192 protein-coding genes, 5 tRNA genes, 3 pseudogenes and 2 riboswitches (2 of these 202 only partly in view) are annotated in these 230,686 nt (G+C 68.2%); of the genes and pseudogenes, 121 read left to right on the top strand and 79 right to left on the bottom strand.

Annotated elements, in window-relative coordinates; genetic code table 11:
* From AC50X9_RS04555 to AC50X9_RS04540, 4 genes are all read left to right on the top strand, one after another.
* Window positions 1–1,202, top strand: partial view of an NAD(P)/FAD-dependent oxidoreductase gene (locus AC50X9_RS04555; RefSeq protein WP_494890689.1) — the 3' portion only. 295 nt of this gene lie to the left of the window's left edge; 1,202 of the gene's 1,497 nt are visible here — the last part of the coding sequence; the start codon falls outside the window, past its left edge; it ends in the stop codon at window positions 1,200–1,202.
* A gap of 103 nt (window positions 1,203–1,305) precedes the next feature.
* Window positions 1,306–2,253: an N-acetyltransferase gene (locus AC50X9_RS04550; protein WP_494890687.1), complete on the top strand. Its 948-nt coding sequence runs from the start codon at window positions 1,306–1,308 to the stop codon at window positions 2,251–2,253.
* Between the two features lie 32 nt (window positions 2,254–2,285).
* Window positions 2,286–2,359: transfer RNA gene (locus AC50X9_RS04545), tRNA-Leu, on the top strand.
* A gap of 178 nt (window positions 2,360–2,537) precedes the next feature.
* Entirely contained in the window at window positions 2,538–3,893 is a 1,356-nt protein-coding gene (locus tag AC50X9_RS04540) for an ABC transporter substrate-binding protein (protein ID WP_494890685.1), read from the top strand.
* Between the two features lie 395 nt (window positions 3,894–4,288).
* Here AC50X9_RS04540 and AC50X9_RS04535 read toward each other — a convergent pair whose 3' ends face one another.
* Genes AC50X9_RS04535 through AC50X9_RS04520 form a run of 4 tightly spaced genes read right to left on the bottom strand, consistent with a single transcriptional unit; the run spans window position 4,289 to window position 8,411 of the window.
* Window positions 4,289–5,062: an ABC transporter ATP-binding protein gene (locus AC50X9_RS04535; RefSeq protein WP_494890683.1), complete on the bottom strand. Its 774-nt coding sequence runs from the start codon at window positions 5,060–5,062 to the stop codon at window positions 4,289–4,291.
* On the bottom strand, window positions 5,059–6,153 hold the full coding sequence (locus AC50X9_RS04530) for an ABC transporter ATP-binding protein (RefSeq protein ID WP_494890681.1): 1,095 nt from the start codon (window positions 6,151–6,153) through the stop codon (window positions 5,059–5,061). Before AC50X9_RS04530 ends, AC50X9_RS04535 begins: the two co-directional genes overlap by 4 nt.
* Window positions 6,150–7,118, bottom strand: coding sequence for a branched-chain amino acid ABC transporter permease (locus tag AC50X9_RS04525; RefSeq protein ID WP_494890679.1), 969 nt, complete (start codon window positions 7,116–7,118; stop codon window positions 6,150–6,152). The genes AC50X9_RS04530 and AC50X9_RS04525 overlap by 4 nt, the downstream gene beginning before the upstream one ends.
* Before the next feature lie 9 nt (window positions 7,119–7,127).
* The gene (locus tag AC50X9_RS04520; RefSeq protein WP_494890674.1) at window positions 7,128–8,411 is read right to left on the bottom strand and encodes a branched-chain amino acid ABC transporter permease; all 1,284 of its coding nucleotides are present in this window, start codon (window positions 8,409–8,411) and stop codon (window positions 7,128–7,130) included.
* Window positions 8,412–8,920: 509 nt separating this feature from the next.
* Here AC50X9_RS04520 and AC50X9_RS04515 point away from each other — a divergent pair.
* Window positions 8,921–9,814, top strand: a complete 894-nt coding sequence (locus AC50X9_RS04515; protein ID WP_494890670.1) for a Bax inhibitor-1/YccA family protein — start codon at window positions 8,921–8,923, stop codon at window positions 9,812–9,814.
* A gap of 107 nt (window positions 9,815–9,921) precedes the next feature.
* Here AC50X9_RS04515 and AC50X9_RS04510 read toward each other — a convergent pair whose 3' ends face one another.
* Together AC50X9_RS04510 and galK are read right to left on the bottom strand one after the other, a co-directional pair.
* Window positions 9,922–11,160 carry an acetyl-CoA C-acetyltransferase gene (locus AC50X9_RS04510; RefSeq protein WP_494890668.1) on the bottom strand — a complete coding sequence of 413 codons (1,239 nt, stop codon included), beginning with the start codon at window positions 11,158–11,160 and terminating at the stop codon, window positions 9,922–9,924.
* Window positions 11,161–11,180: 20 nt separating this feature from the next.
* Window positions 11,181–12,341: a galactokinase gene (gene galK / locus AC50X9_RS04505; protein ID WP_494890745.1), complete on the bottom strand. Its 1,161-nt coding sequence runs from the start codon at window positions 12,339–12,341 to the stop codon at window positions 11,181–11,183.
* Window positions 12,342–12,429: 88 nt separating this feature from the next.
* Here galK and AC50X9_RS04500 point away from each other — a divergent pair, with 88 nt between their 5' ends.
* Genes AC50X9_RS04500 through AC50X9_RS04485 form a run of 4 tightly spaced genes read left to right on the top strand, consistent with a single transcriptional unit; the run spans window position 12,430 to window position 16,847 of the window.
* Window positions 12,430–13,524, top strand: coding sequence for an aldose 1-epimerase family protein (locus AC50X9_RS04500; protein ID WP_494890666.1), 1,095 nt, complete (start codon window positions 12,430–12,432; stop codon window positions 13,522–13,524).
* Between the two features lie 47 nt (window positions 13,525–13,571).
* Window positions 13,572–14,933, top strand: coding sequence for an AI-2E family transporter (locus AC50X9_RS04495; RefSeq protein ID WP_494890664.1), 1,362 nt, complete (start codon window positions 13,572–13,574; stop codon window positions 14,931–14,933).
* Window positions 14,934–14,977: 44 nt separating this feature from the next.
* A complete protein-coding gene (ilvA, locus tag AC50X9_RS04490) occupies window positions 14,978–16,216 on the top strand; it encodes a threonine ammonia-lyase (RefSeq protein ID WP_494890662.1) in 1,239 nt (412 codons plus the stop codon).
* Window positions 16,217–16,220: 4 nt separating this feature from the next.
* Window positions 16,221–16,847 (top strand): rhomboid family intramembrane serine protease, encoded by a 627-nt coding sequence (locus AC50X9_RS04485; protein ID WP_494890659.1) that lies wholly within the window; start codon window positions 16,221–16,223, stop codon window positions 16,845–16,847.
* 102 nt (window positions 16,848–16,949) lie between these two features.
* On the opposite strand, the gene greA is transcribed toward AC50X9_RS04485, so the two are convergent.
* Together greA and AC50X9_RS04475 are read right to left on the bottom strand one after the other, a co-directional pair.
* A complete protein-coding gene (greA, locus tag AC50X9_RS04480; protein ID WP_494890657.1) occupies window positions 16,950–17,444 on the bottom strand; it encodes a transcription elongation factor GreA in 495 nt (164 codons plus the stop codon).
* Window positions 17,445–17,662: 218 nt separating this feature from the next.
* Window positions 17,663–18,121 (bottom strand): DUF4307 domain-containing protein, encoded by a 459-nt coding sequence (locus AC50X9_RS04475; RefSeq protein WP_494890653.1) that lies wholly within the window; start codon window positions 18,119–18,121, stop codon window positions 17,663–17,665.
* Between the two features lie 107 nt (window positions 18,122–18,228).
* On the opposite strand from AC50X9_RS04475, the gene mca reads away from it, so the two are divergent.
* From mca to AC50X9_RS04455, 4 genes are all read left to right on the top strand, one after another.
* Entirely contained in the window at window positions 18,229–19,134 is a 906-nt protein-coding gene (gene mca, locus AC50X9_RS04470; RefSeq protein WP_494890743.1) for a mycothiol conjugate amidase Mca, read from the top strand.
* 109 nt (window positions 19,135–19,243) lie between these two features.
* Window positions 19,244–19,603 carry a hypothetical protein gene (locus AC50X9_RS04465; protein WP_494890650.1) on the top strand — a complete coding sequence of 120 codons (360 nt, stop codon included), beginning with the start codon at window positions 19,244–19,246 and terminating at the stop codon, window positions 19,601–19,603.
* The gene (locus AC50X9_RS04460) at window positions 19,581–21,833 is read left to right on the top strand and encodes a thioredoxin domain-containing protein (protein ID WP_494890648.1); all 2,253 of its coding nucleotides are present in this window, start codon (window positions 19,581–19,583) and stop codon (window positions 21,831–21,833) included. Before AC50X9_RS04465 ends, AC50X9_RS04460 begins: the two co-directional genes overlap by 23 nt.
* Window positions 21,834–22,056: 223 nt before the next feature.
* Window positions 22,057–22,362 (top strand): HAD-IA family hydrolase, encoded by a 306-nt coding sequence (locus AC50X9_RS04455; protein ID WP_494890646.1) that lies wholly within the window; start codon window positions 22,057–22,059, stop codon window positions 22,360–22,362.
* Between the two features lie 60 nt (window positions 22,363–22,422).
* Here the strand turns inward: AC50X9_RS04455 and trhA are convergent, their stop codons facing one another.
* Window positions 22,423–23,085, bottom strand: coding sequence for a PAQR family membrane homeostasis protein TrhA (gene trhA, locus AC50X9_RS04450; protein WP_494890741.1), 663 nt, complete (start codon window positions 23,083–23,085; stop codon window positions 22,423–22,425).
* A 214-nt stretch (window positions 23,086–23,299) separates the two neighbouring features.
* On the opposite strand from trhA, the gene AC50X9_RS04445 reads away from it, so the two are divergent.
* Complete coding sequence (locus tag AC50X9_RS04445) at window positions 23,300–24,061, top strand: isoprenyl transferase (RefSeq protein WP_494890739.1); 762 nt, start codon at window positions 23,300–23,302, stop codon at window positions 24,059–24,061.
* A gap of 233 nt (window positions 24,062–24,294) precedes the next feature.
* On the top strand, window positions 24,295–25,734 hold the full coding sequence (gene phoH2, locus AC50X9_RS04440) for an RNA 5'-3' helicase PhoH2 (RefSeq protein WP_494890644.1): 1,440 nt from the start codon (window positions 24,295–24,297) through the stop codon (window positions 25,732–25,734).
* A 342-nt stretch (window positions 25,735–26,076) separates the two neighbouring features.
* Here the strand turns inward: phoH2 and AC50X9_RS04435 are convergent, their stop codons facing one another.
* Window positions 26,077–26,754: a GNAT family N-acetyltransferase gene (locus AC50X9_RS04435; RefSeq protein WP_494890642.1), complete on the bottom strand. Its 678-nt coding sequence runs from the start codon at window positions 26,752–26,754 to the stop codon at window positions 26,077–26,079.
* Between the two features lie 48 nt (window positions 26,755–26,802).
* Window positions 26,803–27,639, bottom strand: a complete 837-nt coding sequence (locus tag AC50X9_RS04430; RefSeq protein ID WP_494890640.1) for a hypothetical protein — start codon at window positions 27,637–27,639, stop codon at window positions 26,803–26,805.
* Between the two features lie 59 nt (window positions 27,640–27,698).
* Here AC50X9_RS04430 and AC50X9_RS04425 point away from each other — a divergent pair, with 59 nt between their 5' ends.
* Window positions 27,699–28,259, top strand: coding sequence for a prepilin peptidase (locus AC50X9_RS04425; protein WP_494890638.1), 561 nt, complete (start codon window positions 27,699–27,701; stop codon window positions 28,257–28,259).
* Window positions 28,260–28,297: 38 nt separating this feature from the next.
* Window positions 28,298–28,768 carry an NUDIX hydrolase gene (locus AC50X9_RS04420; protein WP_494890636.1) on the top strand — a complete coding sequence of 157 codons (471 nt, stop codon included), beginning with the start codon at window positions 28,298–28,300 and terminating at the stop codon, window positions 28,766–28,768.
* A 136-nt stretch (window positions 28,769–28,904) separates the two neighbouring features.
* Here the strand turns inward: AC50X9_RS04420 and AC50X9_RS04415 are convergent, their stop codons facing one another.
* Both AC50X9_RS04415 and AC50X9_RS04410 read right to left on the bottom strand, forming a co-directional pair.
* Complete coding sequence (locus tag AC50X9_RS04415) at window positions 28,905–30,584, bottom strand: MDR family MFS transporter (RefSeq protein WP_494890634.1); 1,680 nt, start codon at window positions 30,582–30,584, stop codon at window positions 28,905–28,907.
* The gene (locus tag AC50X9_RS04410; RefSeq protein WP_494890632.1) at window positions 30,581–31,252 is read right to left on the bottom strand and encodes a TetR/AcrR family transcriptional regulator; all 672 of its coding nucleotides are present in this window, start codon (window positions 31,250–31,252) and stop codon (window positions 30,581–30,583) included. The genes AC50X9_RS04415 and AC50X9_RS04410 overlap by 4 nt, the downstream gene beginning before the upstream one ends.
* Before the next feature lie 152 nt (window positions 31,253–31,404).
* Between AC50X9_RS04410 and AC50X9_RS04405 the strand changes: the two genes are divergently transcribed.
* Window positions 31,405–32,073, top strand: a complete 669-nt coding sequence (locus AC50X9_RS04405; protein ID WP_494890630.1) for a VWA domain-containing protein — start codon at window positions 31,405–31,407, stop codon at window positions 32,071–32,073.
* A 203-nt stretch (window positions 32,074–32,276) separates the two neighbouring features.
* Here the strand turns inward: AC50X9_RS04405 and AC50X9_RS04400 are convergent.
* A pseudogene (locus AC50X9_RS04400) lies at window positions 32,277–32,876 on the bottom strand (class I SAM-dependent methyltransferase); the annotation flags it as partial.
* A gap of 5 nt (window positions 32,877–32,881) precedes the next feature.
* Complete coding sequence (locus AC50X9_RS04395; RefSeq protein ID WP_494890628.1) at window positions 32,882–33,943, bottom strand: NAD(P)/FAD-dependent oxidoreductase; 1,062 nt, start codon at window positions 33,941–33,943, stop codon at window positions 32,882–32,884.
* 122 nt (window positions 33,944–34,065) lie between these two features.
* Here AC50X9_RS04395 and AC50X9_RS04390 point away from each other — a divergent pair, with 122 nt between their 5' ends.
* Window positions 34,066–34,650: a helix-turn-helix domain-containing protein gene (locus AC50X9_RS04390; RefSeq protein WP_494890626.1), complete on the top strand. Its 585-nt coding sequence runs from the start codon at window positions 34,066–34,068 to the stop codon at window positions 34,648–34,650.
* 137 nt (window positions 34,651–34,787) lie between these two features.
* Here the strand turns inward: AC50X9_RS04390 and AC50X9_RS04385 are convergent, their stop codons facing one another.
* From AC50X9_RS04385 to AC50X9_RS04375, 3 genes are all read right to left on the bottom strand, one after another.
* On the bottom strand, window positions 34,788–36,224 hold the full coding sequence (locus AC50X9_RS04385) for a class II fumarate hydratase (RefSeq protein WP_310050371.1): 1,437 nt from the start codon (window positions 36,222–36,224) through the stop codon (window positions 34,788–34,790).
* A 72-nt stretch (window positions 36,225–36,296) separates the two neighbouring features.
* Window positions 36,297–36,911, bottom strand: a complete 615-nt coding sequence (locus tag AC50X9_RS04380; RefSeq protein ID WP_494890623.1) for a carbonic anhydrase — start codon at window positions 36,909–36,911, stop codon at window positions 36,297–36,299.
* A gap of 10 nt (window positions 36,912–36,921) precedes the next feature.
* The gene (locus tag AC50X9_RS04375; RefSeq protein WP_494890621.1) at window positions 36,922–37,650 is read right to left on the bottom strand and encodes a DUF4245 domain-containing protein; all 729 of its coding nucleotides are present in this window, start codon (window positions 37,648–37,650) and stop codon (window positions 36,922–36,924) included.
* Between the two features lie 234 nt (window positions 37,651–37,884).
* Here AC50X9_RS04375 and glpX point away from each other — a divergent pair, with 234 nt between their 5' ends.
* Together glpX and galE are read left to right on the top strand one after the other, a co-directional pair.
* Complete coding sequence (glpX, locus tag AC50X9_RS04370) at window positions 37,885–38,907, top strand: class II fructose-bisphosphatase (protein ID WP_494890737.1); 1,023 nt, start codon at window positions 37,885–37,887, stop codon at window positions 38,905–38,907.
* A 113-nt stretch (window positions 38,908–39,020) separates the two neighbouring features.
* Window positions 39,021–39,995: a UDP-glucose 4-epimerase GalE gene (gene galE / locus AC50X9_RS04365; RefSeq protein WP_494890619.1), complete on the top strand. Its 975-nt coding sequence runs from the start codon at window positions 39,021–39,023 to the stop codon at window positions 39,993–39,995.
* Between the two features lie 303 nt (window positions 39,996–40,298).
* Here the strand turns inward: galE and AC50X9_RS04360 are convergent, their stop codons facing one another.
* The 5 genes from AC50X9_RS04360 to AC50X9_RS04340 all read right to left on the bottom strand — a co-directional run bounded on the left by AC50X9_RS04360 (window position 40,299) and on the right by AC50X9_RS04340 (window position 46,133).
* Window positions 40,299–41,291, bottom strand: a complete 993-nt coding sequence (locus AC50X9_RS04360) for a lipid II:glycine glycyltransferase FemX (protein ID WP_494890617.1) — start codon at window positions 41,289–41,291, stop codon at window positions 40,299–40,301.
* A 4-nt stretch (window positions 41,292–41,295) separates the two neighbouring features.
* Entirely contained in the window at window positions 41,296–42,588 is a 1,293-nt protein-coding gene (manA, locus tag AC50X9_RS04355) for a mannose-6-phosphate isomerase, class I (protein WP_494890615.1), read from the bottom strand.
* Between the two features lie 59 nt (window positions 42,589–42,647).
* Complete coding sequence (locus tag AC50X9_RS04350; protein ID WP_494890613.1) at window positions 42,648–44,309, bottom strand: LCP family protein; 1,662 nt, start codon at window positions 44,307–44,309, stop codon at window positions 42,648–42,650.
* A 10-nt stretch (window positions 44,310–44,319) separates the two neighbouring features.
* A complete protein-coding gene (purE, locus tag AC50X9_RS04345; protein WP_494890735.1) occupies window positions 44,320–44,844 on the bottom strand; it encodes a 5-(carboxyamino)imidazole ribonucleotide mutase in 525 nt (174 codons plus the stop codon).
* 92 nt (window positions 44,845–44,936) lie between these two features.
* Entirely contained in the window at window positions 44,937–46,133 is a 1,197-nt protein-coding gene (locus tag AC50X9_RS04340) for a 5-(carboxyamino)imidazole ribonucleotide synthase (RefSeq protein ID WP_494890611.1), read from the bottom strand.
* Window positions 46,134–46,285: 152 nt separating this feature from the next.
* On the opposite strand from AC50X9_RS04340, the gene AC50X9_RS04335 reads away from it, so the two are divergent.
* A complete protein-coding gene (locus tag AC50X9_RS04335; protein WP_494890609.1) occupies window positions 46,286–46,936 on the top strand; it encodes a GtrA family protein in 651 nt (216 codons plus the stop codon).
* 50 nt (window positions 46,937–46,986) lie between these two features.
* On the opposite strand, the gene AC50X9_RS04330 is transcribed toward AC50X9_RS04335, so the two are convergent.
* Window positions 46,987–47,691: a TIGR03089 family protein gene (locus AC50X9_RS04330; protein ID WP_494890607.1), complete on the bottom strand. Its 705-nt coding sequence runs from the start codon at window positions 47,689–47,691 to the stop codon at window positions 46,987–46,989.
* A gap of 349 nt (window positions 47,692–48,040) precedes the next feature.
* Between AC50X9_RS04330 and AC50X9_RS04325 the strand changes: the two genes are divergently transcribed.
* From AC50X9_RS04325 to AC50X9_RS04315, 3 genes are read left to right on the top strand one after another with little or no spacing between them, the layout of a single operon-like run.
* On the top strand, window positions 48,041–48,583 hold the full coding sequence (locus AC50X9_RS04325; RefSeq protein WP_494890605.1) for a WhiB family transcriptional regulator: 543 nt from the start codon (window positions 48,041–48,043) through the stop codon (window positions 48,581–48,583).
* 29 nt (window positions 48,584–48,612) lie between these two features.
* On the top strand, window positions 48,613–52,020 hold the full coding sequence (locus tag AC50X9_RS04320; protein ID WP_494890603.1) for a glycosyltransferase family 2 protein: 3,408 nt from the start codon (window positions 48,613–48,615) through the stop codon (window positions 52,018–52,020).
* Window positions 52,013–53,746 (top strand): DUF5719 family protein, encoded by a 1,734-nt coding sequence (locus tag AC50X9_RS04315; RefSeq protein WP_494890601.1) that lies wholly within the window; start codon window positions 52,013–52,015, stop codon window positions 53,744–53,746. The genes AC50X9_RS04320 and AC50X9_RS04315 overlap by 8 nt, the downstream gene beginning before the upstream one ends.
* A 7-nt stretch (window positions 53,747–53,753) precedes the next feature.
* Here the strand turns inward: AC50X9_RS04315 and AC50X9_RS04310 are convergent, their stop codons facing one another.
* Window positions 53,754–54,290: a metallopeptidase family protein gene (locus AC50X9_RS04310; RefSeq protein ID WP_494890599.1), complete on the bottom strand. Its 537-nt coding sequence runs from the start codon at window positions 54,288–54,290 to the stop codon at window positions 53,754–53,756.
* A 106-nt stretch (window positions 54,291–54,396) separates the two neighbouring features.
* Here AC50X9_RS04310 and AC50X9_RS04305 point away from each other — a divergent pair, with 106 nt between their 5' ends.
* The 5 genes and pseudogenes from AC50X9_RS04305 to AC50X9_RS04285 form a co-directional block, all read left to right on the top strand.
* Window positions 54,397–54,786, top strand: a complete 390-nt coding sequence (locus tag AC50X9_RS04305) for a DUF3499 domain-containing protein (protein ID WP_494890597.1) — start codon at window positions 54,397–54,399, stop codon at window positions 54,784–54,786.
* Between the two features lie 83 nt (window positions 54,787–54,869).
* Window positions 54,870–55,139: a Trm112 family protein gene (locus tag AC50X9_RS04300; RefSeq protein ID WP_494890595.1), complete on the top strand. Its 270-nt coding sequence runs from the start codon at window positions 54,870–54,872 to the stop codon at window positions 55,137–55,139.
* A 123-nt stretch (window positions 55,140–55,262) separates the two neighbouring features.
* Window positions 55,263–56,750 (top strand): adenosylhomocysteinase, encoded by a 1,488-nt coding sequence (gene ahcY / locus AC50X9_RS04295; RefSeq protein WP_494890593.1) that lies wholly within the window; start codon window positions 55,263–55,265, stop codon window positions 56,748–56,750.
* A 231-nt stretch (window positions 56,751–56,981) separates the two neighbouring features.
* Window positions 56,982–58,244, top strand: coding sequence for a L,D-transpeptidase (locus AC50X9_RS04290; protein ID WP_494890591.1), 1,263 nt, complete (start codon window positions 56,982–56,984; stop codon window positions 58,242–58,244).
* 223 nt (window positions 58,245–58,467) lie between these two features.
* Window positions 58,468–59,553 (top strand): annotated as a pseudogene (locus AC50X9_RS04285) (TIGR01906 family membrane protein); the annotation flags it as partial.
* A gap of 352 nt (window positions 59,554–59,905) precedes the next feature.
* On the opposite strand, the gene AC50X9_RS04280 reads toward AC50X9_RS04285, so the two are convergent.
* Complete coding sequence (locus tag AC50X9_RS04280; RefSeq protein WP_494890589.1) at window positions 59,906–61,735, bottom strand: AMP-dependent synthetase/ligase; 1,830 nt, start codon at window positions 61,733–61,735, stop codon at window positions 59,906–59,908.
* A gap of 56 nt (window positions 61,736–61,791) precedes the next feature.
* On the bottom strand, window positions 61,792–63,504 hold the full coding sequence (locus AC50X9_RS04275; RefSeq protein WP_494890587.1) for a dolichyl-phosphate-mannose--protein mannosyltransferase: 1,713 nt from the start codon (window positions 63,502–63,504) through the stop codon (window positions 61,792–61,794).
* A 249-nt stretch (window positions 63,505–63,753) separates the two neighbouring features.
* Here AC50X9_RS04275 and rsmI point away from each other — a divergent pair, with 249 nt between their 5' ends.
* Entirely contained in the window at window positions 63,754–64,575 is an 822-nt protein-coding gene (gene rsmI / locus AC50X9_RS04270; protein ID WP_494890733.1) for a 16S rRNA (cytidine(1402)-2'-O)-methyltransferase, read from the top strand.
* A 200-nt stretch (window positions 64,576–64,775) separates the two neighbouring features.
* Complete coding sequence (locus AC50X9_RS04265; RefSeq protein WP_494890585.1) at window positions 64,776–66,275, top strand: NAD-dependent succinate-semialdehyde dehydrogenase; 1,500 nt, start codon at window positions 64,776–64,778, stop codon at window positions 66,273–66,275.
* A gap of 2 nt (window positions 66,276–66,277) precedes the next feature.
* Here AC50X9_RS04265 and AC50X9_RS04260 read toward each other — a convergent pair whose 3' ends face one another.
* Genes AC50X9_RS04260 through AC50X9_RS04250 form a run of 3 tightly spaced genes read right to left on the bottom strand, consistent with a single transcriptional unit; the run spans window position 66,278 to window position 71,434 of the window.
* On the bottom strand, window positions 66,278–68,818 hold the full coding sequence (locus AC50X9_RS04260; protein ID WP_494890583.1) for a transglutaminase TgpA family protein: 2,541 nt from the start codon (window positions 68,816–68,818) through the stop codon (window positions 66,278–66,280).
* Window positions 68,815–70,320 carry a DUF58 domain-containing protein gene (locus AC50X9_RS04255; protein ID WP_494890579.1) on the bottom strand — a complete coding sequence of 502 codons (1,506 nt, stop codon included), beginning with the start codon at window positions 70,318–70,320 and terminating at the stop codon, window positions 68,815–68,817. Before AC50X9_RS04255 ends, AC50X9_RS04260 begins: the two co-directional genes overlap by 4 nt.
* Window positions 70,321–70,333: 13 nt before the next feature.
* Complete coding sequence (locus AC50X9_RS04250; RefSeq protein ID WP_494890575.1) at window positions 70,334–71,434, bottom strand: AAA family ATPase; 1,101 nt, start codon at window positions 71,432–71,434, stop codon at window positions 70,334–70,336.
* A gap of 296 nt (window positions 71,435–71,730) precedes the next feature.
* Here AC50X9_RS04250 and AC50X9_RS04245 point away from each other — a divergent pair, with 296 nt between their 5' ends.
* The 5 genes from AC50X9_RS04245 to AC50X9_RS04225 all read left to right on the top strand — a co-directional run bounded on the left by AC50X9_RS04245 (window position 71,731) and on the right by AC50X9_RS04225 (window position 78,180).
* Window positions 71,731–72,618, top strand: a complete 888-nt coding sequence (locus tag AC50X9_RS04245; RefSeq protein ID WP_494890573.1) for a TatD family hydrolase — start codon at window positions 71,731–71,733, stop codon at window positions 72,616–72,618.
* A 280-nt stretch (window positions 72,619–72,898) separates the two neighbouring features.
* Entirely contained in the window at window positions 72,899–74,083 is a 1,185-nt protein-coding gene (locus tag AC50X9_RS04240; RefSeq protein ID WP_494890571.1) for a resuscitation-promoting factor, read from the top strand.
* Between the two features lie 205 nt (window positions 74,084–74,288).
* A complete protein-coding gene (gene rsmA / locus AC50X9_RS04235) occupies window positions 74,289–75,212 on the top strand; it encodes a 16S rRNA (adenine(1518)-N(6)/adenine(1519)-N(6))-dimethyltransferase RsmA (protein WP_494890569.1) in 924 nt (307 codons plus the stop codon).
* An 81-nt stretch (window positions 75,213–75,293) separates the two neighbouring features.
* Window positions 75,294–76,256 carry a 4-(cytidine 5'-diphospho)-2-C-methyl-D-erythritol kinase gene (locus tag AC50X9_RS04230; protein WP_494890567.1) on the top strand — a complete coding sequence of 321 codons (963 nt, stop codon included), beginning with the start codon at window positions 75,294–75,296 and terminating at the stop codon, window positions 76,254–76,256.
* Between the two features lie 94 nt (window positions 76,257–76,350).
* Window positions 76,351–78,180, top strand: a complete 1,830-nt coding sequence (locus AC50X9_RS04225; protein ID WP_494890565.1) for an ABC-F family ATP-binding cassette domain-containing protein — start codon at window positions 76,351–76,353, stop codon at window positions 78,178–78,180.
* 233 nt (window positions 78,181–78,413) lie between these two features.
* On the opposite strand, the gene AC50X9_RS04220 is transcribed toward AC50X9_RS04225, so the two are convergent.
* Window positions 78,414–79,013 (bottom strand): TetR/AcrR family transcriptional regulator, encoded by a 600-nt coding sequence (locus AC50X9_RS04220; RefSeq protein WP_494890563.1) that lies wholly within the window; start codon window positions 79,011–79,013, stop codon window positions 78,414–78,416.
* Between the two features lie 214 nt (window positions 79,014–79,227).
* On the opposite strand from AC50X9_RS04220, the gene AC50X9_RS04215 reads away from it, so the two are divergent.
* The 11 genes from AC50X9_RS04215 (at window position 79,228) to sufU (ending at window position 97,404) form a co-directional block, all read left to right on the top strand.
* Window positions 79,228–79,299 (top strand) — tRNA-Gln (locus tag AC50X9_RS04215).
* A gap of 213 nt (window positions 79,300–79,512) precedes the next feature.
* Window positions 79,513–81,003, top strand: a complete 1,491-nt coding sequence (glmU, locus tag AC50X9_RS04210; RefSeq protein ID WP_494890561.1) for a bifunctional UDP-N-acetylglucosamine diphosphorylase/glucosamine-1-phosphate N-acetyltransferase GlmU — start codon at window positions 79,513–79,515, stop codon at window positions 81,001–81,003.
* Between the two features lie 5 nt (window positions 81,004–81,008).
* Window positions 81,009–81,989, top strand: a complete 981-nt coding sequence (locus AC50X9_RS04205; RefSeq protein WP_494890559.1) for a ribose-phosphate diphosphokinase — start codon at window positions 81,009–81,011, stop codon at window positions 81,987–81,989.
* A 267-nt stretch (window positions 81,990–82,256) separates the two neighbouring features.
* Entirely contained in the window at window positions 82,257–82,859 is a 603-nt protein-coding gene (locus AC50X9_RS04200; protein ID WP_494890557.1) for a 50S ribosomal protein L25/general stress protein Ctc, read from the top strand.
* Window positions 82,860–82,965: 106 nt separating this feature from the next.
* Complete coding sequence (gene pth, locus AC50X9_RS04195; protein WP_494890555.1) at window positions 82,966–83,553, top strand: aminoacyl-tRNA hydrolase; 588 nt, start codon at window positions 82,966–82,968, stop codon at window positions 83,551–83,553.
* Window positions 83,554–83,792: 239 nt separating this feature from the next.
* Entirely contained in the window at window positions 83,793–86,534 is a 2,742-nt protein-coding gene (locus AC50X9_RS04190) for a helix-turn-helix transcriptional regulator (protein WP_494890553.1), read from the top strand.
* 55 nt (window positions 86,535–86,589) lie between these two features.
* Entirely contained in the window at window positions 86,590–89,235 is a 2,646-nt protein-coding gene (locus tag AC50X9_RS04185; RefSeq protein WP_494890551.1) for a LuxR C-terminal-related transcriptional regulator, read from the top strand.
* A gap of 901 nt (window positions 89,236–90,136) precedes the next feature.
* On the top strand, window positions 90,137–92,872 hold the full coding sequence (locus AC50X9_RS04180; RefSeq protein ID WP_494890549.1) for a helix-turn-helix transcriptional regulator: 2,736 nt from the start codon (window positions 90,137–90,139) through the stop codon (window positions 92,870–92,872).
* Window positions 92,873–92,937: 65 nt separating this feature from the next.
* Window positions 92,938–95,541 (top strand): LuxR C-terminal-related transcriptional regulator, encoded by a 2,604-nt coding sequence (locus AC50X9_RS04175; protein WP_494890547.1) that lies wholly within the window; start codon window positions 92,938–92,940, stop codon window positions 95,539–95,541.
* Between the two features lie 72 nt (window positions 95,542–95,613).
* Complete coding sequence (locus tag AC50X9_RS04170; protein WP_494890545.1) at window positions 95,614–96,921, top strand: SufS family cysteine desulfurase; 1,308 nt, start codon at window positions 95,614–95,616, stop codon at window positions 96,919–96,921.
* A gap of 12 nt (window positions 96,922–96,933) precedes the next feature.
* Window positions 96,934–97,404, top strand: coding sequence for a Fe-S cluster assembly sulfur transfer protein SufU (gene sufU / locus AC50X9_RS04165; protein WP_494890543.1), 471 nt, complete (start codon window positions 96,934–96,936; stop codon window positions 97,402–97,404).
* Between the two features lie 33 nt (window positions 97,405–97,437).
* On the opposite strand, the gene AC50X9_RS04160 is transcribed toward sufU, so the two are convergent.
* From AC50X9_RS04160 to AC50X9_RS04150, 3 genes are read right to left on the bottom strand one after another with little or no spacing between them, the layout of a single operon-like run.
* On the bottom strand, window positions 97,438–97,659 hold the full coding sequence (locus tag AC50X9_RS04160) for an SCO4848 family membrane protein (protein WP_494890541.1): 222 nt from the start codon (window positions 97,657–97,659) through the stop codon (window positions 97,438–97,440).
* Between the two features lie 3 nt (window positions 97,660–97,662).
* Window positions 97,663–98,160: a DUF2505 domain-containing protein gene (locus AC50X9_RS04155; protein WP_494890539.1), complete on the bottom strand. Its 498-nt coding sequence runs from the start codon at window positions 98,158–98,160 to the stop codon at window positions 97,663–97,665.
* A gap of 48 nt (window positions 98,161–98,208) precedes the next feature.
* Window positions 98,209–99,759 (bottom strand): SDR family oxidoreductase, encoded by a 1,551-nt coding sequence (locus AC50X9_RS04150; protein WP_494890536.1) that lies wholly within the window; start codon window positions 99,757–99,759, stop codon window positions 98,209–98,211.
* Window positions 99,760–99,956: 197 nt separating this feature from the next.
* Here AC50X9_RS04150 and mfd point away from each other — a divergent pair, with 197 nt between their 5' ends.
* Entirely contained in the window at window positions 99,957–103,676 is a 3,720-nt protein-coding gene (mfd, locus tag AC50X9_RS04145) for a transcription-repair coupling factor (RefSeq protein WP_494890532.1), read from the top strand.
* Between the two features lie 3 nt (window positions 103,677–103,679).
* Window positions 103,680–104,513 (top strand): metal-dependent hydrolase, encoded by an 834-nt coding sequence (locus AC50X9_RS04140; RefSeq protein ID WP_494890530.1) that lies wholly within the window; start codon window positions 103,680–103,682, stop codon window positions 104,511–104,513.
* 516 nt (window positions 104,514–105,029) lie between these two features.
* Here AC50X9_RS04140 and AC50X9_RS04135 read toward each other — a convergent pair.
* The 6 genes from AC50X9_RS04135 to nirB form a co-directional block, all read right to left on the bottom strand.
* Window positions 105,030–105,269, bottom strand: a complete 240-nt coding sequence (locus AC50X9_RS04135) for a hypothetical protein (RefSeq protein WP_494890528.1) — start codon at window positions 105,267–105,269, stop codon at window positions 105,030–105,032.
* Between the two features lie 53 nt (window positions 105,270–105,322).
* Window positions 105,323–106,075, bottom strand: a complete 753-nt coding sequence (deoC, locus tag AC50X9_RS04130; RefSeq protein WP_494890526.1) for a deoxyribose-phosphate aldolase — start codon at window positions 106,073–106,075, stop codon at window positions 105,323–105,325.
* A 76-nt stretch (window positions 106,076–106,151) separates the two neighbouring features.
* Entirely contained in the window at window positions 106,152–107,012 is an 861-nt protein-coding gene (locus tag AC50X9_RS04125; RefSeq protein WP_494890524.1) for an FAD-dependent oxidoreductase, read from the bottom strand.
* Window positions 107,013–107,159: 147 nt separating this feature from the next.
* A complete protein-coding gene (locus AC50X9_RS04120) occupies window positions 107,160–108,317 on the bottom strand; it encodes a uroporphyrinogen-III synthase (RefSeq protein ID WP_494890522.1) in 1,158 nt (385 codons plus the stop codon).
* Window positions 108,314–109,348 (bottom strand): uroporphyrinogen-III C-methyltransferase, encoded by a 1,035-nt coding sequence (gene cobA / locus AC50X9_RS04115; RefSeq protein WP_494890520.1) that lies wholly within the window; start codon window positions 109,346–109,348, stop codon window positions 108,314–108,316. Before cobA ends, AC50X9_RS04120 begins: the two co-directional genes overlap by 4 nt.
* 2 nt (window positions 109,349–109,350) lie before the next feature.
* Window positions 109,351–112,137, bottom strand: a complete 2,787-nt coding sequence (nirB, locus tag AC50X9_RS04110; RefSeq protein WP_494890518.1) for a nitrite reductase large subunit NirB — start codon at window positions 112,135–112,137, stop codon at window positions 109,351–109,353.
* Between the two features lie 270 nt (window positions 112,138–112,407).
* Here nirB and nirD point away from each other — a divergent pair, with 270 nt between their 5' ends.
* Window positions 112,408–112,785 carry a nitrite reductase small subunit NirD gene (gene nirD, locus AC50X9_RS04105; RefSeq protein WP_494890516.1) on the top strand — a complete coding sequence of 126 codons (378 nt, stop codon included), beginning with the start codon at window positions 112,408–112,410 and terminating at the stop codon, window positions 112,783–112,785.
* A gap of 31 nt (window positions 112,786–112,816) precedes the next feature.
* Here the strand turns inward: nirD and AC50X9_RS04100 are convergent, their stop codons facing one another.
* Window positions 112,817–114,565 (bottom strand): phospho-sugar mutase, encoded by a 1,749-nt coding sequence (locus AC50X9_RS04100; protein ID WP_494890514.1) that lies wholly within the window; start codon window positions 114,563–114,565, stop codon window positions 112,817–112,819.
* A 131-nt stretch (window positions 114,566–114,696) separates the two neighbouring features.
* Between AC50X9_RS04100 and AC50X9_RS04095 the strand changes: the two genes are divergently transcribed.
* The gene (locus tag AC50X9_RS04095) at window positions 114,697–115,179 is read left to right on the top strand and encodes an RrF2 family transcriptional regulator (protein ID WP_494890512.1); all 483 of its coding nucleotides are present in this window, start codon (window positions 114,697–114,699) and stop codon (window positions 115,177–115,179) included.
* 36 nt (window positions 115,180–115,215) lie between these two features.
* Here AC50X9_RS04095 and AC50X9_RS04090 read toward each other — a convergent pair whose 3' ends face one another.
* The gene (locus tag AC50X9_RS04090) at window positions 115,216–116,034 is read right to left on the bottom strand and encodes a purine-nucleoside phosphorylase (protein WP_494890510.1); all 819 of its coding nucleotides are present in this window, start codon (window positions 116,032–116,034) and stop codon (window positions 115,216–115,218) included.
* A gap of 117 nt (window positions 116,035–116,151) precedes the next feature.
* Between AC50X9_RS04090 and AC50X9_RS04085 the strand changes: the two genes are divergently transcribed.
* Together AC50X9_RS04085 and AC50X9_RS04080 are read left to right on the top strand one after the other, a co-directional pair.
* Complete coding sequence (locus AC50X9_RS04085) at window positions 116,152–117,567, top strand: NAD(P)H-quinone dehydrogenase (RefSeq protein ID WP_494890508.1); 1,416 nt, start codon at window positions 116,152–116,154, stop codon at window positions 117,565–117,567.
* Window positions 117,568–117,587: 20 nt separating this feature from the next.
* On the top strand, window positions 117,588–118,313 hold the full coding sequence (locus AC50X9_RS04080) for a hypothetical protein (protein WP_494890506.1): 726 nt from the start codon (window positions 117,588–117,590) through the stop codon (window positions 118,311–118,313).
* Between the two features lie 123 nt (window positions 118,314–118,436).
* Here AC50X9_RS04080 and AC50X9_RS04075 read toward each other — a convergent pair whose 3' ends face one another.
* Window positions 118,437–119,894, bottom strand: coding sequence for a benzaldehyde dehydrogenase (locus tag AC50X9_RS04075; protein WP_494890504.1), 1,458 nt, complete (start codon window positions 119,892–119,894; stop codon window positions 118,437–118,439).
* A 178-nt stretch (window positions 119,895–120,072) separates the two neighbouring features.
* Here AC50X9_RS04075 and AC50X9_RS04070 point away from each other — a divergent pair, with 178 nt between their 5' ends.
* Window positions 120,073–120,612, top strand: a complete 540-nt coding sequence (locus AC50X9_RS04070) for a flavodoxin domain-containing protein (protein ID WP_494890502.1) — start codon at window positions 120,073–120,075, stop codon at window positions 120,610–120,612.
* 32 nt (window positions 120,613–120,644) lie between these two features.
* Here AC50X9_RS04070 and AC50X9_RS04065 read toward each other — a convergent pair whose 3' ends face one another.
* Window positions 120,645–121,337 carry a hypothetical protein gene (locus tag AC50X9_RS04065; protein ID WP_494890500.1) on the bottom strand — a complete coding sequence of 231 codons (693 nt, stop codon included), beginning with the start codon at window positions 121,335–121,337 and terminating at the stop codon, window positions 120,645–120,647.
* A gap of 360 nt (window positions 121,338–121,697) precedes the next feature.
* On the opposite strand from AC50X9_RS04065, the gene AC50X9_RS04060 reads away from it, so the two are divergent.
* Both AC50X9_RS04060 and AC50X9_RS04055 read left to right on the top strand, forming a co-directional pair.
* A complete protein-coding gene (locus AC50X9_RS04060; protein ID WP_494890496.1) occupies window positions 121,698–122,252 on the top strand; it encodes a TM2 domain-containing protein in 555 nt (184 codons plus the stop codon).
* A 45-nt stretch (window positions 122,253–122,297) separates the two neighbouring features.
* Window positions 122,298–122,621: a hypothetical protein gene (locus AC50X9_RS04055; protein ID WP_494890491.1), complete on the top strand. Its 324-nt coding sequence runs from the start codon at window positions 122,298–122,300 to the stop codon at window positions 122,619–122,621.
* A 34-nt stretch (window positions 122,622–122,655) separates the two neighbouring features.
* Here AC50X9_RS04055 and AC50X9_RS04050 read toward each other — a convergent pair whose 3' ends face one another.
* From AC50X9_RS04050 to AC50X9_RS04040, 3 genes are read right to left on the bottom strand one after another with little or no spacing between them, the layout of a single operon-like run.
* The gene (locus tag AC50X9_RS04050; protein WP_494890489.1) at window positions 122,656–124,212 is read right to left on the bottom strand and encodes an FAD-dependent oxidoreductase; all 1,557 of its coding nucleotides are present in this window, start codon (window positions 124,210–124,212) and stop codon (window positions 122,656–122,658) included.
* A complete protein-coding gene (locus AC50X9_RS04045) occupies window positions 124,209–126,473 on the bottom strand; it encodes a molybdopterin oxidoreductase family protein (RefSeq protein ID WP_494890487.1) in 2,265 nt (754 codons plus the stop codon). The genes AC50X9_RS04050 and AC50X9_RS04045 overlap by 4 nt, the downstream gene beginning before the upstream one ends.
* 1 nt (window position 126,474) lies before the next feature.
* A complete protein-coding gene (locus tag AC50X9_RS04040) occupies window positions 126,475–127,923 on the bottom strand; it encodes an MFS transporter (protein WP_494890485.1) in 1,449 nt (482 codons plus the stop codon).
* 285 nt (window positions 127,924–128,208) lie between these two features.
* Here AC50X9_RS04040 and AC50X9_RS04035 point away from each other — a divergent pair, with 285 nt between their 5' ends.
* Window positions 128,209–129,621 (top strand): MFS transporter, encoded by a 1,413-nt coding sequence (locus AC50X9_RS04035; protein ID WP_494890483.1) that lies wholly within the window; start codon window positions 128,209–128,211, stop codon window positions 129,619–129,621.
* A 212-nt stretch (window positions 129,622–129,833) separates the two neighbouring features.
* Here the strand turns inward: AC50X9_RS04035 and AC50X9_RS04030 are convergent, their stop codons facing one another.
* The 3 genes from AC50X9_RS04030 to AC50X9_RS04020 all read right to left on the bottom strand — a co-directional run bounded on the left by AC50X9_RS04030 (window position 129,834) and on the right by AC50X9_RS04020 (window position 133,292).
* Complete coding sequence (locus tag AC50X9_RS04030; RefSeq protein WP_494890481.1) at window positions 129,834–130,565, bottom strand: glutamine amidotransferase; 732 nt, start codon at window positions 130,563–130,565, stop codon at window positions 129,834–129,836.
* A gap of 70 nt (window positions 130,566–130,635) precedes the next feature.
* Window positions 130,636–132,411, bottom strand: a complete 1,776-nt coding sequence (locus tag AC50X9_RS04025; RefSeq protein ID WP_494890731.1) for an acetyl/propionyl/methylcrotonyl-CoA carboxylase subunit alpha — start codon at window positions 132,409–132,411, stop codon at window positions 130,636–130,638.
* A gap of 203 nt (window positions 132,412–132,614) precedes the next feature.
* Complete coding sequence (locus AC50X9_RS04020; protein ID WP_494890479.1) at window positions 132,615–133,292, bottom strand: Maf family protein; 678 nt, start codon at window positions 133,290–133,292, stop codon at window positions 132,615–132,617.
* A gap of 370 nt (window positions 133,293–133,662) precedes the next feature.
* On the opposite strand from AC50X9_RS04020, the gene AC50X9_RS04015 reads away from it, so the two are divergent.
* Window positions 133,663–135,117, top strand: coding sequence for an HNH endonuclease (locus AC50X9_RS04015; RefSeq protein ID WP_494890477.1), 1,455 nt, complete (start codon window positions 133,663–133,665; stop codon window positions 135,115–135,117).
* A 449-nt stretch (window positions 135,118–135,566) separates the two neighbouring features.
* Here AC50X9_RS04015 and AC50X9_RS04010 read toward each other — a convergent pair whose 3' ends face one another.
* Entirely contained in the window at window positions 135,567–138,104 is a 2,538-nt protein-coding gene (locus tag AC50X9_RS04010; protein ID WP_494890475.1) for an MMPL family transporter, read from the bottom strand.
* A 1-nt stretch (window position 138,105) separates the two neighbouring features.
* Window positions 138,106–138,837: a TetR/AcrR family transcriptional regulator gene (locus AC50X9_RS04005; RefSeq protein WP_494890473.1), complete on the bottom strand. Its 732-nt coding sequence runs from the start codon at window positions 138,835–138,837 to the stop codon at window positions 138,106–138,108.
* A gap of 176 nt (window positions 138,838–139,013) precedes the next feature.
* Here AC50X9_RS04005 and AC50X9_RS04000 point away from each other — a divergent pair, with 176 nt between their 5' ends.
* Window positions 139,014–139,571, top strand: a complete 558-nt coding sequence (locus AC50X9_RS04000; protein WP_494890471.1) for a hypothetical protein — start codon at window positions 139,014–139,016, stop codon at window positions 139,569–139,571.
* A gap of 119 nt (window positions 139,572–139,690) precedes the next feature.
* Here AC50X9_RS04000 and AC50X9_RS03995 read toward each other — a convergent pair whose 3' ends face one another.
* The 4 genes from AC50X9_RS03995 to AC50X9_RS03980 all read right to left on the bottom strand — a co-directional run bounded on the left by AC50X9_RS03995 (window position 139,691) and on the right by AC50X9_RS03980 (window position 144,977).
* Window positions 139,691–141,175, bottom strand: a complete 1,485-nt coding sequence (locus AC50X9_RS03995; protein WP_494890469.1) for a dicarboxylate/amino acid:cation symporter — start codon at window positions 141,173–141,175, stop codon at window positions 139,691–139,693.
* Between the two features lie 187 nt (window positions 141,176–141,362).
* Complete coding sequence (locus tag AC50X9_RS03990) at window positions 141,363–143,057, bottom strand: DUF885 domain-containing protein (protein WP_494890467.1); 1,695 nt, start codon at window positions 143,055–143,057, stop codon at window positions 141,363–141,365.
* Between the two features lie 106 nt (window positions 143,058–143,163).
* The gene (locus tag AC50X9_RS03985; protein ID WP_494890465.1) at window positions 143,164–143,397 is read right to left on the bottom strand and encodes an acyl-CoA carboxylase subunit epsilon; all 234 of its coding nucleotides are present in this window, start codon (window positions 143,395–143,397) and stop codon (window positions 143,164–143,166) included.
* Window positions 143,394–144,977, bottom strand: a complete 1,584-nt coding sequence (locus AC50X9_RS03980) for an acyl-CoA carboxylase subunit beta (RefSeq protein ID WP_494890463.1) — start codon at window positions 144,975–144,977, stop codon at window positions 143,394–143,396. Before AC50X9_RS03980 ends, AC50X9_RS03985 begins: the two co-directional genes overlap by 4 nt.
* 428 nt (window positions 144,978–145,405) lie before the next feature.
* Between AC50X9_RS03980 and AC50X9_RS03975 the strand changes: the two genes are divergently transcribed.
* The 8 genes and pseudogenes from AC50X9_RS03975 (at window position 145,406) to arsA (ending at window position 153,258) form a co-directional block, all read left to right on the top strand.
* Window positions 145,406–146,311, top strand: coding sequence for an SDR family oxidoreductase (locus AC50X9_RS03975; RefSeq protein ID WP_494890461.1), 906 nt, complete (start codon window positions 145,406–145,408; stop codon window positions 146,309–146,311).
* 72 nt (window positions 146,312–146,383) lie between these two features.
* On the top strand, window positions 146,384–147,313 hold the full coding sequence (locus AC50X9_RS03970) for a biotin--[acetyl-CoA-carboxylase] ligase (RefSeq protein ID WP_494890459.1): 930 nt from the start codon (window positions 146,384–146,386) through the stop codon (window positions 147,311–147,313).
* Complete coding sequence (locus AC50X9_RS03965; RefSeq protein WP_494890457.1) at window positions 147,306–147,914, top strand: PH domain-containing protein; 609 nt, start codon at window positions 147,306–147,308, stop codon at window positions 147,912–147,914. The genes AC50X9_RS03970 and AC50X9_RS03965 overlap by 8 nt, the downstream gene beginning before the upstream one ends.
* Window positions 147,904–149,277 (top strand): adenylate/guanylate cyclase domain-containing protein, encoded by a 1,374-nt coding sequence (locus AC50X9_RS03960; RefSeq protein WP_494890455.1) that lies wholly within the window; start codon window positions 147,904–147,906, stop codon window positions 149,275–149,277. Before AC50X9_RS03965 ends, AC50X9_RS03960 begins: the two co-directional genes overlap by 11 nt.
* Before the next feature lie 523 nt (window positions 149,278–149,800).
* Window positions 149,801–149,989: pseudogene (locus AC50X9_RS03955) on the top strand (RDD family protein); the annotation flags it as partial.
* Entirely contained in the window at window positions 149,986–150,951 is a 966-nt protein-coding gene (locus tag AC50X9_RS03950) for a PP2C family protein-serine/threonine phosphatase (RefSeq protein ID WP_494890453.1), read from the top strand. The pseudogene AC50X9_RS03955 and the gene AC50X9_RS03950, both read left to right, overlap by 4 nt.
* A gap of 145 nt (window positions 150,952–151,096) precedes the next feature.
* Window positions 151,097–151,489: an arsenite efflux transporter metallochaperone ArsD gene (gene arsD / locus AC50X9_RS03945; RefSeq protein WP_494890452.1), complete on the top strand. Its 393-nt coding sequence runs from the start codon at window positions 151,097–151,099 to the stop codon at window positions 151,487–151,489.
* Window positions 151,490–151,497: 8 nt separating this feature from the next.
* The gene (gene arsA / locus AC50X9_RS03940) at window positions 151,498–153,258 is read left to right on the top strand and encodes an arsenical pump-driving ATPase (protein WP_494890451.1); all 1,761 of its coding nucleotides are present in this window, start codon (window positions 151,498–151,500) and stop codon (window positions 153,256–153,258) included.
* 72 nt (window positions 153,259–153,330) lie between these two features.
* Here arsA and AC50X9_RS03935 read toward each other — a convergent pair whose 3' ends face one another.
* The 3 genes from AC50X9_RS03935 to AC50X9_RS03925 form a co-directional block, all read right to left on the bottom strand.
* Complete coding sequence (locus AC50X9_RS03935) at window positions 153,331–153,564, bottom strand: hypothetical protein (protein WP_494890450.1); 234 nt, start codon at window positions 153,562–153,564, stop codon at window positions 153,331–153,333.
* A 65-nt stretch (window positions 153,565–153,629) separates the two neighbouring features.
* Entirely contained in the window at window positions 153,630–153,980 is a 351-nt protein-coding gene (locus AC50X9_RS03930; RefSeq protein ID WP_494890449.1) for an ArsR/SmtB family transcription factor, read from the bottom strand.
* Between the two features lie 77 nt (window positions 153,981–154,057).
* Complete coding sequence (locus AC50X9_RS03925) at window positions 154,058–154,798, bottom strand: aquaporin (RefSeq protein ID WP_494890448.1); 741 nt, start codon at window positions 154,796–154,798, stop codon at window positions 154,058–154,060.
* A gap of 45 nt (window positions 154,799–154,843) precedes the next feature.
* Between AC50X9_RS03925 and AC50X9_RS03920 the strand changes: the two genes are divergently transcribed.
* From AC50X9_RS03920 to AC50X9_RS03860, 13 genes are all read left to right on the top strand, one after another.
* Complete coding sequence (locus tag AC50X9_RS03920; protein ID WP_494890447.1) at window positions 154,844–155,518, top strand: arsenate reductase/protein-tyrosine-phosphatase family protein; 675 nt, start codon at window positions 154,844–154,846, stop codon at window positions 155,516–155,518.
* A gap of 157 nt (window positions 155,519–155,675) precedes the next feature.
* Window positions 155,676–156,098, top strand: a complete 423-nt coding sequence (locus tag AC50X9_RS03915) for an arsenate reductase ArsC (protein ID WP_494890446.1) — start codon at window positions 155,676–155,678, stop codon at window positions 156,096–156,098.
* A gap of 10 nt (window positions 156,099–156,108) precedes the next feature.
* Entirely contained in the window at window positions 156,109–157,083 is a 975-nt protein-coding gene (trxB, locus tag AC50X9_RS03910; protein WP_494890445.1) for a thioredoxin-disulfide reductase, read from the top strand.
* A gap of 196 nt (window positions 157,084–157,279) precedes the next feature.
* On the top strand, window positions 157,280–158,665 hold the full coding sequence (locus tag AC50X9_RS03905) for an FAD-dependent oxidoreductase (RefSeq protein ID WP_494890443.1): 1,386 nt from the start codon (window positions 157,280–157,282) through the stop codon (window positions 158,663–158,665).
* A gap of 45 nt (window positions 158,666–158,710) precedes the next feature.
* Complete coding sequence (locus AC50X9_RS03900; RefSeq protein WP_494890441.1) at window positions 158,711–159,388, top strand: arsenate reductase ArsC; 678 nt, start codon at window positions 158,711–158,713, stop codon at window positions 159,386–159,388.
* On the top strand, window positions 159,385–159,807 hold the full coding sequence (locus tag AC50X9_RS03895; protein WP_494890439.1) for an arsenate-mycothiol transferase ArsC: 423 nt from the start codon (window positions 159,385–159,387) through the stop codon (window positions 159,805–159,807). The genes AC50X9_RS03900 and AC50X9_RS03895 overlap by 4 nt, the downstream gene beginning before the upstream one ends.
* A gap of 2 nt (window positions 159,808–159,809) precedes the next feature.
* On the top strand, window positions 159,810–161,045 hold the full coding sequence (locus AC50X9_RS03890) for an MFS transporter (RefSeq protein ID WP_494890437.1): 1,236 nt from the start codon (window positions 159,810–159,812) through the stop codon (window positions 161,043–161,045).
* 198 nt (window positions 161,046–161,243) lie between these two features.
* Window positions 161,244–162,197 (top strand): zinc-binding dehydrogenase, encoded by a 954-nt coding sequence (locus AC50X9_RS03885; protein ID WP_494890435.1) that lies wholly within the window; start codon window positions 161,244–161,246, stop codon window positions 162,195–162,197.
* A gap of 210 nt (window positions 162,198–162,407) precedes the next feature.
* Complete coding sequence (gene ligA, locus AC50X9_RS03880; protein ID WP_494890433.1) at window positions 162,408–164,690, top strand: NAD-dependent DNA ligase LigA; 2,283 nt, start codon at window positions 162,408–162,410, stop codon at window positions 164,688–164,690.
* The gene (locus AC50X9_RS03875) at window positions 164,687–165,523 is read left to right on the top strand and encodes an inositol monophosphatase family protein (protein ID WP_494890432.1); all 837 of its coding nucleotides are present in this window, start codon (window positions 164,687–164,689) and stop codon (window positions 165,521–165,523) included. Before ligA ends, AC50X9_RS03875 begins: the two co-directional genes overlap by 4 nt.
* A gap of 87 nt (window positions 165,524–165,610) precedes the next feature.
* Window positions 165,611–166,114 (top strand): GNAT family N-acetyltransferase, encoded by a 504-nt coding sequence (locus AC50X9_RS03870; RefSeq protein WP_494890431.1) that lies wholly within the window; start codon window positions 165,611–165,613, stop codon window positions 166,112–166,114.
* A 95-nt stretch (window positions 166,115–166,209) separates the two neighbouring features.
* Window positions 166,210–166,731, top strand: coding sequence for a hypothetical protein (locus AC50X9_RS03865; protein WP_494890430.1), 522 nt, complete (start codon window positions 166,210–166,212; stop codon window positions 166,729–166,731).
* Between the two features lie 191 nt (window positions 166,732–166,922).
* Entirely contained in the window at window positions 166,923–167,306 is a 384-nt protein-coding gene (locus AC50X9_RS03860) for a RidA family protein (RefSeq protein ID WP_494890429.1), read from the top strand.
* A gap of 86 nt (window positions 167,307–167,392) precedes the next feature.
* Here the strand turns inward: AC50X9_RS03860 and AC50X9_RS03855 are convergent, their stop codons facing one another.
* The gene (locus AC50X9_RS03855) at window positions 167,393–168,055 is read right to left on the bottom strand and encodes a response regulator (protein WP_494890427.1); all 663 of its coding nucleotides are present in this window, start codon (window positions 168,053–168,055) and stop codon (window positions 167,393–167,395) included.
* On the bottom strand, window positions 168,048–169,778 hold the full coding sequence (locus AC50X9_RS03850; RefSeq protein WP_494890425.1) for a sensor histidine kinase: 1,731 nt from the start codon (window positions 169,776–169,778) through the stop codon (window positions 168,048–168,050). The genes AC50X9_RS03855 and AC50X9_RS03850 overlap by 8 nt, the downstream gene beginning before the upstream one ends.
* A 157-nt stretch (window positions 169,779–169,935) precedes the next feature.
* Here AC50X9_RS03850 and AC50X9_RS03845 point away from each other — a divergent pair, with 157 nt between their 5' ends.
* From AC50X9_RS03845 to AC50X9_RS03825, 5 genes are all read left to right on the top strand, one after another.
* The gene (locus AC50X9_RS03845) at window positions 169,936–171,435 is read left to right on the top strand and encodes a CitMHS family transporter (RefSeq protein ID WP_494890729.1); all 1,500 of its coding nucleotides are present in this window, start codon (window positions 169,936–169,938) and stop codon (window positions 171,433–171,435) included.
* Between the two features lie 175 nt (window positions 171,436–171,610).
* Window positions 171,611–171,907, top strand: a complete 297-nt coding sequence (gatC, locus tag AC50X9_RS03840) for an Asp-tRNA(Asn)/Glu-tRNA(Gln) amidotransferase subunit GatC (protein ID WP_056432749.1) — start codon at window positions 171,611–171,613, stop codon at window positions 171,905–171,907.
* Window positions 171,908–171,911: 4 nt separating this feature from the next.
* Window positions 171,912–173,501 (top strand): Asp-tRNA(Asn)/Glu-tRNA(Gln) amidotransferase subunit GatA, encoded by a 1,590-nt coding sequence (gene gatA / locus AC50X9_RS03835; RefSeq protein ID WP_494890422.1) that lies wholly within the window; start codon window positions 171,912–171,914, stop codon window positions 173,499–173,501.
* Window positions 173,501–175,006, top strand: coding sequence for an Asp-tRNA(Asn)/Glu-tRNA(Gln) amidotransferase subunit GatB (gatB, locus tag AC50X9_RS03830; RefSeq protein ID WP_494890420.1), 1,506 nt, complete (start codon window positions 173,501–173,503; stop codon window positions 175,004–175,006). The genes gatA and gatB overlap by 1 nt, the downstream gene beginning before the upstream one ends.
* A 170-nt stretch (window positions 175,007–175,176) precedes the next feature.
* Window positions 175,177–175,821 (top strand): hypothetical protein, encoded by a 645-nt coding sequence (locus AC50X9_RS03825; RefSeq protein ID WP_494890418.1) that lies wholly within the window; start codon window positions 175,177–175,179, stop codon window positions 175,819–175,821.
* On the opposite strand, the gene AC50X9_RS03820 is transcribed toward AC50X9_RS03825, so the two are convergent.
* On the bottom strand, window positions 175,818–176,732 hold the full coding sequence (locus tag AC50X9_RS03820) for a LysR family transcriptional regulator (protein WP_494890416.1): 915 nt from the start codon (window positions 176,730–176,732) through the stop codon (window positions 175,818–175,820). The genes AC50X9_RS03825 and AC50X9_RS03820 overlap by 4 nt on opposite strands.
* Before the next feature lie 160 nt (window positions 176,733–176,892).
* Here AC50X9_RS03820 and tdh point away from each other — a divergent pair, with 160 nt between their 5' ends.
* The 6 genes from tdh (at window position 176,893) to AC50X9_RS03790 (ending at window position 183,855) form a co-directional block, all read left to right on the top strand.
* Complete coding sequence (gene tdh, locus AC50X9_RS03815; RefSeq protein WP_494890414.1) at window positions 176,893–177,939, top strand: L-threonine 3-dehydrogenase; 1,047 nt, start codon at window positions 176,893–176,895, stop codon at window positions 177,937–177,939.
* A gap of 50 nt (window positions 177,940–177,989) precedes the next feature.
* Window positions 177,990–179,198 (top strand): glycine C-acetyltransferase, encoded by a 1,209-nt coding sequence (locus tag AC50X9_RS03810; RefSeq protein ID WP_494890412.1) that lies wholly within the window; start codon window positions 177,990–177,992, stop codon window positions 179,196–179,198.
* Window positions 179,199–179,315: 117 nt separating this feature from the next.
* Entirely contained in the window at window positions 179,316–180,434 is a 1,119-nt protein-coding gene (locus tag AC50X9_RS03805) for an NAD(P)/FAD-dependent oxidoreductase (RefSeq protein ID WP_494890410.1), read from the top strand.
* A gap of 11 nt (window positions 180,435–180,445) precedes the next feature.
* Entirely contained in the window at window positions 180,446–181,651 is a 1,206-nt protein-coding gene (gene hutI / locus AC50X9_RS03800) for an imidazolonepropionase (protein WP_494890408.1), read from the top strand.
* A gap of 615 nt (window positions 181,652–182,266) precedes the next feature.
* Window positions 182,267–183,064 carry a hypothetical protein gene (locus AC50X9_RS03795; protein ID WP_494890406.1) on the top strand — a complete coding sequence of 266 codons (798 nt, stop codon included), beginning with the start codon at window positions 182,267–182,269 and terminating at the stop codon, window positions 183,062–183,064.
* Window positions 183,065–183,132: 68 nt separating this feature from the next.
* A complete protein-coding gene (locus AC50X9_RS03790) occupies window positions 183,133–183,855 on the top strand; it encodes an AAA family ATPase (RefSeq protein ID WP_494890404.1) in 723 nt (240 codons plus the stop codon).
* A 136-nt stretch (window positions 183,856–183,991) separates the two neighbouring features.
* Here the strand turns inward: AC50X9_RS03790 and AC50X9_RS03785 are convergent, their stop codons facing one another.
* A complete protein-coding gene (locus AC50X9_RS03785) occupies window positions 183,992–184,672 on the bottom strand; it encodes a histidine phosphatase family protein (protein WP_494890402.1) in 681 nt (226 codons plus the stop codon).
* 41 nt (window positions 184,673–184,713) lie between these two features.
* Between AC50X9_RS03785 and AC50X9_RS03780 the strand changes: the two genes are divergently transcribed.
* Window positions 184,714–185,496, top strand: coding sequence for a CPBP family intramembrane glutamic endopeptidase (locus tag AC50X9_RS03780; RefSeq protein WP_494890400.1), 783 nt, complete (start codon window positions 184,714–184,716; stop codon window positions 185,494–185,496).
* Between the two features lie 202 nt (window positions 185,497–185,698).
* Here AC50X9_RS03780 and AC50X9_RS03775 read toward each other — a convergent pair whose 3' ends face one another.
* A complete protein-coding gene (locus tag AC50X9_RS03775; protein WP_494890398.1) occupies window positions 185,699–186,337 on the bottom strand; it encodes a VOC family protein in 639 nt (212 codons plus the stop codon).
* A gap of 192 nt (window positions 186,338–186,529) precedes the next feature.
* Window positions 186,530–186,645, top strand: a riboswitch (SAM riboswitch).
* 64 nt (window positions 186,646–186,709) lie between these two features.
* Here AC50X9_RS03775 and AC50X9_RS03770 point away from each other — a divergent pair.
* The 3 genes from AC50X9_RS03770 (at window position 186,710) to AC50X9_RS03760 (ending at window position 191,020) form a co-directional block, all read left to right on the top strand.
* Window positions 186,710–188,026, top strand: a complete 1,317-nt coding sequence (locus AC50X9_RS03770) for a bifunctional o-acetylhomoserine/o-acetylserine sulfhydrylase (RefSeq protein ID WP_494890396.1) — start codon at window positions 186,710–186,712, stop codon at window positions 188,024–188,026.
* Window positions 188,027–188,163: 137 nt separating this feature from the next.
* Window positions 188,164–188,279, top strand: a riboswitch (SAM riboswitch).
* Window positions 188,280–188,289: 10 nt separating this feature from the next.
* Window positions 188,290–189,459: a homoserine O-acetyltransferase MetX gene (metX, locus tag AC50X9_RS03765; protein WP_494890394.1), complete on the top strand. Its 1,170-nt coding sequence runs from the start codon at window positions 188,290–188,292 to the stop codon at window positions 189,457–189,459.
* A gap of 181 nt (window positions 189,460–189,640) precedes the next feature.
* Window positions 189,641–191,020, top strand: a complete 1,380-nt coding sequence (locus AC50X9_RS03760) for an MFS transporter (RefSeq protein ID WP_494890391.1) — start codon at window positions 189,641–189,643, stop codon at window positions 191,018–191,020.
* Between the two features lie 180 nt (window positions 191,021–191,200).
* On the opposite strand, the gene AC50X9_RS03755 is transcribed toward AC50X9_RS03760, so the two are convergent.
* Window positions 191,201–192,103: a LysR family transcriptional regulator gene (locus tag AC50X9_RS03755; RefSeq protein ID WP_494890727.1), complete on the bottom strand. Its 903-nt coding sequence runs from the start codon at window positions 192,101–192,103 to the stop codon at window positions 191,201–191,203.
* Between the two features lie 177 nt (window positions 192,104–192,280).
* Between AC50X9_RS03755 and mmsB the strand changes: the two genes are divergently transcribed.
* On the top strand, window positions 192,281–193,183 hold the full coding sequence (gene mmsB, locus AC50X9_RS03750; protein ID WP_494890387.1) for a 3-hydroxyisobutyrate dehydrogenase: 903 nt from the start codon (window positions 192,281–192,283) through the stop codon (window positions 193,181–193,183).
* 123 nt (window positions 193,184–193,306) lie between these two features.
* Window positions 193,307–194,791 (top strand): CoA-acylating methylmalonate-semialdehyde dehydrogenase, encoded by a 1,485-nt coding sequence (locus AC50X9_RS03745; protein ID WP_494890385.1) that lies wholly within the window; start codon window positions 193,307–193,309, stop codon window positions 194,789–194,791.
* Window positions 194,792–194,901: 110 nt separating this feature from the next.
* On the opposite strand, the gene AC50X9_RS03740 is transcribed toward AC50X9_RS03745, so the two are convergent.
* Complete coding sequence (locus tag AC50X9_RS03740; protein WP_494890381.1) at window positions 194,902–195,435, bottom strand: hypothetical protein; 534 nt, start codon at window positions 195,433–195,435, stop codon at window positions 194,902–194,904.
* Window positions 195,436–195,522: 87 nt separating this feature from the next.
* Window positions 195,523–196,398, bottom strand: a complete 876-nt coding sequence (locus AC50X9_RS03735; protein ID WP_494890379.1) for an SGNH/GDSL hydrolase family protein — start codon at window positions 196,396–196,398, stop codon at window positions 195,523–195,525.
* A 70-nt stretch (window positions 196,399–196,468) separates the two neighbouring features.
* Between AC50X9_RS03735 and AC50X9_RS03730 the strand changes: the two genes are divergently transcribed.
* A complete protein-coding gene (locus AC50X9_RS03730; RefSeq protein ID WP_494890374.1) occupies window positions 196,469–197,119 on the top strand; it encodes an alpha/beta hydrolase in 651 nt (216 codons plus the stop codon).
* Here the strand turns inward: AC50X9_RS03730 and AC50X9_RS03725 are convergent, their stop codons facing one another.
* Window positions 197,120–197,356 (bottom strand): RNA-binding S4 domain-containing protein, encoded by a 237-nt coding sequence (locus tag AC50X9_RS03725; RefSeq protein WP_494890370.1) that lies wholly within the window; start codon window positions 197,354–197,356, stop codon window positions 197,120–197,122.
* 33 nt (window positions 197,357–197,389) lie between these two features.
* On the opposite strand from AC50X9_RS03725, the gene AC50X9_RS03720 reads away from it, so the two are divergent.
* The 3 genes from AC50X9_RS03720 to AC50X9_RS03710 all read left to right on the top strand — a co-directional run bounded on the left by AC50X9_RS03720 (window position 197,390) and on the right by AC50X9_RS03710 (window position 200,981).
* A complete protein-coding gene (locus tag AC50X9_RS03720) occupies window positions 197,390–198,379 on the top strand; it encodes a DMT family transporter (RefSeq protein WP_494890368.1) in 990 nt (329 codons plus the stop codon).
* A 179-nt stretch (window positions 198,380–198,558) separates the two neighbouring features.
* On the top strand, window positions 198,559–199,944 hold the full coding sequence (locus AC50X9_RS03715) for a glycine--tRNA ligase (RefSeq protein ID WP_494890365.1): 1,386 nt from the start codon (window positions 198,559–198,561) through the stop codon (window positions 199,942–199,944).
* A 2-nt stretch (window positions 199,945–199,946) separates the two neighbouring features.
* The gene (locus AC50X9_RS03710) at window positions 199,947–200,981 is read left to right on the top strand and encodes a GNAT family N-acetyltransferase (RefSeq protein WP_494890361.1); all 1,035 of its coding nucleotides are present in this window, start codon (window positions 199,947–199,949) and stop codon (window positions 200,979–200,981) included.
* 87 nt (window positions 200,982–201,068) lie between these two features.
* On the opposite strand, the gene AC50X9_RS03705 is transcribed toward AC50X9_RS03710, so the two are convergent.
* From AC50X9_RS03705 to AC50X9_RS03690, 4 genes are all read right to left on the bottom strand, one after another.
* Window positions 201,069–202,517, bottom strand: a complete 1,449-nt coding sequence (locus AC50X9_RS03705) for a short-chain fatty acid transporter (protein WP_494890358.1) — start codon at window positions 202,515–202,517, stop codon at window positions 201,069–201,071.
* A 73-nt stretch (window positions 202,518–202,590) separates the two neighbouring features.
* Window positions 202,591–203,436 carry a lysophospholipid acyltransferase family protein gene (locus AC50X9_RS03700; RefSeq protein ID WP_494890356.1) on the bottom strand — a complete coding sequence of 282 codons (846 nt, stop codon included), beginning with the start codon at window positions 203,434–203,436 and terminating at the stop codon, window positions 202,591–202,593.
* Between the two features lies 1 nt (window position 203,437).
* Complete coding sequence (locus AC50X9_RS03695; protein ID WP_494890354.1) at window positions 203,438–204,313, bottom strand: DUF1295 domain-containing protein; 876 nt, start codon at window positions 204,311–204,313, stop codon at window positions 203,438–203,440.
* On the bottom strand, window positions 204,313–205,071 hold the full coding sequence (locus tag AC50X9_RS03690) for an alpha/beta hydrolase (protein ID WP_494890352.1): 759 nt from the start codon (window positions 205,069–205,071) through the stop codon (window positions 204,313–204,315). Before AC50X9_RS03690 ends, AC50X9_RS03695 begins: the two co-directional genes overlap by 1 nt.
* Before the next feature lie 259 nt (window positions 205,072–205,330).
* Between AC50X9_RS03690 and AC50X9_RS03685 the strand changes: the two genes are divergently transcribed.
* From AC50X9_RS03685 to AC50X9_RS03655, 7 genes are all read left to right on the top strand, one after another.
* Complete coding sequence (locus tag AC50X9_RS03685; RefSeq protein ID WP_494890350.1) at window positions 205,331–206,704, top strand: FAD-binding oxidoreductase; 1,374 nt, start codon at window positions 205,331–205,333, stop codon at window positions 206,702–206,704.
* Window positions 206,705–206,845: 141 nt separating this feature from the next.
* Window positions 206,846–208,273: a YibE/F family protein gene (locus tag AC50X9_RS03680; RefSeq protein ID WP_494890348.1), complete on the top strand. Its 1,428-nt coding sequence runs from the start codon at window positions 206,846–206,848 to the stop codon at window positions 208,271–208,273.
* Between the two features lie 64 nt (window positions 208,274–208,337).
* On the top strand, window positions 208,338–209,516 hold the full coding sequence (gene dusB, locus AC50X9_RS03675) for a tRNA dihydrouridine synthase DusB (protein ID WP_494890346.1): 1,179 nt from the start codon (window positions 208,338–208,340) through the stop codon (window positions 209,514–209,516).
* Window positions 209,509–210,798 (top strand): deoxyguanosinetriphosphate triphosphohydrolase, encoded by a 1,290-nt coding sequence (locus AC50X9_RS03670; RefSeq protein WP_494890344.1) that lies wholly within the window; start codon window positions 209,509–209,511, stop codon window positions 210,796–210,798. Before dusB ends, AC50X9_RS03670 begins: the two co-directional genes overlap by 8 nt.
* A gap of 97 nt (window positions 210,799–210,895) precedes the next feature.
* The gene (gene dnaG / locus AC50X9_RS03665; RefSeq protein WP_494890342.1) at window positions 210,896–212,836 is read left to right on the top strand and encodes a DNA primase; all 1,941 of its coding nucleotides are present in this window, start codon (window positions 210,896–210,898) and stop codon (window positions 212,834–212,836) included.
* Window positions 212,837–212,950: 114 nt separating this feature from the next.
* Window positions 212,951–213,023 (top strand) — tRNA-Asn (locus AC50X9_RS03660).
* Between the two features lie 136 nt (window positions 213,024–213,159).
* A tRNA-Asn gene (locus tag AC50X9_RS03655) sits at window positions 213,160–213,232 on the top strand.
* Window positions 213,233–213,325: 93 nt separating this feature from the next.
* On the opposite strand, the gene AC50X9_RS03650 is transcribed toward AC50X9_RS03655, so the two are convergent.
* A complete protein-coding gene (locus AC50X9_RS03650) occupies window positions 213,326–213,733 on the bottom strand; it encodes a hypothetical protein (protein WP_494890340.1) in 408 nt (135 codons plus the stop codon).
* Between the two features lie 326 nt (window positions 213,734–214,059).
* Complete coding sequence (locus AC50X9_RS03645; RefSeq protein ID WP_494890338.1) at window positions 214,060–215,283, bottom strand: multidrug effflux MFS transporter; 1,224 nt, start codon at window positions 215,281–215,283, stop codon at window positions 214,060–214,062.
* 183 nt (window positions 215,284–215,466) lie between these two features.
* Here AC50X9_RS03645 and AC50X9_RS03640 point away from each other — a divergent pair, with 183 nt between their 5' ends.
* The 6 genes from AC50X9_RS03640 to AC50X9_RS03615 all read left to right on the top strand — a co-directional run bounded on the left by AC50X9_RS03640 (window position 215,467) and on the right by AC50X9_RS03615 (window position 220,902).
* Entirely contained in the window at window positions 215,467–216,366 is a 900-nt protein-coding gene (locus AC50X9_RS03640) for a phage holin family protein (RefSeq protein ID WP_494890336.1), read from the top strand.
* A 55-nt stretch (window positions 216,367–216,421) separates the two neighbouring features.
* A complete protein-coding gene (locus tag AC50X9_RS03635; protein ID WP_494890334.1) occupies window positions 216,422–217,051 on the top strand; it encodes a CDP-alcohol phosphatidyltransferase family protein in 630 nt (209 codons plus the stop codon).
* Entirely contained in the window at window positions 217,051–217,956 is a 906-nt protein-coding gene (locus AC50X9_RS03630; RefSeq protein WP_494890332.1) for a DMT family transporter, read from the top strand. The genes AC50X9_RS03635 and AC50X9_RS03630 overlap by 1 nt, the downstream gene beginning before the upstream one ends.
* Window positions 217,957–218,051: 95 nt before the next feature.
* On the top strand, window positions 218,052–219,248 hold the full coding sequence (locus AC50X9_RS03625; RefSeq protein WP_494890330.1) for a glycosyltransferase: 1,197 nt from the start codon (window positions 218,052–218,054) through the stop codon (window positions 219,246–219,248).
* 81 nt (window positions 219,249–219,329) lie between these two features.
* Window positions 219,330–219,403 (top strand) — tRNA-Ile (locus AC50X9_RS03620).
* 308 nt (window positions 219,404–219,711) lie between these two features.
* Entirely contained in the window at window positions 219,712–220,902 is a 1,191-nt protein-coding gene (locus AC50X9_RS03615; RefSeq protein WP_494890328.1) for an acyl-CoA dehydrogenase family protein, read from the top strand.
* 100 nt (window positions 220,903–221,002) lie between these two features.
* On the opposite strand, the gene AC50X9_RS03610 is transcribed toward AC50X9_RS03615, so the two are convergent.
* Window positions 221,003–221,611, bottom strand: coding sequence for a M23 family metallopeptidase (locus tag AC50X9_RS03610; protein WP_494890326.1), 609 nt, complete (start codon window positions 221,609–221,611; stop codon window positions 221,003–221,005).
* A 579-nt stretch (window positions 221,612–222,190) separates the two neighbouring features.
* Between AC50X9_RS03610 and rpsB the strand changes: the two genes are divergently transcribed.
* From rpsB to AC50X9_RS03580, 6 genes are all read left to right on the top strand, one after another.
* On the top strand, window positions 222,191–223,099 hold the full coding sequence (gene rpsB / locus AC50X9_RS03605) for a 30S ribosomal protein S2 (RefSeq protein ID WP_494890324.1): 909 nt from the start codon (window positions 222,191–222,193) through the stop codon (window positions 223,097–223,099).
* A gap of 158 nt (window positions 223,100–223,257) precedes the next feature.
* Entirely contained in the window at window positions 223,258–224,094 is an 837-nt protein-coding gene (tsf, locus tag AC50X9_RS03600; protein ID WP_494890322.1) for a translation elongation factor Ts, read from the top strand.
* 182 nt (window positions 224,095–224,276) lie between these two features.
* A complete protein-coding gene (gene pyrH / locus AC50X9_RS03595; RefSeq protein ID WP_494890320.1) occupies window positions 224,277–225,014 on the top strand; it encodes a UMP kinase in 738 nt (245 codons plus the stop codon).
* Window positions 225,015–225,129: 115 nt separating this feature from the next.
* Window positions 225,130–225,687 carry a ribosome recycling factor gene (gene frr / locus AC50X9_RS03590; protein WP_494890318.1) on the top strand — a complete coding sequence of 186 codons (558 nt, stop codon included), beginning with the start codon at window positions 225,130–225,132 and terminating at the stop codon, window positions 225,685–225,687.
* Complete coding sequence (locus AC50X9_RS03585; protein ID WP_494890316.1) at window positions 225,687–226,607, top strand: phosphatidate cytidylyltransferase; 921 nt, start codon at window positions 225,687–225,689, stop codon at window positions 226,605–226,607. The genes frr and AC50X9_RS03585 overlap by 1 nt, the downstream gene beginning before the upstream one ends.
* 76 nt (window positions 226,608–226,683) lie before the next feature.
* On the top strand, window positions 226,684–227,262 hold the full coding sequence (locus tag AC50X9_RS03580; protein ID WP_494890314.1) for a DivIVA domain-containing protein: 579 nt from the start codon (window positions 226,684–226,686) through the stop codon (window positions 227,260–227,262).
* Window positions 227,263–227,268: 6 nt separating this feature from the next.
* Here AC50X9_RS03580 and AC50X9_RS03575 read toward each other — a convergent pair whose 3' ends face one another.
* The 4 genes in view from AC50X9_RS03575 to AC50X9_RS03560 are tightly spaced (at most 35 nt apart) and all read right to left on the bottom strand, a layout consistent with a single transcriptional unit that may run on beyond the window.
* Entirely contained in the window at window positions 227,269–228,735 is a 1,467-nt protein-coding gene (locus tag AC50X9_RS03575; protein WP_494890312.1) for a sodium/solute symporter, read from the bottom strand.
* A gap of 7 nt (window positions 228,736–228,742) precedes the next feature.
* A complete protein-coding gene (locus AC50X9_RS03570; RefSeq protein WP_494890310.1) occupies window positions 228,743–229,135 on the bottom strand; it encodes a DUF485 domain-containing protein in 393 nt (130 codons plus the stop codon).
* Entirely contained in the window at window positions 229,132–229,851 is a 720-nt protein-coding gene (locus AC50X9_RS03565; RefSeq protein ID WP_494890308.1) for a LytR/AlgR family response regulator transcription factor, read from the bottom strand. Before AC50X9_RS03565 ends, AC50X9_RS03570 begins: the two co-directional genes overlap by 4 nt.
* 35 nt (window positions 229,852–229,886) lie before the next feature.
* Window positions 229,887–230,686: the 3' portion of a sensor histidine kinase gene (locus AC50X9_RS03560; protein ID WP_494890306.1), read on the bottom strand. 418 nt of this gene lie beyond the right edge of the window; 800 of the gene's 1,218 nt are visible here — the last part of the coding sequence; its start codon lies off the right edge, out of view — the gene reads right to left on this strand; its stop codon occupies window positions 229,887–229,889.

Raw genomic sequence — 230,686 nt, 5'->3', positions numbered from 1 at the left:
CCCCCGCCGACGGCGGAGCCAACTTCGAGGTTCCCTATTTCGACGTCGTGGTGGCCGCCGGCGCGATCACCCGGACCTTCCCGATCAAGGGACTCGCGGACAAGGGCATCGGACTCAAGACCATCGAGGAAGCCGTAGCCCTGCGCAATAAGGTCCTCGACCGGATCGAACTCGGCTCGCTTATGACGGATCCGGCCGAACGCGCCCGCGCCCTGACCTTCGTGGTCGTCGGCGGCGGCTTCGCCGGCATCGAGTGCATCACCGAAATGGAAGACCTCGCCCGCGCCGCGGTCAGGAACAACCCCCGCGTCCAGCAGGAGGAAGTGCGCTTCGTCCTGGTTGAGGCCATGGGCCGCATCATGCCCGAGGTCACCGCCAGCCAGGCCGAGTGGGTCGTCGAGCACCTGCGCAGCCGCGGCATCGAGGTCCTGCTCAACACCTCGCTGGACAGCGCCGAGGGCTCCCTGAAGCTCATCAACCTTCCGGACAAGACCCCGGCCCAGGAATTTGAGGCCGACACCCTGGTCTGGACTGCCGGTGTGCAGGCCAACCCGATGGTCCGTTCCACCGATTTCCCGATCGAACCGCGCGGTCGTGTCCGGGTCCTCGCCGACCTGCGCATCGCCGGCGACGAAGGCATCATCGAGAACGCCTGGGCTGCCGGCGACGTTGCGGCCGTTCCTGACCTCACGGGCAGCGGACTGCCGGACGGCACCTGCGTCCCGAACGCCCAGCACGCGCTGCGCCAGGCCAAGCGGCTCGCCAAGAACCTCTGGGCCTCCCGCTGGGAGAAGCCGCTGAAGGACTACAAGCACAAGAACCTGGGTGCCGTCGCCGGTTTCGGCGAGTGGAAGGGTGTGGCCAACATCAGCCTGGTGGGCCGCATCGGCCTCAAGGGCCCGCTGGCCTGGCTGGCACACCGTGGCTACCACGGCCTGGCCATGCCGACCGTGGAGCGCAAGATCCGGGTCATCTTCGGCTGGATCCTGTCCTTCTTTATGGGCCGCGACACCACGCAGCTGATCGATCTGGATGACCCCCGCGGTGCCTTCGTGGCCGCCGCCACGCCGGCGCCGAAGCCGGCCGTGGCGCCGGTGGCCCCCGCGGCACCCGCGGCACCCGCGGCTGCCGAGGCCGGGAAGCTCGCAGGGGAGCCCAGCCCGGCGGCAGGCAAGCAGGCCGTGCCGGCTGACGCCAAGTAGCCTGCAGCAGTCGACGGCGGCCGTTCCCCTGCGGGGGAGCGGCCGCCGTCTGCGTTAATCCGGCTTCCCGGGCCCGGCGAGGGTCCGGACCTAGACTGGCAGGATGACCGCTGAAAAGGACCTCCACACCCTGCTGGCCACGATGCACCCGGAAATCCGCGCTGGCGAGTTCGTCTACGTGCCCTGGCCGGACGGCCGGCCATTGACCGGTGCCATCGCCGCTGCCGTCCGCGAAGCCGAGGGGCTGACGGTCGTGCTGCCGCGGGCCGAAGCCGACACCCTCGGACTGGGCTACGACTTCGTCGGCGCCTGGATCACCCTCCAGGTGCACTCCCCGCTTGAGGCCGTCGGCCTGACCGCGGCCGTCAGCGCCGCCCTCGCCGAAGCCAAGATCAGCTGCAACGTCCTCGCCGGCTTCCATCATGATCACCTGGTGGTCCCGGTCGCGGACGCTGACCGGGCCCTCGAGGTTCTGCACGAACTCGTCGCGGCGCACGGGGAGCACAAGCCCGCCCCGGAGCTGGTGCTGCGCAGTGAACAGCCCGCGGACCGGCCCGCCATTCTGTCCCTCACCGCCGCGGCCTTCGCCGTCTCCCCGGTCACCGGCCACCCCGTCGACGGCGAACCCGAAGAGGTGCCGCTCCTGGCTGCGCTCTTCGACTGTGAGGAATACCTGCCGGAGTTCAGCATCGTCGCGGAACTCGACGGGGAAATCGTCGGGCACGTGATAAGCACCCGCGGGCGGGTGGGGGAGCTGGAGCTCCTGGGCCTCGGACCGATCGGCGTGATGCCGCGCCTGCAGCGCCACGGCATCGGTAGCGCGCTGATGAAGGAAACGATCGCCCGGGCCAACACCGAGGGGGAGCGCGGCATCGCGCTGCTGGGCGACCCGGAGTACTACTCACGCTTCGGCTTCGTGACGTCGACGTCCCTCGGCGTGGACGCCCCCGACCCGGCCTGGGGCGCACACTTCCAGCTGCTTCCGCTGGCCGTCTGGCCCGGTGGCGTGAGCGGAACCTTCCGCTACGCCGGGCCCTTCGGCGGCGCATAGCCCGGGTCCCGACGGGATACCATGGACCGGGCGCCCCAGTAGCCCAATTGGCAGAGGCAGCGGACTTAAAATCCGCGTGTTGTGGGTTCGAGTCCCACCTGGGGCACACTTTTTGGCGACCGCCGGTCAGACGGGCAGATTTCCTCTATGCAACGAGTGTTATAAGGATGTGACCGTAGTCACTTTGGATCGGGCCGGATGTGCACTAGCTTGAAGGGTAAATCAGGAACACCTGATCTTTCGCATCAAAGGCCGTTCGCACCTTTAGATCGAGGAGATTGTAAATGACTTCACTCCCCCAGGTGGCACCCCGCATCGCTAAGCTAACCGCGCTTAGCATCGGCGTCGCCCTTCTGGCTACGGCTTGTGGTGGCTCGTCCACCCCGACGGCGACATCCGGGTCCGCCACGGCCAACGCCGCAGGCATCGCCTGCCCGGCACCGAGCGCCGGAGCTGGCGCTGGCACCTCGGCCGCGACCAACACCGGTCCGATTCCGGCGTCCACCACAACCACTGACACCCCGCTGAAGATCGGCTCGCTGCTGCCGACCACCGGGTCGCTGGCCTTCCTCGGCCCGCCCGAAATCGCCGGTGTCAACCTTGGTCTCAAGGAAATCAACGACGCCGGCGGTGTGCTCGGCAAGCCGGTAGAGGTTATCCACCGTGACTCCGGCGACACCAAGACCGACATTGCCACGCAGTCCACCACCGCTCTGCTTGGCTCAGGCGTCAGCGCCGTCATTGGCGCCGCCTCCTCGGGCGTCTCCAAGACCGTGATCAACCAGATCACCGGTGCGGGCGTTATCCAGTTCTCCCCGGCCAACACCTCGCCGGACTTCACCGACTGGGATGACAAGGGCCTCTACTGGCGCACCGCCCCCTCGGACGTGCTCCAGGGCAAGGTCCTCGGCAACTACATGGCCACCTGTGGTGCCCAGACCGTGGGCATGATCGTACTGAACGACGCCTACGGTATCGGCCTTGCGAAGAACGTGAAGGCTGCGTTTGAGGCTGCAGGCGGAAAGGTCGTGGCGGAGGAGCTCTTCAACACCGGCGATTCCCAGTTCAGCAGCCAGGTTGACAAGGTCATCGCCGCGAAGCCGGATGCCATCGCGCTGATCACCTTCGACGAGGCCAAGAGCATCGTTCCGCTGATGACGGGCAAGGGCGTCAAGCCCACCCAGATGTTCCTCGTGGACGGCAACATGGCCGACTACAGCAAGGACTTCCAAGCAGGCACCCTGAAGGGCGCCCAGGGCACCATCCCGGGCACCTTCGCCAAGGATGACTTCAAGAAGAAGCTGCTGGCCATCGACCCCGCCCTGAAGGACTACAGCTACTCCGGCGAGTCCTACGACGCCGCGAACCTGATCGCCCTGGCCGCCGAGGCCGCCAAGAGCACCAAGGGCACCGACATCGCAGCGCAGCTGAAGGCAGTCTCCGAGGTCGGCGAAAAGTGCAGCGACTTCCCGTCCTGCGTCACCCTGCTCCGCAACGGCAAGGACATCGACTACGACGGCCAGTCCGGTCCCGTAACGTTCTCCGACGCCGGTGATCCGACCGAGGCCTACGTCGGCATCTACGAGTTCCAGGATGACAACACCTACAAGGCATCCAAGGAAGAGTTCGGCAAGCTCTAAGCTCGCCCTTCCCTAGCCACAGAGGCCCCCGTCCGCACCGGACGGGGGCCTTCTGCGTGCGGGGCCTCTGCCGGGGTCCTCTGTGTGCGGTTGAATGAAGTCCGGCGGGACGCAGGCGTCACGCACGGCAGGCTTTCGGTCCTCGGAGGGGCGTCCGACCGCCGGGAACCCGGCGCTGCATCCAGGCAGCCCGGCCAAAAGTCTGCACCGCGTGACGCCGGGACGTCGCATCGGGATGAGGAACCCGGGAAACCCTGGAGCCCGCGAGTCTGGGGTCAGGGAGGGGCTGGGGGAGCCGGGGAGGAGCCGCGAACCCCTGCGGTACACGCCGGGCACGCAGAAGGGCCGCCACCGGCTGGTGGCGGCCCTTCTGCTGCAGCCGGGCTGCCGGCGACCTATTCGACGGTGTCGGCGAGGGTGCCCAGGTAGAGCTGGATGACCTTGGGGTCCTTCATAAGCTCCCGGCCCGTGCCGGTGTACGCGTCCTTGCCCTGGTCCAGGACATAGCCGCGGTCACAGATCTGCAGGCAGCGGCGGGCGTTCTGCTCCACCATGATGACCGAAACGCCGGCGCGGTTGATCTCGTGGACCCGGAGGAAGGTCTCATCCTGCTTGACAGGGGAGAGGCCTGCGGAGGGCTCGTCGAGCAGCAGCACGGCCGGATCCATCATCAGGGCCCGCCCCATCGCGACCATCTGGCGTTCGCCGCCGGAGAGCGACCCCGCCCGCTGGGCGCGCCGCTTGCCGAGCTCGGGGAACAGGCCCGTCACGAAGTCGAAGCGCTCGGCGAAGTCCTTCGGCCGCTGGAACATGCCCATCTGGAGGTTCTCCTCGATGGTCAGCGCCGCGAACACATTGTTGTTCTGCGGGACGAAGCCCACACCCTTGCTGACCAGCTTGTTGGCCTTGAGCCCGGTGATGTCCTGGCCGCGGACCACGACGGAGCCGGAGTGGACCTTGACCAGCCCGAACATGGCCTTCAGCAGCGTGGATTTGCCGGCGCCGTTGGGGCCGATGATGCCAATGAGCTCACCCTTGCGGGCCTCGATGCTACAGCCGTTAAGGATGTTGACGCCCGGGATGTAGCCGGCCACCAGGTCGGTGACCTTGACGACCGAATCCTCGTCGTGGACGGGCTTTGCGGCTGCTGCCGCGCTGGGGGCGCTCATTCTGTGTCCTTCGCAGTGGTGGGCGGCTGCTCGCCGCGGGTCGGCTCCTCGGCGCTGCGCCGGCCGCGCGCCGGACCGGTGCTGTCCGGGCCCGTAGGCTCCTGCGCTTCCGCCGCGACGACGTCGAGTGAGATGATGCCGGCGTTATCGGTGCCGACAATCGATTCCTCGTCGGCGACCAGTTCGGCGGCGAGCTCCTTGATGCCTTCCGAGTCGCCGAGATCCACGTCGTGGTGGGCGCCGAGGTAGGCATCGATCACGGCCGGGTTCTTCATGACGTCGGCGGGCGGGCCTTCGGCCACGATCTTGCCCTCGGCCATAACCACTACCCAGTCGGCGATATGCCGGACCATGTGCATGTCGTGTTCAACGAACAGCACGGTCATGCCCTCCGCCTTGAGGTTCTTGATGTGGTCCAGCAGTGACTGCGTCAGTGCCGGGTTCACCCCTGCCATCGGCTCGTCGAGCATGACCAGCTTGGGCCGGACCATCAGGGAGCGTGCCATCTCCAGCAGCTTGCGCTGGCCGCCGGACAGGGACGCCGCATAATCGTCCTTTTTGGCGTCCAGCTTGAACTTCTCGAGCAGCACGTCCGCTTCCGCTGTGATTTTCTTTTCCTGGCCGCCCCAGATTCCCTTGAACAGGGCCTTGGACAACCGCTCGCCGGACTGCTGGGAGGCGCCGAGGCGCATGTTCTCCATCACAGTGAGCTTGCCCATGACCTTGGTCAGCTGGAAGGTGCGGACCATGCCCATCCGGGCGACCTTGTACGAGGAGACCCCGGCCAGGGAGTTGCCTTCAAACTGCCATTTGCCCGAGTTCGGAGTATCGAAACCGGTGAGCAGATTGAACAGGGTCGTCTTGCCGGCGCCGTTGGGACCGATCAGCGCGGTGATCTTGTGCCGCGGGATTTCGAGGTACTCGACGTCGACGGCGTTGATGCCGCCGAAGCTGCGGGTGACGTTCTCCGCCACCACGATCGGATCGCGCTTCTTGCAGCCGGGAACGGCATCGCCGACGGCGATCGGACGCGTGTCCGTCATGAAGTTAATTTCTTCCGATGCGCGGGGTTCTTCGCTCTGCGTGCTCATGCGAACGCCAACTCCTTCTTGTTTCCGAAGACGCCCTGGGGCCTGAAGATCATCAGCAGCATCAGTGCGACGCCCACCAGGATGTAACGCAGCTGACCGGCCTGGACCGTGTTCAGCCAGGTGATGGTGCCGGATTCAATGAGTCCGTAAAGGATTCCCTGCGTGAGGGACAGTACGACCCAGAAGATCATGGCGCCGATGACGGGTCCGAGCACCGTGCCCAGGCCGCCGAGCAGCAGGCAGGTGTAGAGGAAGAACGTCAGTTCCGTGCCGTAGTTGGCCGGCTGTACCGCGCCGCGCGGGAGGGTGAAGATCATGCCCGCGAGGGCGCCGAGCACACCGCCGATAATGAGCGCCTGCATCTTGTAGGCGTACACGTTCTTGCCCAGTGAGCGGACGGCGTTTTCGTCCTCGCGGATGCCCTTCAGCACGCGGCCCCACGGGCTCCGCATCAGCAGCCACACCAGCAGGCAGCAGACGGCGACCAGGCTCCAGCCGACCACTCGGATGAAGAAGTCGCGGTTGTTCATGCCCAGGTAGGAGCCCTCGGGGAACGGGTTCATCGCATAGAACCCGCCTTCGAAGGCGGCCAGGCCGTTGGCGGAGCCGGTGACCGCGGTGAGCTGGTTCGTGGTGACGACATAGCGGACGATTTCGGCCGCCGCGATGGTCACGATGGCCAGGTAGTCGGCCCGCAGCCGGAGGGTGGGGATACCGAGCAGCAGGGCGAAGATGGCCGAGGCGACCACAGCGATCAGCAGGCCGACAAAGAACGGCACGCCGAACGTAAGGGTGGAGATGGCGAAGCCGTAGGCTCCCACCGCCATGAAGCCGGCCTGGCCGAAGTTGAGCAGGCCCGAGTAGCCGAAGTGAACCGCCAGGCCGAGCGCGGCGAGGGCGTAGGCCGCCGTCGTCGGGCTGAACAGTTCGCCGGCAGCGCTGGAAAATATGAATCCGAAGTCCATGGCTGTCTCCTAACCCACGCGCTCGCGACGGCCCAGGATTCCCTGGGGCCGGATCAGAAGGACAATAATCATGATGAACAGTGCTCCCACGTACTTAAGGTCGGCGGCGAGGCCGAACACGGTGGTCAGCTCCACGAAGATGCCGACGATGATGGATCCGATCAAGGCACCCCAGACCGTGCCGAGGCCACCCAGGGTGACGCCCGCGAAGATGAGCAGCAGGATCTGCGAACCCATGTCGAACGTGACGCCGGGCCGGTAGTACGCCCAGAGGATGCCGCCGAGGGAGGCGAGCATGCCGCCGGTCACCCAGACAATCCGGATGACGCCGTCGACGTCGATGCCGGAGGCTGCGGCCAGGGCCGGGTTGTCGGCCACCGCGCGGGTGGCTTTTCCAAGCCGGGTCTTGAGCAGGACCACACCGAGGACGGCGATAACCACCGCACTGATCACCAGGGACCACAGGTTGTTGGGGGAGATCGAAATCGGGCCGAGCTGGATCTCCGCGCTTTGAGCGAAGGGCAGCTGCTGGGTGGCCCCGCCGAAGAAGAACTGGATGACGTAGCGGACGGCCAGTGCCAGGCCGATGCTGACGATCATCATTGGCACCAGGCCGGTTCCGCGGCGCCGCAACGGCTTCCACAGCCCGGCGTCCTGGACGTAGCCGAATAATCCTCCGCCGAGCAGGGCGAGCAGGATGGCCAGCCAGAACGGAAGGTTCATCGCGTTGAAGGCAAAGACCAGGACGGCGCCGAGGGTCACCATCTCGCCGTGGGCGAAGTTCGTCAGGCCGGTGGTTCCGAAGATCAGCGACAGGCCGACGGAGGCGAGGGCCAGCAGCAGGCCGAAGCTCAGGCCGGCGACGAGCCGGTTGATCAGGTTCTGGCCGAAGTCCTGTTGCTGGACGACGATGCCTTTACCGAAGGCGAAGATCACCGAGAGGTTGGAGGTCTGGCTGAACGTGACCTGGCGGGGGTTTTCCTGGCCGTCGGCGAGTTTGATGCCCTCCGGAAGCGTGGATTCATCCAGCTCGACCTCGTAGGTCCCCTGGGTGGGAACCCCGATGGTCCAGGACCCGTTGGCGCCGGACTTGGCGGTTCCGGTGAAGTCGCCGCCCTTGGCCGTGATGGTGACGTCAGCGATCGGCGCGCGGTCGTCGCCGCGCAGGAAGCCGCTGATGCTGTTCTGGAACGTGGTTGCCGACGGGGATGGTGTCGGCGAGGGGCTCGTGGCCTGTGATGCCGGCGCGACAATCAGCAGTAGCGCGGCCACGGCGGCGAAAACGGCCCCCACAGCTTTCAGCAGTCTGCCGCGCCGTCTCTGCGACAGGCCTCTCGGTGTGCTTCTCAAAATGAAAACCTCCACATGGGGGTGGTGTGGGTTGCGCCCTTGCAACCACTGCGAACGGTCAGGGTGACGAGACTTTGTGCCTCGTGCGATGCGGTGGAGCTGAAGTGCTTGTGATATCCGTCACCCTGTTTGGCCCATGTTACAGGCCGCCGGGGGCAATGAATGCCGTCGCGAGCAGGGAGAACGTCGCGATCGGATAACGACCGTGAAGCCCGGATGGCCCGGTGCTTTACCTGAGCTAAAGAAAACTTTTGTTGTTTCGGAGTATGCCTAAACAGTCGGTCCGGGCCGCACCGTGCGGGCCGCGGGACCGCCCTCGGGAGGTCACGGTTGGGTTGCGGCGGGCTCCCTCCGGGAACTAACCCTGCCCGTCCGGTGTTGAAATTGGTAGCGTGTTGTCACAGACACGAACAGTTCATTACACACGCCCTTTATTTTGGAGGACACCAGCTATGGCACTTGGCGGAAACCCCGTCTTCAACGGAAAGAACTTCCGTGGAGCAACCAAGGCACCGCCTGCCCCGCAGGCGTACGGCCAGAACACCTACGGCCAGCCCCAGTTCGGTCAGACGCAGACCGGCTGGAACCCTGCCCAGCAGGGAATGACCCAGGACCAGCTGCAGGACATGTACAACCGGCCGGCCGCCGGACCCTCCGACACGGGACGCATGACCTTTGACGATGTCATCATGAAGACCGCGGCCTGCCTGGCCGCCGTCGTCGCCGGTGCCGCCGTCACCCTCCTGGTGGCACCCGGCCTGTCGAATCTGCTGATGATCGTCGGCGCCCTGGGCGGATTTGTCCTCGCCCTGGTCAACACGTTCAAAAAGCAGCCCTCTCCGGCGCTGATCCTGGCCTACGCGGCCCTTGAGGGTCTTTTCCTCGGCGGACTGACGCGGATCCTTGACGGCATGTACCCGGGCGTTGGCCTGCAGGCCGTGATCGGCACGCTCTCCGTCTTCGCCGTGACCCTTGTGCTCTTCAAGAGCGGCAAGGTCCGGGCAACGCCCAAGGCCATGCGCTTCTTTATGATCGCGATCATCGGCTACGCCGTGTTCGCGCTGATCAACATGGTCATGATGTGGACCGGCGCTGTTGATTCCCCGTTCGGCCTGCGCACCAGCGTGGAGATCTTCGGCATCCCGCTGGGCGTCTTCATCGGCCTGCTCGCGATCGGCCTCGCAGCCTTCTCCCTGATCATGGACTTCACCAGCATCGAAGCCGGCGTCCGAGCGGGCGCCCCGCAGCGCTTCTCCTGGACCGCGGCGTTCGGCCTCACCGTGACGCTGGTGTGGCTCTACGTCGAGATCATCCGGCTGCTGTCCATCCTCCGCGGCAACGACTGACACCGCGGCTAACCGCCGGTAGCCAGGAACAAAAACAAGAGGAGCCCCGCCGCAAGGCGGGGCTCCTCTTGTGTGGCCCACAGCTTTTGTCTGCCCGGCGGAGCGGCTCAGCTGAGCCGCTCGAGCACCACCGCCATGCCCTGGCCGCCGCCGACGCAGAGCGTCGCCAGGCCCAGGGTGGCATCGCGTTCCCGAAGGCCGTTGAGCAGTGTCGTGGTCATCCGGGCTCCGGTCATGCCGAAGGGATGTCCCAGCGCGATGGCGCCGCCATGTACGTTGAGCCTGTCCGGGTCGATCCCGAGTTCCCTGGCGCTGGCGACGACCTGGACCGCGAAGGCTTCGTTGAGTTCCACGAGGTCGATGTCCCCGATCTCCAGCCCGGCCAGCTCCAGGGCCCGGCGGCTCGCTTCGACCGGACCCATGCCCATGAGTTCGGGGGAGAGGGCGCTGACGCCGGTGGAGACGATCCGCGCCAGCGGCTCCAGACCGAGTTCGCGGGCCCGTGCGTCGCTCATCACGACGACGGCGGCCGCCCCGTCGTTCAGCGGGCAGGCGTTGCCGGCCGTGACGGTGCCGCCGGTCCGGAACACCGGCTGCAGGCTGCTCACCGACTCGAATGTGACGCCGGCGCGCGGGGAATCGTCCCGGTCGACCACGGTCCCGTCCCTGCGCGTGTAGGGGGTGATCTCGCGGTCATAGAAGCCGGAGGCGATGGCTGCTTCGCTGCGGTTTTGGCTCAGCACCGCCCAGGCGTCCTGGTCTGCCCGGCTGATCCCGAGACTGGTCGCGACGTTTTCCGCTGTCTGGCCCATGGCGATGTAGATATCCGGCATCCGGCCGCCCAGCCGAGGGTCAGTCCACGGGGTATTGGACGCCGCCCGGGCGGCGGTGCGCTGCCGCGCGGCGTCGAAAAGGGGATTGTGGGTGCTCGCGTCCGTCTCGCCGGCGCCGGCCCAGTCGCGGTAACGGGACACGGCCTCCACTCCCGCCGAGACAAACGCATGCCCCTCGCCGGCCTTGATGGCGTGGAAGGCCATCCGGAGCGTCTGCAGGCTGGACGCGCAGAACCGGTTGATGGTGGCGGCCGGGACGTTGTCCAGCCCGGCGAGGACGGTGACCACCCGGGCCATATTGGAGCCGGCTTCGCCGCTGGGCTCGGCGCAGCCCAGGTAAAGGTCGTCCAGACCGCGACCGGCCGTGTCCGCCGCGTCGAAGGACGGGATCCGGGCCAGCGCCGCAGCCACCATGGCCGCCGCGAGATCGTCGGGCCGTTCGTCCTTCAGCGAGCCCTTGAAGGCGCGGCCGATCGGGCTTCTGGCAGTGGAAACGATGACGGCTTCTGACATGGGGCCAGCCTACGCTCCGGCTATGACAGGCGCATCGCACCCGCCGCGGGCCGGACGCGGAAGATGTCCGGCACCGTGTACCCGGCTTCCGCAAAGGCACGTTCGACGGCGGCACGCACCCACTGCTCCGCCGCGGCCGGGACGAGTGCGATGGCAGAGCCGCCGAAGCCGCCCCCGGTCATCCGGGCCCCGGTGGCCCCGGCAGCGCGGGCGGTTTCCACGGCGAGGTCCAGTTCGACGCAGGAGATCTCGAAGTCGTCCCGCATCGAGGCGTGTGAGGCGTCCAGGAGCGGACCAATCGCCGCCGGGCCGGTGCGCTCAAGCAGCCCGACCGTCTGGCGGACCCGCTCGTTTTCCGTCACGACGTGCCGCACGCGGCGGAAGGTCACCGGGTCCAGCCGGCTGCCGGCCGCGTCCAGGTCGCCGGGCCCAACGTCCCGCAGGGCGGTCACGCCCAGGAGACGGGCGCCCAGTTCGCAGGAGGCGCGCCGTGAGGCGTAGCCGCCTGCGGCGTGGGAATGCGACACCCTGGTGTCAATCACCAGCATCACCAATCCGGCGCTTTCGGCGTCGAACGGCACCAGCCGGACGCTCTGGTCGCGGCAGTCCAGGAAGAGGGCGTGTCCGGCCGCGCCACGCAGCGACGCGGACTGGTCCATGATGCCGGTGGGTGCCCCGACGAAGTCATTTTCCGCGCGCTGGGTGGCCAGCACCATGTCCTGCGTTTCCAGGCCTGCCCCGGTGAGTTCGTTGACTGCTGAAATGACCGCGCATTCGATCGCGTGGGAGGAGGCCAGCCCGGCGCCGCGGGGCACGTCCGAGTCCAGCAGCAGGTCCAGCCCGCGGACCGGAAGACCGCGCTGCTGCAGCGCCCACAGGACACCGAGCGGGTACTTGGTCCAGCCCCTCGCCGTGCCGCTGGCCAGGGATCCGGCGTCCGCCGTCGTCAGTCCCTGGTTGCCGAAGGTCGACAGCAGCCGGATGGCGGAGTCCGGGCGCAGCCGGACCGCCACACGTGCTGTCCGGTCGATCCCAAACGGCAGCACGAAGCCCTCGTTGTAGTCGGTGTGCTCGCCGATCAGGTTGACGCGGCCGGGTGCCTGCCACACGCCGTCCGGCGCCGAGCCGAAGATGGACTCGAACCGGGCGGCCAGTTGCCGGGCGTCGAGCGCGGGGCTCATGCCGGGCCGCCGGCGCCGGCAGGCCGGGAAATGCGGATCATGGCTCCACGGTATACGCCGCGGCGTGCGGCTGGGTACGGTGGTGACCATGAACCTGCCTCCGCCCGTTTCCCCCGACCCCCTGCACCGCGACAGCCCCGGCGGCGGCCTCGACAGCCTGGGCAGTGGCCCCGGTGGTCCCGGGCTGGGCGCTCCCGGGCCGGATGCTTCCGGGCCGGATGCTTCCGGGCCGGATGCTTCCGGGCCGGATGCTTCCGGGCCGGATGCTTCCGCCCGGCGCTATGCCACGGGCCGGCAGTACGAGCTGCGGCGCGGCGACGCGCTCGCCGTCGTCACCGAACTGGCCGCCGGGCTGAGGCTTTACAGCCGCGGCGGCACGCAGCTGACGGAAAGCTACGGGGACGGCGAGATTTCGCCCGGTGCCGCCGGCATCACCCTGGCTCCGTGGGCAAACCGGGTGGAGGATGGCGTCTGGTACCTCAACGGCAAGAAGCAGCAGCTGGACGTTACCGAGGTGTCCCGCAACAACGCCAGCCACGGGCTGCTGCGCAACGCCTCCTATGAACTAGTCGACGAATCGGAATTCTCGGTCACCCTGGAAGCAGCCGTGTTCCCGCAGCACGGCTACCCCTTCCTGCTGCGGCACCAGGTCCGCTACGAACTGGCCGAGGACCTGGGCCTGGTGGTCCGGCAGCTGCTGATCAACGATTCCCAGGAACCTGCCCCGTTCGTCCTCGGCGCCCACCCCTACCTGCGGCTGGGGGACCTCCCCAGCGAGGACCTGACGGTCACGGTCCGCGCCCGGACCCGGCTGGTGACCGACGAGCGGCTGATCCCGCGCAGCACCGCGCCGGTGGACGGCGACTTCGACCTCCGCGCCGGGCGGCTGGTGGCCGAACTCGACCTCGATTCCGCCTATACGGACCTGGAGTTCGACGCCGGCATCGCCCGCCACACGCTGACCGCACCGGACGGCCGGAGCGTGAGCCTCTGGCAGGACGGGAACTGCGGCTACGTCCACGTCTTCGTCACCACGCAGTTCCCGGGCCGGACCAAGGCCGTGGCGATCGAGCCGATGACCGGCCCGGCCAACGCCTACAACAGCGGCGACGGCCTCCGCTGGCTGCCGCCGGGGGAGCGCTTTGCCATGTCGTGGGGGATCAGCGCGTCCCTGGAGCGGTGAACGACGGCCGGTTTCCTTTCCGGGCGACGCTGGTGAATTATGGGGCTATGACGCCAGCTGACGATTTTGCCCCGCGAGACCACTCTGCCGGAGACCACCCCGCCGGAGCCCGCGCCACGGCTTCCGCCAGCGCCTCCGCACCCGCCGCCCCGCCGCCGCGCGTCGTCACGGACCGCGAAATCGACCAGGACATCCCCTACGGCGTGCGGATCGCCGCGTCCTGGTCCTGGCGCCTGGGACTGATCATCCTGATGGCAGGCGTCATCGTTTGGCTGCTCAGCCGGGTCAGCTTCCTGCTGATTCCCGTGATGGTCGCCGCGCTGCTGGCCGGGCTGCTGGCACCGGTCAAGAACTGGCTCCGGCGGGACCAGGTGCCCCACGGACTCGCCGTCGCCGTCACCGTCCTGGGCTTCATCGGCTTGATTGGCGGGGCACTGGCCCTCGTGGGCCGTCAGCTCGCAACGGGTTTCGCCGAGCTGTGGAGCGAGGCGCTGGCCGGGATCCAGAAAATCCAGGCCTGGCTCGCGGACGGACCGCTGCACCTGAGTGCGGCCCAGATCGACCAGTACCTCAAGGACGGCACCGAAGCGCTGCAGAACAACTCCAGCAGCATCCTTAGCGGCGCCCTCTCGTTCGGCAGCACTGCCGGGCATTTCGCCGCCGGAATGGTCCTGGCGCTGTTCATCCTGATCTTCTTCCTGCTGGAAGGAGGGCGGATCTGGTCCTTCCTCGTGCGGCTGCTGCCCAGGCGGGCCCGCGCTGCGACGGACGGGGCCGGCCGCAAGGGCTGGGAATCGATGGTCAGCTATGCCCGCATCCAAATGTTCGTCGCCTTCGTGGACGCGGTCGGGATCGGGGTGGGCGCGGCGATTATCGGTGTGCCCCTGGCGCTGCCGCTGGGTGTGCTGGTGTTCCTCGGCTCCTTTATCCCGATCGTCGGTGCCCTCGTGACCGGCTCCGTCGCTGTCCTGCTGGCCCTCGTCGCCAACGGCTGGGTGAACGCCCTGGTGATGCTGGGGATCGTCCTGGTGGTCCAGCAGCTGGAGAGCCACATCCTGCAGCCGCTGGTGATGGGCAAGGCCGTCTCGCTGCACCCGGTCGCCGTCATCCTGGCCGTGGCCGCCGGCTCCTATCTCGCCGGAATTCCCGGAGCGCTGTTCTCCGTGCCCATCCTCGCCGTAGCAAACTCGTCGATTCGCTACATTGCCGGCAGAACGTGGGAACATGAAAGTGCGCTGGCCACCGCGGGTCAGCAGGGCATCCCTGCCCCTGCGTCCGGCGCCGACAGTACTGAGCGGGACGCCCGACGACCGGGCGTCGCCTCCGGCCGCAGCGATGAAGCCGCACCCGGCGATGGTTCCCCCGGCCGTGACTCCGGGCGGGGCAGCGGCGCCGGATCGACACCCTGAGCCGACGGCTGGCCGTAGAAAGATCCGAAGAAGGAGAGTAGTTCGTGAACACCCTTGAGAGCCTGCCCGTCACGCTGGACGATGTCCTGGAGGCGCAGAAGCTGCTCGACGGGATTATTACGCGGACCCCGGTTGAATCCTCCCGCGCCCTCGGCACCATGGTCGGCGGTGAGGTCTTCCTCAAGTGCGAGAACCTGCAGCGGGCCGGTTCCTTCAAAGTCCGTGGCGCCTATGTGCGGATGGCTAAACTCTCGCCGGCGGAAAAGAAGCGCGGCGTCGTGGCGGCCTCGGCCGGCAACCACGCCCAGGGAGTGGCCGTTGCCGCCAAGAGCCTGGGCATCAAGGCCCGGATCTACATGCCGCTGGGTGTCGCACTGCCCAAGCTCGCCGCCACCCGCAGCCACGGAGCCGAGGTGGTATTGCACGGCCACAACGTCGACGAGGCCCTCGCCGAAGCGAAGCGCTACGCGGATGAGAGCGGCGCCGTGTTCGTCCACCCCTTCGACGACGTCGACATCGTTGCCGGCCAGGGGACCGTCGGGCTTGAAATCCTGGAACAGATTCCCGACGTCGACACCATCCTGATGGGCGTTGGCGGCGGCGGACTCCTCGCCGGCGTCGCCGTGGCCGTGAAGGCCAGGGCCAAGGAACTTGGCCGGGAGATCCGGATCATCGGGGTCCAGGCCGAAAACGCGGCCGCCTACCCGCCCTCGCTGGCCGCGGACGCCCTCGTGCCGCTCAAACGTGTCTCCACCATGGCCGACGGCATCGCCGTCGGCCGGCCGGGCCAACTTCCGTTCAGCATCATCCGGGAACTCGTCGACGACGTTGTCACGGTCAGCGAGGACGCCCTGGCCCGGGCACTGATCTTCCTGCTGGAACGTGCCAAAATGGTCGTCGAACCCGCCGGAGCGGTGGGTGTCGCGGCGCTGATGGAAGGCAAGATCGAAAACCCCGGCACGGTGGCCGTGGTGCTCTCCGGCGGCAACATCGACCCGATGCTGATGCTCAAGGTCATCCAGCGCGGCCTCTCCGCCGCCGGCCGGTATATGACCGTGCGGATGATGCTGGACGACCGTCCCGGTTCGCTGGCAACTATCGCCCGGATCATCGCCGAGAACGACGCCAACGTAACCGGTCTGGACCACACCCGGGTGGGCGGCTCGATCAGCATGGGCGATGTGTCCATCACGGTGAACCTGGAGACGAAGGGCCACGAACACTGCGAGCAGGTCCTCGCGGCGCTCCGGGCCGAAGGCTTCCAGCCGATTGTGGTGCACTAGGACCATGACGCTGGACTCCACCTGGAACGGCCGGCCGCGCTCCGGCAGCACCACCGCCGGACGCGCCCGCAGGGGACTGCTGGTGGTGGGGTCGTTTGTTCTGGTGCTCTACGTTATCGAGATCATCAACGCGCTGATGCTCCGTTCGCTCAACGGCACGTTTGGGCTGCGCCCGCGCAGCCTTGACGGGATCCTGGACATCCTGACGTTCCCGCTGCTGCACGCCAACCTTGCGCATCTGTTCTCCAACACGCTTCCGCTGATCATCTTCGGTTTCCTGGTGCTGCTGTCCGGAGCGCGGGTCTTCTTCACCACTCTGGCCCTCAGTTGGCTGGCTTCCGGCGTGGTGGTGTGGCTGATCGGCGGCTTCAACATCACCGTTGGGGCGTCCGGCCTGGTCTTCGGGCTCTTCGCGTTCCTGCTGGTGCGGGGCTTCGTGAACCGCAACTGGTGGCAGATCCTGCTCTCCGTGGTGCTGTTCCTGACCTACGGCGGGATCCTGTTCGGAATCCTGCCCACGGTGGCGGGCTTCGTTTCCTGGCAGGCACACCTGGGCGGAGCGATCGGCGGGGTGCTGGCGGCACTGCTCCTGAGCGTGCAACGGGCCGGAATCCTGCCAGCCCGGCGCTAGCGAAACGACGCCGGCCCGCCCCGTTCGGGGTGGGCCGGCGTCGTTTGCTTGAGCTGCAGGCCTACGGCAGTGTCGTTAGCCGTAGTACTCGTACTGGCGGTATCAGCCGACGTACGGCTTGGCGGAGAGGATCTCCACCGTGATGTCCTTGCCGTTCGGGGCGGTGTAGCTGAGCTTGTCGCCCTCCTTGTGGCCGACGATGGCCGCGCCGAGGGGGGACTTCTCGCTGAAGACGTCCAGGTCCGAGTCGCCGGCGATTTCCCGGGAGCCGAGCAGGAAGCTTTCCTCGTCGCCGGCGATCCGGGCGACAACGATCATGCCGGCCTCGACAATGCCGTCGTCGGCCGGGGATTCGCCCACGTGGGCGTCCCGGAGCAGCGCGGTCAGCTGGCGGATACGGGCTTCGATCTTGCCCTGCTCCTCCTTGGCCGCGTGGTAGCCGCCGTTCTCCTTGAGGTCGCCTTCCTGGCGCGCCGCCTCGATCTTCTGGACGATTTCCGCCCGGCCGGGGCCGGAGAGGTGGTCCAGCTCTGCCTTCAGGCGGTCAAAAGCTTCCTGGGTGAGCCAAGCTGCAGTTGCGCTGTTGGTGGTAGACACGGACTTCTCCTTATGGTCAAACAAGCAAAGACCCCGCCACGGTGGCCACTTATAGGACTCAGCAACCAGCTCAGCGGGGGAAAGGTATTGATCCATTGTAGTCAATCCTGCGGATATACCAAAGAAGGCTGGGGCGTGGATCACACCGTGTTACTGCGGTGGGGCCGCGCCCGGGGGTCGCCCCGCCGGGCGGGCTGGCTGGCCGCACGCGGCAGGGTCTACTTGCCGGCGTCGGGAATCCAGCAGCTGTCGACGACGCCGGACACGGCCGGGGACTCCGTCCGCACCGTGGCCCGGTGCGCAGTGGTGCGCCCGCCGTCGGAGCCGGCCTCGGCGGCGTTGGGGGCGATGTCCACGACCTTCCAGCCCACCACGGCGAATTTGGAATCCAGCGCCTTGACCGAGCACTTGGCGGCGGTGGCCGGCTCCTTGGTGACCTGGAAATCGACCTCGGTGAGGGTGCCGTCCTGCGTGCTGTAACCGATGTCCTTGAAAGTGACCGTGGCCGTGGCGTTCGACGTCGAGATCCAGGCCATAAAGGCCATTCCGGCTGCGAGGGCAACGATCAGAATGGTGCGTTTAGCCTTGCCACTGAGTGTTCGCTTTTGGCCGCCGTAGCGATTGGCTAGGCTGGGAGATGCCGGCGCAGTCGCGGCTGGCTGATCCTGGGAAGTCACCAGTCCAGTTTAGTGTGGTTCCGGCGGGGAAATGTCCGCCGCTCCGGGACACCCCCGCAGCACGCCCGTAGCAGCAGACCTTTTAGATGAAAGAGGGCCGTCCCACGATGACAGCGTCCACCAGCCCGTCAGCGCCGCTTCGACTGTTGGCCGTCCATGCTCATCCCGACGACGAATCCAGCAAGGGTGCCGCCACGATGGCGATGTATGCCGCGGCCGGCGTCGACGTCCTGGTGGCCACCTGCACCGACGGCTCCCGGGGCGACATCCAGAACCCGGCACTCGCCGGCGCACCGCACCCCAAACGCGACATGGCCGGTGCGCGCATGCTGGAGATGGAGCAGGCGGCCAAAATCCTGGGCGTCCGCCAGCGCTGGCTCGGCTTCGTGGATTCGGGGCTGCCGGAAGGCGATCCGCTGCCGCCGCTGCCGACCGGCTCCTTCGCCACCCTGCCGCTGCAGCGGGCGGCGGCCCCGCTGGTCCGGCTGGTCCGGAGGTTCAAACCCCAGGTCATCCTGAGCTACGACGAAAACGGCGGGTACCCGCACCCGGACCACATCATGGCGCACCGCGTCGCCGTCGAGGCCTTCGAAGCCGCCGGGGACCCGGCCCAATATCCGGGAACCGGCGAGGCGTGGGCGCCGAGCAAGCTCTACTACGACCGCGCATTCAGCCCAGAACGGTTCCGGGCCCTGCATTTCGCGCTGGAGGAATCGGGCCTCCAGTCGCCGTATGCCGAACGGCTCGCCGCCTGGCTGGAAGCCGACGCCGAGGGCCACACCCCGCCCGCACCGACCCACCCGACGACGACCCAGATCGAGTGCGGCGACTTCTTCGAAGCACGGGATGACGCGCTGCGCGCGCACCGCACCCAGGTCGACCCGGAGGGGTTCTTCTTCGCCGTCTCGCCGGCGATGCAGCGCCGCGTCTGGCCCTGGGAGGATTACTCGCTGGTCCAGTCCAGGATCCCCACCGACCTGCCTGAAAAAGACTTCTTCGCCGGGCTAAGATAGACCCATCAGGCCTTTTCTATGACGTGTAGAACACGTCGTGGAAAGAGTTCCAGCCCGAGAGCCGGCCCCAGCGTGGGCTGCCATTCAGTCCCCATAGAAGGTCCTCACCGTGTATTCCTCGCTCCTTGTCCTGGCCACAACCCCGGCGCCCACCCCGACGCCGTCGCTGCGCCCCGGACTGTCCCAGGACCAGGTGACGCCCGGCCTGCTGGGCTTCCTCCTGACCGCCTTCATCGTTGTGCTGACGGCGCTGCTGATTGTTGACATGGTCCGGCGCATCCGCCGGGTCCGCTACCGCGCCCAGGTCGAGGAGGAACGCGCCGCCGAGTGGGCTGCCGCTTCCGGGGGCACCGCTGAAGGATCCCCACCGGCGGGCGACACCGGACCGGGGACCCCGGCGTGGGATCCGTCCCGCGAGCCCGCCAACCGACCGGACGTCGACGGCGATGCAGGACCCGCAAACCGCTGACGGCGGCACGCCCCCGAGCTTCCCCGAGGCCGCCAACGCCCTGGGCGGAGAGCCCTCTGCCTACCTCCGGCAGCACGCCGGCAACCCCGTCCACTGGCGGCCCTTCGGCGACCAGGCTTTCGCCTTCGCCGCCGCCCGTGACGTGCCGGTGTTCCTTTCGATCGGCTATGCCGCCTGCCACTGGTGCCACGTCATGGCCCGGGAATCCTTTGAGGACCGGGACACCGCCGGTTTCCTGAACGCCCACTTCGTCGCGGTGAAGGTGGACCGCGAGGAACGGCCCGACGTCGACGCCGTCTACATGGCCGCGACGCAGGCGATCAGCGGCGAAGGCGGCTGGCCCATGTCCGTCTTCCTGCTGCCCGACGGCCGGGCCTTCCATGCCGGCACCTACTATCCGCCCCGGCCGCTGCCCGGCAGGCCGTCCTTCCGCCAGGTGCTGGAGGCCGTGGTCGATGCCTGGCGGGAGCGCCGGGACGCATTGGAACAGAACGCCGACGCGCTGTCCCGCGGGCTCGCCGCTTCGGTGCCCGGCGCTGCCATTCGGATGGACGGTGTGCCGGAGCCCCCCGATCCGGCCCTGCCCGCGGAGGCCGTGCTGGCGCTGGCGGCCGCCGAAGACCCTTCCTCCGGCGGCTTCGGCGCCGCACCGAAGTTCCCGCCCTCCGCGGTCCTGGAGTTCCTGATCCGGCACGCCGCCGCCCCCGACCGGGCTGCACCCTCCGGGACGCCAGCCATGGCCCGCGACCTGGCGGGCCGGACCCTCGCCGCGATGTCCCGCTCGGCCCTGTTCGACCAGCTCGACGGCGGCTTTGCCCGCTATTCGGTGACCCGCGACTGGTCCGTCCCGCACTTCGAGAAAATGCTCTACGACAACGCCCAGCTGCTGCGCGTCTACGTCCATTGGGTCCGGCTGGGCGGCACGCCCGGGTACCCGGCTGAGGAAGCGGCCGACGTGGCCGGCCGCACCGCCGGCTGGCTGCTCGCTGCCCTGGGACTCGGCACAGACGACGCCGGCACGGACGCACTGCCTGGTTCTCGCGGGGACCTTCCCGTGGCGCTGGCCTCCTCCCTCGACGCGGACACCGTTGTGGGCGGTGTCCACGCCGAGGGTGCCACCTACCTCTGGACTCCCGCCGAGCTTTCGGCCGTCCTTGGTCCCGGTGACGGCGCCGCCGTAGCGCGGCTGATGAACGTCCGCGCCCGCGGCACCGTCTCCGCGGACGGCTCCCCGCTGCATCCCGGCCGTGCCTTCAGCGCCGACGAAGCCGACCTGTGGCGGCGGGTCCGGCCCATGCTGCTCGCGGAGCGCTCCGGCCGGCACCAGCCCGCCCGCGACGACAAAGTGGTCGCCGGCTGGAACGGCCTCGCCGTCGCGGCCCTGGCAGAGGCCGGCGCCGTGCTGGGGCAGCCCCGGCTGGTGGCCGCGGCGGAACGCATCGCAGCGTACCTGGAACACGTGCACTGGCGGCCTGGTGCCGCGGGCGAACCCGGCACGCTGAGCCGGGTCTCCCATCAGGGCGCCGCGCGGGGTATCGGCGGGCTGCTGGAGGACTACGCCTTCTGCGCCGAGGGCCTGCTCGCGCTCTACACCGTCTCCGGACGGACCCGCTGGTACCGGCTGGCCAAGGACCTCCTGGCCGCAGCCAGGACGCTGTTCACCGCCGACGGCACACTCAAGGACACCGCGGGGGAGCCGGAACAGCTCGCCAACGCCCAGGGCGGCCGCGCGTCACTGGAGCTCTTCGACAACGCCACGCCCAGCGGGGCGGCGGCCTTCGCCGGCGCGCTGCTGTCCTGCGCAGCCCTCTCCGGCGCCCCCGAACACCGTGCCCTCGCCGGCAGCATCCTCGCGCTGCTGCCGCCACTGGCCACCCGCGCGCCGCGCGCGGCAGGCTGGCTGCTTGCAACGGCGCAGGCCACCCTCGCCGGCCCGGTGGAGGCCGCCGTCGTCGGGCCGGATACCCCGGAGCGGGCAGCCCTGCACCGCGAGCTGCTGCTCTCGCCCAGCCCCGGAATGGTGATCGCCCTGCAGGACGACACCTCGGCAGCCAGCGCGGCGCCGGACGGCGGAGTGGAGGACGAGGACCCCGGCGTGCCGCTGCTCCGTGGCCGCAGAGCGGGCCGCGACGGTGCACCCCTGGTTTACCTGTGCCGCGACATGGTCTGCGGGCTTCCGGTGAGTTCTCCCGTCGAGCTGCGGGAGCGACTGGCTACGATGGCCGAATGACTTTTTCCGACGGCTTCGAACTCGTGGTTTTCGACTGTGACGGCGTCCTGGTGGATTCCGAAGTGATCGCCGTCCGGGTGGATCAGCTGGTCCTCGCCGACCTTGGCTGGGAGCTGGAGCGGGAGGAGATTGTGGAGCGCTTCGTCGGCAGGTCCGAGGCGAGGAAACACTGGACAGGCTGCGGCCCCCGCACTGCGTCGCCTCCAGCGGGAGCCATGCCAAGATGCGGCGGACGCTCGGGCAGACCGGACTGTGGCACCGCTTCGAGGGCCGGATCTTCAGCGCCTCGGAGGTCGCCAACGGAAAACCGGCGCCCGATCTGTTCCTGCATGCCGCCGGCACGATCGGCACGGCACCGGAGCGCTGCGCCGTCGTCGAGGACAGCGCCCACGTCGTCCAGGCGGCCGGGATGCATGTCTTTGCCTATGCCGGCGGGGTGACCCCGGCCGAGCGGCTGGCCGGCCCCGGCACGACCGTGTTCCACGACATGCGGGAGTTGACCGCCCTCATCGAGGCCGGACGGCCCTGAGGACCGCCCCGGCGGGAAGCGCCGGGCCGCACCGGACCCGCCCCCGGTCCGAAGCAGCCGTCAGCTCAGGACTGCGACGGCAATCGAGATGTAGTGCGCAGCGAAGGCAAAGACTGTGAGGGCGTGGAACAGTTCGTGGAAACCGAAGTGTTTGTAGCTGAAGTTCGGCTTCTTCAGCGCGTAGAAGACGGCCCCGGTGATATAGAGGGCGCCGCCGACACAGATCAGCACGGCGGAGGCGACGTTGGCCGCAAAAAATTCCGGCAGGAAGAACAACGCGCCGCAGCCCAGGGCGATGTAGATCGGCACGTAGAGCCAGCGCGGGGCATCGGTCCACAGCAGGCGGAACAGCACGCCCAGGATGGCACCGGCCCAGATCACCCACAGCAGCAGCTCGGCCTTGGGCCGGTCCAGCAGGGCCCAGGCCAGCGGTGTGTAGCTGCCAGCGATCACCAGCATGATGTTTGTGTGGTCCAGCCGCTTCAGCACCATCTTGACCCCCGGGGACCAGTTGCCGCGGTGGTAGACAGCGCTGATCCCGAACAGCAGGACCCCGGTGAAGGCGTAGATGGCGCAGGCGATCTTCAGGTCCGGGGTCGGTGCCAAAATCACCAGCACCAGGCCGGAGGCCAGCGCCAGCGGAGCCGTCACGGTGTGGATCCAGCCGCGCCACTTTGGCTTGATCATCAGGAGCTCGGCCAGCCGGACGGCGGCGTCGTCCATCGGACCCGTTTTACGGTCTGCAGGCTGCTCCGGCTGGGGCTCGGGGGTGTAGCTTTCCATGCCGCCATAATAACCTACGGCCCAGTAAGTTACCCGCGGGTAATAAGGTAACGGGGGCGACGCCGTAACGTCGTTGCACCCCGGCCTGCGCTCCGGCGGGTAGCCTAGGATGTGCAGAGCAGTCGTACCCCAAGGAAGCCAGGTGAAACTCCGGATGGAATTGCCCGGGTTCCTCTATGGCTTCTATGAGCGGAAACTGCAGCGGTCCCTGGACCCGGAACGCATCCCCCGGCACATCGGCGTCATGGTAGACGGCAACCGCCGCTGGGCCAGGCAATTCAACGCCCCGACCAGCCAGGGGCACCAGGCCGGCGCCGACAAGATCCACGAGTTCCTCGGCTGGTGCCAGGAACTCGGCATCAAAGTGGTCACCCTCTACATGCTCTCCACGGACAATATGAACCGTTCCGGCGAGGAACTCGACCTGCTGATGGGCATCATCGCCAACACCCTGGACCGGCTGGATGAGGACGCCGAAATCTCCGTCCATGCGATGGGGGCCCCGGAACTGCTGCCTGACTACCTCGCCGCCCGGCTCAACCGGCTCACGGCCCGTACCCCGGCGCGCGAGAAACTCCACGTCAATGTCGCCGTCGGCTATGGCGGACGCCGGGAAATCGTCGACGCCGTGCGCGAGCTGCTGCACGACGCCGTCGAGCGCGGCACGGACATCGGCAAACTGGCCGACGAACTGAGCGTCGACGACATCTCACGTTTCCTCTACACCCGCGGCCAGCCTGATCCGGACCTCGTGATCCGCACTTCCGGGGAGCAGCGTCTCTCCGGCTTCCTGATGTGGCAGAGCGCGTACAGCGAATTCTATTTCTGCGAGGCCCTGTGGCCTGCGTTCCGGAAAGTGGACTTCCTCCGCGCCCTCCGCGACTACGCGGGCCGGCAGCGCCGCTACGGCTCCTGAGCCGTCATCCGGTGTTCACACGCTGGCAACAAGAATCGCCGGAAAATTGGCACCGAAATGACACTGCGCGGACGTACGTTAATCCCATCGGCAGGCAAACCGCCGGCTGATCGGGGAGGCCAATACATGGAGCGGAAGTTCGCACCTGGTGTAGGGGAGGCCGCGTCCGGCCTCACGGCCGAACCGCCCCACCAATAACAATTCCGGGCATGCGCCCCGGGGCTGGAGTCGATGTGGCTATTTCTGAACAACTGCCCGCCGTCGTGACCGACCAGGGACAGAAAGCTACCTCTCGCGCCAAGCGAGCCACCTCAATGACCGGTGCGGCGGATTACGCTGCGGCCGGTCTTGCTGTTTCCGGGGAAGGGACAGCAACCATGGAACCGGCCCGCAGCTTCGTGATCGACACCTCGGTGCTGCTCTCGGACCCGCGCGCCCTGCTGCGCTTCGCGGAGCACGAAGTGATCCTGCCGATCGTCGTCATTACCGAGCTCGAAGGCAAGCGGCACGACCCCGAGCTCGGCTATTTCGCCCGCAAGGCGCTCCGGCTCCTGGACGACCTCAGGGTGGAGCACGGCGGGCTGGACCGTCCCATTCCGCTCGGCCATGACGGCGGCACGCTCATGGTGGAGCTGAACCACATCTCCGCCGAGGTGCTTCCCGCCGGCTTCCGCGGCGGCGACAATGACAGCCGGATCCTCGCCGTCGCCAAGAACCTGGCCAACGAGGGCCGTGACGTCACGGTGGTGTCCAAGGACCTCCCGATGCGGGTGAAGGCCTCGGCCATGGGCCTGCAGGCCGACGAGTACCGCAACGAACTCGTCAAGGACTCGGGCTGGACCGGAGTTGCGGAGGTGGACGCGAGCGAGGAGGAAGTCTCCACGCTCTACGGCCATGAGCCGGTCTTCATCCCGGAAGCGGCCGAGATGCCGACGAACACCGGCCTGGTGCTGCTGTCCTCGCGGGGCTCCGCCCTCGGCCGGGTCGGGGCGGACAAGCAGGTCCGGCTCGTGAAGGGCGACCGCGACGTGTTCGGGCTGCATGGCCGGTCGGCCGAACAGCGGCTGGCGATCGACCTGCTGATGGACCCCTCCGTGGGCATTGTGTCCCTCGGCGGGCGGGCCGGCACGGGCAAGTCCGCGCTGGCCCTGTGCGCGGGCCTCGAAGCCGTCCTGGAACGCCGGGAACACCGCAAGGTGATCGTCTTCCGGCCGCTCTACGCGGTGGGCGGCCAGGAGCTGGGCTACCTGCCCGGCTCGGAGGCGGAGAAAATGAACCCGTGGGCGCAGGCCGTCTTCGACACCCTCGGTGCCCTGGTCAGCCAGGAGGTCGTGGAGGAAGTGATGGACCGCGGCATGCTTGAGGTGATGCCGCTGACCCACATCCGCGGGCGCTCGCTGCATGACGCGTTCGTGATTGTGGACGAGGCCCAGTCGCTGGAGAAGAACGTGCTGCTGACCGTGATGAGCCGGATCGGGCAGAACTCCAAGATCGTCCTGACCCACGACGTCGCCCAGCGCGATAACCTCCGGGTCGGCCGGCACGACGGCGTTGCCGCCGTCGTCGAGACGCTCAAGGGCCACCCGCTCTTCGGCCACGTCACGCTCACCCGCTCGGAGCGCTCGCCGATCGCTGCGCTTGTGACGGAGCTGCTGGAGGGGGCCGAGATCTAGGGATTCGTTCCATTCGCGGGGGCCGTGGCCGGGTTTCGCCGGGCCGCGGCCCTTTCGCATTGGGGCCGTTGCCCGGTCTTGCCGGGCCACGGACCTTCGCGTTTGGGGCCGTTGCCCGGTTTTGCCGGGCCACGGACCTTCGCCGTCGCTTAGACACGTCCCATCCGGCCCGCTACGGTCGCTGGGCGACCTTCGGGGCCCGATGCGCCGCGATGCGCTCCTTTGCGAAGGACCGTGACCCGGCGTGGGGGTCTGTTCCCTTTTCGATAGTTGACGCTGCGCTTCTGCGGGCCGGTCACCTTTTCGAACGGCCGCGTCGCTGCTTTTGTGCTTTGCCTGTCTTTAGCTCTCGGGGGAGGGGGTGCGGTTTTGGGGGTCGATCCCCAGGTATTTTGCTGTGGGTTCGTGGCCCCCGACGTGGAGTTGCCAGTCCGGGCGTTTGAAGGTGGTGGGGGTGAGGCGGACTTTCTGGGCCTCCTGGCGCTTGCCACCCCAGTTGACGCGGCTGATGCCGTTGAGTTCGTAGCCGAGGGAACGGGACACCCCGAGGGACTGCTGGTTCCAGACGGCCGCCTCGGACTCCGCAACTTCCGCGCCGAGCCAGTCGAAGGCATAGAGGGCGACGGCGGCGCGCATCTCCTTGCCGAATCCCCGGCCGTGCACGCTCTGCCGGAGCCAGGAGCCCGTGCCGACGGTCCTGAGGGTGGCGAAGTCCTTGGCCTCGATGTCCTGGCAGCCGATGAACTCGCCCTCGTGCCAGATGCCCAGCAGCAAGGTCCACTGCTCCGGCGACATGGTGCCGCGGCACCGCCAGTACCACTGAGCCATATTGCGGCCGAGTTCCTCAGCCGGGGCCTCCGCCCACGGTTTGCTGAACGGGCTGCGGCCGGGTTCGTGGATACCGCTCAGGGCCGCCTCCGCCGCCGCCGGGATCTCCTCGTCGCGGATGGGCCGCAGCGTCAGGCGGGGCGTGGTCAGGGTCAGGCCAAAAGGCGGCCAGTAGCGGTCGAGTTCAGTCATCCGGGAAGCCTAACGGCGCAGGCGGCTGCCAGCCAGTCACACGGGCGGTCAGCCCGCCGGGAGTTCCCAGCTGATGTGCCGGCGGACATCCGTGAGGTTCATCGACTCGGCCAGGAACAGGTCATCCAGCATGTACTCGTCCACGGCAAGGATCCGGATCCAGTGCCCGTACTGCTCCGGCCCAGATCCTTCCTGTCCGCCGTCCAGCCAGCGGCTCGCGACGCAGACGCCCGTGCCGGCGTCGATCCTCACCAGTGTGCGGCCCGGCCGGCACAGCGGCGCGCCGGGGTCGCTCGGACGGTAACCGGGATTCGGGGTCACGGTGGCTTCCAGGGCAGGGCGGCCTTCATGGCGCACTTCGGTGATGGTGCCCAGCTCCACGGCATTGGAATTGGGGAATTCCAGCGGCACCGGGGCGTTGCCGGCGAGTTCCACCGGGTCCAGTGCGGCGGCGAAACGGCCGTTGCCGAAGCCGGGCTCGCCGTACGCAGCCTCGGGGCGGCGCCGGACCAGGCCGCGGTCGTCGTAGACCGGAGTGACCAGCTGGGGCGGCAGCAGCCAGGTCTTCCTCGTGGAGCTGACGTAGAACTCGTCACGGGAATCGTTGATGCCGGTGGTGCTGTGCAGGACCAGACCGTCGGCGGACTCCAGCCGCAGGGCTCCCGGGCGGCGCAGCCACGCGCGGACCAGATCCGGAACGGGCGCGGTGTCAGCGGCGCGCGGATCGCCGGTATCGACGGAGAGGGGCCGGTCCAGGTACTCAAACCGCAGGGACTGCCACTTCCACGGCGACGAACGGCACAGATTCCGGAAAGCGGCTGCCTGCTCCGCGGGGTCCCCGGGCAGGCGCCGCTCGCGCGGGTTCGAGGTGTCCCATCCGGCCATATCCACAGTGTACGCGCGGGCCCGGCCCGGGCAGCCGGGATTTCCAGTAGCATCCGAGGGTGATCCAACGACTCGGCGGACTGGGCGAAGCGACCCCCTTGGCCTTCTGGCTGGTTCTTCTGGCATGCGCCTATTTTGCGGTTGTGGCCGCGCGGCTCACGGTCATCGACATCCGGCACCATCTGCTGCCGGACCGGATCGTCTTTCCGTCCTACGCCGTCGCCGGAGTGCTGTTGCTCGGTGCCGTGGCGGTCCACGCTGTCTCGGGTGCACCCGCCGCCGCAGCCGTGCCCGACGGCGGTGCCGGCCTTTTCGGGGTACCCGGGCTGCGTGTGGTGGCCGGGGGAGCAACGCTGTGGCTCTTCTACTTCCTGCTCCGGGCCGTCTATCCGCCCGGCATGGGTTTTGGCGACGTCAAGCTGGCAGGGGTGCTCGGAATGTACCTGGGCTTCCTCGGCTGGCCGCACGTCTTTGCCGGGACCTTCGCCGCCTTCCTCTTCGGCGGTCTGTGGAGCGTGGCCCTGCTGGTCTCGCGGCGCGGCAGCCTGCAATCAAGCATTCCGTTCGGGCCTTTTATGCTCGCCGGAACGGCCGCCGCCATGGTGCTGCTGCCGGCCTGACGCCGGAGATCCCCGGGCCCTTTGGCTAGGCTGGCGGGATGGCTACCCCCGACTTCATTCTCAAACTCCGCGCCAAGATTGGCCACGAGCCCCTCTGGATCCCCGGCGCCCGGGCCGTCGTGTTCGACGGGGCCGGCCGGGTCCTGCTCGGCCAGCGGGCCGACAACGGCAAATGGGGCCTGATCACGGGGATTCTGGAGCCCGGGGAGGAACCGGCGACGGGCCTGCTGCGGGAAGTCCTGGAGGAGACCGGCGTCGTTGCCGCCGCCGAACGGCTCGTCTCGGTGGACGCCGTCGGGCCCACCACCTATCCGAACGGCGACGTCTGCCATTTCCTGACGCTCGTGTTCCGCTGCCGCTATGTCTCCGGGGAGGTGCGGGTCAACGACGACGAGTCCCTCGCCGTGGGCTGGTTCCGGCCTGAGGACTTTCCCGAACTGATGCCGGGGCATCTGAAGAGCATTGAACGAGCGGGGCAGGCCGACGGGGCTGCGCACTTCCAGTACTGACACCAGCACTGACTGCGCCGACTGCAGGCGGCTGACCGCCCGGCGTCGACGTCTGCGGCACGGATGCGCACGCACGGCCGGCAGGGACGCCGCATCCCCCGAGGCTGCGGCGTCCCTGGTCCTGGTTGCACCGGTGTCAGCGGTGCAGGCTGTGGATTTCGTCGTCCGCCGGCAGCTTGGCAGCGGCCGCGCCCGCAGACGGCGCGACACGGGCGTGGCGTTCGGCCTCGAGACGTTCGGCCTCCTCGCCGCCCACGGCCTCGCCGCGGGCCACCATGCCCGCGGTGTCCGAGAGCGGGATCTGCCGCAGCCTCAGCGCGAGCACCAGGGCGATCCCGAGGAACGGCAGCAGGTACCAGAACACGGGTGCCAGGGAATCGGCGTAGGCATTGACGATTGCGTCCCTGAGCTGGTCAGGGAGTTGGCTCAGCGCCTGCGGGTCCAGGGTGCGGGTGGACTGCGAGGCCTGCTCGGCGGAGGCGCCCGCCCCGGTGAACGCCCGGGCCAGCGAATCGGAGAGCCGGGCGGTGAAGATGGAACCGAAGACCGCGACGCCCAGCGAGGCGCCCACTTCACGGAAGTAGTTGTTGGTGCTCGTGGCCGTGCCGATCTGTTCGGCCGGCACGGAATTCTGCACCACCAGCACGATCACCTGCATGATCGAGCCCAGCCCCGCACCGAAAATGAACAGCTGCACGCAGATGATCCAGATCGGCGTCGCGGCGGTGAGGGTGGTCATCCACAGCATCGCTGCCATCGTGAGCGAGGCCCCGAGGATCGGGAACATCTTGTATTTGCCGGTCTTGGAAATGCGGAGGCCGGAGTAGATGGCCATGCCCATCAGGCCCACCATCATGGGCAGCAACAGCAGGCCCGACTCCGCGGCGGAGGTGCCGGAGGCCATCTGCAGGAACGTGGGGATAAACGCGATCGCGGCGAACATGCCCAGCCCAAGGGTGAAACCGATCGCGGTGGCGTTCACGAAGATCCGGTTCTTGAAAAGGCTCAGCGGGATAATCGGGTCCTCGGCCCTGCGCTCGACGAGAATGAATGCGGCGCCCGCGAGCACCATTCCGGCGCCGAAAGCCCAGGTCACCGGCGAATCCCAGCCCTCATCGTTCTTGCCGCCGAAATCGGTGAAGAGGATCAGCAAGGTGGTGGCCGCAGACAGCAGCACGACACCCAGGATGTCGATCCGCTTTTCGGCCTTCTTGCTGGGCAGGGTCAGGGTGAACCATGCAATGGCGAACGCCGCGATGCCGATCGGGATGTTGATGTAGAAGGCCCACTCCCAGGTCAGGTGGTCCACAAAGTACCCACCAAGCAGCGGACCGGCCACGGCGGACAGGCCGAAGACGGCGCCCAGCGGGCCCATGTACTTGCCCCGGTCCTTGGCCGGGACGATGTCGGCGATGATGGCCTGCGAGAGGATCATCAGCCCGCCGCCGCCCAGGCCCTGGATGGCGCGGAAGATCACGAAGCCCCAGAAATCCGTGGCAAACGCACAGCCGACCGAGGCCAGCGTGAACAGGGCAATGGCGACCAGGAACAGGTTTCGACGGCCCAGGATGTCGCCGAACTTGCCGTAGATCGGCATCACGATCGTGGTGGCCAGCAGATAGGCGGTGGTGATCCAGGCCTGGTGTTCCACGCCGCCGAGCTTGCCGACGATGGTCGGCATGGCGGTGGAGACGATCGTCTGGTCCAGGCTTGAGAGCAGCATGCCCGCGATCAGGGCGGAGAAAATGATCCAGATACGTTTCTGGGTCAGGAGCAGCGGCGCGGCTGCCGGTGCGGTGGTGACGGCGGAACTCATTGGGGTCCCTTGCTGGCGGCGGACGGGGCGGTGTCCAGTGGCTGGGAAAACAGCGCGCGGGCGGCTGCTACGTTCTCAAGCAGCATGTCCTGGTACGGGCGGGTGTTGGCATCGGAGAAGTAGGCTGCGCTCGTCTTTCGGGCGATGGCGCCCAGGAGCAGCACGGCCATCCGGACCACCGGATGGTCCGGGGGGACGTTTTCCCGGGCCGCGAGGATCCGCGCGAATTCGGCGTCGCGCTGTTCCGAGGCGCCGATGATCCGGAGCATGAGCTGCGGTTCCTTCTGGATCACGGCGATCAGCTGGCGGGTCTCTTCCTCGCTGGCGTTCATCTGTTCCGACAGGTCGAGGGAGAGGCGCACGAGGTCCGTCAGCAGGGTGGGTGAGATTACCCCGGCCGGAGAACCGGTCCCGCCCTCGATGAAGCGGCGGACCACGGCGGCCGGGAAGTCGTCGTCGACATGGCCGATGATGGCGTCTTCCTTGGTCGGGAAGTAGTTGAAGAAGGTCCGGCGGGAGATTTCGGCCCGTTCGCAGACCTCCTCCACCGTGTAGCCGTTCAGGCCACGCTCTGCTGTCAGGGACCGGGCGACGGCGGTGATCGCAGCCCGTGTTGCGGCACGTTTGCGCTCGCGGAGTCCGCCTTCGATATTTGCACTTTCATTCACAAAGTAAATATTTACACTATTCAGAAATAAGTGCAAATAGTCGACGGGCCGGGCTGTCGGTCTTTTGTCGGTGCCCCGCCATAGTCTGATTCTGTCCGGCCAGCCGCCGGGCATTGGTGGTCCGGGCGCTCCGGACCCAGAAATGGGGAAGCATGACTGACGCTGCACTGACACAGATTTACGTTCTCCTGGACCGGTCGGGGTCCATGAGTGCCATTGCCGACGACACGGTGGGCGGCTTCGCGTCCTTCGTGCGGGAGCAGCGGTCCGTGGCCGGCCGCTGCCGCCTGTCCCTTGCCCAGTTCGACGACAGCTACGAGCGGGTCTATTCCGCGGTGGACATCCAGCAGGTGCCCCCACTGGTCCTGGAGCCGCGCGGCAGCACCGCCCTGCACGATGCCATGGTCCGCCTGATCGGGGAGGCCGGCGCGGAGCTGTCCGCCCTGCCGGAGGACCAGCGACCGGGCACCGTCCTGGTGGCTGTGCTGACCGACGGCCACGAGAACGCCTCGCGCGAGGCGACGGGCCCGCTGGTGAAGGCCCTGGTGGAGCGGCAGCAGAACCAGTGGGGCTGGCAGTTCACCTATCTGGGCGCCAACCAGGACGCCGTGCTGACAGCGCACGGGCTCGGTATCCGGGCCGAGGACGCGCTGACTTACGCAGCCGGCAACGTCGATGCGGCCTTCTCCGGGCAGTCGGCCAAGACCCGCAGGCTGCGCGAAGCCCGCCTGGCCGGCGCCAGCATGGTGGAGGCCGCCGCGGCCGCGGCATACACGGCCGAGGAACGCCGCGCCGCGGGCGGAGGGGTTCCGCCAGGCTGAGCGGGGCCGGTCAGCAGGCACACAATGCGGGCGACGTCGTCGGCGAACCGCTCCAGCAGACCTTCCACGGCGTTGCGGTCCTCCGCGCTCAGGGCCGCCAGGTGCGAGAAGCGCGCGAACCACTGCTGGGCGTACTCCCGTGCAGCCGGGGTCACGGGTGCGCTGGTCGTCAGCTCGGACTGCGTGACGCCGAACCCGGCGGCCTCGATGACCGGAGTCCAGTTCGGATGGCGGTTCCACCCCTGGGCCGCCGCAGCGGCGTGGCAGCGCTGCTCCAGCAGCGCTCCGCCCGGATGGCTTAGGAAGCGGGGCAGAGCGGCGAGCTCGACGACGACCAGGACCCCACCCGGCGCCAGTGCCCGGCGGACCCCCGACAGGAGCCGCGCGGGGTGGGCGACGTGGTGGAGCGAGGACGATGCCCACACCAGGTCAACCGGCGCCTGCGTCACTCCATCCGCAGTGTTCAAGGAGCCGGCCAGCGCTGGGAAGCCCTGGTCGAGGTCGGCCTCGACCACGGCGAAGCCCTGCTCGCGCAGCAGCTCGAGCATCTGCGGGTCGTTGTCGACGCACGTCACCGCGGCGCCGGGGAAACGCCCGCGCAGCAGCCGACTGCCCGCGCCGGTGCCGGCACCGAGGTCAACGACGCTGCGTGCGGCTGGCATCCCGGTCAAGTCCAGGACAGCTGCGAGGTGGTCGCCGAAGACCTCGGCATCGAGGTCGAGGACGCGGTGCTGGTCATGACTGCCGGATCGCTGGTGGGGCTGGTGGTCGTGGTCACGCGTCCAGTGGGGCTGGTGATCCATGCTGGTCAGCTTTCTACGGTGGTCGCAGGGCCCATGTCGGCGGCCTTTTGCCCATCATCAAGGCCATGGCGTCGGTGGCCAAGCACGATCTCAGCGACGGCTGCTTCCGAGGCAGCCGAGAAGGGGCCGAAGTGCCCGTCAACGGCCCACCGGGTTTCCTCTTCGATGAGGTCGGCGTTGATCCCTGCCCCGGTCATGACACCCTCGGCCGCCGCGGTGATCACCTGAGCCATCAAGTTGGAGACGTTGCCCGCCGCATACACGCCCCGGACGGCCGTCGCCCCCATAGTGTCGGTCTCGACAAACCGTCCGGCGCCCGAGGGGTGTACCTGGGGACTTAGTCCGAGTGATTCCAGAAGCGCGGACCTGGCCTCCATCCGGGTTCCGACAGCCAGGGCCTGTACGCCGAACGAGCGGCCCTGGCGGAGCGTGAGCCCCGTGAGGACACCATCGACAGCGTCAATAGAAGCCACGGCGCCGTCAACGACCGTTACGGACCGGGCCGCGAGTTTTTCCCACTCCTCGCCGGTCGGTTCCACGGTGTCGTTGAGGAAGAGGGTGATATCCCCGGACCACTGCCTGAATAACAGTGCCTGATGGACGGACAGCGCGCCTGTGCCCAGCACTCCAATCCGTTGCCCGCGGATTTCCCAGCCATGGCAGTAGGGGCAGTGCACAACGCCCTTTCCCCATTGCTCCCGCAGCCCGTCGATGAGAGGCAGCTCGTCCGTCAAGCCGGTGGTGACGAGGAGGCGTCTGCCGGAGAACCGGCGGGCATCGCCCAGAATCACCTCGAATCCATCGGGGGTTCGCCGTGCCGAAACGGCTTCGCCGCCAATGACCGTTCCTCCGTAAGAGAGCACTTCACTGCGTCCGATGGAGAGGAGTTCCCGGGGGTTCATGCCGTCCCTCGAAAGATAACCATGCACACCCGCCGCGGGGGCGTTCCGTGGAGTTCCGGAATCGATGACCAGCACCGAGCGCAGCGCCCGGCCCAGCGTTAGGGCAGCGCTGAGTCCCGCCGCGCCGCCGCCAACAATTACAACGTCATACCGTGTGGTGTCCATGCTCATTTGTCCTTCGTCGCATCCTGAAAGTCCGCCGGCAGCGTCCTCTGGCCGTTACACCAGCTTCCATCGCATGCGCGATAATTGACAAACATGATTGCTGTTATGGCAAACTGTGGGGTATGACAACTGAGCTTGACGATGTTCTCGGGGCTGTCGGTCCCCGGCTTCGGGCACTCCGTACGGAACGGAACCTCACCCTCGGAGATGTGTCCTCCGCATCCGGAGTATCGGTTAGCACCCTGTCCCGGCTGGAATCCGGCCAACGCAGGCCAAACCTCGAAATCCTGCTGCCCCTCGCGAGGCTGTACGGCGTTCCCCTCGATGATCTGGTCGGTGCGCCGCCGACCGGGGATCCGAGAATTCACCTGCGGCCCATCACCCATGGCGGCATGACGGCTGTTCCTCTCACGCGCCGCCCAGGCGGATTACAGGCCTTCAAGATGGTGCTCGCCGGTGATGCCCGCGGGGCAGAGCCCGACCCGCGCGTTCACGAGGGCTACGAATGGCTATACATCCTCAACGGACGACTGCGTCTGGTGCTGGGCGACAAGGACTTTGAACTCCGTGCTGGCGAAGCCGCGGAATTCGACACCCACACACCGCACTGGTTCGCCAGCGCTGACGGCAGACCCGTCGAGTTCATCAGTCTGTTTGGGCAGCAGGGCGAGCGGATGCACGTACGCGCGCGGCCCAAGCCCTCATAGCCGGGAGATCCGATGGGTTCCGTCCCGGATACCTGCCCGTAAATCCTTACAGACGACGGCGGCCGGCGCCTTTCGCTGGAAAGGTGCCGGCCGACGTCGGACGCTGCCGTCCCCGAGGGGCGAGGCGGGGGTGGGTGCTAGGCCTTGTGCGGCGGACGCGTCATGGACATAACGTCCAGGGCGGTGTCCAGCTGCTCTTCGGTCAGTTCGCCGCGCTCCAGGAAGCCCATCGCGACGACGGTTTCGCGGATGGTCAGGCCCTCGGCGACGGCCTTCTTGGCGATCTTCGCGGCGTTTTCGTAGCCGATGAACTTGTTCAGCGGGGTGACGATCGACGGGGAAGCCTCGGCGAGGAAGCGGGCGCGCTCGACGTTGGCGGTGATGCCGTCGATCATCTTGTCCGCCATGACGCGGCTGGTGTTGGCCAGCAGGCGCACGGATTCGAGCAGGTTGGCGGCCATCACGGGGATGCCGACGTTGAGCTCGAACGCGCCGTTGGTGCCGGACCAGGCGATGGTGGTGTCGTTGCCGATGACCTGGGCGCAGACCATGATCGAGGCTTCGCAGATCACCGGGTTGACCTTGCCGGGCATGATCGAGGAGCCCGGCTGCAGGTCGGGGATTGCGATTTCGCCGAGGCCGGTGTTGGGGCCGGAGCCCATCCAGCGCAGGTCGTTGTTGATCTTCATGAAGGAGATCGCAATGTTGCGCAGCTGGCTGGAGGCTTCGATCAGGCCGTCACGGTTGGCCTGGGCCTCGAAGTGGTCGCGGGCCTCGGTCAGCGGCAGGCCGGTGTCGGCCGCGAGCAGTTCGATGACGCGCTCCGGGAAACCGGCGGGGGTGTTGATGCCGGTACCGACGGCGGTGCCGCCGAGCGGCACCTCGGCGACGCGGGGGAGCGAGGCGTTGATGCGCTCGACGCCGTAGCGGACCTGGGCGGCGTAGCCGCCGAACTCCTGGCCCAGGGTCACCGGCGTGGCGTCCATCAGGTGGGTTCGGCCGGACTTGACGACGTCCTTGAACTCGACGGCCTTGCGTTCCAGCGAGTCGGCAAGGTAACCCAGCGCGGGGATCAGGTCGTTGATCAGCGCGGAGGTGGCGGCGACGTGGACGGAGGTCGGGAACACGTCGTTGGAGGACTGTGAGGCGTTGACGTGGTCGTTCGGGTGGACCACCTTGTCGCTGCCGGCAGCCTTGAGGGCGCGGGTGGCGAGCTCGGCGATGACCTCGTTGGTGTTCATGTTGGAGGACGTGCCCGAGCCGGTCTGGAAGACGTCGATCGGGAAGTCGCCGTCGTACTTGCCGGTGGCGACCTCGTCGGCAGCGTCGGCGATCGCCTGGGCGAGCTCGCCGTCGAGCACTCCCAGTTCGGCGTTGGCCTGGGCTGCGGCCTTCTTGACCCGGGCGAGGGCCTCGATGTGGGTGCGTTCCAGGGTTTTGCCTGAGATCGGGAAGTTTTCGACCGCACGCTGCGTCTGGGCACGGTAGAGGGCGTTCACGGGGACGCGGACCTCGCCCATCGTGTCGTGTTCAATGCGGAACTCTTCGGTGTTCAACTCTTCTGTGGAAGTCATGGGGCTAGCTTATTGGGCGGAGGCGTTGCATCGAAAACCGTGAAGGGCTTGCTACTTGGCCGCTTCGGGGACCTAGAGCTTGCCGATTCCGGAAACGAGGTCCGCCCGGCCGTCGGACAGGCTGTAGGCAAGACCGATCACGGCGGCCCGGCCGCTCTCCACAGCCTCGGAAATCACCCGTGAGCTGTCCACGAGCCGCTGTGAGGTCTGTTTGACGTTCTCGACCACCATTTCGTTGACCTCGTGCTGGTTGTTGCGCAGCGAGGTCAATACTGAGGGGGTGATGCGTTCCACGAGGCTGCGCATGAAGCCGACGGGCATCTGTCCGGTCTCCACCGCTTTTTTGGTGGCCGTGACCGCGCCGCAGCTGTCGTGTCCCAGGACGACGATCAGCGGTACCGAGAGGACGCTGACGCTGTATTCGAGCGAGCCGAGAACGGCGTCGTCGATCACCTGTCCCGCAGTGCGGACTACGAAGGCGTCCCCCAGGCCCAGGTCGAAAATGATTTCAGCGGCCAGCCGGGAATCCGAGCAGCCGAAGATCACCGCGAAGGGGTGCTGGTTCTCCACCAGGGAGGACCGGCGCGAGGCGTCCTGGTTGGGATGGGACGACTCGCCGGAGACAAAGCGTTCGTTGCCCTCGCGGAGACGGCGCCAGGCAAGGGCGGGAGTGAGATAAGTGGCCACGGCCTTTACCTTACGGTGATGGGGCGGGGGAGGGTGAAACTGTTGCTGCGGCGCTGCCCGGGGGTGCGGCGCTGCCCGCGACGCCGGGGCGGCTCTCGAGGTCCTTGACGACGGCGGCTGCCAGCGACGTGAATTCGTCCAGCTGCGCGGATCCGGTCAGGATGACGGTGGAGCCGCCGGCGTCGAGAAGCACCATGCTCTTCTCGCCTTTGCCGGTATCGCGGAGTTCCCAGTCGCGTCCGCCGGCGCTGCGGGTGCCGGTGACGGGGGCGCTCTTCACCTGCTGCAGCAGCCAGGTCGGGTTGGACTGCCGGGTCTGCACCAGGGCGATGAAGGACTCCTTGGGGGTCAGGTAGCCGACCTCCCAGGTCGGGACGCCGCTGCCGGTTCCGGACTCCCAGCGCGCGTAGTTTGCGCGGAATGTGTCGGAAGTATCAGGCGCGGCCGGTGTGAATCCCGCCACACCGGCAGCGTTCTGCGCCACCTCGCTGACATTGATGTCCGGCCGATAGCCATCCGTCTTGGGCGCCGGGTTCATCAGGACGACCGGCAGGAAAGCGGCGATGCTCACGACCAGGGCGATGATCATGCCGATCACCGACGCGTTGGCCCGCTTGGCCGCCCCGGCGGTCAGGACGGGCTTGACGGGCGGCTGGCCGGGCGCGGCGGGCGTGTCCTGGCCGGCGGCGCCGGCCGGGGACGCTGGGGCTGCGGGGGGCGTTTCCTGCAATTCACTCACCCCTCTATAGTCGCCCATTCCGGGCTGATCTCACATTCGGAGGTGCCGGGCGGCACGGCCCCGGCCGGGGCGGCACGTTTCACGGACTGGTCATTTTCAGGCGCATCTTTCCACCGCGACTATGATCAGGTGTAGACGAGATCACAACCAGACGAATCGCCGCGACGGATCGACCTGTCCGTTCGGCTTCAATGATCGCCACTCGAAGAAGAGGTTCACGTGACATCAGCGCCAATGACCCAGAAGTACTCCACGCTTTCCCCGTCCCTTGCCGTCGGCATCGACGAGCCGGACCGCAACCTTGCTCTGGAACTGGTCCGCGTCACCGAAGCCGCCGCCATCGCCGGCGGCCACTGGGTCGGTTTCGGGGATAAGAACAAGGCCGACGGCGCCGCCGTCGACGCCATGCGCTCTTTCCTTCAGACCGTCCACTTCAACGGTGTTGTTGTCATCGGTGAAGGTGAAAAAGACGAAGCGCCGATGCTCTTCAACGGCGAGAACGTCGGCGACGGCACCGGCGCCGAATGCGACGTCGCCGTCGACCCGATCGATGGAACGCGCCTGGCTGCCCTCGGTATCAACAACGCCCTCGCCGTCCTCGCTGTCGCCGAGCGCGGTTCCATGTTCGACCCCTCCGCGGTGTTCTACATGGAGAAGCTCGTCACCGGCCCGGAAGCTGCCGACATGGTCGACCTGCGCCTGCCGGTCAAGCAGAACCTGCACCTGATCGCCAAGGCCAAGGGCGTCAAGGTCAACCAGCTCAACGTCATGATCCTGGACCGGGACCGCCACCGTGGGCTCGTGGAGGAAATCCGCGAAGCCGGTGCCCGCACCAAATTCATCATGGACGGCGACGTCGCCGGCGCCATCGCTGCCGCTCGCGCGGGCACCGGAGTTGACGCCCTGATGGGCATCGGCGGAACCCCGGAAGGCATCGTCTCGGCCTGCGCCATCAAGTCCCTCGGTGGTGTGATCCAGGGCCGGCTGTGGCCGACCAGCGACGAGGAGAAGCAGAAGGCGATCGACGCCGGCCACGACCTGGACCGGGTGCTGTCCACCAACGACCTCGTCTCCAGCGACAACTGCTACTTCGCAGCCACCGGCATCACCGACGGCGACCTGCTCAAGGGCGTGCGTTACTCCAAGGACAAGGTCCTCACCCAGTCCATCGTGATGCGCTCGAAGTCCGGAACCATCCGGTTCGTTGATGGCGAGCACCAGGCCAGCAAGTGGGAGGGCTACGCCCGCAAGAGCTAGCACCTGCCGCAACAGAACACCCGGATCCCGGGGCGCGTTTCGCGCCCCGGGATCCGCCGTTTCCGGGCGGGCCGGGAGGCCGCGGGCTGCCGGCATTGGGTAGGGTGGAACCCATGACATGGCTCGTAACAGGTGGCGCAGGATATATCGGTTCTCACGTGGTTTCCGCTTTGCGCGGAGCCGGGATGCAGGCGGTGGTGGTCGACTCGCTCTCGAGCGGGCACCGCGAATTCGTCCCGGAGGAGGTGCCGTTCGTGCACGGCACGATCCTCGACTCCGAGCTCGTGGCGCGCACCATGCTGGACCACGCCGTCACCGGAGTGATCCACCTCGCCGGCTTCAAATACGCCGGGGTGTCCGTGCAGGAACCGCTGCTCACCTACGAGCAGAACGTCACCGGCACGGCGGAACTGCTCAAGGCAATGGAACTCGCCGAGGTGGACAAGCTGGTCTTCTCCTCCTCCGCGGCCACCTACGGCACGCCCACCGGGGACATCGTCACCGAAGACACCCCGACGCAGCCGGAATCCCCCTACGGGGAGAGCAAACTGATTGGCGAATGGCTGATCCGGGACCAGGGCCGGGCCAGGGGACTGAAACACACCTCGCTGCGCTACTTCAACGTCGTCGGCTCCGGCGCACCCGAGCTGTACGACACGAGCCCGCACAACCTCTTCCCGATCGTGCTCCGTGCGCTGACAGCAGGCAAGACCCCGCGCATCAACGGGATCGACTACAACACCGCCGACGGCACCTGCGTGCGCGACTACGTGCACGTGGCCGACCTTGCCACGTCCCATGTGGCGGCGGCGCGTGCCCTGGCCGCCGGGACGCCGCTGGAACGGGTCTACAACCTCGGGTCAGGCGACGGGCTCTCCGTCCGGCAGATCATGACGGCGATGGCCAAGGTTACCGGCATCGACTTCGAGCCGGAGATCGGCCCCCGCCGGGCCGGCGACCCGGACCGGATCGTGGCCGACGGCGCCCTCGCCGCGCGCGATCTGGACTGGAAGATGCGGCACTCCGTGGAGGACATGGTCGCCAGCGCCTACGAAGCACAGAAACGCGCAGCCGCCGGCACGATTTAGCCGGCTCCGCTGCGCCACCCCCGGGGGGACATGCCCAGTGCTCAGGCCCCTGGAGCTGTGCAGCCACCGGGGGACATGTCCCGTGGTCAGGCCCAGGAATGGGCATAGGGGGGCTATGTCCACGCGCCAGGGCCGGGGTGGGGCATGTCCCGTGGAGGCGGGCCCGAGGAATGTCCCACCACCGGGGGACATGTCCGGTGCTCGCGCCCAGGGATGGACATAGTGGGCCTATTTCCACGCGCCAGGGCCGGGGTGGGGCATGTCCCGTGGGGTTCGACGGGTCTGCGGGCGGGCGGGGTGGAACTAGCGGCGGAGGGTGCTCCGCAGCCGGGCGGGCAGTTTCCGGGCCATCACGACGGCGGCGCGGGCGGCCTGGGCGGCCTTCCGGGCCAGCTGGTAGGCGTTGTAGCGCACCGCCCGCACCGGCAGGTCCCAGGTTCCGGGGTAGGTGACCTCGCGCCCGCCGAAGGACTTTTTGAAGGCCGTGAACCCTGCCCACTTATGATCGGGCTGGTCCGCCGGTGCCACCCCCCACAGGTCCACGTGCTCCAGGCCTTTGTCCTTGGCATCGGCCATCAACGTGACCAGCAGGGGAATTCCGGCGCTGAGCTTGCGGTGCGCGTCGTCCAGGGCGGCGTGGGCGTAGGTGCGGGTGTCCGCGGAGTCGTAGGCCAGGGCGGCGGCAATCGGCTCGCCCTCGAGCTCGGCGATGAAGAGCGTCGCGGCGCCGGCGGGCATCAGCGAGCGGGCGACCTGCGTCAGGTATTCGTCGCTCTGCGGCTTGAACCCGTTGCGCGCCGCCGTCAGATGCAGGAACGTCAGCAGCACCGGGATCTCGGCCGGGTCCTGGCTGGCCCGGAACGTCACACCCTTCTTGTGGATGTTCCGGTACAGGTTGCGGTTCACCGGCTTCATATCCGCGAGGACATCCTTGAAGTCCCGGTCCAGATCCACGATCCAGCTCAGTTCGGGCTGCTGGTTGGCCGGGGCCGGGTGCAGCCCGCGCGGGCGCAGCACAGCATCGGCGTCCGCGGCGGTGAAGCCGGGGTCGACGGGTTCAATCCGGACAAACACGGCCCCGCAGCTGCGCGCCAGCTCGGTCAGGGCCGCCAGGGCTGCGTCGAACGCGGCGAGCGAATCGGCTACCGGGCCGTAGGGTGCGTAGAGGAGCTTCCCGGCCGGGTTGCTTTCCTCGATGGCCAGAAAGCTCCAGCCGGGCCCGGAGCGTTCATGCACAGTCCGGCCCAGTCCGCGCTGGAATTCCGCCCACGGGGGGCTCTGCAGGAAGTGGTCCACGGTCTCAGGCTTCCAGTCCGGTGGTGACGGCGAAGGCCAGGGCCGTCCCGGTGGCACCGGACGGCGCGTGGGCGTTCACCGGCGCCTCGGCGGCGGGCAGGAAGGCACTCGCGCCGCGGCCCAGGCGCAGCTCGCCCTTGGGGGAGTCGAGGATCAGGGATCCTGACACGACGATGATTACCGCGGCTCCGGCCTGTGCCAGCGGAACGGGCTCCGCGCCGGGCGCCAGCTCGACGCGCTGCAGCTGGAACTCGCGGAACGGGGGCCGGAAGACTTCCTGACCCAGCATCGTGGTCACGGCCGGGAGCATCGGCACACCGGCGGGCTCGAAGACGATGGTGCGGAGCAGCTCGGGCACGTCCACGAATTTCGGGGTCAGGCCGCCGCGCAGCACATTGTCCGAGGAGGCCATCACCTCGATGCCGAGGCCGTGCAGGTAGGCGTGGACATTTCCGGCCGGCAGGTAGACGGCCTCGCCGGGCGCCAGCGAGACGCGGTTGAGCAGCAGTGAAATCAGCACGCCCGGATCGCCCGGGTAGCGTGCATTCAGGTTGACGACGGTGGAGAGCTCGGCCTGGTACGGCGCCATCGGGGCACCGGAAACCAGTGCGGCCACAATCGCGGCCGTCGCCTCCGTCACGCCGTCGCCGCCGGCGATCAGCCGCTCGAAGGCTGAGCGCAGGGCCACCTGCTCCCCGGGCTGGGCCAGATCCTGCAGCAGCAGCGGAACCAGTGGCGGAAGCTCCAGGCCGGCGAGCTCAAAGTCCGCGGCCAGCAGCTGGAAGACCGCGCGCGCGTCCGCCGCTGGCCGGAAGCCGCAGAGCGCCTCGAACGGGGTCAGCGCGAGGATCATCTCCGGCTTGTGGTTGTCGTCCTTGTAGTTCCGCCCCGCGGCGGCGCGGTCGACTCCGGCGGCCTCCTCGCGGGCGAACCCCGCCCGGGCCTGCTCGAGCGTCGGATGCACCTGCAGGGAGAGGGGGCTCTCGGCGGCCAGCACCTTGAGCAGGAACGGCAGCCGGGGACCGAATTCGGCCACGCTGTCGCTGCCCAGATGGTGCTCCGGGTCGTCCGCGATCAGCGCGTCCAGGGCCCGGCGTCCGCCGTCGTCCGCGACCGCAGCGTGCGCACCGGGCGATCCGGTACCGCCCGGGCTGAGCGCCACCGACGGTGAGTCCGGGTGCGCGCCGACCCACAGCTCCGCCTCGGGGCCGCCGGAAGCCTCCCTGCCGAGGAGCCCGGCAATGGCAGTCGTGGAGCCCCAGGCATAGGGCCGGAGGACATTCTCAAGTTCGTACACGGCCGGGGGTGTCCCTTATCTGTTCAGGAATTCTGGGGCGGAAAGAGTGGGTGCTGGGGCTAGAGCGGCATGCACTGGCCGTTGGTGGCAACCAGATCGCGGATCGACTGTTCATCGCCGTCGAGCTTGAACTGGTTCAGCATCTCCTCGGTGATCGGCTCGCCGTCCGGCGTCGTGGTCACCGGGGTGAAGTCCGACGGCGACGGGACGGGCTGGGTGCCGGGCTCGATCCGCGGCGCCGCGCCGGCCGCCGAGAGCGGTCCGGGCGCCGCGTCCTGTTGCCGGATGCCGTCGTCGAGCCCGGCGCCGTTGGAGGCGCCCGCCGCGGCGGCCGGCGCGAGCAGGGCGTCGACCTTCCGGTGGATCTCGTCGAAGTCCGGGACCGTCGAGAAGGATACGTCGAAGTCGGGCGGACCGATGGTCAGCCGGCTCATGTCCTGGCCCTTCGCCTTCATCGCGAGGTCCACAAAGCTGCCGAGCTGGCCGGCGGAGATGTTGGAGTCAACCACCTTGGTGCCGGCCTTGACGATGTCCTCGAACTTGGAAAGCAGGGTGGCCGGGTCCAGTTGCTTGAGCATCGCCTGCTGGACGCACTGCTGGCGGGCGATGCGGGCGTAGTCGTCCACGAATTCGCGCGAGCGGCCGTACCAGAGGGCGTGGTAGCCGTCGAGCGTATTGTCGCCCGCCGGGATCCAGCCCAGCGGCATACCGTGGATGCCGTTGGCCTCGTCAACGGTCTCGCCGCTGATCGGTACCCAGCCGCCGGCCTTGATCTTGATACCGCCCATGGCATCGATGAGCTTGGCGAAGCCGTCCATGTCCACCAGCACGTAGGCCTGGACCTTGATGCCCAGCGTTCCGGACACCGCCTCCAGGGTGGCCTGCGCCCCTGGGTCCGCGACCCCGGGGTACAGGTCCTGGTGTTCGTTCGTGACCTCGGTGTTGATGGCGTTGATGAGGCATTCGTTGCCGCAGTCGTAGCCGTCAGGGTAGATGGTGCGCATCGGGGAGTCCTCGCTGAACTGCGCGTTCTGCAGGTTGCGCGGCACCGAAATGATGGCGGTCTTGCCGGTCTTGGCATCCACGCTGATCACCGAGAGGCTGTCCGGGCGGCGGCCGGTGCGGTCCGCTCCCGCGTCGCCGCCCATCATCAGGAAGTTGTACCGGCCCTCCGAGGGTTCCATCGACGGTCCGCTGGAGAAGATGTTGCTGATGGCGTCGCGGCTGACGTTAAGCAGGTACGCGGCGTACCCGAGCGACCCGCTGCTGAGCACCATCGCCAGCACCAGTGCGCCGACGACGGCGGGGCGCACCTTGGGGGCCAGCAGTACCGGTCGGATCAGCCGCAGGGTGTTGATGAACAGGGCCGCCCAGCCGATGGCCAGCGCGGCCAGGACGATGATCAGCAGGAGCGAGGTGAGCGGGCCGGTGAGCAGGTTGATCAGCGTCGACCGGGATGCCACCAGGAGCACCACGGCCAGGACCGCCAGCAGCCAGACCGTCAGGGTGACGCGCAGCGCCATTCGTCCGAGCCGCCGGTTTCCGGCGACAATCTGGGCGCTGCCGGGCACGAGCAGGGTCAGCAGGATAAGCAGGAAGGCACGCTTGGTCAGGACCGGGGCGGCTGCTCCCGAGGGATAACGCACGGGATCCGTGAGGGACGGCGCGGCCGTTGGGTTCCGGGGCCCGTGCTCGCGGGAGGGGGCGTAACTGTTGGTCATCTGGCGATCCTTAACGGCTGCCCCGGGTGACGACGTTTGCGTCGGCGAACACTTCGCTCACCTTGTGCCGCAGGCTCACACCCTTCCGGGTGGCGACGTCATTGAGTTCCTGGGCGAAATCGAGCAGGTCGGCGCGGAGCCGGGCAGCCAGCGGATCGGTGCCCGAGGCCAGCATCCGGACCGCCAGCAGTCCGGCGTTCCGGGCCCCGCCGATGGAAACGGTCGCGACCGGAACCCCGGCAGGCATCTGGACGATGGACAGCAGGGAGTCCATGCCGTCGAGGGTCTTCAGCGGCACCGGCACGCCGATGACGGGCAGCGGGGTGACGGAGGCGAGCATGCCCGGCAGGTGCGCTGCGCCGCCGGCGCCGGCGATGATGACACGCAGCCCGCGGCCGTGGGCCGTTTGGCCGTAGCTGATCATTTCAAGCGGCATCCGGTGTGCGGAGACGACGTCGGCCTCGAACGGGATCCCGAATTCGGCCAGGGCCTCGGCGGCGGCCTCCATCACGGGCCAGTCGGAGTCCGAGCCCATCACGAGTCCGACGATCGGGGCGTCGGCGTCCTGCGCTGCCGTGGCCCCGATGTCCGTGGCCTGTTTTGTGCTGCTGCGGCTGCTGCTCGCGTTCATGAGGTCTCCTCGAGGGCTGCCGCTCCGGTGCCGGACGGTGTCCGTCCGTTCCGGATGATGTTGGCGACGGTGGTGGCGCGTTCCCGGACGGAGCCGACGTCGGTCACGGAACCGCCAACGAGGTTGACGTGTCCGATCTTCCGGCCCGGCCGGACGGCCTTGCCGTAACAGTGGACCTTCGCCGCGGGTTCGCTGGCCAGGGCTGCGGGATAGGCGGAGAACAGGTTCTGGTTCTCGCCGCCCAGGAAGTTCTTCATCACCACGACGGGGCCCAGCAGGTCCGTCGCCCCGAGGGGCAGGTTGAGGATAGCCCGGAGGTGCTGCTCGAACTGGCTCGTCACCGAGCCGTCCTGGGTCCAGTGGCCGGTATTGTGCGGACGCATGGCGAGTTCGTTGATCAGGAAGCCGGTGCCCACCCCCGGGGTTTCGAACAATTCCACCGCCATGACACCGGTGACGCCGAGTTCGCCGGCGATCCGGAGGGCGGCGTTCTCGGCCGCTGCCGCAACTTCCAGCGGGATGTCCAGGGCCGGGGCGATGACTTCGTCGCAGACGCCATTGACCTGGATGGTGTGGACCACGGGCCAGGCCCGCGCCTCGCCGTCCGGGGTCCGCGCCACCAGGGCGGAGAGTTCGCGGCTGAATTCCACTTTGGCCTCCGCCAGCAGCGGCGACATCGCCTCGAACCAGCCCGCGGTGTCCGCCGCGTCCGCCGCGGAGTCCACGATCCGCACGCCCTTGCCGTCGTAGCCGCCGCGCGGTGTCTTCAGCACGACCGGCCAGCCGATGTCCTCGCCGAACGCGACCAGCCCGGCGACGTCGTCGACGGCGGCCCAGCGCGGATTGGGCAGTTCGAGCCGATCGATGGCCGCCCGCATCACCAGCTTGTCCTGGGCGTTGACCAGCGCGTCCGGTCCGGGGTGGACGTTGACGCCGGCCCGCTGCAGGGCGCGGAGATGCTCGGTCGGGACGTGCTCATGGTCGAACGTCAGGACATCCAGGCCGCGGGAAAACTCAAGCAGATGATCCAGATCGGTGTAATCACCGACCGGGGCATTGGCCACGGCCGCGACGGCTGAAACGTCCTCACCTTCGGCAAGGACGCGGAGCTCGAAGCCCAGGGCAGTGGCCGCAGGGGCCATCATTCGGGCGAGCTGGCCGCCGCCAACCACACCGATCACAGGAAAAGTCACAAGGACCAGCCTACCGAAAACCTCGCAGTATCCCGGCTTTTGGACGTCCCGGTGCGGGTCCGAAGGGGTCGGCGCGTGCTGGTTCCCGGGAATCGGCGCTAAAATTGGACGTTGGCCCAATGGCCGAAAAATCAAGAAGGCCACGGAGGGTCATGATTACTACACTTACCGAGCGCTTGCGCGGGCTCGCTTCGCTCTTCTGGCGCGAAGTGGCCAAGTTCGGGGCGGTGGGCGGTGTTGCGTTCATCATTGACAACGGATTCACGTATTACCTGATGCACGGCCCGATGACCGACAGCGAAGCCAAGGCACGGTTCGTGGGGGCCAGCATCGCCACGGTCTTCTCCTGGATCGCGAACCGCTTCTGGACCTTCCGGCACCGACGCCAGGACAATGTGCTCCGGGAATTCGCGATGTTCATCCTGATCAACGGCATCGGCATCGGAATCTCCACCGGTTTCACCGCTCTGGCCAAGTACAGCCTCGGCGTCACGGACAAGAACATGCTGTTCGCCGCCGGTGTGGTGGGCATCCTTGTGGCCACGGTCGTGCGCTTCTTCGCCTACCGGTTCCTTGTCTTCAACAAGGAACTCGATGAAGAGCCCGAGTTCTCCCATGACCACGAGATCATCGAGCGGCATCCGCACACCCACCCCGGCCCCGTTGTCGGGAGCCCCGCCGGGACCCACACTGTTGAGAGCCGCTCCGTTGAGACCCGCACTGAAGAAAGTCGCTCGGTCGAGAGCCGCGCTGTTGAGAGCCGCTCCGTCCCGGATCCGGACCGGCCGGGTCCGTCCGCTTAGCGGTTCCGCCAACGTTCCGCCAACTCCGGGCCACGTCCCCGGGGCAGCGCTCAGCTGCCGTTGATGCGCTCGTCCGCGAGCAGCTTCTGTGTCACCGAGACGGCGGCGTGCACCAGCACAACGGATCCGCCGCCCGTCCAGGCGCCCAGTGCCTGGGCGAGGGCGGGCTCGAGTCCGTCGCCGGCCGGAACCAGCAGCCGCACGCCGTCGCCGGGCGCCGCGGCGAAGCCGTTTAGCAGATCGCCATGGGTGTGCGCGGTCCCCGCGGCGTCCAGCAGCGCCCTCCGTGACGGTTCCGGATCCACATGCGGCATAAAAACGTCACCGTGGGAGCGCACTTCCGCGGCATAATCCACGACCCCGGTGGGCAGCTCACCCGGCCAGCGCATGGCCAGGGCCGGCAGCGCCACGGCCAGGACAGCGTCGAACGCCCCTTGCGCGGCACCCCGGCCGGGATCGCCGGTGGCCAGCAGCTCCGCTTCGGTGTCGTCGAAGACGACCTCCATGCCGAGCTGCCAGGCGGCGAGGGCCAGGATCAGCGACTTCCAGTGGGCCGGCAGGTCCAGCCGCAACCGGGTTCCGGGTTCGGCGTCGAGCTCGTCCTGCAGCAGGTTGCTGGTCTTGGCCACCCAGTTGTCCAGCACCCGTCCGGAGAGCTCCACCCGCTCGGAATCGGGTCCGTACCAGGTGAGCCGGGGGGAAGTGGACTGTCCGGACCGCAGGGCTGTCATCAGTTCGATTGCCGGGATGCTCATGGGTTCATCTTGTCACGGGGCAGCCGGTGTGATCTCCGTCATAGGCCCGCCCGGAGCGGCCGGCGCGGATCGTCGGCCGGGTTGGGAACTTCCCCGTGGATTCAACAAAAACTTCTCCGAAGTGCTCAGTACCCTGATTATTCCGCGGGTTCTCCGGGTCCGGGACGAAAAATCCCGGGCGTGGCGTGCCCCGGATTCGGCACTTAAGTTGATTATTATCCCGCCGTGGCTTGACTCCCGGATACTTACACACGTGTAATTAGGTATCGAAAGCCAATGCGCAGAAACCGGCACACAACCGAGTGTCCAAGGGTCAGTCAAAGGCTGCAAAATCAGAGAGGAAACGCCAATGGGGCTAGCAGAGCGTATCCATGAAGAGGCCGTCGTTGCTGGACAGGCCACGGCCAAATACCGTTCACGCGGGGTGCCGAGCGACTGGTATGTAGATCCGGCCGACCCGGACGCAGCAGAACGCTTCAACGAACACACCAAGGACTCACTGCAGGACCAGGCGACCGCTTTCCTCGCGGCCCACGACGAACTTCTGTCCGGTCCGGACCAGGAAAACGATCTTCACGACCCGCCGATGGAGCTGCAGACGCTCCATTCGGGTACCACCACGCAGCCGGTATGGATCGGGCTGCCCTTCCAGCAGGACTTCGACGATGAAGGCGAGCTGGGCTGGCAGACGGACGCCCTGTGTGCACAGACTGACCCGGAGGCATTCTTCCCCGAGAAGGGTGGCTCCACCCGCGACGCCAAGAAGGTCTGCGGGGCGTGCAACGTGCGGTCGCAGTGCCTCGAATACGCCCTGTCGAATGACGAGCGTTTCGGAATCTGGGGTGGCCTCTCCGAGCGCGAGCGGCGCCGGCTTAGGAAGCGAGCGATCTAATTCTTCAGGAAGTACGAGTCACCGCCGTCGTGGTTTCCCACGACGGCGGTGATTTTCTCCCCAGGACCCTCGCTGCACTGGCGGCTCAGCACCGGCAACCGGACACCTGCATCGGGGTTGACACGGGTTCCCGTGACAATTCCGCGTCGCTGCTCGAACAGGCCTTCGGCACAGCCAACGTCACCGTCTTCGACCAGACCCGCAGCGGGATGGGCGGCGCTGTGCAGGCCGGCCTCAATGCCCTCGCCCCCTGGGGCGACGGCGGCATCCCGGGCAGCGGCGCTGCTGCCGGACCCGCCCGGGAATGGATCTGGCTGCTGCACGACGACGCCGCGCCCGCCCCCGAAGCACTCGCCGAGCTGCTTCAGGCCGTGGAACGCGCGCCGTCGGTCACCGTGGCCGGCTGCAAGCAGCTGGACTGGCATTCCGGGCGCCGGCTGATCGACGTCGGGCTCTCCACGAGCCGCTGGGCCGAGCGGCTGACCCTCATCGAGGCCGACGAACTCGACCAGGGACAATACGACGGACGGAGCGACATCTTCGCCGTCAACTCTGCCGGCATGCTTGTCCGTCGTGACGTCTGGGAGGAGCTCCGCGGTTTCGACCCGGCCCTGCCGGGCAGCGGCGACGACGTTGACTTCTGCTGGCGGAACCGGCTGGCCGGCCACCGTGTCGTGGTGGTCCCCGGAGCCCGGATGTTCCACGTCCCGCACCGTCCGCACGCGCTGGGCAACGCAACAGCGGCCCGGAGGGCCCAGGTGCACCTGCGGCTCAAGCACGCCCCCGCCTGGAGCGTCCCGCTGCACGCGGCCGGCGCCCTGCTGGGCAGCATCTTCAAGCTGGTCCTGAGCATTGCCGTGAAAGATCCGGGGCACGGCTTCTCGCAGCTGCTGGCAACCTTTGGCGCGCTTGGGCGTCCCGTGGCCGTGGCCCGGGGGCGGCGGAGCGCCGCCCGGACGCGCCGCATCCGGCGGTCCGTCATCAAGGGGCTGCAGACCCCGCGGCGGGAGGTCTGGGCCCACCGCCGGTCCCTGATGGAAGCCCTCGGGGCGGACGACTCCGGGGACAGCCTGCCCGGCAACGACGCTCTGGCCGACCAGCCCACCGGCGACTCGGCCGACGATTTCGCCGCCCTCACCACCTCCGAGCGGGGCTGGGTAGGCAACGGCGCGCTCCTCGCCATTCTGCTTACCGCGGTGGCCTCCCTGATCGGGCTGCTGAACCTGGTGGGCGCCGAAGCTGTCTCCGGCGGCGCAACGATTCCGGCCTCACTGGGGCTGGGGGAGATCTGGAACCATGCCTCGAGCTGGTGGATCACCCTCGGGGCGGGCCTTCCCGGCCACGGCGACCCCTTCGGCTACGTGCTGTGGGTGCTCGGTGTGCTCGGTGCCGGGAACGCCAACGGCGCGCTCGGCTGGCTGCTGATCCTGGCCATGCCCCTCTCCGCCCTCGGCGCGTGGTTCGCCGCCGGGGCGCTGACGCAGCGCCGGCTGCTGCGCCTGACCGCCGCGTTCGTCTGGGCCGGTGCGCCCGCCCTGCAGGTGGCGCTCAACCAGGGCCGTGTCGGTGCGTTGCTGGTCCACGTCGTGATGCCGCTGCTGGTGCTCGCCCTGCTGCGGGCCACCGGAACCGCCGCCGGACGCGGGCGCTACGCCATTCCTGCCCCCGGGGAACGCCGCTTCACCGCGGAGCCCCCGGTTAAGCCCGGCGTCAACGGCACACCCTCCTGGACCGCTGCCGCGGCGGCCGGCCTCGCCCTCGCCGTTGTGACCGCGGCGGCGCCCTCGCTGCTGCCCCCCGCCGTCGTCCTCGTGGCCCTGTGCGGGACACTCCTGGGCCGCCGCGGCCGCACCGTCTGGTGGGCGCTGCTGCCCAGCCTTGCGCTGTTCGTTCCCTTCCTGGCCTCCACTCTTGACCGGCCCCGCGCCCTGCTCGCAGACCCCGGCCTGCCGCTGGGCTTTGACGCCGCACCGCTGTGGCAGCAGGCCCTGGGACAGCCGCTGCGCTTCGCGGCCGACGGCGGCCTCACCGGCCTGCCGGTGTTTGGTGCGGACACGGCGGTGCCCTGGGCGCTGCTGCTGGCCCTGCTGGTCGGACTGCCGGTCCTGCTCCTGGCGGCAGTTGCACTGTTCCTGCCCGGCCGGCCGCCACGGACTGCCCGTGCCCTCTGGGCCGCGGCACTGCTGCTGCTGGCGGGCGGCTGGCTCAGCAGCCGGGTCGCCACCGGGGTCAGTGCCAACGTCCTGGTCACTCCCTTCACCGGACCCGCAGTGTCGGCCGCGGCCTTCGCCATCCTGGCAGCGGCCCTGATCGGGGCCGCTGGCCTGCTGGACTCCGCCGACCGGGCATCCGCAGCAACGATGGGCCGCAGAATCCTGCTCCGCGGCACCGCCGTCACCGCCGTGATCCTCCTGCTTTCCGGGCCGCTTGCCGGACTGACCGTCTGGGCCGCGCACAACATCCTGCAGCCGGCCGCCCCGGCCGCCGCGCCTGTCACCGAAGCAGCCGGTACCGCAGTGACCGGCACCGAACCTTCCGCGACCGATGCTGCTGGCACCGGTTCCTTAGGTGCCCGGAAACTTGTGCAGCCGGTCGAAGCCCGGACCCTCCCGGCCACCGCCATCGACCGCGGTGAGGGGCCGGAACAGGCCCGCACCCTCGTCATCGCCACCGGCGACAACGGAACCTTTGACGCCGCGCTGATGCGCGGCGCCGGGACCACCCTGGATGCCATGTCCACCATTGCCGCCGCCCGGCCAATCATGGGCGGGCCGGGGGAGGAGACAGTCCGTAACGATGACGCCGTCGTGGCAACCCTGCGCAGCGTCGTGGCCACCATCGTGGCCGGCCAGGGCGTTGATCCCCGCACCGAGCTTGAGCGTCTCGGCGTCGGGTTCGTGGTCCTGCGGACCGCCGACACGGCGGCGCAGCTGACAGCGAGCCGGATGGACGCAGTCCCCGGGCTCGTCGCCGTCGGCAAGACCGACGTCGGCTGGCTCTGGCGGATCAGCCCGCTGAACCAGCCGGTCATCCAGGCCGCCGACGTCGCGCACCGCGTCCGGATCGTCGACGGCGCGGGCGCCACCGTCGGACTCGTCCCGTCGCAGGCGGTCTCCGCCGATGCCGCGGTGCCCGCCGGACCGGACGGACGGCTCGTTGTGCTCGCCGAACGCGCCGATCCGGGCTGGAGCGCTTGGCTCGACGGCCGCCGCCTCACCGCCACCACCTCCGGCTGGGCTCAGGCCTTCACCCTGCCCGCGGAGGGCGGACAGCTCAGCCTGCGGTACGAAGCGCCCTGGGCCATCTGGGCAGGCCTTGCGCAGGCCGTCATCATAGGCCTGACCGCCCTGCTTGCCATCCCCATGCCTGCCCGCCGGCCCAACACCGGCCTCTCCCGGGACGAAGGCTCCCTGCGTAAGGAACATCAACATGCCTAGGGACGACACCCCCGCCAACGACCCCGCCGACGCCCTGCCCGGCGACGACGCAGACGCCCTGCCCGGCGGCACCGCCGCGCCCGGCGACGCAGCCGCGCCCGGTGACGCAGCCGCGGAACTGCCGCCGCGTCCGGCGTCCCATCCGCGGGCCCGGCGGCTTGCCGGGGTCCTTGCCGCCGTCGTCCTCGTCGCGGCCGGGGGCGGACTCGTGTCCGCCACCGCCCTCACCCCGCAGGGACCCGGCAGCAGCCGTCCCATCGCAGCCCCGCTGGCGGCTGTCCCCGCGGGCAGCAGCGTCGGCGTCTGCCCGGGACCGGCCCGGCTGCTCGAAGGTTCCCCTGTGGGCACCGATCCGCAGTTCAGCCCGGAGTCCGCCTCCGCCCGGAGCGATGTCACCGCGCTCGTGCTGGGCTCCTCTGCAGGGGTCCTGCCCGGCAGCAGGCTGGCCGCGCTCACCGGCGGCACCCTGGTCGACATTGCCCCGGCCGCACCCGCCTCCGAGAGCCCCGGCACCGCCGCCGCACCCGCAAACGCCGCCCCGAAGGCAGGCGTGGTCTCCCAGCGGGGCGTCGACGCCGTAACGGTCCTGAGCGCCGATGCGGAGGCGGACCGCCAGGCTTCCGCAGCGGCAGTTCTGCACTACCAGGCCGAGGACGGGGACCTGCGTGGTTCGGCCGCCGCAGCCTGCCAGCAGCCCGGCAACGACCTGTGGCTCGTCGGTGCGAATACCGCACTCGGCCGGACAGCCGTGCTGAACCTCAGCAACGCCTCCAGCAGCCCGGCCACGGTCAGCCTCGAACTCTTCGGGGCCGAGGGACAGATCCAGGCCCCCGGCAGCCGCGGGCTCCTCGTCGCGCCCGGCAGCACCCGCTCCGTCATCCTGGCTGGCCTCGCCCCCGGACAGGAGCGGCTCAGCGTCCGGGTGCGCAGCGCCGGCGGGCCGGTCGCCGCGGTCATCCAGCAGAGTGTGCTGCGTGGCCTGACCCCCGGCGGAGTCGAGTTCATCGCCCCTGCCGCGGCTCCGGCCCTCCGCCAGGTGATCACCGGCGTCGACACCCAGGATCCGTCCCCGCTGGCTGACCTCACCGGGCAATCCGGCTTCGGCGACGCCGGACCGGCCCTGCAGATCACCGTGCCCGGGCCCGCGGACGCCGTCGTCGCGATCAAGCTGTACGGACGGGACGGCGAGAAGGCCCTGCCCGGCGGCGGTGTGGTCACGGCGAAGGCAGGATCCGTTACCCAGGTCCCCCTCGACGGCGTGCCGGCCGGCCTCTACACCGTGGGCGTCAGTTCGGACGTTTCCCTCACCGCCGCGGCCCGCGTGACGCGCGGGCTCAAGGCCGACGAGGCCTCCGACTTCGCCTGGTCGGCCGCTTCGGCGAGGCTGGGCAGCCAGCACGTTGTTCCGGTCCCCGGCTCGGGGGACCGCTACCTTGTTTTCGGTGCACCCGAGGGCCGGACCACTATTTCCTACACGCCGATCACGGCCGACGGCAAAGTCCGCGCGGCCGCGGCCGCCGACATCGCAGGCGGCACCACAGCCTCCATCAAGGTGCCGGGCGACGTCGAGGGCTCACCGCTCGTCGGCTACCTCGTGTCCGCCGCCGGGGATCCCGCGTACGGCGCGGTCCTGCTGCAGCAGGACGGCAGGTCCGACGTCGCGACCATGGCGATTGCCCCCGGGGCAGCGGGCCAGGAGCAGGTCCCGGTCACGCTCGGCTACTGACGCAGCCCTAGTAGCGGCGGCGGTAGACCGGGTCCAGCGACTCGGGCGGCACACCGAGCATCTCGGCCGTGTATTCCACCACGACGTCATGGACCAGATCCTGGAGTTCCTCGCGGCTGCCGCAGGCCTGTTCGACGACGCGACGGTACAGCGTGATCACGGGCCCCTCGCCCGGCGTCGCGGGGGAGTAGGAGCCCATCGGGGCGGCACCGCGGTCCGCCACGAGCTGCTCGAGCCCGGGCGGGATCTCGTCGACGGCGAACCGGACGCCGTCCAGCGGCTTGCCCCAAATATCGTGCAGCCGCTCAGCCGAATCCAGCACAAAATCGTCGAAGCGGTCCGAGCGGGTGCGGTAACCCGGCAGCGTGGGCAGCATCAGCTCGCCGCGGAGTCCGCGGCCGTGACGGTTCCGCCGCCTCTGGCGGAAGCCCCGGAGCGCCGCGGCGCGTTCGGAACCGGCCGGAGCGGCACCGGCGTCGTCGCGTCCGGCATCGGGGTCAGCCAAGCGGACCGTAAAACCCGGATTGTGGTGCGGTGACTGCATAACTCGACTCTAAACCCGGCGAAAGGTAAACGCGATACGGGCCTCGCGACCCGCCGCCAGCGCGTCGGGCGGCGGCGGGCGGCCCGGAGGAGTAGTCTGTGGTGTCGTGGGTGCCATTCGTCTTTGTTCAAGGTCAGCCTGCCGCAATTCAGCGGTGGCCACTTTGACGTACGTCTACGCGGACTCCACCGCAGTCCTGGGCCCGCTGGCCACCTACGCCGAGCCGCACTGTTACGACCTGTGTGAACAGCACGCCGGATCCCTGACCGTCCCGCGCGGCTGGGAAGTGCTGCGGCTGGCCATGCCGGCCACCCCCGCAGGTCCCGGGCCCGATGACCTCGTCGCCCTTGCCGACGCTGTCCGGGAGGCAGCGGTACGGCCCGCCGCACCGGAATCCGGACAGGGCCAGCGCGGTGTCCACCCGTCGCTGGCAGCACCGGCCGCGGCCGAGGGCACCCGGCGGGGGCACCTGCGCGTCCTGCGCGAACCGTCCTAAGCGGCAACTGGCGGTAGGCTGGGAACTGAAAAAATCCGTCAGCCACCGGCGCCTGCTGCGGCGTCCACCAGGGAGCGTTCACCATGCCGAAGATCAGTCCCGAACTGTTGTCTGTCCTGAGATGCCCCGTGACCGGTTCGCCGCTGGTGCAGGACGGCGAGGAACTCGTCACCACCGCGGCCGGCCCCGCCGGAGCGAAGCTGCGCTACCCCATCGAGGACGGTATCCCGCTGCTGCTGCCGCCGGAACTCCTCCCCGCCGCCGCCGCGGCGCCCGCTTTCCAGCACGACGCCGGCGAACCGGATCCAGGCCAGCACACCGACGGTGAAACCGCCGGGCACACCGCCGGCTAGGCTGCCGGCCCATCGCTTCGCCGTTCGGCACCGAAGTACTTTCCAGCCACCGATAAGCACGTTTACCGGCGTTCCAGGCAACCAGGACCCTGACCGGTCCGCCGGCCACAGCAAAGGATTCACATGACTCTCGACTACAAGATTGCGGATATCTCCCTGGCCGAGGCGGGCCGACACCAGATCCGCCTCGCCGAACACGAAATGCCCGGACTGATGTCCCTGCGCGAGGAGTTCGGCCCCAGCCAGCCGCTCAAGGGCGCCCGGATCGCAGGCTCCCTGCACATGACGGTGCAGACCGCGGTGCTGATCGAGACGCTCACAGCACTGGGCGCCGAGGTCCGCTGGGCCTCCTGCAACATCTTCTCCACCCAGGACGAGTCCGCCGCGGCCGTTGTGGTCGGGAACGGCACCGTCGAGGACCCCCAGGGTGTCCCCGTGTTCGCATGGAAGGGCGAGACACTGGAGGAATACTGGTGGACCGCCGAGCAGATCCTGACTTGGCCCGGTGCGGACAGCAACCCGGATCTCGGCCCGAACATGATCCTCGACGACGGCGGCGACGCCACCATGCTGGTCCACAAGGGCGTCGAATTCGAGGCCCTGGGCGCGGTTCCGGCCACCTCCGATGACGAGTCCGAGGAAGGCCGGGTCTTCCTCGAGGTGCTGCGCGCCTCGCTGCAGGCTGATCCGCAGAAGTGGACCCGGATCGGCTCCCGACTGCTGGGCGTCACCGAGGAAACCACCACCGGTGTGCACCGGCTGTACCAGCTCGCGGAGCAGGGCAAGCTGCTGTTCCCGGCCATCAACGTCAACGACTCCGTCACCAAGAGCAAGTTCGACAATAAATACGGCATCCGCCACTCCCTGCCGGACGGCATCAACCGCGCTACCGACGTCCTGATGGGCGGCAAGGTCGCCGTCGTCTGCGGCTACGGCGACGTGGGCAAGGGCGCAGCGGAGGCCTTCCGCGGCCAGGGCTCGCGGGTTATCGTCACCGAAATCGACCCCATCTGCGCCCTGCAGGCAGCCATGGACGGCTACCAGGTCGCGAAGCTGGAGTCGGTCCTCAGCGAAGGCCACATCTTCATCACCACCACCGGCAACAAGGACGTCATCATGGCCGAGCACATGGCCAGGATGCGCGACAAGGCGATTGTGGGCAACATCGGCCACTTCGACAACGAGATCGACATGGCCGGACTGGCCCGGATCGCCGGCATCAAGAAGGTCGAGATCAAGCCCCAGGTGCACGAATGGGTGTTCGCCGCGGACCCGGCCACGGGCGAGGGCAGCCGGTCCATCATCGTGCTGTCCGAAGGGCGCCTGCTGAACCTCGGCAACGCGACCGGACACCCGTCCTTCGTCATGAGCAACTCCTTCGCCAACCAGACCATCGCGCAGATCGAGCTCTTCACCAAGCGCGACCAGCCGGAAGGGGAGCGGGAGTACGAGAAGCAGGTGTACGTGCTGCCGAAGATCCTCGACGAGAAGGTTGCCCGGCTGCACCTCGACGCCCTGGGCGTCGAACTGACCGAGCTGTCGAAGGAGCAGGCCGAGTACCTGGACCTCGAGGTCTCCGGACCGTACAAGCCGGACCACTACCGCTACTAGGAACGACCGCTACTAGGAACCGCAGGACACGGCGGCCCGGACCGCCGCTGCTCCCGCCGTTCCCGCAGTGAATAGGGCCCCGGACTCCGGTCCGGGGCCCGCTTTGTGACCTGATCGTGGCGCAACCGGGACCGGGACGGCTCGCTGCTTCGTTTATGCTGGCATTGGGAGATTGTGAGCTCAGACGTGGGCTCATCCGCAAATGCAGTGGGGGAAACACAGGAAATGGCCATGACTGAAGACAGCGGGCGTCGACGCCGGCAGCCGGGACAGCGTCCCCGCAACACCGGGAAAATGCTGGCGGTCCTTGCCATCTGCGCAGTCATCGGAGCGGGCGGCATCGGCGTCGCCACGTCACCGGGCTGGGCCCATGCAGACATGCCGTCGGAGGCCTCGGCTCCGATGAGGAACGTGTCCGGCCTCGCCGCCCCCGTCGTGAAACTCGTCGAGCTCGGAGTGACCCCGACCGACGGCGCCCAGGGCGTCAATCCGGCCGCGCCTCCCTCGGTGAAAGCCGTCAACGGCGTGGTGAAGGACGTGGTGCTGGTCCCGGCCGCCGGAGGCGACCCCGTCCCGGGCACGACGAGCGCGGACGGCTCGACCTGGACGGCCGTGGATCCCCTGGACTTCGACACGAAGTACAAGTACAGCTTCACCATCGTCGACGAGGCCGGACGCGAGACCAAAAAAGCCCAGACCTTCGCCACCGTGGCCAAGGCCAACGAAGCGGACGCCGCCGTGTATCCGCTCAACGGCACCACTGTCGGCGCCGGCCAGCCCGTCGAGATTGTCTTCAGCGAGCCGGTACTGAACAAGGAGGCCCTGGAGAAAGCCGTCACCGTCACGGCGTCCTCCGGACAGGCCGTGGCGTGGCGCTGGTATTCGGACCGCCGGGTCAGGATCCGCCCCGAAGCCTTCTGGGCCTCCAACAGCGAGATCACCGTGGACCTGAAACTTTTCGGCGTCGACTTCGGCAACAAGATGATCGGCAACTCCGACACGAAGGTCTCCTTCAAGGTCGGACCGCAGCGCCTCGCCGTCGTTGACGACATCACCAAGACCATGAACGTGTACTTCGACGGCCAGCTGGTCAAGACCGCGAAGGTCACCCTCGGCGACAAAGACTGGCTGTCCCCAACCGGCTTTGCCGTCATCATGGAACAGGAACGCCACTCCAATTTCAACGCCGGCAGCATCGGGCTGAAGCCCGGCGACAAGGGCTACTACCCGCCCCTGACCGTGGAGTACGCCAACCGCCTGACCAGTTCCGGAGTGTACGTCCACCAGGCGCTGGAATCTGCGTGGGGCGCGGTCGGCCGGGTCAACGTCTCGCACGGGTGCGTGGGGCTGCTCCCGGCGGACGCCGCCTGGTTCTTCAACAACATGAAGACCGGCGACGTCGTCCAGACGCTCAACACCGGGGCCCCCGCTGTGGAACCACTCGAGGGCTACGGCGACTGGAACATCCCCTGGGCCCAGTACGCCAAACGCTGACCGCACGGTCCGCTGGCCGGGCCGGACTGACCGGACCGCCGGCCGAAATCCGGGCGGCGGAGTCCACATCCTGAATCCCGTCCTGGATCCCCGTGCTGTTCTCCGTCCCTTTGGGGTGTGGCACCTCGCCGACCCCGAGGCTCTGGCGGTAGGCTCGGTTGCAGATATGGAGCGTTGCCAGGCCCCGGCTGGCGGCGCGGACGCCTACGGAAGCGAAGCCGCAGTGACTGACTCAAGTCCCACCCCTCCGAACCGACGGGATCCGCAGCTGGATCCGCCCGACGACGCCGGGGAACCCGCCTTCGATTGGATGCGGCCGGTTTCCCCGGACAAGTCCGCCGCTGCGGCGTCCGCCCGGTCAGCCGACCCTGATGCCGATAGCAGTCCTGGTGCCGACAGCAGCGCCGAACCCCAGACGCGCGCCGACCGCAAGGCCGCGGAAGCCGCCGTCGAGCCGGCCCCCCGGGATGCTGGCTCGCACTACAGTGAGCCGCTGCCCACCTCCGCGCTGCAGCTCCGGCCTCCGGAGGAGGTGGTGCAGCGCCGGAACGCCGAGCGTGAGCACGCCCTGAACGCCAAGCCGGTGGCACCGCGCGTGATGCAGGTCCTGCTGGCCGTGTTCTTCCCGGTCATCCTGCTCGTGCTCGCTGTCCGGGCCGTCGCCAGCCCCCTGTTCCTCTGGGTCGAGTACAACCGCCCCGGTTTCCCCGGCGACGGTTACGGTTTCAGTACCGATGATCGGATGACGTACGGCTCCTATGCAGTGGACTATCTCAGCAACTGGGCAGGACCGCGGTACCTCGGCGAACTCGTCAACCGCAACGGCGACAAGCTGTTCGGGGCCGGCGAGGTCAGCCACATGGCCGACGTCAAGCTTGTCATCCTCTCCGCCTTTGGCGCAGGCGTCCTGCTGATCCTGCTGAGCCTGATCGCCGTCATCTACCTGCGCCGCCGCAGCACGGGGGGAGTGCGGCGCGGCCTGTTTGCCGGGTCCATCATCGCGCTGACCATCATCCTGAGCCTCGGCGTGCTGGCCGTGCTGGGCTGGGAACAGTTCTTCGCCCAGTTCCACAGCGTTTTCTTCGCCAGCGGCACCTGGACATTCTCGCTGCAGGACACGCTGATCCGGCTCTTCCCGGCCCAGTTCTGGGTCGACGGCGGGATCGTGATCGCCGGACTGGTTCTGCTGGCCTCGCTCCTCACCCTCATTCTGACCTGGCCCACGCGCAAGCGCCGCGGGCTGCCAAAACGCGGCGCCGCGGCGGCTGACCCGGCCGACGAAACCACGGACGCTGCTCCCGCCCGGGACGAAGCCACGGACGCTGCTCCCGCCCGGGACGAAGCCACGGACGCTGCTCCCGCCCGGGACGAAGCCACGGACTCCGTCCCCGCGAAGCGGTCCCGCTTCCGGCGGGCCCGGGCCGGCAAAGCGAACGAGGTGTACGCCGGCGACGGATCCGACCCGGATTCAGCTATCGGGAGCCCCACACCAGGATCGTCCGCCACAGCGCGCTCCGGGTCCGCGGGCCCCGGCACAACCGACGCGGGCACAACCGACGCCCCTAACACCGCATCGGCGGACCCGCGATCGCCCGGCACCGGGTCGGCCGGCGCCGCATCGCGCGGCTACTCCAGTTCGGTCTAGCGGCGTCAACCGTTGATCAGCCGTAGATCCGGTTGATCTGCGCCTCGAAGTCACGCACGACGGCGGCGCGCTTGAGTTTGAGCGACGGTGTCAGGTGCCCGGATTCCACCGAGAAGTCGGCGTCCAGCACCACGAAGCTGCGGATTGACTCGGCCTGGGACACGAGGGCGTTTGCGTCATCCACGGCGCCCTGCAGGGCCACCCGGACCAGTTCATGGCTGCTGGCTTCGGCGGGGCCCATCGCGGGAACCTTGTGCGCGGCGCACCAGTTTTCCAGGCCCTCGGGGTCCAGGTTGATCAGCGCCGAGACGAACGGCCTGCCGTCCCCGACCACCACGGCCTGCAGCACGAGTTCGTGCTCGCGGATCTTTTCCTCAAGCGGTCCGGGGGCGACATTCTTGCCCCCGGCGGTGACGAGCAGGTCCTTCTTCCGGCCGGTGATGGTCAGGAAGCCATCCCGGTCCAGGGATCCCAGGTCGCCGGTGCGGAAGAACCCGTCCACAAAGGCCTCGGCGTTGGCCGCGGGGTTGTTGTGGTAGCCCTTGAAGACGCCGATGCCCTTGACCAGAATCTCGCCGTCCTCGGCGACCCGGACGGTGGTTCCGGGGATCGGGATGCCGACCGTCCCCACCCTGGTCCGGGTGGGGGTGTTGGCGGTGCACGGTGCCGTGGTTTCGGTCAGGCCGTAGCCTTCAAGGACGGGGATCCCGGCGCCGCGGAAGAAGTGCGCGTCGTGTCCGCTCAGCGGGCTGGCCCCGGAGACCGCGTAGCCCAGTTGGCCTCCGAAGGCCTGCCGCAGCTTGGGATACAGCAGCCGGTCGAAGAGGGCGTGTTTGGCGCGCGTGGCGAGTCCGGGGCCGGTCCCCTGGCCCCGGGAGGCGGCGTCGAGGTCCTTCGAATAGGCGATGGCCACTGCGGCGGCGGATTCGAACAGACGCCGTTTCCCGGCCAGGGCCGCCTTGTGGGCGGCGCCGGCGTACACCTTCTCGAAGATCCGTGGCACCACGAGCAGGAAGGTGGGCTTGAAGCTGGCCAGGTCCTCCAGCAGTTCCTTGGCACTGGCGGTGTGGCCCAGGGTGGTCCCTGCGCTGAGGCAGATCAACTGGACGGCGCGGGCGAGGACGTGGGCCAGCGGGAGGAACATCAGGGTCCGGGAGCGGGGCTGCAGCAGGATCTCGGGCAGGAACAGCACCACGTTTTTGGCGACCAGAGCGAAGTTCCCGTGCGTGATTTCGCAGCCCTTGGGCCGGCCGGTGGTGCCGGAGGTGTAGACAAGCGAAGCCACATCCGCCAGTCCGGCCGCGGACCGGTGCCGTTCCAGCTCGGCGTCGCCGACCCCGGCGCCGGCCGCGGCCAGGCTGGTGAGGTTGGGTGCCGCACCGGCGTAGTCCATCCGCACGACCGGCAGCGCGGCGTCGCCGCGCAAAGCGGAGCCGTCCAGGACCTCCTGGACCAGGGCCGCCTTGGCCTCGTCCTCGGCGAAAATGCGCCGGGCCCCCGAGTCCTGCAGGATCCACTCGACCTGGCTGGCGGAGGACGTTTCATAGATGGGGACCGGGACGCCGCCGGCGAACCAGATGGCAAAGTCGACCACTGTCCACTCGTAGCGGGTGCCGGACATGACCGCGACCGTTTCGCCGGGGGAGATACCGCCGGCAATCAGGCCCTTGGCCAGCGCCCGGACCTGGTCCAGGAACAGCTGTGCGGGAACATCGGCCCAGCCGGCCGGGCCCTTCCGGGAGTAGAGCGCATGCACGGGATCCTTGGCGTGCTGCTCAAGGAGCAGGTCCGTCACATTGCTGCCCGGGTCGAGCCCGACGAGCAGTCCGGTGCTTGCTTCTCTCACAGCCGTTCTCCTTTCCGGGCCGCCCGATGGTGACGGACGTCCCCTGCAATCCTGCCCTAGATCCAGGACGGCATCCACATCCGGAACCGCCAATCCTGGTAACTGATGATCTCGGCGGTCCAGACCGGATAGAAGAACGCGGACACCACGACGGCCGTGACCACAAAGAGGGCCACGAGGTAAATACCGGACCGCCGCCGCCACAGCGGATCGGAACGCTGCCCCAGCACGAGGCCCAGGCAGTACACCAGGGCCAGCACGAGGAAGGGCTCGAAGGACACGGCGTAGAAGAAAAACATGGTGCGTTCCGGGTACAGGAACCAGGGGAGGTAACCGGCGGCGACGGCGGCAAGGATGGCACCCGCGCGCCAGTCGCGCCGGCCGGCCCACCAGAAGAGCAGGACGCCCAGGCTGGCGGCGGCGGCCCACCAGATCAGCGGGTTTCCGACGGAGAGGATCGCCGTGGTGCAGCTGGCCGTATCGCACCCCGGGCTGCCCTGCTTCGGGGATTCGTAGAAGAACGACGTCGGCCTGCCGAGCACCAGCCAGCTCCACGCACTGGCCTCGTACGGGTGCTCCGAGCTGAGCCCCTGGTGGAACTTGTAGGCCTCCAGATGGTAGTGCGCCAGCGACCGGACGGCGTTCGGCAGCCAGCCCCACTCCGCCGAGGGCACAGTCGCCGCCCAGTTCCGGAAGTAGGCGTCCGTGGAGCGGAACCAGCCGGTCCAGGTCGCGGCATACACCAGGGCGGCGACCGGAACGATGCTGAGGAAGGCCGGAATCCCGTCCTTGAGGATCCCGCCGCTGATCCAGCCGTGGATGCCGGCGATCCGGCGCGCGCTCAGGTCCCAGAAGACCGTCAGCAGCCCGAAGCCGGCCAGGAAGAACAGTCCGGACCACTTTGTGCCGACGGCCAGCCCCAGGCAGACACCGGCCGCGAGCCGCCACCAGCGGATCCCGAGCCAGGGACCGGATGCGAGCTGGAGCAGGCCGGGACGTCCGTCCGGGGAAGCTGCCGCGAGCCGGCCGAGCCGCCGGGCCAGCCGGCGGCGGCCGTCGTCGCGGTCCATCAACAGGGCGCCGAACGCGGCCAGGACCCAGAACATCAGGAAGACGTCCAGCAGGGAGGTCCGGGACATCACCAGATGGTGGCCGTCCACCGCCAGCAGCAGACCGGCCACCGCGCCGAGGGTCAGCGAGCGGAACAGCTTCTGGGCGATCAGGGCCAGCAGGAAAACGGACAGCGTGCCGGTCAGGGCCGCTCCGAACCGCCAGCCAAACGGATTGTCCGCGCCGAAGAGCCACATCCCGCCGGCGATCATCCATTTCCCGACCGGGGGGTGGACGACATACTCGGGCCCGGGAAGCAGCACCCCGGGATTGCCGGCGGTGAACGCGTCGTTGGCCTTGTCCGGCCAGGCGCGTTCGTAGCCGCTGACCAGGAACGAGTAGCCGTCCTTGACGTAGTACGTCTCGTCAAAGACCAGGCCGCGGGGCGTGTCCAGCCGGACGAAGCGGAGGACTCCGCCCAGCGCCGCGGTGATCACCGGAATGAGCCAGAACCACAGCCGGAGCGAGGGTGGATAGTCCCGCCAGCTCTGGATGCCGCCGATCAGGCGGCTGGTGAGGGCTGCGGGGGTGAACGCCGCCGCCGGGCGGCTGACCCAGCGGTGTCCCGCCAGGTTGCGTCCGGTGCTGGTGGCTGCGGGCGCCGGGCCGGGGGAACCGGCCTCGACAGGCCGCGCGGGGGTCTGCGTCACGTTGCCCATGCTACCTTTTACGGCTGTGCCCGGCGGCCAGGCCGGCGGGCAGGCTGCCGGCCAGGCAATTGCCAGCCGATCGGTCCGTCTGCCCCCGCGCCGCGCCGGCAGTAGGCTGGTCAGGTGGACCCTAAACTCAGCACTTCCCCGAATCTTCCAAGCGACGGCGTGCCGGACGACGTCGGGGAGGGCACCGGTCCCGGGCCCGGCGCAAGCCCCGGGACGGCGGCGGCTCCGTCGAAGGGCGGACCCGGCCGGATCGTGCTGGCGGCAACCCCGATCGGCAACGTCGGGGACGCCACCCACCGGCTGATCGAACTGCTCACGACGGCGGACATCGTCGCCGCCGAGGACACCCGGCGGCTGCACCGCCTGGTTCAGAACCTCGGCATCACCGTGGCCGGCCGCATCATCAGCTACCACGAGCACAACGAGGCCGCGAAGACCGGTGAGCTCCTGGACCAGGTGCGCGCCGGCAAGACCCTCGTCATGGTGACCGACGCCGGGATGCCGTCCGTCTCGGACCCCGGCTTCCGCCTGGTTGAAGGGGCCGTCGCCGCCGGGTTGACCGTCACGGCCGCCCCAGGGCCTTCCGCCGTCCTCACTGCGCTCGCGCTCTCCGGCCTGCCGACCGACCGGTTCTGCTTTGAGGGCTTCCTGCCGCGCAAGGCCGGCGAGCGGTCCTCCCGGCTCGCTGACCTCGACGCGGAGCGGCGCACGATGGTCTTCTTCGAGGCCCCGCACCGGCTGGAACCCATGCTCCGTGCGCTGCGTGAGCGGTTCGGCGCCGACCGGCGCGCCGCCATCTGCCGGGAGCTGACGAAGACCTACGAAGAGGTCATCCGCGGCAGCCTCCGCGAGCTGCTGGAATGGGCAGAGAGCAACGAGGTGCGCGGCGAGATCGCCGTCGTCGTGGGCGGAGCCCCGGAACGGGAACCGGGCAAACCGGAAGACCACGTGGCGGACGTTAACGCGCTCATGGCGCAGGGAATCCGGCTCAAGGAGGCCGTCGCGGCCGTGGCGGAGGACGCCAAGGTCAGCAAGCGGGAACTCTACTCTGCCGTGCTCGCCGCCCGGTAGCCGGCACCGCCACGGCCACCGATGGTCAGCTGTGCAGCTGTGCAGCTGCACAGCTGACCCCGCTCGACGTAGTGCGGACATGCGTAGACAGTCCGGAGAATACGGCAGTACCGTGGCAGTAAATCCGGCGCCTTCGCAACGTCAAGCGGACGGCGCTGTACCGATCATGCCCACCCCAATCGCTGACGAGGGAGTCAACCGTGACTGTAACTGCCCAGCCCATTGTTACTGCGGAGCGCGAGAGCGCCCTGCTGGCCTCTGTTCCCACCGGCCTGCTGATCGGCGGCCAGTGGCGGCCGGCCGCGTCCGGCAAGACCTTCGACGTGGAGGACCCCTCGACGGGCAAGGTCCTGCTGAGCATCGCCGACGCCGGACCTGAAGACGGGGCCGCGGCCCTGGACGCGGCCGCCGCCGCGCAGGAGTCATGGGCGAAGGTCCCGGCCCGGGAACGCGGCGAGATCCTGCGCCGGGCGTTTGAACTGGTGACCGGGCGGGCCGAGGATTTCGCGTTGCTGATGACGCTGGAGATGGGCAAACCGCTGGCCGAGGCCCGTGGCGAGGTCACCTACGGTGCCGAGTTCCTGCGCTGGTTCTCCGAAGAGGCTGTCCGGGCTTTCGGCCGCTACTCGGTGTCCCCGGACGGGAAGTCCCGGCTGCTGGTGACAAAAAAGCCGGTGGGCCCGTGCCTGCTGATCACGCCGTGGAACTTCCCGCTGGCCATGGCGACCCGCAAGGTCGCCCCCGCCGTGGCCGCGGGCTGCACGATGGTGCTGAAGTCAGCGAACCTGACGCCGCTGACCTCGCAGCTGTTCGCCGCGGTGATGATGGAGGCCGGGCTGCCGGACGGGGTCCTGAATGTTATCCCGACCTCCACCGCGGGGGCCACTACGGGTCCGCTGATCAAGGACTCCCGGCTCCGGAAGCTCTCCTTCACCGGCTCCACCGAGGTGGGCCGCCGGCTGCTTGCCGATGCTTCGGAAAACGTGCTGCGGACCTCGATGGAACTCGGCGGCAACGCCCCGTTCGTGGTGTTTGAGGACGCCGACGTCGATGCCGCCGTCGCCGGGGCGATGCTGGCGAAGCTGCGGAATATGGGCGAGGCCTGCACGGCCGCGAACCGGTTTATTGTGCACGAATCCGTCGCGGACGAGTTCGCGGCGAAGTTCGCCGCGAAGATGGCGGACATGACGACTGCCCGCGGCACCGAGGCCGGATCCAAAGTCGGCCCGCTGATTGATGCGAAGAGCCGGGACAAGGTCCACGAGCTGGTCTCCGATGCCGTGTCCGCCGGTGCGGTCGCGGTGATCGGCGGTGCCGCCGTCGAGGGCCCCGGCTACTTCTACCAGCCCACGATCCTCAAGGGCGTCACCGAGGGCACCCGGATCCTGTCCGAGGAAATCTTCGGCCCCGTCGCCCCGATCATCACCTTCTCCTCCGAGGACGAGGCGGTCCGGCTGGCGAACAACACCGAGTACGGTCTGGTGGCCTACGTCTTCACCAGGGACCTCAACCGCGGCATCCGGATGGGCGAACGCCTGGAGACCGGCATGCTGGGCCTGAACGCCGGCGTGGTCTCCAACGCCGCGGCACCCTTTGGCGGGGTCAAGCAGTCCGGCCTGGGCCGGGAGGGCGGCCTCGAAGGCATCGAGGAATACCTCTACACGCAGTACATCGGCATCGCGGACCCGTACGCCGGCTGACCTCAGCTCCGGCGCAGCCAGTGCCCGCGGCGAAGCCGGCGCAGCACGCTGCGGGTGCCGGCCCGCGCCCCGGCAAGGGTGTGCCGGGTGCGCTCGGCCGCACGGCCGGCGGCGACGAACGGTGCCGTCGCGGCACGCCGCCAGGCGGCCAGGATGGATCCCGGGAGCCATGCCGCGCGGAACCGTCTGAGCGGCCCGGCATGGGTGCGCAGCGAGGTACGGACCGCCGCGATCCGGCCGGCGGAACTGCTGTCGCGGTCGGCGACGCCGTCGCCCTCGGGTCCGGAGGGAGGGCGGCCGTATTGCCGTCGTTCGAAATCCGCGGTCAGTGACCGGACAGCCCCATGGGCGTCCGCGTCCAGGCCCCCCGGTTCTCCGAGCGCCCCCGAGAAGCGCAGCCGCTGGGAGAAATGCCGGGAGGTCTCGCTGGTCCGCGGCGCCACACCGAAGTCGGTGGCCAGGTCGCGCAGTTCCGCCCAGGCCTGCAAGGCAGCGGCCCCGCCCGCCTGGGAATTCAGTCGGCGGCGGCGCAGCGCGCTGCGGGCCAGGTGCGGTGACGCCAGCAGCAGCCCGAGGAGCACCAGGGCGCCGGTGCCGTACAGCACGGGCAGCAACCTGTTTGCCGCGTCCTCCGGGACGGCAGTGCCCGGGAGCGGCTGCGGCGTACCGGAGGGGACCGGCGCGGTGGGGCTGTTGCTGGGAATGAGGCCATCGTTGTTTTCGTTGGTGCTCGCACCGCCGGATGTGACGGCGTCGGTGGCGTAGGACGGCACGACCCCGCGCGACGGGGTGGGCTCGAAGGGAATCCAGCCCAATCCCTGGAAATACAGTTCCGGCCAGGCATGGGCGTCGCGGCCATCGACCTCATATTCCGACAGGGCACCCTGGCCCCCGATCGAGACCGTGGCGCCGGTGGGGCGGCCGGGGGCGTAGCCGACGGCGATGCGGCTGGGGATGCCTTCGAGCCGGGCCATGACGGCCATGGCCGAGGCGAAGTGGATGCAGTACCCGCTCTTCTGGTTCAGGAAGTCTGCCAGCACGGACAGTCCGTTGCCGTCGTAGCCTCCCTGCACCGGGGACTGCAGCGAATAGCTGAACGCGATGGAGCGCAGGTACCGCTGGATCGCCATCGCCCGCTCGTACGGGGTGGCGCTGCCCGCGGTCACGGCATCGGCGGTGGTGCGCACGATCTCCGGGACGTTGTCCGGCGTCCGGATGAACTGTTCCGGGACGCCCTGCACCGGTCCTGTGGCCTGTGCGAGCAGGTCCGGAGTGAGCTGCGGGGCGACGGAAAGCACAACGTACTGCTGGTTCCGGGAGTTGACGTCGACCCCCTTGATGCTCAGCGTGGCCGGGTCCCAGCTCCATCGGCCGGTCAGGCCGTTCACGGCCTCCGGGGCGAAGGGAACCGGCAGGTACGGGCTGGTGAACTGGCCGGTGTTGACCGCGGTGACCACGCGGACCTCGGTGGCGGCGGACTCGAAGCCGGAATCTATCCGTCCCGTGCCCAGCCGGCGGGTGTCATCGCGGTCATCCGGTGCCCAGTTGTCGCCGTTGAAACTGTCCACGGTCACGGAGCGCAGGTAAGGGGTGCTGGCGGCGTTGGTGGCAAAGGTGATCCGGCCGTCCCCCGTGGGGCTGCGCAGGCTGTTGCCCAGGCTGATCATCGGGTTGAGTCCCGTGGCCGGGCCGAACGGGTTCAGCCGCGAGCCCTGCGGGAAGGTTCCCTGGTCAAATCCCGGGATCACCAGCTGGAGCAACAGGGTGAGGGTCAGTGCCGCGGCACCCGTCAGGGCGCCGCGGCGGAACTGGCCCGGATTGCGTGCGGTGTCCGCTCCGGTCCGTGCGTCGGGCGCGAACCAGTGGCTGCAGCCGAGGAGCAGGAGGTAGCCGGCGGTGGCTGCCGCGAAGGCCAGCACCCCGACGCTCTGCGGTTTGATCATGGCGGGAACGATGAGGATGGCCAGGATCCCCAGGCCGCTCGTCGCCGGCAGGGCCAGCGGATAGGCGAGCGCATCGACAAGGATCACCAGCAGTCCGAGGGCAGCGCAGACCAGCAGGACGATCCCGGCATTGGGGGCAACCGGGGCGCTTTCCGCGAGCACAGTCTCACTGGCCCGGCGCAGGAACCGGCCCAGCTGCGTCATGGTGGCACCGGAGGGAATGAGGCCCAGGATGCTCTGCGGGCGGAAGAAAGTGAAGGTCAGAATCAGCACGAGCGCCGCAAACGCACCGGCAGTCACGAAGATGCTGCGCCACCGGAGTGCCCGGAGCCCTGCCATGGTGAAGGCCACCGTGAGGACCGTCGAGAGGACGGGGGAGTACCACGCCCATCCCCGCAGCACGCCGTTGAGGCTCAGTGCCGCGCCGGCGACGGCGACCGCCACCGCGAATGCCATTAGCCACGGCTGGGCGCCAGCCTCTACCCGGGCCTTCCGCCCGTTGGGGGCAGGACCCGGGGAAGGGGCAGCCGGGCCGGCACCCTCGCCCGCACCGGCCTGGCCGGAGTGAACGCCCGGGCGGCGCTGGGGTGTCAGCGTCATCGCCGGACCCCCGCTCCGCGCCGCACGTCGGCGGCGGCTGCCAGCGGCGCGGTCCCGCCCTCGTCGAACGCCGTCCACGCTGCGGGCAGGGGCGTTGCGGGGGAGACTGCCACCGCCCGCCAGCCGCCCAGCCGCAGCGCCTCGAGTACATCATCCAGGTCCCGTGCCCGCTCCGTAATGACCAGGGCAAACGCGTTGGCGGCAAAACCGGCAGCCGGGGCCAGTGCCCGGGCCTCGGCCGGCGTGAGGTTGCCGAGGATCGCCAGGACCGGCCCCCGCAGCCGATGGGCGGCCAGCTTGTCCATGAGCCGGTCGTCGAACGGCTGCGGGCCGGCGTCGCCGGCGGAGGGGGGACGGCCAGGCGTCCGGGGGGACCCGGACTCCTTCGGGTCCTGGCGGCCGTGGTGTGACCCTGTCAGCTGGATCGCCGCCAGGCTCTCCGCGACGGACTGGAGCCCGGCCGCGCCGGCGTACTCTTCAGCGTCCGGCTCGGGCGCGGACGGTGAATGCTGGAACGCCGGCTCGCCGGCGGCATCGAGGAAACGCAGCGCGTAATTCCGCTCGGCGAGATGCGCGCCGATGGACATGGCGGCTGTCACGGCCCACTCGAAAGTGTCGCTCGTCAGGGGCTCGTGGTCCGGGCCGGAGCTGCCGCGCTGGCCGGTTCCGCCGTCAGCGGTCCCGCGCTGGCCGGCGCCGTGCAGGCTGGACCGCGCGTTCGAGCCGGAGGCAAAGCCTCCGCGGGTGAAGGCCGGGAACCGCTGGTCCAGGATAATAGTCGCCTCCGGAGTGGTGACGGACTCCTCCTGGCGGACCATCAGCTCCCCGTGCCGAGCCGTCGCCGCCCAGTGCACCCGGCGCATTGGGTCGCCGTGGCGGTACTCCCGGGTCATCACGTCCTCGTCGCTCGGGTTGGCCCGAACCTGGGAGGAGGTGACGCCGTCGTGCCCCCTGGCGCCGGCCAGCCCGGTGACGGGAAGCTCGACGGCGGCGGGTGTCACGGTCAGGAGGTCGCCGTCGTCAATGGCGTGGCGGTGCAGGGACAGCCCGAAGGGGTCGCTGAACTCGGCGGTGACCGGACCGATCAGGAACTGCCCGCGCTTGCCGGAGCGCAAATGGTATTCGTAGCGGCTTGTCCCGCCGGCGGCCGAGCGTGCCGGGAAGCGGAACACGGGGGATTCTCCGAACCGGGCAGGCAGGCGCTCCTCCATAAGCGCGTGGCCGGATCCGATTCCGGTCCTGGCGACGGCCAGCCGGACCGTCGTCGTCGCCGACGTTTCGACGCTGCCGGGGTTGAACTCCCGGTAGACCTGGAAATTCGGCTTGAGCATGCGGGTGCCGGCCAGGGAGAGCAGCGGCAGGACCAACAGCAGGATGGCGAGCGCCAGCAGGTCACGGCGTCCCATCACCTGGGCCGCCAGCAGGCAGACCGCCCCGGCGCCCAGCAGTCCCCAGCCGCGGCCGGTGAACAGGTGCCGCGGGAACCGGGAAGTCAGCGCCATGGCCGTGCCACCCCTAGCGGCGGTTCGGCAATGTGGCGGCCGGTGCCCGGGCCATGTCCGGGCTGACCGGGATTCTGGCCAGGATGCCGCGGATAACGCTCTGGGCGGTTTCGCCGGTGCCCGCGGCCTTGCGGTCCAGGATGATCCGGTGCGCCAGGACGGATTCAGCCACGCTGACGACGTCGTCCGGGAGGACGAAATCCCGTCCCTCCAGGGCCGCCGTGGCCTTGGCCGCCCGCAGCAGTTGGAGCATCGACCGGGGGCTGGCGCCGAGCCGCAACATTCCGCTGTCCCGTGTCGCCCGGCCCAGCGACACCGTATATTCCTTGATCGACTGGGAGACGTACACCTGCCGGACCGTGGCGATCATGGAGGCGACCTCGCCGGCGGTGACGACGGCGGTGACCCTGGTTAGCGGCGACGTCGCCTGGTGGGTTTCCAGCATTTCCATCTCGGCGTCCTTGTCCGGGTACCCCATCGAGATCCGCGCCATAAATCGGTCCCGCTGAGCCTCCGGGAGCGGGTAGGTGCCCTCCATCTCAATCGGGTTCTGGGTGGCCACCACCATAAATGGCTCGTCCAACTTGTAGGACGTGCCGTCGACGGTGACCTGGTGTTCCTCCATACACTCCAGCAGGGCCGACTGGGTCTTGGCGGAGGCGCGGTTGATTTCGTCTCCGATGACGATGTTGGCGAACACCGCGCCGGGCCGGAACTCAAAGGTCCTCGACGCCTGGTTGTAGATGGACACTCCGGTGACGTCGGAGGGGAGCAAATCAGGGGTGAACTGGATACGGCTCACCGAACAGTCGATGGTCCGGGCCAGAGTCTTCGCAAGGAGGGTCTTGCCGACCCCGGGGACGTCCTCGAGGAGCAGATGGCCCTGGGCCAGCAGCACGGTGAGGGCCAGCTTCGCGGCTTCGGCTTTGCCGTCGATCACGGTGTTGATGGCCGTCAGGATGCGCTCGCTCGCGGATCGGAACTCCGCCGCGGTCATGGCGGCGGGCGGCTGGACGGAGCGCCGGGGCGCTGGGAGCCCGGCCACGGCGGAATCTCCCCTCAGGTCCTGGTCGTCAGGGAGGGCTTCGTCTAGGGAGAAGCGGTGGTAGTCCATCGGTAGCCTCTCAGCCCGGGTGGGTTCCCGACCTTCCGTTGTGCTGAAGCCGGTGTTTATAACAGAGTACTAACACAAGTGCCGGCCCTGACAGGGAGTTCCGGGGGAAATCTTGGCACACTCACGGCCGGGCCACCGGCGCCGCCGTTGGCGGCACGGCCGGCCGGGCCACCGGTCCCGCTGCGGGCCGCGCTGCCGGCCCCGCCTTGGCCACCCTCCAGCCATGAGATAGCGCGGGCAGGTTAAATCCCGGGCTCCGGTTCGGGCTGCCGGGAGACCGACGTTAAGGTGGACAGATGATCAACCCGCTGACTCCCGTCCCGTTCCGCGCGCCCGGCAGTGATGGCACCGGCCGGCAGGGCTACCCGCCGGCACCGGAACCGCTTCCGGTGCCGGTAATGGACAACCACACGCATCTCGATTTCGCCAGCCAGGACCTGAAAGTCAGCGTCGGCGACGCCCTCGACGCGGCCCAGGCTGTGGGGGTCCAAGGTGCCGTCCAGGTGGGATGTGACCTCGAATCCTCCAGATTCACGGTTCAGGCCGTGGAGCAGGATCCGCGGCTCCTGGGCGCCGTTGCCCTGCATCCCAATGACGCGCCCGGATACGCCGCCCGCGGCGAACTGGAGGACGCCCTGGCTGAGATCGAGTCCCTCGCGGCGCACCCGAGAATCCGGGCCATCGGCGAAACCGGGCTGGATTTCTTCCGCACCGAGGGTGAGGGGCTGGCCCATCAGCGCTATTCCTTCCGGCGCCACATCGATATTGCCAAACGCCTGGGGCTGACGCTGCAAATCCATGACCGTGACGCCCACGACGACGTCGTGCAGGTACTCCGGGAAGAAGGCGCCCCCGAGAAGGTGGTGTTCCACTGTTTCTCCGGCGGCGAGGAGCTGGCCCGGATGTGTAATGCGGCGGGCTGGTACATGTCCTTCGCGGGGACGCTGACCTTCAAAAACGCGGCCAACCTCCGCGCCGCCCTGGCCATTGCGGATCCGGAACGAATCCTCGTGGAGACCGATGCGCCCTTCCTCACGCCGCACCCTCACCGGGGCCGTCCGAACGCGAGCTATATGGTCCCTTACACCGTCCGGGCGATGGCCGAATTGACTGGATGGGAACTCTCGGAACTGTGTGCCCGGATCGCCGGAAATTCGGTGCAGGCGTACGGATCGTGGGACTGATGTGACGAAAACTGACCCCGCCGCATAGATACTTCGTATGCACAATTTGTTGGCTGCTTTATAACGCTCCGGTTACAGTGGACAACTATTAGCCGGGGTCGGGGAAGGCCTTCGGATAATTTCACTCCTGCAGGGCGCGCATCGTGGCCAACGAACCATGGGCGCGCTCTCGTTTGTGAGTGTGGCAGTGCACCCAGCTGCCGCGGACATCGCGCGCCCCAGCGGGTGCTGGCTCAGGGCTGTCTGCGGCAGGGATCTGTGCACTTTTCCCCGTGCCCGGATGGTCCAAAAGATACGGGCAATCGTGGTCAAGTTCTTTACATCGGATGGCAAGTTCAGCGTCGTCAAGGTCGGCACACAGTTTGTGGTGCTCGTGGCTCTTGTGCTGGGTCTGGTCGCCTTCGTCGGCAACAACAAGACAGTCACCCTTAACGTCGACGGCAAAGTGAGTTCCGTCCAGACCTTCGGCGGTACCGTCGGCCAGGTCGTGAAGGGCGCCAGCCTTGAACTCCAGTCCTCCGACCGGGTCACGCCCGCCGCTGACTCCCATGTACAGGACGGTTCCGTCATCAACGTCAACCTCGCCAAGGCCGTAACGGTCAGCCTGGACGGCGCGGAGCGCACCATCAGCACCACCGCGCCCACCGTTGAGGGCCTCGTGACGGAACTGGGCGTGGCCGGCGCCTCGGAACTCTCCGTTCCCAAGCACGCGCAGCTCGCGGTCTCCGGTTCCTTCCTCTCCATCTCGACGCCGAAGACCGTAAGCATCGTCGCTGACGGCAAGGCCGACAAGACCACCACGACGGCCGCCAACGTCGCCCAGCTCCTGTCCGACGCCGGCATCGCCCTGGGTGCCGGGGACCGCCTCTCGCAGCCGGGCAACGCCCCGGTGGTCAACGACATGGTGATCAAGGTTTCCCGCGTCGACGCCACCCAGACGGCCGAATCGACCGAAAGCGTGGCCTTTGAAACCCTGACCACCGAGGACGCCGAATTGGCCAAGGGCGAGAAGAAGGTGACCCAGGCAGGGGTGGCCGGCACGCTCAACAAGAGCTTCAAGCTGGTCCTCGTCGACGGTCGCGAAGCCTCCCGCACCCTGGTGTCGCAGGCCGTCAGCACCCAGCCGGTCACCGAAAAGGTCACGGTTGGCACCAAGGAAAAGCCGAAGCCGGCAGCCCAGGCCGCCGGAGCCAACACCGGCGCCGGAGCCCCGGCCATGATGAACGAAGCCATGTGGGACAAGATCGCGCAGTGCGAGTCCACCGGCAACTGGTCCATCAACAACGGTAACGGCTACTACGGCGGACTGCAGTTCGACATCAGGACCTGGCTCGGTTCCGGCGGCGGCGCCTACGCCCCGAACGCCAGCCTGGCCACCAAGGCCCAGCAGATTGACATCGCCAACCGCGTCTACGCACAGCGCGGGCTGCAGCCCTGGGGCTGCGGCTGGGCAGCCTCAAGCTAGGCAGCCACACGAGGCCATCCTTCCCTGCTAAAGGGATGTGAGGGGCGAGTTATTATGTTCGGCTTCCGCAGCGGCTGACCACGGCGGCGGATGCCCCCGGCAGAGGCCGGGTCCGGTTCACGGACCCGGCCTCTGCCATGCCCGGCCCGGTTCACGGACCCGGCCTGTGCCATGCCCGGCCCGGGCGCCGGGATAGGATACCTAGGTGACAGAACCGACCCCCTCCCCGCCGGGCAGTACGCCGGCCGCTGCCCCTGCCAACGCGCCGGCAAGCGCGCCCCCATCCCTTATGGGCGCCTCAGACATCCGCAGGCTGGCCGAGGAGATCGGGATCCGTCCCACGAAGACTCTCGGCCAGAACTTCGTCATCGACGGCAACACCATCCGCAGGATTGTCGCCACCGCGGACATCCACCCGGACGAGACGGTCCTGGAGGTGGGGCCGGGTCTGGGCTCCCTCACCCTCGGACTGCTGGACGCCGCCCGCTCGGTCGTCGCCGTCGAGATCGACCCGGTCCTCGCCGGCAAGCTTCCCGCCACCGTCGCCCAGTGGCGGCCGGACGCCGTCGAAAATTTCCACCTGGTCCTCGCCGACGCCATGCGGGTCACCGAGCTCCCGGTGGAGCCGACCGCGCTCGTGGCGAATCTGCCCTACAACGTCGCCGTCCCGGTGGTCCTGCACCTGCTGCAGCGCTTCCCGAGCCTCCGCCACGGCCTGGTCATGGTCCAGGACGAGGTGGCCGACCGGCTTGCCGCCGGGCCCGGGTCCAAAACCTACGGCGTTCCCTCGGTCAAGGCGGCCTGGTACAGCAGCATGCGCAAAGCCGGGGTGATCGGCATGAACGTCTTCTGGCCCGCGCCCAAGATCCACTCGGGCCTGGTGGCGTTCACCCGGCGGGAACCACCCGTCACCACGGCCAGCCGGGAACAGGTATTTGCCGTTATCGATGCCGCCTTCGCCCAGCGCCGCAAGACGCTTCGCGCGGCACTGGCGGGATGGGCCGGCAGCGCGGCGGAGGCTGAGCGCTGCCTGCGCGCCGCCGGTATTGACCCGACCGCGCGCGGCGAAGTGATCGACATCGCCGCCTTTTCCAGGATCGCCGAAGCCCACGAGCAGCCGATCCCTTGAGCCCGTCGGCAGCCACGGCAACGTGAAGCCGGACCGGCGCTGTGCTTGGAGCCTGCCCCTGCCATGCCATAGCGTGGAGCCATGAACGCAGTGAGAGGGCGCTTTGCCGCGAGGACTGTCCGGGTCAAGGCTCCCGGCAAGGTAAACGTCTCACTTGATGTAGGCCCGTTGCGCCCGGACGGCTACCACTCGGTGGCCAGCGTCTACCTCGCGGTCTCGCTCTATGAAGAAGTCGCCGCGACCAGCACGGACACCGGCGAAATCACCGTCAGTATCAGCCCGGCAAGCACCCTCGACCTCGACGGCGTCGACATCCCCCTGGACGAGCGCAACCTCGCCTACAAGGCCGCGGCCATCATGACGGATGTCTCGGAGCACTCCACCGGCGTCCATCTCGAGATCACGAAGCGGGTGCCCGTGGCCGGCGGGATGGGCGGCGGCTCGGCCGACGCGGCGGCCACCCTCCTTGCCTGCGACGCGCTGTGGAACAGCGGGCTGTCGCGCGACGAACTCGCCCACCTGGCCGCGGAACTGGGCGCCGACGTGCCGTTCTCCCTGCTGGGCGGAACCGCCGTCGGGCTCGGCCTGGGCGACGAACTCTCCCCGGCCCTGGTCAAGGCCCAGACCGACTGGGTCCTGGTAACCGCGGACTTCGGCCTGCCTACCCCCGAGGTCTACCGGACCCTGGACCGGCTGCGCGCCGCCGAAGGGGCGGTGGTCGAGGAACCCGATGCGGTGGACCCGATGATCCTGCAGGCGCTGCGCAGCGGCGATGCCGATGCCTTGAGCCGGGTGCTGGTCAACGATCTCCAGCGCGCCTCGGTAGAGCTGGCACCCAGCCTCAGGGACACGCTCGGACTCGGTGAATCGCTGGGCGCCATCGCCGGCATCGTCTCCGGCTCCGGACCCACCGTGGCGCTGCTGGCCCACAGCCCGGCGGCGGCTGAGGGACTGGCCGAAGACCTCCGGCACCACGGTCTCGATGCCATGGCGGTCCACGGCCCGGTTCACGGCGCGCGCATCATCTCCGATACCCTCCTTTAAAAGGATTGTCGTCGTCACCACGACGTATTCGGCCCGGATCGATCCGGCCTGACCAGTCCGCCCGACCCTATTTTCTCCAGGAAAGCAGTTCCCAGTGGCACACCTGCTCGGCGGCGAGAACCTCACGGTCTCGTATGCAACCCGCACCGTCCTCGATGGCATCACCCTCGGCCTTGAAGAGGGCGACCGGATCGGCATGGTCGGCCGCAACGGCGACGGCAAGTCGACCCTCATGCGCCTGCTGGCAATGCGTTCCACCCCGGACACCGGCCGGGTGACCAAGCGCAGCGAGGTCAACATCGGCTACCTGGACCAGAGCGATGTGCTCGACGGCGACCTCACCGTCGGCGCCGCGATCGTCGGTGACCAGGCCGACTATGAATGGGCCCGGAATCCCCAGATCCGCGAGGTCATGGGCGGACTCGTCTCCGACGTCGACTGGCACGCCAACGTGCATGCGCTCTCCGGCGGGCAGAAGCGGCGGGTGGCGCTGGCCAAGCTGCTGATCGAGGACCACGACGTCATCATGCTCGACGAGCCCACCAACCACCTCGACGTTGAAGGCGTCGCCTGGTTGTCCCGGCACCTGAAGACCCGCTGGCGGCCCAACCAGGGCGCCTTCCTCGTGGTCACCCACGACCGCTGGTTCCTTGACGAAGTCTGCAACAAGACCTGGGAAATCCACGACGGCATCATGGACCCGTTCGACGGCGGCTATGCCGCGTACGTGCTGGCCCGCGCCGAGCGCGACCGTTCTGCTTCCGTGGTGGAAAGCAAGCGCCAGCAGCTCGTCAAGAAGGAGCTCGCCTGGCTGCGCCGCGGCGCCCCGGCCCGCACCGCCAAGCCCAAGTTCCGGATCGAGGCGGCCAACGCCTTGATCGCCGACGTCCCCGAGCCGCGCGACTCGACGGCGCTGAGCAAGATGGCCGCTGCCCGGCTCGGCAAGGATGTTCTCGACCTCGAGAACGTCTCCCTTGACTTCCTCGGCGGCGAGCCCGGCCAGAAGCTCTTCGACAACATCACCCTGCGGCTCGCGCCCGGTGAGCGGCTGGGCCTGGTCGGCGTCAACGGCGCCGGCAAGACGACGCTGCTGAAACTGCTCAATGGTGAGATCGAGCCCAGCTCCGGGAAGGTCAAGCGCGGCAAGACGGTCGTCACCGCCGTGCTGTCCCAGGAGGTCAAGGAGCTCGACGACGTTTCGGACCTGCGCGTGATCGAAGTGATCGAGCGGGAGAAGCGTTCCTTCAATGTGGGCGGCAAGGAATTCACCGCCGGACAACTCGTGGAGCAGCTTGGTTTCACGAACGAGAAGCAGTGGACTCCGGTCAAGGACCTTTCCGGTGGCGAACGCCGGCGCCTCCAGCTCCTGCGTCTGCTGGTGGGGGAGCCCAACGTGCTGATGCTCGATGAGCCCACCAACGACCTCGACACCGACACGCTGGCCGCCGTCGAGGACGTGCTGGATGGCTGGCCGGGCACCCTCGTCGTCGTCAGCCACGACCGCTACCTGTTGGAGCGTGTCACGGACCACCAGATGGCCCTGCTGGGCGACGGCAAGATCCGTGCCCTGCCGCGCGGCGTGGACCAGTATCTGGAACTGCGCGAAGCGGCTCTGGCCGGTTCCACGATCACCGGTGGCGGCAACCCCGTCATCGCTGCCAGCGGCAGCACGGCACCAGCCGCGGCCGGCCCTTCGGAAGGTGAAAAGCGGGATGCCCGCAAGGCCAAGAACCGGATCGACCGCCAACTGGGCAAGCTCAAGCAGCAGGAAGACAAGATCCACGCCCAGATGACCGCCGCGGCCGCAGACGCTTCCGGCTCCGGCAAACTCGGCGAGCTCAACAAAAAGCTCAAGGACCTCGCGGTCGAACGCGAAGCCCTCGAACTCGAATGGCTCGGAGCCCTCGAAGTCCTCGGCGAGTAGTCCCCTGGACCCTGGGGACATGCCCAGCGTGTCGCGGCACGGCTGGACATGCACCTCGGTCGCCTCCCGTCCCTCCGGACATGTCCCTTGGGGCAGGCGACGGTTGGACATGTTGGTGTTATGTCCAGCCTTGGAGTCCAAGGGAGGGCATGTCCCTTGGGGGGCGCTCAGGGCCCCCGCGCCCGCCCCGCTGCCGCAGGAAGCCGCAAGAACGGGCCGGCCGGCACCCGGGTTTAGTCGCCGGTGCGGAGTTCGGGGTCTTTTTGGAGTCCGGTGAGGCCGTTCCAGGCGAGGTTGACCAGGTGGGCGGCCACTTCGCGTTTGTCCGGGCTGCGGCTGTCCTGCCACCACTGGCCGGTCATGGCAACCATTCCCACCAGCATCTGCGCGTACATGGCGCCGTCGGCCGAGGTGAAGCCGCGGCGGGCGAACTCGTCGGCCAGGATGTACTCCACCCGGGCCGTGACATGGGAGAGCAGCGTGGAGAAGGCGCCTTCGGGTTGCGTCGGCGGCGCATCGCGCATGAGGATGCGGAATCCCTCGGCGCGGTCCTCGATGTAGCTCAGCAGCGCCAGGGCGGCCCGCTCGACCAGGACACGCGGCTTGGCTTCCTCGGACAGCGCGTCGTTGATGGAGCCCAGCAGGATCCGGAACTCGAATTCAACGACTTGCGTGTACAGGCCTTCCTTCGAGCCGAAGTGCTCGTAGATCACAGGTTTCGAGACGCCGGCGGCAGCGGCGATCTCCTCGATCGTGGTCCCGTCCAGTCCTCGGAGCGCGAAGAGCCCCCGGCCGATGCCGATCAGCTGGCTGCGGCGCTGGGGCCCCGTCATCCGGATCCGGGGAACATAGCCCGCAGGCCGTAGCGGTCTGCCGGCCCGTCCCTCCGCACCTCCGGGCGCCCCTGTGCTGTTGCTCACAGCACCATCATGCCCCAGTTCACCCGCCGGGGTGCGCGGCCGCGCCCTGACTTCGGGGTCGCCGCGCGGGGGCAACGCAGTGTGGCAGAATTGACTCTCGTGCCACAGGCTCACCGCCTTGGCATGGTCCGCCCTGGTGTAATGGCAGCACCCCGGCCTTTGGAGCCGTGGAGTATAGGTTCGAGTCCTATGGGCGGAACAGGTTGGCGCCGAAGGGCCGGAACGGCACCCGGCGGGCGTGGCTCCGTGTGAGTCCAGTAAGATGAATCTGGCGCCGTGACCGGAGTCTTGTCCGGCCTGGCCGCGCGGATCCGGCAACCGCGGTACCGCACCGAGCGGCCCCAGCCGCCGGCCACCCAGATCCACCGAACAGCGGCATGAGCCAAAGCCACTGAGCAAGGAGAGCCCGTACGTGAGCCCCGAGAAGTCCGGCCCGGCCGCCGTCATCGTCCTAGCTGCAGGTGCCGGTACCCGGATGAAGTCCCGTACCCCCAAGATTCTCCATGAAATCGGTGGCCGCTCCCTCGTGGGTCACGCCCTGCACGCCGCCCGCACGATCCGGCCGCAGGAACTGGCCCTCGTCGTCCGCCACGAACGCGACCTCGTGGCCGCCCACATCGCCGACGTCGACCCGGACGCCCTGATCGTCGACCAGGACGAAGTTCCCGGCACCGGCCGCGCCGTCGAAGCCGCCCTCGAGGCACTTGACGCCCGTCACCCCCAGAGGCAGCTCAGCGGAACCGTCGTCGTCACTTACGGCGACGTCCCCCTGCTGACCGGCGAACTGCTCGGCGAACTTGTCGCCAGCCACGAGGCCGGACACCACGCCGTGACCGTCCTGACGGCTGTCCTCGACGATGCCACCGGCTACGGCCGCATCCTCCGGGCCGCGGACGGCTCGGTCACCGGCATCCGGGAGCACAAGGACGCCACCGACACCGAGCGGGCCATCCGCGAGATCAACTCCGGCATCTACGCCTTCGACGCCGCAGTGCTCCGCGACTCGCTGTCCCACGTCACGACCGACAACGCCCAGGGCGAGAAATACCTCACCGACGTGCTGGGCCTGGCCCGGGCCGCCGGCGGCCACGTCGCTGCCGTCGTTACGGAAGACCGCTGGCAGGTCGAAGGTGCCAACGACAGAGTCCAGCTCTCGGCTCTTGGTGCCGAGCTCAACCGGCGGACCGTCGAGGCCTGGATGCGCGCCGGCGTCACCGTCGTCGACCCGGCAACCACGTGGATCGACGCCACCGTGACCCTCGACGAGGACGTGCGGCTGCTGCCCAACATCCAGCTGCACGGCACGACGACGGTGGCGCGCGACGCCGTCGTGGGCCCCGACACGACCCTGACGGATGTCCGGGTCGGCGAGGGCGCAAAGGTTATCCGAACGCACGGGTCCGGTGCGGTGATCGGGGCCAAAGCGAACGTCGGGCCGTTCACCTACCTGCGCCCCGGTACCGTCCTCGGCGAGACCGGCAAGATCGGCGCCTTCTACGAAACCAAGAACGTCACCATCGGCCGGGGCTCCAAACTTTCCCACCTCGGCTACGCGGGCGACGCCGAGATCGGCGAAGACACCAACATTGGCTGCGGCAACATCACTGCCAACTACGACGGCGAGAAGAAGCACCGCACGGTCATCGGCTCAGGCGTCCGTACCGGCTCCAACACCGTCTTCGTCGCGCCCGTCCAGGTCGGTGACGGCGCCTACAGCGGTGCCGGGGCCGTGATCCGCCGCGACGTGCCGCCCGGTGCCCTGGTCCTGTCCCTGGCCAAGCAGCAGAACTCCGAGGGCTGGGTCCTCGCGAACCGCCCCGACTCGATTTCCGCGTCCCTGGCCCAGGCCGCCGGCGCCACCACAACTTCCTCCAGTACTCCGGCATCCACAGAAGAGGGCTAGCAAATATGAGCGAAATTACGGCACGCGGCGAGAAGAAGCTGGTGCTTGCCGCTGGGCGCGCGCATCCTGAGCTGGCGAAGGAAATCGCCAAGGAGCTCGGAACCGAGCTGCTGCCCTTGGACGCCTACGACTTCGCAAACGGTGAGATTTACGTCCGGGCCGGGGAGAGCGTGCGGGGTACCGACGCCTTCGTCATCCAGGCGCACCCGGCCCCGCTGAACAACTGGCTGATGGAACAGCTCATCATGATCGATTCGCTCAAGCGGGCCTCCGCCAAGCGCATCACTGTCGTGTCGCCGTTCTACCCGTACGCCCGGCAGGACAAGAAGGGACGCGGCCGCGAGCCCATTTCCGCCCGCCTGATCGCCGATCTGTACAAGACCGCCGGCGCCGACCGCATTATGAGCGTTGACCTGCACACCTCGCAGATCCAGGGCTTCTTCGACGGTCCGGTGGACCACCTGATGGCCATCCCGCTGCTGGCCGAGTACATCCGCACCCGGGTGGCGGCAGACAACATCACGGTTGTCTCTCCGGACACCGGCCGGGTCCGGGTCGCTGAACAGTGGGCCGAGCGCCTCGGCGGCGCTCCGCTGGCGTTCGTGCACAAGAGCCGCGACCTGACCGTCCCGAACCAGGCCATGTCCAAGACGGTCGTCGGCCAGGTCGAGGGCCGCACCTGCGTCCTGATCGACGACATGATTGACACCGGCGGAACCATTTCCGGCGCGGTCCAGGTGCTCAAAAACGCCGGCGCCAAGGATGTCATCATCGCCGCAACACACGCCGTCTTCTCCGACCCGGCGGCCCAGCGGCTGGCGGAATCCGGCGCACGCGAGGTCGTCGTGACCAACACCCTGCCGATTGACCCCAGCAAGCGCTTCCCGCAGCTCACCGTGCTGTCCATCGCACCGCTGATCGCCCGCGCCATCCGCGAAGTGTTCGACGACGGCTCCGTCACCAGCCTGTTCGACGGCAACGCCTAACCAGCCCAACCCGCGGTTGGGCCTGCTCAACCGTCCGCCGGTGCGGGGCCGTTTTCAGAAATCCGGCCCCGCACTGGTAGCCTTGAACCGAAACCTTGGCGAGGGAGAGCACCGGTAATCCGTATTCACGGATAACCACTGCTGGTCTCCGTTATCGACTGGGTCTGAATCTCCCTTCGGAAGGGCGGCCCCACGGCCACCCGGCGTTGAAGGTCGCAAACAGACCTCCGCCCTTGCTGATCACCGCAATCCCACGAGGAGATATCCATGGCTGAGCAGAAGCTCGCAGCAGAAGTACGTACCGAATTCGGCAAGGGCTTCGCCCGCCGCGCCCGCATGGAGGGCCTGATCCCGGCCGTCATCTACGGCCACGGCGCCGAGCCGATCCACATCACCCTGCCGTCCAAGGCCACCACCCTGGCCGTCCGCGTTGCCAACGCGCTGCTGACCCTTGACATCAACGGCGAACAGCACCTCGCCCTGGTCAAGGACATCCAGCGCAACCCGATCAAGCAGATCATCGAGCACCTCGACCTCCTGACCGTCCGCCTGGGCGAGAAGGTCACCGTGGACGTTCCCGTACACCTGACCGGAGAGCTTGCCCCCGGCAACGTGTTCAACCAGGAAATGACCACCGTCTCCCTCGAGGCCGAGGCAACCCACCTGCCGACCGCCATCGAGGTCAGCATCGAGGGCCGCACGGCCGGCGAGCACATCCACGCTTCCGACCTGGTGCTGCCCAAGGGCGCCGTCCTGCTGGCCGACGCCGAGGCCCTCGTCGTGCACATCTCCGAGGCCACCGAGGTCTCCGAGGAAGTAGCATCCGCCGACGTTACCGAAGGTTCTTCGGTCTCAGAAGCAGCCGAGTAGTTCCGGCGATTTTCGGTGGCCGGGTCCCTGTGGGGCCCGGCCGCCGTCGTCTGCCCAGCCTGCCATCGTGCCGCCCGACCCGGACTGCCCACCGAAGGACTGATCCATGACTGACACCTGGCTGATCGTAGGCCTCGGGAACCCCGGTGCCGAGTACGCCCACAACCGGCACAACGTCGGACAGATGGTCCTCGACGAACTCGCGGGGCGGATCGGCAGCGGATTCAAGTCCCACAAGTCCCGGTCCCAGGTCCTGGAGGGCCGGTTCGGCATTGGCGGACCACGGGTGGTGCTGGCCAAGCCGCTGAGCTACATGAATGTGTCCGGCGGTCCGGTCTCGGCGCTGGCCAGGTTTTATGACATCGAGCCGGGCCACATCATCGCCGTGCACGACGAAATCGACATTCCCTTTAATACGGTGAAACTAAAGCTCGGCGGCGGCGAGGGAGGCCACAACGGGCTGCGGGATATGTCCAAGGCCCTCGCCACCAAGGATTACCTGCGCGTGCGGGTCGGCGTCGGCCGCCCGCCCGGCCGGATGGATACCGCGGACTATGTCCTCAGGGATTTCTCCGGACCCGAAAAAAAGGAGCTGCCGTTCCTGATCGACAGCGCGGCCGACGCCGTGGAAGCTCTGGTCCGGGAGGGCCTGCAGGCGGCCCAGCAAGAGTTCCACCCGGCCAAGGCACCCTAACCGCGCCAAGGGCCTGGCCGGGACAGGTCAGCTCCGCGCCAAGGGTCTGGTCGTGACGCGTCCGCTCCGGCTGCCGCCCGCTCCACGCATGACGCGCCGCGACCCGCGCCCCAATTGTTTTCAAGGTTCCTGAAATGCGGATATGATCGCTCTACTCTCATGTCGGGGGATAGGGATACGCTACTTCTAGGCGGACGGTCTTGGTTTTGCCGCCCGCTAAGCGGTACGAAGGAAACAAGATGTCGAGGGAATCGCTGGGCTGGGGGAATGTTTCCACAACATTGGCACCCGCCGCCGAAGAACCTGCAACCGGACCACTGGACCGGCACAGGTGGTCTGGTCTCGCGCGCAATGCCGACGCCGACCGGGTCCGCAGCGCCCTGCTCGCGGAGGACCGGATGGGCGTGGTCATCACCGGTGACCGCGGCGTGGGCAAGACCCAGGTAGGACGCACTGCGATCGCGGGTTTCGGACCCGATGTTTACACCCTTCAGCTCCGCAGCTCGGGACCGGGCTCAGCGACGCCCTACGGATGCCTGGCATTCACGCTCGCCCGCCTGCCACAAAGCTCCCTGGGCTCGCCCACGGCCATCCTGCACGGCATCACCTCCCTGATCCGCGACGACGCCGCCGGACGCCAGTGTGTCATCCTGCTGGACAACGCCGGAGCCCTGGACGAACTGAGCACCGGCGTCCTGCTCAACCTGCTGCAGACCCGTACCGCACGCCTCATCGCCACCGCCCAGCGCACAACCGACCTTCCGCCGGACTTTTACTGGCTCATCACCTCCGGGCAGCTCGCCGAGGTCCGGCTCGCCAATCTCACGGAAATCGAAACGCTCGAGGTGCTCAAGGCAGCGCTGGGGCACAGGGTTTCCAGTGCGCTGGCAAGCCAGCTGCACCAGCTCGTCGGCGGCAGCCCCACCTTGCTGCAGGCCGTGGTCGCGGAGCAGATCGAAAGAGGCAACCTCGTGCTGTCCGGATCCGTATGGACTCTGGTGGACGAGGTGGTGCTGGACGGGCGCACCGCGCTGGAAGACATCGTCCGGGCGCGTTATGCCCGGGAAACACCCGTGGCCCGGGAGCTGATCGAAGTGCTGTCCTGCGCCCGTACCCTGCCCCTGGCCCGGCTTGCGCGGATGTACAGCCCCGGAGTGATAGCGGACATGGAAGACGCGGGCCAGATTGTCATCGACCGGACCGACCGGCACCAGGTGTCGCTCGGGGACCGCTACCTGGGCGACATCGTCCGCAGCTGGCTCAGTGTGGAACGCCGGCTGGAGCTGCGGGACAAGGTACCGGGCCACCAGCAGGAAGAATTGACGGAGCTGACTGTGGAGGACCTGCTGGCCTACGCAGCCTGGACCCACGATTGCGACGCCCCGCTGGCACCCGCCCACGCCGTGGCGGCAGCCGCCGCCGCCGTCAAACTCTTCGACCCGAAGTTCGCGCTCAAGTGCGCCGGCAGCCTGAGCCCGGAGGACCCGGAATGGAGCGAGGGGCAGCTGCAGAAATCTGCCGCCTACCTTCAGCTCGGTCTGCCACTCCAGGCCATGGCAGCCCTCGACGATGTCTCTGCGGGCCAGCTCAGCAGCCTCGGCGCGGAGGCGTACGCCGAGCTGATCGCCGCCAAAGCGGACTGCATGTCGTGGCTCGAGGACCGCACAGGCCAGGTCCCGGAGCTGATCCGGCAGGCCCGGCTCCGGCTCCATGTACTCGGTGAGGCGCGGCCAGCGGCACCGGCGGAGGAGCTGACCCGGGCCGGTCTGTGCCTGGACCTGTGCGAATTCAACTACCTGTCCTTCATCGGTGATTACCAGCCGATGATGGACCAGCTCAGGGCTGCGGCGGCGCCGGACCTGAATGACGACCCGGTACACCGGCTCCGATCCGGCATCATCCTGATGGAAGCCCTTTGCATGACGGGCAAGGAAAGCGATGCCCGAAAGCTGATGCGCGACATCGGCGGTCAGCTGGGGGAGTGGTCCAACGTTCCGCGGATCCGCGAAAACTTCGCCTGGCGATCTTTCAACGTGCTGCTGTTGTCCGGACAATGGCGGCAGAGCATCGACATGCTCAAGGACGCCAGCGGCAGGGCAGGCCACGGCCTGCATTCCGGGAGCGCGGCCACGGATCTGGCCGTTGGCCTCGCCTACGTATACGCGGGCCGGGGCTACATGGCCCTCGACCCACTCCTGGCCGCGATTGCGCAGCTCGAAGTCCGGGCGAGCCTGCATTCGCTGCGGCAGGCCTACGCAGCCACCGCCTTTGCCTACGCTCAGACCGGCAACTCAGCGCAGGCCACCATCTACCTGGACCGGGCACGGTCAGCGGAAGGCCCGGCCCGCTTCACGGTCAGCAGCTCCGCGGACTTCTGCATGGACATGGCCTCGCGCTGGCTCGGCGATCCCGAGGCCAAGGACCGGCTGGTGCGCTCGGCCGAGGAACATTACCGGGCCGGCCGCTATACCCTCGCCGGTATCTTCATGTTCGGTGCAACGGTCAACGGCACCACCAAGGACTTCCAGTTCATGGAGGACATCGCGTCATTGCGGCAAGGGCCACTTGCGGAGCTGTCCCGGACCGTTGCCGTCGGCAGCCGCAAGAAGGATGCTGGCATCATGCTGGAGGCAGCCGCCCAGGCGGCGGCCATGGAACTTGACGCGGTCCAGGCCCGATGCGCCGCCCTCGCCTTCGATTTCGCCAAGGCTGCGGGCCTGAGCGGCAAGGCCAGCGCCGCCCACGCCATCCTCGAGAGCCTCTCCGACGCCGTGCCTGCCCTGCCGATCATGCCCAGGAACAAGGGGCCGCTGCTCACTGACAGGGAGCGGCAGATAGCAACCCTTGCCGGCAACGGCGTGTCGAACAAGGACATAGCCCTGTCCATCGGTATCTCGGTGAGAACAGTGGAGGGGCACCTGTACCAGGTCTTCACGAAGCTGGGAGTTTCGTCGCGAAGTGATCTGCTTGGACTTATTTAGGAGCAGCGCCGCCGCGGCTGACGCGAGAGAAGGATCCGGAACCCTGACCGGCCGAATGGAGGACCTGCGGTCGGCAGTGGAGTCCATCCAAGGAAGCACCCACGTCGCGGTCCTGCTTCTTGGGGACAGCGGGATCGGGAAATCCACGCTGCTCGAAGCCGTGGTGTCTGAACTGGAGTCAGCGGTCACGCCCGTCCGCATCCATGGCAGCCCGTCGCTGGCGAATGTCCCGTACGGCGTTTTGGGTCCTTTCATTGTCGGGCTGCCGGTGCATGAAGCCACCTCGCAGCTGGCCGTACTAAGGACGTTCTGGTCCCGGTTGGAGGAGGAGCGAAGGGCTTCGCAGAAGCCCCTTCTGCTGATCGTTGACGACGCCCACGACCTTGATGAGCCGACCGCCGGGATCCTGGTGGAGCTCGCGGCGGCGGGTTGGGCGAAACTGCTGGTGGCCTCAGCCGCCCGGCCGGGCCTGCCGGAGCCGCTGCTGCAGTTGTGGTTTGAAGGAATTGCTGAACGACTCGACCTCCGTCCACTGAACCAGCAGCAAACGACCGAGATTTTGGAACAAACGCTGGGACGGCAGGTCCTTCCCTCTGTCGCGGAAATCCTTTGGGAAGCGTCAGAGGGCAACCCGCTGTTGCTCAATGGGCTGATCGACGACGCGCGGAGGGACGGCTCACTGCAGCAGCGCAACGGGGTGTGGCTGCTTGCGCGCCCCCTCAACAGCCACGGGGACCGGTTGACCGACCTGGTGCGCCGGCAGTTGCTCCGGCGCTCGCCGGACGAACGACAGGCCCTGAACCTGATCGCCCTGGCCGAGCCGGTGTCACGGGAGCTAATTGAGGCAACGGTGGGCGAGGTCCCGGTGGCCGCCCTGATCGAACACGAGTTAATCAAGGTCACGCCCGCACCCCACCCGCAACTGCGGCTGTGGCATTCGATCTACGCCGACACGCTGCGCAACCTGATTTCGCCGGCGCGCAGCCTCCAGCTCCGGCAGAGTCTCCTTCAGCTCATGGACAGCGAGCAGGCGTCGGCGGAAGGCCTGCTGCGCCAGGTGAGCTGGTCGTTGGAATGTGGCGCAGAGGTTGACGACCGGCAACTGCTGCGGGCGGCCGTCCTGGCCAGCCGCCTCCACCAGGACGAGCTGGCACGCAAGGCGGCCGCGCTGGTCAAGGACCCTGAATTGCAGGTGGCTGCACGCTCCGTAGCGGCCCGGACCTACTTCAACACCTCTGACTATGCCGCCGCCCGGGACATCCTGGAGGCCGACTTCGCCAAGGGACGCAGTGTCGCTGTCCTCCTTACGGGAACACTGATGTGGGCGGCGGTACAGGCCGCTCTCGGCCGCACGCCGACTGAGATCATGGACCGCGCCGGGGCACTCCTGGAGGCAGGGGACCGGCTGGCCAAGGAAAGCCCGGAAGAAGCCGAGGAAATCCTTGCCGCCGTCCGGGAACGGTACGCCACCCTGCACGCCATGGTTTTCGCGCTGGCGGGCGAATATCCGGACGATCCCGGCACGGAGGCCGCAACGCCGGCCGGCCCGTCCAATCTGCCGGCTAACTCCCTCGAGGCAGCGTTCAGGCTTGCCCTGGAATCCGAACGGCTCCTCGTGCAGGGCAAAGCAGTCCAGTCGTTCGCGGCGGCGTCCCAAGCCCTGGCAAATGCGGGCACTGGACACGACGAACTGTATTACCTTGCTGAATTCCTAGTGGCTCGGGCGGCAGCGGCTGCGATTCACAGTGGCGAGTGGGACGCAGCGGAGGCACTCCTGTCCGAAGCGTCCGCCGGGCCCGGACCAACCCTCGCCGCCTTCGGCGGGGGAGTCCACGCCGCGCACGGCATCATCCTGACCTATCAGGGCAAGGCCGCCCAGGCCCTGACCACACTCAGTGCGGCGCTGGAGTCACTTCGGCTCGCGGACCCCCAACAGCTCTTCGCTTTTACGGCCTCGATGGCTTTCGCTGCCGCCGCCGAAGTCGGCGCCAAAGATGCGGCCGCGGCGTTCCTTGCCGACTACAACGCAGCCCCACCGTCGGTATCACGCTACCTGCGCACCCTCTCGAAGATGGCAGTCACCTACGGGAAAGCCCGGCTGGGCAATCACCCGGGTGCCATCGGCGAGCTCCGGACGCTGGGCCGGCCCCTTGGCGACGGTTCCACCCCCGGCCTGGAGTTTGACTCGCTGTCATTTTGCCTCGCGCTGGGGGACCGGGACGCCGCTGCCCGACTGCTGCAGTTGCGGGACGAGCTGGAGGGCCCCAGGGCCGCGGCGATCTGTCGCTATGCGGCTGCCATCAGTACCGACCTGCCCGCGGATCACCTCGAAGCGGGCAAGAGCTGCGAAGATGCCGAGCTCTGGGGCTTCGCGGCCCTTGCCTACGATGCAGCCGCCAATGGGTACCGGCTTGCCGGTGACACGCTGCGGGAGAGGATGGCGATGTCGCAGCGCAAGCGGTGCCTGGACCGGGCCGACAGTGTTGACGGCCGGGAGCCGGACACCGAGAGCGACTCCCTTGGTTTGCTGACACGCCGGGAGCGCGACATCGTGGCGCTCGCCGTGCGGGGCCTCAGCGACCGCCAGATCGCCGCCGAACTGCAGGTATCCATCCGGACGGTCGAGGGCCACCTGTACCGCAGCTACGCGAAGCTCAACATCAAAGGCCGGGACCAGCTGCCCGGCGTGTCCCCCTCCTAGCTGATGCGGCCGGCTGATGCGCGCGCCGAGTGGGCAGCCGTCTGCCGGCCGGCCGCTGCGCCGGGGTTGTCCCGTCATCCTGGGGAATCAACGCCCGCTCACACCGCCGGAATGCGTAGCTTCCGGGGTGCAGCAAGTAGGCCCCCAGCCGGCCGGGTATGGGGACCGCGTAGCCGGACCGCGCCGGCGTCGGATGCCGGGCGCAGTGGCAAGTACCCTCGATCAGCGTTCCGGTCGGAACCCGCCACGAAATCGAGTACGGACTACCGGTGCGCCGGTGCCGTCCGGTTCGCTAGATTGTAGTCAGCACCAAGAACTACCCGACAAAGGATTTTGAACGTGGAGCCATCAACGCGGATGCGGCCCAGGCCCTCCGATGAAGCTGCCAGGATCGCCGGCGTGGGGAACGATGGTTCACTCTGGTGCCATAGATACTAATTCCAGTCTGAAATGGTCTCCCGAATGGTTCGCGCCGCGTGCGTGAACCCCCTTGACGGAGCCGACGGCGTCGGAACCTTCTGAGACCGAGGTTCCTCCCCCCAGCCGCCGCCGGCTCCCTAAGCTTCAGTGGCCGCAGTCCTGGCTCGGCCGCCCGCGGGTCGGGCGGCCGTGCCAGGACTGTGTCGCCGGAAGCAACAATCGTCCGGCTCCGGCGGGCCGCCAGGGCCCGCGGAAGTCCCGACGCGCCGGCGTGAAACAGCATCCCGCGGCCTGCCCGGGCGGCCGATTCCCACTACTTGGTTATGGGATACCGGGGCCCGTCGAATTCTGAGTACACCTACGTAGCCCAGGGCTCGCTACTGCGACCGTAATCGAGTAGCACTTACGCATCCCGAAAATTCACCTTATCCATAAGTTGGACCTATCGGTAGTCAATACTTTGATTGCGAAGGTCTCTCTCATGTTTCAGCAAGAAGCCGGCCTGTCTGCGGGCAGCGGCAGAACAGATGTGATTTCACCAGCCCACCATCCGGGGAAGGCGTGGCACGAAAAGCACTATACCCGGCACCAGACCGTTGAAGACGTCGTCGCGGCCCTGACCTCGGGATCCGGCTGCGGGGCGGTGATTGTGGGGGAACACGGCGCCGGAAAGTCCTTTATTGCCCAACGGGCCCTTGAACAGCTCGGTGACGAGTTCCTGGTGGTGCAGGTCCGGGGCAGCTCCATCTCATCGAAGCTCCCCTACGGTGCCCTCAGCGTGCTGCTCAACGAACTTGATGCCTCCCACCTCGAGCATCCGCTGATGGTACTGCGCGGCCTGACCCAGCTGCTGCATACCCGTGCCCAGGGCCGCAGCGTCGTACTTTTTGTCGACAATGCCCATGACCTGGATGAGCTTTCCACGATGATGGTTGCCCAGCTCTGCGCCGGCGGTCACGTCCTGCTGCTCGCCGCGTGTGTTGACCTGCCCAACCTGGGCAGCGACATTATGGGTCTGTGGAAGGACGACCTTTTACGCCGGGTAGACATCGGCCCCTTTGATTTCAGCGAGACGGCGGACAGCCTGGCCCAGGAGTACGGTGGCCACTTCTCCCACACGGCGGCACGCGCCCTGTGGAACGCCAGCGGCGGCAACGCGCTCTTCCTGCACTCCCTGGCGCGGGAGCAGATCAAGCTGGGAACAATTGTCCGCCACGAGGATTCCTGGGTTTTGGGGGACCGCCCGGTGGCTCTGGCCGGAGAGATCCGGGATGTGCTGAAGGCGCGGCTCAACCGGCTCAGCCCCGGCCAGCGGGATGTGTTTGAGCTCTTGTCGCTTGCCGGAGCACTGCCCCTGCAGACCCTGATGAACGTGTCCAAGGCGCAGGACATCGACACCCTCCAGGAGCGGGCCCTCATCCACGTGAGCCATGAGCATCCGCCCATGGTGAGCATCGCCAACCCGGTGACTGCCGGAATCGTCGCCAGCGTTGTACCGCCGGGCCGCAGTGCTGAGCTTCGACGCCGGCTCGGGGCCGTGCTCCAGGATCAGGAGCAGGACGAATACACCGGCTCCACCGCGGTCGCCTGGGCGTTGGACTGCGGCGAAGAGGTGGATCCGCGGCTTGCCCTGGCAGCCGCGCGCCTTGCGAACAAGGCATCCGATCCGCAGTCCGCGCTGAGGTTCACCAGGGAAATTGCCGGCGGACAGAAGCAGGCGGAAGTGGCCGTCGAATCTGCCAGGGCGTTCATCGCCCAGCACAACGACGAAGCAGCCCGACGCCTCTTGACCGACGTTGAACAGCGGGCCGGTGATGCTCTGGCACTGGACGAGTGGGCCTCACTTCAACTGCTCTGGGCGGAGCTGGACAGGCGCAGCCCCGCGGCGGCGGCCGGTGCCCTGGCCAGGCTGCAGGAGGTCGAACTGCGACTCGCAATGTCCGGGGACACCGGGACGGAGCTGGGTGCCGTGGCCGAGCGGGTGCGCCTGGCCTACGCCGAGCTCGCCGTTTTCGAAGGCCGGTACGGCGATGTCCTGCAGATGTTCCGGCAGACGGATTCCCTTGACCTGAGCAGCGAAGCCACAATCATGGCGGCGAGCCTGCTGAGCGAGGCCAAGGCTGTCACCGGCGAGATCCTTGGCGCTGTGGGGCTGGGCAGGCAAGTCATTCTTGCCGCTGCCGGCCTGGATCTGTCCGACGCCGCGATCCGCGAAATCAGGGGCCGGTTCCTGCTGCTCCTGCTGCTCTCGGCAAAGTTCCGGGAGGCCGGTGACTTCATTGCGGGCACGGCGGAGGCCTGGGACGAGCAGGCCAGGCTTGGCGGTATGTTTGAGATCGGCCAGGGTATCGTCGACCTGCACCGCGGTCAGCTCACCCGGGCACTGGAGCGGCTGGAGTCCGGGGTCTGGCAGCTCAGCGTGCATGACCCGGATGCCGTCGCCGGCCTCGCCACCGCAGCCTGCGCCTATGCATTCGCGCTCCAGGGCGATGAGGACAAAGCAGCGGCCCTGCTGATGGACGTCGAAGAGCCGATGCCCAGGGCGTCGTGGCTGGTGAACCGGATCACGCGGTACTTCGAGCTGTCCGCCAAGGCGGAAATCGGCCAGAAGACCGAGGCCCTCCGCGCGCTGAAGCTCGAGGCCGACATCGACACCGAGGCCTCAGCGCTTGCTACCGGGCTTCAGTTCCTTTCAGCGGTGGCCCGGCTGGGGGACCGTCAGGCCAGCCAGAAACTCAGCGATCTTGCGGGCCAGGTCACGGGGCACTTCGCCGGTCTGTGCTCGCGGCTCGCCGAAGGGCTGAAGGATGCCGACAGCGAGGAATTGCTCGCAACGTCCAAGGAAGCAGACGCGGCCGGCCACGGAATCTTCGCCAGGGACGTCACCAGAAAAGCCGTGAGCTGCGCCAACGACGCCGGGAACCGCATCTCCCTGAGGATGGCCCAACGGACGCAGCAATCCCTTGAGGACCGGTTCGGGAACCCCAGAAACGGCGTGCTCTCGCTGCTGACCTCGACCCTGACAGCGCGGGAATCCGAGGTGGCGGTGAGGGCTGCTGCCGGTACTTCCAACCGGAAGATCGCCGACGAGATGCACGTTTCGGTCCGCACGGTGGAGGGGCACCTCTACCAGGTGTATGCGAAGCTCCACGTCGCGAGCAGGTCGGAACTCAAAGATGTCATCTCCGGACCAGTGGAACACGCCCGCCTGGGCTGACCGAACCGGCCCGCGATCCTCCGGGCCAGTCCGCGTACCGCTTTGCCGGCGCAGGGAGGTCCGGATTGGAAAGTCTGACTGAGTCTGCCGCGCTGGTCGGCCGGACCGCCGTCGTCAAGGACATTGTCAGATGTCTGCGCGACGGCGGGAAATCCGGCGCCCTCATCGTCGGCAACCCGGGCACCGGGAAGACCGCCGTTTCCAGGGCGGTGCTCCGGGAACTCCGGCCGAGCGCGGGCGTGATCCGCCTCGCCGCCACTCCTGCACTGTCTGCCGTGCCCTTCGGCGCGCTGTCGCCCTATCTCGGCCAGCTGCCCGCACAGGATCTGGACTCATTTTCCGCCGTCGTGAAGACCGTGACGGACAACATCAAGGCGCAGCCCAGCAGACCGCTCTTCGTCATCGACGACGCCCAGTGCCTGGACCGAGGGACGACTCAGCTCGTGGCGCAGGCAGTAGCCACCGGTGCCGCCAACGTCCTGGCCACCTGCCGGCCGGGTTTGCTTATCCCCGAGGAATTCCTGGCCCTCTGGGATGACGGGATCCTGGCGAAGTTCGACCTGGAGCCGCTGACCCGGGCCGAGGTCCACCAGCTCTGCGAGCAAGTACTCCGGGCCGACGTGTCGCCCTGGGCCAGCGCGGTGTTCGCCGACGCCTCCGCCGGGAACCCCTATATGTTGCTGTCCCTGATCGAACACGCCAGGAAATCCGGGGTCCTGGGGCTTCGCCACGGCATCTGGTTCCTGCTCTCGCGTCCCGCCCTGTCCGAGATCCCGGGCGCTGACCTGATAGGCCACGAACTGCGTACGATGTCACCCGAGGAACGGACCGCTGCCGCCATTGTTGCCCTGGCGGGACCGCTTCCGCTCGGCCAGCTGCTGGGGTTTGGTGGACCAAAGGCTGTCGACGCGCTGGAACGGGCCGGAATTATCAGCGTGTCTCGAGGCGCCGACCGCACGGTGCGCCCCGCAAGCCCCCTGATCGGCGAGATCATCCGCCGGTGGGTTCCGGCGGGCAGAAGCGCGGGACTCCGGAACAGCTTCGTGTCACTGCCGTCGGGAGCGGCCGTACCGCCGGACGCCTTCCTGAACCGGGTTCGGTGGGCCCTGGATTGCGGAGCCGTCGTCCCGGCGGATCAGCTGCTGAAGGCGGCGTGCACGGCAAATGCCGCCCTCGACGCCCCGGCCGCGCTGATGACCGCTGAGGCGGTGACGGACGATGCGATGATTCCCGAGGCCCGGCTGCAGATCGCTTATGCCCGGTATCTGCTGGGCCACCACGAACAGTCCGCGAAATTCCTCCAGCTCGCAGCGCCCCTCACAAACGAAAGATCCCGCTATCTGGCGGCGCTGTTGTCCGGCCGGCTGCGGAACGGCCAGCCGGCCACCCCACGCGACGCCGCGGTGACGCCGTCGTGGTTGGATCTGACCCCGATTGCGGTTGCAACGGGGACTGCCGGCAGCCAGGCCAGCCCGACGGACTGCGTGGGAAGGCTCAGCAGGCTGGTGGTGGCGGCCGGGGAGCGGCCCGAGCTTAAACTTCCGGCGGAGTCCCTGCTCGCCGAACTGCTCTGCGCCCAGGGCAGGGTGGCGGAGGGCGTTGGACTGGCCCGCGATGCCTGGCAGGGGGCGCAAGGCTGGGACATGGCCTTGCCGCTCGTCTATGAAGACCTCCTGGTGCGCTACAGCCTGAGCCTGAACTGGGCCGGGGAGTGGGAGGCGCTCGCCGCCGCCCTCGATGAGTACGAAGCCCACTACCCTTCGAGGCTGTTGCTCAGCGGCGGAACCCTGCACCTGATGCGGGGCCTCGCCCGCGTCCGTCAGGGGCGCATGCCCGAGGGCATTGCCGAACTCGTTCTCGGCGTCGAGGAACTCACCATTGCCGATCCCTGGGAGCTCTTGCCCTTTGCGCACGCGGTCGCGGCCTATGCCGACTCCGTGCTGGGTCACGGCCAGGAGGCTGAGGAGCATGCGGCCGCTTTCCGGCTGTTCCGGTACCGCGGGCCGGGGGCAGTTCCGCTGCTCGCGGATGCGTACTCAACCGCGGCCGGCGGCGCCCCGGGCGGGGCCGGGGATGTCAGCCGGAGGCTCACCGGCCTGGCCGCGGAAGCCAAACGGCAGGGACTGCGGGGGGTCGAGACCGACATCAGACGGATGGCAGTGCGCCGCGGGGACACCGAGGCCGCCGACGGCCTCGCCCGCAGCAGCCTCGCGGTCGAGGGGCGCGAAGCGGGCATGCTGCACGACTATGCGCTCGCCGTGCTGCATGCAGACGACGCCGAACTCGTCCACATCAGCGACCAGGCGCTGCGGGCCGGCTACGTGTTGCTGGCCCTCGAAGCGGCACAGCAGGCGGAACGCTGCCTGGCCGAGACGACCGACAAACGGAAACTGCTGGCCGTCCAGCGCAAGATCCAGAACCGGATGACTGCCGCCGGGATGGCAGCGCACATTGACCTGGTCCGACCGGAGCAGGATGCGGAACTGACCGCCCGGGAAACCGAAATCCTCGACCTGGTGTCCGGCGGTGCCACGAACGCCGAGATAGCCAGCAGGCTCTGCGTGTCGCAGCGGACCGTGGAAGGGCACCTCTACCGGGTCTTCGCCAAGCTCGGCGTCAGCCGGCGGGTGGACCTCATCGACACGGGCGGCGATTCGCACCGGCCCTGAGGGCCAAACCGGGGCCGTCGTTCCGTGGGATGATGGACTGTAGTTCATCTAATCCGATTTGAGGAGGCCAGCGTGGCTTTTGCGGCGACGTCAGAGTCCCGGACCTTGCCCGCACTGAGCGACGACGAGGTGCTGCGGATCCGCAACGACTTCCCCATCCTCGCCAGGTCCATGGGCGGGCACCCGCTGATCTATCTGGATTCCGGCGCGACCTCGCAGAACCCGATCAGCGTCATCGAGGCGGAGCAGGAGTTCTACGAACAGCGCAACGCCGCGGTCCACCGCGGAGCCCACCTGCTGGCTGTCGAGGCGACGGAGTCCTTCGAGGACGCCCGCGACACTCTCGCTGCTTTCCTGGGCGCTGGGGCCGATGAGATCATCTGGACCTCCAACGCCACCGAGGGCCTGAACCTGCTCAGCTACGCCTTCCTGAACTCGTCCCTGCCGGGCGCCGGGGCGGAAGCGGCACGATTCGCCCTCCGGGCCGGCGACGAGATTGTGGTCACCGAGATGGAGCACCACGCGAACCTGATCCCGTGGCAGCAGCTCGCGGAGCGGACCGGTGCGACGCTGCGGTACATCCCCGTCGACGACGCGGGCGTCCTGGACCTCGAGGCCGCCGCCGGCATCATCACCGGGGCCACCCGGGTCCTCGCCTTCAGCCACGCCTCAAATGTCCTGGGCACCATCAACCCGGTCAAGACGCTGGTGGCGATGGCCCGCCAGGCGGGGGCACTGACCGTGCTGGACGCCTGCCAGTCCGCGCCGCACCTGCCGCTGGATGTGAAGGACCTCGGCGTGGACTTCGCGGTGCTGTCCGGACACAAGATGCTCGGGCCCACCGGCATCGGCGTGCTGTACGGCCGGTCCGAACTGCTGAACGCGCTGCCGCCGTTCCTCACCGGGGGATCGATGATCACCACCGTGACGATGGAACGCGCCGCGTTCCTGCCCGCCCCGCAGCGCTTCGAAGCGGGCACCCAGAAAGTCTCGCAGGCCATCGCCCTCGCCGCGGCGGCGAACTACCTCACCGAAACGGGGATGGGCCGCGTCCATGCCTGGGAGTCCCTGCTCGGCCAGCGCCTCGTCGAAGGACTCGCAGCTATTCCCGGTGTCCGGGTTCTCGGGCCGGCCGCCGGCCAGGAGCGGATCGGGCTCGCCTCCTTCGACGTCGCCGGGGTGCACGCCCACGACGTCGGCCAGTTCCTGGACAGCAAGGGGATCGCGGTCCGGGTCGGCCACCACTGCGCGCAGCCGCTGCACCGCCGTCTGGGCCTGACGGCCAGCACCCGGGCCAGTACCTACCTGTACAACACAACGTCCGACGTCGACGCCTTCCTCGCTGCTGTCACCGAGGTCCGCGCCTACTTTGGAGCCTAAGGATATTCCCGCATGAGCCTCGAACAGCTGTACCAGCAGATCATCCTGGAACACGCGAAACTGCGTACCGGCAGCGGACTGACGGAGACCCCGGTTCCGTCCGGGGCCTCGTCCGGCCAGTCCCACCAGCTCAACCCGGTCTGCGGCGATGAGATCACCGTCCGGGTCGCGGTAGCTGACGGCAAGGTCGCCCAGCTGCGCTGGGACGGGGCCGGCTGTTCGATTTCCATGGCTTCGGCCTCGGTGCTCACCGACCTCGCCGAAGGGATGGACGTTGACAGCTTCACCCACGTCATCGACAACTTCCGTGAAGTCCTGCGGTCCCGGGGGAAGCTCGCCGCCGATCCCGAAATCCTGGGCGACGCCTCAGCCTTCGAAGGCGTCTCCAAATACGCTGCCCGGGTCAAGTGCGCCATGATCTCCTGGGTGGCGGCCGAAGACGCCCTGGCCCAGGCCCTGGCCCCGAGCACGCCGGCACACTAGCCTCCCGCGGGACCCGGGACGCAGCCCGCCCCCCTAAGCGAGCAGCCCGGCGATTCCGATCGCCGCCGTCGCCGCCCCCAGCAGCATCGAAATGCTGACCAGGACGACGTGGACCGTGAGAAAGCGGGTGGCCTTGCCGTTCCCGTCGCGGGCCCGCGGGTCCTTCATCACCCTGCGCAGGAACTGCGGCCAGACGGCGAGGGACCAGACGCCGGCCGCGATCAGGACGACGGCCAGGATTGCCGGCATTTCCATGTGCTAGTGGCTTTCGAGCCAGGCCTGGGCCTGGGTGGACTGGATGTTCAGGGCCTTGCCCACCATCGGCTCGGCAGCTTCGGCGATCTTTCCGCCCAGGAACGGCACGGAGGAGGTGACGGACCCCTCAAGCTCGATCCGGGTGCTGCCGCCGTCGGCGATCAGCCGCTGGACGGCATTGACGTCCAGCGGCGCGCCGGAGACCTTCAGGGTGATGTTGCTCTGCCGCGAGCCGTCGGCGGCGGGGGCGTCCCAGTTCTCGAGCTGCGTCACCTTCAGGCTTTCGCCGACGAACTTCCGGGCCATTTCGGGCATCCGGGTGGTCGGGATGGTCCGCACGGTCGTGGTGCTGAAGGCGCCGGCCGTGTCGCCGTCGACGGTGAAGGATTCAAGGGTGCCGCCAACGAGTTCACTGGTGTGGCGCAGGAAATCCTCGTTCACGAAGACTGCGGTAACGCGGTCGACGCCGTGCGGAAGGTTGGTGGATGCACTCAATGCCATTAGGGGTCCTCCATGGGGTGGAACTGGTCGTTTTGGGCTCCAAACATCCTACGCGGTGTGCCGGGCCGGATCCGATTCGAGGTCCTGGAGACTCTTCGCCGCGGCCGTGATGTTCCGTGACATGGCGGGGAAGATCAGGCTGTGGAACGGCAGCACGGCCAGCCAGTAGAGGCGCCCGCTGAGACCCTTCGGGAAGAAGATCGCGCGCTGGCGGTAACGGCTGCCCGTCCCCTCCGGCTCCACCGACAGCTCCAGCCAGGCCCGGCCCGGCGCCCGCATCTCGGCCCGCAACCGGAGCAGCCGGCCCCGGTCGATCCGCTCGGCCCGCCACCAGTCCACCACTTCGCCTTCGGCCAGCAGGTGCGGGTGCCGCCGGCCGCGCAACAGCCCGGCCCCGCCGGTGAGCTTGTCCAGCCAGCCGCGGACGCGCCAGGCCAGCGGAAGGGAATACCACCCGTTGCGCCCGCCGATCCCTTCGATGATGGTCCAGACGTGCTTCGGGTCCACCTGGCTGGAGTAGGTGCGCTCGTCAACGTACACCCGGTGCCCGGCCCAGTCGGGGTCGCTGGGCAGCGGATCGGCGTCGGCCCCTGCACTGGCCCAGGTCGTCTCGACCTGGCCGTCGCGCTCCTTGCCCAGGGCTAGCGCCACGGCCCGGCGGTAGGGGGTCAGCCCGCCGACGGGCTGCGGGATGTAGGAATCGATGTCGTGTTCGCGCGAGACCGCATCGTGCTGCAGGGATTCGACCAGCGGCAGCGACATCGAGAGCGGGATCGGGGTGGTCAATGCCACCCACATGCCCGCGAGCTTGGGCGCCGGAATGGGGAGGGCCAGCACCACGCGGTGCGGGAGCCCGGCCTCGGCAGCGTATTCCTGCATCATTCCTGCGTAGCTGAGGACCTGACGGCAGCCGATATCGAAGGTGCGGTTGATCGGGCCTTCCAGCGAGGCGGCCCCGACAAGGTAGTGCAGCACATCGCGCACCGCAATCGCCTCGATCTTGTTGCGCACCCAACTGGGGGCCGGCATCACCGGGAGCGTCTCGGACAGGTGCCTGATCATCTCGAACGACGCCGATCCCGAGCCGATCACAACGCCGGCCTGGAAGACGACTGCGTCCACCGGGCTGTCGAGGAAGACCTTGCCCACGGCCTCGCGGGACCGCATATGGGTGGACAGCTCGGTGTCCGTGGGGTGCAGGCCGCCCAGGTAGACGATCCGGTCCACGCCGGCGCCGGCCGCGGCCTGCGCGGCGGTCTCCGCCATCGTCTTTTCCTTGGACTCGAAACCCGACCCGGTGGCCATCGAGTGGACGAGGTAGTACAGGACGTCGACGCCGGCCAAGGCCGCGCGCAGGGCTTCGCCGTCGTCGAGGCTGCTCTGGATGACCTCGACGTCGGCCAGCCACGGCACCCCGGCGATCTTCGCCGGCGTGCGGACCACGACCTTGACCGTGTGCCCTGCCTCCAGCAGCCGGGGGACCAGCCGGCCACCGATGTAGCCGGTGGCACCGGTAACCAGCACCGTTTTTGGCCTGACGGTTTCCGCGGGGGTTGCCTGCGCGGGCGGGGGCTGGGGGGTATCGGGGGTGCTGGGCATGGTGACTCCTTGTCGTCTATCAGCCATTCGGAGCGCCGGGCCGTTCGGACGGGCCGCGTATCCTGCCAGCCTAGACCCGGGGCCCCTGTGCGGCCCCGGGTCAGGGCTGCGCGGTAGGCTTGGGGTACCCGGGATTCTCGCGAATTCCGGCTATTCGTGTTGCCTGCATCCCGTGATCCCTTTCAGGAGCTTCAGCCATGAGCCTCAACGGCCCCTCTCTCACCGGTTTGCGCCGTGTCCTCGCCGACGACCGGAACTACGCCCGCGTCCGGGCCGCGGCGGCGCGTGGTTTCGCCGACCGCAGCGAGGACTACCAGATCAGCGCCCCCGCCGGGCTGCGTTCGGCGTTGCTCGCGGAAATGGCTGACGGGCTGGCCACGCTGGCCGCGGAAACAGCGGCAGCGGCGGGAGTCACCGCAGCCGGGGCCGCGGCAGAGGAAAAAACAGGCAGTAGCCTGGCGCCGGTTGTGCTGGCCATCACCGCCACCGGCCGTGAAGCCGAGGACCTGACCGAAGCGCTGCGCGCCTTCCTTCCGGCCGACGCCGTCGCCGAGTTCCCCAGCTGGGAGACGCTCCCGCACGAACGGCTGTCACCGCGCTCGGACACGGTCGGCCGGCGCCTGTCCGTACTGCGCCGGCTTGCCCACCCCGAAACTTCCGCCAGCGGCGCGCTCCGCGTCGTCGTCGCCCCGGTCCGGGCCGTCGTGCAGCCGATCGTCGCGGGCCTCGGTGAGCTGGTCCCGGTCACCCTGAAGGTCGGCCAGGAGGCCCCGTTCAGCAACGTTGTGAGAAGCCTCGCCGACGCCGCCTACGCCCGCGTGGACATGGTCACGCGCCGCGGTGAATTCGCCGTCCGCGGCGGGATGCTCGATGTTTTTCCGCCGACCGAGGACCACCCCATCCGGGTGGAGTTCTTTGGCGATGAAGTGGACCAGATGCGCTGGTTCGCCGTCGCGGACCAGCGCTCGCTGAGCGCGCCGGGCGTGCACCACCCCGCCGAGCTGCACGCCCCGCCGTGCCGCGAAATCCTGATCACGCCCTCCGTGATGTCCCGCGCCGCGACGCTGAAATCCCAGCTGCCGGCCGCCGCGGACATGCTCGAGAAGATCGCCGGCGGCATCGCCGTCGAGGGCATGGAATCCCTCGCCCCGGTGCTGGTGGATTCCATGGTGCCTTTCCTGGACCAGTTCCCGGCCGGTTCGATGGCCGTGGTCATCGAACCGGAAAAGGTCCGGACCCGCGCGCACGACCTCGCCGCCACGAACGAGGAATTCCTCGAGGCGGCCTGGTCGACGGCCTCCGACGGCGGGACGGTACCTCTGGCGTTGGACACTGTTCTAAGTTCCGCAGCGTCTGCGGCCCTGCATTCGGCCAGCTTCCGCTCGCTCACCGAAACCCGCTCCGCGGCCCTCGCGCACGAGGTGTCCTGGTGGTCGATCACGTCGCTGGCCACCGACGAGGAGCTGCTGCCCGACGTCGACGTCCTCAACCTGCACGCCCGGGAACCCCGCGGCTACCAGGGCGACGTCGCCGAGATGATGGCCTTCATCGGCTCCCACGTCCGGGAGCAGTGGCGGATCGTCGTCGTCACCGAAGGTCCCGGCCCGGCCCAGCGGCTTGCCGAACTGTTCCACGACAACGACATCCCCTGCGCCCGGGTCGACTCGCTCGACGACGAACCCCAGGCCGGGCTGATCGAGGTGACCACCGCCGCCGTCGGCCGCGGTTTTGTGCTGGAGCCGCTCAAGCTCGCCCTGCTGACCGAGGCGGACCTGCTGGGCAGGACCTCCGCCGGTTCCACCAAGGACATGCGCCGGATGCCGTCCAAGCGGCGGAACGCCGTGGATCCGCTGCAGCTCATCGCCGGCGACTCCGTGGTGCACGAACAGCACGGCATCGGCCGGTTCGTGGAGCTGATCCAGCGCAAAGTGGCAGGCGGAGGGGACGGGGTGCGCGAATACCTCGTGCTTGAATATGCGCCGTCCAAGCGCGGTGCCCCGGGCGACCGGCTGTTTGTCCCCACCGACCAGCTGGACCAGGTCACCCGCTACGTCGGCGGGGACACGCCGGCGCTGAGTAAAATGGGCGGCGCGGACTGGGCCAGCACCAAGTCCAGGGCGCGCAAGGCCGTCAAGGAAATCGCCGGTGAACTGATCCGGCTGTACTCGGCCCGGATGGCCTCCCGCGGCTACGCCTTCGGCCCCGACACGCCCTGGCAGCGCGAGCTCGAGGAAGCGTTCCCGTACGTGGAGACCCCCGACCAGCTGACCACGATCAACGAGGTCAAGGCGGACATGGAGCGGGAGATCCCGATGGACCGGCTGATCTCCGGCGACGTCGGCTACGGCAAGACCGAGATCGCGGTCCGCGCGGCCTTCAAAGCCGTCCAGGACGGCAAGCAGGTCGCCGTGCTAGTGCCCACGACGCTGCTTGCCCAGCAGCACTACGAAACGTTCACCGAACGGTTCTCCGGCTTCCCGCTGGTGGTTAAGCCGCTGTCCCGCTTCCAGGGCACCAAAGAAGCCAAGGAGACGGCTGCCGGGGTCAAAGCCGGCTCCGTCGACGTCGTGATCGGCACGCACCGGCTGCTGTCAAAGGATTTCGCGTTCAAGGACCTCGGCCTCGTGATCGTGGACGAGGAGCAGCGCTTCGGCGTCGAACACAAGGAAGCGCTGAAGAAGATGCGCACCAACGTGGACGTCCTCGCCATGAGCGCGACCCCGATTCCGAGGACCCTGGAAATGTCGCTGACCGGCATCCGCGAGACCTCCACGCTGGCGACCCCGCCGGAGGAACGCCACCCGGTGCTGACCTACGTCGGCCCGTACACGGACAAGCAGACCTCCGCGGCGATCCGCCGGGAACTGATGCGCGAGGGCCAGGTGTTCTTCGTACACAACCGGGTCTCCACGATCGACCGCACCGCGGCGAAGATCCGCGAGCTGGTCCCGGAGGCCCGGGTGGAAGTGGCGCACGGGCAAATGTCCGAAAGCCGGCTCGAGCAGATCATCGTGGACTTCTGGGAGAAACGCTTCGACGTGCTGGTCTGCACCACCATCATCGAGACGGGACTGGATATCTCCAACGCCAACACCCTGATCGTGGACGGCGCGGACAAGTACGGGCTCTCCCAGCTTCACCAGCTGCGCGGGCGGGTGGGCCGCGGCCGCGAACGCGCCTACGCCTACTTCCTCTACCCGTCCGAGAAGCCGCTGGGCGAAGTGGCGCTGGAACGGCTCAAGGCCGTCGCCACGCACAACGAGCTCGGTGCCGGCATGCAGCTGGCCATGAAGGACCTCGAGATCCGCGGCGCCGGCAACCTGCTCGGCGGGGAGCAGTCCGGGCACATCCAGGGCGTCGGCTTCGACCTCTACATCCGCCTGGTCGGCGAGGCCGTGGCGGAGTACCGGGGCGAGGCGGAGGAGAAGGCCGCCGAGATGAAGATTGAGCTGCCGGTCAACGCGCACCTGCCGCACGATTACGTGCCGGGCGAACGGCTGCGCCTCGAGGCGTACCGCAAGCTCGCCTCGGCCGTCACCTACGAGGCGATCGACGAGGTCCTGGCCGAGCTCGTGGACCGCTACGGCGAGCTGCCGCTGCCCGCGAAGAACCTGATCGACGTCGCGCGCTTCCGCGTCGGCGCCCGCGAGGCCGGGCTCAGCGACGTTGCCCTGCAGGGCAACTTCATCAAGTTCTCCCCTGCGCAGCTGCCCGAGTCCAAGCTCATGCGGCTCACCCGGATGTATCCCGGATCGCAGTCCAAACCGGCCCTGGACGCGGTGCTCATTCCGAAGCCGAAGACCGCCCGGATCGGCGGCCGCGACCTGCAGGACGCCGAGATCCTCGAGTGGGCCAACGGCGTCATCCGCAACATCTTCTCCGACGCCGCGGTGGCTGCCGCACCGGCGGTGAAATAAAGAATGATGGGCGGACACCACGCCGCGTCGGGAGCCGCGGCGTGGGTGGCTATTGCCTCGACCGGACCGTACGCGCTGGGATGGTATCCGCTGGACGCGACCGGGATTGTGATCGGCGGGATGGCGACGGCGGGAACGGCACTGGTCTGCGACTGGGACCACCGCTCCAGCACGGTGGCGCACTCGCTGCCGCCGCTGTCGAACGTGATCGCGGTCGGCCTTGAGAACGTCTCCGGCGGCCACCGGCAGGGGACCCATTCGCTGCTCGGTGCGGCCTTCTTTGTGCTGCTCGCGGCGCTGGCCGGGCAGCTTCAGCTGCAGACCGACTGGGGGCTGCTGTCGGTGGGCGCCGGTCTGCTGTGCATGTTCATGATCAACATCGCCGCGAAGGCCCTCAAGCTTTTCCCGAAGTACGGCTGGGTCAGCAACTGGGTCTTCGCCCTGAGCATGGCCGGGCTGGTGACCTGGTTCGCGCCGCACCAGTGGACCTGGCTGCCGGTCTCCATGCTGACCGGCGTGCTGGTACATATTGTTGGGGACATGATCACCACCGGGGGAGTGCCGCTGCTCTGGCCGGTGGTGATCAAGCCTCCGAGGTTCCTGCGGAAACTGCCGCTGCTGAAGAACGTCTGGCGGGCCAACGGGGCGTTCTCCATTCCGCTGCTGGGCCGCGCCGGGTCACGGCGGGAGTGGTTCGTGCTGATCCCGGTCAGTGCCTACGCGATGATCGGCATGTTCGGTGCCGCGCTCGCCCTGGCCGAGGTGCACTGGCCGGCCGCCGCCGCCCTCGGGGCCGGCTGGGTGCACAGCCTCTACGGGCTGCTTACGGCCGTCTGACCAGTGGCTGGCCGCGCCCGGCGCGACTTCTCGACTTTCTCAACCGAGGTTCTCGGTGCTTTCATGGACGACCTGCACAAGGATGGTCCCGTCGCGAAGTCGCACGGCCTCCGAAGCGACGCAGGGGATCCCGGCTACCAGTCGAGCCGCATCCCGCGGCCTCGTAGAGTTCATCCGGGGCTTCCGCCAGCGGTACGCCGACGAACGGTATATCCGCGACGTCATCACCTTCGGGCCTCCCCTGACGGAAATCATTCAGCTGGCCTGGGCCGCTTTGAACCTGGAGGCTCGCGTGGGCCTCACCGAAATCGCTGATCCCAGGTACACCAGGGCAGGTGTCGAACGATTGCTGCTCGTGGCCCTGGCCTTACACGGGGCGGATACGAATACGCCGTGACGTTCGTGCAGTCGACCGGTTATGGAGCCGGCGACGAAATTGCGTACCGGTCGAGAACCCGGAGTTAAATGACTGAAGCTCCGGAGATCCGGAGCTTCAGTCAGGGAAGTGCTTGGCGCTTAGACTTCGCCGATGGAGTCCGAGCGGCCGGTGACGGTCTGCGGAATCCAGAAGGCCAGGGCGAACAGGACGAGGCAGGCGGCCATCGGCCACGGGTTGCCGAGCGTCATGAAGCTCAGCGAGTAGAGGGAAGCGAAGAACAGGACCATCATCAGGGCGAACAGGATGATGCTGGAGCCGAGGCTGTTCTCGTTCTGCGGAGTCGTGGCGGTGGTGGTGTTGGTGGTGTTGCTGGACATTCGTTCCTCCTCTGCCCCGTGGGGCTCAAAACTGTGGCGGCTGCCGGAGCGGATCAGTACGCGGAGGAACCCTGTTCACCCTTGACGATCGCGATGCCGGAGCTGGCGCCAATACGTGTTGCACCTGCAGCTATCATAGCCTGTGCGTCGGCGAGCGAGCGCACGCCACCCGAGGCCTTGACGCCCAGGTCCGGGCCCACCGTGCGGCGCATCAGGGCCACGTCCCCGGCGGTGGCCCCGCCGCCGTTGAAGCCGGTGGAGGTCTTCACGAAATCAGCCCCCGCAGCCACTGCGGCCTCGCAGGCCAGCACCTTCTGGGCATCATCCAGCAGGGCCGCTTCGATGATCACCTTCAGGATGGCGCCGCCCTCGTGGACGGCGTCCGCGACGGCCGTGATGTCCTCGATGAGGGCGCCCTTGTCGTTGGCCCGGGCCGCGGCAATGTTGATCACCATGTCGACCTCCTCGGCTCCGTCCAGCACCGCTCCGCGGGCCTCGAAGGCCTTGACGTCGCTCGGGGTGGCACCCAGCGGGAAGCCGACCACTGAGCACGTCAGCACGCCGGAGCCCTTCAGGGCCGTCTTGACCGTCTTGACCCAGATCGGATTGACGCACACCGACTTGAACCGGTACTCGGCGGCCTCGGCGCAGACCTTGAGGATCTCGGCCTCGCTGGCCTCCGGCTTGAGCAGCGTGTGGTCGATGTAGGAGGCAATGTTCGCCGAATGTTCGGAGCTGCGGGAGATCCCGGAGTCCGGGGCAGCGGGGGTGGCGCTGCCGGCAGTCGCGGCGGCTTCGTTGCTCATGGTGGTCCCTTCGTGGCTTCTCAGGTGTCCATCTTGCCACAACAGCCCGGCCGCCGGAGGGCGTCCGGGCAGGGGGTCAGGCGGCGGCCGCGAGGGGCTCCGCCATGCCGGCCTGAAGCAGCTGGGAGGCGCAGACGGAGGCGGCCGAGGAAGCGGCCACGAGCAGTCCCAGGCGGACGCCGTCGAACACCGCGGCGTCCCCGATTGCCCAGATTCCCGGGACGGATGTGCGGAAGTCACGTCCTATCACGATCCCGCCCTGGCGCGCTGTCTTGAGTCCGGCGCTCACCGCGAGGGCGTCGCGGGCAATCGGTTCCTCGGCCAGCACCACCAGGTCCCCGGCCATGCTGGAGCCGTCCTCGAACACAATCCCGGCGGCCGTGAGTGTGGAACCGGCGAGGGTGGGAACGACGGCGGCCGGTCGCTGCGTGGTGCGGATCGGGCGGACACCGCGGGCGCGCAGCACAGCCTCGGCCTGTCCGGCGGCGGTCCCGGTGCCGACCAGGATGCCCAGCGGCCGCCGGCCCAGGACCCGCGTGACATCCTTGACGGCGTCGCCCAGCCCGGCGGCGTCGTCGATCGTGGAGTAGCTCAGGCACCGGCCTTCCCCGGCCAGCGGCGCGCCGGCGGGGGAGGACCCGGTCGCGATGACCAGCTGGTCGTAGCTGAATTCCAGGCCGTCCGCCGTCGTGACATAACGGCTGTCGGGGTCGATGTAGCTGGCCGGCTGGCCGAACCGGACCGACACCTGCGGGAGCGCGGCGAGTTCCAGGAGCTCGGCGGGCGCGTCGTCCCGGTTGCTGAGGATTGTGATGCCACCCGCGAACGGGGTCCGGGTGAGCTGGCGGACGAGGGCCTGCGCGGCCGGGCCGGCCCCGGCGATGACGATCCGGGGCCGGGTCTGGGAATCGGCGGGAACGGTGGGGGTGGCGGACATGATGAGCCCTTTCGCTGGTGGCCGCTGATGTGGCCTGACTGCTTGATGGTCCCAGCGTAGGCGGGCGATCTTTCCGGCAGGTTTCCCCGGTGTTGCGGAATTTTCGCCGCCCGTTCGCCAATGTTTACCGGCCAGTAATGGCGTGGGTCACACGCGGATCCGGTAGCCGCGTTTCACCACGGTTTCCACGAGCCGGCCGTCCGGCAGGGCGGAACGCAGACGGCTGACCGTCATGTCCAGCGCATGCACGGAGCCGCGGAGTTCCAGCAGTTCCGACAGCGCCTCCCGGGACAGCACGGCGCCGCCGGCGCCCAGCAGCGCCCGCAGCAGCAGCAGCGGTGCGGGCGCCAGCTCCACGGCCCCGCCGTCGATCCGCAGCGAACGGCCACGCAGTTCCACCCGGCCCGACACGGTGTCCAGGCGGCGGACGTGGTTGAGGGCAAGGTGCTCGACGACGAGCCGGATCAGGGCGCCCATCCGGAACCGCTCCGGAACCAGCGGCTGCAGCCCGGCGTCGATCAGCGGCTGCGCCGTGATGGGACCGACGACGGCGGTGGCGACGTTGGTTTTGAGGCTCGCCACGAGCTGCTTGTACAGGCCCATCTCGTGCGCGGTGCTCCACATCGCATCCACCGCGGGCGCGCTCGTGAACGTCAGCACGTCCAGGTTGCCGCTGCAGGCGGCCTCGATCAGCCGCGGCAGCCGGTCCGCGCCGTCGGGCTTGACCCAGCGGTACGGGGTGACCGTCAGGACCGTGGCCCCGGACATCCGGAGGCGCTCCAGCTGGCGGACGTCGGTGTAGCCATGCAGCTGCACCGCGACGGTTTTGCCGCGCACCCCCTCGGCCAGGAGCATGTCCACCAGCGTGGCGGTGGTCTCGTCGGAGCTGATCCCGACGTCGGCCAGCCCGGCCGCACGGACCGCGCCGCGGGCCTTGGGCCCCCGGACGAACATCCGGGTGGCGCCGAGGGTCTCCAGCAGCTGCTCGCCGATCCCGAACGTGTCGGCGGCCTCGCACCAGCGGCGCATACCGTAGGCAGTGGTAGCGATGCACAGCTCCGGGCGTGCGGCGATGATGGCGCGGGTGTCCTCGATCAGGCTCAGGTCCTCCTGCACGGGGGCGATTTTCAGCGCCGGCGCGTGCAGCACCTCGGCGCCGCGCCGCTCCAGGGCCTCGATCAGGTCCTGGGAACGGCGGTGCGAGGTCACGCCGATCCGGAAGCCCTCCAGCGGCAGCTCCGCGGTCTCCGGCATGGTCTCGGGGGCAGTCTCCGCGGTGGCGTTCAGTGTGCTCACGGCCCTCATGCCCCCATCAGGGAGGCGGCCAGGCGGTCCAGTTCGGCTTCCGCGTCCGCGCAGCCCCGGTTGGCCTCGGCCACCCGGACGACGTCGCCGATCACCAGCACGGCAGGGTTGCTGCAGTCCGCCGCCGCCGTCGTGATGGTGCCCAGCTGGGCGATGGTGGTCCGCTGGCCGGGCAGGTAACCGCGCTCGACGACGGCCATCGGCATGTCCTCGCGCATCCCGGCCCGGCGCAGCCCGGCGGCGAGCTGGTGTAGTGTGCCGATGCCCATCAGCACCACGATGGTCCCGCCCAGCCCGGCGAGGTGGGTGTGTTCCTTCTCGGTCAGCGGGGCATGGCCCGAGACGACGGTGAACAGGTGGCTGACCTCGCGGTGCGTGACCGGGATCCCGGCCGCGGCCGGGACGGAAATGGCACTCGTCACGCCGGAGATCACGCGGACCGGAACGCCGGCCTTCACACAGGCGGCCACTTCCTCGCCGCCGCGGCCGAACACGTACGGGTCGCCGCCCTTCAGCCGAACCACGTTTTTCCCGGCCAGCGCGGCCTCCACCATGAGTGCCTCGATGCCGGACTGGCTGACCGGGTGGTGGCCGGGGCGCTTGCCAACATCCACCAGCTCGGCCGTGCTCAGCGCGGGCAGCTCCCGGTGCGGGGCCAGCCGGTCGTAGAAAATGACGTCGGCGTCCCGCAGGGCCTGGATGGCGGCGACGGTCAGCAGCTCGGTGGTTCCCGGTCCGCCGCCTACGAGGGTGACGTGGCCGGCGGGGCCGGCGGCGGGTTCGGCCGCGACCGGGATGCCGGTGTCCCGGCAGCGGTCCAGCAGCGGCTCCCAGCCCGGCTGGCCGTCGTCGACGGCGGCGACCAGGAAGGGGCGCTCCGGCAGGGGCCCGTCATGGCGGGCACCGCCCGGGCTGCTGAGCCGAGAGACGACGGCGCCGGCGGCCCGGTAGCGGCGGACTGCCTGGTGTGCGGCGGCGTCCGAGCCGGTGACGAGGACTTCGCGTCCGCTGAGATCGATGCTGAGCTGCATGGTCAGACCTTACTTTCGTGGGCGGGGCGTTCCTGGGCGGAAATGTCCCGGCCCGGGCGGGCAGTGTCGCCGGTGTCGGAGGGCCGGACCGGGATGCTGGCGGCGATCACCACTGGCTGCAGGGCGGCCAGCGCCTTTTCCGCCGACGTGGCGGGGCGCATCTGGCCGCGCTCGTCGGGCACGAAGGTGATGGAATCGTCCTTCTGGTCCGGAGCATTGACGAAGGAGCGGAAGCGTCGCAGCCGCTCGGGATCCTTCAGCGTGTCTGCCCACTCGTCCACGTAGGTGTCCACGTGCTTTGCCATGGCGGCCTCGAGGTCCTCGGCGATGCCCAGCGTGTCATGGACCACGACATCCTCGACGTGCTTGATGCCGCCGGCGAGTTCCTCCTGCCACCGCGCCGTGCGCTGCAGGCGGTCCGCGGTGCGGATGTAATACATGAAGTAGCGGTCAATGTACTTCAGCAGCGTTTCGTCGTCGAGGTCCTTGGCCAGCAGCTGGGCGTGCGCCGGGGTGGCGCCGCCGTTGCCGCCGACGTAGAGGTTCCAGCCGTCCGCGGTGGCGATGACGCCGACGTCCTTGCCGCGGGCTTCGGCGCATTCCCGGGCGCAGCCGGAGACACCCATCTTGAGCTTGTGCGGGCTGCGGAGCCCGCGGTAGCGCAGCTCAAGCTGGATGGCCATGGCGACGGCGTCCTGGACCCCGAAGCGGCACCAGGTGGAACCGACGCAGGACTTCACCGTGCGCAGGCTCTTGCCGTAGGCCTGGCCGGATTCAAACCCGGCGTCGACCAGTTCCTTCCAGATTTCCGGGAGCTGCTCCAGCCGGGCGCCGAACATGTCGATCCGCTGGCCGCCGGTGATCTTGGTGTAGAGGTTGTACTTCTCGGCCACCGCTGCGATCACGCCGAGCTTCTTCGGTGTGATCTCGCCGCCGGCGATCCGCGGGACCACCGAGTAGGTGCCGTCCTTCTGCATGTTGGCCAGGGCGCGGTCGTTGGTGTCCTGCAGCGTGCCGCGGCCCGCGTCCAGGACATAGGCGCTGTTCTGGCTGGCCAGGATGTTGGCGATGGTCGGTTTGCAGATGTCGCAGCCCTCGCCGGTACCGTACTTGGCCATGACCTCCTCGAAGGAGGTCAGTTCCAGGACCCGGATGGTCTCGAAGAGTTCCTGGCGGGACAGCTCGATGTGCTCGCAGAGTGCCTTGGAGACCTCGACGCCGGACTTGGTCAGTTCGGTTTCCAGCAGCTTCTTGAGCATCGGTACACAGGAACCGCAGCTGGTCCCGGCGCGGGTGCAGCCCTTCAGCTCGCCGAGCTCCTGGACGGGGGCGTTGCCGTCGCAGGCCCCGCAGCCGTTGACGGTGTCGCGGATGGTTCCGGCGGACACGTTGTTGCAGGAGCACAGGATGGCGTCGTCCGGGAGTTCCGTTTCCGGGGCGTCGCCGCCGCCGGCCGCGGTGAGGTAGGCGTCGGGTTCTGCGGCCAGTTCGCGGCCCAGCATGGGCCGCAGGGAGGTGTACGGGGTGGCGTCCCCGACGAAAATGCCGCCGAGCAGGGTCTTGGCATCGTCCGTGGTGACGATCTTCTGGTAGACGCCGCGCGCCGGGTCGGCGTAGACGATTTCCAGCGCGTGCTCGGTCCGGGCGAAGGCGTCACCGAAGCTTGCAACGTCGACGCCGGAGAGCTTGAGCTTGGTGGCGGTGTCGAACCCCGGGAAGGTCGCGTCGCCGCCGTGCAGCCGGTCGGCGACAATCTCCGCCATGGTGTTGGCCGGAGCCACGAGGCCCAGGCACATGCCGCCGAAGTTGGCGACCTCGCCGATCGCCCAGATGCCGGGGACCTGCGTTTCGCAGCCGTCGGAGATGACAACGCCGCCGCGCGCACCGAGGTCGAACAGCGGCGCGGTGCCCTCTGTCGCGGGGCCCGTCGCCGCTGTGCCTTTCGTCGCCGCGCCCTCGACCGCGGCGCCGTTGGCGCCGCGGAACAGCTCGTCGCGGGGTTTGACGCCGATCGCGACGATCACCAGGTCGGCGTCGATGATGCGGCCGTCGGCCATCAGCACGCCGGTGACCTGGCCGTCGTCGTCGGACAAAACTTCGGAGGGGAACACCCCGCCGTGAACGGTGAAGCCCTTGGCTTCGATCAGGCGTCCCAGGGCCTGCCCGGCGCCCTCGTCCAGCTGGGTGTTCATCAGCCAGGGGGAGCCGTTGATGACGATCGGGGTAGCCCCGAGCTGCTCGGTGCCGGCGGCGGATTCCAGGCCGAGCAGACCGCCGCCGATGGTGACCGCGTTGACCCTGCGGCCCAGTTTCTCCGTCAGGGCGACGATCGCCTTGTTGATGGCCCAGACATCTTCCAGGGTGCGGTAGACGTGGGTGAGCTCGGATCCCGGGATCGGCAGGCGGGCTGCGTCGGAACCGGTGGCGATGACCAGCTCGTCATACGGGTACACGGTGCCGGCGGCGGTGGTCACCGCCTTGCCCGCGACGTCGATGCCGGTGACGCGCTCGCCGGTCTGCAGCGTGAGTGCCTCGTGGTCCCACATCGCGGCGGAGCCCAGGGTGAGGTCGACCTCGGAATCGGTGAGGGCCTTGCTCAGCGCGACGCGGTCGTAGGGGAGGTGCGCTTCCTCGGTGAGGACGGTGACGTTCCAGCCCTCGAGGCCCCGGGCGTGCATGGCGTCGGCGAAACGGTGGGCGGCAGGGCCGCCGCCGGCAACCACGATGCGGCGCGGTGCTGTGCTGCGCGCTGCGTCCTGGTTCTGGGGGCTTGAAGTCTGTCCGGTCACGGTGGGCCTTTCGCAATGGCCGCAGTCGGTTGCTCTGCGCCCTTCTCAATCGAGGTGTCCATCCAGACTAGGCAAACGCAGTTTCGCTTCAGTTTCCCTTATGTTTCGTGATCTTAACTTCTGCATCACGAACGCGTTTCCGGCTACGTGAGGTCTCTTTTACGCGCCGGACACATTCACTGCACGCCACTGAAACACCCCGGGCCTAGCTTGGGTATGTGGCCGCAGCAGCGGTTGAGCCCGGAGCAGATGGATCAGAGAGGGGCCGAAATGACTGCCGTACTTGAGAGCGCAGCACGGAGCTTTGTTGAACACCCCAGCTATGGGACCGGCTGGCACCGCGTGTGCGCCGTGGAGGATTTGGAACCGGCCTGGGGCGAGGCCGCGCTGATTGCCGGACGCCAGGTGGCGCTGTTCCGCACGGTGTCCGGTGAGGTTTTTGCCGTCGCCCAGGAGGATCCGGCGACCGGGGCGCACGTGATGGCCCGGGGCATCACCGGCTCCCGAGGCCCGCGCGCGACGCTTGCCTCGCCGCTACACAAGCAGGTCTATGACCTGGCGACGGGGGAGTGCCTGGGTTCGCCGGAACTCCGCCTCCCGACCTTCGGCACCCGGATTGTGGGCGGGTTCATTGAGGTTGAGCTTTAAGGGCTGACACCCGGAAGCTGCGCCCCGGGAACTACAGCCCCAGCGCCTCGCGGACGTCCGCCAGGACGCCGTCGAGCGCGGCGCGGGCTTCCTGCCGCGCCGCCGGAAGTTCGGCAGCGGAACCGACGCTGCGGATGACCTCCAGGTAACACTTGAGCTTGGGCTCGGTGCCGCTGGGGCGGATGATGATGCGGCTGAGGTCCTTCGTCAGGTACAGCAGGCCGTCGGTGGGCGGCAGCGCCGCGCTGCCCGCGGCGAGGTCCGTGACGGTTTCGACGGCGGAGCCGCCAAAGGTTTCCGGCGGGCTGACGCGCAGCCGGTTCATCATGGCATCCAGCAGGCCCAGGTCCGCGACCCGGATGCTGAGCTGGTCGCTCGCGTGCAGCCCGTGCACCAGGGACAGCTCGTCGAGCGTGTCGAAGATGGTCTTGCCCTCGGCTTTCGCCGCAGCGGCGAATTCCGCGATCAGTACCGCCGCTGAGATCCCGTCCTTGTCCCGGACCAGGGAGGGCGCAACGCAGTAGCCCAGCGCCTCCTCGTAGCCGTACAGCAGCCCGGGAACCCGGGCAATCCACTTGAATCCGGTGAGGGTTTCCTCATGGGCATAGCCTGCCGCCGCGGCGATCCGGGCCAGCAGCCGCGAGGACACAATCGAATTCGCGAACACCCCTGTTTCTCCGCTGCCGCTGCCGCCGCCGGCCGCCAGCCGCGCCACGATGTGCGCACCCAGCAGGGCCCCGACCTCGTCGCCGCGCAGCATCCGCCAGTTGCCCGTGTCCGGATCCTTCGCGGCAACCGCGGCGCGGTCGGCGTCGGGGTCGTTGGCGATCACGATGTCCGCCTCCACCCGGGCGGCGGTTTCGAGGGCCAGGTCCAGGGCGCCGGGCTCTTCGGGGTTCGGGAAGTTCACGGTGGGGAAGTCGGGGTCCGGTTCGGCCTGCTCGCTGACCAGTGTGACGTCCGCGAAGCCGGCTGCCTGCAGGACCGCCACCGCGGTCTCGCCGCCCACGCCGTGCATGGGGGTCAGGACTATCTTGAGGTCGCGGGCCGGGAATCGCTCCGGGAGGGCGAGGGCCGCGACGGCGGCGGCGTAGTCGCCGGCGATGGACGGCTCCAGCACGGTCCAGCCCTCGGTGGCCAGGGCCACGCCGGCGAGCTCACCGACGGCGGCGATTTCCGCCGCGATCAGGGCATCGAAGGGTGCCACGATCTGCGCGCCGCGTCCGCTCTCCTCGACGGCATGCCGGCCCAGGTAGACCTTGTACCCGTTGTCCTGCGGCGGGTTGTGGCTGGCGGTGACCATCACGCCGCCGTCGCACGCGAGGGCCCGCACCGCGTAGGCGAGCAGCGGGGTGGGCAGGGCGGCCGGCATCAGGAAGGTCTCGACGCCGGCGGCGGTGAGGATTGCCGCTGTCTCTTCCGCGAAGATGGCCGAATTGTGCCGGGCGTCATAGCCGACGACGGCGCGCGGCCGGGTGCCGGGAGCGGCCTTGGCAACGGCGCCGGTCAGGAAGGCGGTGAACCCCGCGGCGGCGCGGCGCACCACCACGCGGTTCATCCGGTTCGGGCCGGGGCCCAGGGCCGCCCGCAGGCCTGCGGTGCCGAACTGCAGGGTGCCGCTGAAACTGTCGGCAAGCTCCTGGCGGGCGGCTGCGGTGCCGTCGCCGGCGAGCCGGATCAGCTCGGTCAGCGTGGCGGCGGTGGCGGGATCCGGGTCCTGCGCGGCCCAGGCCCGGGCATCGCTCAGCAGGCGGGAGAGTTCGGCATCGGAAGACGTCATAGGAACCAAACTAGTGCCATTCGAAGCGGATCCCTGCCCCGGCGAGCGGGAGCCCGACTTTAGAGTCGAGCAGGGCCGTCCTGCACCCCGACCCTTGACAGGCAATTTTCCGGACACGTAGCGTCTGGAATATGAAGTTGGGCCGTGGGGTGGAGTGGGCCGTGCACAGTTGCGTCAACATGGCGTGGACGCCGGCCGGGGAAGCGGTCAACAGCGCCCGGCTGGCGGAGTACTACAAGCTCCCGGGCGCTTATCTCAACAAACAGCTCCAGGCGCTGGTCCGTGCCGGGATCCTGGGCTCCGTGTCCGGTCCGCGCGGCGGGTTCCATCTGGCGCGCCGGCCGGAGCACGTCACCGTGCTCGACATCGTCCTGGCCCTGGAAGGCCCCGACCCGGTGTTTCGCTGCGAAGGCATCCTGGGCAACGTCCCGGATGCCGACACCGAGCAGAACTACGTCCGGACCTGCCTGATTTCCCAGACCATGCGGCAGGCCGAACTCGCCTGGCGGCAGGCCCTGGCCAGGCAGACCATCGCCGGGATCGCCGATTCGATGGAACGGCGGTTCCCGCAGGACCGGGTGAAAGCCGTGCGTTACCTCGCGCCCGCGCGCTGAGCCTGCCGGGAGCCTGAGCCGGCCGGGGCGCTGTATTCAGAGCTTCGCGATGATCTCCGCGAGCAGCTTGGAGATGCGCGGGCCCGCGGCCTGGCCGGATTCGAGGACTTCCTCGTGGCTCAGCGGCACCGGGCTGATGCCCGCGGCGAGGTTGGTCACGAGCGAAATGCCGAAGACCTCCATGCCCGCGTGGCGGCCGGCAATGGCCTCAAGTGCGGTGGACATGCCCACCAGGCTCGCGCCGATCCGCTTGGCGTACTGCACCTCGGCGGGTGTTTCGTAGTGCGGCCCGGTGAACTGGGCGTAGATGCCTTCCTCCAGCGAGGGGTCGACTTCTCGGGCGAGGCCGCGGATCCTCGCGGAGTACAGGTCGGTGAGGTCGACGAAGGTGGCCCCTTCGAGCGGGGAGGTGGCGGTGAGATTAATGTGGTCGCTGATCAGCACGGGGGTGCCGGGCGTCCAGTCCTCGTTGAGGCCGCCGCAGCCGTTGGTCAGGACCAGGGTCGTGCAGCCGGCGGCGGCGGCGGTGCGGACGCCGTGGACGACGGCGCGGACGCCCTTTCCCTCGTAGTAGTGCGTCCGGGCGCCCAGGACGAGGGCGTGCTTGCCCTCCCGGGTCAGCACGGAACGGATGGTGCCGACATGGCCCACCACCGAGGGGGAGGAGAATCCGGGGACCTCATCTGCGGAAAGGGTGGCCGTCGTTTCACCGATCAGGTCGGCGGCGTCGGCCCAGCCCGAGCCGAGCACCAGGGCGACGTCGTGCGTGTCGACGCCGGTCTGCGCGGCAATGTAATCGGCGGCGGCGCGGGCGGCGTCGAAGGGGTCCGTGGTCAGGGATTCTGTTGTACTCACCGGTACAAGTTATCCTGCCGGCGGCGTGCTGCCCAGCAGCTGGTCCTGCATTCTGCACGGTGTGGTGCAGGCCCCAAATCTTGGTGGTGCCGTCCGGATGGTGGACAATGACTGATTGTGACTACGCATCCCGATTTCAGCTCACCCCGCATCGCAATCCTGGGCGGAGGGCCCGGCGGTTACGAAGCCGCCATGGTCGCCGCCTCGCTGGGAGCGACGGTCACCATCATCGAACGGGCGGGGCTCGGCGGCTCCGCGGTGCTGACCGACGTCGTACCCTCCAAGACCCTGATTGCGACCGCGGACCTGATGACCCGTGTCGGCGAAGCCGGCGAGCTCGGCGTGAAGTTCGACCTCGACGGCGGCGACTGCACCCCGACGATGCGAGCGGACCTCAAGCACATCAACGACCGTCTGCTCCGGCTGGCCCGGCAGCAGTCCACGGACATCCAGAAGGGCCTGGAGAACCAGGACGTCCGGATTCTGCTCGGCTCCGGCAGGATGCTGGACAGCCACACGATAGAGGTCGTCACCGCCGACGGCACCGAAATCATCGAAGCGGACGCGATCCTGCTGGCCGTCGGCGCCCACCCTCGCGAGCTCCCCACCGCCCGCCCGGACGGCGTCCGGATCCTGAACTGGGCGCAGATCTACAACCTGGAAGAACTGCCCGAGGACCTGATCGTGGTGGGTTCCGGCGTGACCGGCGCCGAGTTCGCCTCCGCCTACAACGGACTCGGTTCCAGGGTCACCCTGATTTCCAGCCGCGACCGCGTGCTGCCCGGCTCGGACGGCGACGCCGCCGAGGTCCTCGAGGGCGTCTTCGAACGCCGCGGCGTCAAGGTCCTCTCCCGCGCCCGCGCCGAGACCGTGGAGCGCACCGAGGACGGTGTCATCGTCACACTCGGCGACGGCTCCAAGGTCACCGGCAGCCACTGCCTGGTCGCCGTCGGCTCGATCCCGAACACCGCCGGGATCGGACTGGAGGAGGCCGGCGTTGCGCTCACCGAGAGCGGCCACATCAAGGTCGACGGCGTTTCCCGCACCACCGCACCGAACATCTACGCCGCCGGCGACTGCACCGGTGTGTTGGCGCTCGCCTCGGTCGCCGCGATGCAGGGCCGGATCGCGATCGCCCACTTCCTGGGCGACAGTGTCATGCCGCTCAAGCTGCACCAGGTCGCGTCCAACATCTTCACCTCGCCCGAAATCGCAAACGTGGGCGTCTCCGAGGCCGAGATCGAATCCGGCAAGTACCAGGCCGACGTCGTGAAGCTCTCGCTGCGCAGCAACGCCCGCGCCAAGATGCGCAACCACCGCGACGGCTTCGTCAAGATCTTCGCCCGCAAGGGCTCCGGAACCGTGATCGGCGGCGTTGTGGTGGGACCGAACGCCTCGGAGCTGATCTTCGCGATCTCCCTCGCGGTCACCCAGAAACTGCACGTCGACGACGTCGCCAGCACCTTTACGGTGTACCCGTCCCTGAGCGGTTCAATTTCCGAAGCGGCCCGGAGGCTGCACGTCCACATGTAACCGCAACGGAGGCAGTAGCCATGCAGAGTCCCCGCACCCTTGTTGAGTCCGTGGAACACAGCCCCGCGCTGCCCTCCGGCCCGGAAGAACGCTTTGCGGGCTACGGCGTGATGGGTGTGCCGTTCAGCTCCGGCTACATCCTGGCGCTGCGGCATTTTGCGGTATCCTCAGTGGGTCCGGGCTACAGCTCGGTCTGGATCCGCGACCCTGCCGGCGCCTGGACGATGCACAGCACCACCGCTCCAGAGTCCTCCTGCCCCCGCTACTTCGGCAGCGCCCTCGGATCGGCGTCGACGGGGGCGATCTCCATCCGCTGGCGGAACGACTACTCCTTCAGTGTGGAAGTCGGAGACGGGGTGGACCTGAGCTGGGACCTGAAGTTGGCCGCCACACCGGTCACCCGGCTCATGTCGGCGGTGTCCGGGTTGGTCCCGGACCGGCTGTGGCGCAACCCGGCGTTCCTGCGCGCCATGGGGACGGTCGCCGGCCCGGTGCTCGGCGCCGGGCACATCGGACTGACCGGCAGGGTGCCCAACGGCCAGATTTTCGGGGCACGCCCGCGGCGGATGTGGTTTGTCCGTGAGAGCACAGCGAGTTTACGGGGCCACAGCCTGGGAAAGGCCTCGGCACTGCCCGTCCAGGACAGGCTCGGGGACTTCTGGATCCCGCAGCGCGGCATCTTCATGATCGGCTCGTCAGTGTTCGAGCCCTTCGACCCCGCCACGCACCTCGCCGCTGGGCGCTGAACCTCGGCAGCAGGACCCGGCGGCCGCTGCCGCCGGGTCCTGCTGTTGCTTCCTGTTGTGCCGCTTCCTGCGGGAGCCTGCTTCCTACTCGTAGGGGTCGTTCCCGCTGGTACCGGTCGGGCCTTAGAACGGGTAGGGCGCGATGTCCGGCCGGACCGTGAGCCACTGGATTTCCGTGAAGGACTCCATGTTCGCGTGGTGTCCGCCGATCCGCGAGCCGTTGCCCGAGTTCTTCACGCCGCCGAACGGTGAGTTTGCCTCGTCGGACACTGTCTGTTCGTTGATGTGGACCTTGCCGGAGTCAAGCTGGTCCGCGATGGTCATCGCCATGCCGACGTCGCCCAGGATGCCGATCGAGAGGCCGTATTCATTGCCGTTTGCCAGCGCCACGGCTTCCTCCACGGTGGAGAACTTCATCACCGGGGCCACCGGGCCGAAGATCTCGTCCGTCCACGCCGGGCTGGCCACGTCCAGATCCGCGAGGACGGTGGGCCGGTAGAACCTGCCGTCGTGGGTGCCGCCGGCTGCCAGCCGCGCCCCGCCCTGCACCGCATCCTGGACGATCGTATCGACTCGGTGCAGTTGCTTCTCGTCGATGATCGGACCCAGCGCCACCGTCCCGCTCTTCGGATCCCCGACCGGAAGGTGTGTGGCCTTCTCCGCGAGGGCGCTGACATAGTCGTCGTAAATGTCCTCGTGGACGATGTGGCGCCCGGCCGCCATACAAATCTGGCCCTGGTGCATAAAGGACCCGAACGCCGCGGCGGAGGCAGCCTTGGGCAGGTCCGCGCCGGGCAGCACAATGAGCGCGTTGTTCCCGCCGAGTTCCAGGTGCGCGCGCTTGAGCAGGCGCCCGGCGGTCTCGCCGATCTTCCGCCCGGCCGCCGTCGAGCCGGTGAAGGCAATGACGCTGACCTCAGGGGCCTCGACCACGGCGGCGCCGATGTCGGCCCCGCCGGGTAGCAGCGACAAGAGCCCCGACGGCAGCCCGGCCTCCTCGAAGATCCGCATCAGCGTAACGCCGCCGCAGACCGCGGTGCGCGGGTCCGGCTTGAGCAGCACGGCGTTGCCGAGGGCCAGCGCCGGGGCGACGGCGCGGATCGAGAGGATCAGCGGGAAGTTGAACGGCGCGATCACGGACACCACCCCGACCGGCCGCCGCCGGGCGAACGACCAGCGGTTTTCGTTCGACGTGAGCACGTCCCCGGCCGGGAGCGAGGGCAGCGCCGAGGCGTCGTAGCATTCGTTGGCGGCAATATGCGTTTCCAGGCCTGCCTTGGGCGAAATGCCGCCCGACTCGCGAACAATCCAGTCCTGGATCTCGGCGGCGTGTTCCTCCCACAGCATCCCTGCGCGGCGGAGCACAGCGGCGCGGTCCTCGGGATTGAGTTTCGCCCAGTCCTTCTGGGCGGCCGCCGCCGCCGTGGCGGCGTGACGGACATCCTCCACCGAGGCGAGGCCGTAGCTGCCCAGTGTTTCGCCCGTGGCGGGCTCGACGGCGTCGGCTATTCCGCCGCCTCCCGGGCGCCAGCCGTTGAGATAGATCTTGCCCTCCCAGAGGGAAGCGTCGAGCAGGGACATGTCCTGTCCTTTCGTGGTGGATGCGTCGTACCGCACCGGCGGGTCAGCTGTGAACCGGGCCGGGGCCTTCCTACATCACATGCCGCCGGGCCGTCGCCGTCAAGGGCATGGTGCGATTTCGGGACGACGGGGACGTTCGGCCCTACCTTGCCAGTGTCCCGCGCCGACACAGTGGATCATGGCCAAAATCTATATCCCCTACGGGAGCGTGGAAGGACAGACAGCCCGGATTACGGAGTATATCGCCGAGCTGATCCAGGCCCACGGGCACGAAGCGGAGACGGTCGACCTCAAGCATTCCGGGGACGCCCTGCCGGGCGGCTACGACGGCGTCATCGTGGCGGCGTCCGTGCATATCGGCAAACACGAGGGCTACGTGACCGATTTTGTCCGGAAGAATCGCGGAGAGCTTGAGCGTCTCCCGTCCGCCCTGATCTCGGTCAGCCTGGCCGCCCACGGGAACGAGGAGAACGCCGAGGGGTACGTGACGAAATTCAGGGAGGAGACCGGCTGGCATCCCGCCCATGTCGGGATCTTCAGCGGCGCACTGCTCTATACCCAGTACAACTTCCTCAAACGCCAGCTGATGAAGAAAATCACGAAGGACAAGGGGTCCCCGGACCTGGATACAACCCGCGACTACGTCTATACGGAGTGGGACGGCGTGAAGCAGTTCACGGAGGACTTCCTGGCGGGGCTGCCTGCCCCGGCACACTAGCGGGTTTGCAGTAAGTATTACTGGGGCAGGCCTCAGGAGCAGGCGTAGGGCGGGACCGATTTCCAGGCGTTGTAGGGCTCGTACCACTGCGCAAAGCTCAGCTTGTCGGCGTCTTCCTCAAGGACGTCGAGGCTGTCCGAATAGAGAACCTCGCTGTCCGCGTCCTCCATCAGGACTTCCTGGACCTGGTCCCGCCAGTCCTCCGGGAGGTCGAGTTCGTAGATGTCCTCGGTAATTTCCGCCTGATCGAGCAGGCAGCGGACGGCGAGTTCGGCGGCGAGGCATCCGGGGGCGGTCCACCCGCGGACCAGACACGCCGTGACGTCGGCGGCGACCACGATGAACTTCTGGGTGAACTTCGCGTCGTAGTTGGACGCAAACTGCGGCGGCAGGCAGGACAGCACCGAGGACCCGGCGATGTCGGACGGAGTGATGTCCGCCAGCTGGCTCAGGGTGCCCAGGTCACGGAAGAGCTGGTCGAGGAGGACGCCTGACGAATTCCACAGCAGGCCGGCCAGCAGGCGCGTCTGACGCACAGCTTTTTCCCGGTCCTCCGGTGAGACAGCGGCCATTTCGTCCAGGTCTTCCGGATCGAACTGGAGCCGCTGCTCCGGGGTCATGTCCTCCGGGTGGGGGTCGAGGCCCAGCAGTTCCAGGCTCAGCCCGGTCAGTTTGTCGGCTTCGGCCAGGAGTTCTTCGGTGATGTCGTCGTCGTCGGCGCTCATGGCCCCGATGCTACCCGCAAGCGGCACGCCGCCCGATTCGCGTTACGCGGACGTGCGCGGCCGTCTCCGGCCTGACGGATTCAAGCGCAAAACGCCCGCAGCAACCGTCGCCGGCGCCCTGCGTCTGTCCACTATCGGCCCGCAAGGACGCCCATCCCACACCAGGGGTGCCAATCACGGGCTCCGCCGCCAATGCTGCGGAGCGTTCGGGTAAGACTTAATTTCGTGAATCAGCGCAATTTGAGGAATGTTCCGCCAGACTGATAGCGGCACATGGATTCATGGGGGAAATGCCGTCGTCGACGGTGCTGCCGCCCGATCAGCCGTGGGCTGCATCAGCACTCATCGAAAGGCATGCCCATGACACCGCCCCTCCCGGATCCGAACGCGGTTCCGCCCGAAGGCTACGACCAGCCCGCCGCCGCACCGTACCAGGGTCAGCAGTTGCCTCCCGGACCCGAGCAGCAACCGGCACCCCAGCCCCAGCAGCCCTATGCGGCGCAGCCGGGATACCCGGCAGGTCCCCCGCAGCCGTATACGGGACAGCAGCCGGGATACCCGGCCGGTCCCGCCCAGCCGTACGCGGGGCAACCTCAGTACCAGGCCTACCCGACGGCGCCCATACAGCCGCAGTATCAGTCGCAACCCCCGATGCCGAACCCGGTCTACGGCTATGCTCAGCCCAAATCCAAGGTCGTTGCCGGGCTCTTGGGTATTTTCTTGGGCCCGCTCGGTATCCACCGCTTCTACTTGGGCTTCACCAAGATCGCGGTCATCCAGCTCATCCTCACGATCGTTCTGGGCGCCTTCACTTTCGGCCTGGTGGGTCTGTGGGGCGTCATCGAAGGCATCATGATCATCGCCGGTTCAGCCCACTTCCGGACGGACGCACAGGGCCTCCCGCTGCGCGACTGACCGCCGGGCACCACTGATCATTTACCGACACCCGAGGGGGAGACTTTGACCCAGATCATTCATGACAAGCGCGAGCAGCTCGAGCAGGTAAATGCGAGCCTGTTGCAGGGCGAAACCGTTTATGCGGTCTACGACTGCATCGGTGTTGGCACCGGCTTCGTCGGCATCACGAGCCTGCGCGTCATCCTGCAGGATAAGAGTTTCGTGGGCAACAAGTTCGCCGTGGTCTCAATTCCGTACAGGAACATCCTGTCCGTCTCCATGCTTTCCGACAAGTCGATGATGGGGAGGTTCGCATCCACATCCACCATCGGGATCGACACCGGCGGCGTGGATCGGCGGCTTCGGGCCGGGCGGCGATGGAGCTAAGGGCGACTGGGGCTAATAGCAGCCCGGTCCGGTGTCAGGCCACGGCCCCCTGAAAGTGCTTCTCGATGATCCCTTTGATGTCGTCATGGCAGCCGCCGCAGCCTGTCCCGGCGCGGGTGGCGCCTGACACGTCGGCCACCGTCCCGCAGCCGTCCGTCACCGCAGCAGCGATCTTGGTCCCGCTCACGCCGGCGCACCGGCACACGGTCCGCTCGGGGTCAGCAGCCCCGGCAGACGCCCCGTGGTCCGGCCCGTCGAGCCGCAGCAGCAGGGACCGGTCCGCCGGGAGCTCGGCGCCGCGCTCGAAGAGCTGCACCAGCTCCGCCGCGGTGCGGGGCATGCCCACCGCCACCAGGCCCTCGAGCACCCCGGCCCGGGTGGTCATCTTGACGTAGCGGCCGTGCTCGGGATCGGCCCACTGCGCGATCTGCAGCCTGGCCCGGCCGTTCCCGGCACCGGCGGTCAAAGCCTCCTCATCCCACGGCTCGGCGCCGTTGTCCCCGGCCACGGCCATGTTCATGCCGCGGGCCTTGAGCACGACCACGCCCGGCAGCTCGGCCGGCAACGCCGGCAGCAACTCAGCCTCCGGAGTCCCGGACGCCAGCAGGGTCAGGTACTCGGCGAGCCATTCGGCCTGCCGCCAGCCGGGGCCCACCAGCCCGGACGGACCGTTGGCGGTCCGGCACAAAAGGCATTCCGGATCGGGGCAGCGGACCTCGGCGCAGTCGCCGATGGCAAAAATGTGCGGCTCGTGGTGCGCCCGGAGCTTGTGGTCCACCAGGATCCCGGCCGCCGTCGAGAGCCCGCAGCCTTCGGCCAGTTCGGTCCGCGGCCGGACGCCGCAGGAGAGCACCAGCAGGTCGCCGTCGATCGCCGACCCGTCGTCGAGCAGCAGGGCCGAAAAGCCGCCGTCGGGGCCGTTGTGCTCGACCCCGGTGGAACGGGCGTTGCCGGCCACCCGCACGCCGCAGTTCCGCAACGAAGCGGCGAGCACGGCGCCGCCACCGCGGTCGATGTTGCGGCCCAGCGGATGCGGCCCGTTGTGCACCACGGTGACCGTGGCGCCTTCCTCGGCCGCTGCGAGGGCTGTCTCCAGGCCCAGCACACCGCCGCCGAGCACCACCACACGCTTGCCGCCGGCCACCGCGGCCCGCAGCACCGAAGCATCGCGGAGGTCCCGCAACGCGGTGACACCCGCGGGCAGCACGGGGTTGGCCGGGTCCGGGTTGAGCCCGGTGAGGTTGGGGATCACCGGGCGGGCGCCGGTGGCGAAGACCAGCCGGTCATAGCCGGGGGAGGTGCCGTCGCTGAGGACCAGCTGCTGCCGTGCGCGGTCCACCCGGCGGACCCGGACGCCCAGCCGGACGTCGACGCCGTCGGCAATCAGCGCGGCGGCATCGGACAGGGCCAGGGCGGACGCAATGGTCCGGCCGACCCCGAGATCGGCCACGAGCACGCGGTTGTACGCGGCCTCCGCCTCCTCGCCGACCACCGTCAGGTGCGCGAGTCCGCCGCGGACCGCCGGCAGCAGCTCGTCAACCAGCCGCGCGGCCACCGGCCCGAAGCCCACGACAACAATGCGCTCAGTCATGACGCACCTTCCTTCTGCAGTTCATTGGCCGGCAGTTCATTGGCGCGAAGATTGGCAGCACCGGGCCGGACCCAGACTTGGCTGTTCTTGAACTCCGGCATCCCGGAGATCGGATCCGTGGCCGCTTCCGTGAGACGGTTGGCGCTCTCCAGCTCCGGGAAGTGGAACGGCAGGAACACCGTTTCGGGCCGGATGTCCGTGCTCAGCTCGGCGCGGCAGGACACCTCGCCGCGCCCGTTGGAAATCGAGACAAGATCGCCCTCAGCGATGCCCTGCGCGGCGGCGGCCGCCGGATGGATCTGCAGCCGCGCTTCCGGTTGGGCCGCGGCCAGCGCGGCCACCCGCCGGGTCTGCGCGCCGGACTGGTAATGCTCCATCAGCCGGCCGGTGATGAGGGTCATCGCCGTTCCGGCACCACCCGCTACGTCCGCCCCGGCGGCAGCGGACGACTGCCCACGACGGCGGGGCGTCACCGGAGTGAACACCGCCCGGCCGTCCGCGTGGGCAAACGAGTCCAGGAAGAGCCGCGGCGTGCCGGTGCTGCCGGCGGGGTAGGGCCAGTAGGCCGCCTCGCCGCGGTCCAGCATGGCGTAGTCGATCCCGGCATAGTCGGCTAGCCCGCCGGAGGACGCGAGCCGGAGTTCCTCAAAGACGGTCTCCGGATCCTCGCTGAACGTGGACGGCGCTTCCAGGGCCTCTGCCAGCCGGGTCATGATCCACAGCTCGCTGCGCACCCCGGGCGGGGGAGCGATCGCGCGGCGGCGGCGCAGCACCCGGCCCTCGAGATTGGTCAGGGTGCCTTCCTCTTCGGCCCACTGGGTGACCGGCAGGACCAGATCGGCTTCCGCGGCGGTCTCGGAGAGGAAGAAGTCGCAGACGACCAGGAAGTCCAGGCGCCGCAGGCCTGCGATCACGGAGTTGGCGTCCGGTGCGGACACTGCCACATTGGCACCGTGCACGAAGAGGCAGCGGACGCCGTCGGGCTGTCCCAGCGACTTGAGAAGTTCGACGGCGGGGACGCCGGGTCCGGGGATCAGTGCCTCCGGAACGCCCCACACCGCAGCCATGTGGGCGCGGGCAGCGGGGTCGGTGATCTTGCGGTAGCCGGGGAGCTGGTCCGCCTTCTGGCCGTGCTCGCGGCCGCCTTGGCCGTTGCCCTGGCCGGTGAGGGTGCCGTAGCCGCTGCGGGCGGAGCCGGGCAGGCCGAGCAGCAGGGCAAGGTTGATGGCGGCGGTGGCGGTGTCCGTGCCGTCGACGTGCTGTTCCACCCCGCGGCCGGTGAGGATGTAGCTGCCTCCCCGGCGGGAGCCGTCGGCGAGCCGGCGGGCGGTGTCGCGGATCAGTCCGGCCGGGACGCCGGTGAGGGACTGCACGCGTTCGGGCCAGTAGGCGGCGAGGCTGCGGACCATGGCGTCGTAGCCGGTGGTGCGGGACGCGAGGTAGCCGGCGTCGGCCAGGCCCTCGTGGACCACGACGTGGGCGAGGCCCAGCAGCAACGCGAGGTCGGTGCCGGGCAGCGGCTGCAGGTGCAGGCCGCCGCCGTCGGACGTGAACGCGGCGGTGGCGGAGCGTCGGGGGTCCACCACGATCAGCCCGCCGGCGTCGCGGGCGCCCTGCAGGTGCTGCACAAACGGCGGCATGGTCTCGGCGACGTTGGAGCCGAGCAGCAGGATGGTGCTGGCGGCGTCGAGGTCTTCCAGCGGGAAGGGCAGGCCTCGGTCCAGGCCGAAGGCGCGCATCCCGGCGGCGGCCGCCGAGGACATGCAGAACCGGCCGTTGTAGTCGATCCGTGAGGTGCCCAGGGCCAGCCGGGCGAACTTGCCCAGCTGGTAGGCCTTTTCATTGGTGAGCCCGCCGCCGCCAAAGACGCCGACGGCGTCCGCGCCGTACCGGGCCCGTGTTGACTTCACCGCGGTGGCGGCCAGGGCCAGGGCCTCGTCCCAGCCGATTGGGCGGTGCACGCCGTCGGCGCCCCTGAGCAGCGGCTCCGTGACGCGGCCCGGGTGGTTCAGCAGCGACGCCGAGGTCCAGCCTTTGCGGCAGAGTCCGCCGCGGTTGGTGGGGAAGTCTCGGCCGGTCACATCGAGCAGCGGCGCGTCGGTATCCGGGGCGACGGTTTGCGGGGCGTCGGCGGCAGGCCGCTGCTCCGGCACGGGGCCCGGCCCCGGCTGGAGAGCCGGGGCCGGGACCGCTGGGGTGGTCAGCGTCATGGCGCACTGCAGCGCGCAGTAGGGGCAGTGCGTGGCGGCGCCGTTTGTCATGTTAGACGTGTCCCATCGCGTTGCGGTTGGCGTTGCGGATGTAGCAGAACCAGCACACGGCCAGCATCAGCAGGTAGGCCCCGACGAAGCCGTAGAACGCGGGGGTGTAGGAGCCGGTGGCAGTGTTCGAGGCGTTGAGCACCTGCGGGATGACGAAGCCGCCGTAGGCGCCGATGGCCGAGATCAGGCCGAGGGCCGAGGAGGCGAGGCGCTGGGTGGCCACAGTGCTGGCGCCTGCCCGGGCTGCCCGGCTGGAGATGGCGAAGATGACCGGGATCATCCGGTAGGTGGCGCCGTTTCCAAAACCGCTGGCGGTGAACAGGAGCAGGAAGAGGACCAGGAAGAGCCAAAAGTTCTTCAGCGGCAGGGTCCAGACCATGGTCAGGGTGATGACGGCCATCGCGGCGAACGCGGCGACGGTCATCCGGGCACCGCCCATGCGGTCCGCCATCCGGCCGCCGTAGGGGCGGGCCAGCGAGCCGACCAGCGGGCCCAGGAACGCGAGGGAAAGGGCCACGGTGCCGACGCCGATGGAGGAGAATGCCGGGAAGTAGTCCTTGATGAGCTTGGGGAAGACTCCGGCGAAGCCGATGAACGAGCCGAAGGTGCCGATGTAGAGCAGCGCCATGATCCAGAGGTGCGGCTCCTTGAGCGCGGCGAGCGAGCCCGCGACGTCGCCCTTGGCGCTGGTGAGGTTGTCCATGTATTTCCAGGCGCCGAACGCGGCGAGCAGGATCAGCGGGACCCACATGAGTCCGGCGACCGGCAGGTTCACGGTGCCGGCGGCCAGCAAGGTGATGGCGATCGGGACCGCCAGCTGTGCGACGGCGGCGCCCAGGTTTCCGCCGGCGGCGTTCAGGCCCAGCGCCCAGCCCTTTTCCCGGGCCGGGTAGAAGAAGGTGATATTGGCCATCGAGCTGGCGAAGTTGCCGCCACCGAAGCCCGCCAGGGCCGCCACCAGCAGCATCGTGCCGAACGGGGTTTCCGGGTTGGAGACGCACATGGCCAGGCCGATGGAGGGGATCAGCAGCAGCAGGGCCGAGACAATGGTCCAGTTGCGGCCGCCGAAGCGGGGGACCATAAAGGTGTAGGGGATCCGGAGGGTGGCTCCGACCAGGCTGGGCATCGAGATGAGCCAGAAGATTTCCGAAGTGGTGAAGCTGAAACCGGCTGCGGGCAGCTGGACCACCACAATCGACCAGAGCTGCCAGACCACAAAGCCGAGGAACTCGGCGAAGATGGACCAGTTCAGGTTGCGCCGGGCAATGTTGCGGCCCAGGGACTCCCACTGGTCCTTGTTCTCGGCGTCCCAATTGGCGATCCAGCGGCCGGGTCGGTATTCAAGGGCGGGGCCGCCGAGGGCGGTGCCGGCGGCGGCAGGGCCGGCTTCGGCTGGTGAAGTGTGGGGGGAAACGCCGGTATCGGCGCTTGCGGTGCGTTCAGCAGTCACGGGGACCTCCTTGGGATGTTGTCCTTCCAAGGTAGGGAAGCCGCGTTTCCGGGACCATCGCGGTTTGTTAACGTGCTGTGACGTTTGCCTATCGGCGCGTTTATTACGGCGTGAGGAGCGCGGTGAGGCATAGTGTGATGACCACCACGTGAGACAAATGAAAAAGTCCACATGGTGGAACGCTTGTCCAGCGAATGGACTACGGGAACTATTATGTAATCCTACTTATCCTTATCCGGGCGACCTCAGGGTGCACCAGCCCGGTCTTCATGAAAGCGCTACTACATGTCATCCACTGTTAACGTTTCGAAGCAGGGGTCGGCCCAGCCGGTGAACTCGCGCGGCCGCGTCATCGTCGCCAGCCTTGTTGGCACCACCGTTGAGTTCTACGACTTCTACGTGTACGCCACCGCCGCTGTGCTCGTCTTCCCCCGGTTGTTCTTCCCCGGCCAGAACGAGACCACGCAGCTGCTGAGCTCCTTCGCCGTCTTCGGCGTCGCGTTCATCGCCCGGCCGCTCGGCTCCATTGTCTTCGGCCACTTCGGTGACAAGTTCGGGCGCAAGGGCACCCTGGTGGCATCGCTGCTGACCATGGGGATTGCCACGTTCCTGATCGGCTGCCTGCCCACGGCCCTCGTGCCGGGCTGGGAATTCTGGGCTCCGGCCCTGCTGGTTGTGATGCGCTTTGCCCAGGGCCTCGCCCTCGGCGGCGAGTGGAGCGGCGCGGCCCTGCTGGCCACCGAGAACGCCCCGGCCAACAAGCGCGCCATCTACGGCACGTTCCCGCAGCTGGGTGCCCCGATCGGTTTCATCATCGCCAACGTGATCTTCCTGGTCTTCAGCTACGCCCTGTCCCCGACGGCCTTCATGGAGTGGGGCTGGCGTGTGCCGTTCCTGCTCAGCGCCGTCATGGTTATCATCGGCCTTTACGTCCGGCTCAAGCTGATCGAAACCCCGGCCTTCACCAAGGTTCTGGAATCCAAAGAAGTTGCCAAACTGCCGCTGGCCCGCGTCTTCAAGACCAGCTGGCACCAGCTGATCCTCGGCACGTTCATCATGCTCGCCACCTACGTGCTGTTCTACCTGATGACAACCTTCACGCTGACTTACGGCACCCGCCCCGCCACCCTGGACGCAGCCAGGGCTGCAGCCGAGAAGGCCGGCAAGCCGATGACCGAGGCCGCGGCTGCCGCGTTCGTTCCCGGCCTGGGCTACACCCGCAACGACTTCCTCTGGATGCTGATTGCCGGCGTCGTATTCTTCGGTATCTTCACCCTGGTCTCCGGTCCGCTGGCTGAGAAGTACGGCCGCCGCAAGATGCTGATCGCCGTGACCCTCGGCATCTTCGCCTTCGGCCTGCTCTTCATCCCGCTGTTCAGCGCCGGCTTTGTGGGCACGATGGCCCTGCTGATCATCGGCTTCTCCCTGATGGGACTGACCTTCGGACCGATGGGCGCGCTGCTGCCGGAGCTGTTCCCGACAAACGTCCGGTACACCGGATCCGCCATCAGCTACAACGTCTCCAGCATCCTCGGTGCGGCCGTGGCCCCGTTCATCGCCGTCTGGCTCTGGGAAATGGGCAAGGGAAGCCCCGGCCTGGTCGGCGTCTACCTCGCCAGCATGTCGGTGCTGACTCTGATCGCACTGTTCGTCAGCAAGGAAACCCGCGACCTGGAGTACACCAACAACGTCGCCTGACCCCCGCTTAGGGGCCGGGGCTGACGCTCCAGCCCAGTTGCTGATGGAAATGCCCGGTGTGTTCACTGAACACGCCGGGCATTTCCGTGTCTGCGCCAGACTGCGGGACGGCAACTGGGCAGGAACCAGGAGGGCAGGAGCCAGGAGCAAGGAGCCCCTAATCCGGAGCCCGGAGCCAGGAGGCAGGGGCCCGGAGCGCGGTCCGGGACGGGCTAGCTCGCGTAGCGCTCCACGAAGTTCCGCAGGATCTTCATCGGCTCGGTGGCGGAGAACCGCCGGGCATCCTCCATCAGCATCTCGGCGGATTCCGGCGGGAAGTAGCCGGCGTGGCGGTAGATGTCGATCCGGGTGACCAAACCCTGGGCATCGAGTTCCGGGTGGAACTGGGTGGCGTAGAGGTTGGCCTTGATCCGGAACATGTGCACGGGGCAGGCGGCGGAACTGGCCAGCAGCACGGCGTGGGCGGGGAGGACGGTGCAGGCCTCCTTGTGGCCGGTGAAGGCCGTGAAGCTGTCCGGCAGCCCTCGCAGGAGCGGATCCACCAGCCCTTCCTCCGTCAGCTTGATGGTCACGCCGCCGAGTCCTTCGCCGTAGGTCCGGTCGATCACGGCGCCCTGGTGCCGCCCCAGGGTGCCGACTCCGTAGCAGGCGCCCAGGAACGGGAAGTCCTTGGCCACGACCCGGTCCAGCAGCCCGGCGAGCTCGTGCTCCACCCGGTGCTGGACGTCGCTTTTTTCGTCTGCGGGGTCGCTGGACGTGAATGGGCTCCCGCCCACGATCACGCCGGAGTACTCGGAGAGCTCCAGCGGCGGCAGGGGAGCGGCTTCCATCCGGATGCGCCTCAGCTGCGCGGGTTCGAGCCCGCAGTAGCGCAGGTAGGCCTCGTATTCGTCCTCGGCGGCGGCGTCCTCGGCCCGGGAGGCGAGCAGCAGAAATGGCTTCACAGACCAAGTCTGCATGGGCGGGACACGGGGGCGCCAGAGGCGCGCCCCGCGTCCCGCCGCAGGATAGGGGCTACTCGGCAGCCGAGTCCTCGATCAGGGCGATGATGGCGCCTGCGGAAACTGTCTCGCCGGCGGAGGCGGACAGTCCGATCACGATTCCGGCGCGGTGCGCGGTGAGCGGCTGCTCCATCTTCATCGCTTCCAGGACCACCACAAGGTCACCCTCGGCAACGAGGTCGCCCTCGCCCACGGCCACCTTCACGATGGTGCCCTGCATGGGGGAGGTCAGGGCGTTGCCGCTGGCGGCCACCACGGCGCCGCCGCTGCGGGAGCGCTTCTTGGCCTTGGCCGGCTTGCCGCCGCCCGTGCCGCCGCCGGTGACCAGCGACGCCGGGAGGACAACTTCCAGGCGTTTCCCGCCGACCTCGACGACGACGCGCTGGCGTTCGCCGGCGTCGGGCGCTTCAGCCTCCGTGCCGGTCGGCGTCCAGGCGGGGATGTCATTGACAAAAGCCGTCTCGATCCAGCGGGTGTGGACCTTGAACGGGCCCTCGGCGGGAGCGAAGTCGGGGTCGGTGACGACGGCGAGGTCGAACGGGATGACGGTGGGGATGCCCTCGACGACCATTTCCTCGAGCGCGCGGCGGGCGCGCTGCAGGGCCTGCGGGCGGGTGGCTCCGGTGACAATGAGCTTGGAGAGCATCGAGTCGAAGTTGCCGCTGATGACGTCGCCCTGCTCCACGCCGGAGTCGATCCGGACGCCGGGGCCGGTGGGGTTCAACAGCCGGGTGATGGTGCCCGGGGCGGGCATGAAGTTCCGGCCCGGGTCCTCGCCGGTGATGCGGAACTCGATCGAGTGGCCGCGGACTTCGGGGTCCCCGTAGCCGAGTTCCTCGCCGCGGGCCAGCCGGAACTGCTCGCGGACGAGGTCGATGCCGGTGACTTCCTCGGAGACGCAGTGCTCCACCTGGAGGCGGGTGTTGACCTCCAGGAAGGAGATGGTGCCGTCCTGGCCCACGAGGAACTCGCAGGTTCCGGCGCCGAGGTAGCCGGCCTCCTTGAGGATGGCTTTGGAGGATTCGTAGAGCCGGCGGTTCTGCTCCTCGGTGAGGAACGGGGCCGGGGCTTCTTCGACGAGCTTCTGGTTGCGGCGCTGCAGCGAGCAGTCGCGGGTGGAGACCACCACCACGTTGCCGTACGCGTCGGCGAGGCACTGGGTCTCGACGTGGCGCGGGGCGTCCAGGAACCGCTCAATGAAGCACTCGCCGCGGCCGAAGGCGGCGACGGCTTCACGCACGGCGGATTCGAACAGTTCGGGGATTTCCTCGCGGGTGCGGGCCACCTTGATGCCGCGTCCGCCGCCGCCGAAGGCTGCCTTGATCGCGACCGGCAGGCCGAACTTGTCGACGAACTCGAGGATTTCGTCGGCGGACTCCACCGGGTCGGCGGTGCCGGGAACCTGCGGTGCGCCGACTTTTTCGGCGATGTGGCGGGCCTGGACCTTGTCGCCCAGGGCGGAGATCGCGGCAGGGGAGGGCCCGATCCAGGTGATGCCGGCGTCGATCACCTTGGCGGCGAACTCGGCGTTCTCGGCCAGGAAGCCGTAGCCGGGGTGGATGGCATCGGCGCCGGAGCGGTGGGCGACCTCGATCAGCTTGTCCATCACGAGGTAGGACTCGGCTGCGGTGTTGCCGCCCAGGGCATAGGCCTCGTCGGCGAGCTTGACGTGCAGCGCGTCGCGGTCCGGGTCCGCGTAGACGGCCACGGAGGCGAGGCCTTCATCGCGTGCGGCGCGGATGATGCGCACCGCGATTTCGCCGCGGTTGGCGATCAGCACCTTGCTCATCCGGCGGGATGCAACAGCGCCGCCCTCCTGGGCCGATCGCTGCACGGTATTTGCGGACTGCTCCGAATTTGCTGACAAGGCGTCTCCTTCTTTCCTTCAGGGAGCCTAGCGCGGTTTTGTGGGTTCCGCCGATATTACTTGCGGATTCCGCGGGTAAAGCGCCCGGCCTTTGTAGGATTGCTACAAAAGCTCTGCGAATTAGCTCACTCGGCCCGGAGCAGGGCGGGATCCGCGGCACCGGTGGTCCACAGGTCGGTGATGCCCACCTGTGCCTGGCCCAGCAGCCCGCGGAGGGTGGAGATGGACAGCCCGACGACGGCGTGCGGGTCGCCGTCGACCTTGCGGATGAAAGCCCCGCCGTAGCCGTCGATCGTGAAGGACCCTGCGCACTCGAGCGGTTCCCCGGTGGCGATGTAGGCGTCGATTTCCTCGGCGCTCATCTCCATGAAGTGGACCTCGGCGGACGTGACGTGACCGAGGGTCGCGCCGGAGCCAGCCGGGCCGGACTCCTCGGAGCCTTCGGTGTCACGGCAGTCGACCAGCCAGTGGCCGGTGTGCAGCACTCCCTTGCTGCCGCTCATCCGGAGCATCCGTTCCCGGGCAACGTCGGCGGTGTACGGCTTCCCGTGCGCCTCGCCGTCGAACTCAAAGACCGAATCGCAGCCGATCACCAGCGCGCCGTCGGCTTCCGGCAGCGAGGCGACGGCCTCGGCCTTTGCCCGGGCCAGCAGCAGGGCGGTGTCGTGCGGATCCGTGACGCCGTAACGGGCCTGGACGGCGTCCTCGTCCACATCGGAGACAAGGACCTCGTGCCGGATGCCGGCGTCGGTCAGCAGCTTGGTGCGGGCGGGGGACTGGGAGGCAAGAATGAGGCGGGTCACCGCTCCAGCCTAGTTCCTGGGGCTCGTCGTCGCCGTGCCCTTTTTGTCAGAGGTCGATGGGAAGGTTGATTTCATGGACGGGAACCAAGGACCGGAAGAAGAACTCCGTAGAGTGATAGCGATGTGCGGCCGCGCGCTTGAGGAGGTTACTTTGCCTGAGAGCAGCGCAGGACAGGTCGAAGCCTGGCGGCGGTTGGAGGAGCTAAGCTCCGCGTTGGCGACTGTCACGACCCGACTTGAAGTGGCGGTAGTCCTTAGCCGTGTGCCGATATCTACGTCCGGCGTGGGGACCTCCCCGATGGCCTCCGAAGCGGTTGACCGGCTTCTGTTGGCCCTCAATAATGTCATAGCCCTCCGGGACACTTGAGCCATGGACGGTACTCAGTCAGCCGCGGGGGCTCTGGCAGCAGTGGAGTGCAACTGCGCCTTCAGTTGCGGGAACAGGACGGCAACCGAAGATGCAGGCATAGCGCTGTGCGGCGGCGTGCCTGAGCTGGACAGTGCGCGCTTGATTGCTGAAATCCAGACCCTTGAAGACCGAAAGTCTGCCCTGGCTGCCCGTCAGGCCCGTCTATCCGTGGCCTTCGATCTGCTCCAGCGCCGCGAACAGGGGGACGTTGGGGTGCCCGCGGCCGAACAGGGCGCCGGGGTCGGCGCGCAGATCGCCCTCGCCCGGCGGGAATCCCCGGCCCGCGGCGGCCGGCTCCTCGGCCTGGCGAGGGCCCTCGTGACCGAAATGCCCCACACTTTGGCTGCGCTGGAGTCCGGGCAGCTCAACGAATGGCGCGCGACCCTGATCGTGAGGGAAACCGCCTGCCTGTCCGCGGCCGACCGCTGCGCCGTCGACGCCGAACTCGCCCCCGACACCGGAACCTTCAACGGCGCCGGGGACCGGCAGATCATCGCCGCGGCCCGTGCCGCCGCGTACCGGCGGGACCCCCGCTCCGTGACCCAGCGCGCCAGCCACGCCGCCACCGAACGGCACGTCAGCCTCAGCCCGGCCCCGGACACCATGTGCTACCTCACCGCCCTGCTCCCGGTCTCGGCCGGCGTCGCCGCCTACGCCGCACTGACCCGGGCCGCGGACACCCTGCGCTCGGGCGGGGACACCCGCACCCGGGGCCAGCTCATGGCCGACGCTCTGGTCGAACGCAGCACCGGAAAAGCCGGCGGGATCAGCGGCATCGAGATCCAGCTCGTCATGACCGACCGGACCCTCTTCCAGGGCGACAGCGAACCCGCCCGGCTCCCCGGCTACGGCATCGTCCCCGCCGGCTGGGCCCGCGACCTGCTCCAGACCGCTGGAACGGATGAAACCGGCGCGGGCGCGGACGGACGGGCTGCCGGGGAGGCGGCCATGAACGTCTGGCTCCGCCGGCTCTACACCGCCCCCGGCACCGGCACCCTCACCGCACTGGACTCCCGCGCCCGGCTCTTCCCGCCCGGGCTCCGACGCTTCCTGACGGCCCGCGACGACACCTGCCGCACCCCGTACTGCGACGCCCCCATCCGCCACTACGACCACATCATCCCCTGGCACCACGGCGGCACCACGACCCAGAGCAACGGCGCCGGACTCTGCGAAGCCTGCAACCACACCAAAGAACTCCCCGGCTGGACCGCACGCCCACGCCCCGGCCCCCGACACACCATCGAAACCACCACCCCCACCGGCCACAGCTACCAATCCACCGCACCACCACTCCCGGGAACCACGGTCAATGAAGCGGAGCCGGACCTGGCCGAGGCAGAGAGCCCCAGCCACCGCCGTAAAAGAGCCAAGGATCTTCTCCGCACCCGCAGGCAGAGTAAATTCGCAGCCTGAACAATAGGCACCGGCAATATTGGAATTGGTTTTAGCCAGTGTGATTCAGCAAGCAACTGACGTGCCTTCCGGGGCTGTCCTTGATGTCGCGGGGCAAAGCCGGTGCGGCTTACCGCGTACAGCGGGGCCCCGGCTGCGGCGACCTTCGTTCGCACCCGCGTGTCGCCCAGCCAGCCGGAAATTGGACATGCGATCACCGAGATGACGAGTTCGACGGCGACGAGAGGCCCTGCCTCCGGTCCGGGTGTATAAGCATGCGCCGATCCTAGGCCAGACCGTAAATCGCACTCGCTTTTCCAGTCCGTCGGCCAGGTCGCCAAGCCTGGTTGGCTACCCAACTCAAAGCGTCACTCGCCGAACGCGGCCGCAACAAAGCCGCCCGCCGATCGGAATATTCGGCGGGCGGCTCGTGGAACCCCTTCTGGCAGCCGGCTGGCAGCCGGTGACGCTTACCGGGCGGTGGCCGCAGCGGGTTCGGGGACGTCCGACGGCGTCGTGGCCGGTTTGCGCAGTTTGGCGCCCTCAACATCCACGTCGGGCAGGACACGGTCCAGCCAGCGCGGCAGCCACCAGGCCTTCTCACCGAGCAGGTACATCACGGCCGGGACGATTGTCATCCGGACCACGAACGCGTCGATCAGGACGCCGAAGGCCATCGCGAAGCCGAGCGGCCGGACCATGTTCAGGTGCGAGAAGATGAAGCCCGAGAACACGCTGACCATGATGATCGCGGCCGCAGTGACCACGGCAGCGGCGTGGCTGAAGCCCGAGCGGACCGCATGCTTGGCCGATTCGCCGTGCCTGTAGGACTCGCGCATGCCGGAGGCAATGAACACCTGGTAGTCCATGGCCAGGCCGAACAGCACACCGATCAGGATGATCGGCAGGAAGCTCAGCACGGCGCCCGGGTTCTCCACGCCGAAGATCGCCCCCAGCCAGCCCCACTGGTAGACAGCGACGACGGCGCCGAACGCCGCGGCGAGCGAGAGCAGGAACCCGCCGGTGGCCAGCAGCGGCACCCAGATGGAGCGGAACACCAGCAGCAGCAGGATCAGCGAGAGGCCCACGACGATCGCCAGGTACGGCGGCAGTGCGTCGCCAAGTTTGGTGGACACATCGACGTTGCCGGCGGTCTGCCCGGTGAGCCCGATGCTCACCCCGGTGGTGTCCCTGATCTGGCCCTTTTCGGCGCGGAGCTCGGAGACAACCTGGACGGTGCTGGCGCTGGCCGGGCCCTCGTTCGGGATCACCTGGAACACTGCGGTGCGGCGGTCCTCGCTCAGGGCCAGCGGCACGGCGGCGGTGACATTCCCGGTTCCGCGCAGGATGTCTGCGACGTCGAACTGCTTGGCCTGCGCCTCGGTTTCGCTCAGGCCCTCGGGCAGGTCGCCCACCACAATGATGGGGCCGGTCATGCCCTCGCCGAAGCTCCGTTTGGTGACGTCGTAGGCCTTGAAGGCCTGTGAGGCGACCGGCTCGGAGCTGGCGTCCGGCAGGGCGAGCCGCAGCTGGCTGGCGGGCAGCGCCACGACACCGAGCAGCACGACGCCGGCCAGCAGGGCCAGCCACGGGTGGCTGGTGACGATGCCGCCCCAGCCGTGGCTGCTGCGGTATTCGTCCTTAGCGCGGTCCTCGGTTTCATGGCCGGGAGCGGCGTTGTGCTGCTCCGCCTTGGCCCAGGCCCGCTTGGAGATCAGTTTCCGCCCCACGAGGGAGAGGATTGCCGGCGTCAGGGTCAAAGCAACGACGACGGCGACGGCCACCGTCGCGGCGGCGGAAAGACCCATAACGGCGAGGAACGGAAGGCCCGGGACGACGAGGGCCGCCAGGGCGATGATGACGGTGAGGCCCGCGAACAGCACGGCATTGCCGGACGTGCCGGTCGCCAGCGCCACGGACTCCTCGGGGTCCATGCCGGCGAGCAGCTGGCCGCGGTGCCGGTTGACGATGAACAGGGAGTAATCAATGCCCACGGCGAGGCCGAGCATCAGCGCCAGCATCGGGGAAATGGAGCTCATGTCCACGGCGCCGCTCAGGGCGAACGTACCGCCCACACCGACGGCGACGCCGACGACGGCCATCAGCAGCGGAAGTCCGGCGGCGACCAGCGTCCCGAGCATGATGATCAGGACCAGGGCGGCAATCGCGATGCCGATGATCTCGGCAGTGCCGAAGAGCTCGGAGATGTCCTCGCTGATTTCCTTGCTGGGCAGGGCCGTCACGTTGGCGGCGGAAACCTCCTTGACGATGTCCTGGACTTCCTGCCGGACCTCGGGCTTGAGCCCGTTGATGGAGGTGGTGAACTGGACCTGCGCGATCGCGGCCTTGCCGTCCTCGGAGACGAAGCGGAGGCCCTTCGAGGCCTCCAGTTGGCGGGTGCCGAGGGCCAGCTTTTCCGCACCTGCCGCAAGTTCTTTGGTGCCGGCGTCGAGCTTTGCCTGACCGTCGGCCAGTGCTGCCTTCTGCTGGCCCAGGCGCGCGTCGATCGCCGCGGCCGGCAGTCCCGCGGCCGTCATCTGCTGTTCGGCAGCATCCAGCTGGGCCTTTCCTGCGGCGATTTCGGCCGCGGCCGTCTCCAGCTGGGCCTTCCCGGCATCGGACTGGGCCTGCCCGGCGGCCAGGTCTGCGGCCGCCTTGTCCAGCTGCGACTGGGTGGCGAACGGATCAACCGTGCCCCGGACGTCCGGGAGGGTCTTGAGTTTGGCCAGCGCGGCCGAGACGGCTTCTTTACCGGCCGGGCTGAACTGGGCATCGTTGGCTTCAAACACCACGCTGGCGGAGCCGCCGGAGGAAGAGGGAAGCTCCTGTTTGAGCTTGTCCGCCATCTGCTGGGTTTCGGTGCCCGGAATCTGGAAGTTGTTGGACAGGGTGCCGTGGAAGGCGGCTGCCGCGCCACCGACGGCGACCATAACGGCGAGCCACAGGGAGATGACGAGCCAGCGGTGTCGGTAGGAGAACTTGCCGAGGCGGTAGAGCAGTAGGGCCATGTCAGTGCCGATCTGGGGAAGGGGTGGCGGTGGTGTCGGCGGCCGGGGTGGCAGCCTGGACGGTGTCGGGGCGGGCGAACCCTGAGCCCAGCAGGCTCATGCTATCGATCAGGAGTTGCCGGAGGGTTGACAGGGAATCCGGCGTCAGCGATCCGCCGCAGCGGGCGAACCAGACGTCCATCGCGGCTTTGCCGCAGGAGATGACGGACCCGGCAAGGGCACGGAGGTACAGTTCGTCGAGTTCGACGCCGCCCCCGCTGACGCGCTCGCGGGCAGCGGAAATGATTTGCGCCGTGCAGTGGTCCCAGGCTTCCAGCTCGGACCGGCTGAGCTGCGGATTGGCCTGGCCAAGGCTGTACAGCTCCGCCATCGGCGCCACCGTCATCGGGTCGGCGAGTTCGACGAGGGCGGCCCGGGCCGACTCCAGGAAAGGTTCGCTGGCGGGCCTGAGCCGGAACTGCTGAAGCGCCGTGTCCAGGAAGCCGAACGTGACGGCGGCGATGGCGGCTTCGGTGCTGCCGAAGTAGTTGAAGAACGTCCGCCGGGAGATGCCGGCGGCGTCGGCGATGTCCTCGACGGTGAAGTGGCCGGGGCCCTGGGATCGGAGCAGCGCCAGGGCGGCGCCGGTGATGGCCTGGCGGGTGGCTGCTTTGTTCAGTTCGCGGCGCGACGGCGCCCCCGGCGCGGAACCCGGCGCGGGGGGCGTGGCGGCGCGGGAGGGGGATGTGGACACGCAATTACACTACGTGCATGTTTGCACTCAGGGCAACTTTTCCCATTTGCCTTCACAGGAAGATGAAAGGTTCCCAACAGCTCCGGCTGAAGCGGCCGGCGGAGACTTGAACTACGTCTTGGAAGAGACAACCACCAACCGCAGCCATCACCGTGCTGCAGACCAGGAGACAGCACATGTCACGCACCAAGAGAATAACGCTCGCCATCTCCGCCGGGGCTCTGGCCCTGGGCGCAGGCCTTGGCGTTACCGGGATGGCCTCAGCAGCCACCACTCCCACTCCCAGCACCAGCGCTTCGGCAGAGGCGACACCGGGCACCACCGACGGCCAGGGTATGCGCGGCGGCCACGGACCCGGCCGCGGCGGTGAGCGCGGCGTGGCCCAGGCTGCCGAATTGGCTGCCAAGCTCGGCGTGGACGAGGCCAAGGTGACCGAGGCCCTCCAGGCCTTCCGCGAAGCCAACAGGCCGACCACCCCGGCCGAAGGCACCAAACCGGACAGCGCCACCAGGGACGCGGCACTGGCAAAGTCGCTGGCGGCGTCGCTCGGGATTGAGGAATCCAAGGTGACCGCGGCGCTGGCGGAACTGCGGACTGCGGCCCAGGCCGACCGCGCGGCGGCGTTGAAGACCAAGCTGGATAAGGCTGTCACCGACGGCACGCTGACCCAGGCCGAGGCTGACGCCGTCACCAAAGCCGTCGAGAAGGGTGTGATTGGCGGAGGGGGCCACTAGGGACTTTTCGCCCGGCCGTTCCTGACGCGGCCTAACGGAAGAGGGCGGCTTAACTGAAGAAGTCCCCGGGAGCTTGAACTGCTCCCGGGGATTTCTTTGGTTGAGCCTGGTGCGGTCGGTTACGCCTTGGCGCCGGCCAACGCGCGGCCTTCCGGCGACGCTGCGGGAACGGCGGCAGCGGACGGAGCGGCATCGGCGGAATCCGCGCCGCCTGTACCGTCGGCTGTGTCGTCGGCTGTGTTGTCGACTTCGTCGGCGAACGGGTCACCGTTGCGCGGTGCGTTGTACAGCGTCTCGTCGAGGATGCCCTGGCGCTTGGCCACGATGGTGGGGATCAGGGCCTGCCCGGCCACATTGACGGCGGTGCGGCCCATGTCCAGGATCGGGTCGATCGCCAGCAGGAGCCCGACGCCGGCCAGCGGCAGTCCCAGTGTGGAGAGGGTCAGGGTCAGCATTACAACGGCGCCGGTGGTGCCGGCGGTTGCGGCGGAGCCCAGCACGGAGACGAGGGCGATCAGCAGGTACTGGGTGAAATCGAGCTCGATGCCGAAGAACTGCGCCACGAAGATCGAGGAGATGGCCGGGTAGATCGCGGCGCAGCCGTCCATCTTGGTGGTGGCGCCCAGCGGCACGGCGAACGAGGCGTAGGCGCGGGGGACGCCCAGGCTGCGTTCGGTCACGCGCTGCGTCAGCGGCAGGGTACCCACCGAGGAGCGGGAAACAAAGGCCAGCTGCACGGCCGGCCAGACGCCGGAGAAGTACTGCTTGATCGAGAGTCCGTGGGTGCGGACCAGGATCGGGTAGACGACGAAGAGCACGAGGGCCAGGCCCACATAGATGGCAAAGGTGAACTTGCCCAGGGAGCCTATGGTGTCCCAGCCGTAGATCGCCACGGCGTTGCCGATCAGGCCGACGGTGCCGATCGGGGCGATCCGGATGATCCACCAGAGGACCTTCTGGATCACAGCAAGGGCGGAGGCGTTGAGGTTCAGGAAGGGCTCGGCGGCCTTGCCGACCTTGAGTGCTGCGATGCCGACGGCGATCGCGATCACAAGGATCTGCAGGACATTGAAGCTCACCGAGGTGGTGGCGACGCCCTCCGTGACGGTGGTGCTGGCACCGAGTCCCAGGAAGTTCTTCGGGAACAGGCCGACCAGGAAGGACCACCAGTCGCCGGACTTGCCCGAGTACTTGGCTTCCTGGGTGATGCCGGTGTTGGCGCCGGGCTGCAGGAGCACGCCGAGTCCGATGCCGATCAGTACCGAGATCAGCGCGGTGATGGCGAACCAGAGCAGCGTGTTCCAGGCGAGCTTGGCGGCGTTGGAGACGGCCCGCAGGTTCGAGATGGAGCTGACGACAGCGGTGAAGATGAGAGGGACGACGGCGGTCTGAAGCAGTGAAATATAGCTGGAGCCGATGGTCTGCAGCGTGGCGCCGAGGCCGTTGGGGCTCGCCTTGGTGCTGCCCGTGTACTTGGCCAGGAGGCCGAGCCCCAGGCCCACGATCAGGGCGGCGATGATCTGGAAGCCGAACGAGCCGGCCCATTTGGGCAGCTGGAAGCCGGTCTTTCCGGCGGGTGCGGGGGTGCTTGTCTGAGTGCTCACTGGAACACGCTAGATCCGGCGCCACTATCACGGCGAACGGATGTTGAGAAACATTACGTGGCCAATTTTCGACCACAAGCACTGAATCACTGGGATTACGCCGAAAAACTGCCCCTTTGTGAAGTTATTCCAACCCCGGGTGTGGCGATTGTCTCGTGAGGTGTGGGCCCTTCGGGACGGGGCGCGGCTACTCCAGCAGCGCCCGCCTGAGGGTGTCGAGACCGACCGAACCGATGTTCAGCGACTTGGTGTGGAAGGCCTTGAGATCGAAACCGGGTCGGGACTCGAGCTCGGCGCGGATCTGCTCCCAGAGCCGCTGGCCGACCTTGTACGACGGCGCCTGGCCCGGCCAGCCGAGGTAGCGGGTGAACTCGAAGTGAAGCTGGCCCTCGCTGATCGCAAGGTTTTGCTTCAGGAACTCGTACCCCTTGTCCGGAGTCCAGGTGCCCGACCCCCAACGCTCGGGCACCTCCAACTCCAGGTGGACACCGATGTCGAACACCACCCGGGCGGCGCGCATCCGCTGCATGTCCAGCATGCCCATGTGGTCGCCCGGATCCTTCAGGTAGCCCAGCTCCTGCATCAGCTTCTCGGCGTAGAGTGCCCAGCCCTCGCCGTGCCCGGAGGTCCAGCAGACGTTCCGGCGCCACTTGTTCAGCAGCTCGCGGCGGTAGGTGGCGGTCGCCACCTGCAGGTGATGCCCCGGGACGCCCTCGTGGTAAACCGTGGTGGTCTCGGCCCAGGTGGTGAACGTGTCCTCGCCCGGCGGCACGGACCACCACATGCGGCCCGGGCGGCTGAAGTCGTCCGAGGGGCCGGTGTAGTAGATGCCGCCCTCGTCGGTCGGGGCGATCCTGCACTCCAGGGTTTTCATAACATCGGGAATGTCGAAGTGTACGCCGGCGAGGTCGGCCACGGCCCTGTCGGAGAGATCCTGCATCCACACACGGAGGGCCTCGGTGCCCTGGAGCTGCCGGGCAGGATCAGTGTTCAGGACCTCCTTGGCTTCCGCAACGGTGGCGCCGGGGCGGATCTCCCCGGCCACCCGCTCCTGTTCGGCGATCAGGCGGTCGAGTTCCTGCACACCCCAGGCGTAAGTTTCCTCGAGGTCCACCGTGGCGCCGAGGAAGGCACGGGATGCCAGGGAGTAGCGCTCGCGGCCGACGGCGTCCCGCTCCGGGGCGACGGGCAGCAGTTCGGCTTCCAGGAAGCCGGCCAGCCGGGAGTATGCCGTGCGCGCGTCGGCAGCGCCGGCGTCGAGCCTGGCCTGTACATCTGCGGGCAGCGGGCCGTCCGCGGTTTTGGCGTTGGCGGCAAGCTTCGCGAAGAAACCGTCCGCTGCGGCGTACTTGGTGGTCTGTTCGATCACGATCTTCACCTGGCGGGCGGCGGCGACCTTGCCATCGTCCTTTGCGGCGCGCAGCGCCACGATGTAACCGTCCAGGGCTGCGGGGACGTTGTGCGCGCGGCCGGCGATGTGGGCCCACTGCGCGGCGGTGTCCATCGGCATCAGGTCGAAGATCGCGCGGATTTCCTGGGCGGGGGAGGCGATGTTGTTCAGGTCGGCCAGCCCCCAGCCGGATTCATGGAGCTCCAGCTGCAGTCCGAGGCGCTCCCGCATGGCGTCCAGGGTGACGGCGTCGACGTCGTCCGCCGGCTCCAGGCCGTCCAGCGCGGCGAGCGCCTCCCGCGCGGCAGCCGCGAACTCCTCATGCCCGGCGGGGGAGAAATCCTGGTACTCGGTTTCGTGCCCGGGGAGCCCGAGCTCGGTGGCGAAGCTCGGGTTAAGCCGGATCAGGGTGTCCGTGAAGGCATCGGCGACGGCGTCGATGGCGGTGTGCGGGCGCCCGGGGGCAGTCTGTTCAGGGGTTTCGATAGTCACCCGAAAGAGACTAGCCGGGCTCCGGCTGTTATGAAAGGGTTGCTGCACTTTTCCTGCGGGACATTCTGTGCGGACGTCCCGCAGGGGCGTCCGCACCTTGGGTGCGTCAGCCGCGGCTGCGCTTCCACGAGCCGGGGCCGGGCTTCGGTGCGAGCTGCAGCTGCTGCCGGCGGATCCAGTGCCGGGCGCCAGGCTTCTCCGGTGCAGCCGCTTCGCCGCTGCCCAGGGCGAGCACGACGGCGGTCAGCGCCGCGAGCTCCTCCGGCGTCGGCTCGCCCTTGACGACGGCGAGCAGGGGCTGCTCCGCCGGCGTCGACTCCTCAGGCTCAACCGACGTCACAGCGGAATGTTCCCGTGTTTCTTGGCGGGCAGGCTGGCGCGCTTGTCCCGCAGGGCACGCAGTCCCTTGATGATCTGCACCCGGGTCTCTGACGGGGCAATGACGGCGTCCACGTAGCCCAGCTGGGCAGCCTGGTACGGGTTGAGCAGCTCTTCCTCGTACTGCCGGATGACCTCGGCGCGTTTGGCCTCGACGTCGCCGCCGTCCTCCGAGACCGCGGCCAGTTCGCGGCGGTAGAGGATGTTGACGGCGCCCTGGGCGCCCATGACGCCGATCTGCGCGGTGGGCCAGGCCAGGTTCAGGTCCGCACCGAGCTTCTTGGAGCCCATCACGATGTACGCTCCGCCGTAGGCCTTGCGGGTGATCACGGTCAGCTTCGGCACCGTGGCCTCGGCGTAGGCGTAGAGCAGTTTCGCGCCGCGGCGGATGATGCCCTGGAACTCCTGGTCCTTGCCCGGCAGGAAGCCCGGCACGTCCACCAGGGTGATGATCGGAATGTTGAAGGCGTCGCAGTGCCGGACAAAGCGGGCGGCCTTCTCCGAGGCGGCGATGTCCAGCGTGCCGGCGAACTGCATCGGCTGGTTGGCCACGATGCCCACGGTGTGGCCCTCGATCCGGCCGTAGCCGATCATCACGTTCGGCGCGTAGAGGGACTGCATTTCCAGGAAGTGCGCGTCGTCCACGAGCTGTCCGACGACCTTGCGCATGTCATAGGGCTGGTTGGCCGAATCCGGGATCAGCGTGTCCAGGGCGAGGTCGTCGGCGTCGAGCTCCAGCTCCTGGGAATGCTCCAGCACCGGGGCCTCGGCGAGGTTGTTGGAGGGCAGGAAGTCCAGCAGTTCGCGGACGAACTCGATGGCGTCGGCCTCGTCGGAGGCGAGGTAGGTGGAGGTTCCCGTGGTGGCATTGTGCTGGCGGGCGCCGCCCAGGGTTTCCATGTCCACGTCTTCACCGGTGACGGTCTTGATCACGTCAGGGCCGGTAATAAACATGTGCGAGGTCTTGTCCACCATGACCACGTAGTCGGTCAGCGCGGGGGAGTAGGCCGCGCCGCCGGCGGACGGGCCCATGATCAGCGAAATCTGCGGTACGACGCCGGAGGCGTGGACGTTGTTGCGGAAAATGTCCGCGAACATCGCCAGCGAGGCGACGCCTTCCTGGATCCGGGCGCCACCGCCGTCGAGGATGCCGACCACGGGGCAGCCGTTGCGCAGCGCGAATTCCTGGACCTTGACGATCTTCTCGCCGTTGACCTGGCTGAGCGAGCCGCCATAGACGGAGAAGTCCTGGCTGTACACGGCCACGGGACGGCCGTCCACGGTGCCGTAGCCGGAGACCAGGCCGTCGCCCAGTGGCTTCTTCTTCTCCATTCCGAATGCGGTGGAGCGGTGCACGGCGAGGGCGTCGAACTCGACGAACGAGCCGACGTCGAGCAGCAGGTCGATGCGCTCGCGGGCGGTGTTCTTGCCGCGTGCGTGCTGCTTCTCGATCGCTTCCGGGCCGGAGGGCTGTTCAGCACGGGCCTGGCGGTCGCGGAAGTCGGCAATCTTTCCCGCGGTCGTGGTCAGATCGTGGCTCATCAAGTGTCTCCGGCTCTGTAGCTTCTGCTGAATCGTGTGCTGCGGTGCTGCGGTGCTGCGGTGCTGCGGTGCTGCGGGCCCGGTCCTGCGTGGCGCTTTAGCTGGTATCCACAAAGGCGGGGCCTTGATGGCAAGTCTAGTGACGCCAAAGGCGCATGCCGCTGTAGAAAACCTACAATATTCGGCCCGACTCTCACCGGCACCGCCACGTCGGCGCTGGCGGAAGTTGCCGTCAGCCCGCGACGCTCCAGCCCAGTTGCCCGCGGATTGCCCGGCTTGAGCCCCCGGGATTGCGCGGGCCCGGCGGGCTATTCCGGGCTCAGCCGGAAAGCAACTGGGCAGGAGCGTCGGTAGGCCGCGCCAAGGGTGCACACACCGCGGCGCATCGTTGTTACTCGCCGGTAACATAACTCCGCTAGAGTGTCCTCATGACTTCGAGCAATGATGCTTCGGGCACCGCCCAGCAATCCCAGCAACACGGGCCCTACCAGGCCGCCGGTTCCCTCCAGGGCCGCACGATCCTCATCTCCGGGGGAAGCCGCGGCATCGGCCTGGCCATCGCGACCCGCGCAGCCCGCGACGGCGCCAACATCGTCCTGATGGCCAAAACCGGCCAGCCGCACGCCAAGCTGGAAGGCACCGTCTACTCCGCCGCCGAACAGATCGAGGCAGCCGGCGGCCAGGCCCTGCCGCTGGTCGGCGATGTGCGGAACGACGACGACGTCGCCGGCGCGGTGGCCGCCGCCATCGAACGTTTCGGCGGAATCGACGTCGTCATCAACAACGCCTCCGCGATCGACCTGTCCCGGACCGACGGCGTCGACATGAAGCGCTATGACCTGATGCAGGACATCAATGTCCGCGGCACCTTCCTGCTTTCCAAGCTCGCCCTGCCCGCGCTGCGGGAATCCGACGGCGGCCAGATCCTGACGCTCTCCCCGCCGCTGAACCTGGATCCCAAGTGGGCCGGGATGCACCTGGCGTACACGATGGCGAAGTACGGCATGAGCCTGACCACCCTGGGACTGGCCGAGGAACTCAAAGTCGACGGGATCAACGTCAACTCGCTGTGGCCCTGCACCCTGATCAACACCGCCGCCATCCGCAACATGCCGGGCGGCGAAAAAATTGTCCAGGGCGCCCGCGGCCCCGAAATCATGGCGGACGCGGCGCACGCCGTGCTGACCAGCAGCAACGCCATCCCGGCATCCGGCAGCTGGAGCGGCAACTTCTACACCGACGAACAGGTCCTCGCCGCCGCCGGCGTCACGGACTTCACCCCATACAGCCTGGGCGCCCCGGAAGACCGGCTGATCCCTGACATCTTCCTCTGAGTTTCCGGAACATCCACGCTGCCTGCGCCCTGGCCGGCGCCGGGGGCGCCGTGACTCGGTAGGATTCAAGGCATGGAAGCCGCGCAGGAAGCCCCGGACCGACCGCCCCTCGATGTGAACGCCCTCGGTGACGAGTCGTTCCTGGCCGCCCACGGCATTGCCCGGCTCACGGTGGTCGAATCCACCGGCTCCACCAACGCCGACCTGCTCCGCGGCGTCACCGAGGATCCCGGGGCGTACCCGGACCTCACCGTGCTCACCGCCGAATTTCAGAGCGCCGCGCGCGGCCGCCTTGACCGCCACTGGGAGGCCCCTGCCCGAAGCTCCGTCTCCGTCTCGCTGGTGCTCCGCCCGGTCAACGCCGAGGGGCGCCCGTTGCCGACGCACAGCTACTCCTGGCTCTCGCTGCTCTCGGCACTGGCCCTGCGCGAGGCGCTGCTGGAGACCGCGGGAATCCCGGCGGAGCTCAAATGGCCCAACGACGTCCTGGTCCGCGGCCGGAAGATCGCCGGCATCCTCGCCCAGCTGGGCCCGATGGCCGGCGGCGCCGTGCCGGCCGTAGTGCTGGGGACCGGACTGAACGTCAGCCTCACCGAGGCCGAACTTCCGGTGCCGACCGCCACCTCGGTCCTGCTGGAACACCCCACCACGGTGGACCGGACCGTGCTGCTGAAGAGCTACCTGTCCCGGTTCGCCACGCTCTACCGCAGCTTCTGCAACGCCGACGGCGATCCCGCCGCCGGGATGGCCGGCGGCCCCTCATTGCACAAGCGGGTCGAGCACCTGCTGACCACGCTCGGCAAGCAGGTCCGCGCCCAGCTGCCCGGCGACCACGAAATCATCGGCCACGCCACGCGCCTGGATGAATACGGCTCGCTCCTGGTGGTCGATTCCGGCGGACATGAACACGTCGTGACGGCCGGCGACGTCGTGCACCTGCGGCCCTGGACACCGCCGGGCCAGGCCGGCGGCAATCCGGGCACCGAAAGCGGTTATGCGTAAAGAGCTTCTCCCCGGCGAGCAAGTGATTGTGGTGACCCGGCCGCAGCCCCGGACCCTGATTGTCCCGGCGCTGGTGTTTATTCTGGTTCCGGCGCTGGCCGCCTACGCCAGCGCCTGGATCGTGAAGGGCGGCCCGGCCCAGTTCGTCCCGCTCATCAAAGGCTCGGCCAAGGAGTGGACGCCCTGGCTGATTGGGGCCGCCATTGCGCTGGCGGCCTGGGTGCTGCTGGGCTACTGCATGCCGCGGGTCATGACCTGGCACGCCACGAAGTACACCCTGACGAGTCAGCGCCTGGTTGTCCGGTACGGCATGCTGCGGAGGCGCGACCAGCAGGTTCCCTTGGCCACTGTCCGTAATGTGGTCATTGATCAGTCGTTTCTCCAACGCGTATTGCGATCGGGGAACATATCCTTGGAGACCGGACACCCCGGCCGCACCGTGGTGCCCGACGTCCCGGAGGTGGCGACGTTTCGGAACTACGTCCTCGACGCCATCAACGATCTCCCGCCGGAGGGGATCGCGGGCTCCGAGGGCATGATGGACTACCCTGATGCGGCGTGGCCGTGGGAGACGAGAGAAGGTGGAAGAGATGAGCGCTGAGAACGTCCACCAGGACACCGGGCTCCTGGACGAGGAACCGTCACAGGTTCCGGACGCCGTCGTCGAGACCGCCAGCCTCCAGGAAGCCGTCCTCGATTCCGTGGCCAGCCGCGAGGACGAGGACGCTGCGGAAGGCGCGGCCAACGCCGAAGCCTGGCTCCCTGATTCCTCCGACACTGACGTCACGGTTGAACCGGGAACCGACGCCGCCGATTCTGATTACGACGACGACGCCGATCCGGACGCCGCGACCGGAACCGACGCCGAGCCCGACGCCGACGCCGGGCCGGCTGCCGACGTCGCGCCTCCCACCGGCACAATGTCCGCCGAGCGCATCGCGCTGAAGGCCCTGGAGCAACGGCTGCTCGGCGGGGAACGCAAGCTCCGCCGGCGCGAAGTCGCCGCCGGCGCCGGGCTGTCCCTGCTCTCCGCCCGCAAACTCTGGCGGGCCCTGGGGTTTCCCAACATCGGGGACGAGGACGTTGCCTTCACCGAACGTGACCAGGCTGCGCTGAACACCGTTGTGGACCAAGTCCGGTCCGGCAAGCTCACCGAGGAAGCCGCGATTTCCGTCACCCGCGCCATCGGCCAGATGACGGACCGCATGGTGGTCTGGCAGATCGAAGCGCTTGTCGAGGACATGGTCCACCAGCAGGGCGTCACCGACGCCGTGGCGCGCAAACGACTGGTCAGTGAACTGCCTTCGCTCGTGGACGCGATGGAGGAAATGCTGCTCTACTCCTGGCGCCGCCAGCTCAACGCCGGTGTCCAGCGCCTCGCCGTGCGCGCCGAGGCCGGACTGGCGTCCAGCGAGGAAGGCCGCGAAGGCGACGAGGACGACGCTCCGCTGCCGCTGGCGCGTGCTGTCGGGTTCGCGGACCTGGTTTCCTACACCAGCCTGTCCCGCAGAATGAACGAAAAGACCCTCGCCCAGCTGGTCCAGCGCTTCGAGAACAAGTGCGCCGAGATCATCTCGGTCGGCGGCGGCCGCCTGGTCAAGACGGTCGGTGACGAAGTCCTGTACATCGCCGAGACCCCAGCCGCCGGCGCGGAAATCTCCCTCGCCCTGTGCCAGGCGTTCACCGAGGACGAGATCCTTCCGCAGGCCCGCGTGGCCATGGTGTGGGGCCGTATCCTCTCCCGGCTGGGCGATATCTACGGCCCGACAGTGAACCTGGCGGCCCGGCTCACGGCGCTGGCCGATCCGGGGACCGTGCTGGTGGACTCCATGACCGCATCCGCGCTGGAACACGACGAACGGTTTGTGTTGCTTCCGCGCCCCGCCGAGGACGTCCGCGGCTTCGGCGAAATCCACCCGGTGGAGCTGCAGCGAGGCAGCGGACGCGGACTGGTCCTGGATTAATGCGGCTCTGAGCTGCGTCGATGCGGACCTCCGTTGAACTCCTGGCCGGGCGCGCTGGACGCCGTCGAGAGGAAGGGCAGCCCTGGCTGTTCCCGCCGGGGTCCCTGCTGGCTGCGGAAACGCCTGCCGCTCCAGTGGAATCCGGTCCGGCGGCGGCACATCAACTTTGGTGCTGCTGCCGACACCGCGGCCGACGCCAGCCAGACTGCCAGGGAGAACCGGAACCAGCCATGACCGACGACGCCGAGGGCTGCCTGCGTTGCAAGCGGCCGCTCCGCCCGCTGCCTGCCTTCCGTACCTCCTCCGGCACACCGCGGAGCAACCGTGCTGCGCGGAACGTCCGCAAGGCGCCGGAGCTTCCGCAGCCCCGCGGACCGCAGCGCCTCCCCCCCGCAGGACCCCGTTGGGGCTCCCGCCGGGAATCCCGGCGTGGGGCACACCGGCATCGGGCATCCCGGCCTGATCCCCGGTAGTATCCCCGTAACACAGGGCCCGGCCACGGGCCGTGGCCGAGGGGGAGGTGCAGACCTACCTCCACCTCCTCGCCGGAAGCGGGGGGAGCCTGGGTCACGGACCGCAACTCCACAACGACAGCGCCGTCACCACCCCGGACGGGATCCGTACCGCCCTCGTGGCGGGGGAGCCAGTCCACGTCCAACCAGGTTCCACCGTGCACTTCGGTGACCGCTCCTTCTACCTAGGACAGGCATGAACTCCCAGCCCGCCGTTCCACCCCCAACAGGTTCCGACACCGCCCCGGTGCCGACCCTCGGCAGTCCGCCCAGCGGTGCCCCCAGCGGTGCCCCCAGCGGTGCCCCCGGCCTCCGGCTCAATTGCGGCTACGGCACGGACCGTGGCCTGCGCCGCGAAATGAACGAGGATTCTTTCATTGCCGCCGACCCCGTCTTCGCAGTAGCGGACGGGATGGGCGGGCATGAAGCCGGCGAAATCGCGAGCGGAATCTGCGTGCGCACCCTCGCCCGGATCCCGCAGCTGGCGAGCGGGGAGCGGGACGCCACTGCCGGCATCGTGCAGGAATACCTGCAGCTGGCCGATGAAAGCATCCGCGAAGCCACTGGTTCCCGCGCCGGGACCACACTTTCCGGCGTGGTCGTGGTGGAGCAGAAGGGCGTCCCGTACTGGCTGGTCGTCAACATCGGCGACTCCCGGACCTACCGGCTGAGCCAGGGCAAGCTCAGCCAGGTCAGCGTCGACCACTCCGAGGTCCAGGAACTGGTGGACGCCGGTCAGATCAGCCCGGCGGAGGCCGCCGTGCACCCGCGGCGGCACGTCGTCACCCGTGCGCTCGGCACCGGCGACGAGATCGAGGCTGACTACTGGCTGCTGCCCATTGAGGAAGGCGACCGGATCCTGGTCTGCTCCGACGGGCTCAACGGCGAACTCGACGACAACCGCATCTCCAACATCCTGCGCTCCAGGACGGACCCGCAGGCGGCCGTGGATGAACTCATCCAGGCGGCCCTGCGCAGGGGCGGTCGGGACAACGTCACCTGCATCGTGCTGGATGCCAGCATCGTCGGCAATGACGACGGCGTCGCCCTGACAGCGCCGGGCAGCGCCGCCGCTGCGGCGGACGAGGACACCCTTTCCCGCACCGATGCCCTGGACCTGGCCCCCAACGGCGAACCGGTTTCCGGGTCCGGCCAGCGGTAGGCGCGCCCGGACAGCGCGGCCGGCCTGATCGAATCCGTGGGGTATGCGTGGCGGCACGGCAACGCACTCCTGGCGCCACTTCAGTGTATCGATCATTATCGATACACTGAAAGGGTCGCTGTCCACGAATGCCAAGGAGAACCGCATGCCTGCTATCCGAATCTACGAATCCGCTCTCTGCTGTGACACCGGTGTCTGCGGCCCGGATGTGGACCAGTCCCTGGTGGATGTGACCGCGGATGTGCGATACCTCCAGGGCCTCGGTGCCGACATTGCCCGCCACAACCTCGCCAGCGAACCGACCGCCTTTGCCGAGGATGAGACGGTCCGTGGGTTTCTGCACCTGGTCGGATCCAAGGGGCTTCCACTCACCATCGTCGACGGCGTTACGGTCGCCACCGGCACGTACCCGAGTCGGGGACAGCTGCTGGGGTTCGCCGGACTGGATGAAGTCCACGTTGACCCGCAGTCCCGCCCGGAACTCGGCCTGAGTGAAAAGTCCGGCGGCTGCTGCGGCGGCGCAACGAGCTGCTGCTAGGTCCCGGCGTGAAGTTTCTCCAAAACGCGCCCCGCTTCCTCTTCTTCACCGGCAAGGGCGGTGTGGGCAAGACCTCCGTGGCGTGTGCAACAGCGCTCACCCTGGCTAAGGCCCGTAAGAGGGTCCTGCTGGTCAGCACCGATCCCGCATCCAACGTCGGGCAGGTCTTCGGCCTGACCATCGGCAACACCATCACTGCCATCCAGGATGTTCCGGGGCTCTCTGCACTGGAGATTGACCCGGAGCAGGCGGCCGAAGCCTACCGGGAGCGGATCATCGGTCCCGTCCGCGGGCTCCTGCCCGAGGCTGAATTGGTTGGCATCGCCGAGAGCCTCTCCGGATCCTGCACCACGGAGATCGCCTCCTTCGACGAGTTCACCAACCTGCTCACCGACGACGGTTCCTACGCGGAGTATGACCACGTCGTCTTCGACACCGCCCCGACAGGTCACACCATCCGGCTGCTGCAGCTGCCTGGCTCGTGGACCGATTTCCTGGCGGCCGGCAAGGGGGATCCGTCCTGCCTGGGCCCCATGTCAGGACTCGAGAAGCACAAACAGGTGTACGCCCAGGCAGTCCAGGCCCTCACCGACCCGGAAAGGACCCGGCTTGTCCTGGTCAGCCGGGCGCAGACCTCGTCACTGAGCGAGATCGAGCGGACGTATTTCGAACTCAACCAGATCGGCATCGGGGGCGGTTACGTCGTCGTCAACGGCGTCCTGCCGGAAGCCGCCGGTGAGGAGGACCTGGCGCAGGCCCTGCGCGGCAGGGAGGCCGCGGCGATCGCGGCAATTCCCGACGCCGTCGCCGGTCTTCCCCGCGATATCCTGGAGCTGAAGCCGGGCAATATGGTCGGCATTCCGGCCCTTGAGTCCCTGTTCTCGGCCACTTCCGGCGCCGGTATCACTGACGACTCGCTGGTTCCCGAGGTGGAGGACGCCCCGCTGGCTGCCCTGGTGAACGAGGTGGAGCTCGACGGTCACGGCCTCGTGATGTGCATGGGCAAGGGCGGGGTCGGGAAGACCACCGTCGCCGCAGCCCTCGCGGTCGCCCTGGCCAAACGCGGGCATGCGGTCCACCTCACCACCACCGACCCCGCAGCGCACCTCACCGAAACACTGAATACGGCCATCCCCGGCCTGACCGTTTCCCGCATCGATCCGGAAGCAGCCATTGAGGAATACCGGCGCCATGTCATGGAGACCAAGGGCCGGAATTTGGACGATGCAGGACGCGCGGCCCTCGCCGAAGACCTCATGTCCCCGTGCACGGACGAGGTGGCTGTGTTCCGGCAGTTTTCCAGGGTGGTCCAGGAATCCCGCCGGCACTTCGTGGTGATGGACACGGCACCGACCGGCCACACGCTGCTGCTCTTGGACGCCACCGGTTCGTACCACCGCGAGATCTCCCGCCAGGTCGGCGACACCATGGGGATCGTGACGCCGCTGATGCGGCTTCAGGACCCGGCGCAGACCAAGGTTGTTCTCGTCACGCTTGCCGAAACGACGCCCGTGCTCGAAGCCGAAGGTCTGCAGGATGATCTGGAAAGGGCCGGGATCCACCCGTGGGCCTGGGTCATCAACAACTCGATCGCCGCCGCCCACCCGCGGACACCGTTCCTGCGGGCCCGCGCCGCGAGCGAAATCGAGCAGATCACCAAGGTGCACACCCTGACAGACCGGGTCGCTTTGATTCCGTTGCTGCCCGAAGAGCCCATCGGTGAAGAGAAGCTGTCGGCCCTGACCGCCCTCAGCTCCCTGCCTGCCTGACGTGGACCGAGCTGCCTGACGTGGAAAAAGCCCCCGCCGGCACTTCTGCGGCGGGGCTTTGGCGCGGCCGGGCTAGCTGTCCAGGCGCACAGCCAGCAAAGCTTCGATGTCCCGCGCGGTGGCATCCAGCTTGGCGATCGTGTCCCGTTGGATCGCCCGCAGGTACTCGGCATCCGACTCGCCGTCCTGCACCCAGTTCTCGTCACCCGGAGAGTCCATCGCCTGCCGGGTATTGGCGGTTGCCGCCAGGACGTTCTCCAGCATGGCACGCAGCCGGTCCTCGGTGCTGGGAGTTTCGGTGTGCATGGTGTCCTCCATGGTTGCGGTCCTGTCGTGACGCGGGGCGTCGAACTGTGGCTTGGAACTGTGGCCTACAGGGAGGCCAGGAGGCCGGCCGTCTGCTCGATGGCACCGGGGACGAGGGAGTAGTACGCCCAGGTGCCGCGCTTTTCGCGGTGCAGCAGGCCGGCGTCGACCAGGATCTTGAGGTGGTGCGACACTGTCGGCTGCCCCAGATCGAGCGGTTCGGTGAGGTCGCAGACGCAGGCCTCCCCGGCTTCGGCGCCCTTGACGATGGAGAGCAGCCGCAGCCGGTTGGGATCGGCCAGCGCCTTGAAGACGAGGGCCTTCTGCTTCGCCTCCTCAGCGCCCAGGACCGGCACTCCCGCGGGGGCGCAGCAGGATTCATCCGTGACCGGCTCAAGGGTAGGCAGCAAGTTCATGTACCCATTATGCCCTGACATTGACATTCATCAATGTGTAGGCGGCAAGGCCCTGGCACGCCGCCCCGGGCCGGAGGCTAACGGCTGGCTGGTTCGGAACGGTGCGGGAGAACGACGTCGTCCGCGGTGCGGGCCGCTGCCGGGAACAGGACGAGGAGGAGGCCAAGGCCTACCGCCGTGCCGACCAGCTGCGCTATGACGAAGCCCGGAACGGACGCCGGTGCGATGCCGGCGAAGGTGTCGCTGAAGATGCGGCCGACCGTCACAGCCGGGTTCGCGAAGGACGTCGAGGACGTGAACCAGTACGCGGCCCCGATGTAGGCGCCCACCGCCGGCGCGGCGAGGGCGCCGCGGGAGGTGGCGGCGAGCGCGAAAATCAGCAGGACGAGCCCGGCCGTCGCGACCACTTCACCGAGCAGATGCCCCGGGGTGGCGCGCTCCTTGGCGGAGATGGAGGTGCCCACCTCAAACATGGCGTTTGCGAGCACGCTGCCGCTGACCGCACCCGCGGTCTGGGCAACAACATAGGTGCCGAGCTCCGGCAGGGTCAGTCCGGTGCCGCTGCGTCGGCCCAGGATCCAGTCGGCGAGGGAGACCGCAGGGTTGAAATGCGCGCCGCTCACCGGCCCCAGCACCAGGATCAGTACCGTCAGGCCCAGCACCGTGGCGGTGCTGTTCTGCAGGAGCTGCAGGCCAATGTCACCGGGGGAGAGCTGCTGCGCGGCGATCCCGGAGCCGACGACGATGGTCACGAGCAAGCTGGTGCCGAGCAGTTCTGCGACGGCACGGCGCCATAGCGGCGGCTGGTTGAAAGTCATGGAAACAGCTTGACCGAAAGGATTGACTCAGTCAAAATTGAATCAATGGATACTGAGACATTGACCGGTTTTCGGGCGCGGGTGGCCAGGCACGCGGCCCTCGCCGATCCTGCGCGGCTGCGCATCGTTGATCTGCTCACCCTGGGGGATTTCTCCCCGACGGAGCTGCAGGCTGAACTCGGGATGCCGTCCAACCTGCTGTCCCACCACTTGCGCGTGCTGGAAGAGGCCGGGCTGGCAACCCGCCACCGCTCCGAGGCCGACAGGCGCCGCAGCTACCTCCGGCTTGCTGCCGGCGCCCTGGACGGGCTGGTGCCGGCGGCCGGCCGCGGGGCACGCCGCGTCCTGTTCGTCTGCACGCGAAACAGTGCACGCTCGCAGCTGGCCGCCGCACTCTGGCAGCAGGTCAGCGACATCCCGTCGGGGTCGGCGGGAACGCATCCCGCTGACCGCATTGCCCGGGGGGCCATCGAGGTCGCCCGCCGCCACGGCCTGGAGCTTTCCGATATTCCTCCCCGCCAGCTGGACCGCGTGGCGGTGGAGGGGGACTTGATGGTGACGGTGTGCGACAACGCCCACGAGGAGCTGGCCGGACTCGGCGGCGTGCACTGGTCGGTGCCGGATCCGCTGCGCCTGGGCACCGAGGAAGCCTTCGAGCACGCCTTCACTGACATTGCCCACCGCATCAACGACCTCGCGCCGCGCGTCCTGACCGCCTGAACCCGCCGAACCACGGAAATATTGACAACCATCAATCTATTGTCCGATACTCTCTATATCGATCATCTTCAATGTTCCATTGAGCGGTGCGGAGCGGGCACAAAACCTCTACCAGACCTCGGCACACCCACCACCTAACTGATTCCAGGAGAACCCCTTGAGCACCGAAACCGCCAAGAAGCCTTCCGTCCTCTTCGTCTGCGTCCACAACGCCGGCCGCTCCCAGATGGCCGCCGCCTTCCTCACCACCCTGTCCGAGGGCCGGATCGAGGTCCGCTCCGCCGGCTCCCAGCCAGCCGACAAGGTCAACCCGGCCGCCGTCGAGGCCATGGCAGAACTCGGCATCGACATGTCCGCCGAGATTCCCAAGGTCCTGACCACCGAGGCCGTGAAGGAATCCGACGTCGTGATCACGATGGGCTGCGGGGACACCTGCCCGATCTTCCCCGGCAAGCGCTACGAGGACTGGGAACTCGAGGACCCGGCCGGCCAGGGCGTCGAGTCCGTCCGCCCGATCCGCGACGACATCAAGGCCCGCATCGAGGACCTGATCGCCTCCCTCATCCCCGCCGCCAAGTAGGAGCACGACCATGACTGAACAGCTGATCATCATCGGGTCCGGCCCCGCCGGCTACACCGCCGCGATTTACGCCGCCCGGGCCGGCCTGAAGCCGCTCGTTCTCGCCGGAGCGGTCACCGCCGGAGGCGCCCTGATGAACACCACCGAGGTGGAGAATTTCCCCGGCTTCCCCGGCGGCATCCAGGGCCCCGAGCTGATGGACGGCCTCCAGCAGCAGGCCGAGAAGTTCGGCGCCCGGGTGGTGTTCGACGACGTCACTGAAGTGACGCTGACCGGCCACCTCAAGCGCGTGGTCACGGCCGCCGGTGAGACGCACGAAGCGCCTGCCGTCATCCTCGCCACCGGCTCCGCCTACAAGGAACTCGGCCTGCCCGAGGAGAAGAAGTTCAGCGGCCACGGACTCTCCTGGTGTGCAACCTGCGATGGATTCTTCTTCCGCGACCAGGACATCATCGTGGTCGGCGGCGGCGATTCGGCCATGGAGGAAGCGACCTTCCTGACCCGCTTCGGGAAAACCGTCACCGTGGTGGTCCGCAAGGGCGAACTCCGTGCTTCCCGGATCATGGCCCAGCGTGCCAAGGACAACGCCAAGATCAGCTTCGCGTGGAACTCCGCCGTCAGTGCCATCCACGGCGATGCCAAGGTCACCGGCGTCACGCTGACCGACACGCGTACCGGGGAAACCCGGGAACACGGCGCCACCGGCATCTTCGTCGCCATCGGCCACGTGCCGCGCACCGAACTGCTGCACGGCCAGGTGGACCTCGACGCCGAGGGCTACATCAAGGTCGATTCGCCCACCACGGTCACCAACCTCTCCGGGGTCTTCGCCTGCGGGGACGCCGTGGACCACCGCTACCGCCAGGCCATCACCGCCGCAGGCACCGGCTGCGCCGCCGCCCTGGACGCCGAACGCTACCTCGCCGCACTCGCCGACGCCGACAGCATCGCCACTGCCCTCGTCGAGGAACCCACCCACGCCTGACCCCAGCGGACGAGAGGAGGTGAGCTGAATGGATACCGGCTGCTGCACCGATTCGACCTGCACTGACGCCAGCCAGGACTGCTGCGACAACGACCTGGACTGCTGCTGAGCAACTTCAGCGCCGCTTGCCGGTCCGCCAAGGACCGGCAAGCCCCCGCACTGAACCGCCACCCTGCCGGATGAAACAGAGGACACCATGGCTGTACCCCACGACCTTCCCGTAGCTGTCATCGGAGCCGGGCCCGTCGGCCTCGCCGCGGCAGCGCACCTGATCGAACGCGGCATCGAACCCCTGATTCTCGAGGCGGGTCCGACGGCGGGCGCCGCCATCGAGCAGTGGCGCCACATCCGGCTGTTTTCCCCGTGGCAGTTCAACACCGACGCCGCCGCGGTCCGCCTGCTCGCCGCCACCGGCTGGGAATCACCGGAGCCGACGGTGCTGCCCACCGGCGGCGAACTCATCGACCGGTACCTCGCCCCGCTCGCTGCGCTCCCCGCGATCGCGTCCCGCCTGCGCACCGGCGCCCGCGTCGTCGCCGTGACCCGCGCCGGCCTGGACAAGACCCACAGCCGCAACCGCAACACCACCCCCTTTGTGCTCCGGGTCGCACACGCCGACGGAAAAGTCCGCGATTACCAGGCCGCCGGTGTCATCGACGCGTCCGGCACCTGGGCGACGCGCAACCCGCTCGGAACCTCCGGACTGCCCGCCCTCGGCGAGGCCGCCGCCGCCGACAGGATTTCCTCGCCGCTGCCGGACGTCCTGGGCCGGGACCGTGAGACGTTCGAGGGCCGCACGGCGCTCGTCGTCGGCGCCGGACACTCCGCCGCGAACACCCTGATCAACCTCGCCGAACTCGCAGCCCAGACACCCGGGACCAAGATCGTGTGGGCGATCCGTGGCGCATCCGCCGCCAAGGTCTACGGCGGCGGCGACGCCGACGGGCTGGCCGCCCGCGGCCAGCTGGGCAGCCGGCTTCGCCGCCTCGTCGAATCCGGCGCCGTGGAGCTGCACACCGGGTTCGGGATCGCCGCCCTCGCAGCGGCCGGCGGTGCTGTCACCCTGACCTCCACCGACGGCCGCACCCTCGAGGCGGACGTGATCGTGCCGGCGACCGGGTTCCGCCCCGACCTGGACATCCTCCGGGAGCTCCGGCTGGAACTGGACCCCGGCGTCGAGGCCCCGCGTGAGCTCGGCCCGCTGATCGACCCCGAATTCCACTCGTGCGGCACCGTGGAGCCGCACGGCGCCAGGATGCTGGCCCACCCGGAGCAGGACTTCTACATCGTCGGCATGAAGTCCTACGGCCGGGCCCCGACCTTCCTGCTCGCCACCGGCCACGAGCAGGTCCGCTCCGTCGCCGCTGCCCTGGCCGGTGACCAGGAAGCGGCCGACACCGTCCAGCTTGAGCTTCCCGAAACCGGCGTCTGCTCCTCGGACGTTGGCACCAGCTGCGAGGTCCCCGCGGCCGCAGTTGCGGGACTTGTCGCCGAAACTTCCGGCGGCTGCTGTGGAGCGCCCGAACCGGTCCTCGTCGGGTTCCCCACCGGGCTGGCCCACGGCCGCTCCGGCGGGAACTGATCTCCTTCCCCTGCTTTCGCCAATTGACCTCACTGGAGTGCTGCCATGACTGACCACCCTGAACCCGGCCTCGGCCTGCAGGACAATACCGAACTCCTGCACCGGATCAGCGCCCGCCTGGCCGACCGCTTCGCCGGCGTGTTCGCCGCCGAGACGGTCGAACGCTACGTCTTCGAGTCCTACACGGCCCTGGCCCGGACCGCGAAGATCAAGACCTACCTTCCATCCACCACTGAGCACTTCGCCAACGACCGGCTCAACGCCCTGGCCAAGTCCAAGGTCGCCGTCGCCTCCGAGGTCCCTGAGGTGCTGTTCGTTTGTGTGCAGAACGCAGGCCGGTCCCAGATGGCCGCAGCCCTGCTCACCGTCGAGGCCAAGGGCAGGATCCGCGTCCGGTCCGCCGGCTCGCTGCCGGCCGCCGAACTGGACCCCGCCGTCGTCGCGGCGATGGCCGAAATGGGACTGGACCTGACCAGGGAATACCCCAAGCCCCTCACCGACGACGTCGTGCGCGCCTCCGACGTCGTGATCACGATGGGCTGCGGCGACTCGTGCCCGATCTACCCCGGCAAACGCTACGAGGACTGGGAGCTTGCGGACCCGGCAGGGCTGCCCGTTGCGGCCGTGCGGATCATCCGCGACGAGATCCACGACCGGGTCAAGGCACTGGCAGCATCCCTGCTCAACACCCCCGGCTTAGACAAGGAAGAATCACAGCCATGACCCAGACCACGAAAACCCCCAGCGTCTTGTTCGTCTGCAGCAAGAACGGCGGGAAATCCCAGCTCGCCGCCGGACTGATGAACCAGCTCGCACACGGAACCGTCACGGTGCACTCCGCCGGAACCAAACCCGGTAAATCGCTGAACCCCCAGTCCGTGGACTCGCTGGCAGAACTCGGGATCGACATCACCGGCGAACACCCCAAACCCGTCACCGAAGACGTACTGAACGCCGCCGACGTCGTGGTTGTTCTGGGCAACGAGGCAAAAGTGGAAGCCCCGGCGGGCAAGCGGCTCGAGGTCTGGGATACGGACGAGCCCTCCGAGCGCGGCATCGAAGGGATGGAACGCATGCGCCTGGTCCGGGATGACATCAACGCCCGGGTCCAGAAGCTGTATGCGGAGCTCACCGGGAACTGACCGTGCCCGGGGCCGCTCCCACCCGGATCCTCGCCGCGGAGGGTGCACCGCGCGGCGGCCTCGCCGCGCTGTGCATCACCCAGACCACCGGGTGGGGCGTGCTCTACTACGCGTTGATCGCGGCGGTCCGCCCCATCAGCGCGGACACCGGCTGGGACCCCGCCGTGGTGACGGGAGCCTTCTCCGCAGGCCTGCTGGTCTCCGCAGCGGCCGGAATCGCCGTCGGCCGGATCCTGGACAGGGCCGGGCCGCGCGCGCTGATGATCAGCGGATCCCTCGTCGGAGTCCTGGCCCTGGTCCTGGTGGCGCTGGCACCGAACCTGTCGGTGTTCTGTGCGGCCTGGCTGCTGGCCGGCACCGCGCAGGCCGCCGTGCTATATCAGCCCGCGTTCACGGTGATCAGCCGCTGGTACGGACCCGCCCGCATCCGGCCCCTGACCGTGCTCACTCTCGTCGCCGGGTTCGCATCCACCATCTTCGCCCCCGTCACCGCCGCCCTGACATCCGCGTTCGGCTGGAGAGGGGCCTTCCTGATCCTCGCCGGGATCATGGCACTCATCACCGTGCCGCTGCACGCCCGCTTCCTCAACCGGAGCTGGGCCCCTGCCGCCCCCGGCACCCAGGCGACAGCCCGCCACGCGATGGCGCGGAACGTCCGGCGAAGCCGGGAATTCCTCGGCCTGCAGGCGCTCATGGTCCTCCTCTGTCTCGGCCTGTACACCGTGACGCTGAACATCATCCCCCTGCTCATGGAGAAAGGAGCCGACTATGCCACCGCTGCACTCGGGCTCGGTCTCGTCGGCGCCGGACAGGTCGGCGGCCGGCTGCTGTTCGGCGCCATCCCGCCCGGCGCCCGCCTGCCGGTCATCAGCGGAACGGCGGCCTCAGCCGTCCTATTATTGGCGGCGCTGCCCGGCCCGGTCCCGGTGCTGACCGCAGCGGGAATGCTCGCCGGTGCGGTCCGCGGATGCCAGACCCTGCTGCAGGCCACGATCGTCGGAGACCGCTGGGGAACCCAGAGCCTGGGCACCCTGCAGGGAGTCTTCGCGGCCCCGCTGACTGCTGTCACCGCCATCGCCCCGGCTGCAGGCCCCCTGCTGGCAGCCTGGCTCGGCACCTACACGGCGATGGCGTACGCGATGGCGGCATCGGCCGCTGCGGCCGCCATTTTCGCCGCTGTGATGAGCTTGCGGGCGAACCGGCCGCCCGCGATCAGGGGCGGGACCGCGGCGCCCTGAATCGATGCCGGTGCGCTGACAAGCCGGACGCGGCCGGCAACGGCCACAGCCCGTTAAGCGGCCGTTCTCCAGGAGTTTCCACCGCGCTCCGGGCCGGTCTGCAATGAGGCGTAGAGTGCCAGTATCGTGTCCGGCACCAGTCCCAAACACGTGCCGGCGCGAGCAGCCCACCCCAAACTTCACCCAAGGAGTCGACACATGAAGGCATGGCAGTTTACCGGCACGAACAAGCCGCTGGAGCTCAACGAGGTCGCAGAGCCGCACGCGGGTCCGGGACAGGTCGTCGTCGAGGTCAAAGCCGCAGGAGTGTGTCACTCAGACGTCACCGCACTGGACGACGCCGGTTGGATGCCGCTCTTCCCGCACGTCCCGCGCACCATGGGACACGAGAACGCCGGGGTCATCACCGAAGTCGGCGAAGGCATGGAGCAGTGGAAAGTCGGCGACCGGGTGGGCCTGGCCCCCGTGATGGGCGACGGCGATGCCCTCGGCTACGGCAAGTGGGACGGCGGCTTCGGCCCCCGGCTGCTGGCGACCCCGGACAACCTCGTCAAGCTTCCCGACGGAGTCTCCTTCGAACTCGGAGCGATGGCGACTGATGCCGGCCTCACCTCCTACCACGCCATCATGACCGTCGGCGGCGCCAAGGCCGGCATGAAAGTCGGTGTGATCGGACTGGGCGGACTCGGCTACATCGGCGCCCGCGTGGCCGTGCTGGCCGGGGCCGAGGTCTACGGCGCCGAGGTGAATCCCGCGACGCAGAAACTCGCCGACGAGATTGGCCTCGCCGGCGTCGCCGACTCCATCGAGGCGTTCAAGGACAAGGACCTGGACCTCATCGTCGACTACGCCGGATTTGGCACCACCACCTCCGCCGCCATCGAGACGCTTGCCGAGTTCGGCACCCTCGTGCAGGTCGGCATGGGCCGGCTCGAGTCCACGATCAACACCTACCCCCTGATCATCAAGCAGCTCACCATCAAGGGCTCCAAGTCCGGCACTCGGGAAGACCTTGAGGGTATCTACGAGCTGATGAAATCCGGCCAGCTGAACCCGCCCATGAACCTGATCACGCAGGAGGAGATCCCTGGCGCGATCGACAAGCTGCGCGCCGGCGGCGTGGTCGGCCGCTTTATCGCCATGTACGAGTAAAAGGTCCGCCCTGTACGCGTAAAAAGTCACGGTCCGGTGGCCGTCGCAGCACCCGATGAATTCGGCGCCGCGGCGGCCACTGCCCGTTAAGGAGCCACGGGGCCGCCGCCCCCGCCCGGGAAACCGGCCCGGACGCCGTCGGGAATCGTGACCGGACGCCGTCGGGAATCCTGACCGGACAATGTCGGTGATCTAGGGCAGGATAGGTCTGTGAGCACAGCGAACACTGCAGCAGACGCCGAAGCACAGACCCCTTCCGGGGCCGTGCGCGAAGAGTACGAGGTCCTCGTCGAGGAGGTCCGCAAGCACCGCTTCGCGTACTACCAGGAGGACGCCCCGGTCATTTCCGACGCCGAGTTCGACGAACTCTACCAGCGGCTGGAAACAATCGAGGCCATGCATCCGGAGCTGGTGGCCAACGATTCCCCGACCCAGGAGGTGGGCGGCGAAGTGTCCGCGGCCTTTGCCGCCGTCGAACATCTGCAGCGCATGTACAGCCTCGAGGACGTCTTTTCCCTCGAGGAGCTGGAGGCCTGGATCGCCAAGGCCGAAGCGAACATCGCCAAACTCGGCAACGGGACGCCGGCCTGGCTCACCGAACTCAAGATCGACGGCCTTGCCGTCAACCTGCTCTACCGCGACGGTGTGCTGGTCCGGGCAGCCACCCGCGGCGACGGCACCACGGGCGAGGACATCACCCACAACGTCCTCACCATCAAGGAGATCCCGCAGCAGCTCAGCGGGGCCGGCTTCCCGGCGGAGATGGAAGTCCGCGGCGAGGTCTTCATCCCGTCCAAAGCCTTCGCCGAATTCAATGAGGCCCTGATCGAAGCGGGCAAGGCGCCGCTGGCCAACCCCCGCAACGCCGCCGCCGGCTCGCTGCGCCAGAAGGATCCCGCGGAAACCGCCAAGCGCCCGCTTCGGATGTACGTGCACGGCATCGGCGCCCGCGAAGGGCTGGACACGGTCAGCCAGTCCGACACCTACCGGCAACTCGCCGAATGGGGGCTGCCCACCAGCCCGTACTTCGAGGTCCTGCCCGGGCTCAAGAACGTGCTGGAATTCATCACCCGCTACGGCGACAAACGCCACAGCCTCAGCCACGAAATCGACGGCATCGTGGTCAAGGTCGACGACTTCGCCACCCAGCGCGCGCTCGGCTACACCTCCCGGGTTCCGCGCTGGGCCGTTGCGTACAAATACCCGCCCGAGGAAGTCCACACCAAACTGCTGGACATCGCGGTCAACGTCGGCCGCACCGGCAGGGTCACCCCGTACGGCGTGATGGAACCGGTCAAGGTCGCGGGCTCCACCGTGGAGATGGCCACCCTGCACAACCAGGAGGTCGTCAAGGCCAAGGGCGTCAAAATCGGCGACATCGTGGTGCTGCGCAAGGCCGGGGACGTTATTCCGGAAATTGTCGGGCCGGTCCTGGCCCTCCGCGACCAGCAGGACCCGCCGGTCCGCGACTTCGTGATGCCCACCGAATGCCCGGCCTGCGGCACCCCGCTGGCGCCGGCCAAGGAGGGGGACGTGGATATCCGCTGCCCCAACTCCCGGTCCTGCCCGGCGCAGCTGCGCGAACGGGTGTTCCACCTCGCCGGCCGCGGCGCTTTCGACATCGAGGCCCTCGGCTGGGAAGCCGCGATCGCGCTGACCCAGCCGGCCGAGCCGGAAACCGCGCCGCTGACCTCCGAGGCGAACCTGTTCCGGCTCACGCCCGACGACCTCGCCGACGTCCGCATCCGGCGGGAAAAGCGGTCCAAGGGTGTGGCCACCGGTGAGTTCGAGCTGGTGCCGTACTTCTACAGCAAGGGCACCGCCAAGACGCCGTCCAAGCCCACCGCCACCACCGAGAAGCTGTTCCGCGAACTCGAAAAGGCCAAGACCCAGCCACTTTGGCGGGTCCTGGTGGCGCTGTCCATCCGGCACGTCGGCCCGCGGGCCTCCCGGGCCCTCGCGACGGCGTTTGGCAGCATGGACGCGATCCGTCGGGCCTCCGAGGAGGAGCTCGCGCACGTCGACGGCGTCGGGCCGGTGATCGCAGCCGCCCTGACCGAATGGTTCTCCGAGGACTGGCACCGCGAGATCGTGGACAGCTGGGCCGCCGACGGCGTGCGGATGAAGGACGACCGCGACGAGTCCATGCCGAGGACCCTGGAAGGACTGACCGTCGTGGTGACCGGCAGCCTGGAGGGCTTCAGCCGGGACGAGGCGAAGGAAGCGATCCTGGTCCGCGGCGGCAAGGCGTCGGGCTCGGTGTCGAAGAAGACCGACTATGTTGTGGCCGGCGAGAACGCGGGCACCAAGCTGGACAAGGCCGAACAGCTCGGCGTGCCGGTGCTGGATGAGGACGGCTTCCGCGCGCTGCTCGCCAACGGCCCCGCCGACGGCGTTTTGTCCCCCGCCGCGGCCGCGGGGGACCTGGAGGACGCCGGCGACGGTGCTGGTGAGGATGCCGAAGAGGATCACCAGGAAGTGGTGACCGAATGACCGCCGGTGCCCCGGACCGGGCCGCCGGGCTCCCGGCCGAGCTGCTCGACCTTGCGCAGCGGGCCGCAGCGGCCGGTGCCGCGGTCCTGGCCGGCCGGAACGCGGCCGAACTGGATGTCAGCAACAAGGGCGACTCCGGGGACTGGGTCACAGCCTTCGATCTCGCCGCGGAAACCGCAGTCCGGGATGTCATCACGGCGGCGAGGCCGTTCGACACCATCACCGGCGAGGAAGGCGGCACCGTCCTTCCGGCCACGCCCAGCGGCTACCGCTGGTCCATCGACCCGCTTGACGGGACCACCAACTTCATCCGCAACATCGTCTACTACGGCACGTCCGTGGCCGTGGCGGACCCCGACGGCGTCTGGCTGGCCGGCGTCGTGAACGCCCCGGCCCTGGGCCGGAGGTACTACGCGCTCCGCGGCCAGGGGGCCTGGCTCGAGGAAGCGGGCCGGGTGACGCCGCTGTCCGGCCCGGCCGCGGGGCGCACCGGGCAGATCCTGGCCACCGGCTTCAGCTACGACGCGGCCGTCCGCGCCGAACAGGCCTCCGGGCTGGCCAGCATCATGGACGGCTTCGCCGACGTCCGCCGCCTTGGCTCCGCTGCCCTGGACCTCTGCCTTGTGGCGGACGGCACCCACGACGCCTACGGTGAACGCGGCCTGAACGAGCACGACTTCGCCGCCGGCGCCCTGATCGCCGAAGAGGCCGGCTGCTGGGTGCGCCGTCCACGGCTGACCAGCCCGCTGGCCGGCGGCCCCTCCGACGACGAACGCCTCGCGGCCTGGACCTGCGCCGGGACCCTGGAACTCTCGGGCAAGTTCCCGCTCTGACGCCGCGGACGGCGCCGGTCTGATAGTTCAGTCACGGAAGCCGCCCTTCCGCGGCCCATCCGGGGCGCCCGCCCGTAGCATGGACAGGTGCATCCCCAGATCATCATTCGCCCCGCCAGTCCGGCCGACTTCGACGCCATCGCGCGCATCACCCGGGACGCCTACCTGGCCGCGGGCTACTTTGAGAGCGCCGACCACCCCTATATGCGGCAGATCCAGGACGTGGCCCGCCGCGCCGCATCGGCCACGATCTGGGTGGCGGAACGCGCGGGCAGCGTCGTCGGCTCCGTGACCCTGGCCGTCGCCGGAGAGCCCTATGCCGACATCGCCCGGAGCGATGAGCTGGAATTCCGGATGCTCGTGGTGGACCCTGCCGTCCAGCGCAGCGGCGCTGGCAAGGCCATGGTCCACGCCATCCTCGACCATGCCCGCTCGTTGCCCGGGATAGACGCAGTGGCCTTGACTACCGGCCTGACCTGGGAAAGCGCCCACGGGCTCTATCTCAAGACCGGCTTCCAGCGCGCCCCCGAGCGCGACTGGATCGTGCCGGGCACCGAGATCAAACTGCTGGTTTACCGCCAGGAACTCTAGGCCAGCGCGGCGGCGGCACCCCTGGGTGCACCAGCCACCCTGGGGTAGGCTGGCGGACAACCGAAACGCCCCGGCACCCGGCCCCTGGAGGAACCATGGCACCCCACATCCCCGGCTCAATCGACGGGAAGCTCCTCGGTCTGTACCTCTCAGACCACCTGACCGGCGCCACCGCCGGTGTTTCCAGACTCCAGCGCATGGCCGAGGCCTTCGCCGACACCCCGGTGTCCGCCGACATCTCCCGGGTCAGCGCGGAAGTCACCCGGGAACGGGACCAGCTCCGCGGCCTGCTCGACGACCTGGGCGTCCGGCAGCGCCCGCACCGCCAGGCCGCCGCCTGGCTGGCCGAGCATGCCGGCCGGCTCAAACTGAACGGGCGCATCGTGAGCCGGTCCCCGATGACCATGGTGCTGGAGGCCGAGCTGATGCGCGCCGCGATCCTGGGAAAGCTCGGCGGCTGGCAGACCCTGGAAGAACTGGCACCCGAGCTCGGACTCGACAAGGCCACCTTCACCGCGCTCGCGGATGATGCCAAATCCCAGCTCGAGGCCCTCAGCCGCGTCCACGAGCACGCCCGCCGCAACGCGTTCCGCAAGAGCGGGGACATCAGCAGCTAGCACCAGAACAGCAACGCGGGGTCACTTACGGCCCATTCCGGCGTCCCGGATGGGCCGTAGGTGACCCCGCGTTGCAGTTAAGTCGGAGTCAGGCCGCCGCTCCGGCGGACACATTGACGCCGGTTTACCGGCCGTGGCTTCCCTCGCCCTAAAGTGGTGCCGACTCCAGCCACACTGCGAAAGGCACCTCCATGCGCAAGACATTCGGCACCGGTTCCGTCTGGGAACAGAAAGTCGGCTACTCCCGGGCAGTCCAGGTGGACAACACCCTCTACATCTCCGCCACCGCTGCCAGCGGCGAGGACGGCGTGGTCGGCGAGGACTTCTACACCCAGACCCGGTACATCCTGGACAAACTCGGCACCGTCCTGGCCGACGCCGGCTTCGACTACGCCGACGTCGTGCAGTCCAAGCTGTACCTGACAGACATCAGCCAATGGGAAGAGGCCGGACGCGCCCACGGAGAAGTCTTCGGCGAGATCCGCCCCAGCCTCGCCCTGGTCCACGTGCTCCCGTTCCTGGATCCAAAGATGCTGGTCGAAATCGAACTCGTCGCCCACAAAAGCACCAGCTAACACCAACGCGGGGTCACACAACGCCCATTCCGGGGTCCCGGACGGGCCGGAGGTGACCCCGCGTTGGTAGTAAGGGGCTCAGACAGTTACCCCGGCGGGAGCCCGTAGCGGTGCTCGGGCCGCCCGGTGGTGCCGTAGCGCAACTGGATGTCGACGGCGCCGTCGTCGGCGAGCGCTGAGAGGTACCGCTGGGCGGTGGCCCGGGAAACACCGACCCGGGTGGCCACCTCGGCCGCCGAATACTGCTCGCCCGGTTCCAGGGACTCCAGCACGGCGGCCTCGGTGGCGGACCGGGGCCTGGCCGAGGCGATGACGTCCCCCGGGATGAGCGCCCGCTTGGCCCGTTCCACCGTTTCCTGGCTGACGTTTCCCGGCTGGGCCAGGATCCGCCGGTAGCGCGCATAGGAGCGCAGCAGCTGAGACAGCGACTCGGCCGTGAACGGCTTGAGCAGATAACCCAGCGCGCCGCGCCGGAACGCGAGCCGCAGCGAGGCGGTGTCCGAGGCGGCGCTGAGAATCATCGTGTCCACGTCCAGCTGGTGCAGCAGGTCCAGGCCCGAAGCGTCCGGCAGGTAGACATCCAGCAGCACCAGGTCCGGGCGCAGGCTGTGGATGGCCTGCAGCGCCTGCGACGCCGAACCGGCCGGGGGCAGCGCCAGAAATCCGGCCACCGAGTCCACATAGGCCGCGTGCAGCTTGGCGACGTGGAAATCGTCATCCACAATCAACACCCTGAAGTCTTCAGACACCGTTGTCCCTCTCGTTGGGCTTCGTCTCGTTGGGCGTGGTCGTCCCCGGCAGGGTCGCCATAAACACCGCGCCGGGGCCGCCGGGGGAGCCCGGGTCCAGCACCCGCACGTCCCCGCCGCGGCGGCGCGCCAGCTGGCGCGCCAGCGCCAGGCCCAGGCCCTGGCCCGCGCCCGCCCGGGCCGGGCGGTCCGACGTCGTGAATCCTTCCGCGAACACCGCGTCGGCGCCGTCCGCGCCGTCGGCCCCCGCGGCAGGCAGCCCGTCGCCGGAATCCCCGACGACGATATGCAGCGTGCCGCCGTCGGTTCCGGTACCGGGCCCGTCGAGCACCTCCACCTCGACCCAGCGGTCCGGCGCCGAGCCCGCGACGGCGGCGTTCACGGCGTTGTCGATCAGGTTGCCGAGAACCGTGGTGACTTCCTGCGGTTCGGTGACCTGGCCCCGGACCAGGGTTTCCGGGCCCAGCCGCAGGGTCACACCGCGTTCATCCGCCTCCACGCCCTTGGCGCCGAGGAAGGCCTGCAGGTACGGGTCCTGGAGCAGCTCGGCCTGGTCCACGGGGAACTTCAGCGGACCGGTGGCGGCCAGACGGGCCAGGTAGTCGCGGGCCTGCTGGTGCTGGCCGATGCTCATGAAGCCGGCGATGGTGTGCAGCTGATTGGCGAATTCGTGCCGCTGGGCCCGGAGCGCCGTCGACATCGTGCCCACGGCGTCGAGCTGGCGGGTCAGCTGCTGGAGTTCGGTCCGGTCCCGCAGCATGACCACCCAGCCCAGGTCCTCGCGGCCGTGCAGCGCCTTGCGGGCACTCGCGACCAGCACGCGCCCGCCGGCGACGAGTTCCGCCGCATCGCCTTCCGCCGCGTCGGCCCTGGTCAGGGCGAGCAGCCGGGGCGGCACCGGGGCGTCGGCCCACGGCGTTCCGGTGAGGTCGGGCTGTCCCAGCAGGCGACGGGCGGCGGCGTTGAAGACGCTGATCCGGCCGTCCGGCGCGACGCCGATCACGCCGTCGTCGACGCCCTGCAGCACCGCGACCTGGTCGTGGACCAGGATGCTGATCTCCTCCGGTTCCAGCCCCAGGGTCAGCCGCTGCAGCCGGCGCCGGAGCAGGAAGGAGGCCAGAACGCCGACGAGCAGGGCGCCGGCGGCGGTCAGGGCGATCGGGACGACGTCCCGGGCCAGGCTCTGGGCGATGGTTTCGGTGGAGTAGCCCACGCTGACTTCTCCCACCACGGCGTCCGAGTCCGGGGCGAACACCGGAACCTTGGCCCCGGCGGAGGGGCCGAGGGTGCCGGTGTTTCGGGTGGTGACTTCCCGGCCGGCCAGCGCCGCCGACGGATCCGTGCTGACGCGTTCGCCGAGCCGCTCGGCGTCGGGGTGTGCCAGGCGCAGGCCGGTTTCATCCGTGATGACCACAAAAAGGGCGCCGGTGCGGGTGCGGGCGCCCTCGGCGGCGGCCATCAGCGGTCCGGCCAGCAGTTCGGCGGGCGGCGGAGTGCCGGGCTGGGCGCTGATCCGCCGGACCTCCGCCCGCACTTCCGGGTCGGAGGCGACGGCCCGGGCCAGGGTCAGGGCCTGGTTCTCCGCCTCGCGGCCCAGCCGCTCGTAGGTGAGCCAGATGTGGACGGCGCTGGTCAGGAGCACCACCAGTGCCACGACCCCCAGCTGGAGCAGCAGGGTCTGGGTGGAGAAGCGCAGGGGAGTCCGGCGGGATGTTCCCTTCATCGGTCCTCCAAAGCGTGTGAGCAGAATGCGCAAAATGCGTCCAATAAGCAGTATGCCAATCAAATGAGGCAAAGGCCCAGCCGTGACCTGTGCCACTCTAACGTCTGTTGTACGCATCACACCGGGGTGGTGCGATTCAATGAAGAAGGAGCCGGCCGTGCTGGTATTACTAGGATTCGCCATGATTGCGGTATTCATGGTGCTGATCATGACGAAGAAGCTGACGCCCGTGCTGGCGCTCATCATCGTCCCCACCGTCTTCGGACTTTTCGCCGGCGCCGGACTGGGCATCGGCCCCATGGTCATGGACTCCATGAAGTCGATGACGTCCACTGCAGCCCTGCTGATGTTCGCCATTATCTACTTCGGCCTGATGATCGACGTCGGGCTGTTCGATCCGCTGGTCCGGTTCATCCTGCGCAAGCTCGGCAACGACCCCGCCAAGGTGGTCCTCGGCACGGCCATCCTTGCAGCGGCAGTGTCCCTCGACGGCGACGGCTCCACCACCTTCATCCTCACCACCGCGGCCATGCTGCCGGTCTACCTGCGCCTCAAGATGAGCCCCGTGGTCCTCACCTGCGTGGCGGGCCTCGCCAACGGCACCATGAATATCCTGCCGTGGGGCGGCCCCACCGCCCGTGCAGCAACTGCGCTGAAGCTCGATGTCAATGATGTCTTCGTTCCCATGATTCCGTCACTCATCGCCGGCCTCATTGTGGTGTTCGTCTTTGCCTGGCTGCTGGGCTTGCAGGAGCGCAACCGCCTCCGCGCCGTCGCTCCGGAAATTTGGGGCGCCCCCGATTCAGCTGCATCGTTCGACGGCGGCACCTCCCTGGGCGACGGCGGCACCGGCCGCTTCGGTTTCGGCCGCAAGTCCTCCGGGCCCAAGTCATCCGGCCCTGTCGGGGGTGGCCCCGGGGCCGGAGTCCCCGCAGCGGGCGGTTCGTCCGTTGCAGTGCTGGAGCGCACGGAAGTCCTCGTTGATGACCACGACACCGCCCTGGCGGACACCGCGCTGGACCCCAACCGCAAGACCCTGCGGCCCAAGCTGTTCTGGTTCAACCTCGGCCTGACGGTTGCAGTCATGGTGACGCTCGTCGCCAACGTCATTCCGCTCCCGTTCGTCTTTATGGTCGGCTCGGCCATCGCACTGCTGGTCAACTTCCCCAACCTCAAGGACCAGGGCGCCCAGCTGGTCGCCCACGCCCCCTCGATCGTCGCCGTCGTCAGCATGGTCATGGCCGCCGCGGTGCTCACCGGCGTGCTCAACGGCACCGGGATGGTCAAGGCCATGTCCGAATGGCTCGTGGCGATCATTCCCGCCGACATGGGCCCGTTCATGGCCATCATCACCGGTGTGCTGAGCATCCCGATGACGTTCTTCATGAGCAACGACGCCTTCTACTTCGGCGTCCTCCCGGTCCTCAGCGAGACGGCGGCCCACTACGGCGTCAGCGCCGCGGACATGGCTCGCGCCTCGATCACCGGCCAGCCCTTCCACCTGCAGAGCCCCCTGGTCCCGGCCATCCTGCTCCTGGTCTCCCTGGCCAAGGTGGACCTGGGCGACCACCACAAGAAGGTCCTCTGGCGCACCGCGGTCATCTCCCTGGTCATGCTCGCCGTCGGAGTCCTCACCGGAGCCATCGGCATCGGCTGACCAATAGCCCCACCCCCACCCACCACACACCAACGCGGGGTCACCTACCGCCCATTCCGGCCGTCCGGATGGGCCGCAGGTGACCCCGCGTTGCTTGGGGTGGGGGCGGACGGCGGCGGCAGGCGAACCCACGTAGACTGGGACGGAAAATAATCCGAACTTGCAGGGGAGATCCATGGCTGCGATCAACCGCGACGACGTCGCGCATCTCGCGCGTCTCGCGCACATCGAGATGAGTGCTGAAGAGCTGGACCGGATGGCCGGCGAACTCGCCGTCATCGTCGATTCAGTGAAATCCGTCAGTGAAGCCGCCGGTGATGACGTCCCGGCCACGTCCCACCCGATCCCGCTGACGAATGTGTTCCGCGAGGACGTTGTAGGCCACACGTTCACGGCCGAGCAGGCTCTCTCCGGCGCCCCCGACGCGTACGAAGGCCGTTTCAAGGTCCCGGCAATCCTGGATGAGGGCTAAGCACATGACTGAGAACAACGAACTGATCCGCTCCTCCGCCGCCGCGCTCGCCGGCAAGCTGGCCGCCCGCGAGGTCTCCGCCGTTGAGGTCACCCAGGCACACCTGGACCGCATCGCCGCCGTCGACGGCAAGGTCCACGCCTTCCTGCACGTCAACACGGACGAGGCCCTCGCCGTCGCCGCCGAGGTGGACGCGATCCGCGCCGCCGGCGGCGCCGCCGCAGCGGAACTGCACGCCCTCGCCGGTGTCCCGATCGCCGTCAAGGACCTGATCGTCACCGTCGGCCAGCCCACCACGGCCGGCTCAAAGATCCTCGAAGGCTGGCACAGCCCCTACGACGCCACCGTGGTCAAGCGCCTGCGCGCCGCGAAGATGCCGATCCTGGGCAAGACCAACCTGGACGAATTCGCGATGGGCTCCTCCACTGAGCACTCCGCCTACGGCCCCACCCACAACCCCTGGGACCTGGACCGGATCCCCGGCGGTTCCGGCGGCGGTTCCGCCGCCGCCGTCGCCGCCTTCGAGGCCCCGCTGGCACTCGGCACCGACACCGGCGGCTCGATCCGCCAGCCCGGCGCCGTCACCGGCACGGTCGGCGTCAAACCCACCTACGGCGGGGTCTCCCGCTACGGCGCGATCGCCATGGCCTCCTCACTGGACCAGATCGGCCCCGTCTCGCGCACCGTGCTGGACTCCGCGCTGCTGCACCAGGTCATCGGCGGGCACGACCCGCACGACTCCACCTCACTGCAGGACCCGCTGGAGGACCTCGTGGCCGCCGCGTCGATCGGCAACGTGCGCGGCATGAAGATCGGCATCATCAAGGAACTCCACGGCGAGGGCTACCAGGCCGGCGTCGAGAACCGCTTCAACGAATCCCTGGAGCTGCTCAAGAGCGCCGGCGCTGACATCGTCGAGGTGTCCTGCCCCAACTTCAAGTACGCCCTGGGCGCCTACTACCTGATCATGCCGTCGGAGGCCTCCTCCAACCTCGCCAAGTTCGACGGCGTCCGGTACGGCTTGCGCGTGCTGCCCGAGGACGGCCCGATGACGATCGAACGCGTCATGGCCGCCACCCGCGCCGCCGGCTTCGGCGACGAGGTTAAGCGCCGCATCATCCTCGGCACCTACGCGCTGAGCGCCGGCTACTACGACGCCTACTACGGCTCGGCCCAGAAGGTGCGCACCCTGATCCAGCGCGACTTCGACGCCGCGTTCGCCAAGGCCGACGTGCTGATTTCCCCGACGGCGCCGACCACGGCGTTCAAGCTCGGCGAGAAGCTCAACGACCCGCTGGCGATGTACCTCAACGACGTCGCCACCATCCCGGCCAACATGGCCGGTGTCCCCGGACTCTCGCTGCCCGGCGGACTGGCCGACGAGGACGGACTGCCGGTCGGCGTCCAGCTGCTCGCCCCGGCCCGCCAGGACGCCCGGCTGTACCGCGTCGGCGCCGTGCTCGAATCGCTGCTCGAGGCACAGTGGGGCGGCCCATTGCTGGACAGGGCTCCATCACTGACGGCCCCATCCCTGACCGATTCTTCTCTGACGGATGCCGCCAGCACCCTCGCGAGCCACGGAGGTTCCCACTAATGACTGACGCAACCCTCAGCTTCGAAGAGGCGATGGAGAAGTACGATCCCGTTCTGGGCTTCGAAGTCCACGTGGAGCTCAACACCAAGACCAAGATGTTCTCCTCCGCGCCGAACGTGTTCGGCGACGAGCCCAACACCAACGTCAACGAGGTGGACCTCGGCATGCCCGGCGTGCTGCCCGTGGTGAACAAAACCGCGATCGAGTCCTCGATCAAGATCGGCCTGGCCCTCAACTGCACCATCGCCGAGACCTGCCGCTTCGCCCGGAAGAACTACTTCTACCCGGACACCCCGAAGAACTTCCAGACCTCCCAGTACGACGAGCCCATCGCGTACGACGGCTACCTGGACATCGAGCTCTCCGACGGCACCATTTTCCGCGTCGAAATCGAGCGCGCCCACATGGAGGAGGACGCCGGCAAGCTGACCCACATGGGCGGCGCCACCGGCCGGATCCAGGGCGCGGACTACTCCCTCGTGGACTACAACCGCTCCGGTGTGCCGCTCGTCGAAATCGTCACCAAACCGATCGAGGGCGCCGGCAGCCGCGCGCCGGAACTCGCCAAGGCATACGTGGCCGCGGTCCGCGAGATCGTCAAGAACCTCGGCGTCTCGGACGCCAAGATGGAACGCGGCAACGTGCGCTGCGACGCCAACGTCTCGCTCCGCCCGCACGGCCGCGAACGCTTCGGCACCCGCTCCGAGACCAAGAACGTCAACTCGCTGCGCGCAGTCGAACACGCCGTCCGCTACGAGATCCAGCGGCACGCCGCCGTCTTGGACTCCGGTGAGCCCATCGTCCAGGAAACCCGCCACTGGCACGAGGACACCCGCACCACGACCTCGGGCCGGCCCAAGTCCGACGCCGACGACTACCGCTACTTCCCGGAACCGGACCTGGTGCCGATCGTCGCCTCGCGCGAGTGGGTCGAGGAGCTCCGGGCCACGCTGCCCGAGCCGCCGGCCGCCCGGCGCAAGCGGCTGCAGGCCGACTGGGGCTACTCCGACCTCGAGTTCCGCGACGTCGTCAATGCCGGCGTGATGGACGAGATCGAGGAAACCATCGCCGCCGGCGCCACCGCCACGGTGGCCCGCAAGTGGTGGATGGGCGAGATCGTCGGACGCGCCAAGAACGCCGACGTCGACCCCGGCCAGCTCGGCGTCGCACCGGCGACCATCGTGGAACTGAACACAATGGTCGAGGACGGCAAGATCAACAACAAGATGGCCACCGAGGTCCTCGACGGCGTGCTCGCCGGCGAAGGCACCCCGGCGGAAATCGTAGCCAAGCGCGGTCTCGCCGTGGTCTCCGATGACGGCCCCCTGCTCGAAGCCATCGACGCGGCCCTCGCCGCGCAGCCCGGCGTCGCGGACAAGATCCGCGGCGGCAAGCTCCAGGCAATCGGCGCGATCGTCGGCGCCGTCATGAAAGCCACCCGCGGGCAGGCCGACGCCGGCCGCGTCAAGGAACTGATCCTGGAGCGCCTCGGCGTCGAAGGCTAGGTCGAACGCGAAGCCCCACCCCAGCAAGCTCGCAGTTGTTGTTTGTTCGATCAGAACGCAACAACTGCGAGCTTGCCGGGTTGAGGGGGCATGTTCAGCCAGCCGTTCCGGCCCTATGCTGGTGCCCGAGGCTCCGGCGACAGGCCGGTGCCCGGGGGAAGGGCGAACCAATGGCGATTCCACAGAGCACCGGACTGCGCAACGTTGTCCTGGCGGGCAGCATCGTCCTCGCCCTCACCGGGGCCGGAGCGGCCGCGGTCTGGGCCGGCACCGCACAGCCCGCGACCCCACTAGCCAACCCCACGACGTCGGCGACCCAGCCACCCGGTAATCCGCCCGGAGAAGGGCAAGCCCAGAAGAAGAACCGTTCCGTGCCACTGCATGGCGAGAGCGTGGTCAAAAAGGGCGACGGCGGATTCGAGACCCGGCTGATGCAGCAGGGCGCCATCGAGGCCGTCAGCGGTTCGTCCGTCACCGTCAAGAGCGAGGACGGCTTCAGCCAGGTCTACGCCATCAACGCCGGAACAAAAATCACGAAACTGCCCCCGCCTGCCGCTGACGGCACCATGCCGAGGGACAGCGCGGGAAAGCGGCTCAAGCCCTCCGCCGCCACCGCCGCAGAGCTCCAGACCGGGGACCAGGTGCGGATCACCGGCATCAAGGACGGGTCCGGCATCACTGCCGGGCACATCGTTGCCGGAGCCCCGGGCGCCCAGGGGCCGGGCAGGGGATGGGACAAGGGGATGGGCAACGGATTGGGCAAGCACCTAGGAAACGGGCACTGGAAGGACAAGGCCACCAGGCCCAACCCCTAGGGCCGGTCAGTGACCAGCTCGGTCATGATGGTCTGCAGCGCCTCGCAGACCATCATGACCGATCTGCGCTTCAGGTTCTCCGGGCGGGCCAGGACGTCGATCCGCCGCCGGGTGCTGATGCCCTCCAGCGGCCGCAGCACAATGCCCGGGTTCAGCACCGGCCGCGCGGTGTACCGGGGCAGCAGCCCGATCACGCTGCCGGTCGCCACCAGTGCCGCCACCGTGGAATAGTCGTTGATCCGGTGGACGATGTTCAGCTCCCGGCTGGAGACGGCCGCGACCGCGGAGAGCACATCCGCGGGGGAGTAGCCGGCGCGGCTGGTCACCCAGGGTTCGCCGACGACGTCGTCCGCCGTCACCGCCCGCTGCCCGGCCAGCCGGTGCCCGGCCGGCAGCGCGACATCCAGCGGCTCGTGCGCGAGCGGAATCACGGCGACGCGTTCCTCGGGCCAGCGCGGGCTGTGGTCCATCCGGTGCGCGAGCACCAGGTCATACCGGGCCGTCAGCGCCGGGAAGTCCTGCTGGGCCACGTCCTCGTCGGAGAGCAGGATCCGCGGCTGCTCCGGTCCGGCCAGCAGCCGCGCGAGCGGGGCGAACAGGGCCTGCCCGGCACTGTGGAAACCGCTGAGCGTCACCGGGGCCACCGGGGAGCCATGGTAGGCGCCGATCGCGGTCTTCGCGTCCGCCATGGCGCTGACGACGGCGGCCCCGGCGTCCGCGAGCACCTGCCCGGCCTCGGTCAGGACCAGGTTCCGGCCCTCCTTGCGGGTCAGCGGCACGTCCACGGATTTCTGCAGCGCGGCCAGCTGCTGCGAGACCGCGGAGGGGGTGACGAGCAGGGTTTCGGCGACGGCCTTGACGCTGCCGAGGGCACCGAGTTCGCGGAGCATTTCCAGCTGGTGGATTTCCATGCCGACCAGTCTAAGCGCAAGGAAAAGCTAAATCGTCGATTGAGAAAAATCCGGTTGTGCTAACGCTTTGCAGGGGCTCTAATGGGGTGAGTTGTCCCACAGGAGCTGCCCAGGCAGCGGATCTCAGTGTGTCCGATGAATGGCACAGTTAGGAAGGCCCATGAAGGCTCTCTACAAGGCCGGCGCCCACGCAGGATTCGAACTCGTGGACCGCCCGGAGCCCGAAACCGGCCCCGGCGACGTCAAAATCCGCGTGATGACCACCGGCATCTGCGGCACCGATCTGCACATCCAGTCCTGGGACGCCTGGGCGCAGGGCATCATCAACGCCCCGCTGATCGCCGGCCACGAATTCTACGGCGAGGTCGTGGAGACCGGCGAGGACGTCCTGGACGTCAAGGTCGGCGACCGGGTCTCCGGTGAGGGGCACATCGTCTGCGGCATCTGCCGGAACTGTCGCGCCGGCCGCAAGCAGATGTGCATCCACACCGTCAGCGTCGGCGTCCAGCGCGACGGCGCCTTCGCCGAGTACGTCGTGATTCCCGAAACGAATGTGTGGGTGCACCAGGATCCCTCGGTCACGCCGGAACTGGGCGCCATCTTCGACCCCTTCGGCAACGCCGTCCACACCGCGCTCAGCTTCCCCCTCGTCGGCGAGGACGTGCTGATCACCGGCGCCGGGCCCATCGGGCTGATGGCAATCGCCGTCGCCCGCCACGCCGGCGCGCGCAAGATCGCGATCACGGACGTCTCCGCCCCGCGGCTGGAACTGGCCCGGACACTCGGCGTCGACCTCGCGATCGACGTCTCGAAAATGCGTGTCAAGGACGCCCAGCGCGAACTCGGCATGCGGGAGGGATTCGACATCGGGATGGAAATGTCGGGACACCCCACGGCGCTGCCTGAGATGATCGAGAATATGAACCACGGCGGCCGGATCGCGATGCTGGGACTTCCCAGCCAGTCCATCGACATCGACTGGGGCAAAGTGGTCACGCACATGCTCACCATGAAGGGCATCTACGGCCGCGAGATGTTCGAGACCTGGTACGCCATGAGCGCCATGCTGTCCTCGAACCCGGTGCTGCACGACAATATTTCCGCCGTCGTGACGGACACCCTGCCCGCCTCGGACTGGGAAAAGGGCTTCGAGATTGCCCGTGCCGGGGTGGGCGGCAAAGTCGTCCTTGACTGGACCTGCTTCTAACCCGCCACCCGATTCGGCCCACCGGCCCCACCCGCTGAGGAGCGCAACCCATGTATTCAGCCATCAAGGACCAGCTGCAGCACGAACTGGACGAGATCCGCGGCGCCGGCCTGTTCAAGACCGAACGGCATATTGACTCGCCGCAGGGCAACCACATCAAAGCCGGGCAGATCGGCGAGGGCAGCGCGGACGTGCTGAACTTCTGCGCCAACAACTACCTGGGCCTCGCGGACCACCCGGAGATCATCGCCGCCGCGAAGTCCGCGATGGACGAGCGCGGCTTCGGGATGGCCAGCGTCCGGTTCATCTGCGGCACCCAGGACCTGCACCTGGCGCTGGAGGAACGCGTCTCGAAGTTCCTCGGCACGGAGGACACCATCCTGTTCTCCAGCTGCTTCGACGCCAACGGCGGCGTGTTCGAATCACTCTTCGGACCGGAAGACGCCGTCATCTCCGACGCGCTGAACCACGCCTCGATCATCGACGGCATCCGGCTCTGCAAGGCCCAGCGCTTCCGCTACGCCAACCAGGACATGGCGGACCTCGAATCCAAGCTGATCGAAGCCACCACGCAGGAGAACCCGGCCCGCCGCTTGGTCGTCGTCACCGACGGCGTCTTTTCGATGGACGGGTTCCTCGCCCCGCTGGAAGCGATCTGCGACCTCGCGGAAAAGTATGACGCCCTGGTGATGGTGGACGACTCGCACGCCGTGGGCTTCATGGGCGCCAGCGGTGCAGGCACCCCGGAGCACGCCGGCGTCGCGGACCGGGTGGACATCTACACCGGCACGTTTGGCAAGGCTCTGGGCGGTGCCTCCGGCGGCTACGCCTCCGGCCGCCGCGAGGTCGTGGCCATGCTCCGCCAGAAGGCCCGTCCGTACCTGTTCTCCAACTCGCTGGCCCCGGCCATCGTCGCGGCAACGCTCACGGCCCTGGACCTCGTGGAGAACTCCGGGGAACTGCGCAGCAAACTCTTCGCAAACGCCGGGCTGTTCCGCAGCCGGATGACCGAGGAGGGCTTCGAGTTGCTCCCGGGCGAGCACGCGATCGTCCCGGTCATGTTCGGCGACGCCGTGATGGCCGCCAAAGTGGCGGACGCGATGCTGCACAACGGCGTGTTCGTCACCGCGTTCAGCTACCCGGTGGTGCCAAAGGGCGCGGCCCGGATCCGGGTCCAGCTCTCCGCCGCGCATAGCGCCGACGATGTCGAGGCGTGCGTGCAGGCCTTCGTGCGCAGCCGCGCCGCCGTCGCGGGCTAGGCGGGCAGGACCAAAGGTTGCGGCGTCGCAAACGGCGCCGCAACCGAATCCATCTGCAAGGATGGGACCATGTCAGCAAACGGCGCCGCAACCGAATCCATCTGCAAGGATGGGACCATGTCAGCTAATTACGATGTCGTGATTGTCGGCGGCGGTATCGCCGGCCTGTCCCTTGCCTCAGCCCTCGCCGGGAAATGCAGTGTCGCCCTGGTGGAGGCCGAGCAGTCCCTGGCCTACCACGCCTCGGGGCGCTCGGCCCGGCAACTGATCCCCAGCTACGGCCCTCCCGTGGTGCAGGAGCTCACCCTCCGGACGCTCGATCTGATCGCCGCCCAGGATGCCTCCCGGCCGGAACCGGTGCTCTCACCGCGCAGCTTTTTGCTGATCGGCGACGAAGCGGCCGTCCGGGACAAGGCCAGCGGCCACATGAATCCGATCACCCACGCCGAAGCGCTGCGGCTCTGCCCGGCGCTGCGCCCGGAGGCCTTCACCGCCGCCGGCCTGGATACGGGTTCCTTCGCCTGCAACGCTCCCCTGCTGCTCGAGGACCGCCGCCGTCTTGCCGAAGCCGGCGGCGTGGACATCATCACCGGCGCCCGCGTGCACTCGGCCCAACGCCTCGGCTCCGGCTGGGAACTCGGCGCCGGGCAGGAAGGCTTCCAGACCGCCGTCGTGGTCAACGCCGCCGGCGCCTGGGCCGACGAACTGGCCGTCCTCAGCGGCGTCGAGAAGGTCCAGCTGCAGCCGTACCGGCGCACCGCGGCGATTGTCGACGTCGAGCATCCCCTCCCGGAGGGCGGCCCCATGGTGGCTGCCGCCGACGACTCGTTCTACTTCCGGCGCGACGGCGGGCAGGTGCTGATCTCGCCCTCTGAGTCCGTGCCGAGCGGGCCCGAAGACGCGCAGCCGCACCCGGGGGACATCGAGGCTCTCATCGCCCGGCTGAACAGCCTCACCACCCTCGGCCTCCGCGGTGTCCAACAGGCCTGGACCGGGCTGCGGACCGAAGCGGCCGACGGCATCCCGGTGGTGGGCTTCGACGCCGAAGCCCCCGGATTCTTCTGGCTCGCCGGACAGGGCGGCTACGGCTTCCAGACCTCCTCCGGCATCGCCGAACTGGCCGCCGGGCTCATCCTCGCCGGCCAGGGCGCCGCCACCGCCGCTGCACCGACGGACGGTCCGGCATCCCGGACAGCGGAGGCGCTGGCGGCAACGCGATGGTCCATCCGGCGCTGAAGAATGGACCCATGAGCACCCTGATCACCAACATTGCCGAGCTGATGACCCAGGACCGGGAACACCGTGTCCTGAAGGGCGCGGCGGTGCTGGTCGAGGGCGAGCGGATCGCCTGGCTGGGGCCGGCGGCGGACGCGCCGGCGGCCGACGAGTCCATCGACGCCGGCGGCCGCGCCCTGCTGCCCGGCTGGGTCGATTCCCATACCCACCTCATCTTCGCCGGCGACCGGACCGCCGAATTCGAGGCACGGATGGCGGGGGAGAGCTACAGCGCAGGTGGCATCGCCGTCACCACCGCCGCCACCCGGAACACTTCCGACTACGACCTCACCCGGCTCGCCCTGGGCCGGGTGGCCGAGGCCGTCTCGCAGGGCACCACCTATCTGGAGACCAAGACCGGCTACGGCCTGGACGTCGAAAACGAGGCCCGCAGCGCCCGGGTCGCCTCCACCGTAGTGGACGAGGTTACCTACCTCGGCGCCCACCTGGTGCCCGACGGCATGGACGCAGAGGAGTACACGGACCTGGTCTGCGGCCCGATGCTCGACGCCGTGCGGCCGTTCGTGCGCTGGGCCGACGTCTTCTGCGAGCGTGGCGCCTTCACCGAGGCCCAGTCCCGCCGCGTGCTCCAGGCCTGCCGGGACGCCGGACTGGGACTGCGGGTGCACGGAAACCAGCTCGGCGAAGGCCCCGGCGTCCGGCTGGCGGTGGAATTCGGCGCGGCCAGCGTGGACCACGTGAACCACCTGGCCGCCGCCGACGTTGACGCCCTCGCGGCCAGCTGGTCCGGCTGGGACGGCGAAGCACAGGGGCGCGGCACGGTGGCAACCTGCCTGCCGGCCTGCGATCTGTCCACCCGCCAGCCGCTGGCCCCGGGCCGGGAGCTGCTCGACGCCGGCGTGCAGCTGGCGCTGGCGTCCAACTGCAACCCCGGCACCTCCTACACGAGCTCGATGGCGTTCTGCGTCACCACAGCCGTGCTGCAGATGCGCCTCAGCGTCCACGAGGCGGTGCGCGCCGCGACTTACGGCGGCGCCCTGGCCCTCGGCCGGGAGTCCGGGAACGACGCCGACGGCGAGCGCGCCGTCGGCTCGATCGCCGTCGGCCACCGCGCGGACCTGCACCTGCTGAACGCGCCCTCGGCTACCCACCTGGCCTACCGGCCCGGCATCCCACTCACGCACGCCGTCTGGCGCGCGGGCGTCCGCGCCCGCTGACGCTCCCAGCCCAGGTTTCAGCATGAGGGACCGGATGGCCGGATACGCCGAGGAACTGGGCATCATGGTCGATCTGTGGCGGGCCACGCGCGGCGGCCCCCGCGCCCTGGCCCGGCGCCGGGAGGCCCGGCTGGCCGCCCTCGTGGCCCACGCCCGCACCAGCTCACCGTTTTACCGGCAGCTGTACCGCGGGCTCCCGCCCGAGGGCGTCCGGCTCCGGGACCTGCCGCCGGTCACGAAACCGCAGCTGATGGCTCACTTCGACGACTGGGTCACGGACCCCGCCGTCACCCGGGCGGATCTTGAGACCTTCGTCGCCGATCCGGCCCTGGTCGGGAGCCGCTACCGCGGCCGGTATTTCGTCTTTACGAGCTCCGGGACCACGGGGCATCCGGGCCTGTTCGTGCACGACCAGGCCGCCGTCGCCTGCTACCGGGCCCTAGCCATCCGGATCGTCGGGACCACCGTGAACGCGGGCAGGCTGCTGGCGATGCTGCGGCGGGGGTCCGGACGGCCGTGGTGGTGGGCACCGGCGGCCATTTCGCCGGGGTTGTCTGGCTCGAGTCCGAACGGCGCCGCAGCCGGTTCCGCCGCCGCGCCCACCGCGTTTTCTCCGTGCAGCAGCCCCTGGACCGGCTGGTGGCCTCGCTCAACGACTTCGACCCGGCACTCATGGTCGGATACCCCAGCGCGCTCGAGCTCCTCGCCGAGGAGCAGGCCGCGGGCCGGCTGCACCTCCGGCCGGTGATTGTGGAGGCCAGCGGGGAGTCCCTTGGCGACCGGGTGGGTCTGGCCGCGGCGCTCGGCGGCGAGATCCACAACGTCTACGCCGCCTCGGAGTGCACTCCCATCGCGCTGGGCTGCGCCCGCGGCAGGCTGCACGGCAACAGCGACTGGGTCATCCTGGAGCCGGTCGACGCCGACTACCGGCCGGCGCCGCCCGGGGAACCGTCCCACACCGTGTTGCTGACCAACCTCGCCAACCGGGTCCAGCCGCTGATCCGTTACGACCTCGGCGACTCCGTGCTGGCCAAGGCCGGGCCTTGCGAATGTGGCAGCCCGCTGCCCGCCATCCAGGTCGCCGGGCGCCGCGAGGACGTCCTCCGGCTCCGCGATTCCCACGGTGAGACGGTGCCGATCCTGCCGCTCGCGATCGGGTCCGTCGTCGAGGAAACGCCCGGGCTGCACCGCAGCCAGCTGGTCCAGGCCGGACCGGCGTCCCTCCGGCTCCGGCTCGACCCGGAACCCGGCACCGATTCCGGGGCGGTGTGGGCCGCCGCTTCCGCGAAGCGGCTGGCGTACCTCGCCGGGCTGGGGCTGGGGAACGTCGACGTCGTCCGCGCTGATGAGCCGCCGGAACAGTCCGGCCTGAGCGGGAAGTTCCGGCAGGTGATCGCCCGCCGTCCGGACTGACGTGCGGCCGCTGATATGACTGGCTGACAAAGCGTAGGACCAGTCGGGCTGCCTGCAAGAATGGGCGGATGGCCCTCCACAACTATCCGATCCGCCGGCTGGCAGAGGATCCCGGCAACGTTCTGGACCGCCAACAGTGGCCGGCATCCCTGCCTCCCGTGGCCCAGATCCTGGACCAGGGGCTCGATCTGACGCCCGCCACCATCCTGGTCGGCGAAAACGGGTCAGGAAAATCCACCCTCGTGGAAGCCATTGCCCTGGCCTACGGATTGTCCCCCGAAGGCGGGTCAACAGGCGCACGCCACACCACCAGGTCCACGGAATCCCTGCTCGCCGATCACCTGCAGCTTGTCCGGAACGCCGGCGCCACGAGACGGGGCTACTTTCTCCGCGCGGAAACCATGCACGGATTTTTCACGTACCTCGAGAAGAACCCGAGCCTGTCCGGTCCTGATATCCCTTTCCACGACATGTCCCACGGCGAGTCGTTCCTGGAGCTGGCGGTTGACCGGTTCCGAGGCCCCGGATTGTGGGTGCTGGATGAACCGGAATCCGCGTTGTCCTTCACTGGATGCCTGACCCTGCTTGCCGTCTTGAAGGACCTTCTGGCCACGGGCAACTCTCAAGTCATCATGTCCACACACTCACCCGTGCTGGCAGCTCTTCCCGGAGCACAGATTCTGGAAGTTGGCTCCTGGGGCCTGCGGCGCCGGGCATGGTCGGATCTGGATCTGGTCACGAACCTGCGGTCGTTCCTGGATTCACCGGATCGGTATCTTCGGCACCTCTGATCGCGGCGGTGCACCGCGCGTCGGCAGGTGTCCCGGTACGCGGGTCACGGCCGCCCGGTACTAGTTCTTCCGGGCTCCCACTGCCAGCACGAGGCGCCGCGCGACGTCGGAGCGGCACATGTTCCTGGCTCATCGGCTAGAAGAACATCGGCGGGGCGTCCAGCACGGTCTCATCGACGCGCCGGACTTCCCACTGGCTGAACGGCTTGTCCAGTTCGTATTTGCCGACCTCGGTGCGGTGCAGGGTGCGGACCTCGGCGTTGTCCGGGTTGTTGAGGGACTCGAAGTACTCCACCGACCAGTGGAACCAGCGCATGCAGAACAGCCGCATGGTGAGACCGTGGGTGACAAACAGCGCATTGGGGGCGTAGTCCGGTCTTGCCCAGTGCCGGTGCAGGGTCTCCATTAAGGAGGAGACCCGGTCATAGACATCGGAGCCGGACTCGCCCTCCCGGAAGCGGTAGAAGAAGTGGCCGTAGGCGTTGCGGAGTTCCTTCTGGTCCTCTATCTCGCCGGCGATCTGGAAGTTGGCCCAGTCCTGCTCCCGCAGCCGCGGTTCCTCGATCACCCGCTCGACCAGCGGGCCGAGGTTGAGCGCCTCAAGGGTCTGGTAGGCACGCAGGTAGGGGGAGACATACACGCAGACCTGCCGGCCGTCCAGCAGCCGCCGGACCTGCTCGCCGGCTGCCCGGGCCTGTTCCACGCCGAGCTCGGTCAGCGGGATCCGGTAATCGGGCACCCGGTTGTAGATCGAGGTGTCGGCGTTGGCTGCGGACTGGCCGTGCCGGATCATAATGATTTTCCCGGGCGCACTCATAATCCCCAAGCATAGGCGGCAACTCCGGGCAAGATAGGAACATGCTCGTTCCCTCCCGCCGCCGTCTGCGGCTAGAAGTCTGGATCGTCCTGGGCCTGTCCCTGGGGCAGTCCGCCGTGTACTCGGTCGTTCAGCTCCTGGACAAGATGACCCGTGCGCCGCTGGCGGAGGGCACCTCCACCCTGAACCGTTCGCAAAGTACCCGGGAGTACTTTGACCTCACCTACCAGCTGCTGGATATCTTCTTCGCCCTGGTGCCGGTGGCCCTCGCGATTTACTTCCTGACCGAGCACCGGCCGGCCGGACTGGCCGGCGGCGGCAGCCACGGCGTCACGGCGTTCCGGACCCTGGGATTCAATCTTGCCCGCCCAGGCAGGGACCTGCTGCAGGGCTTCGGCCTGGCGGCGCTGATCGGAATCCCCTCCCTTGGCCTCTACACTGCGGGCCGGGCGCTCGGCATCACGACGGCGATCATCCCCAGCGCGCTGGACGCGTACTGGTGGACCGTGCCGGTGCTGATTCTCTCCGCGATCCGGCACGGGATTGTGGAGGAAGTGATTGTGGTGGGCTACCTGCTGGACCGGCTCGGAAAATTCGGCTGGAGCCTGCCGCTGGCGATCTTCACCAGCTCCATGCTGCGCGGCAGCTACCACCTCTACCAGGGCTTCGGCCCGTTCATCGGCAACGCCATCATGGGCGTCATCTTCGCGCTGGTCTACACCAGGACCCGGCGGCTGATGCCGCTGGTGATTGCCCACGCCGTGCTGGACATCGTGGCTTTCGTCGGCTTCAGCCTCTTCGGTAAGGCCATCGGCCTGGGCTGAGTGTGCACAAAGCAACGCGGAGTCACTTCGCGCCCATCCGGAGCCTCCGGATGGGCTCGAAGTGACCCCGCGTTGCCCTGAAGAGCCTGCGGCTGCCGGTGCCGGGAAGCCACCGGGCCGGTGTTAAAAAGTATCGGCCGCCATCGGTGGGTGACGTCATTGGCACCCGCTGATGGCGGCCGAAGTGTTGGGCGGTGAAACGCTAGATGGTGACAGCCCCGGTGGCGGTCTCGAACGTGACGGACAGGATACCGGGGGTCCCGCGGGGAGCGAGCCAGTGCACGGCCACGTCTTCGAGGGGCTTTTCGACCGGCACACCGAGCCATTCGGTAACGCGCTCGGCCGAGCCGGCGATCGTGAGGGCTGACATCTTGACGTTGCTCTCGTAGGCCTTCGACGGGTGGAGCTCCGGATCGCCTTCCCACTTGAGCATGTACGGGACCTGCGGATCGGCGATGAGTCCGAGGATACCGATCTGCTTCCAGACCAGTTCGCGGCCGTCGGGGAACTTGCGGTTGCCGTTGACGGCGGCGCGGCCGAGCCGTTCCTCGAACGGGGCCAGGTCGTCGACTTCGACGCACCAGCCCATCCAGCCGCCGCCGGCTTCGGAGCGGGCGCGGACGGCCTGCCCGAAGGGAGCCTTGTCCGAGGCCGGGTGGTTCAGCACCTCCACAACCTCGAGGTACTTATGTCCCGCGAGCGGGATAATCATGTTGCGGGTCCCGAATCGGGGGTGTACTCCGCCCTTCACGGCTTCGACGCCGAGGGCAGACGCAATTCGTTCGGTGGTGGCAGCGAGGCCATCTTGTTCACAGGCGTAAGAGACGTGATCCATGCGCATGCCCTCATCTTGGCACTTTGTGATGCGGCTCTCAGCTTAGGGTGCCCTTACCATGATGGGATCCCTAAATCCGGGGTTCCCACCCAGGTGTTCCTCCGTGTCAACGGGCGCGCCGGGCGGCCCCGCGGCGCCCAACTTCATCTTCGTCATAAAGCTATTCACGACCCGGCACCGCTTCCTAGACTGGGGGCAGGTCATGAGTGCCAGCACATAGCCCCGGCTTGCTGGCCGGCAACCCTCGTATCGCGGTGGGGTGCCCCGGGTGAAGACCTGGCCGTCCGGCGCCCGCCGGAAGGCAAGCGCGGCGCCAGTGCTGACCCGGGCCAAGAGGCTCCGGGGACGCTTGTGCCCAGTCCCTTGAGGAGTGTCCCGATGTCGAACGCCTGGTCCTTCGAAACCCGCCAGATCCATGCCGGCCAGGAGCCGGACAGCGCCACCGGCGCCCGCTCGCTGCCGATCTACCAGACGACGTCGTTCGTCTTCCCCAGCGCCGAGAGCGCAGCCAACCGCTTCGCCCTGGCCGAACTTGCTCCCATCTACACCCGGATCGGCAACCCCACCCAGGACGCGGTGGAACAGCGCGTGGCCAGCCTGGAAGGCGGGCTCGCGGCACTGCTGCTGAGCTCCGGCCAGGCCGCGGAAACCTTCGCGATCCTCAACGTCGCCGAGGCCGGCGACCATGTGGTGGCGAGCCCCAGCCTCTACGGCGGCACCTACAACCTGCTGGCACATACGCTGAAGAAGTTCGGCATCTCCGTCACCTTCGTGGAGGACCCCGACAACCTGGCCCAGTGGCGCGACGCCGTCCAGCCGAACACCAAGCTGTTCTTCGGCGAAGTCGTCTCCAACCCGCGCCAGGACGTGCTGGACATCGAAGGCATCTCACAGGTGGCACACGAGGCCGGTGTCCCGCTGATCGTGGACAACACGCTCTCCACCCCCTACCTGATCCGGCCGATCGAGTGGGGCGCGGACATCGTGGTGCATTCGGCCACGAAGTACCTTGGCGGCCACGGCGCCGCGATCGCGGGAGTGATCGTGGACTCCGGCAACTTCGATTTCGGCAAGGACCCGGAGCGGTTCCCCGGCTTCAACACCCCGGATCCCACCTACAACGGCCTGGTCTATGCCCGGGACCTCGGAGCGGACGGTGCTCTCGGCGCCAACCTGTCCTACATCCTCAAGGCCCGGGTCCAGTTGCTGCGCGACCTCGGCTCGGCGGTGTCCCCGTTCAACGCCTTCCTCATCGCCCAGGGCATCGAAACCCTGAGTCTGCGGGTGGAGCGGCATGTCGCCAACGCCATCAGGGTGGCTGAATGGCTCGAGGCCAGGGACGACGTCGAATCCGTCGCGTACGCGGGGCTGCCCTCCAGCCCCTGGTACGAGCGCGGCCGCAAATACGGACCCAAGGGGACCGGCGCCGTCGTCGCCTTCAACATCGCCGGGGGAGCCGAGGCCGGAAAGCGTTTCGTCGACGCCCTCGAACTGCACTCGCACGTGGCCAACATCGGCGACGTGCGCTCGCTGGTCATCCACCCGGCGTCGACCACGCACAGCCAGCTCTCCCCGGAACAGCAGACCATCGCCGGCGTGAACCCCGGCCTGGTGCGGCTCTCCGTGGGCCTGGAACACATCGACGACATCCTCGCCGACCTCGACGCCGGATTCCGTGCGGCCAAGACCGCCTGAGCCGGACCGGTGCCCGGCGCCCCGTCCTGTTGCCAGCCGGTCCAGCCCGGGCGCCGGGCGCACCGGTCCAACGCGGGGAGTCACACGGGCGTCACAATCTTCGCCACCGGCCCGCCCCGTTTCGTAGACTGAACTAAGGTCATGAGCGCCAGCGACAGCCCCGGCTTGCTGGCCGGCAACCCTCCTTTTGCGGCGGGGTGCCCCGGGTGAAGACCTGGCCCGCCGGTCAGCTGACGGCGGGCAAGCGCGAAGTGAGGTCCCAAATGACGATTGCCGCCACCCGCCAGGGTGCATCCGTAAGCACGACTACCCACCCCGACGCCCCCGCCCCGGCCGGCCAGACAGCTGTCCCGGACGGAACCGTCCGGCACCTCCGGATCGGCGACCTGGAACTCGAATCCGGCGCCCGGCTGCCGGACGTCACCCTCGGCTACGAGACCTGGGGGACCCTCAACGCGGACCGCTCCAACGCGGTCCTGATCGAGCACGCGCTCACGGGGGACACCCACGTCACGCGCGGCGACGGCGAGGAAGCCGGCTGGTGGGAGCAGCTCGCCGGCCCCGGCGCTCCCGTGGACACGGACAAGTACTTCGTCGTCTCGATCAACATCCTCGGCGGCTGCTACGGCTCCACCGGGCCCTCCACGACAGCTCCCGACGGAAAGCCATGGGGCTCACGGTTCCCGCTCGTCACGCTCCGGGACACGACCGCGGCCGAAGCCCGGCTGGCGGACGCCCTGGGCATCCGCAGCTGGTTCGCCGTGCTCGGTGGATCCCTGGGCGGAGCCCGGGCCCTGGAGTGGGCGGTCAGCTGCCCGGACCGGGTCCAGCGCTGCGCCGTGATTTCCGTCGGAGCGAGCAGCACCGCCGAACAGATTGCCTTCGCCCAGGCCCAGACGCTGGCCATCCGGCAGGACCCCAACTTCAACGGCGGGGATTACTACGGCGGCCCGGAACCGGAAGCGGGCCTGGCCCTGGCCCGGCGGATAGCGCACATCACCTACCGCTCCGCCGCAGAGCTGGACGGGCGGTTCGGCCGGAACGCCCAGGACTCCGAAGCCCCGCTGGAAGCCGGGTCCGTCGCCGGGCGAGGACGCTACCAGGTCGAGAGCTACCTGGACCACCAGGGCAACAAACTGGTCCGGCGCTTCGATGCGAACAGCTACATCGCCATCACCGAGGCGCTCATGAGTCATGACATCAGCCGGGGCCGCGGGGCGCTCACGGAGGCCCTGGCTCCGGCCACGGCGCAGTTCCTGGTGGCAGCCGTCGACTCGGACCGGCTGTATTTCCCGGCCCAGTCCGAGGCCCTCGCCGCTGCCCTGCCGGGTGACGTTGCCGTGCACACCATCGAGGCGCCGATCGGGCATGACGGCTTCCTGACCGAGATCGGCCAGCTCACCAGCCAGCTCCGTCAGCACTTCTTCGGCTAGTCCTTCGACCAAAAGCAGTGGCGGGTGTGCATTTTTGCAGATACGCTCTGCACTAATGGCCGTTGAGGCTGCGGGCGTGAACGTCCATACTCATTGAGAATGATGCCGCGTGTCACAAATCACAGGCGTCCACCGCCCAAAGGTCCATAGGGTGTCGACGGAGACACCGAAGGAGTCGAAAATGAGTGCTCAAAACGCCGCCAGGCGCCCCGAAGAGGAAGACGTCAAGTCATCCGGCCTGAAGAAGGTAGTAACGGCCTCCATGGCCGGCACCGTCGTGGAATGGTATGAGTTCTTCCTCTATGCCTCCGCAGCCACCCTTGTCTTCGGCAAGTTGTTCTTCCCGAACTCCGGCACGGAGCTCGACGGCATCATCGCCGCCTTCGTGACCTATGCCGTTGGCTTCGTTGCCCGCCCGATCGGCGGCATCGTGTTCGGTCACTTCGGTGACAAGTTCGGCCGCAAGCAGCTGCTCCAGCTCAGCATCATCCTGGTCGGTGTCGCCACGTTCGCGATGGGCTGCCTCCCGACCTTCCAGCAGATCGGCTACTGGGCACCGGCCCTCCTGGTTTTCCTGCGCTTCGTCCAGGGCTTCGCCGTCGGCGGCGAATGGGGCGGCGCAGTCCTCCTCGTGGCCGAGCACAGCCCGAGCAAGTCCCGCGGCTTCTGGTCCTCCTGGCCGCAGTCCGCCGTTCCGCTGGGCAACCTGCTCGCCACCGGCGTGCTGTTCGCCCTCTCCTCGCTGCTTTCCCAGGCTGACTTCCTCAGCTGGGGCTGGCGTGTGGCCTTCTGGCTCTCCGCCGTGATCGTGATCGTCGGCTACTACATCCGCACCAAGGTCCAGGACGCCCCGATCTTCCTGGAAGCCCGCAAAGAAGTCACCGTCGAGAACAAGGGCTACGGCGTCGCCGAAGTCTTCCGCCGCTACCCGCGTGGCGTCTTCACCGCCATGGGCCTGCGCTTCGCCGAGAACATCCTCTACTACCTTGTGGTCACGTTCTCCATCACCTACCTGAAGATCATCGTCCAGACGGACACCTCACGCATCCTGCTCCTGCTGCTGGTCGCGCACGCCATCCACTTCTGCGCCGTTCCGATGGTCGGCAAGCTCTCCGACGCCTTCGGCCGCAAGCCGGTTTACATGGCCGGCGCCATCCTGGGCGGCACCTGGGGCTTCTTCGCCTTCCCGATGATGGACACCAAGAACGACCTCATCATCCTCGCCGCCATCACCATCGGCCTGCTGTTCCACGCACTGATGTACGCCGGCCAGCCGGCCATCATGGCCGAGATGTTCCCGACCCGGATGCGCTACTCCGGCGTCTCACTGGGCTACCAGGTGACCTCGATCGTGGCCGGTTCGCTGGCCCCGATCATCGCCACCGCCCTGCTCAGCCAGTTCAAGTCCTCCGTACCGGTGGCTCTGTACCTGCTCGGCGCCTGCCTGGTCACCGTCTTCGCGGTGTTTATGCTCAAGGAAACCCGCGGCATCTCGCTGCACGACGTCGACGCCGCCGATGCCCAGGGCACCGCGGACCTCCTCGCCGCCGGCAAGAAGTAACAGCCAGGAAGTAACAGCCAATAGGTAAGAGGCAACAAGCAAAAAACTGCCCACAAGGCGGTGCGAATATACAACAGCCCGGGTTCCGCAGAGGCGGAACCCGGGCTGTTGCCGTTGCCGCCGCCCCGGGCCCGCCAGGACTGCCCAGCTCGGGGCAGCGGCTCAGCCTGCCAGGACCGCTCAGCCTGCCAGGACCGCCCGGCGTTCGGAAATCTCCGTGCGGATCGCCTCGAGCACCGCCTGCACCGGGGCGGACCGCAGGGACTCCGAGCGTGCCACCGCCCAGATCGGGAGCTGTCGCTGGAAGTCGTCCGGCAGCACGGGCACGAAGCTGGCGTCACCAACCGCCTGGAAGTTGGGCAGCAGGCCGATCCCCGCGCCCCGGCGGACAGCCTCAAGCTGGGCAAAGATGCTGGTGGCCTGGAAGCTCGAGCGGGGGACGGGCAGCTGGGTGGAGCGGTGGCCCAGTTCGGCGACCTGCAGTGCCGACTCCACGTAGGAGACGAAGCCGTGCTGCCGGACGTCGTCGAGCGTCACCGGCAGGCCGTGCTCGCGGACGTACTGCGGGCTGGCGTACAGGCGGAGGAAGTAATTGGACAGGAAGATGGTCTGCGCATTGCTGACGTCCTCCAGATTGCCCACCACCACCTCGAGGTCCACCCCGGACCGGTTCTTGCTGACCTTGCGGGTGGCGCTGAGTATTTCAACGTTGAGCAGCGGGTGGTCCCGCTGCAGCCGGACGAGTGCCGGCGCGACGAACTCGGCGCCAAAGCCGTCGGGGGTGCTGATCCGGACCAGGCCGGAGAGCACATCTTCGGACCGGGCTATCCGGTTCGTGAGCGCACCGAGGGTGCCCTCGATCGCTTCGGCGGCTGCCACGGCATCATTGCCCAGATCGGTCAGTTCCCAGCCGTGCGGACTCCGCTCCAGGGTCCTGCCGCCGAGCTGTTTGTCCAGGGCCAGGATGCGGCGGGAGATGGTGGTGTGGGTCGTGCCGAGGGCTTCAGCCACCGCATTGAACCGGCCCAGCCGCGCCACGGTGAGCAGGATGAGCAAGTCGTCCGGACTCGGAAGCCGCCTCAAGTCCACGCTCACTCCTCCAAAATCCGGCATGTGCATCAATGCACATGCCATCTGTAGTTTTTTACCTTGATTGCACTGTAGCAGGGTGTGATGCTAGACACGGAGGTCCGGCGAACGGCCGGCTGCAACACCTGAAGCAAGACCCACAGCACGACGCAAAGCAAAGGAGCTTATGCCATGGCAGTAATCGCTTGGATCGGACTGGGGAACATGGGCGGGTCCATGTCGGTGAATCTCGCGAAGGCCGGCCACGACGTCCGCGGCTTTGACCTCAACGCCGACGCCGTTGCCGCGGCGGTGGCTGGCGGCGTCAAACCCGCCGGAAGCATCGCCGACGCCGTCGACGGCGCCGACGTCGTCTTCACCATGCTCCCCAAGGGCGAGCACGCCCGCGCCGTCTACCTCGGCGAGGACGGGGTCCTGGCCCACGCGGACACGCGCACCCTGCTGGTGGATTCCTCCACGATCGACATCGCCTCCGCGCAGGCCCTGCACGACGCCGCGGCTGCCGCCGGCTTCCGCTTCGTCGACGCCCCGGTGTCCGGCGGCATGAGCGGTGCCAAGGCCGCCACCCTGACCTTTATGATCGGCGGCGAAGCCGGAGCCGTGGCCGAGGCCACGGACTACATCAAGCCGATGGCGGCGAACATCATCCCCACCGGCGGAGCCACCACCGGCCAGGCCGCGAAGATCTGCAACAACCTCATGCTGTTCATCAACCTCGCCTCCACCGCGGAAGGCGCCGTGCTCGCTGACCGGCTGGGCCTGGACAAGCAGGTCTTCTGGGACATCGCCTCGGTTTCCTCGGGCGACAGCTGGGCGCTCCGCACCTGGTACCCGGTCGCCGGCGTGGTCCCCACCGCGGCCTCCAACAACGACTTCGCGCCGACCTTCACCACTGAGCTGGCCAACAAGGACATCGGCCTCGCGATCAGCGCGGCACGGGACACCGGCACCCCGCTGGAAATCGGCGAGCACGTCCAGCAGCTCTTCCAGCGCCTCATCGACTCCGGCAAGGCAGGCATGGACTGCTCCGCGATCGTCAAGCTGGTCGACGGCACCCTGGACACGGCGAAGTAGACGCCGGCTCGAGCGGACGCCGTCGAAACTGTCACGCCGTCACCTAGCCGCCCTGCCCCAGCAACTCCCACACAGATACTCCCGCGCACAGCGGCCCCGAACTGCTCCACGAAAGAGAACACCATGGAACGCATTCCGCACTTCATCAACGGCGCCCTGATTTCCGACGCCGAGCGCTACGGCCCCGTCTTCAACCCGGCCACCGGCGAGCAGGAAAAGGAGGTTGCCCTGGCCTCCGCCGACCGCGTCGAGGAAGCCATCCGCGCCGCCAGGGCCGCACTGCCGGGCTGGCGGTCCACCAGCCTGGGCAAGCGCACCAACATCTTCTTCAAGGTCCGCGAAATCCTGATGGAGCGCCGGCCGGAACTCGCAGCCCTGCTGACCAGCGAACACGGCAAGGTCCTCTCCGACGCCGAGGGCGAGATCACCCGCGGCCTGGAGAACATCGAATTCGCCACCGGGCTGTCCCACGCGCTCAAGGGCGAACGCTCGGAGCAGGTCGCCAGCGGCGTCGACGTCCACTCGGTGCGCCAGCCCGTCGGCGTGGTCGCCTGTATTACGCCGTTCAACTTCCCGGCCATGGTTCCGCTGTGGATGATCGGCAGCGCCCTGGCCTGCGGCAACACCGTGCTGCTCAAGCCCAGCGAAAAGGACCCGTCCTCGGCCATCTTCATCGCGCAGGTCTTCGCCGAGGCCGGTCTGCCCGCCGGTGTCCTCAACGTTGTCCACGGCGACAAGGAAGCCGTCGACGTGCTCCTCGAACACCCCGATGTCAAGGCCATCAGCTTCGTCGGCTCGACCCCAATTGCCCAGTCCATCTACAAGCGCGCCGCCGACCACGGCAAGCGGGTCCAGGCCCTGGGCGGCGCCAAGAACCACATGGTGGTGCTGCCGGACGCGGACCTGAACATGGCTGCCGACGCCGCCGTCTCCGCAGCCTACGGCTCCGCCGGCGAGCGTTGCATGGCCGTCAGCGTCCTGGTCGCCGTCGGGAACATCGCCGATGAACTGGTCGGGGCCATCACCACCCGGATGGGCACCCTGAAGATCGGCCCCGGCACCGACCCGGCGTCGCAGATGGGCCCGCTCATCACCGCCGAGCACCTCGCCAAGGTCGCCTCCTACGTTGCCGGCGCCGCCGAGGAAGGCGCCACCGTGGTGGTGGACGGCCGGGACCAGCAGTTCGACTCCAAGGGCTTCTTCATCGGCGTCAGCCTGGTTGACCACGTCAAGCCCGGCATGAAGGTCTACGACGACGAGATCTTCGGCCCGGTCCTCTCCGTGGTCCGGGTGGAGACCTACGCGGACGCAGTCAAACTCGTCAACGACAACGAGTTCGGCAACGGCGTGGCGATCTTCACCCGCGACGGCGGCGCCGCGCGGCAGTTCGAATTCGACGTCGAAGCCGGCATGGTCGGCGTCAACGTGCCGATCCCGGTCCCGGTGGGCACCTTCTCCTTCGGCGGCTGGAAGAACTCGCTGTTCGGTGACACCCACATGTACGGCCCGGAGAGCATCCGCTTCTACACCCGCGGCAAGGTGGTCACCACCCGCTGGCCGGACCCGTCCACCTCGGTGATCGACCTCGGCTTCCCCCAAGTCGACTAACCCCACCGCACCCCGCAACGCAGAAGCAACGCGGGGTCATTTACGGCCCATCCCGGAGGGGATTATGGGCGGTAAATGACCCCGCGTTGCTTGTAGTGAGTGGGTGGGGATTAGCCCTTCATGATCTCCGCGCGCTGGGCCATGTAGTCCTCCATGGCGAGTTCGCCGTCGCTGTACCGCTGGTCCAGTTCAGCAAGTTTGCGCGCCCGGAAGCCCTGCGGGGCCGACGGCGGCAGGGGCGAGGCGGGGCCGGGGGCCGGCTGGGCACTGGGTTGCTGGCCGTCGAACTGCTGGCCCTTGACCTGCGGTGCGTCCTGCGGTGCGTCCTGCGGCGGGAAAGGCTGGGACTGCTTGCCCGGGTAGCCGGGGCTGTCCTCGTAGGGGACCGGCGGCGTGGGCTGCTGCGGGGCGCCGAGCTGGCCGAAGGCCCCGTAATAGTCCCGCTGGGTGTAACCGTCGCGCGGCTGGTTGCTCTGCGGGCCGGGGTAGTTTCCGGGAGCGTCGCCGGGGAACTGCCCGAACTGGTCCGGGCCGCCGGTCATGCCCTGGTTCTGGTTCCGGCCGCGCACGGACTTCTTGTAGTAGCGCATCGCCATCGGGATCAGGAATGACAGAACGATGATCCAAAAGAACAAATTGTTCACGGTACCGGGCCTCTCAGGAAGTGTCCTTCCAGCTTAACGCTCCCGCCCCGTCCCTCGTGCCCTGGCGATCCAGAGTTGTGGCGGAGCTCAGGGCCGGCCGGGCTCTTCGACGCCGGGCGGCCCCTCGCCCGAGCCGAGAGGCACCCCGGGGCCGAAGACCGGCCCGGGGAGGGGACGCTTGGCTGTGATGCCGTCGCCGGAGGAACGGTTCCGGAGCCGGCGGACCACCCAGGGCATGAAGTGCTCGCGCGCCCAGACCAGATCACCGGACCGCGCCTGCCGCCAGCTGCGCTGCGGCAGGGGCTTGGGGGAGAGCGGTTCCAGGGTGTGCTCGACGTTGAGCGAATCCAGGACCATGGCCGCGATGGTGTGGTGGCCCAGCGGTGAGAAGTGCAGGCGGTCCGCATCCCACATCTGCGGATCGTTGAGCTGCCGCAGGGACCACATGTCCGCGATGATGGCGTCGTGGCGGGCCGCGATGGTGCGGAGGTTCTCGTTGTAGATGGCGACCTTGCTGCGCACCCGGCCCAGCACCGACGAGCCGGTGTCGGGTCCGTTGAAGAGGACCACCGTGGCGCCGGCCAGGCTAAGGATCTGCACCACCGAGTCCAGCTTCTCGGCCAGGGCATCCGGATCCCCGCCGGGGCGGATCAGGTCGTTCCCGCCGGCGGACAGCGTCACGAGATCGGGCCGGAGGGACAAGCAGTGTGCCAGCTGCTGGTCCACGATCTGCTGCAGGAGCCGGCCCCGGACGGCCAGGTTGGCGTAGGCAAAGTCCTCGTGGCCGCGGCTGAGCTCCTCGGCCACCCGGTCGGCCCAGCCGCGGTGGCCACCCGGGCTCGCGGGCTCGGGGTCACCGATGCCCTCGGTAAAGGAGTCGCCCATGGCCACATAGCGGGTCCAGGGATGGGTCACGGTGGGGCCGGCGGATTTCTCCTCGGCGTCTGTTTCGCTCACGTTCATATCCTGCACTCCTCCCGCAACGCTACGCCACCGTAGGTTGTTACTTGAGGGTAACTGTAAGAATGGAGCCATGACTTCCGCTGCTGCCTTCCCCGCCCCTGTTGTCCTGTGGTCCAAGCCTGAGGGGGAGCGCGCCGGCAAACCGCTCCTGGTCCTGCTGCACGGCTACGGCGCCAATGAATCGGATCTTCTGAGCCTGGCGGACCTGCTGCCGCAGGACTTTGTGGTGGCCTCGGTGCGCGCTCCGATGGTGTCCGGGGCCGGTTTCACCTGGTTCCCGCTGACCGCCTCGGTTGACTACAGCCTCGACGCCGTCAAGGATGCCGCCGCGTATGTGGAGGACTGGCTCGACTCGGTCCGGCCGAACCACCCGTCCGTGACGCTGCTGGGCTTTTCGATGGGGATGGCCCTGGCCACCAGCCTGCTGCGGCGGCGTCCCGCGGACTATGCCGCCGTCGTCGGGCTGTCAGGTTTTGCGGTCGACGCCGGAGATGACCCCAGCTTCCGTGACACCGAACTGGACGGGACGGTGCCCATGTTCTGGGGCCGCGACCAGCAGGACCCGGTGATCACGCCCGACAAGGTCGAGTTCACCATGGGCTGGGTCCGGAAACACGCGAAGCTCACCAAGGTGCTCTACACCGGCATGTGGCACGGCATCAACCAGCAGGAAATCGGGCATGTCTCCGAGTTCCTCACCCATGAGGTGCTCACCAAATAGTCAGGCTCCGGCGAGTGTGCTGATCCGCACGGTCCGGCCGTTCACTGTCACGGTGTCGCCGTGGTGGAGTTGGCGGCCCCGGCGCTCGTCGATCTCACCGTTGACCTTCACGAGGCCGCCCCTGATCAGCTCCGCAGCCTCCACACCGTCCTCGACCAGGCTGGCGAGCTTCAACAGCTGGCCCAGCCGGATCATGTCGTCGCGGATGGGGATCTCTTCAATTTCCGGGTTGCTCATACCAGCAATGATGCCTGACGTAAGGTGACCACAATGACGCACACGCCCCGGCTTCCGTTTCTCGCGGGGCTCCCCCTCGCGGTGGCCGCCGGGCTCCTGATGCCCGTGCAGGGCAGGATCAACGGCGCGCTGGGGGTGGCGCTCGCGGACGGAATCGCCGCCGCCGTGGTGAGTTTCACCACCGGATTGGTGCTGATGGCCGCGATTTCGCTGGCGCTGCCGCGGGGCCGGTCCGGGCTCCGGCAGATCCTGCCGGCCCTCCGGGAGCGCCGGTTCCCGCCCTACTACGTCCTGGCGGGCTTCATCGGCGCGTTCTTCGTCTTCGCGCAGTCGTTCACCGTCGGTCTGCTGGGTGTGGCCCTCTTCACCGTCGCGACCGTAACCGGACAGACCCTCAGCGGGCTGTTCGTGGACCGGATGGGGATCGGCCCGGGCGGCCGCAGATCCGTCACCGGCATCCGGGTGATCGGCAGTGTCCTGACCGTCGCCGCCGTCGCCTGGGCGGTATCGCCGCGCCTCGCCGGCGCCGGTCCGGGGCCGGCGGAGCTGCTGGTTCCCCTGTTCCTGCCGGTATTGGCCGGATTCCTGATGAGCTTCCAACAGGCAATGAACGGCACCGCCGCCGTGCACTACGGCACGCCCATCGCCGCGACCCTGATGAACTTCGTGACCGGCGGGGTCCTGCTCTGGGCCGCCTGGCTGGTCAAGATCGCCGTCGCGGGCCCCGGCAACCCGCTCCCGGGGGACTGGTGGTTCTACCTTGGCGGGCCGCTGGGCTGCGTCTTTATCGTCGTCGGCGCTGTGCTTGTCCGCAGCCTGGGCGTGCTGGTGACCGGGCTCGGCATGATCGCCGGGCAGTTGCTCGGCTCCCTGGGACTGGACCTGGCGTTCCCGTTGCCCGGCACCACAGTCGAGCTGCCCACGGTGCTCGGGACCGTGCTGACCCTGGCCGCGATTGTGCTCGCAAGCCTGCCCTGGCCCAGGGGCGCCCTGCGGCAGCGCCGGAAGCCGGCAGGCCGGTAGGCTAGGAGGCGCACCGTCCTGCGCCGCCATCATCGAGCAATAGCTGTTTGCTGTGTGCGGGCAGTTTTGTGTTTAAGTCTTGCGTTATTGGCAGTGTCCCGTCCGGCAACCAGCCGGTGTACCGGGGCTGAGACCACGGACCGCACCCAGCGGCCCTGTAGAAACTGGAGTTAGTTCCCATGGCAGCAAAATCCGTCCTCGACCAGATCATTTCCCTCGCCAAGCGCCGGGGTTTCGTATTCCAGGCCGGTGAGATCTATGGCGGGTCGCGTTCCGCCTGGGACTACGGGCCCCTGGGTGCCGAGCTGAAGGAAAACATCAAACGCCAGTGGTGGCAGTCCGTGGTCCGCGGCCGCGAGGATGTTGTCGGCCTGGACTCCTCCGTGATCCTGCCCCGCCAGGTCTGGGAAGCGTCCGGCCACGTCGATGTGTTCTCCGACCCACTCGTTGAGTGCCTCTCCTGCCACAAGCGCTACCGCGCGGACCACCTCGAGGAAGAATACGAGGAGAAGAAGGGCCGTCCCGCCGAGAACGGCCTCAAGGACATCGCCTGTGCCAACTGCGGCACCCGCGGCGAATGGACCGAACCGCAGGAGTTCTCCGGCCTGCTCAAGACCTACCTCGGCCCGGTGGCCAGCGAGGAGGGCCTGCACTACCTGCGCCCCGAGACGGCCCAGGGCATCTTCGTCAACTTCAGCAACGTGCTCACCACCTCGCGCAAGAAGCCCCCGTTCGGCATCGGCCAGATCGGCAAGTCCTTCCGCAACGAGATCACGCCGGGCAACTTCATCTTCCGCACCCGCGAGTTCGAGCAGATGGAAATGGAATTCTTCGTCGAACCCGGCACCGACGAGCAGTGGCACCAGTACTGGATGAAGGAGCGGATGTCCTGGTACACCTCCCTCGGCATCCGGGAAGACAACCTGCGCTTCTTCGAGCACCCGCTGGAGAAACTCAGCCACTACTCCAAGGGCACCACGGACATCGAATACCGCTTCGGCTTCCACGGCTCCGAGTGGGGCGAGCTCGAAGGCATCGCCAACCGCACCGACTTCGACCTGTCCACCCACTCCAAGGCGTCCGGCCAGGACCTGAGCTACTTCAACCAGGCCACCAACGAGCGCTACACCCCGTACGTGATTGAACCGGCGGCCGGCCTGACCCGTTCCTTCATGGCGTTTATGATCGACGCGTACACCGAGGACGAGGCCCCCAACGCCAAGGGCGGAGTCGACATCCGCACCGTGCTCAAGCTCGATCCGCGCCTGGCCCCGGTCAAGGCAGCCGTGCTGCCGCTGAGCCGCAACGAGGACCTGTCCCCGAAGGCCAAGGACCTCGCCGCCCAGCTGCGCAAAAACTGGAACATCGAGTTCGACGACGCCGGCGCGATCGGCCGCCGCTACCGCCGCCAGGACGAAATCGGCACCCCGTTCTGCATCACCGTGGACTTCGAGACCCTGGACGACCAGGCCGTCACGATCCGCGAACGTGACACCATGAGCCAGGAACGCGTCTCCCTGGACAAGGTGGAGGGCTACCTGGCCGCACGGCTGATCGGCGCCTGATCGTGGCGATCACCTACCGTGAATGGCGCGACGGCGACGACCTCGCCCTGCTCGAAATCTGGGGCGGGCCCGAAACCGAGCAGGCCCGGCAGTTCCGCGGCACCCTGGCACCTTCGGGGAACGCGCCGTGGCGCCGCTGCGTCGTGGCCGAGGACGTCGTCGACGGCGTGGCGATCCCGGTCGCGGCCGGCGTGATCCACGAGGCCGCGCTGCACCCGCAGCGGCTCTGGGCCTACATCGAGGTCGACCGGCAGCACCGCCGCACCGGCGTCGGCTCCACGCTGCTGACCATGCTGCGGCATGAAGCCGCACAGTCGCCGTCGGGCGTCTCCCGGCTCCGGACCAAGGTGGAGCCGGGCACGCCCGGCGCGGCCTTCGCCGAGGCGGCGGGCCTGGCCCCGATCCAGCGCTCCCGGCTTGTCGTCGTGGAGCCCGGTTCGCTCAAGCTGCCCGTCTTCGGCGACGGCTCGGAGGCTGCGGCCGCCGAGCAGGTCGAGGACCTCGCCACCGGTTCGGTGGAGCTCAGCGACGTGGTGGGCCGGTACTACACGGCGGTTCACGCCTGGGACAGCCCCGGCGAGCTCGGCATCGGCACGGTCCAGCGTTTGTTCCTGGACGAACTCAGCGGAGCCCACGGCGCCATCGTGCTGCGGGCGCCGAAGGCCAGCGCCTTCGGCCAGGGCGTGCCGGCCAGCCGGAAGGGCCAGCTCCAGGCCTTCGCGATCAGCTACGCCGAGCTTGCCCCCGGCGCGGACGCGGCGGGGCATGGCACCTCAGGGCAGGACGCAGCAGGGCAGGGCGCAGCCGCCTCCGGGTGGCCCACCGACGTGTTCCTGGGCCACGAGCCCAAACTCGCCGAGGACGAGGCCCGGGCCGCCGTCCGGGACCTGCTGGCGCTGATTGCGTTCAACCACCCCGTGGTGCTGGAACTGGACGACTCGATGGAGGCGCTGCGCGCCGTCGTCGAGCCCCTGCTGGAGAGCGGCCAGGCCCGCCTTCAGGGAGCCGAGACCCTGGTCGTCTCCGACCCGGTCTAGCCGTCCGTTAACGCAGCCGCCCCGCAGTAGTTTTCACTATTGCGGGGCGGCTGCGTTAAGGCGTCAAACGGGTGAACCGCTGCGGGGCTACTTGCCCGGCGGCATCACCGGCGGAACGAAATCGAACGTCATCCCGAGGAGCCAGACGAGCAGCAGCACCACCGGAAGGTGGAAGACGAACTGCAGGAACGTGAAGCCGACCAGGTCCCGGGCCCGCAGCCTGAGCACCGCCAGCAGCGGCAGCATAAAGAACGGGTTGATCAGGTTCGGCAGGGCCTCGGCGATGTTGTAGATCTGCACCGTCCAGCCGAGGTTCATCTGCACATCGGTGGCGGACTGCATCACATACGGCGCCTCGACCAGCCACTTGCCGCCGCCCGAGGGGACCAGCAGGCCCAGCAGGGCCGTGTACAGCGCAATCACGACGGCGAACCCGCCGCCGCTGCCGATCTGCGTGAAGAACTCGGCCAGATGAGCCGAGATGGTCAGGCCGCCGTGGCCGGTGGCCTTGGTCAGGATCGCCGCCATCGCGGCGTACAGCGGGAACTGGACCAGGATGCCGGCCGTCGCCGGGACGGCCTTGGTGACGGCCTGCAGGAAGTTCCGCGGTGTGCCGTGCAGCACCAGGCCCAGGATCAGGAAGACCAGCAGGTACCCGTTGAGGCTGCTCACCACGGTCAGGAAGGGCTTGGTCAGGAACTGCGAGACCAGCCAGCCGAGCGTCAGGACGCCGGCCAAAATGGGCAGGATCATGCTGAACTCCAGCCATTCGCCCGGGCGCGAGCGCGGCTCCGATTCGCTCGGTTCGTCGTCAAGGTCGACGCCGAGATCCTCCGCGGTGCGGATGGATCCGCCCTGCGGTGCCGAGAAGTGCGCGATCACCGTGGTGAGCGCCATCAGGATGGCCAGGGTGAGCAGCGACTGCCAGGTGAAGATCGTGGTCCCGAAGTCCAGGATGCCGGTGATCTTCAGCAGGGCTGGCGGCAGCGAGGCCGCCGTGGCCTGCAGCTGCGCGGCCGAGGAGGACAGACCGAGCGCCCAGACGGCACCGAGGCCCATGAAGGCCGCGGCGCCGAGCGCGCGGTAGTCCACGGTCAGTTCCTTGCGGCGGGCGATGGCGCGGGCCAGCAGGCCGCCGAAGATGAGGCTGAGGCCCCAGTTGAGGAAGGACACCGACATCGACATCAGCGCCACGAAGCTCACCGCGGTGCGGGCCGTCGCCGGGATGAGGGCCAGCCGGTTGATCAGCTTGGCCACGGGCGGGGACGTGGCGACGACATAGCCGGTCAGCACCACCATGGCCATCTGCAGGGTGAAGGCGGTCAGGTCCCAGAACCCGTTGCCGAACGAATCGGCGATGGACTGCGGCGAGGCGCCGATGGCCAGGGCGGCGACGGCGATGATGATGACGCCGGCCAGCGCGAAGATATAGGCGTCCGGGAACCATTTCTCGGTCCACGCCGCCATCCGCTGGGCAACGCGGGCAAGGCCGCGTTCTTCGCCGATGCCGCTTTTTGTCAGGACTGTGTTTGCCACAGGGGAGTCCCTCTCCATTGGGTGCGATTTTGTACCCGTTGGAGTTTAGTGATGAAAATCTCGGAATCCGGGCTTATCGGCGCCGGCCGCCTGCGCGCCGCGGACCTTCCGCCTCGTCCAGGCGCTGCCGTTCCTCCTCGGTCGGGGCACCGCCGCCAAGGTCCGCCGGCATCCACCACGCGCCCGGTCCTGGTTCCAGCGGGAAGTCCGCGATGCAGGCATCGATGCCGGCCTGCAGCGTCGCACGCAGCACTTCGGTGGCGGGCCGGGCGTCGCGGGCCTGGTCCACGATCACGGGTTCGCCGACGTGAATCCGGACCGGGGCGCGCCAGGCACGGGCGGGGGAGAAGCCGTGCTCCCGGGTCATCAGCCGGTGCGCGCCCCAGATCGAGACGGGGATGACGGGCACGCCGGCCTGGGCGGCCATCCGCACGGCGCCGGTCTTGCAGTCGCGCACCCGGAAACTGCGGCTGACACCGGCCTCCGGCAGGATCGCGATGTACTCGCCGTCGCGGAGCCGGGCGACGGCGGCGTCGTAGGCGTCGGTTCCGGGTCCGTACCCGACGACGACGTGCCCGGCGGCGCTGACCGCGGGCCCGGCCAACCAGTGATCGGCGGCCGCCTGGGTGATCAGGAACCGCAGCTGGGTCCTGCTGTGCGACCACAGCAGCAGTTCGGCAAAGGCGAAGTCGAGGTAGCCGAAATGCGTCACCGCGATGACGGCGCCCCGGCCCGGGACGACGCGGCGGGAGGAGCTGTGCGGGGCACCACTTCGGGGGGCATGGCCGCCAGGATCCGGCGCCGGAAGGTGCTCCTCTCCGGTGACGATCACCCGGATCCGGAACAGCCCGCGCAGCGACCTCCCGGCGCGGACAATGGCCCGGTAGAAGCGGTCGTTGGGCCGGGGCCGCCAAGGCATTTCAGCGCCCGCCTGGCTGCTGTCCGCCTGGCTGCTGGCCGCCTGCCTGGGGTCCGCCGGGCTGGGGCCCACTGCCCTGCGGCCGGCGCGGCGGCAGGGGCAGGAACCCCGAGGTGGATTCCACATATTCCTGGTAGCCGGGGCGGCCGGACATGGCCTTCTCGGTGAGCGGCTTGCCCGACTTGCCGGCGAGGAGCCAGATCATCAGGACAGGGGAGAGGACGGTCAGCACGCCGGGCCAGGAATCAGCGGCGACGAGGAAAATCCCGGTCCAGGCGGCCGCATCGCCGAAGTAGTTCGGGTGCCGGGTATAGCGCCAGAGTCCGGTGTTGAGCACCGTCCCGCGCCTGGCCGGGTCGGCCTTGAACTGCCCCAGTTGCCAGTCGCCGACCGTCTCGAAGACGAAACCGACGATCCAGAGCAGCACGCCCAGCCAGGCCAGCCAGCCGAGGCTTCCGGTGCTGAACATCCCCACCTGCACGGTGAGAGAAACGAAAAAAAGGATCACGCCCTGCGGCAGGTAGACCTTTCGCAGGGCGTACACGTTGCGGGACCCGGGGGCCGTGGAAAGCATGTCCACGTACCGCGGATCCTCGTGCCCGCCACGGGACCGGAGGCCGATGTGGAGACCCAGCCGGATGCCCCAGACGGCCACGAGCGCCAGCAACAGCAGCCGGCGGCCGTCGTCGCCGTGTCCGGCAGAGAGCAGCCAGGAGATCGCGGCCACGACGACGAAGCCGAGGCCCCAGACGGTGTCGATGACCGAGTGGCGGCTTTGGCGGACGGCAACGGCAAACGTCAGCGCAAGCAGAGCGACGAGGCCCGCCGCCACCCACGGCAGGCTGGCGAGGAAGGCGCTGAACGGAAAGTCCGGCATCACAGCACCACCGGGAGGCTGGCGCCGGAGGCGGGCAGGAGGCTGCGGAACGTGTCCGTACCGGGCGGCAGTTCCCGCCCGGCGCTGCGGGCGAAGGCCTCGAGGATGAACCCGGTGGCCAGCGAGTTCCACAGACCCAGCCGGCGGACCATAAAGTGTCCGGCCCCCTTGAGGGCGACGTAGTCCACGGACTCCGCGACGCCCTCGGCCCGGCGGGCGTAGGCGAGCGAGTTCGCGGGGCTGGTCCAGCGGTCCCCGGTCCCGTGGACAATCAGGATGCGCCGGCCCGCCAGGGGTTCCACCGGGGTCCTGGCATCGAGCCAGGGCGCGAGGGCGACGACGGCCCGCACCTCCGGGTGATCCGCTACGCAGAGCGCGGTCAGGCCGCCCATCGAGTGGCCGAGGAGAAAAATGGGGACGCCGGGGTGATCGCGGCTGATGTGGGACAGTGCCCAGCGGGCGTCCTGAATGGGGGACATGTCCTTCCCGTTCCAGCCGCGGTACCGGTTCCGCAGTGTCCAGACGGCCAGCCCGTCGGATCCGGCGCCACTGCGGAGGGCGCGGGCGAAGGGGAGCATCCGCGCCGGGCTCAGGTGCCCGCCGCGGACTGATTCGTAGCTGTTGGAGCGCCCGCCGTGCAGGACCAGCGCGACTCCCCGGGTTGTCCCTCGAGCCCCGTCGATGCTCAAGACGGCCTTGGCAGCCGCGCCGGGACCTCCCGTTTCAGCGTCGCGGTCGTCTATCTTCCGTATGGCCACGCCGTCTCCTCCATCTTGTCCGTTAAGTCCAACGATAGGGCGCTGTGCCCGCATGTCCATTGAGCATTCGGAGCGGAGACGGCCAAGGATGGGACTGCTGGCTGGCCCGGGGCCGGAACCCCTTGACGGAGCCGGGCCGGAAGAGTAGGCCTGTGCTCGTAAAACCTCCGGACTCCTGCCGGTGGGAGCACGGGCCACCGTCCCGATTCGGGTCTCATGACACATTTTCCCCGATACAGAAAATGAGACGGTACAAAAAATGAACGGAAACAGCTTCGATAGCCTGCGCGAGCAGGTCCGTGGGCAGGTCATCACCGCAGGCGACGAAGAGTACGACGCCGCGCGCGCGGTCCACAACGGGATGATCGACAAAAAACCGGCCGCCGTGGTCCGGGTATCCCAGGTGGCTGATGTCATTGCCAGCGTCAACTTCGCCCGGGACAACTCCCTGGACCTCGCCATCCGAGGGGGAGGGCACAGCGCCCCGGGCTTTGGCACCTGGGATGACGCGCTGGTCATCGACTTCGTGAACACCAAGGGCGTCCGCGTCGATCCGGCAAACAGCACGGCGAGGACCGAAGCCGGCGCAACGTGGGCCGACTTCAACCACGCCACGCACGCGTTCGGGCTGGCGACCACGGGCGGGATCGTTGGTTCGACCGGAGTCGCAGGGCTCACCCTCGGCGGGGGCATTGGCTACCTGAGCCGCAAGTACGGGCTCAGCTGCGACAATCTCATCTCCGCCGACGTTGTCACGGCCGAGGGGAAGTTCCTGACGGCCAGCGAGAGCGAGAACGACGACCTCTTCTGGGCGCTGCGCGGCGGCGGCGGAAATTTCGGCGTCGTGACCTCGCTGGAATACCGCCTGCATCCGGTGGACATGGTCCATGTCGGCATCATCGCCTACCCCCTGGAGCATGCCGAAACGGTGTCGAAGTTCTACCGGGACCACCTGGCGTCTGCGCCTGAAGAGCTGGGAGTTTTCCTGGGATTCGCCCTTGGACCCCCGGTACCGTTCCTGCCCGAGGAGTGGCATGGCAAGCCGGTCTGCGTGGTGGTCGGGATGTGGACCGGCGACCCGTCCGAGGGACCCGCCCGCTGGCAGCCGTTCCTCGACGCCGCACCGGTGGCGGGCTCAATGGTGGCACCGATGCCCTACCCGGCGCTGAACCAGGCCTTCGATGCGCTGCAGCCCAAGGGCCTCCTGAGCTACTGGAAAGCTGACTTCCTGCCGGAGCTCACTGACCGTGCCATCGAGGAGCACATCCGCCACGGGGCAACGATTCCGACGGTACAAACCGCCGTGCACCTCTACTCCATTGACGGGGCCGTGCAGCGGGTGGGTCCGACCGAAACAGCATTCGCCAACCGGAACGTGAAGTTCGCGCCGGTCATTGCCGCCTTCTGGCAGGATCCGGCCGACAATGACAGGAACGTCGCCTGGGTCCGCGAATATGCGGAGGCCCTGCGGCCGCACTCGGCTCCCGGCGGCTACATCAACTTCATGGACCGCGACGACCAGGGCAGGGTCGCGGAGAACTACGGGCCGAATTACAAGCGCCTGCGGGAGGTCAAAGCCAAGTACGATCCGCAGAACCTCTTCCACGTCAACCAGAACATCACCCCGGCCTAACCGGACAGGGCGTGGGCGGAGGCGGGCGCTGGGGGACACCGGCGCCCGCCCCGGCGTCGTGCGTCACACCGGCGCCAGCCGTCAGGGTCATAATGACACCCCGAAACACCGTAAAGTCTTCGGCATGAGGTTGAACTGCTGATGGGCGCCGGACATTCACACATCCCACCAGGACACGCGGCTCCGTCGCCCCAGGCGCTCGCCGCGCGGAAGAAGGCCAACCTCATCCTGGCCGCCATCCTCATCCCGCTGACACTGCTGACCCTCGTGGCGATGGCCCTGCTGTGGCCCTCGGGCAGCAAGGAGGGGATCACGCTGGCCAGCCCCTACGCGGCAGCTCCGGGAGTCACGTTCGACACCGGAAAGATCCAGCGGGTGGTCACCGGAAGCTGCATGGACGCCGTCGCGCAGGGACCGTCCGGGACCGGGACGGCACCACAACAGGGATCGGAATGCACCTTTGCGTTCACGGACCCGGACAAGGGCGGCAGCCCCGTCAAGGTGGTCATCAACCCCGACGTCGCCAAATCACACGGCGTGAAGGTCGGCGACAACATCCGCTACCTGAACCTCTCCAAGGCCCAGGCCGCCGAAGCCCAAGGCACACCCGCTTATATCTTCGTCGACTTTGTCCGGACCCTGCCGATCATCTTCCTGGCGGTGCTCTACGCCGTCGTTGTGATCGCGGTGGCGCGCTGGCGCGGGCTGCGCGCGCTGATCGGACTCGTGGGAGCCTACGGCGTGCTGGTGTCCTTTATGCTGCCGGGGCTGGTGGAGGGCAAACCGCCGCTGCTGCTGGCTCTCGTAGGGTCCACCGTAATCATGATCGGCGTGCTGTACTTCGCCCACGGCTTTTCCGCCCGGACCTCCACGGCTCTGCTCGGCACCATGTTCGGTCTCGCTATTACCGCGCTGCTGGCGGCGTGGGCCACCGACGCCGCCAACCTCGCCGGCGTCGGCAGCCACGATTCCGCCACCCTCTCGAACATCTCGGCCAACATCTCCATCTCCGGCATCATCCTGTGCGGCCTGATCATTTCCGGCCTGGGCGTGCTCAACGACGTCACCATCACCCAATCGTCGGCGGTTTGGGAACTCTGGGAACTGGCCCCGGAAACTTCCGCCCGGCAGCTTTTCACCTCCGCCATGCGGATCGGCCGGGACCACATCGCCTCCACCGTTTATACGATCGCGTTCGCCTACGCCGGTGCAGCCCTGCCCGTGCTGATCCTGGTCATGCTCTACGAGCGGCCGCTGGGTGACGCGCTCACCAGCGCCGAACTCTCCGAAGAAGTGATCCGCACGCTCGTGGGTTCCGTCGGGCTGGTCCTGGCGATTCCGGTCACCACGCTGATCGCGGTGCTGGTGGTCAAGGCAACGGGAATGAAGGCAGCCGGCGCCAGGCCCGCCCTGATCGGTTCCCCCGGCGTCGCCACTCCGGATGGCGCCGGCCCGCGGCGGGAGGCCGAGGCCCACCTCCGGCGGGAGGACGACGCCGTCGCGCGTGCCGTTGAAGTCAACGAGGCGCCTGCCGGGCGCCGCGGCCGCCGCGCCGCAGCACGGGACTGACGCCGGTTTTCCACATAGCCGGCGCGGATCGGGCCGATTTGCCCGGCTTTGAGACAATGAACGGGTGACTGTTGTAGCTACCCCTCCCGCGCCCAAGCTGGAACTCCCGCCCCTGAAGCTCGGCCCCCTGACGGTGGACACGCCCGTGATCCTGGCTCCCATGGCGGGGATCACCAACTCCGCGTTCCGCAGGCTCTGCCGTGAATACGGCGGTGGCCTGTACGTCGCGGAGATGGTCACATCCCGCGCCCTCGTGGAGCGCACACCGGAATCCTTGCGGATCATTTCGCACGACGACGACGAAAAGGTCCGGTCCGTCCAGCTCTACGGCGTGGACCCCGTCACCGTCGGCCAGGCCGTCCGGATGCTCGTCGAGGAAGACCGCGCGGACCACATTGACCTCAACTTCGGCTGCCCGGTGCCCAAGGTGACCCGGCGCGGCGGGGGATCAGCCCTGCCCTGGAAGATCGATCTGTTCACCTCGATCGTCCGGACCGCGGTCAAGGAGGCCTCCCAGGGCAACATCCCGCTGACCATCAAGATGCGCAAGGGCATCGACGAGGACCACCTCACCTACCTCGACGCCGGCCGGATCGCGCGCGATTCCGGGGTCGCCGCCGTCGCACTCCACGGCCGCACCACGGCACAGTTCTACTCCGGCCAGGCCGACTGGTCCGCGATCGCGCGGCTGCGCGAAGCCCTGCCCGACATCCCGGTGCTCGGCAACGGCGACATCTGGTCCGCCGAGGACGCCATCCGGATGGTCCGCGAGACCGGCGTTGACGGTGTGGTGGTGGGCCGCGGCTGCCAGGGCCGCCCGTGGCTGTTCGGCGACCTCATGGCCGCCTTTGAAGGCAGCGAGAAGCGGCACACCCCGGATCTGCGGAAGGTCGCAGAGAGCGTCTACCGGCACGCCGAACTGATGGTCGAAACTTTCGGGGACGAGGGCAAGGCTCTGCGTGAAATCCGCAAACACATGGCCTGGTACTTCAAGGGCTACGTGGTCGGCAGCGAACTGCGGACCAAACTCGCGATGGTGACAAGCCTCGAAGTGCTCCGCGGGACCCTGGACCAGCTGGACCTGGATTCGCCCTACCCCGGAGGGGACGCCGAAGGCCCCCGCGGCCGCGCAGGCTCGCCGAAGAAGGTGGCCCTGCCCAAGGATTGGCTGCTGGACCGCACCATGGACGCCGAGCAGTCGCGCGAGATCTGCCACGCGGAACTGGACGTGTCCGGTGGCTGAAACCAGGACCACCGCCCCCGTGCTGGACGGCTACGTGGCCCGCGACACCGCCCGCTGGGTGGAGGAGCCGCCCAAGTCCACCTACCGTTCCGACTTCGAACGCGACCGCGCCCGGGTCCTGCACTCCTCTGCGCTGCGCCGGCTCGGCGCCAAAACCCAGGTCGTGGCACCGGACACCGACGACTTCGTCCGCACCCGCCTCACGCACAGCCTCGAGGTGGCCCAGGTGGGCCGCGAGCTGGGCCGTGCCCTGGGCTGTGACCCGGACGTTGTCGACACCGCCTGCCTCAGCCACGACCTCGGCCACCCGCCCTTCGGGCACAACGGCGAATCGGCCCTGAACGAGGTCGCCCACGCGATCGGCGGCTTTGAGGGCAACGCGCAGACCCTGCGCCTGCTGACCCGGCTCGAGCCCAAGGTCCTCGCCCCCGACGGGCGTCCCGCCGGGCTCAACCTCACCCGCGCCAGCCTCGACGCCGCCGCGAAGTACCCCTGGTCGGCCGAGAACGCCCCCATCATCCACGGGGAGCGGACCAGTAAGTTCGGCGCTTACGAGGACGACCTGCCGATCTTCGACTGGATCCGCGAGGACGCCCCGGAGCGCCGCTCCTGCCTCGAGGCGCAGGTCATGGACCTCGCCGACGACATCTCCTATTCCGTGCACGACGTCGAGGACGCGATCGTCGCCGGGCACTTCCAGCTGCGCTGGATGGACAACCCGGACCACCGCGCCCGCGTCGTCGGGTATGCCAAGCAGTGGTACCTGCCGCACAACGACCCGGCCGCGATCGATGCGGCACTGGCCCGGCTGGAAGCCACGAGTGTGTGGGTCCGCGAGGCCAACGGCAGCCGCAAATCCATGGCAGCGCTCAAGGACATGACCAGCCAGCTGATCGGCCGGTTCTGCCAGAGCGCGCTGGCGGCCACCCGCGCGGTTTACGGCCCGGAAAACCTGACCCGCTACAACGCCGAGCTGATCGTTCCGGACGAAACCGTGATGGAAATCGCCGTGATGAAGGGCCTGGCCACCACCTTCGTGATGACCACCGAGCACCGGCAGCCCATCTACGAGCGCCAGCGCGAGGTCCTGCACGCCCTCGTCACCGCCGTCAGCGCCACCGGGGACCGCCACCTGGAGCCGATGTTCGCGGCAGACTGGCGCGACGCCGAGGACGACGGCGGACGGCTGCGCGTCGTGATCGACCAGGTCGCGTCACTGACCGACGGCTCCGCGCTGGCAATGTACGAGCGGCTCGTGGGCAGCCTGCCGTCACTGTGGTGACCGGAGGGGTGCGGGGTGCGGTGACCTGCGGGGTGAGCTTGTCCGCAGTGTACCGTTTTGCGCCGGAGTCGCCAGGGCGCGGGACTAGGATGGCACTGTGGCCGGCCTGATCAAACGCGAAGACATCGACGAAGTACGCCAGCGCACGGACATCAAGGAAGTAGTCGACGGCTACGTGACGCTCAAGGTTGCGGGACTGGGCTCCTACAAGGGCCTGTGCCCCTTCCACGACGAGCGCTCGCCTTCCTTCACCGTCCGGCCCCAGGTGGGCCGGTACCACTGCTTCGGCTGCGGCGAGGACGGCGACGTCATCTCCTTCGTGCAGAAACTGGACCACACGTCATTCCACGAGGCCGTCGAAAAACTGGCCGCCCGGATCGGCTTCGAGTTCCGCTATGAGGACGGCGGCTCCGGCCCGAACCGCGAGGAAGTCGGCCGGCGGCAGCGCCTGCTAGACGCCCACAAGGTCGCGGACGAGTTCTTCCGCGCCCAGCTGCTCACCCCGGGGGCCACCGAGGGCCGCAACTTCCTGCACGACCGCGGCTTTGACCGCGCCGCGGCCGATCAGTTCGGCGTCGGCTACGCCCCGCAGGGCTGGGATGCGCTTCTCAAGCACCTCCGCGGGAAGGGCTATACGGATCCCGAGCTCAAGCTCACCGGGATGTTTTCCGAAGGCGGCCGGGGGATTTACGACCGGTTCCGCGGCCGGCTGATCTGGCCAATCCGCGACATCTCGGGGGACACGATCGGCTTTGGCGCCCGCAAGCTCTACGAGGACGACCAGGGCCCAAAATACCTGAACACCCCCGAAACCGCGCTGTATAAGAAATCCCAGGTCCTCTACGGCATCGACCTTGCCAAGCGCAACATCGCCAAGGACCGGCAGCTCGTCGTCGTCGAGGGCTACACCGACGTGATGGCCTGCCACCTCGCCGGGATCCCGACGGCGGTCGCCACCTGCGGCACGGCGTTCGGAGCCGAGCACATCAAGATTGCCCGCCGCCTGCTCTCCGACGACGGCAGCGGCGGCGAGATAATCTTCACCTTCGACGGCGACGCCGCCGGCCAGAAGGCGGCCCTCCGCGCCTTCGAGGAGGACCAGCGCTTCGTCGCGCAGACCTACGTCGCCGTGGAGCCCAACGGAGCAGATCCCTGCGAGCTGCGTCAGACCAAGGGCGACGCGGCCGTCCGGGACCTGATCAACACCCGGCGCCCGCTGTTTGAATTCGCCATCCGGGCCGCGCTGAAGCGGCACAATCTGGACACCGTTGAGGGCCGGATCGCTGCCCTGCGGGAATCCGCCCCGGTCGTCGCCCAGATCCGCGATGCCGCCATCCGTCCCGGCTACGCCCGGGAACTGTCCGGCTGGCTGGGAATGCCGGTCGAGGAGGTCAGCCGCGCCGTCGGCGCGGCCCAGCCGCCGTCGGGAAGTTCCGGTTCCGGCCAGCACTCGGCGCAAGGCAACGGCCAGGGCCGCGGCCCTGGCCCAGGGTACGCACCCGCCGGGCGATCCGCACCCGGCGTTGCCCCCTTGCCGCCGTCGCCGGGGCTGCCGTCCTTCAACCGGCCCGACCCGCGCGACCCCGTGGCCGCGATGGAACGGCAGGCGCTGGAGGTTGCCCTGCAGCAGCCGGCGATGCTGGAAGGTGAGACCTGGCAGCGTTTCTCCGAGGCCAGGTTCTCGACGCCGGCGTACCTCGCCATCCACGAGGCCATCCGTGCCACCGGACTGGCGTTCGCGGCCGACCCGGTGCGCTGGGTGGAACAGCTGCTGCAGGAGGTTCCCGAGCCGCTGCGCCCGCTCGTGTCAGAGCTCGCCGTGGTGCCGCTGCCGGCCAACACGGCCGATGGAGTCATACGCTACTGCCGGGACATCCTCGCGCGGCTGTTCGAGCTGCAGATCACCCGCGTGAAGGCCGACAAGATGGGACAGCTGCAGCGCCTGGACGCATCCGCCGACCCGGAGGAGTTCCAGCGGCTGAACCGCGAGCTGATGCAGCTGGAAATGCAGCGACGATCCCTGCGCTCGGACGCCTGACTGTCCCATGCTGCCGCGCGCCGATGGTCCCGCCTGGCCGTCCCGTCCGGCCGTCCGGTCCGGCCGCAATTTCGCTTCCCGGCCGGGTGTTTGTTAGGCTTATATCCGCTTCATTCCTCCTTAGCTCAATTGGCAGAGCATTCGACTGTTAATCGAAGGGTTGCTGGTTCAAGTCCAGCAGGAGGAGCGCGCAGTCCCCGTTCCGGGTCACCGGGACGGGGACTTTTTTATACCCGCAGGGGGTATAGCCGAGATTCAAGCAGACGGGTGACGGGCCGATTTCCTAACCGGGAAAACCTTTGCTAATGTCATACCTGCTTCATTCCTCCTTAGCTCAATTGGCAGAGCATTCGACTGTTAATCGAAGGGTTGCTGGTTCAAGTCCAGCAGGAGGAGCGGACAGGTCCCGCACCCGGTGATGAACCCGGTGCGGGACCTTTTTTGCCCTCTTACGGCGCCTTAGCAGTGTTCAAAGTTTGAAGTTTGCGTTCAAACGAAGTACAGCTCCACCTGCAGGAACCGCTCGGCCTCCGCCACAGCCGCCTCGAACGCCTCACGCTCCGTGGGGGACTTGCGGGGTTCGCGCGGGTGCCACTCGTGCGGGGCGGAATGGACCTGGGTAAAGCCGCCCCCGGATGGGGCGTAGAAAATACCGAAGCGCTGCACGGGCCACTCGGGGGAGGACTCCGGGGCGACCAGCAGCGCAGCATCCAAGGCCGCGTTGTACCACTGGGCAATCGGCCGGCGGCGGTCCTCGGTGAACAGCCCGGCCGCGAAGAGTGCCGCGGACTGCTGGCTGGTCTGGCTGCACAAGCGATCCCACCACAGTGGCAGGATTCCGGTGTCATACCGCTGCCACGTGGCGGGGAGGGGCGGATGATCCTGCCAGTGGGGCACATCTACAACTTTATCGCCCGGGGTCGGAAGGGAACAGGGTCCGCGGCGAGCAGCGCAGGAGTTCCCCGGTCGGACATGCACCGCGCTCGAGCTGGCGAGTGGACATGATGCCACTATGCCCACCTCTGGCCGCGACCACTGGGCACGTCCCCAGTGGCGAACTCACTCTGCCCCACCCCGCCGCCAGGACATGCCCCGCGCTCTGGCTGGGGCGTGGACATGATCCCACTATGCCCACCTCTGGCCGCGACCACAGGGCATGTCCTCCCCGGGGCGGGTGTGTCCGCAAGGGAGGGGCGGTCCAGGGAGGCGGTGCCGGGAACCGGCTACTGGATCGACGGGACCGTGCGGGGCCTGACGATGAACCACAGGGCGGCCGCGGCCAGAAAGATGCACGCAGCCTGGACGGCGCCCATCGGCGTGGCGGAACTGACGCCGAACCAGCCCACGACCGGCGAGATGAGGCCGGCCATCAGGAACGTGGCGGCGCCGAGCAGGGACGCCGCGGTGCCGGCCTGCGCGCCGTGTTTGGCCAGCGCCAGGACCTGGACGCAGGGGAACGTGAAGCCGGCCCCGAGGATGTAGAACCACAGCGGCACCATCACGCCCCACAGCCCGAAGCCCAGCTGGTCGAAGATGACGATCAGCACCGCCATGAGAAACATCCACGCCGTGGAGCCAGCCAGAATCCACTGCGGCGGAATCCGCCGGACAAGCCGGGAACTGGTCTGCACGCCCGCGACAATGCCCAGCGAATTCACTCCGAAGAGCAGCCCATACTGCTGCGGGCTGAAGCCGTAGACGCCCTGGAACAGGAACGGCGACGCGGAAAGGTAGGTGAACAGCCCGGCGAAGTTCATCCCGCCCACCATCAGCAGACCAACGAAGATCCGGTCCGCGAACAGCACGCCGTAACGCTGGCGCGCGGTCATGCCAGTTTTGCCACGGACTTCCCGTGGCAGCGTTTCCCGCACCACGAACAGCGCGGCGATGAAGACACACATCCCATAACCGGCCAGGAAGAAGAAGATCCCCGGCCACGGCATAAACAGCAGCAGCTGCGAACCGATCACCGGCGCGAGGATCGGTGCCAGACCGTTGACCAGGGCCATCCGGGAGAACATCCGCACCATGGCAAAGCCGCTGAACAGGTCCCGCACCATGGCCATCGCCACCACGCCGCCGCCCGCCGCGCCGATTCCCATCAGCACCCGGAAGAAGCCCAGCGTCGAGATGTCGGTTGACAGTGCCGCGCCGAGGGAGGCCCCGATGTGCACCGCAGTCGCCAGGATCAACGGCATCCGCCGGCCGAACTTGTCACTGAGCGGGCCCACCACCAGCTGGCCCAGGGCAAAGCCGATCGTGGTGCCGGTCAGCGTCAGCTGCACGGCCGCCTCCGAGACGCCCAGGCTTTCCTCCAGCGCCGGGAAGGCCGGAAGGTACAAGTCCACGGTGAACGGACCCAAAGCCGTCAGGGCGCCCAGCATCAGAATGTAGAGGAGCTTGCGGCGCCGGCTCAGGGAATCACCGGGATTGCTGGGTATCGTCACAGAGGTCCATCCTAGGGCTCGCGAAAGCCGTACGGGTGTGCGGGAAGGGGGCGCGCCACAGCCCGCCGCCGCGCCCGGCGCAGAGCCTGAATGGTAGTTTTGACACCGGGGCGTGCATGAAGCTGCCCAGACCGGCGAGCCCGCGGAAGCGGAATCACAGATGTAACCAGTTAGGCGGGACCGATGAGCGGACGTCACAGCGGCGGGACAAGCGCGGGGCTGCGCATTTCCGCGCTGCCCAGAACCCTGAAACTGATCGCCAAACTGGCTCCGCGGCAGCTCAACGACGAGATTGCCCTCGCCAAGGCCGAAATCAAGCGCAAGGGCATCCAGGTCGGCGTCGCCGCCGCCTTTCTCGGCGTCGCCATCGTCTTCGTAGCATTCCTGGTCATCGGCCTCATCGTCGCCGCCATCATGGGCCTGGCCACGATCATGCCCGCCTGGCTCGCGGCCCTTCTGGTCTGCGGAGTCTTCCTGCTGATCGCCCTTATCGTCGGCCTGGTCGGCGTCCGCAAGTTTAAGAAGGCCATGCCGCTGGTTCCGGAAGATACCCTCCGCGGGCTCAAGTACGACCTCGGCATCGCCAAGGAGGGCTCCGCCTTCGATCCCGCCGTGCTGGATCCTGAATCCGAGCAGTACAAAGCAGCCAAGGCCGCCAAAGCAGAAGCCGCGGCCAAGGCCAAAGCCGAGAAGGAAGCCAAGAAGGCCGCCGAGCCTGAGTTCGGCCCGCCGCCCACTGAAGCGGAACTGCGACGCCGGCTGGACCAGCGCCGCACGCACCTCACCGGAGTCCGCGATGAACTCGACGAGGAACTGGACGTCAAGACCCAGGCGCAGGCCCTGCTGGCAACGGCCCAAGTCAAACTGCAGGGCGGCAAGGAACAGCTCAGCGACAAGATCGTCGGTTTCCGGGCCGCGGCCGAACGCACGGCGAAACGGCGAACGACGTCGGCCGGAACCGCTGCGGACAACGCCGGCACCGGCGTGCCCAGCCAGCTTGGCCAGCGGTGGAAGCCGCTCGTGGCACTGACCGCCTCGGCCGCCGCGCTCGTGTTCCTGCTGCGCAAACTGATCAAGGGCTAGGCAGCCCGCTGAACTGCGACGCCCGAACGTTGCCGGCCACGGAAAGGGGAACTGGATGAAGTTTATCGGCGCTGGTTCCCGGCCTGGTCAGGCCCAGATCCACCACGACAGGGTCGTCACGATCCCTAACGTGTTGACCGTGGTGCGGTTCCTCGGCGTCCCGCTGTTCATCTGGCTCGTGCTCGGGGCGCAGGAATACGGCTTCGCCGCCCTGGTCCTGGCCATCATGGGCAGCACGGACTGGGTGGACGGCTATGTCGCCCGCCGGTTCGACCAAATGTCCAACCTCGGGCGGGTCATGGATCCCATCGCGGACAGGCTGTCGCTGATCGCGGTCGCCATCACGCTGGTGATCGCCGGCGTCGTGGAGTGGTGGTACCTCACGGCGCTGCTCGTGCCGGACGCCATCCTGCTCACACTGTCGCTCTACTATTTCCACGGCCACCCCGACCTGCCGGTCAGCAGGACCGGAAAAATCCGGACGGCACTGCTGTTGGTCGGCACACCGCTGCTCGTCCTGTCGAAGCTCCCAATCCCGGGCACCGAGGCGTACTTCGTGGCCGCCTGGATCTTCCTCGGGCTGGGGCTCGTGGGGCACTGGATCGCCGGTTACAACTACTTCTGGGCGATCATCCGCAAGGGCAGACGGCTCAGGGACACCCCGGCAGACGGCGGCACGCGCTGATGGTGTGGTTCGCGGTACTCCTTGCTGTGCTGGGCGCGTTCTGCCTCGCGTTCGGCGCCCAGCGCCAGGGCAGCGCGGTCAAAGCCGACACCGGCGGACTCGCGCTCAGCACCCACGGTATGCTCCGTCTGATCCGCAGCCCCCGCTGGGTGTTCGGTCTGCTGCTGCTTTGTGTGGGCATGGCGATGAACGCCGTCGCCCTGGTCATGGCGCCCTTGACTGTGGTCCAGCCGATCGGGGCGATCGCGCTGGTCATCACCACAATCGTCAACAGCAAGGACCAGGGCCTGAGCATCAACCGGGCGACGGTCGTTGCGATCTCCGCCTGCGTCACGGGTTCGGCCCTCTTTGTGCTGCTGGCCGTCAACGTGACCCAGGAGAACCACCGGGTCAGTTCCTCGGACGAGCTCACGATTGTGCTGCTGCTGGCCCTGGCAGTCGGGCTGTTCGGCACACTCGCCCTGATGTTCAAGCACCGGATGAGCGCCTTCATCTACATCCTGGGCGCGGGCATCCTGTTCGGCTTCGTCGCCGTACTGACCCGCATTATCGGCAAGCACCTGCTGGACCCGAACGGGCTCGGCGTGCTGAATGTGCCGTGGTATTCGGTCGTGGCCCTCGCGGCCGCCGGCGGCCTTGGCTCGTGGTTCGTCCAGAACGCCTACTCCGGTGGCCCGCCGGACCTCGTGATTGCCGGGCTGACGGTGATCGACCCGATCGTCGGCATCGCGATCGGCATCACCATCCTCGGCGAACTGCGCCCCGATGTCCACGCCGTGACGGCGATTGCCATGGGGGCAGCCGGATCGCTTGCTATCGTGGGAGTGATCGCCTTGTCCAGGCACCATCCCGAAGTCACCAAGCGCAAGAAGGACGCGCGGAAGGCCGCGGGCCGGGTGTCATAGGACAAAACCAGACCTCAGCAGTAGGCCTGGCAGGCCTGCGCAGACGGCCACGACCGTCCCAGCTGCCCGCACCGTGACCACCAGGAGCTCTCCACGTGACCATGCCCGACAACCAGCACCCGCTGACCATACTGATTGCCGCGGACACTTACCCGCCCCACGTCAATGGTGCTGCCATGTTCAGCTACCGCCTGGCCAAGGGGATGAAGGCGCGAGGACATGACGTGCACGTCCTTGCCTGCCGCCCCGATAAGGGCAAGAGCTACACGGAGTTCGGTGACGAAGGAACAGTCCACCGGATCCGCTCGCACTCAGTTCCCACCCACGAATACTTCCGGATCACTTTCCCTTGGGAGATCAAGAAGGAAATCAGCCTGCTGTTTGACCGCGTCCAGCCCGACGTCGTGCACATCCAGAGCCACTACATGATCGGCGAACACGTACTGTACGAGGCCGTCAAGCGTGGCATCCGGATCGTGGCGACCAACCACTTCATGCCGGAGAACCTGAACCCCTTCCTGCCCTTCCCGCAGTGGTTCAAGGACATCGTGGGACGGATTTCCTGGAGGGACATGGGCAAGGTCATGGGCCAGGCCGACGTCGTCACCACCCCCACGCCGCTGGCGGCCAGGGCAATGCATGAGCACGCCTTCCTCCGAAAGGTGCTGCCGCTCTCCAACGGCATCGACTCCGCGGCCTACGAACTCAAGCCCGGCGAGGAACTGGAGCGCCACTCGAGCCCCACCGTGCTGTTCGTCGGCCGGCTCGCCGAGGAAAAGCACATCGATGTCCTGATCGACGCTGTCGCCAAGACGCCGAAGGAGATGGACATCCACCTCGAGGTCGTCGGCGGCGGCGAAGTGCGTCCGGCACTCGAAGCTCAGGTGGACCGGCTCGGACTGCAGGACCGGGTCAAATTCCTGGGACTGGCCAGCGACGCTGATCTCCGCCAGGCCTACCTCACCGCCGACCTGTTCTGCATGCCTGGCACGGCCGAACTGCAGTCGCTCGTGACGCTCGAAGCGATGTCCGCCTCCACCCCGGTGCTGCTCGCTGACGCCATGGCGCTGCCTCACCTCGTGCACGACGGCGAAAACGGCTACCTGTTCACGCCCAATGACAGCGACGACCTCGCGGCCAAAATGGTCCGCGTGCTCTCGCTTCCCGCGGACGAGCTGGCGGCGATGGGCAAGGCGAGCCGGGGGATCGTGGAGAACCACAGCCTCGGCCGCACCCTGCAGGCCTTCGAAGATCTGTACCGCGGCGCGAGCTACGACGACCTCGTCGTCTGATTCTGGCCACTACTATTGTTAGAGTGATTTTCGCCCGGAAACCATCCGGCCCCTTGCGGGCCTGAACGGTTTCCGGGCCACGGGGCTATAGCTCAGCTGGTTAGAGCGCGGGACTCATAATCCTAAGGTCCTCGGTTCAAGTCCGAGTAGCCCTACCTTCCGGCAGTATCCCGTCCGGGATCCGCCGCCCAGGAGCCGCGGCTGACGTTCGACGTCGGCCCCGGCTCCGTTTTGTTCGCCCTCCCGATGCCCCTTCCGGGTCCGCTCTGCCATAGCTCCCGGCCCCCGCCTGATGTGTCGGCGGCCCCCATCCAGTAACACGATTGACCAGGAGTGGGCCTCCGCATCGGTTCCATCACTTGCAGGGCTTCCACACCGTGCGGTAAGTTACTCGTGAGTAACATTCCGCCGGCTCGACGCCCGCGTCAATCCGGTCGCTGCTGATCACACGTGAAGGAACACCATGTCCAAAGCTGACATCGACATCAATAACCTCCCGTACGCCGACGGCGACTTCTTTGCCTTCGAGCAGCTGCTCAGCGGCAAGGAGCAGGACCGGCTCGCCGAAGTCCGCTCATTCCTCGCCCGTGAGGTCAAGCCGATAGCCGTCGACTGCTGGAACCGCGGCGAGTTTCCGATGGAGCTCATTCCCAAGCTTGCCGAGATCGACCTGGTCAGCCCCGTCAGGCGGCAGGGCTACTCCAACCTCTTCGCGGGAATCCTGCATGCTGAACTGACGCGCGCGGACACCTCCATTGCAACGTTCCTGGGCGTCCATGACGGTCTCTTCACCGGCTCCATTGAAGCTCTGGCCTCGCAGGAACAGCGGGAAGCATGGCTGCCGGACATCTACTCGCTCAAAAAGATCGGCGCGTTCGGCCTCACCGAACCCCTTGGCGGTTCAGACGTCGCCGGCGGCACCCGGACGACAGCGCGCCGGGAGGGCAACAGCTGGATCCTCAACGGCGCCAAGCGCTGGATCGGCAATGCCACGTTCTCCGACTGGGTCGTCATCTACGCCCGCGACCTGGCCGACAACCAGGTCAAGGGCTTCCTTGTCGACACCAAAACTGAGGGCTACAGCGCCACCAAGATCGAGAACAAGATTTCCCTGCGCACAGTGCAGAACGCGGACATCACGCTGGACAACGTCGTCGTGCCCGAGTTCTTCAAGCTGGCAAACGCCAACAGCTTCCGCGACACGAACAAGGTCCTCAAGGTCACCCGTCTGGCCGTCGCCTGGCAGGCAGTCGGCCAGCAGCTGGCAGCCTTCGACGTTGCCCGCCGCTACGCCGTGGAGCGCAGCCAGTTCGGACGCCCGATCGCCTCCTTCCAGCTGGTCCAGCACCAGCTCGTACAGATCCTGGGCAATGCCGTCAGTTCGATGGGCATGATGGTCCGGCTCTCCCAGCTGGAGGATCTGGGCCAGGCCAAGGACGAGCAGTCCGCGCTGGCCAAGGCGTTCACCACGGCCCGGATGCGCGAAAGCGTCGCCCTGGGCCGTGGCCTCCTCGGCGGCAACGGGATCGTTACGGACTACGAGATGGCCAAGATCTTCTCCGATGCCGAAGCAATCTATTCCTACGAGGGCACCCACGAGATTAACACCCTCGTCACCGGCCGGGCGATCACGGGAATCTCCGCGATCGTCTAGGAACCGGCCACCGAAGCGCACCTCGGCCCCAAGACGACAGGCGCCCGGTGGTCGGCAGCAATGCCCGCGGCCCTTCATCCTGAGCCGCCCCTCCCTCCGCCTACCCGGGTGCGGGATCCAGGGGCGGGAGCAGGACGGAGGGCCGCAGGTCTGTCACGAAAGCCAACGGATTGAGGTACACCTCTCCGCGGCGCACACCCCAGTGAACGCAGTTCGCCGGTCCGCAGTGCCCGGGCTGCATCCAGCCGAGCACTTCGCCCTCCGCGACGGCTGCCCCCGCGCCCAGATCGCTGCGGACCGCTTCGAAGCTGCTCCGCAGTCCGTTGCCGTGGTCAACGGTGATGACGGGCCGGTCCACCACAACGCCGACAAAGCTCACGGTGCCGGCGGCCGGCGAGGTGACCGGGACGCCGTCGTGCGCGGCACGGAGGTCGACGCCGCGGTGGCCGCTCAGCCAGGGCCGGGCCGGCAGATCGAAGGCACGAATTACCGCTGGCCGGGGATCCAGCGGCCAGCTCCAGGTGCCAGCCTCGGCGGCCGGTCCGTCTGCCGGTCCAGCCGCAGCACTCACCGCAGCACTCACCGTTGCCTGAACCGCGGGGCCCGCCGCGGCACGGACTGCCGGACCCGGTCCTGCGGACGCAGTCACGGGTGCGAACGCCAGGAGCAGGGCGGCACCAAGGGTGGCAAGGGACGCAGGAGACTTCATGGACCCAGCCTGCCGCCGCCGCCGGATCGTCGGAAGTAGCGCTTCGCGCTATGTGGACACTTGGGGGGGCGGTTTGTGTCGGCGGCACGGAACGACCCACGCGGCGCCACGCGAAACGACCCGGACGGCGGCACGAAATCGACCCGCACAGCGACCCCAAAGCTGCCCCGCAAAGCCGCCGGCACGGTCGCCGCCGCGTTCACCGGACAGCCGCAGCCAACCCCGTCGGCATACCCCGAATCCGTTCAATCCGGCCGCGGCCCTGTAGTACACTGGGTGGAGCAGTTTGCTGTGCCCTCACGCTTGAACAATCCAGTTGTCCAAGCCGGCACGCCTCATTCTGGGGTGCGGGGGAGCAGTGGCTGACTACGCGTATCCAGCCCTCCTCATTCGAAGCTTAAACCCTTCAGCGTGCGGAGGACTGCGCCTCTTACGGTCCGGGCCCATGGCCCGGGGAAGAAGCGCAGTGGATGCCAGGAGCACCGCCCGCCTGGGTGTTGCTAATCAACCGTCAACTATTGGCAGGGTAAGACAGCCCGTGGGCTGTCTCATGAATGACCTGCCGGAAGGAGCGTCGGCATGCCCGTCGTAACTATGCGCCAGCTGCTTGACAGCGGCGTCCACTTTGGACACCAGACCCGCCGTTGGAACCCGAAGATGAAGCGTTTCATCTTCACGGAGCGCAACGGCATCTACATCATTGACCTTCAGCAGTCACTGTCCTACATCGACCGCGCTTACGAGTTCGTGAAGGCCACCGTTGCACACGGCGGCACCGTTCTCTTCGTCGGCACCAAGAAGCAGGCACAGGAATCCATCGCCGAGCAGGCCACCCGCGTGGGCCAGCCGTACGTCAACCAGCGTTGGCTCGGCGGTATGCTGACCAACTTCCAGACGGTCTCCAAGCGCATCCAGCGCATGAAGGAACTCGAAGAGATTGACTTCGACGACGTCGCCGGTTCGGCTTACACCAAGAAGGAACTGCTTCTTCTTCGCCGCGAGCTCACCAAGCTGCAGACCAACCTCGGTGGCATCCGCAACCTGACCAAGGCGCCTTCCGCACTGTGGATCGTTGACACCAAGAAGGAACACCTTGCTGTCGACGAAGCCCAGAAGCTGAACATCCCGGTTGTTGCCATCCTGGACACCAACTGCGATCCGGACGAAGTCGACTTCCCGATCCCGGGTAACGACGACGCCATCCGCTCCGTCAACCTGTTGACCCGCGTTGTTGCTGACGCCGTTGCTGAGGGCCTCATCGCCCGCAACCAGCGCGCCACCGGCACCACGGAAGCTCCGGAAGAGCCGCTGGCCGAGTGGGAGCGCGAGCTCCTCGAAGGCAGCAAGGCAGAAGAGGCTGCTGCCGCTCCGGCCGCAGAAGCCGCTCCGGCCGCAGAGGCTGAAGCAGCCCCCGCCGCTGCAGAGGAAGCACCGGCAGCTGAAGAAGCTGCTCCGGTTGCTGACGACGCCGCCGGCGAAGCCAAGTAGTCAGACCGAAAGTCTGCTTTTCTCAGCTGACAAATAAATCCGGATCTCCCCACACGTTCAACGCCGTGCAGGGAAACTGACAGGATGGCCGCTCACAGGGTGAGCTGCCGTCCTGTCAGTCCGTACACCACATACATTTTCTAGACAGAGGGGTTCACATGGCGAACTACACTGCCGCTGATATCAAGGCTCTGCGCGAGCGCACGGGCGCCGGCATGATGGATGTCAAGAAGGCTCTTGACGAAGCCAACGGTGACGCCGAAAAGGCCATCGAAATCATCCGCATCAAGGGTCTCAAGGGCGCAACCAAGCGCGAAGGCCGCTCCACCGCGGAAGGCCTGGTTGCTGCCAAGGTCGCCGGCGGCGTTGGCGTGATGATTGAAGTCAACTGCGAGACCGACTTCGTCGCCAAGGCTGACAAGTTCATCCAGCTCGCCGACAAGGTCCTGGCTGTTGCTGTCGAGTCCGGCGCTGCCGATCTCGAGACCCTGCTGGCCACCGAGGTCGACGGCAAGCCGCTGTCCGAGGTCGTCGTCGAAGAGGGCGCTGTGCTGGGCGAGAAGGTTGTTGTCCGCCGCATCGCCCGCATCGAGGGCGGAACGGTCGACGCTTACCTGCACAAGACCTCCAAGGATCTCCCGGCCCAGGTCGGCGTCCTGTTCGCTGTTGACGGCGAAGGCGAAGCAGCTGCCACCGCAGCCCACGACGTCGCAGTCCACATCGCCGCGATGTCCCCGAACTACCTCTCCCGTGAGGATGTTCCGGCCGACCTCGTCGAGTCAGAGCGTCGCATCGCCGAGGAAACGGCAAAGGCTGAAGGCAAGCCGGAAGCGGCAATGACCAAGATTGTGGAAGGCCGTGTCACGGGCTTCTACAAGGGCGAGGTCCTCCTCGACCAGGCGTTCGCCAAGGATGCCAAGAAGTCTGTCGCCCAGGTCCTCACCGAGGCCGGCGTCAAGGGCACCGCGTTCGCGCGGTTCCGCGTCGGTTCCTAGTCAGGCACGAGTCAGACAGTAGTCAGACATGCTGAGGGGGTGGTCACTGTAGTGGCCGCCCCTTTTGCATGCACGCAGGTTTGCCCGGGACAGCTTCCCGGGCGGATCCGGGTCCGGGTGGAATGACGCCTTTGGCCCGCAGCACGATAACCTAGCTCAGAGTTCACCAACGGGAAGGCACCATGGAAACCGTCACCACTTCAGCCCAGCCAAAGAAGAGCCGGCGCCGAGTTCTGTTGAAGCTCTCCGGCGAGGTCTTCGGCGGCGGGAAGCTGGGCGTTGACCCTGACACCGTCCGCGGCGTGGCCAAGCAGATTGCGGCAGCAGTTCCCGATGTCGAAGTTGCGATCGTCGTCGGCGGGGGAAACTTCTTCCGCGGCGCCGAACTGTCGCAGAGCGGCATGGACCGCTCCCGCGCCGACTACATGGGCATGCTCGGCACGGTCATGAACTGTCTGGCACTCCAGGACTTCCTGGAACAGGCCGGCGTCGAAACCCGCGTCCAGAGCGCCATCACCATGGGCCAGGTCGCCGAGGCGTACATTCCGCGCCGCGCCATCCGCCACATGGAAAAGGGCCGCGTCGTCATCTTCGGAGCCGGCGCCGGACTGCCCTACTTCTCCACCGACACCGTGGCCGCCCAGCGCGCCATGGAGGTCCACGCCGACGTCGTCCTGATGGCCAAGAGCGGCGTCGATGGCGTGTACACCGCCGACCCGAAGAAGGATCCCACCGCCGAGAAGCTGCACCACCTCAGCTACGACGAGGCGCTGCGCCGCGACATCCGCGTGATGGACCAGACCGCCATGACCATGTGCAAGGACAATAAGCTCACCATGGTGGTGTTCGGCATGGAAGGCGAAGGCAACGTCACCAGGGCCATTTTGGGCGAGGACCTGGGCACCGTCGTCACCCCGTAGCAGCGGCTAGGATGTTTTCAGAGCGTTCCGCACCCGAAACCGGGGCAGGCGGAACGCAACCATGACCGTGCAGCACCCCGCCAGCGGCGGGGGCACCAATTTCTGAGGAGAGACCGTGATCGAAGAAACCTTGCTCGAAGCCGGGGACAAGATGGACAAGGCGGTGGAGGTAGCCAAGGAAGACTTCGCCTCGATCCGTACCGGCCGTGCCACTCCGGGCCTCTACAACAAGGTCCTCGTGGACTACTACGGCTCCCCGACGCCGCTGCAGCAGCTGGCCTCCTTCGCCGTTCCGGATGCCCGCACCATCCTCATCACCCCCTTTGACAAGACGGCGCTGCGGGATATCGAGCGCGCCCTGAGCGACTCCGAGGTGGGAGCCAATCCCTCCAACGACGGCAACGTCATCCGGATCACGATTCCGGACCTCACCCAGGAGCGCCGCAAGGAATACGTCAAGATCGTCAAGGCCAAGGGCGAGGACGCCAAGGTGTCCATCCGCAACATCCGCCGCAAGGCCAAGGAAACCCTGGACAAGCTGGTCAAGGACGGCGAAGCGGGCGAGGACGAGGGCAGCCGTGGCGAAAAGGAACTGGACGCCCTGACCAAAGCCCATGTCGACGGGATCGACGAGCTGCTCAAGCGCAAGGAAGCCGAGCTGCTCGAGGTCTAATGGCGCAGGAACAGGGGGACCCCGGAGCGGGCGTCCGGGTGCGGGGGAGACAACGGAGGAACCCGACGCCCAAGGCAGGCAGGAATCTTCCCGCCGCGATCGCGGTGGGGCTGGGCATGCTCATCTTCGTCCTCGGCGGACTGCTGCTCCTTCCGCTTGGGTTCGTGCTGATCGTCACCACCTTCGCGATCTTCGGCGTCTGGGAAGTCTTCCGGGCACTGGAAACGACCGGCACCAGACTGCCGATCATTCCGGTGATGACGGGCACCATCGCCATGCCGGCCGCCGCCTACTTCGGCGGACTCGAAAGCCTCCTGTTCGCGATCATGCTCAGCAGCGTCGCGGTGCTGATCTGGCGCTCCCTGGAGGGCGCGGCCGGATCGGCGCGCAGCATCTTCGCCGGTGTCTTCACCCTGGCCTGGATTCCGTTCCTGATCAGCTTCGCGGTGCTGCCGCTGCACACCGTTGTGGGCACGACGCCGATCGGGCTGTGGCCCGACGGCGTGGTTCCCCCCGGGGCGTGGCAGATTGCAACGCTCCTGCTGCTGGTGGTCTCCAACGACACGTTCGGGTATCTCGTCGGGGCCTCGCTGGGCAAGCACCCGATGGCGCCGAAGATCAGCCCCAAGAAGAGCTGGGAAGGCTTCGCCGGCTCCATTGCCGGCGCCACGGTGGTCGGAGTGCTCGCAGCCATCTTCCTGCTGGACAAGCCCTGGTGGGTCGGCGTGGCGCTGGCCGTGGGCATGGTCGCAGCAGCCACCGCCGGAGACCTCTCCGAGTCCATGGTGAAACGCGAACTCGGGGTCAAGGACATGAGCAGCATCCTGCCCGGCCACGGCGGGGTCATGGACCGGCTGGACTCAATCGTCTTCGCCTCCCCGGTGGCGTTCATTCTCTACTCGGTCATGGCCGGCGTCTGAGGCCCCTGATCCACCCCCGGCCCTAGAATGGAGCCGGACAAACCAGCCGAACGGCATCGAAGGAACAACAGTTACAGTGGACATTCACCGGCAGATCCCTGCCTCTTTTGACCGCGTGGAGCGGACGCAGTACGGCTACAACGCCAAGCAAGTCGACGAGTTCATGCAGCGTGCCCGGGTGTCGTTCGAAACTCCCCAGTCCGCCGCACGGCCGGTCAACAGCGCGGACGTCCGTGCGGTGTCCTTCGACCCGGTCAAAGGCGGCTACGCCGCAGCCGGGGTGGACGCGGCGCTGGACCGCCTCGAGGACGCCCTCGCCCGGCGCGAACGCGACGAACTCGTCGCCGAACGCGGCGAGGAGGCCTGGCTCCGCGAAATCGGCCGGCTCGCCGGACTGCTGCGCGGGCGGCTGCACCGCCCCGACGGCCAGCGCTTCCGGCGCCCGGCCAAGGCCAAAGCACGCAGCTACAACACCACGGACGTGGACGACCTCTGCTACGAGCTGATCGGCTACCTCGAGGAGGACAAGCCGCTGAGTGTGGACAACGTCCGCCGCGCCGTCTTCCGCCCCGCCGTCGGCAAGGACGGCTATGAGGAAAGCCAGGTCGACGCCTTCCTGGACCGCGTCGTCGAACTCATGGCCGCCATCGACTGAACGGCGTCACCGCTCGGTGACCAGCGGCCGTTCCGGGGTGTGCAGCCGCGTCATCAGCCGGGTGATGGTCCGCGGCACCCGGTTCCGGGTGGCACGGGACACCAGGACCATCACGGCAAACGCCGCCGGCACCGTCCACGCCGCGGGCTGCGCCAGCCACGACGGTGAACCGCCGGCCCCCAGCACGGCTCCGCCCACCATCGCCCCGCCGCACAACACCGCGCCAGTGGCCATCCCGGCGATCGCCCCGGTGTCGGTCAGCCCGCGCCACCAGATGCCCAGCAGGAGCACCGGACAGATCGTTGATGCGGTGAACGCAAACACCATGCCCACGCTGCCGGCCAGCGCGAGGGACCCCGTCATGGACGCGAATCCCAGGGGAACCACCGCGGAGATCACGGCCGCCCAGCGGAAGCCGCGCACGCTGCCGCCGAAGAGGTCCTGGCTGATCACCCCGGCGAGGGAGACCACCAGTCCGGAGGTCGTGGACAGGAAGGCGGCGAACGCCCCGGCCACCACCAGGGCGGAGAGCAGGTCACCGGCGATCCCGCCAATCAGCTGTCCGGGGAGCAGCAACACCAGCGCATCGGCCTGCCCGCTCTGCGCCAGCTCCGGGGCGAACATCCGGCCGATCAGCCCGTACGCCGTCGGGAACAGGTAGAAGACCGAGAGCAGGCCCAGCACTATCAGGGTGGTCCGGCGGGCCGACTGTCCGTCCGGGTTGGTGTAGAAACGTACCAGCACGTGCGGCAGGCCCAGCGTGCCGAACAGCAGGGCCACCAGCAGCGAGATGTTCTGGTACAGCCCGGCCGGGGCCACGGCCGTAGGATTCGCCGCCGCCACCGCCACGGCGGACGTTCCGGAACCCGCCAGACTGAACGCGATAAACAGGATCGGCACGGCCAGCGCCGTCAGTTTCAGCCAGTATTGGAAGGCCTGGACAAAGGTGATGGACCGCATTCCGCCGGACACCACGGTGATGCAGACGACGGCGACCACCGCCGCCTGCCCCACCCACGCCGGCAGCCCGGTGCTGATCCGGATGGCCAGCGCCGCACCGTGGAGCTGCGGCACGATGTAGAGCCAGCCGACCATCACGACGACGATGCTGGTGACGCTGCGGACCCTCCGGGAGTCGAGCCGCGCTTCGGTGAAGTCGGGAATTGTGTACGCACCGGAGCGGCGCAGGGGAGCGGCGACGAAGAGCAGCAGCATCAGATACCCGGCGGTGTACCCCACCGGAAACCACAGGGCGTCCGTGCCGGAGAGCAGGATAAGCCCGGCGACGCCCAGGAAGCTTGCCGCGGAAAGGTACTCGCCGCCAATCGCCGAGGCATTCCACCACGGCCTGACGGTCCGCGAGGCCACATAGAAATCCCCGGTGGTGCGCGAAATCCGGAGCCCGTAGAAACCGATGACGGCGGTGGCTACCGAGACGGCGACGAAGGCTGCGACGCCGACAACCGGGTTCATGCGCGCCTCATTTGTCCCCGATGAGGTCCCGGTAGCGGGCCTCGTTGCGGTTCGCCGTCCTGACGTAGAGCCAGGCGCTGAGCCCGACCACCGGATAGATCCCGGCCCCCAGCAATACCCAGTCGAAGGGCAGTCCGGCGATCGTTGACTCCGCGAGTCCGGGGACGAGTCCCAGCATCAGCGGGAACGCGACCAGGATCAGCAGGAAACCCGCAGCCACCACAACCCCCAGCCGCAGCTGCGTGCGGATCAGCGAGCGGACAAACACCTGCCCGGCGTCGGACTCCTCAGCGGCGTCGCGCGAATCGGCGGCCGACCGCGCGGAGGGCAGTGCGGTGCTGCCCGGCGTGATGCTCCCTGGTTTGATGCTGCGCGGCGCGGTGACCCGGACCCGGGTCATGCCTGCGGCCGGATCCGCGTCGCCTCAAGCTTTTCCCGCACCGAGGGCAGGTGCCGCCGGCTGATCGGCAGTTCCGCGCCGGCCACGGTGACGCTGGGCCGGGCGGCGGCAAGTTTCATGTGGCTGACGTGGTTCAGCGCGATCAGGTAGGAGCGGTGGATCCGGATGAACCCGGCGTCGGCCCACTGCTGTTCCAGGTCGGCCAGCGGAACACGGATGAGGTAGCTCGCGTCCGCGGTGTGCAGCCGGGCGTAGTCGCCCTGCGCCTGGACATAGGTGACGTCCTCGCGGCGGATCATCTTCGTCGTCCCGCCCAGGTCCACGGTGATCATTTCCGGCCGCGGGGCGCCGTCCTTGAGCAGCTCGCTGATCCGGCCGATGGAGCGTGCCAGGCGCTCGGCCCGGACCGGTTTCAGCAGGTAGTCCACGGCGGCGAGCTCGAAGGCTTCCAGGGCGCAGTCCTCATCCGCGGTGACGAACACGACGGCGGGGGGCTTGCTGCTGCGCGCGATGACGCGGGCGATGTCCAGGCCGGAGAGTGCCGGCATGTGGATGTCGAGGAAGACGGCGTCGACGTCCTCGACCTCGAGGGCGCGCAGCGCCTCGGCCCCCGAGGAGGCCCGGTGGATGGTGCCGATCCGGTCATCCCGGCCAAGCAGGAAAGCCAGTTCCTCGACAGCGGGCAGCTCGTCGTCGGCGACGAGGACATTAATCATGGATCTAGACTAACGCCGGAGGCGTTTGGGCCCTATCAGGCGTCGTGGCGGGGCTGGGATTTGGGGACACGCATTGTGATCAGGGTGCCTTCCCCGGGCGCCGTCTCGATCACCAGCCCGTTCTCGTCGCCGTAGACCTGGCGCAGCCGGGTATCGACGTTGCGCAGCCCGACATGGTCACCGTCGGTGTGCCCGGCCAGGACGGCCCTGAGGTGTTCCGGGTCCATCCCCACGCCGTCGTCCTCGATGGTCACCTCGGCGAAGGCGCCGGAATCGTTGGCGGTGATGGAGATGTGGCCGGGGCCCTCCTTGGCCTCGAGGCCGTGACGGACCGCGTTTTCCACCAGCGGCTGCAGGCTCAGGAACGGGATCACGGTACTGAGCACTTCGGGGGCGATCCGCAGGCTCACCTGCACGCGGTCCCCGAAACGGGCACGTTCCAGCAGCAGGTAACGGTCGATGCAGCGCAGCTCCTCGGCGAGGGTGGTGAAATCTCCATGGCGGCGGAAGGAATAGCGGGTGAAGTCGGCGAACTCCACCACGAGCTCCCGGGCCCGGACCGGGTCGGTGTTGATGAAGGAGGCGATCGCGTTCAAGGAGTTGTAGATGAAGTGCGGACTGATCTGGGCCCGGAGCGCGCGAACCTCGGCCTCCATCAGCAGCGTCCGGGACGCGTCGAGTTCGGCCAGTTCCACCTGCGCCGCGACCCAGTCGGCCACCTCGCTGGTGGCACGGACCAGCCCGGCGCCGGCTGCCGGGGCAAAGGCGGCCACGACGCCGACCACCCGGGTCCCGGCCCTGATCGGGGCGATCACGGCGGCGCGTTCCACATCAG

It is taken from the genome of Pseudarthrobacter sp. HLT1-3, assembly GCF_059383535.1.
The sequence above is the reverse complement of the archived record's forward strand: the minus strand, read 5'-3'. Positions and strand labels throughout refer to the sequence as shown.

What these genes read in the sequence shown, in the direction of transcription:
- AC50X9_RS03930 (WP_494890449.1), bottom strand. Translation starts at nt 153,980, where the DNA reads ATGAACTTGCTGCCTACCCTTGAGCCGGTCACGGATGAATCCTGCTGC.
- AC50X9_RS04135 (WP_494890528.1), bottom strand. Translation starts at nt 105,269, where the DNA reads ATGTCCAGCAACACCACCAACACCACCACCGCCACGACTCCGCAGAAC.
- AC50X9_RS04035 (WP_494890483.1), top strand. Translation starts at nt 128,209, where the DNA reads ATGTCATCCACTGTTAACGTTTCGAAGCAGGGGTCGGCCCAGCCGGTG.
- galK (WP_494890745.1), bottom strand. Translation starts at nt 12,341, where the DNA reads ATGAGCCCCGCGCTCGACGCCCGGCAACTGGCCGCCCGGTTCGAGTCC.
- AC50X9_RS03785 (WP_494890402.1), bottom strand. Translation starts at nt 184,672, where the DNA reads ATGAGTGCGCCCGGGAAAATCATTATGATCCGGCACGGCCAGTCCGCA.
- AC50X9_RS04180 (WP_494890549.1), top strand. Translation starts at nt 90,137, where the DNA reads ATGTTTCAGCAAGAAGCCGGCCTGTCTGCGGGCAGCGGCAGAACAGAT.
- AC50X9_RS03850 (WP_494890425.1), bottom strand. Translation starts at nt 169,778, where the DNA reads ATGAAGGGAACATCCCGCCGGACTCCCCTGCGCTTCTCCACCCAGACC.
- AC50X9_RS04500 (WP_494890666.1), top strand. Translation starts at nt 12,430, where the DNA reads ATGAACCTGCCTCCGCCCGTTTCCCCCGACCCCCTGCACCGCGACAGC.
- mca (WP_494890743.1), top strand. Translation starts at nt 18,229, where the DNA reads ATGACAGCGTCCACCAGCCCGTCAGCGCCGCTTCGACTGTTGGCCGTC.
- trhA (WP_494890741.1), bottom strand. Translation starts at nt 23,085, where the DNA reads ATGGACGACGCCGCCGTCCGGCTGGCCGAGCTCCTGATGATCAAGCCA.
- AC50X9_RS04045 (WP_494890487.1), bottom strand. Translation starts at nt 126,473, where the DNA reads ATGACAAACGGCGCCGCCACGCACTGCCCCTACTGCGCGCTGCAGTGC.
- AC50X9_RS03585 (WP_494890316.1), top strand. Translation starts at nt 225,687, where the DNA reads ATGGCGCAGGAACAGGGGGACCCCGGAGCGGGCGTCCGGGTGCGGGGG.
- nirD (WP_494890516.1), top strand. Translation starts at nt 112,408, where the DNA reads ATGACTGCCGTACTTGAGAGCGCAGCACGGAGCTTTGTTGAACACCCC.
- gatA (WP_494890422.1), top strand. Translation starts at nt 171,912, where the DNA reads ATGACTGAGAACAACGAACTGATCCGCTCCTCCGCCGCCGCGCTCGCC.
- AC50X9_RS03760 (WP_494890391.1), top strand. Translation starts at nt 189,641, where the DNA reads ATGAGTGCTCAAAACGCCGCCAGGCGCCCCGAAGAGGAAGACGTCAAG.
- AC50X9_RS04530 (WP_494890681.1), bottom strand. Translation starts at nt 6,153, where the DNA reads ATGAGCACGCAGAGCGAAGAACCCCGCGCATCGGAAGAAATTAACTTC.
- AC50X9_RS04075 (WP_494890504.1), bottom strand. Translation starts at nt 119,894, where the DNA reads ATGTCCCTGCTCGACGCTTCCCTCTGGGAGGGCAAGATCTATCTCAAC.
- AC50X9_RS03905 (WP_494890443.1), top strand. Translation starts at nt 157,280, where the DNA reads ATGGCTGTACCCCACGACCTTCCCGTAGCTGTCATCGGAGCCGGGCCC.
- AC50X9_RS04080 (WP_494890506.1), top strand. Translation starts at nt 117,588, where the DNA reads ATGCAGAGTCCCCGCACCCTTGTTGAGTCCGTGGAACACAGCCCCGCG.
- AC50X9_RS03885 (WP_494890435.1), top strand. Translation starts at nt 161,244, where the DNA reads ATGAAGGCATGGCAGTTTACCGGCACGAACAAGCCGCTGGAGCTCAAC.
- AC50X9_RS03980 (WP_494890463.1), bottom strand. Translation starts at nt 144,977, where the DNA reads ATGAGCCACGATCTGACCACGACCGCGGGAAAGATTGCCGACTTCCGC.
- AC50X9_RS04430 (WP_494890640.1), bottom strand. Translation starts at nt 27,639, where the DNA reads ATGGCCGGATGGGACACCTCGAACCCGCGCGAGCGGCGCCTGCCCGGG.
- AC50X9_RS04015 (WP_494890477.1), top strand. Translation starts at nt 133,663, where the DNA reads ATGGACGGTACTCAGTCAGCCGCGGGGGCTCTGGCAGCAGTGGAGTGC.
- mfd (WP_494890532.1), top strand. Translation starts at nt 99,957, where the DNA reads ATGAGCCTCAACGGCCCCTCTCTCACCGGTTTGCGCCGTGTCCTCGCC.
- AC50X9_RS04220 (WP_494890563.1), bottom strand. Translation starts at nt 79,013, where the DNA reads ATGACGGGGCCCCAGCGCCGCAGCCAGCTGATCGGCATCGGCCGGGGG.
- AC50X9_RS04445 (WP_494890739.1), top strand. Translation starts at nt 23,300, where the DNA reads ATGGAATTGCCCGGGTTCCTCTATGGCTTCTATGAGCGGAAACTGCAG.
- AC50X9_RS03970 (WP_494890459.1), top strand. Translation starts at nt 146,384, where the DNA reads ATGGAAGCCGCGCAGGAAGCCCCGGACCGACCGCCCCTCGATGTGAAC.
- AC50X9_RS04200 (WP_494890557.1), top strand. Translation starts at nt 82,257, where the DNA reads ATGGCTGAGCAGAAGCTCGCAGCAGAAGTACGTACCGAATTCGGCAAG.
- AC50X9_RS03780 (WP_494890400.1), top strand. Translation starts at nt 184,714, where the DNA reads ATGCTCGTTCCCTCCCGCCGCCGTCTGCGGCTAGAAGTCTGGATCGTC.
- gatC (WP_056432749.1), top strand. Translation starts at nt 171,611, where the DNA reads ATGGCTGCGATCAACCGCGACGACGTCGCGCATCTCGCGCGTCTCGCG.
- AC50X9_RS04140 (WP_494890530.1), top strand. Translation starts at nt 103,680, where the DNA reads ATGATGGGCGGACACCACGCCGCGTCGGGAGCCGCGGCGTGGGTGGCT.
- AC50X9_RS04535 (WP_494890683.1), bottom strand. Translation starts at nt 5,062, where the DNA reads ATGAGCGCCCCCAGCGCGGCAGCAGCCGCAAAGCCCGTCCACGACGAG.
- AC50X9_RS04240 (WP_494890571.1), top strand. Translation starts at nt 72,899, where the DNA reads ATGGTCCAAAAGATACGGGCAATCGTGGTCAAGTTCTTTACATCGGAT.
- gatB (WP_494890420.1), top strand. Translation starts at nt 173,501, where the DNA reads ATGACTGACGCAACCCTCAGCTTCGAAGAGGCGATGGAGAAGTACGAT.
- hutI (WP_494890408.1), top strand. Translation starts at nt 180,446, where the DNA reads ATGAGCACCCTGATCACCAACATTGCCGAGCTGATGACCCAGGACCGG.
- AC50X9_RS03805 (WP_494890410.1), top strand. Translation starts at nt 179,316, where the DNA reads ATGTCAGCTAATTACGATGTCGTGATTGTCGGCGGCGGTATCGCCGGC.
- AC50X9_RS04300 (WP_494890595.1), top strand. Translation starts at nt 54,870, where the DNA reads ATGCCGAAGATCAGTCCCGAACTGTTGTCTGTCCTGAGATGCCCCGTG.
- AC50X9_RS03865 (WP_494890430.1), top strand. Translation starts at nt 166,210, where the DNA reads ATGGCACCCCACATCCCCGGCTCAATCGACGGGAAGCTCCTCGGTCTG.
- AC50X9_RS04315 (WP_494890601.1), top strand. Translation starts at nt 52,013, where the DNA reads ATGCCTAGGGACGACACCCCCGCCAACGACCCCGCCGACGCCCTGCCC.
- AC50X9_RS03630 (WP_494890332.1), top strand. Translation starts at nt 217,051, where the DNA reads ATGGTGTGGTTCGCGGTACTCCTTGCTGTGCTGGGCGCGTTCTGCCTC.
- AC50X9_RS03895 (WP_494890439.1), top strand. Translation starts at nt 159,385, where the DNA reads ATGACCCAGACCACGAAAACCCCCAGCGTCTTGTTCGTCTGCAGCAAG.
- AC50X9_RS04350 (WP_494890613.1), bottom strand. Translation starts at nt 44,309, where the DNA reads ATGACCAACAGTTACGCCCCCTCCCGCGAGCACGGGCCCCGGAACCCA.
- AC50X9_RS03825 (WP_494890418.1), top strand. Translation starts at nt 175,177, where the DNA reads ATGGCGATTCCACAGAGCACCGGACTGCGCAACGTTGTCCTGGCGGGC.
- AC50X9_RS04255 (WP_494890579.1), bottom strand. Translation starts at nt 70,320, where the DNA reads ATGGCGCTGACTTCCCGGTTCCCGCGGCACCTGTTCACCGGCCGCGGC.
- AC50X9_RS04060 (WP_494890496.1), top strand. Translation starts at nt 121,698, where the DNA reads ATGACACCGCCCCTCCCGGATCCGAACGCGGTTCCGCCCGAAGGCTAC.
- AC50X9_RS03735 (WP_494890379.1), bottom strand. Translation starts at nt 196,398, where the DNA reads ATGAACGTGAGCGAAACAGACGCCGAGGAGAAATCCGCCGGCCCCACC.
- AC50X9_RS03875 (WP_494890432.1), top strand. Translation starts at nt 164,687, where the DNA reads ATGACCGCCGGTGCCCCGGACCGGGCCGCCGGGCTCCCGGCCGAGCTG.
- AC50X9_RS04155 (WP_494890539.1), bottom strand. Translation starts at nt 98,160, where the DNA reads ATGGCATTGAGTGCATCCACCAACCTTCCGCACGGCGTCGACCGCGTT.
- AC50X9_RS04250 (WP_494890575.1), bottom strand. Translation starts at nt 71,434, where the DNA reads ATGGACTACCACCGCTTCTCCCTAGACGAAGCCCTCCCTGACGACCAG.
- AC50X9_RS04000 (WP_494890471.1), top strand. Translation starts at nt 139,014, where the DNA reads ATGTCACGCACCAAGAGAATAACGCTCGCCATCTCCGCCGGGGCTCTG.
- AC50X9_RS04100 (WP_494890514.1), bottom strand. Translation starts at nt 114,565, where the DNA reads ATGACGTCTTCCGATGCCGAACTCTCCCGCCTGCTGAGCGATGCCCGG.
- AC50X9_RS04330 (WP_494890607.1), bottom strand. Translation starts at nt 47,691, where the DNA reads ATGAGCATCCCGGCAATCGAACTGATGACAGCCCTGCGGTCCGGACAG.
- AC50X9_RS03820 (WP_494890416.1), bottom strand. Translation starts at nt 176,732, where the DNA reads ATGGAAATCCACCAGCTGGAAATGCTCCGCGAACTCGGTGCCCTCGGC.
- AC50X9_RS04150 (WP_494890536.1), bottom strand. Translation starts at nt 99,759, where the DNA reads ATGCCCAGCACCCCCGATACCCCCCAGCCCCCGCCCGCGCAGGCAACC.
- ahcY (WP_494890593.1), top strand. Translation starts at nt 55,263, where the DNA reads ATGACTCTCGACTACAAGATTGCGGATATCTCCCTGGCCGAGGCGGGC.
- AC50X9_RS03790 (WP_494890404.1), top strand. Translation starts at nt 183,133, where the DNA reads ATGGCCCTCCACAACTATCCGATCCGCCGGCTGGCAGAGGATCCCGGC.
- AC50X9_RS03960 (WP_494890455.1), top strand. Translation starts at nt 147,904, where the DNA reads ATGAGCGCTGAGAACGTCCACCAGGACACCGGGCTCCTGGACGAGGAA.
- AC50X9_RS03730 (WP_494890374.1), top strand. Translation starts at nt 196,469, where the DNA reads ATGACTTCCGCTGCTGCCTTCCCCGCCCCTGTTGTCCTGTGGTCCAAG.
- AC50X9_RS03935 (WP_494890450.1), bottom strand. Translation starts at nt 153,564, where the DNA reads ATGCACACCGAAACTCCCAGCACCGAGGACCGGCTGCGTGCCATGCTG.
- metX (WP_494890394.1), top strand. Translation starts at nt 188,290, where the DNA reads ATGACGATTGCCGCCACCCGCCAGGGTGCATCCGTAAGCACGACTACC.
- AC50X9_RS03640 (WP_494890336.1), top strand. Translation starts at nt 215,467, where the DNA reads ATGAGCGGACGTCACAGCGGCGGGACAAGCGCGGGGCTGCGCATTTCC.
- AC50X9_RS03775 (WP_494890398.1), bottom strand. Translation starts at nt 186,337, where the DNA reads ATGCGCATGGATCACGTCTCTTACGCCTGTGAACAAGATGGCCTCGCT.
- AC50X9_RS04390 (WP_494890626.1), top strand. Translation starts at nt 34,066, where the DNA reads ATGACAACTGAGCTTGACGATGTTCTCGGGGCTGTCGGTCCCCGGCTT.
- AC50X9_RS03965 (WP_494890457.1), top strand. Translation starts at nt 147,306, where the DNA reads ATGCGTAAAGAGCTTCTCCCCGGCGAGCAAGTGATTGTGGTGACCCGG.
- AC50X9_RS04335 (WP_494890609.1), top strand. Translation starts at nt 46,286, where the DNA reads ATGATTACTACACTTACCGAGCGCTTGCGCGGGCTCGCTTCGCTCTTC.
- glpX (WP_494890737.1), top strand. Translation starts at nt 37,885, where the DNA reads ATGACCCAGAAGTACTCCACGCTTTCCCCGTCCCTTGCCGTCGGCATC.
- tsf (WP_494890322.1), top strand. Translation starts at nt 223,258, where the DNA reads ATGGCGAACTACACTGCCGCTGATATCAAGGCTCTGCGCGAGCGCACG.
- AC50X9_RS04290 (WP_494890591.1), top strand. Translation starts at nt 56,982, where the DNA reads ATGACTGAAGACAGCGGGCGTCGACGCCGGCAGCCGGGACAGCGTCCC.
- AC50X9_RS04325 (WP_494890605.1), top strand. Translation starts at nt 48,041, where the DNA reads ATGGGGCTAGCAGAGCGTATCCATGAAGAGGCCGTCGTTGCTGGACAG.
- sufU (WP_494890543.1), top strand. Translation starts at nt 96,934, where the DNA reads ATGAGCCTCGAACAGCTGTACCAGCAGATCATCCTGGAACACGCGAAA.
- AC50X9_RS04125 (WP_494890524.1), bottom strand. Translation starts at nt 107,012, where the DNA reads ATGTCCGCCACCCCCACCGTTCCCGCCGATTCCCAGACCCGGCCCCGG.
- AC50X9_RS04095 (WP_494890512.1), top strand. Translation starts at nt 114,697, where the DNA reads ATGAAGTTGGGCCGTGGGGTGGAGTGGGCCGTGCACAGTTGCGTCAAC.
- AC50X9_RS04275 (WP_494890587.1), bottom strand. Translation starts at nt 63,504, where the DNA reads ATGGGCAACGTGACGCAGACCCCCGCGCGGCCTGTCGAGGCCGGTTCC.
- AC50X9_RS03575 (WP_494890312.1), bottom strand. Translation starts at nt 228,735, where the DNA reads ATGAACCCGGTTGTCGGCGTCGCAGCCTTCGTCGCCGTCTCGGTAGCC.
- arsD (WP_494890452.1), top strand. Translation starts at nt 151,097, where the DNA reads ATGCCTGCTATCCGAATCTACGAATCCGCTCTCTGCTGTGACACCGGT.
- AC50X9_RS04050 (WP_494890489.1), bottom strand. Translation starts at nt 124,212, where the DNA reads ATGACTGAGCGCATTGTTGTCGTGGGCTTCGGGCCGGTGGCCGCGCGG.
- AC50X9_RS04230 (WP_494890567.1), top strand. Translation starts at nt 75,294, where the DNA reads ATGAACGCAGTGAGAGGGCGCTTTGCCGCGAGGACTGTCCGGGTCAAG.
- purE (WP_494890735.1), bottom strand. Translation starts at nt 44,844, where the DNA reads ATGGGCTCGGACTCCGACTGGCCCGTGATGGAGGCCGCCGCCGAGGCC.
- AC50X9_RS04185 (WP_494890551.1), top strand. Translation starts at nt 86,590, where the DNA reads ATGGAGGACCTGCGGTCGGCAGTGGAGTCCATCCAAGGAAGCACCCAC.
- AC50X9_RS03615 (WP_494890328.1), top strand. Translation starts at nt 219,712, where the DNA reads ATGTCCAAAGCTGACATCGACATCAATAACCTCCCGTACGCCGACGGC.
- pth (WP_494890555.1), top strand. Translation starts at nt 82,966, where the DNA reads ATGACTGACACCTGGCTGATCGTAGGCCTCGGGAACCCCGGTGCCGAG.
- deoC (WP_494890526.1), bottom strand. Translation starts at nt 106,075, where the DNA reads ATGAGCAACGAAGCCGCCGCGACTGCCGGCAGCGCCACCCCCGCTGCC.
- AC50X9_RS03860 (WP_494890429.1), top strand. Translation starts at nt 166,923, where the DNA reads ATGCGCAAGACATTCGGCACCGGTTCCGTCTGGGAACAGAAAGTCGGC.
- AC50X9_RS04415 (WP_494890634.1), bottom strand. Translation starts at nt 30,584, where the DNA reads ATGAGTTCCGCCGTCACCACCGCACCGGCAGCCGCGCCGCTGCTCCTG.
- AC50X9_RS04065 (WP_494890500.1), bottom strand. Translation starts at nt 121,337, where the DNA reads ATGAGCGCCGACGACGACGACATCACCGAAGAACTCCTGGCCGAAGCC.
- AC50X9_RS04310 (WP_494890599.1), bottom strand. Translation starts at nt 54,290, where the DNA reads ATGCAGTCACCGCACCACAATCCGGGTTTTACGGTCCGCTTGGCTGAC.
- AC50X9_RS03745 (WP_494890385.1), top strand. Translation starts at nt 193,307, where the DNA reads ATGGAACGCATTCCGCACTTCATCAACGGCGCCCTGATTTCCGACGCC.
- AC50X9_RS04495 (WP_494890664.1), top strand. Translation starts at nt 13,572, where the DNA reads ATGACGCCAGCTGACGATTTTGCCCCGCGAGACCACTCTGCCGGAGAC.
- AC50X9_RS03695 (WP_494890354.1), bottom strand. Translation starts at nt 204,313, where the DNA reads ATGCCGGACTTTCCGTTCAGCGCCTTCCTCGCCAGCCTGCCGTGGGTG.
- AC50X9_RS03610 (WP_494890326.1), bottom strand. Translation starts at nt 221,611, where the DNA reads ATGAAGTCTCCTGCGTCCCTTGCCACCCTTGGTGCCGCCCTGCTCCTG.
- cobA (WP_494890520.1), bottom strand. Translation starts at nt 109,348, where the DNA reads ATGCAGCTCAGCATCGATCTCAGCGGACGCGAAGTCCTCGTCACCGGC.
- AC50X9_RS03925 (WP_494890448.1), bottom strand. Translation starts at nt 154,798, where the DNA reads ATGACTTTCAACCAGCCGCCGCTATGGCGCCGTGCCGTCGCAGAACTG.
- AC50X9_RS03685 (WP_494890350.1), top strand. Translation starts at nt 205,331, where the DNA reads ATGAACGGAAACAGCTTCGATAGCCTGCGCGAGCAGGTCCGTGGGCAG.
- AC50X9_RS04405 (WP_494890630.1), top strand. Translation starts at nt 31,405, where the DNA reads ATGACTGACGCTGCACTGACACAGATTTACGTTCTCCTGGACCGGTCG.
- AC50X9_RS03920 (WP_494890447.1), top strand. Translation starts at nt 154,844, where the DNA reads ATGGATACTGAGACATTGACCGGTTTTCGGGCGCGGGTGGCCAGGCAC.
- AC50X9_RS04070 (WP_494890502.1), top strand. Translation starts at nt 120,073, where the DNA reads ATGGCCAAAATCTATATCCCCTACGGGAGCGTGGAAGGACAGACAGCC.
- AC50X9_RS04485 (WP_494890659.1), top strand. Translation starts at nt 16,221, where the DNA reads ATGACGCTGGACTCCACCTGGAACGGCCGGCCGCGCTCCGGCAGCACC.
- AC50X9_RS04515 (WP_494890670.1), top strand. Translation starts at nt 8,921, where the DNA reads ATGGCACTTGGCGGAAACCCCGTCTTCAACGGAAAGAACTTCCGTGGA.
- AC50X9_RS04525 (WP_494890679.1), bottom strand. Translation starts at nt 7,118, where the DNA reads ATGGACTTCGGATTCATATTTTCCAGCGCTGCCGGCGAACTGTTCAGC.
- AC50X9_RS04435 (WP_494890642.1), bottom strand. Translation starts at nt 26,754, where the DNA reads ATGACTGAACTCGACCGCTACTGGCCGCCTTTTGGCCTGACCCTGACC.
- AC50X9_RS03700 (WP_494890356.1), bottom strand. Translation starts at nt 203,436, where the DNA reads ATGCCTTGGCGGCCCCGGCCCAACGACCGCTTCTACCGGGCCATTGTC.
- AC50X9_RS04385 (WP_310050371.1), bottom strand. Translation starts at nt 36,224, where the DNA reads ATGACTTCCACAGAAGAGTTGAACACCGAAGAGTTCCGCATTGAACAC.
- AC50X9_RS04025 (WP_494890731.1), bottom strand. Translation starts at nt 132,411, where the DNA reads ATGAGCAAGGTGCTGATCGCCAACCGCGGCGAAATCGCGGTGCGCATC.
- AC50X9_RS04160 (WP_494890541.1), bottom strand. Translation starts at nt 97,659, where the DNA reads ATGGAAATGCCGGCAATCCTGGCCGTCGTCCTGATCGCGGCCGGCGTC.
- AC50X9_RS04420 (WP_494890636.1), top strand. Translation starts at nt 28,298, where the DNA reads ATGGCTACCCCCGACTTCATTCTCAAACTCCGCGCCAAGATTGGCCAC.
- trxB (WP_494890445.1), top strand. Translation starts at nt 156,109, where the DNA reads ATGACTGAACAGCTGATCATCATCGGGTCCGGCCCCGCCGGCTACACC.
- AC50X9_RS04395 (WP_494890628.1), bottom strand. Translation starts at nt 33,943, where the DNA reads ATGGACACCACACGGTATGACGTTGTAATTGTTGGCGGCGGCGCGGCG.
- AC50X9_RS03680 (WP_494890348.1), top strand. Translation starts at nt 206,846, where the DNA reads ATGGGCGCCGGACATTCACACATCCCACCAGGACACGCGGCTCCGTCG.
- pyrH (WP_494890320.1), top strand. Translation starts at nt 224,277, where the DNA reads ATGGAAACCGTCACCACTTCAGCCCAGCCAAAGAAGAGCCGGCGCCGA.
- AC50X9_RS04540 (WP_494890685.1), top strand. Translation starts at nt 2,538, where the DNA reads ATGACTTCACTCCCCCAGGTGGCACCCCGCATCGCTAAGCTAACCGCG.
- AC50X9_RS03975 (WP_494890461.1), top strand. Translation starts at nt 145,406, where the DNA reads ATGACTTCGAGCAATGATGCTTCGGGCACCGCCCAGCAATCCCAGCAA.
- galE (WP_494890619.1), top strand. Translation starts at nt 39,021, where the DNA reads ATGACATGGCTCGTAACAGGTGGCGCAGGATATATCGGTTCTCACGTG.
- AC50X9_RS04190 (WP_494890553.1), top strand. Translation starts at nt 83,793, where the DNA reads ATGTCGAGGGAATCGCTGGGCTGGGGGAATGTTTCCACAACATTGGCA.
- AC50X9_RS04245 (WP_494890573.1), top strand. Translation starts at nt 71,731, where the DNA reads ATGATCAACCCGCTGACTCCCGTCCCGTTCCGCGCGCCCGGCAGTGAT.
- AC50X9_RS03900 (WP_494890441.1), top strand. Translation starts at nt 158,711, where the DNA reads ATGACTGACCACCCTGAACCCGGCCTCGGCCTGCAGGACAATACCGAA.
- AC50X9_RS04455 (WP_494890646.1), top strand. Translation starts at nt 22,057, where the DNA reads ATGCGGCGGACGCTCGGGCAGACCGGACTGTGGCACCGCTTCGAGGGC.
- AC50X9_RS04550 (WP_494890687.1), top strand. Translation starts at nt 1,306, where the DNA reads ATGACCGCTGAAAAGGACCTCCACACCCTGCTGGCCACGATGCACCCG.
- mmsB (WP_494890387.1), top strand. Translation starts at nt 192,281, where the DNA reads ATGGCAGTAATCGCTTGGATCGGACTGGGGAACATGGGCGGGTCCATG.
- AC50X9_RS04205 (WP_494890559.1), top strand. Translation starts at nt 81,009, where the DNA reads ATGAGCGAAATTACGGCACGCGGCGAGAAGAAGCTGGTGCTTGCCGCT.
- AC50X9_RS03715 (WP_494890365.1), top strand. Translation starts at nt 198,559, where the DNA reads ATGGCAGCAAAATCCGTCCTCGACCAGATCATTTCCCTCGCCAAGCGC.
- AC50X9_RS04010 (WP_494890475.1), bottom strand. Translation starts at nt 138,104, where the DNA reads ATGGCCCTACTGCTCTACCGCCTCGGCAAGTTCTCCTACCGACACCGC.
- AC50X9_RS03810 (WP_494890412.1), top strand. Translation starts at nt 177,990, where the DNA reads ATGTATTCAGCCATCAAGGACCAGCTGCAGCACGAACTGGACGAGATC.
- AC50X9_RS03725 (WP_494890370.1), bottom strand. Translation starts at nt 197,356, where the DNA reads ATGAGCAACCCGGAAATTGAAGAGATCCCCATCCGCGACGACATGATC.
- AC50X9_RS03950 (WP_494890453.1), top strand. Translation starts at nt 149,986, where the DNA reads ATGAACTCCCAGCCCGCCGTTCCACCCCCAACAGGTTCCGACACCGCC.
- AC50X9_RS04460 (WP_494890648.1), top strand. Translation starts at nt 19,581, where the DNA reads ATGCAGGACCCGCAAACCGCTGACGGCGGCACGCCCCCGAGCTTCCCC.
- tdh (WP_494890414.1), top strand. Translation starts at nt 176,893, where the DNA reads ATGAAGGCTCTCTACAAGGCCGGCGCCCACGCAGGATTCGAACTCGTG.
- AC50X9_RS03770 (WP_494890396.1), top strand. Translation starts at nt 186,710, where the DNA reads ATGTCGAACGCCTGGTCCTTCGAAACCCGCCAGATCCATGCCGGCCAG.
- AC50X9_RS03570 (WP_494890310.1), bottom strand. Translation starts at nt 229,135, where the DNA reads ATGACCCGGGTCCGGGTCACCGCGCCGCGCAGCATCAAACCAGGGAGC.
- AC50X9_RS04120 (WP_494890522.1), bottom strand. Translation starts at nt 108,317, where the DNA reads ATGAGGGCCGTGAGCACACTGAACGCCACCGCGGAGACTGCCCCCGAG.
- AC50X9_RS03720 (WP_494890368.1), top strand. Translation starts at nt 197,390, where the DNA reads ATGACGCACACGCCCCGGCTTCCGTTTCTCGCGGGGCTCCCCCTCGCG.
- rpsB (WP_494890324.1), top strand. Translation starts at nt 222,191, where the DNA reads ATGCCCGTCGTAACTATGCGCCAGCTGCTTGACAGCGGCGTCCACTTT.
- AC50X9_RS04260 (WP_494890583.1), bottom strand. Translation starts at nt 68,818, where the DNA reads ATGACGCTGACACCCCAGCGCCGCCCGGGCGTTCACTCCGGCCAGGCC.
- AC50X9_RS03565 (WP_494890308.1), bottom strand. Translation starts at nt 229,851, where the DNA reads ATGATTAATGTCCTCGTCGCCGACGACGAGCTGCCCGCTGTCGAGGAA.
- AC50X9_RS03635 (WP_494890334.1), top strand. Translation starts at nt 216,422, where the DNA reads ATGAAGTTTATCGGCGCTGGTTCCCGGCCTGGTCAGGCCCAGATCCAC.
- AC50X9_RS04510 (WP_494890668.1), bottom strand. Translation starts at nt 11,160, where the DNA reads ATGTCAGAAGCCGTCATCGTTTCCACTGCCAGAAGCCCGATCGGCCGC.